Below are 222612 nucleotides of genomic sequence, written 5' to 3'. Positions count from 1 at the left end.
ATGCGTACCAGGAATTCGCCCCACTCGTGATCCGAGTCGATGGGCAGCAGGGTGTGGTCGAGGTCAAACAGGGCCAGATTCATCATTCTTTCGCTTCCGCCTGCAGCAACTCGCGCAACAATGGCAAGGTGATCGGGCGTTGGGTTTCCAGGGAGTAGAGGTCGAGAGAGTCCAGCATCGTCGACAGCGAACGCATGTCGCGCCGGAAATGGGACAGCAGATAGGGTAACACGCCCGGAGATAAGGTCAAGCCGCGGGTGGTGGCCGCTTGGGTCAGGGCGGCGATTTTTTCATCGTCGGTCAAGCCGTGGATTTGATAGATCAGACCCCAGCCCATGCGCGTGCGCAAGTCTTCGCGCACGGGCAGCACGGCCGGCGGCACGGCGCCGCTGCACACCATGTAGGCTTTGTTGGCGCGGATTTCATTGAACAGGGCAAAGGCATCGATCTGCGCCAGCGGCGAGAGTTTTTCACAGTCGTCGAGCAGGTACAGGTCCACGTCAGGCGAATACACGAATTCGGACTCGATCGAGAACGGCGAAATATAGCGCGCGCGCTCGGTGCTGGCCAGGGCCTTGAGCAGATGGCTCTTGCCGGCGGCCAGTTCGCCCCACAGATAGGCAAAATGTTCGCGCGAGGTGCGCGCGGCGAACTGGCGCATCAGCTGCGCCACTTCGGCATTCTGTCCCACCTCGAAGGTATCGAGGCTGTGCGCCTGGTCTGTGCCTAAATCGAGCACCAGTTGTTTCATGGCGTACGCCTTGTCCTGTTTTTCATTACTGCGTATGCGTCGTCGTCGCTGTTGTTGGTTTCACATTGTAGCTGTATCGGGTGCCTGACAGAAGCGTAGCGAGCGGCAGCGATTTGTGGCCGAGAAGCGCAACTGTGCTGGTGCACAGTGAGCATCGCCGGCCGCAAAGCGCGACGCGCAGTAGCTTATGTCAGTCACCTTGTCATACATTATAGAAGCTGCTGGAGAGGTAGTGGCGTCTTAGATGCTTAAAAGCGACCATCAGGACGGCAGAAGCGGGTAAAGCGAGCAAAACGCCGACGAAACCAAACAATTGTCCGAATGCCAATAAGGCGAAGATAACGGCCAGCGGGTTCAGGCCGATGCGCTCGCCCACCAGGCGCGGCGTGAGGAAAAAGCCCTCGATGACCTGGCCGCAGCCGTAAATGACGGCCACGGCGATGACGCCGCTCCAGTCGGCAAATTGCAGCAGGGCGGCGATCAGGGCCAGCATCAGTCCCAGTCCGAAGCCCAGGTAGGGGATGAACACCAGCAGCCCCGTAATAATGCCGACAGGCAATGCGACTTCAAAACCGGCGATGGCCAGCGCCACCGAGTAATACGTGGCCAGCACCAGCATGACGAGCAACTGGCCGCGCAGGTATTGCGCCAGCAGGGTATCGACTTCCTGCGCCATGCCCACCGTGCGGCCCACCCAGCGGCGCGGTACGGCGCCGGCGATGCGCGCCAGCATCGGATGCCAATCCAGCAACAGGTAGAACAGCACCACGGGAATCAGCACGACGGTGGCCAGCCAGCCCAGCACGGCCGTGCCGCCGATGCGCGCCGAGGCCAGCACGGTGCTCCAGATTTCATCGCCGCTGGTGGCCATTTGCTGGCTCAGCATGCGTTTGATGCCCGTGCCGTCCAGGCGCACCCGGATGCCCAGGTCGCGCAGTTTTGGCGCCAGGAAATCATTCGCCTTATTCAGGAATTGCGGGATCTGCGCCTGCAGCAGGGGGATTTCCTTTTGCAATACCGGCACGACGATCAGCACCAACGCTGTAATGGCGAGGAAAAACAACACCACGACGACCAGCACGGCCAGCGGCCGCGGCAAGTAAAAGCGCTTGTAGTGCAGGCGTTGCAATCGGTCCACGCCAGGATTGAGCACGTAGGCGAGGATGGCGGCGGCCAGGAAGGGCGTCAGGATGGGGCCCAGGCTGACGAGCAGCAGCAGGAATGCCAGCCAGACCGCGATCCAAAATGCTGTTTGCTTCTGTTCTGCGGTGATGGCGAATGGCATGTAGTTTGTGCTGTTGCGTTAAAAAAAGGCAGTTAATTACGAAATGGCGGGGCAGTTTGATAAAATAGCGTATTGATCGACCGAATTCACCCGCTGGCGCCCTGGCGCACGATGTTGAAAAACATGCTTGCGCGCGCGTGCCGGCGGGTATCCGCCTTCTATTTTACCGCCTCCGCTGCCACCACACCATGAACCAGACTTCTAATGTTTCCCTTTCCTACCGTGACGCTGGCGTCGATATCGACGCAGGTGACGCTTTAGTCGAAGCAATCAAGCCGTTTGCCAAGCGCACCCTGCGCGAAGGCGTGATGGGCGGCCTGGGCGGTTTTGGCGCCATGTTTGAAATCAGCAAGAAGTACAAGGAACCGGTGCTGGTCTCGGGCACCGACGGTGTGGGCACCAAATTGCGCCTGGCGTTTGAACTGAACCGCCATGACACGGTCGGCATCGACCTGGTCGCCATGAGCGTCAACGACATCCTGGTGCAAGGCGCCGAGCCGCTGTTCTTCCTCGACTACTTCGCTTGCGGCAAGCTGGACGTGGCGATCGCCACCGACGTCATCAAGGGCATTGCCCAGGGTTGCGAACAAGCCGGTTGCGCGCTGATCGGCGGCGAAACGGCGGAAATGCCCAGCATGTACCCGGCCGGCGAATACGACCTGGCAGGTTTTGCCGTCGGCGCCGTGGAAAAATCGAAAATCATCGACGGCACCAAGATCGCCCCGGGCGACGTGGTGCTGGGCCTGGCCTCGTCGGGCGTGCACTCGAACGGTTACTCGCTGGTGCGCAAGATCATCGAAGTGGCAAAACCGGACCTGGAAGGCGACTTCCACGGCCGCAAGCTGGCCGACGTGCTGATGCAGCCGACGCGCATCTACGTCAAGCCGCTGCTGGCGCTGATGGACGCCATGGAAGTCAAGGGCATGGTGCACATCACCGGTGGCGGCCTGGTGGAAAACATCCCGCGCGTGTTGCAGCCTGGCCTGGTGGCCGAGCTGGACTCGAAGGCATGGACCATGCCACCGCTGTTCACGTGGCTGCAACAGCACGGCGGCGTGGCTGACGCCGAGATGCACCGCGTCTTCAACTGCGGCATCGGCATGACCGTCATCGTCTCGCAGGAAAACGCGGACGCCGCCATCGCGCAATTGCAAGCGGCCGGCGAAAGCGTTTCGCGCATCGGCAGCATCCGCGCCCGCGTGGGTGATGAGCACCAGACCATCGTGATCTAAGTTTTAGTACGCATAGAAAAGGCAGGCACTCGCAAGAGGCCTGCCTTTTTTACGTCCAGAGGTCTTACCTTGCGTGCGCCGGCTTCATGCAGCCGTCCGATTGCGAGCCGCCCTTGCCGATCATGGCCACGCTGACGGCCGAGACGAGGGAGGCGAACAGGATGTAGCCGACGATGTGCCACGGCTCGCCATTGCCCGTTTTGAGCAGGTAGGTGGCGATGATGGGCGTCAGGCCGCTGGCGAAGATGCCGGAGAACTGGTACACGAAGGAGATGCCCGTGTAGCGCACCTTGGCGTCGAACAGGTCGCAGAACAGGGCCGCTTCCGGGCCGTACACGGCCGAATACAGCACGCCCAGCGGGATGATCACGGAACACCACAGCAGCAGCGGATTGTCGGCGTGATGGAGCATGATCCAGAAGGCGGGAATGGACGACACGCCCGTGATCAATGCCCCCCAGAAGAACACCTTGCTGCGGCCGATGCGGTCCGACAGCTGGCCGAAGAAGGGGATGCAAAAGCACATCACGACGGCCGACGCCATCACGCCCATCAGCGCTTCCGTGCGGGCGATCTTGATGGTGTTGGTCAGATAGGTGATGGAAAACACGCCGAAGATATTGAAGAAGACGCCGTCGATATAGCGCGCGCCCATGCCCTTCAAGACATTGCCCGGATAGCGCTTCAGCAGGTCGAAAAACGGAATCTGCGTCTCCGCGTTCTTCTCTTTCACAGCCTGGAATTCCGGCGTCTCCATGACGTTCAGGCGTATCCACATGCCGATGAAGACGAGGGCGGCCGACAGGATGAAGGCCACGCGCCAGCCCCAGGACAGGAACTGCGCATCCGTCAGGGTGTACGACAGGATCGCCACCACGCCGGAAGCGAGGCACAGGCCGATGGCCAGACCGATTTGCGGCAGGCTGGCATAGAAGCCGCGCTCTTTCGGCGGCGCATACTCATACGCCATCAGCACGGCGCCGCCCCATTCGCCACCGAGGCCGATGCCCTGCAGCACGCGCAGGAACAGCAGCAGGCCGGGCGCCCAGTAGCCGATGTGCTCATAGGTCGGCAGCACGCCGATCAGGAAGGTGGAGATCCCCATGATCATCAGGGTCATCACCAGCATGCTCTTGCGGCCGATCTTGTCGCCGAAGTGGCCGAAGATCACGCCGCCGATGGGGCGCGACAAAAAGCCCACGGCGAAGGTGCCGTAGGCCAGCATGGTCGAGACGAGCGGATCGCCGCCCGGGAAATACAGCTTGCTGAATACGATGCCGGCGACCACGCCGTACAGGAAGAAGTCATACCATTCGATGGTGGCGCCGATCACGCTGGCCATCACGACTTTCCGTAGCTCTTTGGCTTTTTTCGGATTGCTCGGATTGTTATCCATAATATCTAGTCTCCAATCGATATCGATTATGTGTTTTTTTGTGATGCTAGGCTTGTCGCCCAGTCATTGGGAGCGGGGCCGTTTGCCCGCCGCTGGCATCCTCCTTGCAGGAATTGGAATGAAAAAGGCGGGTCAGGCCGCTTGCGGCAGGCGCACGGCGTCCGCCAGGATCATGTCGGCGGCTTTTTCGGCGATCATGATGGTGGGCGCGTTGGTATTGCCCGAGACGATTTCCGGCATGATCGACGCGTCGACCACGCGCAGGTTTTGCAAGCCGTGCACGCGCAGGCGCTCGTCGACGACGGCCATGGCGTCATGCCCCATCTTGCAGGTGCCGCTGGGGTGGTAGATGGACTGGCTGAAGCGGCGCGCCGCGTCCAGCAGCTGCGCATCCGTCTGGAACTGCGGACCGGGCACGAACTCGGAAATAATGTGCGGCGCCAGCGACGGGGCGGCGGCGATCCGGCGCGCCACGCGCAGGGCGGCAATCGCCGTCTGCTGGTCGCGCGGGTCGGACAGGTAGTTCGGGTAGATGCCCGGGTAGACAAGGGGATCGGCGGACTTGATCGACACGTGGCCGCGGCTGTGCGGGCGCAACTGGCACACGGACGAGGTAAAGGCGGAAAACGGATGCGCGCCTTCGCCCGGTTTGTCGGCGCTCAGTGGCTGCATATGGAACTGGATGTCGGGCCGCTCCACCTCGGGCGAGGATTTGGTAAACACCGTCACCTGGCTGGCCGCCAACGTCAACGGTCCGGAGCGGGAAAACACATACTGCATGCCCACCCACAGCTTGCCCCACAGACTGTTGACTTCATCGTTCAGGGTTTTCAGCCGGGTCTTGAAGACGAGGCGGATTTGCAAATGGTCTTGCAGGTTCTGCCCCACGCCGGGCAAGTCGTGCACCAGCGGCACGCCCACGTCATCGAGCAGCGCGCGCGGCCCCACGCCCGAGCATTGCAGGATTTGCGGCGAGCCGATGGCGCCCGCACATAAAATCACTTCGCCGCTGGCGCGCGCCTGGCGCAGCTGGCCATCCTGCCGGAACTCGATGCCGACGGCGCGCTTGCCTTCGAACAGCACGCGTGTGATTTGCGCGCGCACTTCCACGCGCAGGTTGGCGCGCTTGCGGGCCGGGCGCAAAAAGGCTTTCGCCGTGCTGCAGCGCAAGCCCTTGCTGGCCGTTTGCTGGAAGTAGCCTACGCCTTCTTGCGTGGCGCCGTTGTAGTCGGCATTGAAAGGGATGCCGCTTTCCGTGGCGCCGGCAATAAAGTGTTCTGCGATGGGGCGGCGCAGGCGCAGGTCCGACACCTTTAATGGTCCGCCCACGCCGTGGTAGTCGCTGGCGCCGCGTTCCTGGTCTTCCGATTTTTTAAAGTAGGGCAGCACCTCGGCATAGCTCCAGCCTGCGTTGCCCAGTTCGGCCCAGCGGTCGTAGTCCTCTTTCTGGCCCCGTACATACAGCAAGCCGTTGAGCGAGCTGGAACCGCCCAGCACCTTGCCGCGCGGCCATTGCAGCTGGCGCCCGGCGATGCCGGCATCGGCCTCCGTGCGGTAGCACCAGTCCAGCCTGGGATCGTGCAGGGTCTTGAAATAGCCGACCGGCACGTGTATCCATGGATTGTTGTCCTTGCCGCCCGCTTCCAGCAGCAACACGCTGTTGGCGCTGTCGTGCGACAGGCGGTTGGCCAGCACGCAGCCGGCCGAACCGGCGCCGACGACGATGTAATCGTAGTGTGTTTGTGACATTGCCCTTGTCTCCTGCGTTTGCGGTATCGCTTGCCTTTGCGGGCGATTTTTGCGATACACTGATCTTTTATTTGATTTTTTGGAACGTCTGGTTCCATTTATAAAAGACGTGCAGCGCCGGGACAAGCGGAAACACCCGCATACGCGAGAGGTGAAACAGAACATGCATGATGCGTTTCAAAAACGGCAGGCCGATGCCGGAGAAGCTGGGGCGGCCGGTGGCGCAGTGGCTGCCGGCGCGGCGGCAAGCCATGGCGACGAGGCACGGGGCTTGCGCGTATTGCGCCTGATCGAGCACCTGGCCAGCGCCAGCCAGCCCCTGACCCTGTCGCAGCTGGCGGCGCGCATGCAGGTGCCCAAGGCCAGCATGATGCGCCTGCTCGATACGCTGGAGCAACATGGCTACGTGCTGCGCACGCCCGTGGGACGCGGCTACGTGCCCGGTGCGGCGTCCACCAACCTGGCCCTGGCCACCTTGCGCAACAATGCCCTGATCCGCGTGAGCCGCAGCATCCTGGGCAGCCTGGTGGCGGCCACGGGCGAGACCTGCAACCTGGCCATTCCCGAGGGCAATGCGATCGTGTATGTGGACCGGGTGGAAACGCAGGAACCGCTGCGCCTGCATCTGGTGCTGGGGTCGCGCGCGCCCATGCATTGCACGGCCAGCGGCAAGCTGTTTTTGGCGCACATGAATTTGCTGGAGCGGCGCGCATTGCTGGCCATGCTGAGTCTGGAGGCGCGCACGCCGAAAAGCATCGCGGACCCCGTGCTGCTGGAGCGCGAGATCGTGCGTATCGCCCGGCTGGGCATCGGTATTGACGACGAGGAATTCGTGCACGGCATGGTGGCCGTGGCCGTGCCCATCTGCGCCGCCGACGGACGCATCGTGGCGGCCGTCGCCTGCCACGCGCCCGTGGCGCGCAAATCCGTGGAGCAGCTGCTGCAGCACGTGCCGCAGTTGAAGGAAGCGGCCGTCAAGTTGCGGCCGCTATTGCTGGCGGAGTCCCGCTAGGGTTTCAACACCTTCGCCACTTTGGCGGCCCGCAGGCGGAACGCATCGGGCATGCCCGAGCCCAGCAGCGGGCGCAGATACAGCCTGAAGGCATCGGTCACGTCCGTGCCGCTGGCGCTGATGAATTCGTCTTCCATGGTGCGCGTCTTGCCCGCCACGTCCGTCAGGGGCAGCAGCTCGTAGTCGACGGAATAAAACCCCGTGCGCTTGATGGCGACGGACCCATCGCGGTCGCCCCACATGGCGAACTGCACGGCCTTCTCACCCACTTCCCGGGCTTCGCGTTGATCGATGTCAGAGACGCAGCCGATGAAGGAGCGCTGCAGATAGCCGAAGGTATCGCCGCGCACGCGCTTGATGCCGAGTTTTGCCTTGATTTCGTCGCACAGCAGGTCGGCCAGCGCACCCGTGCCCGACAATTGCACATTGCCGTGCGCATCGCGTTCCACCTCATTGCCCACCTGCTTGGCCAGCAGGCTGGCGATGGGCTCGCCCGATGCATCGTGGATGCCTTCCGAGACGGCGATCACGCAGCGGCCGTATTTTTCATACGTGGCTTTCACGTCGGCCAGGAATTGCTCCAGCACGAAGACGCGTTCGGGCAGGTAGATCAGGTGCGGGCCATCGTCGGGGAACTTCTTGCCCAGCGCCGAGGCGGCTGTCAAAAAGCCTGCGTGGCGGCCCATCACCACGCCCACGTACACGCCGGGCAAGGCCGCGTTGTCGAGGTTGGCGCCGGCGAATGCTTGCGCGACGAAGCGCGCGGCAGAGGGAAAGCCGGGTGTGTGGTCGCTGCCGACCAGGTCGTTGTCGATGGTTTTCGGGATGTGGATGCAGCGTAGCGGATAACCGGCCTTGTGCGCTTCCTCGCTGACGATGCGCACCGTGTCGGACGAGTCATTGCCGCCGATATAAAAGAAGTGTTCGATCTCGTGCGCGCGCAGCACTTCGAAGATTTGCTGGCAGTAGGCAATATCGGGCTTGTCGCGCGTGGAGCCGAGCGCCGAGGACGGCGTGGCGGCCACCAGTTCCAGGTTGTGGCTGGTTTCCTGCGTCAGATCAACGAATTCCTCATTGACGATGCCGCGCACGCCGTGCAGCGCGCCATACACGCGCGTGACGTGCTGGAAGCGGCGCGATTCGAGCACCACGCCCACCAGCGACTGGTTAATGACGGCGGTGGGGCCGCCTCCCTGGGCAACAAGAATTTTTCCAGACGGCATGAGGTCTCCTCGTAGTGGAACGGCCCCCCAGCCTACTCCTTTTTTGCCGGGGCGCTGTCTTTTCCGATATTTTTGTCGATGAGTTTCTCCACGTCACCCCACGGCCTTGATGCGCTTTTATTCCGGTGCGCGGATATGCTTGACCAACCCAATGCTGCGCCGCCCCGGCGCCGGTGTCAGCCAGCTGACCAGGATGGCGGCGGCCAGGCCTGCCGGCACGCCGAAGATGCCGGCGGAAATGGGCGCGATATGCATCCATTGACCGCTAGCATTGCCGCCCAACATGGTGCTGGTGTGCAGCATGTAATACAGGCACACGCCAAAGCCGGCCAGCATGCCGGCCAGCGCCCCCTGGTAATTGGCGCGCTGCCAGAATACGCCCAGCACCAGCGGCGGGAACAGGGTCGAGGCGGCGAGGGAAAAAGCCACGCCCACCAGCGACAGGATATCGGCCGGCTTTTGCGAGGCCGCATAGGCGGCGATGAAGGCCACGGCCAGCAGCAGCAATTTTGAAATCGTCACGCGCTTTTGCGTCGAGGCGCTGGGATCGACCACCTTGTAATAGATGTCGTGCGACAGTGCATTTGAAATGGCCAGCAGCAAACCGTCCGCCGTCGACAGCGCGGCGGCCAGGCCTCCGGCCGCCACCAGTCCCGAAATCACATAAGGCAGACCGGCGATCTCGGGCGTGGCCAGCACCAGCACGTCGGCGTCGATGGAAATTTCCGCCAGTTGCACGATGCCGTCGCGGTTGACGTCAACGATGCTGATCAGGGGACTGAGCTTGTCCACATTGGCCCAGTACGACACCCAGGTGGGCAGGTTCGTGTATTGCGTGCCGACCAGTGCCGAGTAAATATCGTACTTGACCAGCACCGCCAGCGCGGGAATCGTGAGGTAGATCAACAAGATGAAAAACAGGGTCCAGAAGACGGACACGCGCGTTTCGTGCACGGACGGCGTGGTGTAGGATCGCATCAGGATATGCGGCAGGGCGGCCGTGCCCAGCATCATGCAAAACACGAGGGCCAGGAAATTGTTGCGCTTGATGTCGGACTGTTCGCGGTCGGCGGCGGGAAACGGCTGGGCGTGCGGAATGATCGGTTCGGCGCGTTTCTGATTCTGCGCCTGCGCCGCCTGCCACAGCACGCGTGCCTCGTCCGGGTTTTTCGGATAGGCAATCAGGTAGCGCTCCGCGTTGCGGATATCGAATAGCGAGGTATTGCGCTGGCGCAAGCTATCGAGCTGGCGCTGGGCCGCCAGGCGGCCTTGCTCCCAGGAGCCGGGCAAGCCGGCGATGCGCGCCTGGTAGCTTTGCGCGCGCTGGCGGAAGATGGCGCGCACTTCGTTTTCTTTCGGATCCGTTTCCAGCACGTGTTCGCGCGCGCTCAGTTGCGGCAACACCTTGCCGTAAGCGATCTGCGGTACGGGATTGTCCGCATGCTTGACCGACAGCCATATGGCGGGAATCAGGAAGGCGACCAGGATGATGATGTACTGCGCCACCTGCGTCCAGGTGATGGCGCGCATGCCGCCAAGAAAGGAGCAGACCAGGATGCTGGCCAGGCCCAGGAAGATGCCGACGGAAAAATCCACGCCCGTGAAACGCGAGGCGATCAGGCCGACGGCATAGATCTGCGCCACCACATACGTAAACGACACGATGATGGTGGCGGCCACGGCCACCACGCGCACGCTGGCGCCCCGCTTGTCGGTGCCGCTGCCGTAGCGGGCGGCGAGGAAATCGGGAATCGTGTACTGGCTGAACTTGCGCAAATAGGGGGCGATCAATAACGCCACCAGGCAATAGCCGCCCGTCCAGCCCATGATGAAGGCCAGGCCGTCGAAGCCGTTCAGGTACAGGCCCCCGGCCAGGCTGATGAAGCTGGCGGCCGAAATCCAGTCGGCAGCCGTGGCCATGCCGTTGAACATGGCCGGCACCCGGCGCCCTGCCACATAGTATTCGGTGACATTCGAGGTGCGGCTGATGACGCCGATGGTGGCGTACAGCGTGATGGTGACCAGCATGAACAGGTAGCCGATCCACGCGCGCGGCATGCCTTCCTGTTCCAGCACCGCCAGCGCCAGCAGGAAGGCGGCGAAACCGGCGGTAAACAGCAGGTAGTAGCGGCTCAGCCGGGCAAAGAAGCTGCGCTGGCCGCTCATACTTTCTCCTTGGCATGAAAAGCCCGGTCCAGACGCCGCATGCGCCAGGCATAGAAAGCGATGATGGCCAGGTAGACCAGCGAGGCGCCCTGGGCCGCCATGTAGAAGGGCAGCGGCCAGCCGAACAGATTCAGATGCAACAGTTCGCGCGCATAAAACACGGTCAGAAAGCCCGTCAGCAGCCAGATCAGCAGCAGGATGGCCGTCAGGCGCCGCGTCTTGTGCCAGTGGACATCGAGGCGCGCCTGCAATTCGGGGCTGGGGGTGCGCGCCGGCCGTGCCGGGGGAGCGGTTGGGCTCGGCTTATCCATACGTGATGTGATCCTCTTCTGGCGCGTCCGGCAACAGCAGGGCAATGCTCAGGCGCAGCAGGGTGCCCGGCAGCTTCGGCGAGTGCGCGCGCGGATTGTTAAAAATGTCGACTTCGGCGCCATGTTGCTGAGCAATTTCACGCACGATGGCCAGGCCCAGTCCGCTGCCGTCGACATTGCTGCCGAGAATACGGTAAAAGCGTTCGAACACGTGCGACCGCTCGGCCGGCGGTATGCCGGGGCCCGTATCTTCCACTTCCAGGATGGCCAGTTCCAGGGTGCTGCGCACGCGTACCGTGACGCTGCCCCCAAGCGGCGTGTAGCGCAGGGCATTGTCGATCAGATTACTCAGCAGTTCACGCAGCATCATGGCATTGCCGGAAATCATGATCGAGTATGCAGGCTGTTCGAAGCCCAGGTCGATATGCTGGGCAAACGAGGCTTGCACCCAGTCCTGCACCACGCCGCGCGCCAGTTCGCTGAGCTCGATCGGTTCGAACGCCGTGCCTGCCTGCGGCTGGTTTTCCGCGCGCGCCAGGGCCAGCAACTGGTTGACCAGGCGCGTGGCCGCTTCCGAACTTTTCGCCAGTTGCAGCAGCGAGCGGTGAATCTCGTCGTGGTCGGTCTGGCGCAGGGCCAGTTCGGATTGCATGCGCATGCCGGCCAGCGGCGTCTTCATCTGGTGCGCGGCATCGGCGATGAAGCGTTTCTGCATGTCGATCGACAGCGATAGCCGCGCGAGCATCTCGTTGAGCGAACCGACCAGTGGCGTGATTTCCTCGGGCACCTGGCCCGATTCGATGGGGGAGAGGTCGTCGGGCGGCCGCGCGCGTATGCGCTCCTGCAATTGCGCCAGCGGCGACAGGCCGCGCGCCAGGGCAAACCAGACCAGGGCCAGGATCACGGGCAGGATGATGAACTGCGGCAAGATCACGCCCTTGATGATTTCATTGGCCAGCTGGGCGCGCTTTTCCAGCGTCTCGGCCACTTGCACCAGCGTGCGGCGCGGTTCGTCGTCGGTGCTGGACGGCATGTCGAGATAGCTGAACGCCACGCGCACGGGCGTGCCGTGGATGGTGTCGTTGCGAAACAGCACCATGCCGCTGCGGTATTTGTCGGGGTCTTGCGGCGGCGGCAAGTCGCGGTCGCCGTCGAGGTATTCGCCGTGCCCGCCCACCACCAGGTAATACAGGGTGTCGACATCGTCGCCGCGCAGGAAGTCACGGCCCTTGTTACTGCTGTTCTTGTCCGGCACTCGGCGCAGCATCGCGCCGTCGGCCTGCTTGACCTGTTGCGTCAGCACCGTCACGCTGTCTTCCAGCGCATGGTCGAACGGTTGATTGGCGATGCCCTTGGCCACCAGATAGGTGATGGCGATGCTCATCGGCCACAGTAGCAGCAAGGGCGCCAGCATCCAGTCGAGGATTTCGCCGAACAGCGAATGCTCGATGGTGTCATCCTGCTCCGTGGTGGGCGGCTCGAACCAGTCGTCTTCGTCCGCCTCGTCCGCTGGCGCCTCGCGCGCCTTCACTTTGTGGCGGGTCCGCTGGCCGGGCCTGCCGCCTCGCCCGCTTCGGCGTTCAGGCGCGCCGCTTCCGAGTATTTTTCCAGGCAATAGCCGAGGCCGCGCACGGTGGCGATGCGCACGCCGCCCACCTCGATCTTCTTGCGCAAACGGTGCACATACACTTCGATGGCGTTGTTCGACACTTCTTCGCCCCATTCGCACAGGTGGTCGACCAGTTGCTCTTTCGAGACGAGGCGGCCGGTGCGGCCCAGCAGGATTTCCAGCAAGCCCAGTTCGCGCGCCGACAGGTCGAGCATCTGGTCGTTGATGTAGGCGCTGCGCCCCACCTGATCGTAGCTGAGGGGGCCGTGCTTGATGACGGTGGCGCCGCCGCCTGCGCCGCGGCGCGTCAGGGCGCGCACTCTTGCCTCCAGTTCCGACAGGGCGAACGGCTTGGCCATATAATCATCGGCACCCAGGTCGAGGCCATTCACGCGTTGTTCGATGGAATCGGCGGCCGTCAGTATCAGTACCGGCAGCAGCGAGGCGCGCGCGCGCAGGCGGCGCAGCACTTCCAGGCCGGACATCTTCGGCAGGCCCAGGTCGAGGATCAGCAGGTCGAATTCCTGGGTGGACAGGGCCGTATCGGCCTCTTGGCCCGTCTTGACGTAGTCGATCGCATAACCGGACTGGCGCAGCGAGCGGGTCAGGCCATCGGCCAGCACGCTGTCATCTTCGGCAAGTAAAATACGCATGGTGCACTTCCTATGCTTGCAACATCAGGACATCTGAAGTCTGTATTGTGTTTCATTTTCCGCAAGGTGGATAGTTTTTGTGAAAAACCAGGGTTGTATTGATCTGTTTCAAAACAAATCCACGTTCCGCTTGCATTGATCACTGTTTTTTTATACAGTACTGTCTGTGTAAAGAATTTAACCCACTGGCGCTATCGCAGGCTGCAGGATCCAACTGGATTTGCAACTGTAGAACGGCTGAAAGAACATATGGACGATAAAAAAGCTGTAGTACCCGCATCGGAAAAAGCCAAGGCGCTCGCCGCCGCACTGGCGCAGATCGAGAAGCAGTTTGGCAAAGGTTCGGTCATGCGCATGGATGCCAGCGCGGTGATTGAAGAAGTGCAAGTCGTGTCGACCGGTTCGCTCGGCCTCGATATTGCGCTGGGCGTGGGCGGCTTGCCGCGCGGCCGCGTGGTGGAAATCTACGGTCCGGAATCGTCGGGTAAAACCACCCTGACCCTGCAAACCATTGCTGAAATGCAAAAACTGGGCGGCACTTGCGCCTTTATCGATGCCGAGCACGCGCTGGACGTCGGTTACGCGCAAAAGCTGGGCGTGAACCTGCACGAATTGCTGATCTCGCAACCGGATACGGGCGAGCAGGCGCTGGAAATCTGCGACGCCCTCGTGCGTTCGGGCAGCGTCGACCTGGTGGTCATCGACTCCGTGGCCGCACTGACGCCACGCGCCGAGATCGAAGGCGACATGGGCGATTCCCTACCAGGCTTGCAAGCGCGTCTGATGTCGCAAGCCCTGCGTAAATTGACCGGTTCCATCAACCGCACGAATACCCTGGTCATCTTCATCAACCAGATCCGCATGAAGATCGGCGTGATGTTCGGCAGTCCGGAAACCACCACGGGCGGCAATGCGCTGAAATTCTACGCCTCCGTGCGTCTGGATATCCGCCGCACTGGCTCGATCAAGTCCGGCGATGAAGTGATCGGCAACGAAACCAAGGTCAAGGTCGTCAAGAACAAGATCGCGCCACCGTTCAAGGAAGCGCACTTCGACATCCTGTACGGCGCCGGCACCTCTCGCGAAGGCGAAATCCTGGATCTGGGCTCGGATGCCAAGATCGTGGAAAAATCCGGTTCGTGGTACAGCTACAACGGTGAACGCATTGGCCAGGGCAAGGACAACGCCCGTGCCTTCCTGCAAGAGCGTCCGGCGCTGGCCCGCGAGATCGAAAACAAGGTCCGCGCTTCGTTGGGCGTGCGCGAACTGCCACCGCTGGCTGCTGAAAAGCCGGAAAAAGCGGATAAAGCCGCCGACAAGGCTGCCAAGGCTGCGGAAGCCAAGCTCGCCGAGTAAGCAGGCAAGTCGGCAGGCAGGCAGGCAAGCTGCTGCTGCGGCACGGCCAGTTTCGGCTGGCCTTGCTGGTGTCGGGTTGCCGGCGCTTGCGCCGCAGCTTGCCGCGCAAAAGATCTACAATGAATGCCGCCTCGCGCCTGTGCGCCAGGCGGCATTTGTACTGTTGACGGTGTTATTGATCGGCGTTTGACGGTATAGCTGCTGTGTTGATGTTGTGTTGATGTGATGGACGATAGGGTGGAATGATGGCAGCGGTACAACTGAGCCTGAAGGGCAGGGCGCTACGTTTTTTGTCGATGCGTGAACACAGCCGCATGGAATTGCGGCGCAAGCTGCAGCGGCATGCGCAGGAGGGCGACGACCTGGAAGCCTTGCTCGACAGCCTGGAGCAAGCCAACTGGCTGTCGCAGGAGCGTTTTTCCGAATCGCTGATCCACCGCCGCTCGGCCCGCTTCGGCAATAGCCGCATCATGGCGGAATTGCAAAGCCATGGCATAGGCGGCGAAGCACTGCAGGAACTCAAGGCGGGCCTGGCCGAAGGCGAAACCGCACGCGCCTGCGAAGTGTGGCGCCGCAAATTCGGTGAAGTGGCGCAGGATGCCGAACAGCGCAACAAGCAGGTGCGCTTCCTGATGCAGCGCGGCTTTTCGCAGCGCGCCGTGCAGGTGGCCTTGAAGGGGGTGGAGCCCGACGATGAGTAATATTTATTAACTTGACAGCAAGGATCAGTTATTCTGCCCAATTGCTGCTGCGCATGTTGCGTCCCAGCTTTTTTAATTGATATACGGGACACCTGATGAGCAATTGGCATGCCGGCTACACGGCCGAAACGGCATACACCTACGGCTATTACACGGAATTGAACCCCTTGCGCACACAGTTGTTGCTGCTGAGCTGGGGAATACAGCCGCCAAGGGTCAGCACCGCATGCGAACTCGGGTTTGGCCAGGGCGTGACCGTCAATATCCATGCCGCAGCGTCCTGCACACGCTGGTATGGTACCGATTTCAATCCGGCCCAGACCGCCTTTGCGCAGGAACTGGCCGAGGTCTCCGGCAATGGCGCCGTGCTGTCTGAGCAATCGTTCCAGGATTTTTGCGCCCGCACCGACCTGCCTGACTTCGATTTCATCGCCCTGCACGGTATCTGGAGCTGGATCTCGCCGGAAAACCAGGCGCATATCGCCGATTTCCTGGCGCGCAAGCTCAAGCCGGGCGGCGTGCTGTATATCAGTTACAACACGCAGGCGGGCTGGGCGGCGATGGCGCCGATCCGCGACCTGATGGAGCAGCACAGCCGCGTGCTGAGCGCGCCGGGGCAGGATGCCCTGACGCGCGTGGGCAGCGCGCTATCCTTCGTCAACCGCATGATGGAGACCAAGCCGCGCTACCTGCTGGCCAATCCCACCATCGCCCTGCGGCTGCAACAGATTAGTGAGCAGGATCCGAATTATCTGTCCCACGAATACTTCAATCATTACTGGCAACCGGTATCGTTTTCGGCCATCAAGCCGGTGCTGGCCGAGGTCAAGCTCGAGTTTGCCGGTTCGGCCGCCTACCCCGATCATGTTGCCCCTCTCAATTTCTCGCCCGAACACCTGGCGTTCCTGGCGCAGATTCCGGATGCCACTTTCCGCGAGAACACCGCTGATTTCCTGCTTAACCGGCAGTTTCGCCAGGATTACTGGGTCAAGGGCAGCCGCAAGCTGACCGCCCATGAACAGGCTACCGCACTGCGTGCCGTACGCATCCTGCTGGTGGCGCCGGTCGAGCAGATCGCCATGAAGGTAACGGGCGCCTTGGGCGAGGCCGATCTGGACCAGGCCGTCTATGGCCCCCTGCTGGAACTGCTCGGTGACTGCAAGCCCCATACCATAGCCGAACTGCAACAGCGTTTGCCCGCCAACCTGGCTGACCTGGGCAGCCTGCTGCAGATGCTGCTGGTGCTGGCGCATAAAGCCTGCATATCGCCGGTGCAGGATGACGCCGCGATCGCGCAGGCGCGGCCAGCCACGGCCAGGCTGAACCGGCATCTGCTGGGTAAGGCCCTGGGGCGTACCGACCTGGCCGCATTGGCCAGTCCGGTGACGGGCGGTGGCGTCGGTGTGTTGCATTTGCAACAGTTGTTTCTGCTGGCCAGGCTGGAAGGGCATCAGGAGGCCGACACCTGGGCGGCATTTGCCTGGCAGGCTTTCCGCGCACTGCAGCAAACCATGGTGCGCAATGGCACGGTGCTGACGACGGAAGAAGACAACCTGGCCGAACTGGCCGTGCAGGCGGAAAGCTTCCGCGTCACCGTGCTGCCCATCCTGCAGGCGCTGGGCGTGGCCGATTGATGTTGATGCCGCAGCGCCTCGCGGCATGGCAATGGCAGTGATTTTTATGATATCAATCATTCGTTTTGTGAATGACATCATGAAAGTCACTGTTTTCTATTTATAATTTGAAATGTTTTTATCAAAGCAATGAAAAATTATGTTGCGGCGCAACCAGCGCCCAATGTGCTACACTTTTAGGGTTTTTGCGGCGCCGCAGGTGCGGTTGCTGTTCGTAGAAGCTGCGAACAGCGTGCTTTATGCACATGGCTGCTTACTAAATTATGGCCGCGCAAGCGGCATCGGTCTTATGCCCCTGTCAACTCCCGTATCCCGGCGCGCCCTACGGCACTCCCGCGTTATCGACGTCCAAGCGTATATGCGCGACGACGGCCTGTGGGATATTGACGCCCGTATCACCGATATCAAAAGCTATGACGCGATGCTGGCCTCCGGCCCCCGTCCCGCCGGCACTCCCCTGCATGACCTCCACTTACGCATTACCGTCGATCGCGAACTGACCATCGTCGAGGCTGAAGCTGCCTCCGATGCCGTACCCTATCCCGGTTTTTGCGATACCATCGGCCCCGCTTACAGGGCGCTGATCGGTCTGAATTTATTGAAGAATTTCCGCCGCGACTTGAAACAGCGCCTGGCGGGAATCGCCGGCTGTACCCATTTGACCGAATTGGCGCAAGTCTTGCCGACTGCGACGGTTCAGGCATTTGCCGGTGATGTCTGGTCGACCCGCGACGGTGAGAATGCTGATTTGCCGCATGAAAAGCCGTTTCAACTCGACAAATGCCACGCCCTGCGCACCGATGGCGGGGCGGTTGCACAGTATTACCCGCGCTGGGTAGCCAAAGCGTGACCCCGGCGCTGTTTTTCCTGTTTTTTTGCACCACTAACCGTATTTTTACAAATCAGTATCAGAAGGGAAGCCAGCATGAAAATCCATGAGTATCAAGCCAAAGAAATCCTCCGGCAGTATGGAGTGACGGTACCACGCGGTATTCCGTGCATGTCCGTCGACGAAGCCGTCAAGGCTGCGGAAACCCTGGGCGGTCCGGTATGGGTCGTCAAGGCGCAGATCCACGCAGGTGGCCGCGGCAAGGGCGGCGGCGTGAAAGTGGCAAAATCGATCGAACAGGTCAAGGAATACGCCGACCAGATCATGGGCATGCAGCTGATCACGCACCAGACCAGCGCCGAAGGCCAAAAAGTCAACCGCCTGCTGGTGGAAGAAGGCGCCGACATCAAACAAGAACTGTACGTTTCGCTGGTCACCGACCGCGTCACCCAGAAAATCGTCCTGATGGCTTCGTCCGAAGGCGGCATGGACATCGAAGAAGTGGCCGAGAGCCACCCAGAGAAGATCCACCACGTCACCATCGAGCCTAGCGTTGGCCTGACCGATGCCCAGGCAGACGACATCGCGACCAAAATCGGCGTGCCTGCCGGTTCCATCGTCGACGCCCGCGTCAACCTGCAAGGCCTGTACAAAGCTTACTGGGAAACCGACTGCTCGCTGGCCGAAATCAATCCGCTGATCGTCACCGGCAGCGGCAAAGTCATCGCCCTGGACGCCAAGTTCAACTTTGACCCGAACGCCCTGTTCCGCCATCCGGAAATCGTCGCCCTGCGCGATCTGGACGAAGAAGATCCAGCTGAAATCGAAGCGTCGAAATTCGACCTGGCCTACATCTCGCTCGACGGCAACATCGGTTGCCTGGTGAACGGCGCCGGCCTGGCCATGGCTACCATGGATACCATCAAGCTGTTTGGCGGCGAGCCAGCCAACTTCCTGGACGTCGGCGGCGGTGCCACGGCAGAAAAAGTGACCGAAGCGTTCAAGATCATGCTGAAAAACCCAGGCCTGAAAGCCATCCTGGTGAACATTTTCGGCGGCATCATGCGTTGCGACGTGATCGCTGAAGGCGTTATCGCTGCGGTCAAGGCCGTCTCGCTGAACGTACCACTGGTCGTGCGCATGAAGGGCACCAACGAAGACCTGGGCAAAAAGATGCTGGCCGATTCCGGTCTGCCTATCATCGCAGCCGACACCATGGAAGATGCAGCAAAGAGCGTCGTCGCCGCCGCTGCTGGTCAAGCTTAATTAAGGAATCAACATGTCCATTCTGATCAATAAAGATACCAAAGTCGTAACCCAAGGGATCACCGGCAAGACCGGCCAGTTCCACACCCGCGGTTGCCGCGACTACGCGAACGGCAAAGCTGCCTTCGTGGCAGGCGTGAACCCGAAGAAAGCCGGTGAAGACTTCGAAGGCATTCCTATTTTCGCTAGCGTGACCGAAGCGAAAAAAGAAACCGGCGCCAACGTTTCCGTGATCTACGTGCCGCCAGCAGGCGCGGCAGCGGCGATCTGGGAAGCTGTCGAAGCTGAAATGGATCTGGCCATTTGCATCACCGAAGGCATTCCTGTGCGTGACATGATGGCCTTGAAAGACCGTATGGCCAAGTCGGGCAGCAAAACCTTGCTGCTGGGCCCTAACTGCCCAGGCTTGATCACGCCAGACGAAATCAAGATCGGCATCATGCCAGGTCACATCCATAAAAAAGGCCGCATCGGCGTGGTTTCGCGTTCGGGCACCCTGACCTATGAAGCAGTGGGTCAGCTGACCGCACTGGGCCTGGGCCAATCGTCGGCAGTCGGCATCGGCGGCGACCCGATCAACGGTCTGAAACACATCGACATCATGAAGATGTTCAATGATGATCCAGATACCGACGCGGTCATCATGATCGGCGAAATCGGCGGTCCGGACGAAGCCAACGCGGCGTATTGGATCAAAGACAACATGAAAAAACCGGTCGTCGGCTTCATCGCTGGCGTCACCGCTCCTCCAGGCAAGCGCATGGGCCACGCCGGCGCGCTGATCTCGGGCGGTGCCGATACGGCACAAGCCAAGCTGGAAATCATGGAAGCTTGCGGCATCACCGTGACCAAAAACCCGTCGGAAATGGCGCGTCTGCTGAAAGCCATGCTGTAATTCCAGCCAGGTTCACGCAGTACAAAAAAGGAGCTTCGGCTCCTTTTTTTCGTCCTTTGCATCACCCTTCCTGCCACCCGCTCGCCCGATCCAGCTTCGCGTCGTTGCCATTTCCCTGCTCCGCTCACGTGGGCCATGACAGGCATGTGACATTACCAACTTGTAACACCGTTCGGTGCACCGCGCGCCTATGATTCGGCCTGTCAGCTTCATCCCGCGCGCCGCGTGCTCGCCTACTTCTACATCGGAAAACTACCCTATGGATGCCATGAAACCGGGCGTGGCCGCGCTATGCCTGTTGCTGTTATGCGCCTGTGCCGAGGCGCCCAAGGTGGATTGGCGGCAGGGCGCGAAGCGCGCCTGGGTCGTCGCTACGTACGCCCCCGGACGCACCGCCGATTTGCCAGCCTGCCTGGCGCGCTTGTCCGACGCCGAATTGGCGACCCGCCATTTTGTTGAGCTGCGCTACCACCATGTGCGCGTCATGCGCACGGCCGTGGCCGAGGTGCCGTCGGATATCGACGCCAGGCCTGGCGTGCAGGTGGAGTTGTGGCCAGAGGATTGCGGGCGGGGCCATTTGTCGCGCATGTCCAGATTATTGCCCGCTGACAGCGATTAAATTCCAAGAGAGTGCGAAAGCAAACACCATGTCCATGAAATGTTTCCTGTGGCCAGCGGCGCTGTTGCCGTTGTGCCTGCCACTGATCCTGCATGCGCAGACCCCGCTGGCGGACAGCCTGGGGCTGGAGCAGTTGCAGCGCGTTGCGCTTGAGCGCAACCACGACGTGCGCGTGTCGGCACTGGTGCTTGACAGTGCCGCCGCTGCCGTGACCAGCGCTGCCGCCGCACCCAATCCCATGTTGACGGTGCAAACCATGAACATCAACCCCGGCTTGGGTGTGGGCGCTGGCAGCTTGCGAAGCAAGACGGTCGACAGCAGCGTGCGCATCGACCAGTTGCTGGAGCGGGGCGGCAAGCGCGACTTGCGCCGTGATAGCGCGGTGCACCAGGCAGAGGGCGCGCGCGAGGACGTGCGCGAGGCGCGGCGTCAGTTACGCCTCGCCGTCAGCCAGGCCTATTACGATGCGCTGGCGGCGGGCGAGCGTCTGGCCATCCTCGACGATACGGCGCAGTTGTACCAGCGCACCGTCGAGGTGGCGCAGAAAAAACGGCAGGCGGGTGATGTGTCGCCGGCTGACGTGGCGCGGCTGCAAGTCGAAGCGCTGCGCGCCAGCAACGATACGGCGCAGGCGCGCAGCGATGTTGCGCGTGCGCGCCAGACGCTGGCTTTGTTGACCGGTATCGACAACCGCCAGGCGCAGCTGCCGCTTGCCGATGGCTGGCCTGCAGTCGTGGCCACCACCCTGGCGCAGGACGATCCGGCCGAGGCAGCCATCGCGCGTCGCCCCGATGTGATGGCGGCGCAGGCGAGGGTGGCGGCGGCCCTGTCGGCACACAAGCTGGCGCTCGCCGCGCGCACGCGCGACGTTTCCATCGGCGTGCAGGCCGAACATTACCCGGCCAGCGCCAGCAATCCACAAGGCAGCGGCAACAGCTTCGGTATTTCCCTGCAAGTGCCGCTCTTCCTGCGCTACCAGTATGACGGCGAGATACGCAGCGCCCAGGTGGCGCTGGACCTGGCGCAGGAAAACCTGGAGCAGGCGCGCATCTTGGCCAGGGCGGAGCTGAGCCGTTCTGCACTCGATGTGCGCAGCAATGGCGAGCGCTTGCAACGCATTGACGACAGCCTGCTGCCGGCCGCGCAAAAGTCGGCCCAGGCGGCGGAATTCGCATACCAGCATGGTGCCCTGCCGATCGCCGATGTGCTCGATGTGCGGCGCAGCTACCGCGCCGTGCAGCTCGACGCACTGGCCGCCCGTAGCGACTACGCCAAGGCGCTGGCCGCCTGGCAGGCATCCTTTCCCACAGCATCTCTTGAAAGTACGACACCATGATATCGCGCAGTACTTTGACCTATGGCGCCCTGTTCATCCTGCTGTGCGGCGGGTCCATTGCGGGCGTGCAGTATTTGCAGCGGGCGCACGCCGCCGCCTTGCCGGCCGCCGCTTTGGCCACCAGCGTTGCCGCCCCCGGCGTGCTGCATTTTGCCGCGAATGCGCCGCAGATGGCGACGCTGAAAATCGCCGCAGTGAGCGCCGTGCCGCTGCCGGCCAGCGCCGCCCTGAACGGACGCATCGCCTACGATGAAAACGTCACCACGCGCGTCAGTTCGCCCGTGCTGGGCCGCGTGCTGACGTTGCATGCCGATAGCGGCGAGCGCGTGGCGCGCGGCGCCTTGCTGGCCGACCTCGATTCGCCCGACCTGGCCAGTGCCGAGGCCGACTGGCGCAAAGCCCAGGCCGACGAAGTGCGCAAGCAACTGGCCTATCAGCGCGCCGACACGCTGTTTCGGGGAGAGGTGTTGGCGCGCAAGGATTATGAGTCAGCCGATGCCGACTTCCAGCAGGCACGCGCGGAGACGCGGCGTGCCTCCTTGCGCATGCATAGCCTGAACGCGGCCGGCAGCGACAATGGCCGCTTCGCCCTGCGCGCGCCGCTGGCCGGCACCATTGCCGACCGCCAGATCAATCCGGGCCAGGAAGTGCGCCCCGACGCGCCCGCGCCCCTGTTCGTCATCAGCGACCTGCGCCACCTGTGGTTGCTGGTCGACATACCGGAAAGCGCCATCGCCAACGTGCGCCAAGGGCAGGCCGTCAGCGTCGAGACGGACGCCTACCCGGGACGCCGCTTCAGCGCCACGGTGGCGCATCTGGCGCCGGTGCTGGACCCGCAGACGCGGCGCATCCAGGTGCGTTGCACGCTGGACAACGCCGATGGCGTCCTGAAGCCGGAAATGTTCGCGCGCGCCTCCTTCCTGGCCGGCGATGGCAGCGTGCTGGCCGTGGCCTTGCCCAATACCAGCCTGTTCGCCGAAGGCGTGTACAGCTATGTCTTCGTAGAAAAACAGCCTGGCACGTTTGAAAAACGCCGCGTGAATGTACGCATCAAGGGACGCGACAGCAGCTTTGTCGATGCGGGCGTGAGCGCCGGCGAACGGGTCGTCACGGAAGGCGCCTTCCTGCTCAACGCCGAGGTGACCACCAATGCTCGCTAAGCTGATCGATTTTGTCCTGGCGCAGCGCGTTTTCGTGCTGATCCTGACGGCGGCGCTGGCCGTCTTCGGCTACCGCGCGCTGAGCAACCTGCCCATCGAAGCCTTCCCCGACGTGCAGGACGTGCAGGTGCAGATCGTCACGCAGTATCCGGGCCAGGCGCCGGAGGAAGTCGAACGCAACGTCACCTTGCCCATCGAGCGCGAAATGAGCGGCGTGCCGCAACAGACGCAGCTGCGTTCCGTGACGATTACGGGCCTGTCCGTGGTGACCTTGACCTTTGCCGATGGCACGGACGATTATTTTGCGCGCCAGCAAGTGCTGGAAAAATTGCAGAACGTCACGCTGCCCACGGGCGTGCAGGCCAGCCTGGCGCCCTTGTCGACGGCGGTCGGTGAAATCTTCCGCTATGTGATCGAGGCACCGCCGGGCATGGATGCGAACGAAGTGCGGGCCTTGCAGGACTGGGTCGTCCGGCCTGCGCTGCGCATCGTGCCAGGCGTGGCCGATGTCGTCAGCTTCGGCGGCACTGTCAAGGAATACCAGGTGCAGGTCGACCCGGCTGCCCTGCAGCGTTATGGCGTCACCATCGACCAGCTCGGCGCGGCCTTGAACAATAACAGCGCCAATGTGGGCGGCGGCATGGTGCGCCGTGGCGACGAGGCACTGGTGGTACGCGGCATCGGCATCTTCGGCAGCATCGACGATATCGGCCGCGTCATCGTCAGCGCCAAGGGCGGGCGCACGGTGCTCGTGTCGGACCTGGCCGAAGTGACTGTGGGCAATCGCCCCCGTTCCGGCGTGGTGGCCTTCAACCGCGACAACAGCGTGGTGGAAGGTATCGTGCAGATGAGCAAGGGCAGCAACGCCGCCAAGGTGGTGGCCGACGTCAAGCTGGCCATCGCCGGCCTCGATGCGCGCCTGCCGAAAGGCGTGCATTTGCGCACAATCTATGACCGCACGGAACTGATCGGCCACACGGTGCACACGGTGGCGGAAAACCTGCTCCTGGGCGCGGCGCTGGTGATCGCCATCCTGGTGATTTTCCTGGGCAACTGGCGCGCCGCCCTCATCGTCGCGGCCGTGATTCCCCTGTCGCTGCTGTTCGCCTTCATCATGCTCGATGCGCGCGGCATTCCGGCCAACCTGATTTCGCTGGGCGCGGTCGACTTCGGCATCATCATCGACAGCGCGGTGGTGCTGGTCGAGGCATTGCTGGTACGGCTGGCCCTGCTGGGCGAGCAGGGCCAGCATGATGCTTCCCTGCGCGAGCGCACCCTGAAGCAGACAGTGGTCGACCTGGGCCACCCCATCCTGTTTGCCAAGGCCATCATCATTGTCGCCTTCATTCCCATCTACACTTTCCAGCGCGTGGAAGGCAAGATCTTCTCGCCCGTGGCCTTCACGCTGAGCTTTGCCATGCTGGGTGCCATCATCCTGACCATGACGCTGGTGCCTACCTTGCTGGCCTGGACCATGCGCCGCCACCCGATGGCGGAAAAGCACAGCGCATGGCTGCAGCGCATCCAGGACGGTTACGGCCGCCTGCTGGCAGCGGCGCAGCGGCAGCGCATTTTCGTCATGCTCGCCTCGGTGCTGGCGCTGGCGGTGACCCTGGCGCTGGCACCGCTGCTGGGCAGCGAGTTCCTGCCCAAGCTCGACGAAGGCAACCTGTGGCTGACAGTCAGCCTGCCGACGTCCAGTTCGCTGGAAAAGACGCGCGCCGTCGAGCAGCAGGTACGCGCCATCATCCTGTCCTACCCGGAAGTGGGCAATGTCATTTCGCACGTGGGCCGGCCCGACGACGGCACCGATCCCAAGGGCAGCAACAACATGGAAATCCTGGCTGACCTGAAACCGCGCGGCAGCTGGCGCTTTGCGGACAAGGAGGCGCTGGTGGCCGACATGTCGGCGAAGATACGCACCCTGCCCGGCGTGCCTACGAACTTTTCGCAAGTCATCGAAGACAATGTGGAAGAGGCGCTGTCGGGCGTGAAGGGCGAAATTGCCGTGAAGATTTACGGTCCCGACCTGGACGTGCTGACGCAAAAGAGCGAGCAGATCGCCGGCATTCTGGGCGGCATTGCAGGTTCGGCCGACGTGGGCGCCGTAAAAATCGGCGGACAGAGCGAACTCGACATCGTTATCGACCGCGAGCGCATCGCCCGCCTGGGCGTCAACGTGGCCGATGTCAATACGGCGATCCAGACGGCGCTGGCGGGCAACGTCGTCAATGCGTATTTCGAGGGCGACCGGCGCTTCGACATTACCGTGCGCCTGAAGGAAGCGGCGCGCGATTCCGTCGATGCCATCGGCACCCTGCAGGTCAACTTGCCGGGCGGCGCCGGCACGGTGGCGCTGGCCGAGCTGGCGCATATCGAGGTGCGCCAAGGCGCGGCCCGCATCAGCCGCGAAGCGGGCGGGCGCAATGCGTCCGTCAAGGCCAACCTGCTGGGCCGCGACCAGGGCAGTTTTGTCGCTGAGGCTCAAGAAAAAGTGGCGCGCCTCGTGCACCTGCCGCCTGGCTACCAGATCACCTGGGGTGGACAGTTCGAAAACCAGCAGCGCGCCGTGAAGCGCCTGGAAGTGATCGTGCCGATCACCGCGCTGATGATATTTTCGCTGCTGTTCTGGGCCTTCCGGTCCGTGCGCAAGGCCATGCTGATCCTGTCGATCGTGCCGTTTACCATGATCGGCGGCATCCTGGGCCTGGCGCTGGTCGGCCTGCATTTTTCCGTCTCGGCGGCGGTTGGCTTCATTGCCGTGGCAGGTATCTCGGTGCAGAACGGCGTCATCATGGTGGAACAGATCGTCGAGATCGCCCGGCACAACGCGAGTGCCGTCGATAGTGCCATCGCCGGCGCCGTGGCGCGCTTGCGGCCCATCCTGATGACGGCATTGATGGCGGGGCTGGGCTTGCTGCCGGCGGCGCTGTCGCATGGTATCGGATCGGAAACCCAGCGTCCGTTCGCCGTGGTGATCGTGGGCGGCATCGTGTCGGCCACCTTCTTTACCTTGCTGCTGCTGCCTCTGGCCTATCCCTATTTTGCGGAAAAGAAAGGACTGTCCGCGGACGCTGCCTGACGCAGTTGGGCCGCGTATGCCAAAAAGTGTCGCTTTTCTTTCCACGTGTACCGCCGCTGCCCGGGCGAGCTGCTGGCATGGCGCTTGCACCGTAGCTGGCGTGAGCAACAGCACCATGGGAGCAGACGATGCGCGCGCAGAGCGGATTTACCCTGATAGAACTGATGATCGTGGTGGCCATCGCCGGCATCCTGGCGGCCGTGGCCATTCCCCAGTACGGCGACTATACTTTGCGGGCCAAGGTCAGCAACGTGCTGGCCGCCGCCGCGCCGCTGAAGACAGCCGTGGCCCTGTGCGTGCAGGAAAACGGGGGGCTGGCGACCGCATGCAGCACTCCCACCCAGGCCGTGCCCAGCGCCATTCCCCTATTTAACCCGACGCGCGAAGTGGCCGGCGCCAAGGTCGACAAGGGCAATATCGAGCTGACCCTGGCGGGTGACATGGGCAGCGGCATGGGTGGCCAGACGGTGAGCATGGAGCTGCAGCTCGGCTCCAGCAGCCTGAACTGGTTCAACAGCACCAGCGTGACGAATGCCGTGGCCAAGGAAGCCATTACCAGGAACAATATTCCCAAGGTGGTGGCGACGCAGTGAGCGGCGGCTGGCGCGCCCGCGTCAGACGATTTTTTGCCGGTCCGCGATCAGCGCTTCATAGGTGAGGTTTTGCAGCAGGGTGTAGTGGGTCGGTTCCAGGTCGATGAATTGCACGCCATACGTATAGATTTCAGCGACGTCGGCCGCATTGCCATTCGACGGCTTGCCCACGCTGACGTTCTGGATGCGCGCGCGCGTATTGACGCGCATCTGATGCTTGTTCGGCTGCACCAGCAGGGTAAAGCTGAGCGCGACGCCCTCGTCGTCCGGCGTGAGCATGCTGGGCGCCTCGATCAGCGCCCCCGAGACGCTGAGGTTGACGATGAACACGGGCACGGCCGCCACGTCGCGGTAGCTCAGCTGCGCCGGAATGTCCACTTTCACGCGCATGGCCGTGCGCAGGCTGGTACCCTGGATGGCGTCGGGAAAGCTCAGGTGCACATAATTGAGCGGGCGGCCAAAGATGCGCAGCACGCTGCACGCAAACGAACACACGGTGACGCCGGAAAACACGCGGATGGTCAGCTTGTCGCCCTCGTTGAGCATGATGGACGCGCCGTTTTCCATCGGGATCTTGACGATCAGGTACTCGTCTTTCACATAGCCGATCAGGGTCGAGAAATGCTGGATGGGCTTGATGGTGCGGTGCGTGATGAACTGGATGCGTCCGCCCACCTGCAGATTCATCGCCTCGAATTCGAAGTCCTGGAGCTTGCTTTCCGCGGCGGGCTTGTTACTAGTCATGCGATGCTCATCTTGATATTGTCGAATCGCAGTATGCATGATTTCTTGATGAAAAAGCACCTATATCAATGAAATTCATATTCGCATTGAAAAATGCCATGTACGCCTGCCGGCAGGCGGATCAGGCTTTACAATTGCGTCAATATTGACGAATGCAAATCTTATGCCGCGCAGCTACTTATGGACGATGTTGTTCCTGATCTTGCATCAAATCGACGCTGCCTACTGGAAAGAGTGGGAGATGTTTCATTTGCCGGGCGGCGTGCAGGGTTTTCTGGTGTTTAACCTGGCGGCCATCGCCGTGGTACTGGCGGGCTACCGGCACGTGCTGTTGGCCACCCCGCAGGCGCCCCTGTATGCGGGCGTGTGCGCCGCGCTGGGCGTGGGAACGTGCTTGATCCATGCCGGCTTTGCGCTGGCAGGGCTGGAGCAGTTTCACCTGCCCCTGTCGATGGCCATCATTGTGCTGTGCCTGGCCAGTGCCGTCTGGCTGTTGTGCGACTTGCGCCGCGCCCAGGGCCAGCTGGCGCACCAGGCAGCATAGTTACAACTCGGCGTGCCAATCGCCCGACTTGCCGCCATGCTTTTCCAGCACGCGCACATTCGTCATGACCATGCCCCGGTCGACGGCCTTGCACATGTCATAAATCGTCAACAAGCCGATCTGCACAGAAGTGAGCGCTTCCATTTCCACGCCTGTCTTGCCCGTCGTGTCGACCTGGGCGCGGCAGTGCACGCTGTTGGCCGCTTCATCCACTTCGAAGTCGACGGTGACGCGGGTGAGGGCCAGCGGGTGACACAGGGGAATCAGGTCGCTGGTGCGCTTGGCGCCCATGATGGCGGCGATGCGGGCGATGCCCAGCACGTCGCCTTTCTTGGCGTTGCCGGAAATAATCAAGGCCAGGGTGGCTGGCTGCATGCGGATGGTGCCGGCGGCCACGGCGCTGCGGCGCGTGTCTTCCTTGCTGCCCACGTCGACCATATGGGCCTGGCCCGTGGCGTCGAAATGGGTCAGTTCCCCGGCGGGGGCTTGCTTGTCTGCTGTTGTCATGGCGTCAAAATAGGTGAGGAGTGGGGGTGCGGCACGCCGGGCCACGACGCCATGTCACTGGCATGGTGCATGCTTGTCGCGTGGGAATGGGCGCCGCTAACAAGGTATGATAGCACCCGTGAATTCAAAAACTACCCTTCCAACCGTACTTGAAAACGCCGGTGCGGCATGGCTGCGCCGCTCCTGGCGCACATCCATGCTGGCTGCATTGTGGCTGGCGGCGCCGTTTGCGCTGGCGCAAACCTATACGTCCGCGCCAGCGACGCCGGCCGTCGGCACGGTGGCCAAGCCGGCCGGCAACTGGACGCCGCTGGCCGTGCCGCCGGCGCCGAATCTGCCGAACCTGGGCGATACCTCGCGCGAAGACTTGTCGCCGGCGATGGAGCGCAAGATCGGCGAGGAAATCATGCGCGGCATCCGCGGCGACCACGATTATCTCGACGACGCGCCCTTGCTGGAATACCTGAATACCTTCGGCAGCGCCCTCGTGGCGGCGCGCCCCAGCGTGCGCGGCGAAACGAATTACGACTATTTCTTCTTTGCCGTGCGCGATCCCCAATTGAACGCGTTTGCCTTGCCTGGCGGTTTCATCGGCGTCCATTCGGCCCTGGTGCTGGCGGCGCAAACGGAGGCGGAACTGGCTTCCGTGCTGTCGCACGAGATCGGCCACGTGGCGCAGCGCCATATCGCGCGCATGCTGGGCCAGCAGCGCCAGGATGCCCTGATGCCGCTGGCGGCCATGCTGCTGGCGGCGCTGGCGTCACGCGCGGGCGGCGACGTGGCGCTTGGCGTGTTTGCGGCCGGCCAGGGCCTGGCCATCCAGCGCCAGCTCAATTTCGGCCGCGACGCCGAACGTGAGGCCGACCGCATCGGTTTCCAGATCATGGGCGAGGCCGGTTTCGATACCACCGGCATGGTGGCCTTCTTCGGCCGCATGCAGGCGGCCAGCCGTTCGTACAGCGACCTGATGCCCGCCTATCTGCAGACGCACCCGCTGACGACGGAGCGCATCGCCGACATCCAGGCGCGCATCCGCGAGCAGCCCTACAAGCAGCGCCCGGACAGCCTGAGTTTCCACCTGGCCCGCGCGCGCGCCCGCGTGCTGCAGGATGAAAGCGTGCAAGGCCTGCTGAATGCCACGGCCGTCTTCAAGACGCAGCTGGAACAGCAAAGCCGTTTCCAGGTGGTGGCCGCCCATTACGGCTTGTCCTTTGTCGCCGTCAAGCAGGGCAAGCCGGCTGATGCGCAGAAGGAACTCGACGCGGCCAATGCCGCCCTGCACCGGCCGGCCGGGCCGAATGTGTTTACCTCGGGCGGCACGCAGGGCCCCAATTCGCTGCTGGCGGCGATGGGGCTGGAAGTGTTGTTGATGCCGGCGCAGAAGAAGGAAGTGGCGCAGCAAGCCATGAAGGCGGCGGACGCGGCGCGCCAGCAGTTTCCCCTCTCGCGCGGCATTGCCCATCAGTATGCGGAGGCGCTCATGGCTGCCGGCAAGCTGGAGCAGGCTACCTTGTACCTGCGCGATCAGGTGCAGCTCTACAAGGAAGAGCCGGAACTGTATGACTTATTGGCAAAGTCCTATGCGGACCAGGGCAAGATGACCTTGCAGCACATGGCGCTGGCCGAATCCTACGTGCTGCAGGGCGCCACCATGGCCGCGCTGGACCAGTTGACGATCGCCCGAAAATCGACGGATGCGACTTTTTATGACCAGGCCGTGATCGATGCGCGCGAGCGTGAACTGCAGGAAAAGCGCCGCGAGCAGATCAAGGACCAGAAGGGCTAACCCCTATTCGGCTTGCGGCGCGCGCTGGAAGCCGAAGGTTTGCGGCACGCTGGCATAGGTTAGCGGCTGTACGGCAATCTCCTTGCCTTCATGCAATAACACCAAGTTTCCCCGACCGTTTTCCAGCCAGGCCAGCAGGGCCTCGTCACCGGCCACCTGTCCGTCGATGCGCAGCGACGCCAGTATGTGCGCCATGTCGCGGTCATCGACTTGCGCCACGCTGTCGCCCTGGCGCAGGATCAGCGCACCGTTGTCGCACAGCCAGGCGGCATCGATGGCCGCCAGCGGCGCGCCTGTCTGCAAGACAAAACCGTGCTGCGGATCGCTGCGGGCGATGTACGGCGTCGCTTCCAGGTTCAGGTAGACGCGCTGCGGGCCATTCTGGAAAAACCAGCAACCGCGTTCGTCATGGTCGTAATTGCGGTTGATAAATCCCAACAGGGCTTCATGGGCGATCTTGTCGCCGGGCAGTTGTTGCTGTTGCGCCTGCTGGTCGCGCATGCGCCAGTGGCCGCGCGCGTCCAGGCCCAGCCAGCCGTAGCAGTGGGGCACGTTCGGCCATTTGGCCAGCGCCTGCTTGACGAGTTCATCCATGTGTAGCGTTTTCCATGTGCGTTTGCGCGCTATCAGCGTGACAGCTTTGCGGGGAGGAGGGCGCCTTGTTGCCGCCTTCAAAAAAGGCGATCAGGCGCTGCGGCAGCCAGCGTGTGCTTCCCGGCAACTTGCCAGCGGCAAAGCCGACATGGCCGCCGTGGCGCGGATACTCGAGCGTGACCTTGGAGGCGGCGCTGCGCGGCAAGTAGCGCCCGGGCAGGAAAGGGTCGTTTTGCGCATTCAGCACCAGGGTCGGCACGGTGATGTCTTGCAAGACGTGCTTGGCGCTGGCGCGGTGCCAGTAATCGTCGGCGTCGCGGTAGCCGTGCAGCGGCGCCGTGACGACATTGTCGAAGGCATGCAAGTCACGCGCGGCCAGCATGGCGTCGCGTGGAAACAGGCCGGGAAATTGTTCCAGCTTGGCCAGGCACTTCGGTTTGAGCGTGTTCAGGAACATGCGCGTGTAGAGCCGGTTGGCGCCGGACGACAGGGCCTTGCCCCCTTGCGCCAGGTCCAGCGGGGCCGACACGGCCGCGGCCGCATCGATGAAATCGGCCTGGTGCTGCGACTGGCCCAGCCAGCACAGCAGGGCGTTGCCGCCCAGCGAGACGCCGGCCGCGTAAAACTTACCCGTCGCGCGCGGGCGCAGGCGCTGCACGATCCAGTCTACTTCCTGCGCATCGCCCGAATGGTAAAAACGGGGCGCCAGGTTGGCTTCGCCCGAGCAGCCGCGAAAATGCGGCACGGCGCCCGACCAGCCGCGCGCCGCCACCTCGGCCATCAGGGCGCGCGCGTAGTGGCTGTTCGACGAGCCTTCCAGCCCGTGGAACAGCACCACGAAGGGCTGGCCCGGCTGGCCGTCGACCAGGTCGACATCGACGAAGTCGCCATCGGGCGCTTGCCAGCGTTCGCGGCGGAAGGCCACGGCCGGCTTGGCGAGGCACACGGCGGGATAAATCGTCTGCGCGTGGCCGCCCGGCAGCCAGAGTGGCGCGGTATAGGGGGCGTTGTAGATAAGGGACAAAGTCATCAGTGCAGGATCTGCGCTCCCGTGGCGTCGGCCGGCGCGCCGCCGGGGGCGACGGAGGCGTGGTGCAGCACGATGCGCCAGCCGCGCGGCGTTTTCACATACACATTTGTCGCCAGCAGATGCGCCGGGCCGTCTTTTTCCTGGGTGACGCCTTCGATGACGGTGTGCACCGAGCTCATCAAATTGTGCGTTTCATGCAGCTGCGCCGGCACGATGTGCAGGCCGCCGCCCGTCAAAATAGTTTCCCACGAGGCGCGGATGGCGGCATGGCCGATCAGGCGCGCGCCGCCCGGGTGGATGCAGACGATCTCTTCATCGTCGGCCCATAGCGCCATCAGCGCTTCAAGGTCGGCGCGGTGCAAGGCATCGTAAAACGCCGCTTCGACTTCGGCGGCGCTGCCATTGAGTTCTTTCAGACGTTTCATGACGACTCCGGCTTGAGCGGTATAACTAAGTTGATGCAAATAAAAACGGCGCGCTGGGGGCGCGCCGCTGGGCAGTTTAATGATGGCCGGCGCTGGCGCCTTCCTTCAGGGTATACGCCGTGCCGCAGTAGGGGCACTTGGCGATGCCGTCTTTGTTGAATTCCAGAAACACGCGCGGATGCGACGACCACAGCGGCATGGCCGGGTTAGGGCAGTGGGCTGGCAAGTCTTTACTGTCGAGTTCGACCGCTGGCTGGGTGGTTTTTGTCATCTTGTCATGCTCCGTGAGGCTGTATGGAAGGAAGTCGGCTGCTGCCAAAAGTACGATTTTAACGGATTCAGGCAGACAGCAAAAATCATGGCTAAAATGACGGCTTGATCATCTGCGGCTGCGGCGCGGGTTTTTGCGACAATATGGCAGCTGCAGCGCCACACTGACTGGATTTGCCTTGCCGGTATCACCGTTGCGTAGCGCTATTACTTTTCGTATTGCGCGCACCATTGTTGTGCAGTTACCACACTCCGCCTGCCGGAGGCTCGCATGAACACCCGCGTGAGCGCCGTCATGGCCGCCAAGGACGACGGCCTGCTGAAAGATGCCTGGCGCGCCGGCCTGAAACTGGGTGCGCCCAGCCTGCTGGGCATTGCTGCCTGGGGCATGGTGGTGGGCGTGGCCATGGTGAAAAGCGGCCTGACGGTGACGCAGGCGGGGGCCATGACCCTGTTTGTCTTTGCTGGCTCGGCCCAGCTCGCGTCCCTGCCCCTGCTGGCCGCCCACGCCCCCGTGTGGGTGATCTTCGCCACGGCCCTTGTCGTCAATTTGCGTTTTGTCATCTTTTCCGTGTTGCTGGCCCCCCATTTCGCCCATTTGCCGTGGCGCCAGCGCTTTGCGCTCGGCTATGTGGCGGGCGATATCACGGTGGGCCTGTTCCTGCAGCGCTATCCCCATGAAACGCCGGACCCGGCCAAGCTGCCCTTCCTCAAAGGGCTGATTTACCCCAACTGGCTGGCCTGGCAAACCGGTTCCTTCATCGGCATCGTGCTGGGTGCCGTCGTCCCTGCCGAATGGGGGCTGGGTTTTGCGGGGACCCTGGCGATCCTGTGCGTCACCGTGCCCCTGATCCTCAACCGCGCCGCCCTGTGCGGCGTGCTGGTGGCGGGCACGGTGGCCGTGCTGGCGTTTGGCTTGCCATACAAGCTGGGTTTGCTGGTGGCCGTGGTGGTGGGCATGGTCAGCGCCATGGCCGTGGAAGAATTGACCGAGAAATGGAACAAACGCCATGTTTGACGGATGGGACTGGGGCAGGACCGATGTGTGGATCGCCATCGCCGTGCTGGTGGTGGCCACGGCTGCCACGCGCAGCACCTTCTGGCTGGTTGGCCACCACATCAGCATTCCGCGCAGGATCAACGAGATGCTGCGCTATGCGCCGGCCTGCGCGCTGGCGGCCATCATCGCGCCCGACATGCTGATGGAGGGGCAGCAAGTGCACTTCGAATTGTCGAATTTGAAACTCTTGTCGGGTATTGCCGCTACGCTCTTTTTCGTGATCCGCCGCAATATGCTGCAAACCATCGTGTTTGGCATGCTGGTTTTCACGGGCTTGCGACTGTTGCACGTTTTTCAGTAAAGCAGGACAAATCGGGGATTTGGTCTGGTCATTGCGGTAAAATAGCGCACTTCCTTCCACTCGTCATCTGGATCGCCATGTCAGCTGTTCTGAACTTTATCCGTCTGCAAGATTTGATCGCCCAAAATGCACTGCAAGGCAAGCGCGTGTTTATCCGCGCCGACCTGAACGTCCCGCAAGATGACAGTGGCAAGATCACCGAAGATACGCGCATCCGCGCCTCGGTGCCTGCCATCCGCGCCGCGCTCGACGCTGGCGCCGCCGTCATGGTGACGTCACACCTGGGCCGTCCGACGGAAGGCGAGTTCAAGCCGGCCGACAGCCTGGCGCCCGTGGCCGCCCGCTTGTCCGAGCTGCTGGGCCAGGAAGTTGCACTGAAACAGAACTGGATCGATGGTGCCGGCCTGGAAAACCTGGCTGCCGGCCAGGTGGTCCTGTTGGAAAATGTGCGCGTGAACAAGGGCGAAAAGAAAAACAGCGATGAGCTGGCGCAAAAAATGGCCAAGCTGTGCGATATCTACGTCAATGACGCGTTCGGCACGGCCCACCGCGCCGAAGCGTCCACGCACGGCATCGCCAAGTTTGCCCCCGTCGCCTGCGCCGGACCTCTGCTGGCCGCTGAACTGGACGCGTTGGGGAAAGCCTTGCACGCACCGGCCCGCCCCTTGCTGGCCATTGTTGCTGGCTCGAAAGTATCGAGCAAGCTGACCATCCTGAAAGCCCTGTCCGACAAGGTCGATAAGCTGATCGTCGGCGGCGGCATCGCCAATACCTTCATGAAGGCCGTCGGCTTGAACGTGGGCAAGTCCCTGGTGGAAGCGGAGCTCGTCGAAGAAGCCAAGGCCATCATCGAGATCATGGCCAAGCGCGGCGCGCAAGTGCCGATTCCCGTCGATGTCGTGTGCGCCAAGGAGTTTTCGCCCACGGCCGCCGCCACCGTCAAGGACGTGGCCGACGTGGCGGACGACGACATGATCCTCGATATCGGCCCGAAAACGGCCGCCCTGCTGGCGCAGCAGATTGCCGCTGCCGGCACCATCGTGTGGAACGGCCCCGTCGGCGTGTTCGAATTCGACCAGTTCGGCAACGGCACCAGGACCCTGGCCTTGGCCATTGCCGAATCGAAAGCATTTTCCATCGCTGGCGGTGGCGACACCTTGGCGGCGATTGCCAAATACGACATTACCGATAAAATCAGCTATATCTCGACGGGCGGCGGCGCTTTCCTGGAGTTCCTGGAAGGCAAGACCCTCCCGGCAGTGGAGATCCTGATGCAACGTGCTGGCTGATACCGCCTGACTGTAGTGCCACCAAGCGCAGCCTGACCGCTGCGCTTTTACCTTGCCGGATGCAGCATCGAGCCGGCCTTGCTCACCTTCGCTCGCGCACAAGGATTCCTATGCCACGTGGTACAAAAATCGTAGCAACAATCGGCCCCGCCTCCACTGACTTCGATATCCTGGTCAAAATGATACGTGCGGGTGTCGACGTGGTGCGTTTGAATTTTTCCCACGGCAAGGCGCAAGACCATATCGACCGCGCCGCGCTGGTACGCCTGGCGGCGCTTGAGTGCGGCCGCGAAGTGGCCATCATGGCCGACATGCAGGGCCCGAAAATTCGCGTCGGCAAGTTTGAAAACACGCGCATCCAGCTGGAGCAGGGCGAGCGCTTCATCCTTGACGCCAAGTGGGGCGAGAATGGCGAACTGGGCAACCAGGAACGGGTCGGCCTCGACTACAAGGCCCTGCCGCGCGACTTGCACAAGGGTGACGTGCTGCTGCTGAACGACGGCCTCATCGTGCTGATCGTCGAGCGCATCCACGGCAGCGAAATCCACACCACCGTCAAGATAGGCGGCGAGTTGTCGAACAACAAGGGCATCAACCGCCAGGGCGGCGGCCTGTCCGCGCCTGCGCTGACGGCCAAGGATATGGAAGACATCAAGACGGCCATGAGTTTCCAGGCCGACTATCTGGCTATTTCCTTCCCGAAATGTGCGACCGACATGGAAATGGCGCGCCAGCTGGCCAATATTGCCGGCGAACCGTACCACCACAAGCCGATGATGATCGCCAAGATCGAGCGCGCGGAAGCCATTCCTGCTTTACAAGAAATTCTCGACGCCTCCGACGGCATCATGGTGGCGCGTGGCGACCTGGCCGTCGAGGTGGGCAATGCGGCCGTGCCGGCCTTGCAAAAACGCATGATCAAGATGGCGCGCGCGTCGAATAAACTGGCCATTACTGCCACGCAGATGATGGAATCGATGATCGTCAATGCCGTGCCGACCCGCGCGGAAGTGTCCGACGTGGCCAATGCCGTGTTGGACGGCACGGACGCCGTCATGACGTCGGCCGAAACGGCCTCGGGCAAGTACCCGATCGAGACGGTGGAAATGATGGCCGCCATCTGCGTCGAAGCGGAACAGTCTGAATACAACAAGCTCGATGCCGATTTCCTCAACGTCACGTTTACCCGCATTGACCAGTCGATCGCGTATGGCGCCCTGTTTACGGCCCATCACTTGCGCGTGAAAGCCATCGTGGCGCTGACGGAATCCGGTTCCACCGCCTTGTGGATGAGCCGCCACAGCATCGACACGCCGATCTACGCGCTCACGCCGAGTGTCACCACTTTGCGCAAAGCCGCGCTGTACCGCAATGTTCGGGCGTATCATCTGATGCAGAACGCCCCCAGTGCGCAAGTGCTGAAGCAGGCGGAAGAGCTGCTGGTGGCGCAGGGCATCGTCAGGAAGGGCGACATGATCGTCGTCACCTGGGGCGAGCCGATGGGCCAGGTGGGCGGCACCAATGCCCTGAAAATCGTCACAGTCGGCGAATTCGAGTAAGAACGCCTAAAAACTGCCCAGGGCGTTGTTGCATTGCCTCGTCGTACTAGTCGTACTGCCTTCGGCAACGCGCCTAGCCCTGAACAGTTTGTCGGACGTTCTTGTGTCATGCGTGTAGTTGAAAGAATTCAGGCGCCAGCGCGGCAGTTAGCCGCGAAGCGCCGCAACAGTTTCTATTGTTCTCTGGAGTATTACCATGTCTCTCGTATCCATGCGTCAACTGCTGGACCATGCCGCCGAAAACGGTTATGGCATTCCTGCTTTCAACGTCAACAACCTGGAGCAAGTGCAAGCCATCATGGCTGCCGCCGATGCGCTCAACAGCCCGGTGATCATGCAAGCGTCCGCTGGCGCGCGCAAGTACGCCGGTGAAGCCTTCCTGCGTCACCTGATCGACGCCGCCGTCGAAGCGTATCCGCACATTCCCGTCGTCATGCACCAGGATCACGGCCAGTCGCCGGCCGTCTGCATGGCCGCCATCCGCTCGGGTTTTACTTCCGTGATGATGGACGGTTCGCTGGAAGCGGACGGCAAGTCGGTCGCCTCGTACGAGTACAACGTGGAAGTATCGCGTGAAGTGGTGAAATTCTCGCACGCCATCGGCGTGACCGTGGAAGCGGAACTGGGCGTGCTCGGTTCGCTGGAAACCATGAAGGGCGACAAGGAAGACGGCCACGGCGCCGACGGCACCATGACGCGCGAGCAACTGCTGACGGATGTGGCGCAAGCGGCCGATTTCGTGCAGCGCACCCAATGCGACGCCCTGGCGATCGCCATCGGCACCTCGCACGGCGCGTATAAATTCACGCGCAAGCCAACGGGCGACATCCTGGCCATCGACCGTATCAAGGAAATCCACGCGCGCATTCCGAACACCCACCTGGTGATGCACGGCTCGTCGTCGGTGCCGCAGGAATTGCTGGCCATCATCCGCGAATTTGGCGGCGACATGAAGGAAACCTATGGCGTGCCAGTGGAAGAAATCCAGGAAGGCATCCGTCACGGCGTGCGCAAGATCAATATCGACACCGACATCCGCCTGGCGATGACGGCAGCGATCCGCAAGTACCTGTTTGAAAACCCGTCGAAGTTCGACCCGCGCGACTACCTGAAGCCCGCCCGCTTGGCCGCCGAGCAAATCGTGCGCGCCCGCATGCAGGCATTCGGCTGCGAAGGCCAGGCCTCGAAAATCAAGGTCATCACGATGGAAAAAATGGCCGAGCGTTACAAGGCCGGCGAGCTGTCGCAAATTGTGAAGTAAAATTCTGTCTGGAACGGGCCGGAAGCTGCATCTCCGTGCCCGATTTTCTCGACCGGCGGGCGCCTTACCTGCCTGCCGGTTTCGTTTCATCCAACTATTCCCCCGCTATGAACAGCCTCTATCAGACTTCCATCCATTCCCTGCCGTTGCTGGGCCACGGCAAGGTCCGCGACAACTACGCCGTTGGCGACGACAAGATCCTGATCGTCACCACGGACCGCCTGTCGGCCTTCGATGTCGTCATGAACGAGCCTATCCCCGGCAAGGGCAAGGTCCTCAACCAGATGAGCGACTTCTGGTTCGAGAAACTGGGCCACATCGTGCCGAACCACCTGACCGGCGTGGCGCCGGAATCCGTGGTGGCGCCCGAGGAAGTGGAGCAAGTCAAGGGCCGCGCCGTGGTGGCCAAGCGCTTGAAACCCATCATGGTCGAGGCGGTCGTGCGCGGCTACATCATCGGTTCGGGCTGGAAAGACTATCAAGATACAGGCAGCATCTGCGGCATCAAGCTGCCAGCGGGCCTGCAACAGGCGGAAAAACTGCCGGAGCCGATCTTCACCCCGGCGGCCAAGGCAGAACTGGGCGAGCACGACGAAAACATCAGCTTTGCTGAAATGGAAGAGCGCATTGGCGCCGAACTGGCTGCCAAGATGCGTGACGTCGCCATTCAACTCTACAAGACGGCCGCCGAATACGCCGCCACGCGCGGCATCATCATCGCCGACACCAAGTTCGAATTCGGCCTGGATGACAACGGCGTCATGCATCTGATGGATGAAGTGCTGACGGCCGACTCATCGCGCTTCTGGCCTGCCGATTCCTACCAGCCGGGCATCTCGCCGCCGTCGTTCGACAAGCAATTCGTGCGCGACTACCTGGAAACATTGACCTGGGGCAAGACCGCACCGGCGCCTGCGCTGCCAGCCGACGTCATCGAAAAAACCCAGGCCAAGTACTTTGAAGCCATCGAACGCCTGACGGGCGAGAAGCTGAAGGCCTGAGATGAGCGAGCAAAATAAGCCGCTGGTCGGCGTCATCATGGGCTCGTCCTCGGACTGGGAGGTGATGCAGAATGCGGTTGCCATCCTGAAACAGTTTGGCGTGCCGTACGAAGCGCAAGTCATTTCCGCGCACCGCATGCCCGACGAGATGTATGCGTACGCGAAAAGCGCGCGCGCGCGCGGCTTGCGCGCCATCATCGCCGGCGCCGGCGGCGCGGCCCACCTGCCTGGCATGGTGGCGGCGATGACCATCGTGCCGGTGCTGGGCGTGCCCGTGCCATCGAAATACTTGCGCGGCGAAGATTCCATGCTGTCGATCCTGCAAATGCCCAAGGGCGTGCCGGTAGCCACCTTTGCCATCGGCGAGGCGGGCGCGGCGAATGCGGCGCTGACGGCGGTGGCGATGCTTGCCGCCAACGACGACGCCCTGGCCGACCGGCTGGAAGCCTTCCGTGCCACGCAAACGGCCGCCGCCAAGGCCATGGTCTTGCCTGAATAATGTGTTTGAAAAATAATGAATAGTAAATCGACTTCCCCATTGTTGCCCACCGCCAACCCACCGGCGTGGCTGGGCGTGATGGGCGGCGGCCAGCTCGGCCGCATGTTTGCCCAGGCCGCGCAAGGCATGGGCTATCAGGTGGCTGTACTGGAACCGTCGGATGCCTGCCCTGCGGGGCAGGTGGCGCAGCGCCTGGTGAATGCCGGCTACAGCGATGCGGCCGGCCTCGACGCCCTGGCCGCGCAATGCCTGGCCGTCACCACGGAATTCGAAAACGTGCCGGCCGACAGCCTGTCGCGCCTGGCCGAACGCGTGTTCGTCGCGCCCGATGCGCATGGCGTGTCGGTGGCGCAGGACCGCATCGCGGAAAAGCGTTTCTTTGTCGACTGCGCGGCCAAGTCCGGCGTGCTGCCGGCGCCGCACATGGTCATCGCCACGCAGGCCGATATCGACGGCATAGCCGACGACTTGCTGCCAGGTATCTTGAAAACCGTGCGCATGGGCTATGACGGCAAGGGCCAGTTCCGCGTGCGCACGCGCGACGAGGTGCGTGCCGCGTTCGCGGAAATGGGCGAGGTAACTTGCCTGTTGGAAAAGATGCTGCCGCTGGCGTATGAAGTGTCGGTGCTGACGGCGCGCGGCGTGGACGGCGAATCGGTCGTGTACCCGATCGCCGAAAACGTGCATCGCGACGGCGTGCTGTTTACCACCACCGTGCCGGGCCCGAACGTGTCGGACGACTGCGCCGCCAGGGCGCAGCGGGCGGCGCAAGCCATGGTCGCCGAACTCGGCTATGTCGGCGTGCTGTGCATCGAATTTTTCGTGCTGGCCGATGGCAGCCTGGTGGTCAATGAAATGGCGCCGCGTCCGCACAACAGCGGCCACTACACGATGGATGCCTGCGTCACCAGCCAGTTCGCGCAGCAGGTGCGGGCCATGGCGCGACTGCCGCTGGGCGACGTGCGCCAGCATTCGCCTGCCGTGATGCTCAACATCCTGGGCGACGCCTGGTTTGCCGACGGCAGCGATGCTGCCTGCGAACCGGCGTGGGACCAGGTGCTGGCGCTGCCGGGCGCCTGTTTGCATCTGTATGGCAAGGACGATCCGCGCCGCGGGCGCAAGATGGGCCATCTGACCTTTGTCGCGGCCACCTTGCAAGAGGCGCAGCAGCGCCTGCACGACGCTTGCCTGATCCTGGGAATCGCGCCGTGAGCATGCCAGCACAAGACCTGAAAGCGGCCGCTGCCGTGCTGGAAGCGGGCGGCCTCGTCGCTTTCCCGACAGAAACGGTGTACGGCCTGGGCGCCGACGCGGAAAACCCGGCCGCCGTGGCGCGCATCTACGAAGCCAAGGGCCGGCCATCGGACCACCCCGTGATCGTGCACGTGGCGCCCGGCGCCGACTTGGCGCACTGGTCCGATGACATTCCGGTGGAGGCGGAACAACTGGTGGCCGCCTTCTGGCCCGGTCCGCTGACCCTGATCGTCAAGCGCGCCGCGCATATTCCCGACGCCGTCTCCGGCGGCCAGGATACGGTGGGCTTGCGTTGCCCGTCGCACCCGGTGGCTATCGCATTGCTACGCACCTTCAAGGGCGGCAAGGGCGGCCTGGCGGCGCCGTCGGCGAACAAATTCGGCAATGTCAGCCCCACCACGGCGCAGCATGTGCGCGATGAATTCGCGGCGGAACTCGATAGCGGCTTGCTGGGCCTGGTCCTCGATGGCGGCCAGAGCGAGGTGGGCATCGAGTCGACCATCATCGACCTGTCGCGCCTGGCTACGCACGGTCCCGTACTCTTGCGTCCCGGTCATATCAGCAGCGCGCAGATCGCCGCCGTCATTGGCCGCGCACCGGCCATGGCGGACGCAGCCGCGCCGCGTGCCTCGGGCACCCTGGAATCGCATTACGCGCCACACACGCCTGTTGCGATGCAGCACAGCGACGACGTGCGCGCCACCTTGAACCGCCTGCTCAATGACGGGCGCCGCGTGGCCTTGATCCATTACTCGGACCTGCCGCCGGCCAGCGCCAGCGTGCGCCTGGCGGCCAACCCGGAAAATTACGCACACGCGCTGTATGCCTCGCTGCGCACGATGGACCAGGTCGGCGCCGAGCTGATACTCGTCGAAGCACCGCCCACCGGCCCCGAGTGGCTGGGCGTGAATGATCGTTTGCGGCGCGCCGCGTTCGGCTCAAGTGGTATCTTGCAGCAGTTTCTGTCCGCATCATGAAAAGCCCCGCAAGGGGCTTTTTCTTGATGCAGCGCAATAGAGATGCTTGCCACGAAACATCTTAAATCCTCCATAATTCATGCGATCACCCTGTCGTGACAGGGCGCTGGCAGTGTTGTTATTTCGTTGATTTTTAAAACATATTTTCTATACAAGCCTGAGGAACGATGGCATATTAGTTGGGTAGCGAATAGCACGCCCGTTCGTTTAGAAACCAGAAAAAAGACCGAGGAGACAAAATGCATCAAACAAAATTCGCGCTGGCCGTGCTGGCTGCGGCTGTCCTGGCAGGTTGCGGCGGCGCCAGTGGCGGTGATCAAGCCTTGAAAGTCAAATACACGGCGCAGGTGTCGTTCGGCGACAGCCTGTCCGATGTCGGTTCGTATGCCGTCGCTGGCGTGGCGGCAAGCGGTGGCGGTAAATTCACCATCAATGGCGACAATACCAAGATCAATCCTGAACTGACGGGCAAGAACTGGACCGAGCACCTGGCCGCGCAATTCGGCTTGCCGGTGCCATGCGCTGCCGAAACGGGCCTGGAAGGCAGCATACCGACGCTGCAGGCCCCGCGCGTCAAGCATGCCGGCTGCTTCGGCTACGCCATGGGCGGTTCGCGCGTCACCGACCCCGTCGGTCCTAACAACAAGGCGACGAAAAGTGTGCTGGGCGCCCTGACCGTGCCCGTGGTGACGCAGATCGCGAACCACCTGGCCGTTTCCGGCGGCAAGTTCAGCGGCACGGAAGCCGTTTTCGTGATGGCGGGCGGCAATGACGTGCTGTTCTTGCTGGGTGACTTGCAAGCGAAGGCGACCGCTGCTGGTCAGGCAGCTGGCGCGACAGCTGGTGCCGCTGCCGGCGCCAAAGCCTTTGCCTCCAACCTGGTCGCGGCCCTGGCAGCGCGCGCCGCTAACTCCACCACGGCGGCGCAATCCATCGGCGCGGCTGTGGCGGCAGCCGCTGCGGCGCCGGGCGCCACGTCGGCCTCGATCGTTGGCGCAGCCGTGCAAGCGGCAGCCATCGGCGGCGATACGGCGGTGGCTGCGCCAGCCGTGTATGGGCCGATCGTCGCCAAGGCGCAAGCCGACGCCACGGTCACCGGTAACGCGGCTGGCGCCGCCGCCGGTGCCAAGGCCGGTGCCGATTACGCCGCAGCGAACGGACCTGCGTTGGTTGGCGCCATGAAACAGGCTGGCACCGAACTGGTAGCGTTGGTCAAGGACCAGATCATTGCCAAGGGTGCCAACTACGTGGTGGTCAACAATCTGCCGGACGTGGCCGGTACGCCATCGGGCTTGAGCAAGGATGCCAATACCAAGGCGCTCATCAATGCCATGGTCAGCACCTTCAATGGCGAACTGAGCGGTGGCCTGAGCGGCAATGCGAAAGTCTTGCTGGTCGACGTGTTTGCCGTCAGCCATGACCAAGGCGTCAATCCTGGCCCGTATGGCTTGACCAACGTCAGCGAGACGGCATGCGACCTGACCCCTGCGAAGAATTTCCTGGGCAGCTCGCTGGTCTGCAATGGCACGAACCTGAAAGCAGGCGACGTCAGCCACTACGCGTATGCCGACGATGTGCATCCTACGCCGTTCAACAATCTGTTGCTGGCCCGTTATGTGGCCAAGGACATGGTCGTGCGGGGCTGGCTGTAAGGAATGGCCGCGCCGGCTGCGTCCCCGGGACGTGGCTGGCGCTGGCAGTGACAAGACTGGATAGCTGAACTATCCGCACATAATGATCAGGAGACAAGATGAAGAATCGTTTGAATACCGCTGTGCGCGTGCTGGCCGCGGCTGCCGCAATGGCCATGGCGACGGGCGCATCGGCGCAAAGCGCAGGCACCTGGACGGCCAAGGTCGGCATCAACAAGATCACGCCGCACGTGGACAGTGGCGACATTTCCGCGCCGGCACTGCCGGGCACCAAGGCCGATGTCAAGGCAGACACCAAACCCATCCTGACCTTTGCCTACATGGTGACGGACAATATTTCCGCCGAACTCGACCTGGGGGTGCCGTACAAGCATGACCTGGTGGGTGATGGTTCGATCAAGGGTACGGGCAAGCTGGGCACGGCAGAAGTGCTGCCGCCGACGGCCTTCATCCAGTACCGTTTCTTCCAGCCCAATGCGATGATCCGTCCTTACGTGGGCGCGGGCATCACGTATGCTTATTTCCAGAAGGAAACGGGTTCGGGCCAGATGACGGCCTTGCTGGATCCGGGTGGATCGCCTGTCACCTACCGCATGAAAAACAAGATCGCCGCTAGTTTGCAGATCGGCAGCACGGTGGCCTTCAACGAGCGCTGGTTTGCCGACGTGGCCGTGGTCAAGACTTTCCTGAAGACCAAGGCGACCTTCTCGACGGGGCAGACGCAGGACATCAAGCTGGACCCGATCGCCTTGAGCGTGGGCATCGGTTACAAGTTCTGATCTTGCTCAGTTACAAAAAAATCCGCCTCGGCGGATTTTTTTTTCCCGCTGCTCAGGCTGGCGGTGTATTGAACTTTCCATTGTGGAAGATCAAGGGCGGCTGCGCGGCAAACGCGCATTGCTCCACTTCACCCACGAAAATGACGTGGTCGCCTTCCGGATAGCGGCTGCGGTTGTGGCATTCGAACCAGGCCGACGCGCCTTTCAGGATGGGCTGGCCCGTGCGCGACAGTTCGTATTCGACGTCGTCGAAGGGATTCGGCGTGCGGCGCGCGAAGCGCTGCGCCAGTTCCGCCTGGTCGGCACCCAGCACATTGATGACGTAATGCGAGTTGCCGCTGAAGATGGGCATGCTGTTCGCCACGGAACCGAGGCTCCACAGCACCAGGGGCGGCGACAGCGAGACGGAATTGAAGGAGCTGGCCGTCAAGCCACGGAAACTGCCGTCGGCCAGGCGCGTGGTAATGACTGTCACGCCGGTGGCAAACTGCGACAACGCCTGGCGGAAATGTGTCGTATCGAATTCTTGCGCTGGCGCGCGGGGAGAGCGTGTGTTCATGGGTGACCTGTCTATTTGCTGACATTATGCCAAAAATCGGCCGCGCCAGCGCAATCGTGGCCGGCGTCCCCTCATGTGCGGTGCGCCACGCGCCGTTTCAAGCGGCGCTGCAAGCCACGGCGCTTTGCGTTACAGTGGTGAAATGATAAGTCGTTGCAGCATTGCGGGAGTACATCATGAATCAACAGACGGAAGTGGCGGTACTGGGCGGTGGCTGTTTCTGGTGCCTCGCTGCCGTGTACGCGGAAGTGCGCGGCGTGACGCGCATCGCGTCCGGCTACACGGGCGGCAGCGTGCCCGACCCCACGTATGAGCAAGTTTGCACGGGCGACACGGGCCACGCGGAAGTGGTGCGCCTGGAATTCGATCCCGCCGTCATCAGTTATCACGACTTGCTGGAAATCTTTTTTACCCTGCACGATCCCACCACCGTGAACCGGCAGGGCAACGATGTCGGCACGCAATACCGTTCCGTCATTTATTACCAGTCGGCCGGGCAGGAAAGCGTGGCGCGCAAGGTGCTTGCTGAAATGGCCGGCGTGTGGGATGCGCCCATCGTCACGCAACTGGCGCCGGCGCAAGCTTTTTATACGGCCGAGGATTGCCACCAGAATTATGCCGAGCAGCACCCCTTGCAGAGGTATTGCGCCCTGGTCGTCGCGCCCAAGGTGGAGAAATTCCGCGCCATGTATGCGGGCCGCCTGAAGTGAGGCAGTCACCAGCGCCGCGCGTGCCTGTCAGGTCGTGAGCGCGGGCGCGGGCCTGGCGTCCTGCGCATACATGTAGTTGCGCGACCAGGGCAGGGTGGAGGAGCGCCGGCCCGCCTTCACGCAGACGATCTGGTACAGGCTGATCAAATCTTGTTCGAAGGCATACGCGCAGCCGGCCAGGTAGACGTGCCAGATGCGGAAGCGCCGTTCGCCCGCCAGCGGGCGAATTTGCTCGGCATGGGCTTCGAAATTCTCCGTCCACAGAGCGCAGGTGCGCGCATAGTGGCGGCGCAGGTTTTCCACGTCCAGCACTTCCAGTCCCCCTTGCTGCATGGTCTTGAGCACATTGCCGATGTGCGCCAGTTCACCGTGCGGAAACACATATTTCTCGATGAACTCACCGCCGCCATACGGTGTTTCCCCATTGTCCGGGTCGGTGGAGGTGATGCCGTGGTTCATCGCCATGCCGTCCGGCGCCAGCAGCTTGTTGATGATGGCAAAGTACTCGGGTAAATGCTTGAGGCCCACGTGCTCGAACATGCCCACGCTGGTGATGCGGTCGAACTGCCCCGTCACGTCGCGGTAGTCTTGCAGGCGGATTTCGACCAGGTGCGCGAGGCCGGCCGCCGCCACGCGCTCGCGCGCCAGCGCGTACTGATTTTCGGACAGGGTCACGCCCACGCAGCGGGCGCCATATTGCTGCGCGGCACGGATGACGAGCGCGCCCCAGCCACAGCCGATGTCGAGCAGGGTCTGGCCCGGCTGCAGCTGGATTTTCTTCAGGATATGGTCGATCTTCTTGACCTGCGCCTGCGCCAGCGTTTCATCGCCATCTTCAAAATAGGCGCAGGAATACACGAGGGCGGGGTCGAGAAACTGTTCATAGAAGGCGTTCGACACATCGTAGTGGTAGCGGATGGCTTCGGCATCCTTGCTTTTGTCGTGCGTAAAGCTGCGCACGATGCGGGCCAGCTTGCCTTCCGGTTTCAGGGTGTTGCGCGCCAGCGCATTGCAGATGGAAATCATGTCCTGGGCCGTGCCCCTGACTTCGATATTGCCTTCCACGTAGGCCGAGCCCAGATTGGCCAGCGACGGGTTCAGCAGATAGCGTGCCGAGGCGACGGTCGGCAGGCGGATGGTGACGCGCGGCGCTTCGCTGGACAGGTCAACATGCTGGCCATTCCACAATTCTATGCGGAGCGGCAAGGCGGTCTTGCTGCGAATGCTGGCGACCCAGGACTTGAGTTGGTTTTGTACAAACAAAATGGCCTCCAATGAAGCGGCCCCAGCTGGGGCCGCAAATTGAGAAACAATGTTATTTAGTAACTTCTACCCACATAGCCTACACCTATATTGACCAGCTTGCTTTGCGCCGCCTTGACTGCGCGCTTAAGGTTGCGCTTAAGGTTGCAAGCGCTGCATGCTCCATTGCCCGTCAGCACCGCGGGTAAACACGATGCGGTCGTGGAAGCGCGAACGGCGCCCCTGCCAGAATTCGATGCGTTCCGCTTGCAAGCGGTAACCGCCCCAGTGGGCCGGGCGCGGTGGCTGGGCGTCGCCGATAGCGGCGGCCACGGCCGCGTAATGGCTTTCCAGCGTGGCACGGCTGTCGATGGGGGCGCTTTGCTGCGAGGCAATCGCCGACAAGCGGCTTTGTACGGGGCGCACGTTGAAATACTCATCGCTCTCGGCCGCCGTGGTTTTCACCACCGTGCCCTCAATGCGCACTTGCCGCTCCAGCTCGCGCCAGAAGAACAGCAGGGCGGCGTGCGGATTGTGCTCCAGCTGCTGGCCCTTGTCGCTGTGGTAATTCGTGTACCAGGTAAAGCCGCGCTCGTCGAACTGCTTGATCAGCACGATGCGCGAGCTGGGCTTGCCATCGGGACTGACGGTGGACAAGTCCATGGCGTTGGGCTCCATCACCTGGGCCTTGACGGCTTCGGCAAACCATTTCTGGAACATGGCGATGGGATCGGCCAGCACGTCCGTCTCGCTCAGGCTGGACTGCACGTAATCGGTGCGCATGGCCGCCAGCACGGCGGCTGCGTCCGGCACTTCAGGCGCCTCCGGCGCGATGCCGCGGCGGCGCTGCATGGCCGTGCCCAGCTGCTCCATCTGTTGCGCGCTGAACAGGCGCTTGGCCATGGGCGCCAGCTGGCCCTCTTCCTTGGCCATGTGGGCCTGGTAGGCGGCATCGTAATCGCGCACGCCATCGGCGGACAGCTGCGTGCCCGTGCCGGCGGCGATGGCGTCCAGTTCCGGGCGCAGGGTCAGCCAGGCCCGGTCCATGCGCTGGTGGTCGGCCAGGATTTCCGGCACCAGGGTCGCCAGCAGGGCCGCATCGTCGCCCGTGGCCGTCGCCTGCAGCATGGGCATCAGGTCCTGCTCTTCATCGTCGTGGTGCAAATGGGCGGCTTTATTGAAATATTGCAACACCGCCTTGGCCGCCTGCTGCGCGTCCGCCGTGTTGCCGTGCTGCGCCAGATGGCCCAGCAGGTTTTGCAGGGTCGTCAGTTGCTTGCGGATCTTGTCGTGGCAATGCTTGAGCACGGCGATGGGCTGGTCAAAGCCGGGAACGGAGTCGAACAGGGGAGAGGTCATGGCGAGTTCTCGTGGTGGGCGGTGTGGGGGCGCGGCGACGAATGCCTTGTCGCTGTGTCAATTCGGCTATTTTAGAATATCCGCCAGCGCAGTGTCCGTTAAAATGGCGTCATGCATACCTCCACCAATGAACTAATTTCCATGGACTTGACCGAGATCGATTTTGAACGGCGTTTCGGCGGCATTGCCCGCCTGTACGGCACCCCCGCGTTGGAACGCTTCCGCGCCGCCCACGTGTGTGTGATCGGCGTGGGCGGCGTCGGTTCCTGGATCGTCGAAGCGCTGGCGCGCAGCGCCATCGGCCGCCTGACCCTGATCGACCTCGACAATGTTGCCGAATCGAACATCAATCGCCAGATCCAGGCCATGAGCGACACCATCGGCAAGGCCAAGATCACGGCCCTGGCCGAACGCATCGAACTGATCAACCCCTTGTGCCAGGTCACGCAGATCGAAGATTTCATTACTCCCGATAACCTGGAGCAGCTGCTGGGCGGGCGCGATTTCGACTACCTGGTCGACGCCATCGACAATGCCAAGGCCAAGGCGGCCGTGATCGCGTATTGCCGCGCGCGCAATCTGCCCATGCTGACCATCGGCAGCGCGGGCGGGCAGACGGACCCGACCCTGATCGCCGTGCGCGACCTGTCGAAAACGGAACAGGAGCCGCTGCTCAAGCGCGTACGAAAACTGTTGCGTACCGAATATGGTTTTCCCCGTGGCGTGAAAAACAAATTCAACGTCGATGCGGTGTTTTCCATGGAACCGTTGAGCACGCCCGAGAGCGCGGGAGCGTGCGCCATCGATGGCAGCACGCCCGCCGGCGTGACTGGCTTGAATTGCGCCGGCTTCGGTTCCAGCGTGGTGGTGACGGCCAGCTTCGGCATGGTGGCGGCCGCCCATGCGCTGAAAAGCTTGCGCCAGGACAAAGTTGCCGCGGCGCCAGTGCCAGTGCCGGACGCCGCCTGAGTCATGCCGTTTAGGTCAGCTTGCGGCTGGCCAGGATGCGGTAGTCGCCGCTGCTCTTCAGCGATTCCACCAGCACCAGTTCGCTTGCCTGCCAGGCGATGGGCGCGAAGTCACCGATGGCCGGCGGCGGCGCCTGGCGCGCCAGGGTCACGTGTGGCGTAAAACGGTCGTGCTCGAAGCGGGGCGCCAATCCCTGTTCTGCCAGGCCGTGCATGCAGGCCGCGCGCGTGGCCGCGTCGGGCCATAGCGCGTAAAACAGGCGGGGAGCGTGTGTATCGGGCGACAAGTTTTTCCTATCGTTGCGGCGGTTTGCTATGATTGGCCTTCCCTGCCGGTTCGCTGGCGCAGGGACCTTACCGAAACTCACTGAAAGAATACATCATGACGCGTAGCTCCGTTTTGTTTGCCCTGATCTGCTCCGTCGCCGCGTCGCTGGCGCAGGCACAGGCGCCAGCGCCTGTTCCCGCCTCCGCCGTATCGCTGAGCCCCGGCCCTGTTGCCGATAAATTAATCCTGATCGACAACAAGGTTGGCACGGGCAAGGAAGCGTCCGCCGGCAGTAACGTCACCGTGCACTATACGGGCTGGCTGTACCGTCCCCTGGCGAAAGATTCGCGCGGCAAGAAGTTCGACAGCTCCGTGGGCCGTGGCCCGTTCGACTTCCCGCTCGGCAAGGGCATGGTCATCAAGGGCTGGGACCAGGGCGTGGCCGGCATGAAAGTGGGCGGCAAGCGCACCCTGATCATTCCAGGCGAACTTGCCTACGGCCCGCGCGGCGCCGGCAATGGCGATATTCCGCCGAACTCGGCACTGATCTTCGACGTGGAATTGCTGGACGTTAAGTAATTGTTCACTTTGGCGGCGGCGCATGCTCGTGCCGCCGCTAAAAGCGGTAGACTGGGGTTTCTTGAAATAGCGGAGATTCCTTCCATGAACATCGCCAATGACGTCACTGAACTGATCGGCAACACCCCCCTGGTGCGCATCAACCGCATCGCCGCCGGCTGCCATGCCACCATCCTGGCCAAACTCGAATTCTACAATCCCGCGCACAGCGTCAAGGACCGCATCGGCTTGTCCATGATCGTCGCTGCTGAAGCCGCCGGCAAGATCCATGCCGATACCGTCATCGTCGAGCCCACCAGCGGCAACACGGGCATCGCGCTGGCCATGGTGTGCGCCGCGCGCGGCTACCGCTGCACCCTGGTCATGCCCGACACCATGAGCCGCGAACGGCGCATCCTGCTGCGCGCCTATGGCGCCGAGCTGGTGCTCACGCCCGGCAGCGAAGGCATGCTGGGCGCCATCCGCAAGGCCGAGGAACTGGTGGCGGCCGATCCGCGCTACCTGATGCTGCAGCAATTCAACAATCCCGCCAATCCCGCCATCCACCGCGCCACGACGGCCGAGGAAATCTGGCGCGACACGGATGGGCAAGTCGACATCGTCGTCGCCGGCGTGGGCACGGGCGGCACGATTACCGGCATCGGCGAAGTGCTGAAGGAGCGCAAGCCCGGCCTGCAAGTGATTGCCGTAGAACCGGAAGCATCGCCGATGTTGTCGAAAGGCACGAAAGGACCGCACCCGATCCAGGGCATCGGCGCCGGTTTCGTGCCGCAGGTCCTCAACACGGCCATCTACGATGAAATCATCTGCGTCAAGAACGACGATGCGTTCGCCACGGCGCGCCTGGCCGCCAGCGATGAAGGCTTGCTGGTCGGCATCTCGTCGGGCGCCGCCCTGTGGGCCGCGCTGCAAGTGGCGCGCCGTCCGGAAAACGCGGGCAAGACCATCGTCACCATCATTCCTTCGTTTGGCGAGCGCTACTTGAGCACGGCCCTGTACGCGGGCCTGGGCGACTGATCTTGAAATAGTAGCGACAGGGCTATCCCCTCCGCCAGCGCCCGGTTGCCCGCGTCGCCTGGGTGCAGGTGATCGCCCGAGTCGTAGGCGGGCAGCAGGCGCCGAGGATGGGCCGGGTCGCGCGCCCAGGCGTCGAAGTCGAGCACGGCGTCAAATTGGCCGCTGCCGCGTATCCACGCATTGACTTGCTGGCGCAACGCATCTTTATCAAGCTGGTAATAGTCGCTCAGGGGCGTGGCGGGCAGGGCGTCCTCGAACGGCGTCAAGGTGGCGCCGACCACGCGCACGCCGCGGCTGCGCGCTTGGGCGATCAGCTGCGCGTAGCCGCTTGTCAGTTCCTCCAGGGTGGGGCGTTGTTCCCGTGGCGCAAACGCCGTGCCGGGCCAGCTGATGTCATTGATGCCGATCAAGATGATGACCGTGCGCACGCCAGGCTGCGCCAGCACGTCGCGCTCGAAGCGGGACAGGGCGCTCTCTCCCATGCCGTCCGACAATAGCCGTCCACCAGAAATGCCCGCATTGATCACGGCCACGCCGTGCGGTGCCAGGCGCCGGGCCAGGAAATCGGGCCAGCGCGTGTCCATCCCCAGGCTGGCGCTGGCGCCATCGGTAATCGAATCGCCAAGGATGGCCACGGCTTGTGCCGCCGGTGCCGCCTCCACTTCGATTGCACTGAGCACAAGGCGCGCCGTGGTGGTTTGCACGCAGGGCGCGTCATCAATGCGCGCGGCGCGCGTCTGGTCATGTGGGGCGATCCACGCCGTTTCGCGGCCATCCCAGTGAAACGTGTAGACGGGGCTGGCCTGCGGCAGGTGGATGCTCACCGTCAGCCGTGCCAGGTCCGGCACGGACAGGTCGACGGGGTCGCTGACCAGCGGCGCGCCCGGCGCCACGCTGGCCGAGGGCTGGCCGGAAAACGTGAGCGTGCGCAGGCTGTCCGGGCGGATCGCCGAACCGCTCTCTGCCAGGGCCACGGTGGCGCTGCCGATGCGCAGCGGCACCTTGCCGTACGCGTTCGACAGCACGATGCGCACGCGCGGGCCGCCCACGCTGAGGCGCGCCGCCTGGCGCACGGTTTGCCCGTGCAGCACGGCGGGTACGTTGGATGGGAAGAGGAACTCAGCGCCCCACACGGCTTGCGGGCTGGCCGTCCAGCTGGCCAGCCAAGTGGAGACGGGGGGCGTGGCAGGGTCGGCGTCGGCGGCCTGGACAGGGCTGGTGCTTAGTGCCAGGCTCAGCAGGGTGGCGGGGAGGATGGGAAATCGTTGCATGGCGGCTCGTTTCAGCTAGGGGAATGTCCGCATGATGAAAGCAAAACCATTTATGTACTAGACTATCTCAACGAAGAACATCTATGAGTTGAATTCACAATGGCCAGACTGGAAATGAATCGTTCCGGCGAGCTGGAAGTGTTTGTGCGCGTGGTCGAGCTGGGCGGTTTTTCCGCCGCCGCGCGCGCCTGCGGTATGACGCCATCGGCTGTCAGCAAGCTCGTCTCGCGGCTGGAAGAGCGCCTGGGCGCGCGCCTGCTGAACCGCTCCACGCGCCAGCTGCAGCTGACGGCCGAGGGCTGCGGCCTGTACGAACGGGGTAGGCACGTGCTGGCGGCCCTGGACGAGGCCGAGCGCTGCGCGGGCGTGCAGGATGTGCCGCGCGGTAAGATCAGGGTCAATGCGAACGTGCCGTTCGGCCAGCATTTCCTGCTGCCGCTGGCTCCGCTATTTCTGGAGCGCTATCCGCAGGTGACGCTCGATATCGTGCTCACGGATGCCGTGGTCGATATCCTCGAGCAGCGCACGGATGTGGCCGTGCGGGCCGGTCCCCTGAAAAGTTCCAGCCTGCTGGCGCGCAAGCTGGGCCAGACGCGCATGCTGATCGTGGCATCGCCAAGCTACCTGGCGCGGCGCGGCACGCCGCTGCAGCCTGCCGACCTCGCATCGCACAATCTGCTCGACGCCAATTACGCGCGCGCCCGCTCGGGCTGGCCGCTGCGCCTGCCCGAGGGCGACTTCGTGGTGCCTGTCGTTGGCAATGCGCAAGCCAGCGATGGCGAAGCCTTGCGGCAACTGGCGCTGGCGGGACTGGGACTGGCGCGCCTGGCCGTCTTCCAGGTGCGCGCCGATATCGTGGCGGGCCGTTTGCAGGCCGTGCTGGAAGATTGCAATCCGGGCGACAGCGAGGAAGTGCATGCCGTCTTCGTGGGGCAAGGTGGGCATGTGCCGCTGCGCGTGCGCGTTTTTCTCGATTTCCTGGCGCAGAACGTCGAGCTGGACTGAGCGTGTCCAGGCGCATTAGGCTGCAGCCGGACACGGCCGCGCAGTACAATATCGGATGGGCCGTAATGGTTCGGCCCGTATTGTGCCTTTGAATGGAAATATGTTCCTGGTAAAACCTGAACGCCGCCGCCTGCTGCAGGTGGGCGCGACCGTGGCTGTCATTGCGCTGGGCCTGGCCTCGCGCGCCTATCCCCAATTCCTTCCCGCCTCGCTCGGCAAGTATCCGGGCGACGCCTTGTGGGCCATGATGATCGTCTTTGCGCTGGGCGCCGTCGCCACGCGCATGCGCACGTGGCAGCTGGCATTGTGGTCTTTGCTGATCTGCTTTGCCGTCGAATGTGGCCAGTTGTACCAGGCGCCATGGATCGTCGCGCTGCGCGCGCATCCCCTGGGGCACCTGGTGCTGGGTTCCACTTTCGGCTGGGCCGACTTGATCGCCTACACGGCCGGGGTGGCCGTGGCGGCGTTCATCGACAAGCTGGCGCTGTTCAAGCGCCGCTGAGCTTTGATATGTGGGGCCAGTTCCTTCGGAATCGGAATGCGTCCCATTGGGACACATTCCCCTGACAGGACTAGCTCCATAAGTATCACTTGACGTTACCCTCAGCGTCGCGCAGTTCCACGGGCGCCAGTTTGAGCTTGGACAATTGCGGGGCGATCTTCGCCTTGTCGCCCACGCCGATGACGATCAGCTTTTCCGGCTGCAGGTATTTCCTTGCCACCTGCTGCACCTGCTTGTCCGTCACGCCGGCAAAGCGCTGCGGCAGGGTCGCGTAGTAGTCGAGGCCCAGGCCATAGATATACACGTTGGCCATGCTGGCGCTGATGCTGGCATTCGTCTCGAACTGGCCCGGCAGCGACAGCACCTGCGAATTGCGCGCGTTCGACAATTCCTTGGCCGTTAACGGCTTGGCGATCATGGCGCGGATTTCCTTGAAGGTTTCCGACACGGCCGGACCCGTCACGTCGGTGCGTACGCCTGCCGCGATGGAGAACGGGCCCGGCTGGCTGCGGTACTGGAATTGCGAGCGCACGCCATACGTATAGCCCTTCTCTTCGCGCAAATTATTGCTCAGCCGACTCGTAAACAAGCCGCCCAGCGCCGCGTTCATCACTTGCAGCGGCGCATAGTCGGGCGTCGTGCGGGCCACGGCGATGGTCGACAGGCGCACGGCCGTCTGCGGTGCGCCCGGTTTGTCGACCAGGATCAGCCTGGCTTTCGTCGTGACCGGCGCCGCTGTCACGGACGGCGCTACCGTGCCCGCCTTCCAGCTGCCGAACTTGGCTTCGGCCAGCGCCTTCAATTCCGCCGCGCCGATATCGCCCGAGACGATCAGGGCCGCATTGTTGGGCACATAATGCTGCTGCCAGAACGCCTGCAGGTCGGCGCGGCTGGTGGCCTTCAGGGCCGCTTCCGTGCCCAGCTGGATATAACCGTACGGATGTTGCGGGCCATACAGGGCCGCCGCTTCCACGCGGGCCGCCACGGCCCCCGCGTTTTCGCGCTGCTGCGCCAGTTCGCCGATGCGGCTGGCGCGCTGGCGTTCCACCTCGGCCGAGGGGAATTGCGGGTGCTGCACCACGTCGGCCAGCACGTCGAGCGCTTGCGGGAAGGTGGTTTTCAGCGACGTCAACTGGGCGAACGAGGCATCCGCGCCGGAACCGGTGCCCAGAAAAGCACCCAGTTGCGCCACGTCGTCGGCGATCTGCGGCGCGCTGCGCGTGGCCGTGCCTTCCTGCAGCAATTGCGCCGTAAAGCCCGCCAAGCCCGGCTGCGCCAGCGGATTGGCGCCCGAACCGCTTTTCACCACCAGCTGGGTCGACACCAGCGGCACGGCCGGGTTGTAATTGTGGATCACGGTCAAGCCATTGCTCAAGGTGAAGGATGTCGCTTGCGGTAGCACGATCTTCGGCGCGGGCCCGGCCTTCGGCACGGCACTGCGCCACGGCTCGTCCGCATTGATGGCCGTGCCTGGCGCCGCCTTGACCTTGCCCGGCGCCGGTGTCGGCACTTCCGCGCCCAGGTCCGGCGTGCCCGGCACGCCATACACCACCACGCGCGCCTGATTTTTCAGGTAGGTGTCGACGGCACGCTGCACGCCGGCCGCCGTCACCTGGCGGTAGCGTTCGATATCCTTGCCCAGGTAGCCGGGGTCGCCCAGGTACTGGTTGTACTGATTCATCAGGTTGGCGTTGCCGCCCACCTTTTCCACCTGGCTCAGCATGCTCGTCTCGATGCTGTTGCGGGCCCGCTCCAATTCCTTCTCGGTGGGACCCTGGTCGCGCAATTGCTCCAGCTCCGCCTGCATGGCTTGCTCGATTTCCTCGGGCTGGTGGCCGGGGCGGGCCGTCACGTCGATGGTAAACACGGAGGTGAGGGCGTTCGAGCTCTGGTTGGCGCCCACGTCCTGCGCGATCTGCTTGTCGTACACCAAGGACTTGTACAGGCGGCTGGACTTGCCGCCGGCCAGGATCTGCGCGGCCATCGACAGTTCCGCGTCATCCTTGGCGTAGGCGGACGGCGTCAGCCAGGCCATGAAGACGCGCGGCAACTCGACCCGGTCCTGCACCACGACGCGGCGTTCCTGCGTGATGGGCGGCGTCACCACATCTGGTTTCGGTACGGCGGGGCCGCTCTTGAAGCTGCCGAAGTATTTATTCACCAGTTGCTTGGTCTTCGCCTTGTCGATGTCGCCGGCGATCACCAGGCTGGCGTTGTTGGGGCCATAGTATTTGCTAAAGAATTCCTTGATGTCGGCCAGTTTCGCGTTCTGGATGTCCGCATGCGAACCGATGACGCTGGCGTAATACGGGTGGGTCTTGGGAAACAGCTGGTGGTACAGGGCTTCCTGCACGATGCCGTAGGGGGCGTTTTCCACGCTTTGGCGGCGTTCGTTGCGCACCACGTCCTGCTGGTTCGTCAGTGCAGTCTGATCGAGCACGTCCAGCAGATAGCCCATGCGGTCGGAATGGGCCCACAGGGCCAGTTCCAGCTGGTTCGATGGCACCGTGTCGAAATAATTGGTGCGGTCGAAATCCGTGCTGCCGTTCGAATCGGTGGCGCCCGCGCCTTCCAGCAACTGGTCCGCCATGCCGCGCGGCACGTGCTTGGTGGCGGCAAACATCATGTGCTCGAACAGATGCGCAAAACCCGTCAGCCCAGGCGCTTCATTGGCCGGCCCCACGTGGTACCAGACATTGACGGCCGTGACGGGTAATTTATGGTCTTCCACGAGAATCACGTCGAGGCCATTCGGCAGCGTATATTTTTCGTAGGCAACATTTGGCACGGCTGTGGCTGCCGTCGCGGCGGCGGCACCGGCGGCGTGGGCGAGGGTGAGCGGGGTGCCGTACAGCGACAGCATCAGGGCGGGTATGGCCAACAGTTTGATCGGTTTCATGCATGCTTCCAGGCTAGGGTGGGGGAAGACGCTGCGGCCCGCTCGTGGCTGGCGCAGCGGGACGGTGCTACGCTCGGTGCTACAGTTTATACAGCAGGGCCGCGCCGCCCAGCACCAGCAGCGCGCAGGCGAGCGAGACGATGGCGGCCGCGCCCAGCAGGCGCCATTCGCGCGGCGTGAAGCCGGCCGGCCCGGCCAGCGATGGCGCGGGCGCTTCCGCCACAGGCTGGAGCATGGCTGCCGCCGGCAAGGCAGGCAAGCCGCCCGCCGCGCGCGCCTGCGCCGCCAGCGCTTGCGTGGCAGAGTCCAGCAGGGCCAGTTGGCGCCCGACGGTTTCCGCCAGCACCGCTTCGTTCAGCGCCACCAGGGCGAATATCGGGTCATCGACGTCGACCCTGATGCCCGTCTTGTCGAAGACGTGGCTGCGCAGTTTGTGCTGGTCCATCTACCATTGCACCTTGTCGAGTTGTTCGAAGATGTCGCGGTAGACGACCTTGATGCGCTGTTTTTCCATGATGTTGAACTTGTCGTTCTGCAGCACTTCCTGCATCGTCAGGCGCGCCGTGTTCATTTTCTTGACATCCGCGCCAAAGGTGTCGGGATTGCGCTGGCTCAAGGTAATGCTGCCCTTGACGCGCGCGCGGTTGTCGGCATACGACTGAGATTCGACAAACTGCTTGCCGGACGCCGATTGCAGCAGGCCGAAATGTTCGTTTTGCCACAGCACCAGCGGCACCTTCGTCGCTTGCGCCGTGGCGACAAAGCCCGTGGCCGTGTCGTGCAGGGTGTCGCCGCCGCCGACGATGGTGTGGATGTACACTTTGCGGCCCGATTCTTCCAGCAGCGAGAAGCAATCATTTTCCAACAGATAGCCCATCAGCGGCGAAAACGTATTCGCGCCGTTGTCGATCACGCAGTTGCCGTCTGTGTCGAGGATGTCGATCATCAGCGCGTCAAAGCGTTTCGGGTCGATGTTGCGCGCATCCGTCATCACGGGCACATGCTTGACGTTCATCGCCTTGTAGCGCGAAAAAGTGGCGTTTTCCTGATCGGTGTCATAGCAGCGCAAAGGCGTGTCGTCCTTGCCGCCTATCCACTGGGCCAGCAGGGTCGATACCAGGGTCTTGCCGATGCCGCCCTTGCCCTGCAGGATGAAATGTACCGTGTTTTGCATTGCGACTACTCCAAGTTGTTGCGTCAGTGACAATCAAAGATCCGTGACAGCGGCGCGGGCGCCCGGCCAGGCCACGACTGGCATTTTTACCACAATCCTTTGCAAATATGCCATGTGGAACAGCGAATCTGGTTATGATGTTAATCAGGATACCATTGATGCAGAGCAAGTTTTGTGTGAAAAATCCACCCCAGAGTGTGAACGAGGACGCAGTGCCGATCTCCAGTCTCGATAAAGCCGACATTGACCGTCTGAATCAGCAAGCCCTGTCTTGCCTGGTCGGCAACCGCCGCCAGGCACGCCGGCTGGCGCAGATGGCGCTGGCGGCGGCGCAACGACAACAGTATGCGCGCGGTGGCGCGTATGCGGAACTCAATCATTGCTGGCTGGCGTATTACGCGGGCGAGGCCGAACCGTCCTGCGAGCGCCTGCGCGCGTATTTCCAGCACAGCGGCGACCTGGAAGGGGGCATGGAAGTGGCCGCCCTGCAGGGCGCATATGCGAGCCGGCGCGGTGATTTTGTCGATGCCGAGCAGCATTTCCTGCAGGCGCGCAGCCAGGCCGCGCAGATACCCGATTCCCTGCACAAGTTCATGCTGTACGCGCGCCTGGGCGTCGATGCCCTGAACCGTGGCGATACGCAGGACGGCCCGCGCAATTTTTTGCTGGCGCTCGACATCGCCGAACGTTTCGGCAGTCCCGCGCACCGGGTCAACAGCCTGTCGAACCTGGCGTCGTCGCAGCATGACCTGGGCAATGACGAAGACGCCATCCCCCTGCTGGTCGAGGCGCTCGAGATCATCGGCACGCAAAAGCTCAAATACCAGCAAACCATCGTTTCAGCCAACCTGGCCATGTGTTTATTAGCTACGGGCAAGCCGGCCGAGGCGCTGGCGCTGGTAGAACCGTTTTACGAGTGGCCGGAAGAAGACCTGGCCATCCGCGCCTTTTTATTTTGCATTGCCGCCCACGCGGCCATCTTGTTGCAGCAGCCCGAGAGCGCCTTGCAATTGCTGTTGCGCGCCGAAGAGTATGCGCGCCGCGGCCAGGACCTGGAAGAGCAGATGCATGCGTGGCTGGTGCGCGGCAAGCTGGACTTGCATGCGGGCCAGACGGCGCAGGCGCTGACCTCGCTGACGCAGGCGCACGACCTGCTGAGCTGGACGCGCAATCCGTTTCACCAGCAGCAAATTTTGCGCGGGCTGGCCGAGATCAATGCCCAGCTGGGCGAATGGCAAGCCGCGTATGGCTTTTTGCAGCAATACCAGGCCGTGTTCGAGGCCCGCAGCAAGTCGGCGCGCGCTTCGCGCAGCCTGATGCGCAACCTGGAAAAGGAAATGCACAGCCTGAAGGCCGAGCGCGACAAGGCGCTGGAGCTGCAGGCGGCGCGCGAGACGGAAAACGTCAAGCTAGAGCACCTGAACCGTGAGCTGGCGCACCAGATACTGCATGTCAATTCCTTGCAGGACAGCCTGAAGGAGCAGGCCATGCGCGACCACCTGACGGGCCTGTACAATCGCCGCCATTTTGAAACCTGCCTGAATGCCATCCTGCACGCGGCCGACGCGGATGCGCCCGTGGCCATCGCCATCATCGACCTGGATTTCTTCAAGCGCGTCAACGATACCTACGGGCACAACTTTGGCGACGAAGTGCTGATCCAGTTTGCGCGCCTGGTGGAGAGCCAGTTGCGCGGCAGCGACATGGTGTGTCGTTATGGCGGCGAGGAATTCTGCCTGCTGTTGCGCGAAGCCGACAGCAGCATCGCCGCGCACAAGATCGACGATATCGCCGCGCGCTACCGCCAACTGCTGATCCGGCAGGCGCCGCACAGCTTGACGGGCTGCACTTTTTCGGCCGGCATCGCGGAGTATCCGCGCCATGGCGCCGGCCGCCACGAGTTGCTGATGCGCGCCGACAGCGCCCTGTATGCGGCCAAGCAGGCGGGCCGCGACCGCGCCTGCATCGCCGACGCTACTGGATAAAGCGCAGCAGTTCGCGCAGGGCATGCGCCACCGCCTGTTCGCGCACGGCTTGCCGGTCGCCGGCGAACACCAGCCGCTGCGTCTGCACGCGACCGTCCATGGCCCAGCCGAAGCAGACGGTGCCGACGGGCTTGCCGGGCACGCCGCCCGTGGGGCCGGCGATGCCGGTGGTCGAGATGGCCACCTGGGCATCGCTGTGGGCCAGGCTGCCCTGCGCCATGGCGGCGGCGACTTCCTCGCTGACGGCGCCGTGTTCAGCGATCAGCTCGGCGGGCACGCCCAGCATGCTGTTCTTGGCCCCGTTGGAATAGGTGACGAAGCCCCGCTCGAACCAGGCGCTCGAACCCGAGACGTCGGTGACGGCCTGCGCCACGCCGCCGCCCGTGCACGATTCGGCCGTGGCCAGCAGCAGGCCCTTCGCCTGCAAGGCCAGGCCGACGGCGGTGGAGAGGGGGACGAGTGCGTTGCTCATGGATGACTCCTGCATGCGGTGGGAAGGGTGGCAAGACTGTAGCATGGCCGACGGTAAAAGAAACTTTCCCCGGTGGCAGCGAAAATGCGTACACTCTTTTATACATTTGCTACCACTTCGGGCCGGCAGGCGGGCTAATGCTGCGCCGCCCTGGTGCGCATTGCCCGAACAGGCACGCGGCATGGTGCCGCGCCTTCGTATGCATTATCTTTACTCGGTTGTCATGGCAATTCTGAACTGGTCCTGGTGGCGTCATCCTGGCCCCCTGCGTCGCTCCGTGCGCGGCACCGGCCGCCGCTCCGCTTGGTGGGGCTGGCTATTGCTGCTCCTGGGCGTGCTGTGCGCCGATGCGCGGGCGCAGGTGCCGGGTGAGCTGGAACGTCAGGTCAAGGCCGGGTATCTGTACAAATTTGCCGGCTATGTCGAGTGGCCAGACGGCAGCTTTGCCCGGCCCGATGCGCCGCTGGTGATCGGCGTGGCGGGCGCCGATGCGCTGGCCGAACAGCTCGAACAGAGCGTGGCCGGGCATAGCGTCAACGGCCGCGCCGTGCAGGTGAAAAAAGTGCGCCGCGGCGAAGCGCTGGCCGGGCTGCACGTGCTGTACCTGGGCGCGCTGGAGAAAACGGCCCTGCAGGAGATGCTGGCCGCCAGCCGTGGCCTGGCGTTGTTGACGGTGTCCGATTCGGATGAGGTCTACGCGATGGGCAGCATGATCAATTTTGTGATGGCCGACGACAAGGTGCGTTTCGACGTGGCCCTGAAACCGGTGGCGCAGGCGCATATCCGCATCAGCGCGCGCATGCTGCTAGCCGCCTATCGCGTGCAGACGGGGGGCGCCTGACCATGCTGCGACTGCGCTCCATCCGCCGCAAGCTGATGTCGGTGGTCTTGCTGACCACCCTGGTGGCGCTCGTCATTTCGCTGGGCACCATCGTCGGCTACGACTTGCGCGCCTACCACCGCAACCTGGTGGCCGACATCAGTACCCAGGCCGAACTGCTGGGACACATGAGTTCGGCCGCGCTGGCCTTCGACGACGAGCGCCTGGCGCTGGAAAACCTCAACCTGATGCGCATCCGCCCGCGCGTGACGGCCGGCGCCCTGTACAAGGCCGATGGCAGCCTGTTTGCCAGCTACCGCGCCAATGAGCGCGTGGGCGAGCTGCCTGCGAAGGTGGGCAAGGAAGGCGAAAGCATCCAGGGCAGTTCGGTGGAACTGTTCAAACCCATCGTCGACAATGGCGAATTGCTGGGCACCGTGTATCTGCGCGCCGATTATGAGCTGGCCGGCCGCACGGCCGACTACCTGGCCATCGCGCTGGGCGTGACGGTGCTGGCGCTGCTGGTGGCCTTGCTGCTGCTGCGCCGCCTCGATTTCGTCATCACGCAGCCCATCCTCGATATCGCCGACGTGGCGCGCGAAGTGATCGAGACGGGCGACTATTCGCGCCGCGCGCGCAAGCTCAGCGACGACGAAGTGGCGCAGCTGGTCGATTCCTTCAACAAGATGCTGGCCGAGATCGAGCTGCGCACGCACGCGCTGGAGCGCTCGAACGGCGAACTGGCGCGTGAAGGCGAGCAACGCACCCAGGCGCAGCAGGAAGTCATGCGCCTGAACCAGGAACTGGAAGTGCGCGTGCACGAGCGCACGATGCAGCTGGAAATGACGAATGGCGAACTGGCCATGGCGATGGAGGAGGCGCGCAGCGCCAACTATGCCAAGTCGGCGTTCCTGTCGTCGATGAGCCATGAATTGCGCACGCCGCTGAACGCCATCCTGGGCTTCGCGCAAATCCTCAGCTCCGACCGCCTGCCGTCGACCCTGGCGCAAAAGAAGGAGTTCGCCGGCCATATCCTGAAATCGGGGCGCCATTTGCTGACCTTGATCAATGAAATCCTCGACCTGGCGAAGGTGGAATCGGGCACGGTCAGCCTGTCGCTCGAACCGGTGGGCCTGGACGCCATCTTGCAGGAGTGCCGCGACATGATCGCGCCGCTGGCCAGCCAGCGCGGCATCGGCATGGCCTTCCCCGATGCCTGTCCCCTCAACGTGCTGGCCGACCGCACGCGCCTCAAGCAGATTTTATTGAACCTGCTGTCGAATGCGCTCAAGTACAACCGCGCGCAGGGGCAGGTGGCCATCGATTGCGCGCCGCAGGCGGGTGGGCGGGTGCGCATCAGCGTGCGTGACACGGGCGTGGGCCTCGATGCCGAACAGCTGGCGCTGCTGTTCCAGCCCTTCAACCGGCTGGGGCAGGAAGGTGGCACGGAAGAAGGCAGCGGCATCGGCCTGGTGGTCACCAAGCGCCTGGTGGAGCTGATGGACGGCAGCATCGGCGTGGCCAGCGCGCCCGGCGAGGGCAGCACGTTCTGGATCGAGCTGCGCGTTGTCGACGCCTTGCCCGTACCCGTGGCCCCGGCCTTGCCGCGGCCGGACCTGGCCGGCGCGCTGCTCGACAACAGCGCCCCCGTGACCTTGCTGTACGTGGAAGACAATCCCGCCAACCTGACCCTGGTCGAGGAAATCGTGCGCTACTGCCCGCAATTGCAGCTGCTGACGGCAACGGATGGCCGCCTGGGCGTGGAGATGGCGCGCACGCATTTGCCACAACTGATCTTGATGGATATCAACCTGCCAAATGTGAACGGCACGGATGCCCTGAAACTGCTGCGCGCCGATCCGCGCACGGCGCACATTCCCGTCATCGCCCTGACGGCCAACGCCATGCCGGGCGATGTGGAGCGCAGCATGGCGCTGGGTTTTTACCGCTATCTCACCAAGCCGATCAACCTCGATGAATTTACCGAGGCGATCAACAGCACCCTGGCGTATGTGGCGCAGCAGCGCCGGCAGAAAGACAAGGGTGCGGCATGATCAGCCAGGTCGATATCCATGCGGCGAAAATTCTCATCGTCGACGACCAGGAAGTCAATTTGCGCCTGCTCGAGCATCTGCTCGACAGTGGCGGTTACACGGCCATCACCAGCACACTCGATGCGCGCGCCGTGGCCGGCCTGCATCAGCGCCATCAGTTTGACCTGATCATCCTCGACCTGGTCATGCCCGATATGAGCGGCTATGCCGTGATGGATGCGCTGCGTCCGCTGGAGCTGGAAGGCTATTTGCCCGTGCTGGTGATCGCCGCCGACCCGGACGCCAAGCTGGCCGCTCTGGAAGCTGGCGCGCGCGACTTCATCAGCAAGCCGGTTGACGCGCTCGAAGTGCTCACGCGCATCCGCAACATGCTCGAAGTGCGGCTGCTGCACCGCGCCGCACGCCATTACAACACGCTGCTCGAACGCATGGTGGGCCAGCGCACGGCCGAACTGCAGCGCTTTCGCGGCGCCATGGACGCCACCACCGACGCCATCTTCCTCGTCGACGTGCAGGGCATGACCCTGGTGGACGCCAACGACGGCGCGTGCCGCCTGCTCGGCTATGCGCGCGCTGAACTGCTGACGCTGGCGCCCGGCACCTTGCTGCCGTCGCCGCCGGCCCCACCCTTGGCCGCGCTGCCGGGTGGCCCGGCCCACCTGGCCACGGACGTGACGGAATGCGAACTGGTGCGGCGCGACCTGAGCCTGGTGCCCGTGGAACTGGGCTGGCACTGGTATGCGCAAGCGCCCGTGGCGGGCGGACAGGGAACGGGTGGCCTGCTGCTAATCGCCGTGGCGCGCGACATCAGCGAACGGCGCCAGGCGCAGGAGCGCCTGAAACACCTGGCCCATTACGATGGCTTGACGGGGCTGCCGAACCGCGGCCTGTTTTACCAGACACTGGCCCAGGCCGTCGAACTGGCGCAGGAAAAAAGCTGGCGCATCGTGGTGCTGTTCATCGCGCTGGACCGTTTTAAAAGTATCAACGACACCCTGGGCGCTGCGCTGGGCGATGAACTGCTGCGCCAGTTCAGCAACCGCCTGGTCGAGTGCGTGCGCCTGCGCGACACGGTGGGGCGCCTGGGCAACGACGAATTCGCGCTGATCCTGACCATGAGCCGCAACCAGCAGGAAGCCGTGGCGGTGGCCAACCAGGTGCGCGAAGCCTTGCGCGCACCGTTCGACTTGCGCGGCCACGCGGCCACCCTGACGGCCAGCATCGGCATCGCCATGTATCCGGACGACGCCACCGACCCGGAAACCCTGATCAAGTATGCGAATACGGCCATGGGCGGCGCCAAGCAGGCGGGGCGCGACGGCTACCGCTTTTTCACGGCCGGCATGAACGTGCAGGTGCTGGCGCGCCTGGACCTGGAACTGGCGCTGCGCCATGCGCTCGAACACGAGCAATTCATCCTGTACTACCAGCCGAAAGTGGACTTGCGCACGGGCCGCATCAGCGGCGTGGAAGCGCTGCTGCGCTGGCGCCGGCCCGGCTACGGCCTGGTGGCGCCGGCCGAATTCGTGCCCGTGCTGGAAGACACGGGCCTGATCGTGCGCGTGGGCGCCTGGTTGATCCAGGCCGCCTGCCGCCAGATCGCCGAGTGGCGCGACAGCGAAGTGGGGCTCGTGCACGTGGCCGTGAACGTCTCAAGCCGCCAGTTTGCCGAAGGCGACCTGGAAGGCGAGGTGACGCGCGCGCTGGCGCAGCATGGCGTGGCGCCGGAACTGCTGGAGCTGGAGCTGACGGAAACGGCGCTGATGTCGAATGCCGAGCGCACCATCGTCGTGCTGGGCAAATTGAAAAAAATCGGCGTGAAGGTGGCCATCGATGATTTCGGCACCGGCTACTCCAGTCTGGCGTATCTGCAACGCTTCCCCATCGACAAGCTCAAAATCGACATTGCCTTCGTGCGCAATATCACCAGCAACCCGAACGATGCGGCCATCGCGCTGGCCATTGTCAGCATGGCGCACAGCCTCAAGCTGAGCGTGGTGGCTGAGGGCGTGGAGTCGCGCCCGCAGCTCGAATACCTGCGGCGCAACCGCTGCGATGAAATCCAGGGCTTTTATTTCAGCCGCGCCCTGCCGGCGCTGGAGCTGGGGCAGATGATCGTCGCCGGTGCCGGCCTGCCGCCCGGTCACGATCCGGCCGCCCAGCCGGCGCAAACCCTGCTCATCGTCGACGACGACGTCAACGTGCTGTCGTCGCTGCACCGCTTGTTCCGTCCCGAGGGTTATCAGATTCTCACGGCCAGCACGCCGGCCGAAGGCTTCGAGATGCTGGCCCTGCACCGCGTGCACGTGATTGTCTGCGACCAGCGCATGCCCAGCATGAGCGGCACGGAATTCCTCAGCAAAGTCAAAGAGCTGTACCCGGAAACCATCCGCATCATCCTGTCCGGCTACACGGGCCTGGAAGCGGTACTCGACTCGATCAACCGGGGCGCCATCTACCGTTTTTATACGAAACCGTGGGATGACACCCAGCTGCGCGACAACATCCGCCTGGCCTTCCAGCACTACTGGATGGTGAACCAGCCGGGGCTGGCGCGCGTGGCGGTGCGGTAGCATCGTTCTGCTCTGCCTTGTTGCCTTTCCGAAGGGAACTCGCATTCGTCGACACTGTTTTCTATCTCTCGACAGGCTCACCTCACTATATGCACTGTTGCTGTAGTGAAGGCACTCGCCTTTGGGCTATTTATCATTGATGCAGCTTGTATTCGCTGATTAAATCAAACTCCACAATTAGCAGGGTTGTTACATTTAGAGATAATTGTTGCTAAGAAAGTACATATACTTAGGTTTTCAAATTTACAATTTTAGACATGACTATTGATCTTGCCGAGTGTCAGGCCCATTTTGCTGATAACGATACTGACGTAGTAATTTATTCCGGCGGTATCGCACGCGAAGGGTATGACAAATTTTGCCGTCTGCTGGAAAAGCCTCGTCGCAAGAAACTGCTCATGGTGCTCAACACCTATGGTGGAGATCCGAATGCTGGGTATCGCATCGCTCGGGCAGCGATTCATAATTATGGTGCTGACAATTTTTCCATCCTCATCCCGGCATTTTGCAAGAGTGCTGGCACGTTGATATGCATTGGAGCGACACGATTGGTGATGGCTGACCAAGCAGAGTTAGGCCCGCTTGATGTTCAGCTACGCAAACAAGACGAATTGTTTCAACAAAGTTCGGGGCTTGACATCCTACGGGGTGTGACCTACCTTCAAGACGAGGCACTTCAGTCCTTTAAAACATATTTGATCGATATCAATGGCGGTGCGGGGTTAAGCACTAAAATCGCCTCTGAGATCGCAAGTGGCTTGGTCATTGGACTCTATGAACCGTTGTTTGCACAGGTTGATCCTGTGAAGCTTGGTGAAATGAATGCTGCGCTCCAGATCGCCCGGCACTATGGTGAACGACTCGATTCAAAGTCAAAAAGCTTGATCGAACACTCTCTGAACAAGCTAATTATGGGTTATCCAACGCATGGTTTTGTCATTGACCGGTCTGAAGCGCGACAACTTTTCAAGGAAGTTACAAAGCCGAATCCGCATGAACAGTGGCTTTGCAACAGCTTCCGCAACCACCCAATGTCAAAACTTGGCTCATCAACTTCTGCTATAGTAGAAGCCTTTAATGAAATTTTGCAACAACAACCTGAAGCACCTACGGAGAGTCAAGATGAGAATGTTCCTGAATCCTTTGCCAGCGCAGAGCAAGGTTTCGACGCCAACTCGCGCGATGAGCAGCAGCCAGAACGAACTGATGGCGGATCTGCGCCGAACGATGAGCGAGAACAACATCCTGTCGGAGGCGAGCAAGATCATGCGATCCCAGATGACGGCCAGCCGGCCTAGATAATTTTACTCAAGCACGTTAAAAAGCCCGCATTTGCGGGCTTTTTTGCAATTAATTGCAAAATTTTTCGCTATTGCTTCTTGCGCAGAGTTCCTTGGCGAGTTGCAGAAGGCTTGGCATCCCGTTGGCAGAGATGCGCAGCCGTGCTTGAGAACAGCGAGTATCGTAAGTCGGACATGGCGATGCGTTATAGGTTTGCCCGGATGTTTACTCGCTGAAGTGGTCGAAGGACGATAACTGCAAATCGAGCGGCAAGCCTGTCGCATCCACCAGCCGCAAGCCAGTTTGCGCCTCGATGCGTCCAACCCGAGTGACGGGGGTGCCGCAGGCGATGGCCAGGGCGGTGATGGCTTCGCGCGACGATGGAGGCGCCGTGAAGCACAGTTCATAGTCGTCGCCACCGGCGGCCGTGTAGCGGCGGCGCAGGCCGGTTTCCTGCTGCGCCAGCACGGGACCGGCAGGCAGGGCGTCGACGTCCAGGGTGGCGCCCACTTGCGATGCCTTCAGAATATGGCCCAGGTCGCCCACCAAGCCGTCGGAGATGTCGATGGCCGCATGCGCCAGGCCTTGCTCTGCCAGGGCGCAGCCCAGCGCCACGCGCGGCGTGGGCGTGTGCATGCGCGCGGCGGCAGTCAGCAGGTCGTCTGGCGCCAACTGCTGCTCCATGCGGTAGCCGGCCAGCGCCAGGCGCGCGTCGCCCACGGTGCCGCTGACCCAGATGTCGTCGCCCGCCACGGCCGCGCTGCGGCGCAAGGCCTGGCCCGGCGCCAGTTCGCCGAATACGGTGATGCAGATGTTCAGCGGGCCCTTGGTGGTGTCGCCGCCGATCAATTCGCAGCCAAATGCGTCGGCCAGCGCAAACAGGCCTTCGGCAAAGGCGGCCAGCCAGGCGCGCTCGGCTTGCGGCAGCGACAGGGCCAGGGTAAATGCCACGGGACGCGCGCCCATGGCGGCCAGGTCGGACAGGTTTACGGCCAGGCTCTTGTGCCCCAGCATGCGGGCGTCGGCACCGGCAAAGAAGTGCCGGTCCTCGACCAGCATGTCCGAGGAGATGGCGATCTGCTTGCCGGCACTTGGCGTGAGCAGCGCGCAATCGTCGCCGATGCCCAGGGTGGCGCGGCCGGGGCGCTGGCGCACGAAATATTGTTTGATCAGGTCGAATTCGGAAAGCGCGTCGTGTGGGGCCATGGCGTAGTCTGTGCGTTGAATGATGGTGTGGCCCGGCTATTATAGGCTGGCCTACAATACAGGCCTTTGCCACTGCCGAGCCGCTTACTATGCCCATCATCGATATTCACGTCCTGTTGCAATCCTGGCTAGACCATGGCTGGCTGCGCGACCCGCAAGCCGTTGGCCTGGCCACCTTCGAGGCGCAGGAGCTGGTGGCGCACGGCTTCGATGCCGTCAGCGACGGCGGCCAGCTGTGCCTGTACGAGGATGAGCGCCTGTTCCGCAGGGGGCGGCGGCCGGTACAGGCCTCGTTCAAGGCGTATCTGCAGCGCGGCCAGCTGGGCGCGAATGGCCTGGGCCTCGGCTATCAGGTGCAACTGGCCGGTTTTCTGCGCGCGGCGCAGCAGCCCTTGCCGGCGTTTCGCGTGCTGCTGGAGCAGGGTGGCCGCAGCGGCGCCCTGCTGTTCGACAGCGGCCTGGTGCTGCAGTTTTCCGCCAACTTGTGGGGCAAGCCCCGTCATTACTACCTGACTCTGGTGGAGGGGCATGTGGCCGACGCCCATGTGCCAGACCGCGACAGCGATATCGATTTGCGCGCGGCCAGCGTGGGCCATGTCCAGGCCCTGTACGACAGCCGCGACCCGGCTGAACTGCAGCGCCTGGCACGGCGCGGCAATGCGGCGCTGCGCGAGCTGGCAGGCTTGCTCGCTTAGCCTTTCTTCGCCTGCGCCATGCCCTGCAGCAGCTTGGCCAGCAACTGGTCGAGCTGGCGCTGCTCGTCCGCGTTCAAGGGCGAGAGCATGGCGCGTTCGTTGTCCACGTGCAGCAGCACCAGTTGTTCAATCAATGCCAGGCCCCGGGGCGTCAGGGCCACCAGCACGCCGCGCCGGTCCGTCGGGTGCTTCTGGCGTTCGATCAGGCCGGCCGCTTCCAGTCGGTCGATGCGGTTGGTCATGCCACCCGACGACAGCATGGCCGCCTCGTACAGCGCCGTCGGCGTCAGGCTGTAGGGCGCGCCCGAGCGGCGCAATGTCGCCAGCACGTCGAATTCGCCCGGTTGCAAGCCGTGCTCGGCAAACAGCGGGTTGAGCCAGTCGCGCGCCATCAGCTGCGCCACCGTGCCCAGCTGGCCCACCAGCTGCATGGCACGCGTATCCATCTGTGGCAATTCGCGCTGCCATTGTGCTGCGGCAAATTGCGCGCGCGTATGTTCTTGCGGGGTAGTTGTCATGGGCATGCATTTATCTCGACATCAAGATAGATTTCTATCTCTATGTTAAGATACTTTTCATCGAGTTATTTATATGACGCATTAAACCATGTGCCTCCCTGCGAGGCAAGGACTACTATCCCATGCCATCCGAACGCCCCGTCTCTGCTCCGCTTCCCTCGTCCGCCCTGCTGGTGGCCGCCATCATCCTGCTGGGCCTGAACCTGCGCCCCATTCTGGCCGCCATCGGCCCCTTGCTTGACAGCATTCAGGCCAGCACGGGCATCAGCAATGCCGACGCTGGCTTGCTGACCACCGTGCCCGTGTTCGCCATGGGCGTGTGCGCGCTGGCGGGCGCGCAACTGCAGCGCCGCCTGGGCGTGGCGCGCGGCATCGGCATCGGCATCGCCATCATCGCTGCCGCCTGCGCGCTGCGCTGGCCTCTGCACGGCAGCAGCGGGCTGATCGCCACTGCAGCCCTGGGCGGCCTGGGCATTGCGCTGGTGCAAGCCTTGCTGCCAGCCTTCATCAAGCGCCATTTTCCCGCGCGGGCGGGCCAGTTGATGGGGTTTTACACGACGGGCATCATGGGCGGGGCGGCCATTGCCGCCGCGTCCGCCTCGCCGCTGGCGCAGTCGCTGGGCTGGCAGGCGCTGCTGGCCCTGTGGGCGCTGCCTGCCTTGGCCGCCGCCCTGCTGTGGCGCCGCGCATCTGCTTCGCGCGTGGAGGTGGCCAGCGGCGCCGGCGCCAGCCTGCCCGTGGGCAGTCGTCGCGCCTGGCTGCTGATGGTGTTTTTCGGCATCGGCACGGGCGCGTATACCCTGGTGCTGGCCTGGCTGCCGCCGTTTTACACGGAACTGGGCTGGAGCGCGGCCGACAGCGGCTTGCTGCTCGGCGGCCTGACCCTGGTGGAAGTGCTGGCGGGACTGGTGATTTCCAGCATCATCCACCGCTTCCCCGACCGCCGCATCCTGCTGCTGTCCGTCTTGCTATCCGTGCTGGCGGGACTGGCTTGCCTGATCGTGGCGCCCGCGCAACTGGCGCTGCCCGCCGTGATCCTGCTGGGCTGCGGCATCGGCGCGCTGTTCCCCCTGTCGCTGATCGTCAGCATGGACCACGTGCATGACCCGGCCAGCGCCGGCGCCTTGCTGGGCTTTGTGCAGGGCGGTGGCTACATCATCGCCAGCAGCATGCCCTTCATCGCCGGCCTGATCCGCCAGCACTCGTCCAGCCTGGCCCAGGCGTGGATGGTGATGGCGGGCGGCGTGGTGGTGCTATTGCTGATCGCCGTGCGCTTCGCGCCGGGCGGGATGCTGGTCCAGCCGTGCGCCCGCCGCGTATCCTGAGCTGCTATATTGCGCCAACTCGTCAAATCAGGAGCCAGCCACGTATGGATATCGTCGACCACTATCTCGCAGGCGTGCTCAAGGCCTTGCCGCCGGAGCCGCTGGCGGAGCTGGCACTGGCCAGCGGCGCCAGCGCGGCGCAACTGGCCAGCCTGCGCCAAACGTATCGGCTGTGCCCGGACAGCCTGCTGCGCTTGCTGGGCAAGTACAACGGCACCTACTACCAGGAGTATGCCGGTGGCACGGTGCTGGTGTACATGCTGGGCTCGGACGTCTTCGAGTATCCGTATTACCTGAGTTCCGTCGAGCAGATACTGGCAGACGGGCAAGCGAACCAGCGCAGCATCGCCGATATCTATGGCCATTACCTGGAAGAAGACTCCGGCATCGTCGATGCCCGCATCGACGCCGCTATCAAACAGGGCCAGCGCCTGTGTTTTTCGCATTGCATGAATAATGGCGGCTCTTCACGGCTGTATATCGATTTCACGCCCACGACGTCGGGCAAGGTCGGGCAGGTGGTGCGTTTCCTGCATGACCCGGACAATTACCAGGTCATCGCCGACAGCTTCGAGGCTTATCTGCAAATGCTGATCGATGGCGACTATGCATTCCTGACTGATGAAAATTTTGAATAGCCCAGCTACTCCACCCTCGCTGCTGCCCGCCAACCGCCGCATCGTGCTGTCCGGCGAGGATGCGCTGCGCATCTTGCGCGAAATCGAATTCCTGCTGCAGTCGCTGCATCACATCGGCCGCCACTATTATCCCGACGGCGACGATGACGGCGCCGATGCCCTGCGCCGCGCGCAGTACTGCGCGGAGACGACACGCTTCATCGATGAGGAGCAAGCCACGACGCGCCTGGCGCTGATGCGCGGCATCCTGTCCGCGCCGTTCGACGCCACTTTGGGCGCGGATCATATGGACGATATCGAGCGCGCCGTCGAGGCGCTGCCGCTGTGGCGTGCCCCTGGTCGTCTATCATAAAAACTAATTGAAATCTAAAATTTGATAGTTTTTCCTGCTCAAGACGTTTGTGCCGCCGGACGGCCTTACAATGCTAGGTTATGCGTTTTCGTGATATCAGACTGTGGCTAGCGGAAAATACCTAGCTAATTGAAAGAATCGGTCTGATAAAATCCGGAACACCCGATCGACCAAACAGGAAGGCAGCACAGCATGGATTCGTCATCTGATAAAAAAGAAGAATTGCGTCAACAATTGCGCTTGGCCGCACTCGAATATCACGAGTGCCCGCGCCCCGGCAAAATCAGCGTGACGCCCACCAAACAACTGACCAACCAGCGCGACCTGGCGCTGGCCTACTCGCCAGGCGTGGCGGCACCGTGCGAAGAAATCGTCATCGATCCGGCGAATGCCTATAAATATACGGCGCGCGGCAACCTGGTGGCCGTCATCACCAACGGCACGGCCGTGCTGGGGCTGGGCAATATTGGCCCGCTGGCCGCCAAGCCGGTGATGGAAGGCAAGGGCGTGCTGTTCAAGAAATTCGCCGGCATCGACGTCTTCGACATCGAAATCAACGAGATGGACCCGGATAAACTGGTTGACATCATCGCTTCGCTGGAACCGACCTTCGGCGGCGTGAACCTGGAAGACATCAAGGCGCCCGAGTGTTTTTACATCGAGCGCCAGCTGCGCGACCGCATGAAGATTCCCGTTTTCCATGACGACCAGCACGGCACCGCCATCATCGTCGGCGCGGCCATCCTGAACGGCTTGAAAGCCGTCGGCAAGAAAATCGAGGACTGCAAGCTGGTCGTGTCGGGCGCTGGCGCCGCAGCGCTGGCCTGCCTGGACCTGATCGTCGACCTGGGCTTCCCGCTGAAGAATATCTACGTCACCGACCTGGCCGGCGTCGTCTACAAGGGCCGCGCGGAACTGATGGACCCGGACAAGGAACGCTTCGCGCAAGACACGCCGCTGCGCACCCTGGCCGAGGTCATTCCGGACGCAGACATTTTCCTCGGCGTTTCCGCCGGCGGCGTGCTGAAACAAGACATGGTGCGCAAGATGGCGCCGAACCCGCTGATCCTGGCGCTGGCCAACCCGAATCCGGAAATCCTGCCGGAAGAAGTCAAGGCCGTGCGCAGCGACGCCATCATCGCCACGGGCCGTTCGGACTATCCGAACCAGGTCAATAACGTGCTGTGCTTCCCGTACATCTTCCGCGGCGCCCTCGATTGCGGCGCCACCACCATTACGCGCGAGATGGAAATCGCCGTGGTGCACGCGATCGCCGACCTGGCGCATGCCGAGCAGTCGGACATCGTCGCTACCACCTACGGTATCAGCAACCTGTCGTTCGGTCCTGAATACCTGATCCCGATGCCGTTCGATCCCCGTTTGCTGATCAAGATCGCCCCGGCCGTCGCCAAGGCGGCCGAGGAATCGGGCGTCGCCACGCGTCCGATCAAGGACTTGCAAGCGTATGCGGACAGCCTGCAGCAATTCGTCTACCGCAGCGGCACCTTCATGAAGCCGCTGTTCCTGATGGCCAAGTCCACGCCGGCCGAACTCAAACGCATCGTCTACGCCGAAGGCGAAGAAGAGCGCGTACTGCGCGCCGTGCAAGTGGTGGTCGATGAAAAACTGGCGCGTCCTATCCTGGTGGGCCGTCCACCCGTGCTCGAAGCGCGCATCCAGAAGTTTGGCCTGCGCCTCAAGCAAGGCGTCGACTTCGACGTCATCAACCCGGACTTCGACGAGCGCTATCGCGAATACTGGAACACATATTACGCCATGACCAGCCGCAAGGGCGTCACCGAGGAATACGCCAAACTGGAAATGCGCCGCCGCCACACCCTGATCGGTTCGATGATGATCCACAAGGGCGATGCCGACGGCATGATCTGCGGCACCTTCGGCACCACCCAGCTGCACCTGAAATACATCGACCAGGTGCTGGGCAAGCGCGCCGGCAGCAATGTCTACGCGGCCATGAACGTGCTGATCATGCCGGAGCGCCAGCTGGTGATGGTTGACACGCACGTCAATGAAAACCCGGACGCCGAACAATTGGCCGAGATCACCATCATGGCTGCCGAAGAGATGACCCGTTTCGGCCTGTCGCCGCGCGCGGCCCTGCTGTCGCACTCGAACTTCGGTTCCAGCGACAGCGCTTCGGCGCAAAAGATGCGCGCCGCGCTGGCCATCATCAAGGAACGCGCGCCGGATCTGGAAATCGACGGCGAAATGCATGGCGATACGGCCCTCGACAGCAAGCTGCGTCAGAAAATCATGCCAAACTCGGCACTGAAGCACGACGCCAACCTGCTCGTCATGCCGAACATCGAATCGGCCAACATCGCCTACAATCTGGTGAAAGTTGCTGCCGGCAACGGCGTCGCGGTCGGTCCTATCCTGCTTGGCTGCGCCAAGCCCGTGCACATTTTGACGCCATCGGCCACTGTGCGCCGCATCGTCAACATGACGGCACTCTGTGTCGTGGACGCGGTCGCTCAGCGTAAAGCGTAAGCTGTTCTTCAGTAAAAGCCGCGTCATCCGCCAGGGTGGCGCGGTTTTTTTACCTCAATGCGCCATCAGCACGGGCAGTGTCATCTGGCGCAGCACGGTTTCCGTCACGCCGCCCAGCAGGATTTCGCGGAAGCGCGCGTGGCCGTAGCCGCCCATCACCAGCAGGCCCGCATGCACTTCGGCGGCCGTGGCCAGCAGCGCGGCGCCGATGTCGCCCGTAGTGATGGTCTGACGCACTTCGACGGGCACGCCATGGCGGCTCAGGTAGGCGGCGATGTCGGCGCCCGGATGGCGGGCCGGCTGCGCATGGCCGGTCGGCGGGTGCAGCAGGGCCAGCACCACCAGGCGCGCCGCGCGCAGCAGGGGCAGGGAGTGGCCGATGGCGCGCGTCGCTTCCATGCTGCCATCCCAGGCCACCACCACAGTGCTGTTGACTTCCGTAAACTGGTCCAGCGCCGCCTGGGCATGCCGGTGCAGCGCCGAAATCTGCGTCGCCGCGGCCGCGCCGCGCATGCCGCGGTTGTTTTCCAGGTAAAAGCGCGACATGCCCGTCATAGCCGCGCCGATCAGGTGCGCCTGGTGCGCGTGCGCCAGCCGCGCGGCGATGGCGATGCGCTGCGGCGCATGGCGCGACAGGTCGGCGTGGACGAGGATGGATTTGTAAGCCATATTGTCATTCGATAGCCAGGATAGCAACAAGGCTAAAAAGACAACACGGACAAGTCCAGCGTTGCCGTGCCTGGCGGCGATTTTCTTATGCTGGGCTTGATATGGGTCAAAAAAACACGGGCGACGGCCATCTGCAAGGCCATCGCCCGTAAATGGCGATCTATTTGATGTGCATCAAAAGGCTTGGCCCACCGCCAGCCATAATGGCATTGAACTCCATGCTACTTCCAGTGGTCTGCATCGGCGTCGGCAGCATCGTGTCGGCACTTCCTTGTGTGACGCAACAACGCTGGCCGTGGCGGGAGTTCACTTAATTGTAGGGCTGCAAGTCCAGCCACACGGCATACGACAGGCGCTTGCCATTCCACAGGCCGCCGCCGCGGATGACGGCGTCGCACGAGGTCAGCTGGCCCACCAGGTCCTGGCGGCCCAGGTTGCGGCGCAGGCGCAGGGCGTCGTTGTGCGACAGATAGCCAACCAGCTGGCCATCGATGAAGACGGCGATGGCCTTGTCCTGGAACGGATTGGCATCGTCGCAGACGAGCAGGGCCAGGCATTTTTCTTCCGCGTTGCCAGGGCCATGCTCGCCGGCCAGTTTGGCGATGGCGGGCTGGTACATCGATTCGTTTTCCACTTCCGACGCAAAGCGGCCCTCATCGTTCCAGTGGTGCGCGGGCGCGCCCGCAGGTATCGCCGGCACGTACTGGCGCACCGAGACGAGCGGCTTGTGCAGCGGTTTGACGGGCGTGCGACCGCTGAAGACGTAGTACAGCAGGGCGATGACGATCACGATGGCAAGCAGGTAAAGCATGGTATCTCTCTGATTTCTAAAGGGGGTAAGCCGGGGGCGCAAACCCGCAGCGCGTCGCTGCCGCTACTATAGCAAGTTCGCCGTGCGGCCCTGGATAATCCTCGCCATGATGCGGCGCCGCCGGCGCAGCGCCAGCGGGTCACTCAGCACGATGGGCGAGGCGCCCGTCAAGCCGGAATAATACTGGCCGTGCCGGCGCAGGACGATGGCATAGTCGCGCAGCGCGTGGCCGTGCGCCAGCATGCGCGCGTCGCAATCGACCTCGATGGCAAAGCGCAGCCGGTGCAACTGCCACCACAGGGGCAAGTTCCACGGCATGAGAATAATCAAGGCATGCGCCAGGGCCAGCCATTGCGGGTCGCGCGCGGCCAGCCGGCATTGCTCGTGCGCCAGCAGCAGCGCCTGTTGCTCGGGTGGAATCAGCGACAGCCAGACGGGCATCACGATGCGCGGCCGCAGCAGCCCCGCCACGCAGGGACCGATGCCGCCGCTGAGAAATACGGGCGTGCCCAGCAACGATGTTTTTTGCCAGCGGCGCTGGTGCGACAGCAGCCAGACGCTGCGCAGCGCCAACAGCAGCAGCATGCCCACCGACAAGACAAACCAGCCCAGTTTCAGCTGCGCCTGTTCCGCCGGCATGGCCGCCAGCACGCCGGGCAGCCATGCCAGCGGCAGCAGCACGGAGGCGGCGATGGCTGTCAGCCACAGCCAGCGCGTCGTGCGCCCGCGCCGCTGCAGCAGGCGCTCGGCGCGCCAGGCGCCGGCCGACAGCAGCAGCGCCAGCGCCAGCGCCATGGTGGATAGCAGCCAGGCCGGCACCGGACGCCTAGCGTTTCAGCGCCATGCCGAGCGAGGCGGGCGCCGTGTGCTGAAAACCGAACTGCGCGTACAGGTCTTGCGCCTGGCCATCGGCGATCAGGCTGACATACGCGCTTTCCGGCACGTCGCTGTCGATGAACTGGCGGATTTCGCGCATGATCAGCTTGCCCAGGCCCTTGCCCTGATGGGCCGGCAGCACGGCGATATCGACCACCTGGAAGAAGCAGCCGCCATCGCCGATGACCCTGCCCATGCCCACCACGGCGTCGCCGTGCAGCACTTGCACGGCAAACAGGGAGTGGGGCAAGCCCTTGGCCGCCGCTTCCGTGCTTTTCGCGCTCAGGCCGGCAGCAACGCGCAGCTGCTGGTAGGTGGCGATGGTGGGAATGGCCAGGCGGGTGGTGTAGGGCGATGCTGCGGTCAAGGCGGTCTCCTGTAGAAATAGTTTGGAGCGGCAATTATAGGCGGCGATGCTGTTCCGGGGCGGCACGCTTTATTTGTCGCGGGTATTCTGTCCGGGCGTCTTTTGCGCTATGGTGGCGTCATCCATACATTTGTTGAAAGCACGCCATGTCCGCAGGATTTACCGCCACCGAGTTGTCTGTTATCAATGAAGACGACGCCCTGATCACCACCCTCGCCGCGCCAGCCGGTAAAGGCGAGCCCGTCTACCTGATGCTGCAGCGCGCCGACGAGTATGACGAGCAGGACGTGGCCATGGGCATGGACGAGCCCTACATCGAATACGGCGGCCAGGAATTTGCCTGGTATGGCCACATGCACGCCGTGATCCTGCATCCGAACCGCCTGTCCGTGCAGATGGATGCCGAGGCGGCCATGCAGATGGATGACGACGGCCAGATCGACGTGCGTTTTAATTTGACGCCGGAGCGCTATGCCCAGCTGCAGCAGGCGCTGCGCACCACTTTTAAAGGCTGCGATTACTATCGCGAGGAACGTTGATCTGCGCGGATGGTAATGGCCTGGGCGTGGGTTATGCTCGATAGCTGGTAATGACTGCGGGAGAAGACGATGACGGTGCTGATACTCGGTTTGCTGCTGTTCCTGGGTTTGCACTCGGTGCGCATCGTCGCCGACGGCTGGCGCAGCGTCCAGCTGGCGCGCCTCGGTGAAAAACGCTGGAAGGGGCTGTATTCGCTCGTGGCGTTTGCCGGGCTGGGCTTGATCATCTGGGGCTACGGCCTGGCGCGCCAGCAGCCACAGGTGCTGTGGACGCCGCCCATGGGCATGCGCCACGCCAGCGGCCTGTTGATGCTGTTCTCGCTGATCTTATTGGCGGCAGTCTATGTGCCGCGCAACCACATCAAGACCTGGGTGCACCATCCCATGCTGCTGGGCACGCAACTCTGGGCCGTGGCGCATCTGCTGGCCAACGGCAACGTGGCCGATGTGCTGCTGTTCGGCGGCTTCCTCGTCTGGTCGCTGGTTGATCTGTACGCCGCCGTGCAACGCGACCGCGCGGCCGGCGTCGCGTATCAGGGCGGCACCGTGCAAGGCACCTTGCTCGCCATCGGCGTGGGCGTGGTGCTGTGGTTGCTGCTGGCGTTCTGGCTGCACGGCGTGCTGTTTGGCGTGCGGCCGTTTGGATAGCCGGATGGAGCAAGCGATGGAGATCGCCCTGCGCGGCCAGCTGGTCGAGCTGCTGCCGCTGCAGCCGGAACACGGGCCGCAGCTGCTGCAGGCGGCCGCCGATGGCGAACTGTGGAACATGACGGTCACCGTGGTGCCCGGCCCCGCCACCATGGCCGCCTACATCGCCACGGCCCTGGAAGGACTGCGCGCCGGCAGCGTCATGCCCTTCGTCATCGTGCAACGGGTCACGGGCGCCATCGTCGGCAGCACGCGCTTCTGGAAAATCGATCGCGCCAACCGCAAGATGGAGATCGGTCATACCTGGCTAGCCGCTTCCGTGCAACGCTCCGGCGTGAACACGGAAGCGAAACTGCTGCTGCTGACGCATGCCTTCGAGGTCATGCACGCCGTGCGCGTGCAATTGACCACTGACGAACTGAACGACAAATCGCGCGCCGCCATTTTGCGCCTGGGCGCCGTCCAGGAAGGCATTGTGCGCCATGAGCGCATCATGCCCGACGGCCGCAAGCGCAACTCCGTGCGTTTCAGCATTATCGATACGGAGTGGGAAGGGGTGAAGGCGGGGTTGGAACTGAGGCTAGCCGTTGGCGCAAAAAAACCCGCAACATCTGGCGATGGGCGGGTTTGATCAGGTATTGCCAAAACATGTTCTGTGGTGCCGGGAGCCGGAATCGTTTACCGCATATTAATGCGGGTTTCCGGTGCTTTGGCGTAAATTTGGCGTAATCGAAATTAATTTTTCTCGCGGTACGATTGAACCCAAGCGATCACTTCTTTTGCATTGTACAGGGGCTGCGCGCGGCCCTTCGATGTCGGCAGACGGATGGCCTTCGGGAATGAAGGCAGGCATGCGATCTGTTCCCGAACCGTACCTGGTTCCCGTTTCAAGTACGCGGCAATCGTTGCAATATCCCACAGGTCCACGGCCAGCGGGATCGGTGGTGTCATCCGCTGGGCGACCGCTTCGGCCAGGCGCTCGATCAAATCAACATCGCTCATGTTTTGCTCCCTGGGGCGTTTTCCGGTTTTGGGGGAGTGCTGAATATCCATATTGTTTTGTTTCTCAGTAGGTGGGGATGCGGGTTGAGGCTGGGCGGCGTTGTAGATTCTCTGCATTACGGATACCACCAGTACAGGCTGAACAGGGCGCTGGCCATCGACGCAAACGCGACGGCGATGTGCATGCGGTAGGGCATTGGCTCAGGGCGGGCCTGGCTGGGTTTTGATGGCTTGCCCAGCGAGGCGTTGACGGCCACCATATGCGCTGCAATGGCTTTGTCCTCGCGCTGCTCTGCCTGGTCTGCGAGGTGCAGTTCCAAGCTCCGCATGAGGCGGCGGTATCCGATGGGAAGTATCCTCATGACGCCTCCTGTTCGCTGGCAGCGATAGCGGCTCGGTCGATGCGCTCAATTTCGGCGACGAGCAGTGCGGCGGCTTTCACCAAGTCACGGCGGCGGTCGCCGAACTTCGGCTCCCAGCAAAAGGGAATCAGCGCTTCCGCAAACGTTCGGCCGAAGGCTGTTTCTTTTGCTGGCCAGTCGCGAGCGCCTTCAGGCAGCGCATACACGGCAGCGAACGCGGCTATTTCGTCATTGCGCTGTGCGTCGTCGTGATCGTGATCCCATCCTTTTGTAGTGATCTGCCGGCGACGCTCAGTAAGCACGTCGCGGGCAGCATCTGACAAGGCCATCTCCTCGATCAACGCGCCCACGATCTCGGCCGGGCTCGATTTGAACAGGAACTGTGGACGATAGGCCTGGATCTCCTGCAGCAGCTCGGCGCCCAAGTTGGCCATGGCTGCCACCTGGTGCGGGCCGTTGGGCAGGAAGCTCAAGGTGGCTGTGTCGATGGTGACCGTTGCAGCCTGGCCGGCGCGCATTGCTTGCCAGTCCAGGCGTTCTCGCACTTCTACGGCATCGATGCGCTCAGCGCCGACGGCTGTTTGGGTAGTGTTCATACTGGCTCCGTGGTTGCAAGCATGCGGTTGAAGAAGCTGTTCATGTGTTCGCCTTCCGCGCGGGTCAGCTTGGTGAGCGTTACGCCATCGCGCTGCAGCTCCAGGACGTTGTCGGACCAGAGGCCGCAGCGAAACGCAGGCGTCTGCGGCGTGCCGGCCGTGGCCGGACTTACGGCGGCTGGCGTGGTTTCCAGCGCTGCCGCTGCCGGTGGTTTTTGTGGCGCTTCATTGGCCACGGGCCTGCCTACCCCGATAGTCCAGTGGTTGCCACTGCGCACCAGGCGGCCGTCCTGGATGGCCGTATTGAGCCAGGACGCCGGCGATGCGCCGCTGCCCAGGCCCATGTGCTGTTTGAGCTCGGCCGTGGTGACCTTGCCCGTCAGTCGAATGAATGCAATGGCGCCGTCGATGCGGGAAACTTTGGGCACTGCAGCGTGTACCGCTGGCACGCTTTCAGCCAGGTTTGCCGTGCTGCTCACTGCCGGCGACGGCGCCGCATCGAGCTTGGCCTTGATGGCTTTGTATTCGGCTGTTTTCATGAACGTGTGGCTCAGGTTGTAAATTTGTGCTGGCTGGCCATTGGGTGCGGTGCCGGCATGACGAACCACATCGCCCTCGTCAACCAGGGCTTTCAGTGCGGCGCTGACGTCGGTCAGTTCCTGGTCCAAGGCATCGGCGATCTGGATGGCGCGGATGTCCGACGTTTTCGCCATTAGCTCGTAGATTTTCTGATCGTTCATGCTGCGGCTCCTTGCGTCGATGGCAGGATTTGCAGGGCAGCTGCTAGCCGGCCTGGCTCTGTCGCGTAGCTCGTCGATGCGCAGGTGTCAAAGTTGCCCATGTCCAGTTCATGCATCAGGAAATGGTTGAACTCGATCAGACCGCCATTCTCGATCTCATGGACGACTGCGGCTGCAAGTGCCACTGGCAGCGCCTGCTTTGGGTTGAGGACGAAGAAACGGCGATCGCAGTTTTCAGGGCTGAGTGCCTCGTGCGCGCCAGTCATGAAAACCATGTTGAGGCTATTCGAAATGGCGATATCGGGCAGGTCGTGGCGACGGACGATAATGTTCGATGAGGTGATCAGGTTCTTCACGCTGGGCGTGTACAGGTCTGCATTCGTCAGACCGGATAGCACGGCATAGCGCTTGCCGATGGCCCAGCCGTTGAACGTGCGGCGCGGCCAGACGCCGCCCAGCTGGGCCTGGTTGCCGTACATGGGGCCAATGACTTTCTCGAAGAACAGGTGGCCAGCGCCGTCCGTGTTGGTCGTGAGGATTGCCGTGCGCATCTTTGCGCCACGGTTGTGCAGTGGGTAGGCCAGCCAGCGTGCCAACCAAAGAGCCTTTGCTTCGTCCTGGTCGCAGAGGTGCAGCATGAGCATGCGGATATGCGGCGCCGTGACCGTGGCCACCGGCGCTGCAGGTTGGGCGATTGAGCCGACGAGAGCGCGGATGTTGGTGATGATGGCCGTGATGAATTTCATGGTTGCTCCGTTTTAGTGGTGGTTATTGAGGGGCTGCTTCGGTATCAGGCGTGGGCGTGGTGGCGCCGGCGGCCGGGGATTTGGGAAATGGCCAGGCTCCCGGCGCTGGAGTGGTTTTCGGCTTGCGTGCGCGCGGTGCCGGAGTGGCTGATTGCGGTGCTGGTTCGGCTGGCGCGCGTGCTGCAGGCTCTTCAGCGGCCGCGATAACCGCATTCAGGCCGATGTCCTCGGCGAGCATTTCCGCGTCTTCTTCGTCTTCGTCGCTGGCTGCGCCTTCGTTCCCTGGTAAAGGTGCCGCCATGCTTGAGGCGATGGTGCCGAGCTTGACGAATCCGTCTCCGCAGTATTGGTGGCCGGCTTCGATCGCCCATTGTTCAATCAGGGCGATGAACAAAGGGCGGCTCTCCAGCGCGAACTCGGTCAGTTCGTTGAGGCGGTCAGGAAAATCCGTCAGGAATGCGGGAACCTGCTCTGGCGTCAGCTGTTCAATGTTTTCCAGTGAGGCTTTATTGGCCTTGTCTGCTTTCTTGCTGGCGGCCTGGGCCTTCTTATCGGCTGCATATTTGGCGGCGTCGGCCTTCGCCTTTGCCTTTGCCTTTGCCGCCTCGTTGATTTGGGTCTTGATGGAATAGGCGTCGACCTTGACCCGCTTGGCGGCGGCCAGCAGATTGTGCGGGTCATCTTTGCTGGAGTGTGTGTGCGCGTAGACGTGCAGTTCGTGCGACAGGGCGCAGTCGCGGATGAACTGATTGAGCTGGGCTGGCGTCAGCGCGTCGACGGCGCGGCGCAGATTGCCTCTGTAGTCGGAATGACCGAGGGTTTCCTCCGTCCAGCCGTGCAGATCCATTACCAGCTTTTTGGGCAGCGTTCCGCCAGGCAGTTGGTTGAACATCAGGCCAGCGATCACGCGCAGGTCCGCGTCGACCAAGTTGGCCATCAGGGATGCGTGATGTACCTCCGTGAACAGCGTATTGCGATACTCGCGTTCGAGTTTTGCTTTGCGTTCCGCTTCTTTTTCGCGCGCGTCATGCTCGCTCTGGATCTTGTCGCCTTTGACATTTAGAGTTACTCCCTTTTCTTTCAGGAGGTGGGCAATATCGGCTGCCTTGACGATTTCAACAATTTCAGCCGTGCCTGGCGTTTCCAGCAGCGTGGGCTTCGGCAAGACGTCGCCTAAAATCTGGCGAAAGGTGCGGCCGTTTTGTCCCGGGAAGTGATTGACTTTGTCCAGCTCGACGTAGCCACCTCCAACGGCAGAGTAGCTGGCTTCTTTGATCTTTTTCGCGGCGGCGCCTGTGATAACTGCCTGGCCGTTCTCTTTGGCCAGCTTGAGGACGCGCACAACATGCTCGTCGTTTTTTGCTTTAAAGCAGATCGGGTCAGTGCAGACGTCTGCACTAACGTCCGAGAAAACTTCGGGCTGATTGCCGGTGCGTAAATGACAGGTCGAGCACGCGCCAGCGCCGGGATTAAGCGCGCCATTCTCCCTGTCGAAGGGCGCCTTTGTCAGGTCCAGCATGTAGTTGCGTTCGATATGCCTGGCAGCATCACGCGCCGACATGATGCGTTGTTCGCCGGCTATTTCTCCGACGCATTTTTCCTGCAGACTTTTGATGGGGATGCGTGCAACCAGTAGCGCGGTGGATTTGTTGAGGCGACCGCTATAAAACACTGCCCGTGGCGATGGCTCCAGCGCCGTCAGCTTGAGGGACGCATAGATGTACGCCTTGCTCTTGCCGGTCTTCTCGGCCATCACGTCGGCCGTGTAGCCGTTTTCGCGCATCAGGACTTCGAAGCCTTCGGCCTCTTCGAGCGGGTGCAGATCCTGGCGCTGCAGGTTCTCGATGACCTGGATTTCCAGCGCCTCGGCGTCGCTCAGGTTGCGCACGATCGCCGGCACGGTGGTTTTTCCGGCCAGCTTAGATGCGCGGAAGCGACGCTCGCCGGCGACCACTTCAAAGAAGGTCACGCCGGCGGCATCGACGTGGGTCGGACGCAGAAGGATAGGCTGGGCAACGCCATGCTTGGAGATGCTGGCGGCCAGGTCGGCCAGCGCCGCGTCATCGAAGATCTTGCGCGGGTTGGTTTTCGATGCGGTGATGCATTCCATCGGCACGTCGCCGAACGATGGCTTGTCGCCGCCGACGGTGCTGTCGATCAAGGTGGCCTTGACGGCAGGCTTCTTCTTGATGCTGCTGGCGGGGGCGCTGGCCAGCGTTGGGATTACGAGGTCGCTCATGTGCGGCTCCATGTAGAATGAAGTTTTTAATAACGGGAGTGCTAAATTGGACGATGAAGTCAGTTATGGTGAGCTTTCAAGGGCGGCGTCTAAAACTGCCCATGACTATCTTTTTCGAGCTATTGAAAGCGTTGAAGGTCTGATGGGAAAAGGTGCGGCAAAAGCTAACCCAGAGATCATCGCGGCCTTGATTAACGCCGCGTCAACAGACTATTTGGCGGCGATGTTGAGCCACCGCGTACGCCCTGGGTTAGACGGTATTGCCGACGCCATCCGTGACGCTGGCGATGCTGTCCGGGCGGGCTTGGGCGAATAACTTCCCTGCGTGTCCGCAGGCGCCGTTCTTGCGATCGCTGCGGGTATCGGAGCATCCGTTTGGCTGTGGGCCGTATACCAGACTGATGGTTTGTGCCAGTGGCGCCATGCACACCGGTGGCGATTTCAGCACCTTGTCGTTGAAATGCAAGCAATCCTTGCAAAACACTGGCTCTACTGCCGGTGGTGCAACTGGTGGCGTTACTGGTCGTACTTCCATGTTTCTCTCCTATGGGCATTCGCCCGGTAATTACTTCTTGACGAAATCGAATGGAGTGCTGTTGCCGATCGGGAGCAGCTCGTTTCCCTCGGCCAGCTGCGCGGCCAGGGCGGTTTTCGCCTGGCGTGGTGTCATGGGTTTTCCGTCCGGGTGCGCGAATCCACGCAGTTCGTGCAGCGGCCTGGCCAGCACGCTGCGGACGTCGATCGCCAGATGGACGAGCGGGGCTGTCATTTGACTGTCCCTGGCGTGTGGTAGGCCAGCTTGAAGCTGACGCCCTTGGGCAGCGTCACGCTCACGCACCAGGCGGTAAATCCGGCGCGGGGCTGCTGCTGTGGACGGACTGGCTCGGTGACGTGGTAGCCGCGGCGACGCATGGCCTCGAACACCCGCAGGATGGACAGGCGTCCATCGGCGCCAGTGACTTCCTTGGCAGCGCAGTCGGTGTTGCGCGTAAAACGGGCCAGCTGGGCGGCGTCATTTGCGCTGGCCAGCGTGTCGTGCAGACTTTGCGACGATGGCAGCGGTGCTTTGGCTGGCTTGCGGGTGGCGGTCGAGGGCATGGCTGCGGCCTCCTACAGTGGATGCGCGGTCACGCCGCAGGGTTCGCCGCACTGGGCGTCGACGGCGTCCTCGCACGCACCTGCGGCCGTGCTGGCCAGCGCGTAGTAGTGCGTTACGCCGAGCGAGGTTTTGACGGTGACGCGGAAGGCGCTCACTGTGCAGCCTCTTTTTTCGGCGTGCTCAGGATCGCGAACACGCGATTGGAGAGGGCCATGTCGTCGCGCTGCAGCACGCCGGACAGGGCGGCGATAAAGGTCTCCGCGCACTGAGTGCGGTCTTGCGGGTGCTTGTGCTTGGCGACGTCGATGCATTGCTCGATGCGGTCCAGGATGGTTGGCGCGTTCATGCGACTTGCTCCTGTTCCCAGGTGCGAGCGATGATCAGCCGGCCTTCTTCTTCGTCGGCGAAGAATGCATCAGCTTCGGCAGTGCCAGCGTCAAACGGCAGGGGCGGGGTAACGCGCTCGACATAGCGGGTCAGGGCGGCGCGCACGCCTTGTTTGTATGCGTCACTGCGAGGATCGCGTGGACGGTTGAATGCGGCGGCCATCAAGCCGTCGACGGTAAGAAGTATTGCGGAATTTGCCATCGTCTTTGCTCCATCGTTGTGGTTGCTACTTCGATGGAAGCAAGTATAGATCAACTATACTTTTAATGTAAATAAAAACTATACATTATGGTTTTTATGTTTTGTGCGACTCCATGGGGTGAGCGCAGGGCGTAAAAAAGGCTCGCACTTAGCGAGCCTTAATCTGGCGATAGGAACAGCTGCTTAGCGTCTGCGGGTTTTCCTACGCAGTTCCGCCATAACGCCGATTACTTTAAGCGGCACTTCGTCACTGCGTACCGTAGGGTAGTTTTCGTTAATTGGAACCAATTCAAATATGTCGTTGCCTTGAGCGTCTGTTCCACGCAGTCGGTATTTTTTGAAGGTTGCTTCCTGCTTACCATTCTTGGCGGCAACGCAGTCTCCTGGTCGCGGCTCCCACTCTGGTTCGATGACAACGATGTCTCCTGGGAGGTAATCTGGAGACATCGAATCGCCTTCGATTTCAAGGGCAAATGCCCAGCGAGAGTAGCCCTCATCAACATAAATCGTCGCAGACCCATCACCTGGTGAGTAAGGCGAGACAATTTCTTTTAATGCTCCAGCCTGGATGGATGATATGACCGGTATTGCCCGAGACCCTAGCTTTGCCGCTCTGGCGTTCTGGTCAAATGGAGTGGTGCTTACAAGCGACAGGTGGGGTGGCTCCATGGCCATTTCCTGACGAATCTCATCAGGCAGTGGCTGCGCGGTGATCTTGGCGATCGCTAGCAATTGACGCAAGTTGGGGCTGTGCTTGCCCGTCTCCCAGTGAGAAATGTTTGCCTTGCTGTGCCCACGCTCGGACCCCAGCAGTAGTGCCATTTTTGCGCCTAGATCAGCACCCGACATGCCTGCCGTCGCTCTTGCTGCCCGCACCCATTTAGCTATTACGTCTTTAATTTCCATTCCGCCATCGTATAGGTTCTCTTTACCAATAAGGTATAGAATGACTTGACGCAAATGTATAGAATACCTATACTCAAGCGAATTCATCTATCGGATGCAAAAAATGACACCAGAAAAAGCACTTGAAAACGCGATAGCGCTAGCCGGCTCCATGCAAGCGCTGGCTGATCACTTGGGGGTAACCAAAGGTGCGGTGAGCCAGTGGAAGCTTCCTGGTCGGCAGATTCCGGCAAAACACTGTCGGTCAATTGAGTGCCTGACTGGTGGAGCATCGAGCTGCGCTGATCTGCGCCCAGACTTGTTCGCTTCGAGCCTATCTCCTTCAGTCACGCGGCGTGCTACCGATTTGACTCCCCTGCCTGGTCACGCTGGTCGCCAGCTGCCTTCTCCATCAAACATTCTCGATACCGTACCGGAGCATTCCGTTGTCGGCGTCGATCCACGAAGCCTGGCGTGAGCAGCATCAATTTTCATGTCGCAAGCGTAGCTTGACCTTGTGATGAGAACAACCACCAAGAAGAAGGATATGTTGTGAAAATCAAAAAATCGTACCTTGGAATGATCAAGGCATTTCCTGGCGGTTGGGACGCAATTGCGGCCGCCCTGGGTATGAGTCGCAATGGCCTGGAGAACCGCGTCTACGAACGCAAAGGGCAGGGCATCACTGTGGACACTGCCCTGCAGCTGCAGGCGTTCTCCGGCACTACGCTGTTCGCTGAGGCTGTGGCCGCATCGAGCGGCGGTGCTTTCGTAAAACTGCCGGAAGATATGTCCGACGGCAACGAGGTGCTGGCAAAGAAGTTCCGCGACATCTACGTTCGCTTGGGCACCTTCGCCGCCCACTTCGAAGAGGCGACTGCAGACGATGTCATCGATGCGCGTGAGCGTGCCTACCTCGATGCCGATATGGATGGCCTGCAGCGTGCACTGTCCGAACTGATGGCGTTGACCATCCGCGTGTACTGCGAGGCTGATGGTGGCCAGGACGGTGCGGCATGAGCATCTACCGTGTTCCACGCGCCGGCACGCGCCCCGATATTGCCGTGCGCAAACTCCTCCAGCTGGGCGGCCGTGCTGATCTGAACGACTGGATGCGCGCCATCGGCTGGAGCGGCACCATCACCTCGTTCGAGCGCGACATGGTCAACTCCTTGACGCGCTGCCACGTGGTGCGGATCGAGGCCGGCCAGTACGCCTTGACGCAGCGCGGCCGGGATTATGCCGGCCCTGCAGTCGGCGCCGCGACGTCGACGGCCGGGCAGGTTGCCGGCGGCCGCTATGTGCCTGAAAAGCGGGCGCTGTCGGTAGCCAATATGGTACGTGCCCCACTGGCCAGGCCTGGCTCGTTTGACTACGCGTCGATTCCCTCCCGCATGGGCGACCAGCGCGTGCCGCATGGCCTGGCTATGCCTGGGGTGACGGGAGTCGGCTTCAGTGAGTGATATTGGTCAAGTAATTTTGCAAATGAGCGAGGCGGGCTTGCCGGACCTGCCTCCTGGTCATCCTAAAATTGATGGGAAAATCAAACGCTTCGGCAAGAAAAATAAAGCTTGGTATGTGCTGCGTGAAACCACACTGTCCTCTGGCCGCCAAGTCGTAACGGGCGCCTTCGGTATTTATCAAGGGCTGGAACCGAATACGGTCAAGGTCAGCATCGATATGGTGCGGATGTCGTCGGCTGAGATTGCCGAGTCGGCGCGCAAGCAAAGAGAGCAAGCTGCCGCTGAGGATGAGAAAGCACGCGAGGCGTCCCGACTGGCAGCTAATCGCGCGAATGACCAGTGGAACAGGGCAGAGGGTTTGCCCTTGGACCATCCGTATCTGACACGCAAGCAAATAACGCCTGAAGGCGTGCGCGTGGGCGCTGATGGGGTACTGCTGATCCCTTTCTGGCATGGCAAGCACTTGGGCGGCTTGCAAAAAATCAGCCAGTCTGGCGACAAGCAGAACAACAAAGGATCAAATGCCAAGGGCGCATCGCTGGTGCTGGGCACGCTGGCCGGTGCGCCCTTGATCGGCGTGGGCGAGGGTTACGCAACGAGCCGCACGGTGCGCATGCTGGCCAATGCCGAGATGCCAGTGGTGAACGCATTCACGGCTGGCAATATCAAGGCGGTGGTGCTGCAACTGCGCAAGGATCACCCTAAGACGCCTATCCTGATCTTTGCGGACGATGATTATCTGCTTGAGCCACGCTTCCGCGCCTATTTGCAGGATGACTTGATGGTGTCGTGCCATGTGCCGATTGATGGCGCGACGCATACGGTACTGGCAGATGATGGCGAGCGTGTCGAGGTCATGGCGCGCTGGCTGAATGACGCTCGGGGCGTGCCTTACATCAGTGCCGACATGCGCAAGGGCCGCCTCGTTCGCACGCCGAAATTTGAAAACGCCGGCATCGCATGCGCGTTGGCCACGGCTGCTGCTGTTGATAATGTGTCGGTGGCCATCCCCCGGTTTGTGGATCGTGCCGGACGCAAGCTCAGCGATTTCAATGACCTGGCCGTTGAGGAGTCGTTCGAAGTGGCCGGGGAACAGATCGGGGTTGCCATCCTTGCTGCGCAGCAGCCTAAATTTGCCCTTCCTGTTCCTCCCGCCGCGCCAGCGGCCAATTCAATGGTTCCACCTGCGGCCGCTCTCGCAGCCACCGGCGTCTCCCCCGTTCCCCCTGCTGCGCAGCAGCCAGATTCTGGGTTTCCCGACGCCAGCGTGATCGCGCCAGTGCTTGATCTCGGGGTGTTGTTCCTGGAAGGCGTGACGGATGAATCCCCCCCTCCCCCTGGTGCGGAGCAGCCAGCCCGCAGGAGCGCTGTCGACGCAGAGGCGGACGATAGCGAGGCGCGTCTGGCCGCCACGTTGGAAGCGGGATACGCCGACGGATCGCTGCCTGAGCCTCCTGACGAGGGCGGCTCCGCTTCCGCGCCGGGGGCGCGGGGCGAAGGCAAGCAAGCGAAAGATAAACCGAAGAAGGTGTACGGGGCTGATCACTGGAACCAGGTGGAATACGTGTTGAAAAACTTCGTGCTGGTGTATGGCGAAGACCTGGTGTGGGACGTGTCGCAGCGCATGCTGATGAAGATATCGAGCATGCGCACCATCGTGGCCAACAACGATGTCATGAAGTTTTGGGGCGGCGAAGCTCGGCGCTGGGTACTGAAAAAAAACATCGTCTTCGATCCGCAGGACATACCGTCACCGGCATCGAGCGGCGCCACGGCCACCGTGAATCTTTTCAACGGCTGGGCGATGCAGCCTCGGCGCGGTAGCTGCCTGCGCATCCAGACGCTGATCGCTCACTTGTGCGACGGCAACGACGCCCTGGTCGAGTGGGTCGAGCGCTGGCTGGCTTACCCGTTGCGCAATCGCGGCGCCAAGATGGAGACGTCGATCATCATGCACGGCGACGAGGGCAGCGGTAAAAACTTCTTCTTCGAGAAAGTCATCAAGAAAATCTACGGCGAGTACGGCTATGTGATCGGCAATGCGCAGCTGGAAAGCCAGTTCAATGACTGGGCCTCGATGAAGCTGTTCATGGTGGCCGATGAGGTGGTGACGCGCTCAGAACTCAAGCACATGAAGGGCAAGCTCAAGTACCTGGTGTCGGGCGACATGATCATCATCAACCCGAAGGGCCTGCCTGAGCATGGCGAGGCCAACCATATGAACTTCGTGTTCCTGTCGAACGAGCTGCAGCCGCTGGCCCTGGACAAGACGGACCGCCGCTACCTGGTGATCTGGACGCCGCCCGCGTTGTCGCGCGAGTTCTATGTGCAAGTGGCCGAGGAGATCGCCAATGGCGGCATCGAGGCGTACTACCACTACCTCATGCACGAGCTGGACATGGGGGATTTTGACGAACACACCAAGCCGATCTACACCGACGCCAAAGATGATCTCATCGAGAAAAGCCTGACGCCGGCCGAGCGCTTTTACCGCGACTGGAGCCGTGGTTTCCTGCCGCTGCCGTTCATCACGTGCGGCGCCACCCAGCTATACGACGCCTACAAGGTCTGGTGCGACAAGAGCGGGGAATCGAAGTACATCTCGCAGACCATTTTCTCGCCCACCGTGCTGCGGTACGCCGGCGAGGCGCTGGAAAAGCACCTGATCAAGTATGAGCTGGGATCGGTGGTCAAGCAGCGCAACGTGTTTTTAGCCGGGAAGAAGCCGGAGGGCAAGACGCTTACAGAGTGGGCGGCAGATGCATCGGGCCTGTTCGAGAAGAGTTTGAGGGCATACAGGAGTCGCAGCGGCGTTGATGCGGCCGATGTTGAGGGTTAGGCCATCACATCGTGCAAAGCCATCATATCGCAGACCCGCATGGATGCTGGAATGTGATGGGTATGACGGGTGTTACGGGTTCACGCGCACGCACACATGCGCGCATTGATGAGTAAAGGCGTTTGGGTGCTGATGGTTCGCTGTATTTTTTTGTCAGAAAGTAGAAAGAAGTAATAACAGTACTCATACCCATCACAAGTAAGTATCCATGCGGGTTGGCGATGTGATGGGTATGTGATGAGTATGAAGGGTTGGTGGGATACGGCCGGTTTTCATCGAAGAAGGAAGTGGAGGGCAGGACGATGAACAAGAAGGTGAGCATGCGGGAGCAGATGCCCCAGGTAGCGGCAATCATCGATGCGTTCCGCGAGGCTTTTGGCGCGGAGGTGGTGGATGCGGCGATACGGCGCGGCATGCGTGGCGGGCAGGGCTTCCACGCTACCGAGAATGGGCATGAGGTGGGTACGCCGATCATCCGGGGCGCTCCACTAGACAGGACGATTGGAACGTACGTGGGGCGGCAGGGTGAAGTGGCATGGCAGGCAGCATTGGATCAGCAGGCATTGGACAACGAAAAGGGGCAGGGCGATGGAAGTTAAAGACGAGGCAGTATTTGAAAACGTAGGGCAGGCGGTGCATGTGTCGTTCCTGATCATGGCGCAAGAGGCCAAGCAGGACGCGCCATTGCGGGCGGCATTGATCCGGGCGATGGAGTCGGTGGTGCTGAGCGGCCGGCAGCGCTGCTGGCTGGACCAGCTGCGTGGCGCGTCGACGGGCAGTATCAACTTCGGCGGCCTCGATGGCAACGAGGTGCGCGCCCAGTGCGCCCTGGTGCTGCAGGCGGTAAAGCACCGGTTGCCGGCGACTGAGATGTGGGTGCTGCAGGCGAAGTATGGCGAGACCGATTTCGAGGACGTGGATGGCAAGCGGCGCTTTGCGTTCTCGGCTGAGCGCATCGCGGCCATCAAGGGTTTGGCGGATTGGTTCCGGCCGATGTTCCCCGGATTGAATGCGATGGCGATCGACTGCATGCTGGGGCGTTTATTCGCCAATCACAAGCAGTTGGACATTACGGTGCGCGATCTTGCCGCGTCTTTTGGCGGCAACCGTATGACGTATCAACGGGCGTCAAAGAAGATGCAGGAACATCTGCGCGACCTGGAAGAGATTGCATTCAAGAGGCTGGAGCCAAGTTTCGCGGCGCAGGGGGTAGTTGGCGTTTTTATTTAGGGCTTGACTCATCTGTGACAAGCCATGTATATTTCGGTCATTCTCGGAGTAACTGTATCCAAGGCATTATTTCTTGCCCACTCTGAGACGCAAGACCAGATCAACCTCGCCGGGCGGCAAGCCTCGCGGGGTTTTTTTACGCCCATGCCCATGGCCTACCAGTGGCTCGATGTTATGCGACCTGGTGGGCGCCATCAAGGAAATCTTGGGCAGTGAATCTGGCAAAGTTATGGCAGTGCAAGCGGCTATGCAGGTTTCTCAACAGCGAAAGAGGTGATCTGTCTCGATCCGCTTGATAGCGGGGGATATATTGATTCCTTGTGCTTTGCTCACTTCGGTGGGCTTTTTTATTTGTGCAGACGTCTGCACAAGCGTGAAGGAAGCGGCGATGGCGTTTGATATCTCGGTGCGCACCAACCTGGCGGACTTCGAGCGTGGCTTGAATGATCTTGCCAGGCGTCAGCTGCCGTATGCCACGGCCCTGGCATTGACGTCGCTGGCCAAGATGGTGACGGTTGATGAGGTCAAGAACCTGTCGGCCAAGCTCAAGAACCCGTCGCCCTTCACGCTGCGCTCGGTCAAGTCCGTTGCGGCGCGCAAGGATAACCTGACGGCCAAGGTGTACGTGATGGACAAGACAGCCGCTTACCTTGAGCCGTACGAGCGCGGTGGTGTGCATAAGCTGGCCGGTAAGGCGCTGCTCAATCCCAAGGACATCGCGCTCAACCAGTATGGCCAACTACGCAAGGGTGCGCTGGCCGCGCTGAAGGGGCGCAGCGATATCTTCATCGGTCCGGTCAAGACGAAGAAGGGCATCGTGAATGGCGTGTGGCAACGCACGGCAGCAACAGCATCGATCACCAACAAGAAGACAGGCAAGACACGCATCAGTTCGCGCGGCGTCAACACGTCCGGTGCGCTGAAGCTGTTGATACGCTTCGGTGATGCGATTGCAGTCAGGACGCGGCTGGGCTACCAGGCGCGGGCAACGGCAGTGGTCAATGCCAACTTCAATGCCGAGATGGACAAAGGCATGGTCAAAGCGATGGGGTCGGCGCGACCGTGACGCATCGGTCGAGCGGGGCGAAGGCCCTGCCGAAATGAGCGGGTCCTCCCTGGGGCTTTAGCTCCCGAGGGCATTGCGCGCCCCGGTTTGTTTCTAGCTGAGGAATTTTATAGCCTTCCTTCCTTTTTGATTATCGGGTACCGCCATGGGAAAACTGGTCGCCAAGCGCGAGCTGTCGGAAATCATCGGCGTATCGGAGCGCACATTCAGCGAGTGGCAAAAAGAGCCCGGCTTCCCTTTTGAGATCAACGGCGGGCGCGGTTCGGTCAACAGTTACGACACGGCGAAAGTCATCCAGTGGATGGTCGCCCGAGACATCGCGCGTCGCGTCGGTGAGAAACCGCGCGATCGGGTGGACCGGCTGAAGGCGGACTTGCTTGAGGTCGACCTGGCCGAACGTCTGGGCCAGCTTGCGCCGGCCGCGCTGTTCGAGCGCGCTTGGTCGGATCACATCGTCGCGGCAAAAACAGAATTGCTTTCGCTGCCGCTGCGCCTGGTCGGCGAGATTCACGCATTGCATGGCATCACGGTCGATACCGATCTGATCTTGGTGCAGATCGAGGCCTCGCTGGCCAAGCTGGAGAGTTTTGATGTCGACGCATTCGATTCTGATGAATCCGACCCTGAAGGCGCTGATGCGTCAGACGGTGACGACGACGATTAAAGAAGTCCAGCGGCGCTGGGCGCCCGCACCGAAAATCAGTACCCGCGCCTGGGCGCGGAAGTTCCGCTACCTGTCCGAGCTGGAGTCGCAGTTGCCGGGCAAGTACAACCTGGACGTGACGCCATACCTGGCGTGGGAGAACGGGCCGCTCGATGCGATCGACGACCCTACCGTGCGCAAGGTAGTCGGGCAGAAGTCGGCGCAGATCGCGTGGACGTCCGGCGTGATCGGTAACGCCCTGGCGAAGTGGGTCGATAGCGATCCATCGCCGATCCTGGGCTTGTTCCCGAAGGAGATGGCGGCCAAGGAATACATGGCTGAGAAGTTCGAACCGATGGTCGACGCGACGCCCCGCTTGCGCGGCAAGATCGACCTGCGCAGCAGGAAGGCGCAGCAGCGCCAGTTGTTCAAGCGCTTCCCTGGTGGCTTCCTGAAGTTGGTCGGCTCGAATTCGCCTTCCTCGGTGAAGTCGACGCCGACGCCGCGCGTGTTTGTGGAAGAGCCGGACGATTGCAATCTGAACCTGAGGGGGCAGGGGGATTCGATCAAGCTGGCCGAGGAGCGCGTCAAGACCTATGCGCGGCCGAAGCTGATCATTGGCGGCACGCCGACGATTGAGGGTGTCTCCGCTGTCGTCGCCGAAATGGAAAATTCGGACAAGCGCCGGGCGATGATTCCTTGCGGCGATTGCGGCGAGGAGCACCCGTTAGATTTTGATAATTTGCGCTGTCTGGACGACCCGCTGCAGAACCATCCCGTATTTGGGAGCAAGTTGCCCGAGACGGCGTACTACGCATGCCCGGCCTGCGGCTCTGCCTGGACCGATGCACAGAAAAATCGGTATGTACGCAAGGGTCGCTGGGTTGCCACCGCACCGTTTCGCGGAGTAGCCGGGTTCTACTTCAATGAGTTGATGAGCCCATTCCCAGGCTCTCGCATGGCGTTGCTGATGGAAAAATGGCTGACCGCGCTGCATGCGTTCAGCCTTGGCGATGCCGGCCCGCTGATTGCATTTGTCAACAGCAGCAAGGGCCTGCCATACACCTACAAAGGTGACATGCCCACGACTGGCGCACTGCAGGAACGCGAGCTGCATTACGAGGCCAACACCGTGCCGATCGGCGGACTGATCCTGGTCGCCGGCGTCGATATTCAGCACGACCGGATTGAGGTGGTGTTGCGGGCTTTCGGGCGTGGCGAGGAAAGCTGGTTGGTCCAGTACATCCGCATATTCGGCAATCCTGCTGTGTATGAAGATCCTGTGTGGGCCGACTTGAATACGATCCTGTATCACAAGTACCGGTCGGTGCGCGGCTACAAAATTGGCCTGTCCGCTGTCAGCCTGGATACGTCGGACGGCACCACGTCCGACGCAACGTACAAGTGGGTGCGGAACAACCAGCGTAAAGGCATTCCGTTCGTGATGGCGATCAAGGGGTCCAGTTTGAAGGACTCCGAGATTTTCGCGCGGCCGGTACCGACCAAGGAAACGAACAAGCGCAACACCAAGGCGGCGAAGTATGGCCTGCAAGTGTTCATCGTCGGCACGTCGCGTGCCAAGGACTTGCTGATTGGCGAAAGCGGGCGCGTCTCGCTGGACGGCAGCGGGCCTGGCCGGTTCCATACCTACAAAAACACCAGCCCTGAGTATTACAGCCAGCTGCTGGAGTCTGAGGTCAAAGCGCCGATCCGGACCAGCAACGGCCATATCGTCAAGGCCTGGCAAAAGAAAGTGGGCCGCCGCAACGAGGTGCTCGATTGCGAGGTCTACGCTCTGCATGCCAGCCGTGCCGCGAAAGTCCATTTGCGCACGCCGGCGCAATGGAGCTCCCTGGAGGCGCAATTGAGCCAGGCGCCATTGTTCGATGAAGATGACCTGCCGGATGTACCGGTATTGCCGAGCGAAGGCACGGCGCCGACCAACGTCGCTCCTAGCGCTGCGGTAGAGGCGGTCTTGCCCACGGAGTCGTCGCATCCGGTGGAAGCCGTTGCTGTTCCTGAACCTGCTGCAGTGCGAGTTATATCCGTCGCCGCAGCACCGGCATTGAAAAAACGTAAACGCTTCGCGTAGGAATTTTATGAAACCATTTGACCCATCCACCAGCCTGCTGGCTGGCATGCCCACGGCCACGTTGCAAAAGACGCTGGCAGAGGCGCAGCAGGCATATATCGACCTGTCGACTGGCGCCAAGGGGACGTCCTACTCATACACCCAGGGCGACGGCGCGCGCGCCGTGACATACACCCAGACGAATATCTCGCAACTGATCGTGCTGATCCGGTCGCTGCAGCAGCAACTGGGTATCATCAGCCGTTCGCGTCGACCAATGCGGTTCCGATTCTGATGGCCAGCCCCGTTAGAATTCTCGGGCCAAACGGCGAGCCGCTGGCGCCACATCGCGGCCGGGCGTCGATGCTGTCCGGCGCAGGCGGCGCGCCATATGACGCCGCCGATATGTACGGCGACCACATGGCCGACTGGACTCCCTACCTGGGTTCGCCCGATGGCGACCTCAATATGCACCGCGACCGCATTGTCTCGCGCGTGCGCGACATGGTGCGCAATGACGGTTGGGCATCCGGTGCTGTCACGCGCATCCTGGACAATGCCATCGGCGCCTCATTCCGGCCGATCTTCAAGCCGGACTACGCTGCGCTGCGCGCCCACACGGGCATCAAGGAATTTGATCACGTGTGGGCCGATGAGTTTGGGCAGTGCCTGGAGGCCAGCTACCGAACCTGGGCGAACGATATCGGCCGCTACAGCGATACCCAGCGCGAAATGACAGTGGGCCAGCTAATGCGCCTCGGCTTTCGCCACAAGCTTGTTGATGGCGATGCCTTGGCCATGGTGCATTGGTTGCCAGAACGGCAGGGCCCAGGCCGCGCGCGATATGCCACTGCCATCCAGATCCTGGACCCGGATCGCTTGTCGAACCCGCAGCTGGTATTTGATAGCAACGAGATCCGGGGCGGCGTTGAGATTGATGCTTACGGCGCGGCGGTTGCTTATCACATCCGCCGCGCGCACCAGGGTGACTTCTTCACGGGCGCCAAGTCGGTGACGTGGGAGCGCATCGAGCGGGAGACCAACTGGGGCCGGCCGATCATTATTCATGATTTTGACCATGAGCGCGCCGGCCAGCACCGGGGTGTGGGCATTTTTGCGCCGGTGCTGCAGCGGCTGAAAATGCTGGTCAAGTATGACAGCGCCGAGCTCGATGCATCGATCATCAACGCTATATTTGCCGCTTACATCGAGTCGCCGTATGACCCGGCTGTTGTCGAAGAGGCGATGGGTGGCGACGACCTGAAGGATTATCAAACCCAGCGTCAGGAGTTTCATGATGATCGCCGGATCAAACTTGGCGGCTCCCGCATGCCAATTTTGTTTCCCGGTGAGAAAATCAATGCCGTCTCGGCCACAAGGCCGAACGCCAATTTTCAGGCCTTTGAGTCTGCTGTCCTGCGTAACTTCGCGGCTGGGACTGGGCTGTCAGCGCAACAGGTCAATAACGACTGGTCTGACGTGAACTACAGCTCGGCGCGTGGCGCCATGCTGGAGGCCTGGAAAACGCTTTCGCGGCGCCGCAATGATTACGCGGTTGGTTTTGGCCAGTCGCTGGTGAGCGTCTTTGCTGAGGAGGCGATGGAAGTCGACAACCTGCCGTTGCCACGCCGCGCGCCGGAGTATCACGAGTTCCGCACCGCTTACTCGCGCGCCAAGTGGATGGGGCCAGGTCGCGGCATCATCGATCCGGTGAAAGAGCGGCAGGGCGCCATCCTTGGCATGGATGCAGGCCTGTCCACGCTGGAAGACGAGGCGGCGGAACTTGGCGGTGTGGACTGGCGCGAGACGCTGAATCAGCGCGCCATCGAGATCGCGCGCTTCAAGGAACTGGGCATCAAGCTGCCGGAATGGGCGGCCGGTTATGACACCACGTCTGCAACTGAGGAAGAAAAGGTCACCTGATGAAATTTGAATTTCTGGCACAGCGATTATTCAACACGCCGCTGGCGATCGCGCCTGGCAAAGCCGAGGTGATCATGGCGGCGCTGGCTGACCGTCTGGGCATCAGCCAGATTGCCCGCCTGAACCCGGCGCCGCTGATGATGGAAGACGATGACGTGGTTTATTCGTCGCCTGGCCGTAACGGCCGCGCCGGCTATGAGGTGGTTGCCGGCGTGGCGATCATCGAAGTGTACGGCACCTTGGTGCAGAAACTCGGTTCGTTGCGGCCCTGGTCCGGCATGACTGGTTATGACGGCATCCGCCAGAACTTCCTGATGGCGCTGAGCGATCCGGACGTGAAAGCCATCATGCTCGACATCGACAGCCCAGGCGGTGAAGTGGCTGGCTGTTTTGACCTGGTCGACGCGATCTACCGCGCGCGTGGCAAGAAGCCGATCTGGTCGATCCTGAACGAGTGCGCCTATTCGGCGGCGTATGCGATCGCCAGCGCCGCCGACCGTATCACGGTTCCGCGTACTGGCGGCGTCGGCTCGATCGGCGTCATCTGGATGCACATGGACTGGTCGAAGGCATTGACCGGTGCCGGCTTCAAGGTGACGTTCATCACCTACGGCGAATTGAAGGCCGACGGGCATCCTGAAATTCCCTTGTCGCCGGAGGCGCTCGCGCGCTTCCAGGGCGACATCGACACGATGGGCGAACTGTTTGTGACGACCGTCGCCCGCAACCGGAATATCTCGGCCAAGGTTGTCCGCGATACCCAGGCCGCAACCTACCTGGGGGCGGCCGGCGTCAGCCAGGCGCTTGCAGATGATGTACTGGCCCCTGATGCAGCATTTCGGGCATTGCTTGCCGAAATTACCTAACTTTTTATTGGAAAATACATGAGCAAAATTACCAAGATGATGGCATCCCTGTCGTTCGCACACCTGCTGGGCATGCCGGCCGGCGCCAAAGCCGAAGACGGCGACAGCGATGACGACAAGAAGCAGCGCACCGACGAATCCGACGAAGACTATGCCAAGCGCATGGAGGAAGAGGAGGAGGAAGAGAAAAAGAAAGAAGACGCTCGCCGCGCGGAAGAAGAAGAAAAAGAAGAAAAGAAAAAGGAAGACGAGGCCAAAAAGGCCAGGAAGGCGGAAGAAGACGAAGACGACAAGGAAAAGGCGGCTCGCGTGAATGAGCGTGCCCGCTGTGCCTCGATCTTCAAATGCACAGCTGCTGGTACGCGGCCGGATGTGGCGGCGCATCTGGCCTTCAATACCAGCATGCCCAGCGCTGAAGCGATCAGCATGCTGGAAACCTTCGCCGTGGGTGGCGCGCCGCAGCCGTCCAGCCTGGCCAGCCGCATGGCCGGCGTGAAACCGCAGAACGTCGGCTCTGGCGCGGCAGCTGCTCCAGCGGCTGGCAGCGATGCCGCTGTTACGGCGCAGATCATCGCGGCCGGCAAAGCCCGTCGTGGCGAAAAATAGTTTTCAACCCGTCCTATAAAGGAAGCAAAACATGAGTCTCCCCGTCACTTCGGTGGGTGGTAGCCCACAGATCCCAGGCATTTATGCCGAAACCTTTATCCCGGATCAGCTGATCGCGGGTCATCATCCGCTTGTTACGGACAACGTGACCGTGCTGGCGGGCCAGGTGTTCCCGCGTGGCGCGGTGCTGGGCCGTATCACTGCGTCGGGCAAGTATGTGGTGGCACTCGCTGCAGCAGCTGATGGTTCCCAAAACCCGGCAGTCGTCGCTGTCGACAACGTCGACGCAACCGCTGGCGACGTGAACGCCGGTGTGTATGTCGCTGGCGGATTCAACGGCGCCGCCATGACCCTCGGCGCCGGCGTCACGCTCGCTGCCGCAGCAGCTGCGCTTCGGCCCTTGTCGATCTACGTCAAGGGTTCGGTATCTGCTGCCGATCCGACCTGATCGGCAATGCCCCCTGAGGCCCTCTGATGAGGGCTTTTTTTTCGTCCAAATTGCTGGAGTAAATTATGTCCTTTTTGTTCAACACCAACGTCCTGATCGGCGTGGTGCCCAACCTGAAGCGTCCGCAGAAATTTCTGCTCGATCGCTTTTTCCCCAACATCGTGATGTCCGATTCCGAGTATGTCTCGATCGACGTCGATGTCGGCCTGCGCCGCATGTCGCCGTTTGTCTCGCCACTGATGCAAGGCAAGCTGGTCGAACAGCGCCGCACGCAAACCAACCAGTTCAAGCCGGCCTATATTAAGGACAAGCGCGCGCCTGACCTGCGCAAGCCGGTGAAACGCATGATCGGTGAGCGCATCGGCGGTGAACTGACCGGTGCGGCGCGCGAAGCTGCCAACCTCGAAGCGGAAATGTCCGACCAGGTCGACATGATCGATCGTCGCCTGGAGTGGATGGCGGCATCCGCGTTGATGAATGGCTCGGTGCTGATCGTAGGCGATGGCTTCCCGGCTGTACTGGTCGACTTCGGCCGCGACCCGAGCTTGTCGATCGCACTGACCGGTGCCGACAAATGGGACACGGCCTTCGCTGCAGTCGGCGCGAATGGCATTTACACCGCGCCTTCCGACTTCATCGAAGAAAGTGGCCACAACATCTTGAAGAAGTCGGGCGGTACAGCTACCGATCTGATCTTCACCACCACGTCGTGGAAGTATTTCAAGTTGGACAGCAACGTCAAAACGTCGCTGCATTACCCACGTTCCGGCGAAAGCAACAACGTCAATATCGGCGCGCAGATCCAGCGCGGTGCCCAGTACAAGGGCAAATGGGGCCAGTACGATCTGTGGGTCTATAACGACTGGTATATCGATGAGAACGGCGTCGAGCGTGCCATGGTGGATGACGGCAAGGTCATCATGAGCGGCCCCGACCTGATGGGCACGCGTGCCTTCGGCCAGATCCTGGACCCGGCCTTTAACTACGCGGCCTTGCCCTATGCGCCGAAGACCTGGGTGGAGAATGACCCTGCCCAGCGCCTGATCATGATGCAGTCCTCGCCGATTGTCATCCCGTCCCGTGTCAACGCCTCGCTCTGCGCAACCGTAGCAACTCCGAAAGTATTCTGATCATGGCCGCCAAAACTGAAAAAGTCGTCAAAGCGGTGGTCGCGCCGGGCCGTACTGTCAAATTCGAAGGCAAGAATGTCGGGCCGGGTGGCGACGTGGCTTTGCCCGCAGATGAAGTGGAGTGGCTGCGCAAAGGCGGCTACCTGCTCGACCCTGCAGCGAGCGCGCCGACCATCGCGCCGGGTCCTGCGTTCGAGAAGGAGGGTGACGACAATCCTCCGCCGGCAGAATGATCGACTGGGACCGCGTGGTGAACGGGCCGGTTATGGCCCAGTTCGGTGAGCCAGCGCAGTTCCAGCCGGCTGCAGGCGCCCCCTTCGGCATTCATGGCACGTTCCATGAAGCCTACAAGTCCGTCGACTTGGTGGGTGGTACCGGCATTACAACGGAAATGCCCGCCCTGGGCGTCCGGTTGGCCGAGTTTGCGGTGCCACCGCGCCAACGTGACCGGGTCGTGATCACCGCCACCAATCTGCATGCCGGCGGCACGTATGTAGTCAAAGAAGTGCAGTTGAATGGGGTCGGCGCCGCCATCTTGCTGCTTAACTATGCGGAGCCATGATGGTTGGTGAACTGATGCTTGCGCGCCGCCAGATTCGCCTGGCGGCGCTGGCCGCGCTGACTGGTGAACAGTTCGCCGGCGTCACAATCGATTCACCTGGTGACTGGAGCACGCCGCCAGAACTATTGCCAGCCATCTTGTTGCGTGCGCCGGACGATCGCAAGGAATCGATCGGCAAGGGCGCGCCGCAGTTCACCAGTACCTGCACGATTGAGATCGAGGCGCGCGTAGGCGAGCGAACAGGTAGCGCCGCGCAGGACGCGATCGAGGCGCTTTGCTTGAGCATCGAAATGGCGCTGCTGACGAACAACGATCTGATCCGCATCATCAACCAGGTTGTGTCTGTGGAAAGCCGTACGGAGATTTCTTCGGAAGGGCGGACTCATTTTGGCGGCGCCCGCATGCTGTTCGCATTCGAGGTGCCTGAAATGTTCGATTCGTACGGTGCGCCTGGTGCGTTGCCTGGCCAACCGTTGACCGGCCTGCCTGTTCCTTTGCACAGTTTTGGTTTGCACCTTGATGCCGGCGCGCCTTTCGACGCCAGGGGCAACTATCCTGATTCGCGCTTTCCCGTGGCACCTGCGCCGCGCACGGCCGGCCCTGACGGCCGCGACGAGGGTGCGCTGAATATCGTTTTACCTCAATAGGAGATTCCCATGTATGTAACGCCAGCGCCGGGTCTGACGATTCCGGACCCTGATTTACAGGACGTCCTGCCAGCCAATGGCCGGGAAGTGCCTGACACGCCGTACTGGCAGCGCCGCATCTTCGACCGTGATGTATCGGTCAAGGCTGCTGTCGCTGAAAAGCCACCGCGTTCGACCGGGAGCAATAAAGAATGACCATCCCATTCAAAGGCGTCCCAAACAACATCCGGGTTCCGCTGTTCTATGCGGAAGTCGATAACTCCCGCGCCAACTCGGCGCAGGCGGCGCAACGCGCGCTGATCATCGGCCAGATCACGGCGGCGGGCACGGCGGTGCCGAACGTGCCGGTCATTTCCCAAGGTGCGGCTGACGCTGCCCTTGCTGGTGGCCAGGGTTCGATGCTGGCTTTGATGACGGCAGCTTATCGCCTGAACGACACGTTCGGCGAGGTGTGGTACCTGCCGCTGCTCGATGACCCGGCTGCGGGCGCCGCGACTGGCACGCTGACCTTCAGCGCGGCAGCGACCGCGAGCGGCACGGTCTACGCGTATGTGGCGGGCGTGCGCTATGCGATGCCGGTCATGGCAACGCAAACGGTGGCGCAGCTGGCGACGGCGCTGGCCGGCCTGGTCAATGCTGACGGTGCCTGCCCGGTCAAGGCAGCGGCTGCTGCAGGCGTAGTGACATTCACCGCGGTGAACAAGGGCCCGTGCGGCAACGATATCGATCTGCAGCTCAACTATCAGGGCTCGCGTGGTGGCGAAGTGCTGCCGGCCGGCCTGGCTGTGGCCATCGCACCAATGGCAGGCGGCGCCACGGCGCCATCGATGGCGGCGGCGTTTGCGAACCTGGGCGATCAGACGTTCGACTTCATCGTTTGCCCGTACACGGACGTGACATCGCTCGACGCCATCAAGGCATTGATGAATGATACGACCGGGCGCTGGTCATGGAATAGCCAGCTGTATGGGCACTTTTTCGCGGCCTACAAAGGCACGTTCGGCGCCCAGGTAACATTTGGTACCGTGCGCAACGATCAGCACGGCAGCGTGATGGGCGTGAACGGCTCGCCAACGCCGTCCTGGATCTGGGCGGCGGGGACGGCCGGCGCTGCGGCCGTCAGCCTGCGCAACGATCCTGCGCTGCCGCTGCAGACGGTGGCGATTCAGGGCGTACTGCCGCCGCCGTTGCAGAGCCGCTTTCAGATGACCGACCAGAACATTTTGCTGCACTCGGGCATTTCGACCTTCTCGGTCGCCGATGACGGCACGGTGTCGATCCAGAACCTGATCACGACCTACCAGAAAAACGCGTTCGGCAACCTGGACGATAGTTACCTGCAGATCGAAACGATGTTCACCCTGGCCTACGTGCTGCGCGAGCTGCGCACCATGGTGACCAGCAAATACGCCCGCGTGAAGCTGGCGGCCAACGGCACGCGCTTTGGCTCGGGCGCTGCAATTGTGACGCCAAATATTATCCGCGCCGACCTGATCGCCAAGTACCGCGAGCTGGAAGATGCCGGCATCGTGCAAAACGCCGACGCGTTCAAAGCGGGCCTGGTGGTGGAGCAGAACAGCCAGAACCCGAACCGCGTCGACGTGCTGTATCCGGGCATCCTGATCAACCAGCTGCGTATCTTCGCGCTGCTCAATCAGTTCCGCCTGCAGTAATACAACCCCAAGGCCGCTCTTCAGCGGCCCTTTTTTATAGGAGCCTGAATTGGCAGATACCACCAACCGGTTGGCAGGCGTTGCATACCTGACGGTCGACGGAACGAATTACATGCTCGCCGGCGATTTCACGTACAGCGTATCGAAGGTTACGCGCGAAACGCTGGTCGGCCAGGACCGTGTGCACGGTTATTCCGAGAAGCCAGCGCAAGGCAAGATGGGCTGTTCGGTGCGTGATGCTGGCGGCTTGAGTGTTGCCAGCTTCAACGCCATGACCAACGTGACCGTCACCGTTGAATTGGCCAACGGAAAAACGATCGTCGGCCGCAACATGTGGACCGTTGACGCCCAGGAGGTGAAAACCGCCGAGGCAATTTTCGAAGTGAAGTGGGAAGGTTTCAGCGTCGAGGAGGCGTAAAAAATGATGGATCAAGAAAATATGGATGGTGCAGACGGTGCTGGCACTGCGGCTGCGATCGTAGACGAAAAGACGATGGAACTGCGTAAACCGGTAGCGCTGGGCCACGTCGAATACGCCACGCTGGACCTGCGCGAGCCAACTGCGGGCGACTTGTCGAAAGCGTCGAAGGCGGGCAGCGATGTTGACGTGGCGATCGCGCTGATTTCGATCGTGGCGAAGGTGCCGCGCGGCGCCATCGAGAAGTTGTGTCAGCGCGACTTCCAGGAGGCGGCCGATTTTTTAGGCAACTTTACCGTACTTGGCCCTCCAACTGGCGTGAGGTCGTAGCCGAACTGACGAAGTACTACGGCTGGGGACCGCGCGATGCGTGGTCCCTGACGTGGACTGAGCTGGATTGGTGGAGTGAGCAGGCGCAGCGAATGCTCAAAGCGGGAGAGGCTGAATAATGGCAAGCGTTTTTAATATTGTTATCACGGCCGTCGACAGGGCCACGCGTACGGTGCGCAGCATCAACGATACCTTCGCGCGGCTGACGAGGCCGCTCGTTTTGATCCGCCAGTCGGTCCAGAACCTCAGCAATGAGCTGGGCTTGGACAAGGTGGCAAAGGCTATGGGTGGCGTCGGCCGGTCCGCGCTCGATGTCGCCGGCCGTGTACGCTCGATCGTGGCGCCGATGGCTGCCGTGATCGGTGTCGGCTCGATCGCCGGTTTATTGGCGCTCGCCATCAGCTGGGGCACGGTCGGCATGGAGGTCAGCAAGGCAGGTGCCGCGATCGGCATGTCGACGTCGACGCTGATGTCGATGCGTGGCGCCGCCAAGCTGGCGGGCGTGACAGCCGAGGAGTTGACCGGCAGCTTGAAGTCTGTCGGCGACACGATGGAGGACGCGCTCTTCGGGCGTAATCAGTCGGCGCTGATGCTGCTCAATAAAATGCGGATTGGCATCCACAAGACGGCCGACGGCTCGATCGATGCCGCGCGCGGCTTCAAGGATATCGCCACATACATATCGGGCATCAAAAGCGCCCAGGTACAGGGTGTCATTGCGCGTCAGTTCGGCATCGAGGCGGCACTGCCGTTGCTCCGCAAGGGCGCCAAGGGTATTGAGGAGTATCAGCAAAAAGTTGCTGAATTTGGCGGGTCGCGCACGGCCGGCGCCATCGCGGCTGCCGAGCATTTCGGTTTCAAAATGGTGTCGCTCAGCATGGCCACTGAGGGCGTGAAAATCTCCATCGGTGAGCGATTGATCCCCGTGCTGCAGCCGTTCATTGAAAAACTGATCACCTGGGTGACGGTCAACCGCGAGCTGATCGCTACCAGGGTGACCGAGTTTGTCGCGGCGTTTGCCACCTGGATCGAGCGCATCAATTTCAACGATGTGCTCAATGGCATGACCAACTTTATCTCGGGCGTTGCCGGCGTCATCGATTCGCTCGGTGGCTGGAAGACTGCAGCGCTGCTGGTGATGGGCGTGATGGCCGGCCCGTTCCTGTTGAGCGTTGCCACATTTGGGGCCAGCCTGGTGCGCCTGGGCGTGACCGTCATCCCTGTCTTTATTCGCGCGCTGGGGCTGATGCGCCTGGCCATGCTGGCCAACCCGATCACCGCGATTGTGATGGCCATTGCGACAGTGGCGCTCTTTCTCTATGAAAACTGGGACAAGGTCAAGAAGTGGTGGAAGGGCCTGTGGGGCGATATGTCTGACGACGCGGCCAAAAGTCAAAGCGCGATCGCCAAAACCACGGAAAAGCTGGCGAAGGGGACCAAGGGTCTTGGTGAAAAGCAGACCGGCGGTGCCTCGGGTGACTGGGGCGACCGCCGGGGCGGTGGTGCTTCGGGTGACTGGGAGGACGCGTCTGGCACGCGCTCCCGCGCGCCACGCGGCATTCGCAATAACAACCCGGGCAATCTGCGGTCCTGGGGTGATATGCCGCGTGAGGACGGCTTTGCGCGCTTTCCAACGCCCGAGGCCGGGCTGGCAGCAATGATCAAGAACTTGCAGGTCCAGCAAAGCAAGCATGGCCTGAACACGATCGCCGGCATCGTCGGCCGGTGGGCGCCACCAAACGAAAACGATACGGCTGGCTACGTCGGCAACGTCTCAAAGCAGACAGGATTTGGGGCGCACCAGCCGCTGGACCTGACTGATAAAAGAACGGTGGCACCGCTGATCTCCAGCATGATCCGGCAAGAGGGCAACAGCGCCGGCTACAGCAAGGACATGGTCGAAAAGGCGGTGACGCAGGTAGTGGTCGACTTCAAGAATGCGCCGGCGGGAACAACGGCGACAGCAAATATGAAAGGGGGGAATATGGTGCCTGTGCGAGTAAATCACTCGATGCCTACCCTGGCGGCGGGATGAGTATCGATGGCGCCCTGGGCGCGATAGGTTCCATCACCACCACCATCGGCAGTGCGGCAAATTTGGTGAAGCGTGTCAGCGGCGATAAGGGTGAAGCTGCAGCTGGCGCGGCCTCCTGGTTCTCGCAGCTGCGGCCTGCATCATTCCGAGGCGTTCCATTCGGCGTGCTGGGCGGTTCTGGCAAGTTTGGGCGGCGTCAGGTAGTGCATGAATACCCATTTCGCGACACGGTATGGGTCGAAGACCTGGGGCGTTCTGCTCGGCATGTCACCGTCTCCGGCTTCCTGGTCGGCGATGACGCCATTGCCAAGCGCGACCGTTTGATTGCGGCGATCGAGACTGCTGGCGATGGCGATTTGATGCATCCCACGTACGGCCAGCTGCGCGTCAGCGTGATGGAGTTTTCAACGGAAGAGCGTTGGGACCAAGGCCGTGTGTTCATGGTCAACTTCAACGTCATCGAGTCTGGCCAGCGTGTTTTTCCAAGCGTGGCCACGTCGACCGGCAGCGCCGTCAAAACGGCAGCCAAGGCGGCGGACGCCGCCAGCGCGACCGATTTCGCATCGAAGGTGGGCGCGGCCCTGAAGCAGGGCGCTGTGACGGCAGCGCAGGCGGCCAGCACGGCCGCTGCCTGGGGGCGCAAGGCGCAGTCGCTGGCGAACGACGCGACCAACTTGTACAACATGGTGGGCACACTGACAGGCAGCGTTGGACGGTATGCAAAGAGCCCTGGCATCGGCAAGTTTGCCGTTCTCGCCGGCGCCGTGGCGTCGGCCGAGACGACGATCCCGAAGCTGATCGCATTGGGGGCGTCGGCGCGGACATCGGTAACTGGTGCGATTGCAAAATTGAAGTCGACGGGATCGGGGCTGGGACCATGAGTACTGCAAGCGATTTTGCCGTTGCGGCGCAGGACCTAGCGGCCGCCTTGTACGGTGCTGCAGTCAAGCGAGCCGACGCACTGCGGCTGCTGTCGAGCCTGGCCGACTTCTTCCCCGACGACGTGACGTCGACGTCGGTTATCGGCTCGGCGATGGCCGTGACGCAGGATGCCACGGGAGAGCTGTTCAGGCGCGCCGCCATCGTTGCGCTGGCCAGGGCCTCGGCCGAGTATGAGCCGACATCCGCAGACGATGCTGCAGCCGTCAGGCAGGCCGTCTGCGGGGCGCTGGACGCCGAGATCATCAGCGCAGGGGATCAGGGGCAGGACGCGACGTTCAACGCCTTGCGTGCCTTACGCGCGGCCGTCTCGCATGATCTGGCGACGCGTGGCGCGCAGCTGGCGGGCGTAGCGAGCGTCGGCAGCAACCTCTCGATGCCGGCGTCGGTCGTGGCGCAGCGGCTGTACCGGAACCCGGTGCGGTCTGATGAGCTGGTATCACAAGCGAACCCGATTCATCCGGCTTTCATGCCGACCAAGTTCAAGGCGTTGTCGTCTTAACCTGCTGGCAAGGTGTTGGACGATGAGTTGGTCGTTGGCTTAAACGGCTCGCAGACGCCTTCAATGTAGTCGGTAGCGACGTAGTAAGCATCGCTGTCATTCACCGCGACATGACTGATGGATACCCAGCCGTCAGGCGTAGCTACCCTGCCTTTTGAAAACAGCCTCAATGATGTTTCCTTAAACGTGCGGCCATATGGACGGCCACATCCTGCTTCTTGCATCAACTGCCGGTAGTGGGAGAGATTGGCCTTTTTTGCATCAAAGCCTAGAGCTTGATAGGCAAAGGCCGCCGGCTTGGGGGCTAGGCAAAAAACCGCGTTACCTGTCTTTAAATGGCACTCGGCGAAGGCGCTTCCAGACAAAGCAAGCATGGCGAAGCATATTGATTTTTTCATTTTTTGTTTCATGCGTTCTCCTTCTAATTCAACTGATTGTAAAAAAATATGGCAGATGATCTCACATTAATTGTTGGCGGTCGGAAACTGTCCGGTTGGACCTCTATCCGCGTATCGCGCGGCATCGAGCGCTGTCCGAGCGATTTCGACGTGATGATGACCGAGCTTTATCCCGGCGACGTCGGCGCTTTCGTGATCCAGCCTGGCGATGCATGCCAGGTGCTGCTCGGTGCCGACCTGGTCATCACTGGCTACGTCGACCGCCTGGTGCCATCGTTTAACGCCGGCCAGCATGCCTTGCGCGTGATGGGCCGTAGCAAATGCGCTGACCTGGTCGACTGTGACGCAGAGTGGCCTGGTGGCCAGATTACCGGATCGAGCGTGCTCGAGATCGCCCGCAAGCTGGCATTGCCCTATGGCGTGTCCACCACTGGTGCGGATGCCGTGCCGATTACGGTGTCCTCGGACGTGACCGATTCCGACCCGCCTATCCATCAATTCAACCTGATGCTGGGCGAGAAGGCGTTCGAGATCATCGAGCGGCTGTGCCGGTATGCGGCGCTGCTGGCCTATGACGATCCTGCTGGTAATTTGTTCCTGACCCGCGTTGGCAAAGTCAGTGCGGCTAGTGGATTTACCCAAGGAAAGAACGTGCAGTCGGCTTCGCTGGAATACTCGATGGACCAGCGTTATTCCGAGATCCTGGCATTCATCCAGAATCTGGATACATTTTCCGACGCTGGCGACGGCGGCAATCTGGTTACGAAGGTGAATGACGAGAACGTACCGCGTCATCGCCGCAAGGTGCTGATTGCGGAGAGCGGCGATGCCAACTTTAACGTACTGCGGCAGCGCGCTGACTGGGAGCGGTCGCGCCGCTCGGGCCGGTCGCGGCGCCTGCAACTGGTGACGGATGGCTGGCGTGACTCGGCTGGCAAGCTGTACCAGCCAAACACGCTTGTGCCCCTCGATTTTCCGGCGTTGAAGCTGGCTCCTACAACCTGGCTGATCAGCGACGTGACATACAAGCGTGATGCGAACACAGGCACTACGTGCGAGCTGGTGATCATGCCGCCAACAGCTTTCGAGGTGCAGCCGATTCTGCTCGTCAAGGTGCTTGCTGAAGTTCCAGCAGCGGCGGGCAAATGATCGGGGTCATCGAGCGGTTGTACCGCTGCGTCATGCTGGCTTTCGGGCGTGGCCGCATCACCTTCGTCGATGATAGCGGCGCCGTGCAAAAGCTGCAGGTACGGTTTGGATCGATGGAGATCATCGACAACATGCCGGCGCCACACGACTACGGCTATACCTGCCACCCCCCGATCGGCTCGGATGTGTTTGCATCCTTCCTGGGCGGGAACAGATCGAATGGACTGGTCGTGTCTATCGGTAGCCAGGCTTACCGCATGAAGAACCTGGCTTCGGGTGAGGTGGCCATTTACGACGCGCTGGGCCAGTCGGTCCACCTGACGCAGGCCGGCATCGTGATCAACAGCGGTGGCTTGCCGATCACCATCAACGGCGATATCCAGCTGAATGGCTCATTGAACGCCACGGGCGATATTGTGGCCGACGGTATCAGCCTGGACCACCACAAGCACGGCGGCGTGCGGGTGGGCACTGATGAGTCAGGAGAGCCGGTATGAGCGACACCAGGACGATATGGATACGCGACATGGCGCGCGGCGACTGGGCACACGACAACGCCAGCCTGGCCAGCGGCGACGACCTGGAGACGGCAATCCTGATCAGCTTGTTTAGCGATCGGGAGGCCAGTTCTGACGACGTCATTCCTGATGGCACGGGCGACCCGCGTGGCTGGATTGGCGACATCGACCAGGACTACAAGATCGGGTCGCGCTTGTGGCTCCTGGAGCGCGCCAAGCAGACGCAGGAAACGCTGTGCCTGGCCAGCGACTACATTGCCGAAGCGCTGCAGTGGCTGATCGATGACAGCGTGGTGGCGCGGTTCGACATTACCGTCGAGTGGACACGTGCCAGCGTGCTCGGCGCGAACCTGGTGGCTTATCAACAAAGTGGCGCCGCGACGGCGCTTAATTTCAGCTGGGTATGGAGGACAAACTAGATGCCTTTTATTCGCCCCACATTGACGGAGCTGCGCAACCAGGTGACGCAAGATATTGCGTCGGGCTTCCCTGGTGCAGATCCGCTGTTGCGGTTTTCAAACCTTAACATTGCCGGCGTGGCACAGGCGAACCTGGCCAACTTGCATTACGGCTACATCGACTGGATCGCCAAACAGGCTGTGCCCTTTACCGCAACAGATGAATATCTTGAAGGCTGGGCAGCGCTGAAGGGTATTTATCGACAGGCGGCGACGTCGGCCAGCGGTACCGTGACGTTCAAGGGCACACCAGGCCGAGTGATCCCGCAGGGCGCCGGCCTGATGCGTGGTGACGGAATCCCCTACAGCACAAGCGCGGCCGTTCTCGTCGGCGCCGGCGGCAAGGCTGATGTGCAGGCGGTTGCTGATCCTGATCTCACCGGCCAGACTGGCGCGTTCGGTAATGCAGTAGTCGGCACATCGATGACGCTGGCGCAAGCCATTGAAGGCGTGCAGGCCAGCGGAATTGTCAGTGCAGCATTTACGGGTGGCTCCGATATCGAATCTAACGATAGCTTGCGCAGCCGAATGCTGCTGCGCTATCAGACTCCGCCGCGCGGTGGCGCACGCGATGATTACGTGACATGGGCCAAGGAAGTGCCGGGGGTGACCCGAGCCTGGTCCGTGGCGAACGTGCTCGGCATCGGGTCGGTCGTGGTTTATATCATGCTCGATAGGAGCCAGGCGGCGCATGGTGGCTTCCCGCAAGGTATCAACGGTGCAGCCACGGAGGAGCCACGCGGCATGCCGGCCACGGGCGACCAGTTGCGTGTGGCAGACCATATTTTGCCGCTGCAGCCGGTGACGGCGTTTGTCAATGTCGCCGGGCCAGTGGCGAATCCGGTCAACTTCATGATCCAGAATCTGCCAGTCGCGGCCCGGCCGATGGTCGCCGGCGCTATCGCTGATGTTTTTCTTCGCGATGGCGCCCCTGGCAAGTCAGTTCCGTTGGCGCACATCTGGTCGGCTATTTCCAGTATTTCTGGTGTTGACAGTTTCGTCATTCTGGCACCGCTGGGAACGATCACAAATCCACTTGGCGCCTTACCTGTCGTCGGCACCATTACCTACATCCAGACGATATGACCGCTTCCTTTTCAGCCCAGGACTACCTGGGAGCGCTGCAGGCATTGATGCCTCGCGGCCGAGTCTGGCCGCGCGATCTTGATGCGACGCAGACGCAATTGCTGCTCGCACTTGCGCAGGTGTATGAGCGCAGCGATGGGCGTTCGCGCCAGTTGCTGGTCGACGGCTTTCCGCAATCCGCAGTGGAGCTGCTACCTGAGTGGGAGGCTACCCTCGGCTTGCCCGACAGTTGCGGTGGGGCGCCTGACTCGATCGCCGAGCGTCAGGTGCGCTTGGTCGTCAAGCTACAGGAGCCTGGTGGGATGTCGAAGGGGTATTTCCTCAATCTGGCTATGGTCCTGGGCTATGCGGATGTGACTATCACAGAGTTCGGCCCGACAAATTGCGGAATGACCTGCGAAGTAGCAGTGATGAATGAGCAATTCCGCTTTCTTTGGAAAGTGAATCTGCCGCACCAGGTCGGCAACCATGACGTTTTCAGGGTGGGTTCGCGCTGCGATGAGCGTATTGAACGCTATGCATTCGGCGCATTGGAGTGCCAGCTGATGCGCCTCAAGCCAGCGCACACGCAGATAATTTTTACCTATAAGGAGGTCGCTGATGAAGCGAATTGATGGGCTGGACGTTGCCGTGGATTTGTTCGGTCCAGGCAAGCCGGGATTTCGGGAGCAGGTGCCAGGCGTGTCGCTGGCAACGGGCCTAACGGCGAAATGGTTCAATGCCGTGCAGGAATCGATTGTCCGGACGATTGAGGCCGCTGGCCTACAGCTTTCTGAAGCGGATATGGGGCAATTCGTCGCCGCGTTGATGGTACTGGACATTGCTGCGCGCGATGCCGCCATTGCTGCCGCTGCCGTCGACGCCACGAACAAAGCGGCAGGGGCACGTGCTACCGCCATCGCAACTGCCGACCTTGACGCCACGAACAAGGCCAATGCGGCGCGACTTGCAGCTATTGCCGCTGCAGCCCTTGATGCGACGGCCAAGGCCAACGCAGTGATCCCGAGCGGCACGCGCATGCTGTTCCAGCAAACAAACGCCCCAGTCGGCTGGACCAAGGACGCCACCCATAACGACAAGGCGCTGCGCGTGGTCAGCGGCGCGGCCGGCTCGGGCGGCACCGTCGATTTTAGCGTTGCGTTTGTCACAGGCACGGTCGGCGACACTACCCTGACTATTGCTCAAATCCCGTCGCATGACCATGGCACACCGGCTTATGCGCGAGACGGATCGAGCGCCCACCTGGGCGATGGCGGCGGGACATCCACTTTCCCCGGAGTAAAAACTGGCTCGACCGGCGGCGGCTCCCCGCATAACCATTCCCTCGATCTCGCCATCAAATATGTCGACATCATCATCGCAACCAAAAACTAATATGAAACTTGAACCTGGAAAATTTTGCCCCCTCATCAAAAAGGACTGTGTCGGCCTTCAGTGCAGCTGGCTTGTCCAGGTGCGGGGCACCAATCCGCAAAGCGGTGCTGAGGTCGACGATTGGCGCTGCGCGATTACCTGGCTGCCGATGTTGCTGATCAATACAGCGCAAGAGGTCCGTCAAGGATCGGCGGCTACGGAAAGTTTCCGTAATGAGATGGTGGAGGCATCGGAAAAAGCACTGCAAACGCAACTTGCTATTGCGAAGCTACAAGGTATTTCGAAGTTCATCACGCTTGACCAAGAGGCCTAAAAATGGAACGCATAAAGACAATAAATCGTGAGATCGATAAATTCGGCCCAGGCAAGGATGGATTTCGTTCGGCTGTACCAGGGATATCTGAGCCAACCTATCTTTCGGCTGATTTTTTCAATGGCCTTCAGGAGTCCCTGATGCGCGTGCAAGAGGAGGCCGGGCTTGAGCCATCTGCAGATTACGGGCAGTTTAATTTGGCGCTGAAAAAGATTGCGGATCTCGTAAGCACAGAGACGCAGCAGCGCGAATTTCCAAGCATCAGTGCAAAAGGTGCCGTAGCCGGCGCGGCCCTGGATAATACCGCTGCGATAGCCGCATGCGAGGCTGATGCGACCACGGACACTTTCCATGTCCCACCTGGCTATTTCAATACTCGTGCAAAAAAATTGCTGAAACGGTATGTTGGCCCCGGTTATGTCCGGACTTCATGGGTGAAGCCGGACTGGGGAACGGCATATCCGGTATTGAAGGAAAATTCCTGGTATCCGGATCAAGTTTTTACCGCTGATCGTCCGATAATGACACTCCCGCCAGCAATTCGCGAATCGTATAACGCTGGCGTTCTCCTCGGCGTGCTCGCTGGCGATTCTATTTCTGAGGTGGTGGATTCGTTTTATGGCAATGGTATTGCTGCGATGGTTCAGACCATGATGGCTAAACGGATGCCGTTCTGCAAAACTCGCATTATTAATATGTCCCTTCTGGGCCGCGCCCTTGATAATCTTTCCTCGCCCGCTTTTGTTGCTGGTGATCCGGCCACTACGGGGCAAAATGATGGCGGATCGTTCTGGCGCGATGCATTTCCGCATCGGGGTGGTGGTAGCGAAAGTATTGGCACAGACAGTAATCTCCGTAACGACGTGTGGCCGAACGGAACCGTCACTGGAAAATCATGGCTGGCGCACGTGCGGGATGCGCAACCTGATTTTATTGTCATCGCTCACGGCACGAATGCATATGGCGGCAATGAGGATTCGTGGATCGCGCATATGAAATCAATCTGGGCCTCGGTGCAGACGTGGGTGAAAGTTCCGTTTCTGGTGCTGGTGCCGCCCTCAATTCCGTCGATTATCCAGGCGTCGGAGGTCATTCCGGCTACTCAGGCGATTGCTGATGCGGCGCGGGCGATGGCTCTGCAGTACGGTTGGGGGCTGATCGACGTCAACGCGATGAGCCACATCGTTCTCAGGGGAGCACATTCCGACAATGGTCAACGGCTGCGTGAGCGCAACTTTCACGGCTGGGTCGATTCGGCTTCGTGGAACGTTGGGACCGGGATGGTGATCTCAAAGCCTGGGGTCAGCCCGGGTTATACGACAGAGGTGACGACATCGCTTAGCCCATCGTACTCGACCCGCCGGATTAAATCGCGAGACGTCGATATTTCCGCGACGTTCATGCTGGGCTCGTCGGAGTCCATTCCGTTCATTGTGGCCCGGTCCGCATCCGAGAGCGAGGCTGGCGGACTGCTGGTTCGCCTGGAGAGTATGGGATCGAGGCTGCGGGTATATTCCGGGACAACGCAGTTGCTCTCCGTGGAGACGGGGCTAACCGTTCTGGTTGGGGGTAAGGTTCGCCTGCGAGTGCGCCCAACAGGTGGCTATCTTGAGGTGTGGGTCAACAGTACCAAATTGATCGACGGTTATGGGTACGCTCCAAGTTATTGGGCTGGCGCCATCGGATTCGGTTACGCGGCAGGCGGCGGTGTGGTTTCGGAATTCGAATTTGAGTACACGCCCGACATGGCGATTAGTACGCCAATCCTTGATGAATATCTGGTATTTGGCGGGACTCCTGGAATGGTCGGTGGCACGATTGGTTACCGTGAAGATAGCGGATTTCATGGCGGCGATGGTATCCATCACCCTAGTGGCGACGGGCTGCAGCGGGTGTACGTGCCTGCTGTCGGTCGTTTCGTAGACGAATTCGTCACCGCGCTGCGACGACCTATCCCTGCGGTAGCAACACAACATACTGCGCAGTCCACGACCTCTGCCGGAGCGAGTGTTCCCATTCCGGGCACGACCGTCTCGGTGATGAGTCCAGCGCCTGCCAACGCGGTGCCTGCGAAATGTGAGATTACGATTTCGTTTCCCTATACCAATACCGATGCCAGCCCTAGCGCGGTAGTGTCGCTGTACTCAGGAACAGAATTAGCCCCGGGTGCACCAGTGCGCTCCTGGTACCTGTCCGGGAGCGTGGTGTACCGGCAAAATTTTTACGCACGCGTCCTGCTCAATGTTGGTCCCGGCGCGCTCAATTTCCACCTGGAATGGCAGGGCGCCGCGCTGTCTGCTGGCGGCGGTTCATTCCCGATCGAAGTGGCAGCAACGATTCTGTCGTAAAAATTTTTACTGAAGAAAGGCCCCTATGGCTGAACCAACAATTACCGCCGCTGGCGGCGCGCTCGCGCTCGGCACAGTGACCCTGACCGGCTCGATCCTCGGGCTGGATTATGACGTGCTACTCGTAGGCCTGGCTGGCGGCCTGGTCGCACTGTCGATGGTCGACCAAACCAGCCGCCTGAAAATGGTCATTTCCGTGATGACCAGCGCTCTTGTCGCCGGCTACGTCGGGCCCATTGCGAATGCCGGCGCATTGGAATATTTCCCTTGGACATCGAAATCGGCCGACGCCATGCGCTGGTTCTGCGCCTTCGCGGCCGGCGTCTCGGCGCAAACCATCGTGCCGCTCGCACTGGGCTGGCTGAAGAAAAAAGGAGGTGGCCAATGATCCTCATCTTGAATCTGCTTGCGGGGACCATCTTGCTGGCCTATTCCTTGTGCGTGCTCAACCGCATGAGCCATCGCAGCAACCACATGTTTCGCCTTTTTTATGTGCTGCTGGGCGTGGGCGGCCTCGCGGTGCTGACCGGGCCGCTGTACGGCTACACGCAGCCGCAAATGGGCGAGGTGCTTTTGAACTCCGGCATGGCCGGCATTGTTGTGGCGAGTTGGTTTGCCAAAGATCGGAGGGTTATACAATGAGCGATTTGACACTGGCTCAACTGATTGCCATCCTGCCATATTCCCGGCTGCGTGCGCCTACCTTCTTGGCGCCGCTAAATGCTGCTATGCGGGAGTTCGGCATTAACACGCCGGCGCGCCAAGCTTCGTTTCTGTCCCAAGTCGGCCACGAATCTGGCAGCCTGGCCTACGTGCATGAGCTCTGGGGGCCTACGCCCTCGCAAATTCGCTATGAGCGCGATTTCAGTGCGGCTTGGCCACCAAGGGCAAAGACTGATCGCAACCAATTGCCCTGGGATCTGGGTAATGCGCAGGTTGGCGACGGTTCGCGCTACCGAGGCCGCGGCCTGATCCAGGTGACGGGCCGCAGCAACTATGCCGCATGCGGAAAAGCTATGGGCCTGGACCTACTGGCGCAGCCGGCGCTGCTCGAGCAAACCGTCAACGCCTGTCGCAGCGCCGGCTGGTTCTGGCAGTCGCGCGGCCTGAACACGCTGGCCGACGCCGGCGACCAGATCGCTGTGACGCGACGCATCAACGGTGGCATGAACGGCTTGGCGGAGCGATTGGCCTACTTCAAGACGGCGCAGAAGGTGCTGACGTGAGCGGCGCCAGCGCGCTGGCCGGCGCGGCAGTCAGCGGCATCTGGAAGGCGGCGGCCATCGTGCTGGCGGCTGTGCTGTTGGTGGTAGCCAGCTCCACTGGCACCGGCTGGTGGCTGGCCACCGGTGACCGTGACGCCGCGCGCGCTGCGCTGGTGCTGGAGCAAGGCATTAACACGAAGCTGCGCAGCTCGATCACCGAGCAGAACCGCGCCATCGATGGCATGGCCAAGGCAACCCTGGCGGCACAGGAGCGCGGCGCGGCGGCACAGGCCGTCGCCGCTGCCAAGGGCAAGAAGTATGACGCCGCCCTGGTGCAGATTGAGGGCGTGCGCGCCACGACCTGCGACGAGGCCATGCCGGCCGTCAGGCAGATGCTGGAGGGCCTGCGATGAAACCCCAGACGGCGCGACAAATTATTCCAAAAATTATTCTGGCGGTGCTGCTGGTCGGTTGCGCCAGCGCGCCGCCAGCGCCGCAGTTGGTCGAAGTTCCCGTCTTTACACCATGTGTAAAGGCGGTACCGCAGCGGCCGGCCTATGAGTTCGACCAGCTGACGTCAGTAGTAACGGATGGCGAGATTGTCCTGGCGCTGGCACGGGACTGGCCGCGCGGCCGGAAGTATGAGGTGGAACTGGAGGCGGTAATTGCGGGCTGCGTTTTGCCAGAGGCAAAAGCAGAGCACTGAGCGCATGCGCAAGCCCGCCTTCTGTGCAAGTGCTGGACCTACCGCCCCGGCCGGTGGCAGTGGCACCGAAGGAGGTGCTGCAGCCGATCCCGCCGGCGGGCTACTTCCTTACGCGGTGGCGCGAGATATTCAAGCCTTGATTTTGCAGACGGAATAAGTGGCCGCATCTGGTCGGGCGTGCCAAACGTTTGTGAACGGCAATGGCTTGGGTCTGTGAATGAACGAGAGTGCGAGCTGTTGGAAGCTGGAGCTCATAAATGCATGGCTACGGTGCTGATGCGCAGATCGGATCGGGGGCATGCGGCACAAGAACGCTCATCGCACCTGTGTGTATCAACTGAAAAGCCAGGGCTGATGCTTCAATTCGCGCCGCGCGATCTGACTTAAAAGTTGTGGGGGTTGGAATCTTAACGTTAGGCAGGATGGCATTGCCGGCATGTGCCGTAACCAGAATCATGCCCCGGAATTTGCCTTCATCTGTTATGTACGCGCCCAATTGATACTCATATCCATCTAACTGGTGTCGCTGTGTCGTCTCCATACACTCTTCCATAGAAATTTTGAATACAGCATGCACCTATGAGGAACCCAATGATTATATGCCATCAGTTTCACATGATATGTGCATGCGTGGATGTGTCAAGCGCGTTGGTAAAGGAAAAGGAAAAACAGAGCGCTGATTGTCGCTGCGCTAACAGCAGCAATCAGCCTCGGCACGCTGGCCAGGCCAGTGAACCAAACAGGCTCGTGCTACCTCGGGAAGGTAACTCGACTCTAACATTAGGAGGTTTACATTTTGGCTTTACCCATCATCCCCTGGATCGGCGGCAAACGACGCCTGGCCGACCGCATCATCCCGCAATTTCCGCCGCACACTTGCTACATCGAAGTTTTCGCTGGCGGCGCCGCGCTGTACTTCATGCGGCCGCCCGCCGAGGTGGAAGTGCTCAACGACGTCAACGGTGAGCTGATTAACCTTTACCGCGTCGTCAAGAATCACCTGGAGGAATTCGTGCGCCAGTTCAAGTGGGCGCTGTCGAGCCGCGAGGTGTTCAAGTGGTTGCAGGACACGCCGCCGCATACCCTGACGGACCTGCAGCGCGCGGCCCGATTCTTCTACCTTCAGCAGCATGCCTTCGGCGGCAAGGTTGACGGTCAGACGTGGGGCACGGCCACGACCGCGCCGCCGCTCAATTTACTGCGCATCGAGGAGAATTTGTCGGCCGCCCACCTGCGCCTGTCCGGCGCCTACATCGAGAACTTGGACTGGTACAAATGCATGGAGCGCTACGACCGGCCCCACACGCTGTTTTACCTGGACCCGCCGTACTGGGAGACAGCAGGATATGGCGTTGAGTTTGAATTCGCCCAGTACGAGAAGATGGCCGAGCTGATGACCCGGCTGAAGGGCAAGGCCATCTTGAGCCTGAATGACCACCCGGACATCCGGCGCGTGTTTGCGCGCTTCCAGATGGATACAACTGGCATTCAGTACAACGTGGGTGGAGGCGGCAAGGCAGTCGAACGCAGAGAACTGATTATTTATAGTTGGGATAAGGAAGCCGAGCCAGCTGGTTTGTTTTAAGTCTAAGCGGCCTGGTGTGCAGACGTCTGCACGCTAGTCCGATGTTTTCTTTACACCGCTTAAAGTTTAGATATACTGTATGCATATACAGTATATTTAGGTGTCGCCATGCTTGTAATAGCAGCAAAATTGTATTCCGATCAAGGCGTTCCCTTGCCTAGGCACAGGGAAATTACCTTGCGCTATACGGCCGTAGGTAAGTTTTCGATGAACGAGGGCTATGAAAAAGACTTCCGGCGAACAGTGCGTGTGGCGAATTTGTGGCCAATCGGCGGCGGAGACTCCATACTTCCGACTTTGTATGACGCTGCCATTGTGTGGGTGGGAGATGGGAAGTTGCGGGTCCGTGGATTTGAAATCAACCCCATGACTATGGCTCATGTGGCAATGGCTTGGGGCGCGGAGATTGTGGCAGATCAGCGGCCTGGACGAGTGCTGGTACCACTTGATGGAGAAACAGAGATTTCAGTGATTACCACTCAAGCGGATCTGGAAAAAGCGGCCGCTGCCCGGACTGGCCCTGCGCAGTGGAAGCGCTGAAATTTGATCGCGTTGGAAAATAAGAAAACTCGTTGGAAAATGCAAAAAAAGGGTTACAAGCAGAAGCATGTAACCCTTTGATTTTCCTACTCATTCTGTGGGGTGGCTGATGGGGCTCGAACCCACGACAACAGGAATCACAATCCTGAACTCATCGCGCCAACTGCTTAGCGCAAGCCCCGTCATATCAAATTTGGTTGCGGCGATAGAATTGCGGCATTGTTTGTTTTTTTCTATTTTTGTAGTAAATTGTTTGGCATAGGTGATTTTCTACTTTGACGCCGTCGAAAATTTTTCATCAGATTAGGGAAGATATGGAAGAAAATCAGAAAAAGTATAAGTGCGGTTTGATAATGCCAATCGCTGCTATTGACAATTGCCCTGCCAGTCATTGGGAAGCCGTAAGACTAATTATCAAGGAAGCTCTTGAAGATACTGAGTATGAAGTTTCACTTGTTAGTGATTCAAATGAAATTGGAATTATTCAAAAAAGAATAGTTCAGAATACTTTTTCTAATGATATGGTAATTTGTGATGTTAGTGCAAAGAATCCTAATGTTATGTTTGAGTTGGGAATGCGACTTGCGTTTGATAAGCCAGTTTTAATAATAAAAGATGATTTTACAAATTACTCGTTTGATACGGGTGTGATAGAGCATATAAATTATCCTAGGGATTTGAATTATCATGCGATCCAGCAATTTAAAACTTTATTAAGGACAAAATTGATTGCAACTCATAAGGCAACGACGGAGCCTGGCTACTCTTCGTTCCTTGCGAGCTTTTCGACAGTTACAGCATCAAAATTGCCTGAGAAGGAGGTGGGAAGCATGGACTATATCCTCGAGGCAATGTCTGAAATGCGTGATGAGATCCGAAGTTTAACGCAGCCACGAATTGCTAGATTGCCAAAAACAGTTTCTATTCGCATGCCTCTTCCCCCTCATAAGAAGTTTATTCAGCATATAAGGGCTACCTTCAAAAATTTTGTATTTTTTAATGGTCCTAGTGATCCAAAATTCCGAGAGATTTACAATGATTTCTTTAGGTCGTACTATCCTAGTATAAATTTAAGTGAGGAAGAATTTGAAGGCCAATTAATTACTGCATACGATGAGTATATGCAAATGCCATCAGGCCAAGGTTATGGATTGGGGGAAGAGTCATAGGTGTTTGCATCTATAACTTTTTTGCTATCTCTGCGGCAGTTTCATTGTAATAGATCTGTAGCTGGCGGATGTCTTTGTGTCCGACCATCCTGGCTAGTTCGAGAATATTTAGCTTTTTTGCTAGCCTGGTAATCGCTTCGTGTCGAGTATCGTGAAAGGTGAGGCCTTTGATGCCGGCACGAGTAACTGCTTTACGGAAAAGGCTGTCTCTGCTTTCATCGGTCACGTTGAAGTAAGGGGAGCTGGCCGCGGGCACAGGAAGTTCGCTGAGGATTTCAAGTGCACGCATTGAAAGAGGGACGTCGCGTTTGCTGTCGTTTTTTGTGCGAGGGAGATGCGCAACCGAGCCAGTGATGCGTTCGGGCGTGAGGCTGAGAATCTCCCCTGACCGCATGCCAGTTTCAATTGCAAACAAAAATGTTGCTGCAACGACGCCGGATATATTGGTGATCTTGCCATCGTAGGCAAGTGCCAGGCATATGCGGTCAATCTCATCTTGGCTGATTAGACGGTCTCTCGGTGGCGGATCTTTAGGGCGACGGACGTCTGCTGTGGGGCTTTTCGAAGCCCAGTTCCATTCGCGGCGAGCTGTTGTGAAAACGTGCGAGATCAAATTGAGGTCACGATTGACTGTTGACCCCAATACCGTTTTAAGACGCATATCGCGCCACTGCCCCAGAATGTCCGGTGTTATTTCTGCGACCAGGTAATCGCCAAGCTTCTTGTCGGCGACGACGTGCTTCGCAATTGCTGATAGTCGGATAGTTTCCCAACGCGCACCCTTTTTGTGTACGGAAACCTCGTCGCGGTACCGTTCAAACGCTTGTAGGCAGGTTTTGCCTGCGACGATGCCAGTGGCGTCGCTGCGGCGCAGTTGTGCTTCCCGTTCGGCCGCCCATGCAACGGCTTCTGCCTTAGTACTGAATGTCTCTGATTCGCGGGTGCCAAGCACTGCTATTTCTGCGCGCCAGCCGCCTGAACGTTTTCTGAATGATGCCATGATCTCTCCAATTTGGCGTAATCATGGCGTAAATTTGGCGTAACGCCTATCAGTTTTTATCGGGTTTAATCGGGAGTGATCGGATTGATCAGGCAAGAAAAAAGCCACTAAATCCTTGATTTTATTGGATTTAATGGCTTTATCGGTACTTCTTCGATTTGTCTGGTGGTGCCGGGAGCCGGAATCGAACCGGCACGCTGTTTCCAGCGCGGGATTTTGAGTCCCGTGCGTCTACCTATTCCGCCATCCCGGCAACGCGAGACGGATTATCGCTGATTTGCCACAATCTGGCAAGTTTTATGCTTGGCGTGTGTTTTGCACCAGCGTTGAGAATCTTTGAATACGCCGATTCCAGCGCAAGAAGCGGAGTGCAACGCCTGGCCAGCCGTCCTATGGTGTTCCTTCACTACCTGGCGGGATATCCCATGCAACAACTGGAAAACAAGGTCGCCATCATCACGGGCGCCAGCTCGGGTATCGGCCATGCGGCGGCGCGGCTGTTCGCCCGCCATGGCGCGCGGCTGGTGCTGGTGGCGCGGCGGCGGAAGGAGCTCGATGCGCTGGCCTTCGTGGCGGGCTTGCATGCATTGAAGCGCCTGGCCACGCCGGACGAGATTGCCCGCTCGGCGCTGTACCTGGCGTCCGATGCCTCGAGCTTTACCACCGGCACGGCGCTGCTGGCCGATGGCGGCGTGTCCATCCTGCGCGCGTAAAGGTCCCGTAGCGCATGGCAGCCGTAGAAACACCGACGGCCCGGGGATGAGCCGGGCCGTCGGTGTCTTGCCGCTGCGTTACATCAAGCTCAGTTGTGCACCGAGTTCAGCTGGCGCGCGATGATGTCATGGTTGAGCCAGACGACGGGGGCTTGCGGCTCCGACATGGCGTGGAACATCAGCGGGCCCGTGCCTTCCAAGACCAGCGAGCTCAGGTGGTCGGTGATCAGTTCCTTGCGGTCCTTGTGCAGCTTGGTGATGTCGTCCGAGGTGCCGATCATGACCTCGGCCAGCTCTGGCGTGTTGTCCATCGGCCAGGCGGCGAAGTTGCGGAACTGCACGCTGGTGGCGTCGCCATTGTAGGCGGCGATACGGTCGAGCAAGTCTTGCAGCGAGACGCCGTCTTCCAGCAAGCTCTGGCAGATTTTCCATTGCTCTTCGGCCCAGGCGCTGCCGCCTTCTTTTTTCAGCGCGTCGAGCAGGGGGAACAGGGACAGTTCCACGCCGACAAAGATGTCGGACGAGTTGGTGCGGATTTCCGGGCAGTTGAACACGGTCGCCTTGATGCCTTTTTCCCACGCGGCCTTGGCCACGTTTTCCAGGCGGTTCTTGGCCAGGCCTTGCGTGTAGTTGCTATACGTTTGCCACTGGTATTTGCCGTCGATCAAGATCTCGGTGCCGTGGTAGCCGTAGGCGCTGTAGCGCACCTGGCCGCCCGTTTTCTCGATGCGGGCGCGGATGGCGGCGCTGCCGTCGATCAGGTGCTGCAGGGTGTTGGCCGTGACTTCGTCGAAGTTCATCAGGATCAATTTACCCAGATCGCTGTCGAGCAAGGCGCGCGAGGACATGAAGCGCTCGCCGCGGCCCTTGTAGATGCGGTTGGCAATCGCCAGGAAGACTTTAACTTTCGGAATGCCGCCAGCCATGGTGTGAGCGAAATACACATTGCTGCCATCAGGAATCAGGCTGTCCAGCTCGGCCATGGCTTTTGCCACGGAAGCGCTGAAGCGGGCGATGCCGGCTTCGCGGCAGCGTTCGATCTGCGCCCAGTCCAGCTTGTCTTCTTGCCAGCTTTTCAGGGTCATGTCGGCCAGCAGGGCCGTCGGGGTCGGCTCGCCGGCCGGCGCGTCGAGGTCGAAACCGGCCATCAGCGGCACATTGATGATGCGGCCGCCCAGGTTGGCTTCGGCTTCGGCCAGCTCTTCCGCGTTCAGCGGGCGCAGCGCCATGTTTTCATCGCGGCGGCCGACCGTCATGCCGACGATATTCATGCCCGCCTTGCGCGCTTCGTCCAGCAAGCCATTCACATAGCCGCGGCCGAACAGCTCGCCGAACAGCACAAAGGTGTCGCCCTTGCGGAAGATATTTTTTTGCGGGATGTCTCTTAAGGACGTAATCTCGGTCATGGTGTCAATTCATTCAAAAATTAGCAGGGCAGGTGGCTAGTGCTACTGCCCGCTGGTTCAACATGGTTGTAAATTATGCGCCATTTCAGCTGGAAAAATTCTGTTGCGAATGATTCTCGTCTGGAATGGCATCTTCTTCTGCGGTGGAGCTCTTATTCTTTCGCCATGGCGTATTTTACGCTGCCGCAGCGCACAGCGCCCGCGGACTGGCCTAGCAGGCGCCGATATTACCTCAGCTTGGCCGTGCGGGTCAGCAAAATTGATTTACAACATATTTAAAACAAATCCTGCTGCCCCGACACGAGGCGCGAAAAATCGTCGCCCAGGAAGGGCAGGATCGCGTCGGCCACCGGTTGCAGCTGGCGTGTCAGGTAATGGTGGTAATCGATGGGCGAGCGTTGCGTTTCCAGCGGTTCCGGCCCCGCCACCGTGATCACGTAGCTGATCCAGCCGCCGTTCTGGTATTGCAGCGGCCGGCCCTGCGCCAGGTTGTAGGCGTCGGCCGTGCGCGCTGCGCGCACATGGGGCGGCACGTTGCGCTGGTAATCGCCGAGGGGGCGGCGCAAGCGCTTGCGATAGACCAATAAAGCGTCGCATTCGCCGTGCACGGTGCGCGCCACGTAGTCGCGCACATAGTCCTGGTAGGCGGCGCGCTGGAAGATGCGCCGGTATAACTCTTGCTGGAATTGCTGCGCCAGCGGCGTCCAGTCGCTGCGCACCGTTTCCAGGCCCTTGTAGACCATCTCTTCGCTGCCGTCAGGCTTGCCCACCAGGCCCGCATAGCGCTTCTTGCTGCCTTCTTCCGAGCCGCGGATGGTGGGCATCAGGAAACGCCGGTAATGCGTCTCGAATTCCAGCTCCAGTGCATTGTCGAGGCCGAATTCTTCGCGCAGATGCCGCTCCCACCAGGCGTTGACGTGCGCCACCAGGGCGCGGCCGATCTTGCCCGCTTCTTCATCCGTATGCGCTGTTTTCAGCCACACAAACGTGGAATCCGTGTCGCCATAGATCACTTGATAACCCTGCTCGGTGATCAGTTCGCGCGTGCGGTGCATGATGTCGTGGCCGCGCAGGGTGATCGACGAGGCCAGGCGCGGGTCGAAAAAGCGGCAGCCGCTCGAACCCAGCACGCCATAAAACGCGTTCATGATGATTTTTAGCGCTTGTGACAGGGGCGCGTTACGCTCGCGCTTGGCCGCCTCGCGCCCTTGCCACACCTGTTGCACGATGGCGGGCAGGCAGTGTTTCACGCGCGAAAATTGCGCGCCCCGGTAGCCGGGCACGGTTTCCGCCTCGTCGCCGCGCGTGCCCACCACCAGTCCCACGGGATCGATGAGGAAGGTCCGGATGATGGACGGGTACAGGCTCTTATAGTCGAGCACCAGTACGGAATCGTACAGGCCCGACTGGGAATCCATGACGAAGCCGCCCGGGCTGTTGTCGCCGGACACATCGCCCAGGTTGGGCGCCACGTAGCCTTGCCGGTGCATCAGCGGCAAGTACAGGTGTTCGAAGGCGGCCACGGAGCCGCCGCTGCGGTCGGCCGCGAGGCCCGTCACGCTGGCCCGTTCCAGCAAAAAGGTCAGCAACTCGGTCTTGGCAAAGATGCGCGTGACCAGTTCGCAATCCTTGAGATTGTAGCGCGCCAGCGCCGGCTTATCCTCACGGAAACGTCGGTCGATCTCGGCCATGCGCTGGTAGGGATTGTCGATGGACTTGCCTTCGCCCAACAGCGTCTGCGCCACGTTTTCCAGGCTGAACGAGGAGAAATTCCACGTCGCCGACTTCAAGGCTTCGATGCCGTCGATGATCAGCCGTCCCGCCGCGGCGGCAAAATAGTGTTCCTGCTTGCCCCCATGCTCGCGCCATTCCATCACGGCGCCGCCGCGTCCCAGCCGCAAGGGCACCTGGTAGCGCTCGGCGTGTTCGCGCAGCACGCGCAAGTCGAACTGCACCAGGTTCCAGCCGATGATGGCGTCCGGATCGTATCGCTCCATCCACGTGTTCAGGCGTTCGAGGATCTGCGCGCGCGTGTCGCAGTATTCCAGGTCGAAGTCGAGCACTTCGGCGCCGCCGTTTGGCGGCCCCAGCATGTAGACATGGCGCTGGCCGCAGCCTTCCAGCGCAAGAGAATACAGCTCGCCGTGCGCCGTCGTTTCGATATCGAGCGACACCAGTTTCAAGCTGGGGCGGTAGCCGGGCGCCGGCCTCAGCTGCACTTCCTGCAGGGTTTCTCCGCTGAACGATACCGGCGCCGTGATGAAACGCTCCATCAGATAGCGCTCGGGCGGGCGGATATCGGCTTCGTACACGTCGACGCCGTGCGCGCGCAACTGTTTTTCCAGCTTCAGCAAATGCCGGTATTGCTTGCAGTACAGGCCCAACACGGGGCGATGGTGAAAATCGGACAACGACAGGGGCCGCAGCTCCGCATGGCGCTCGCCGCGCAGCAGCTGTTGCGCTTGTTCCTGCTGCTCCATGGGAAGGAAGGCGACCGCCGTCTGCACGGGCAGGCGCACGTGGCGGGGCCCGGCGTCCGTTGCCAGCCAGAAATCGACTTCCGTGCCGGCGCTGGTGTCGCGCCAGTGGCGGGTCAGGATAAAGCCCTGTTCGAGCGGGTGCTGCGCGTTGCCTGTCATGGTGCCGTGAGTATCTGGTGTGCTGGCCTGCACATTACAGCAAGCCGGTGCAGGGCGGGGGCGGTTGCGGCTATAATTTTCAGCATCGAAGACGATAACAAGAGCGCGTCGCGCCACACACCCTGGAGACACCATGCAAGCAATGAGTTATGTACACGGCGCCCACGAGACGCCGCTGATCGGTGTAACGATAGGCGCCTACCTGGACGGCATCGCCGCCCGCTACGGCCAGCACGATGCCCTGATCGTGGCGCACCAGAACGTGCGCTGGACCTACGCCGAATTCCAGCAGCGCGTGCACCGTCTGGCCGCCGGCTTGCTGAAGCTGGGTTTGCAGCCGGGCGACCGGGTCGGCATCTGGTCGCAAAACTGCGCCGAATGGGTACTGACCCAGTTCGCCACGGCGAAAGCCGGATTGATCATGGTCAACATCAACCCAGCCTACCGGCGCTCGGAACTCGAATACGTGCTCGACAAGGTGCAATGCAGCGCGCTGATCCTGTCGCCCAGCTTCAAGTCCAGCGACTACCTGGCCATCGTGCAGGACGTGGTGCCGGAAATCGCCCGTTCGCGCGCCGGCGCCCTGCAGTCGCCGCGCCTGCCGCAATTGCGCCACGTCATCCGCCTGGGCGCGGTCGCCACGCCCGGCATGCACAACTTCGACGCCTTGATGGGCGGCATCACGGACGCCGACCTGGCGCACCTGGCCGAAGTGAGCGCTACCTTGCAGTTTGACGATGCCGTGAACATTCAGTTCACCTCCGGCACCACGGGCGCGCCGAAGGGCGCCACCTTGACGCACCACAATATCCTCAACAACGGTTTTTTCATCGGCGAAGCAATGCGTCTGACCGAACAGGACCGCTTGTGCATTCCCGTGCCCCTGTACCACTGCTTCGGCATGGTGCTGGGCAACCTGGCCTGCGTCACGCATGGCGCGGCCATGGTGTTTCCGGGCGAAGGCTTCGATCCGAAAGCCGTGCTCGAGACCGTGCAGGCCGAGCGCTGTACCGGCTTGCACGGCGTGCCCACCATGTTCATCGCCATCCTCGACCATCCTGATTTCAAGCAATACGATCTGTCGAACTTGCGCACCGGCATCATGGCCGGCTCGCCGTGCCCGATGGAAGTCATGACGCGCGTTATCGAGCTGATGCATATGGCGGAAATTACCATCGCGTATGGCATGACGGAAACGTCGCCCGTCAGCTTTCAGACGTCGATCGAGGACCCGCGTGAAATGCGCGTCTCGTCCATCGGCCGCGTCCACCCGCACCTGGAAGTGAAAATCATCGATGCGGAAGGGCGCATCGTGCCACGCGGCGAGAAGGGCGAATTGCTCACGCGCGGCTATTCCGTGATGCAGGGCTACTGGGGCGACCCGGAAAAAACGGCCGAAGCCATCGACACGGCGCGCTGGATGCACACGGGCGACCTGGCCGTGATCGATGGCAACGGCTTTTGCAGCATCGTCGGCCGCTCGAAGGACATGGTCATCCGTGGCGGCGAAAACATTTACCCGCGCGAAGTCGAGGAATTCCTGTACCGCCACCCGAGCGTGCTCGACGTGCAATGCGTGGGTGTGCCCGATGCCAAGTATGGCGAAGAGTTGTGCGCTTGCATCATCTTGCGCCCGGGCACGCAGGCCACCAGCGAGGATATCCGTGCCTTTTGCGACGGGCAGATCGCCTATTACAAGATTCCCCGCTATGTGCGCTTTGTCGAGGAGTTCCCCATGACGGTGACGGGCAAGATCCAGAAATACTTGTTGCGCCAGCAAGTAGCCACCGATCTGGGCCTGAGCGCGGAATAAGCTTTTCGCCAGCCCATAAAAAAACACCGGGACACTTGCGCGGCCCGGTGTTTTTGATTGCTTCAGCGTAAAACTTATGCCAGTTGCGCTTGCGGTGCGCGCGCAGGCGTGCGGCGGCGCATGAACGCCAGCAAGCCCAGTCCGGCCAGCAGCATGGCGTAGGTGCCTGGCTCTGGTACGGCCGATACGCTGACCGTGTTGAAGCCGGCGCCGTTCATCGAGACATGGCCGTAATTGATCGAGCTGACCGAATTGGCGACCAGGGTGCCGTTCATGCTGCCCGAACCGGAAAACGCGCTGTTCGGCGCCAGGATGCTGCCGTTGATGCCGACGTTGTTCAGGCTGGTGGTGGTGGCATTGGCGAAGTTGAACAGCGTGCGGTCGGCGAAACTGCCGAAATTGTCGAAGCCGCCGCTCATGGTGATGTTGGTAGCCGTGCCGTTGATGATGATGCTGGCCGTGCTTTTCAGCGAGGACAGGTCCAGGGTCAGGTTATGCAGGTCGTTCGCAGCGATGGTGAAGACATTCACGTCGGCGTTGACATTGCCTACCAGGGTCATGTTGCCGTATTGCGAGATCACGGTGCCGTTCGATTGCAGCTTGGCCACATCGCCCGACAGGGTCGTCAGTTGCTGCTGGGCAGCCGCAAAATTCAGGGTGGAGGCATTGCCCTTGCTGAAGGTGCCCGTTGGGTACCACGATGGCGCCGTCACGCTGCCGTTGGCATTGCTCACGCCATACACGCCCGTGCCGTTGATGGTGCCGTTGCCGATGTTCAGGTTGCCACCGGCGACCAGCGTGTTGGCGGCGCTGCCCGGCTTCTTGTTCGTGCCGACGCTATAGCTGTCCAGGTAGATATTGCCGCCAGCGGCCAGGCTGCCGCCGACGCTGGTGAAGCCGCTGGTGCCGCTGCTGCCGATGTTGCCGAAGATGAAGGCCGAATAGCCGTTGGCGACGCCGAGGTCAATCACGGTCGCCTGGGCCGAGGCGCTGAAGGAGAAAGCGAACAGGGCGGCGCTGATGAGCGGCAAGGTACGTGTGGCAAATAATTTCATGGACATTCTCATAGTAAATTGGGGGACGAATAGGGCGGGAAAGCAAGACACCGCCATCGCGCAGAGCATCATTATAATCTAAAAAACAATTCTAGTTCAATTTAGCTAATTGAATATATTTTAAAGCAATATTTTTCACTTCGCAAAAGTTTGCTTTGCGAGCAAGAAAAAACCGGGACATTGCCCGGTTTTTTCGCGTTTTTACCTGACGCGCTGGTACAGGCGGAAACGTTCCACGTTATCGGTGGGGCGGCGCCCTTCCCACAGCTTGATCCAGTCCGCGCCGTGGTGCTCCGGCAGCTGCTCCTTGCTGTCGGGAACCTTGATGCTGTCTTGCAACAAGAACACATCGCATTGTTGCTGCCCTACGCTGGCAAAAGGCAAGTGGCCGTAGTAGGCGAACGAGGCGCGCTGGGCGGCGCCGACGTTGCTGTTGATGCATTTAGTGCCAGGTGGTAAGTTAACCGAGATCTGGTGCGCCACGCTGGCGTAGCTCTTGCTGTAGTTCAGCGGCGGCAGGAACAGGGTCATGATCAGCACCCAGATCAGGATCAGGCCGCCGGACGACAGCACCACGGCGCGCCACAGCACGGCAGGCTGGCGCGAAATGCGCCAGTGCACGAGGGCGATCCAGCCGGCCGTGACGCCAGCGGCCACGAAGAAGGCCACCAGTTCCAGCTCGGGCTTGAATCCAGGCACGAGTTTCAGTGCATTGTGGGCCTGTTGCGGCGGCCAGCCCGTCAGGATGGCGAACCAGAACAGCCACATCACGAGGGCGCAGATGGTCAGCACCATCACGGAGAACCAGTCGATGGCGTTGATGGCGCCCCGTTTCATGGTCAGCAGGCCGAACGCGGCCATCACGGCCAGCGGCGGCAGCAGGGGCAGCAGCTGGCTCGGTTCAGGATCGGGGTGGCACAGGCCCAGGATGGCCAGCATGGCGACAAAGGTCAGCGGCACGACGATGTGCAGCACGTGGTGCTGGCGGCGCCAGGCATACACGGCCCAGGCGGCGAACGGCCACGCGGGCCAGAAGAACCAGATGCCGACACGCAAGAAATACTGCAGGCTTTTCAGGCTCGGGGCGCTGAACTGGCGGCAATTCCACTCCATCCACGCCTTCAGCGGCGAATGGCCGTATGGCTGCAGCCATTCGCCGGGCAGCAGCCAGACCAGGGTCAGCGCGGCGCCGATCAGGATGGCCAGTGCCAGGTGGCGCATGCTGCGCAGCAGCGGCAGGCGCAGGAAGATGGTGCACAGCAGCAAGGCGATGCTCAGCGCCGCCGGCGTGATCCAGCCGCGCGTGAGGGTCAGGCCGCCCAGCGCCAGGCCCAGCAGGGCGGCATTGCGCACGGAAGGGCCTTCCACATAGCGCACGGCGCGGTACAGCAGGTAGGCCATTAGGGACACATATAGCGCTTCGGCCGTGATGTCGTGGCTGTGCTGCAGCAAGCCCAGGCAGCCCAGGTAGATGAGCACGGAGGCATCGGCCAGGGTGCGGCCGAAATCGTCGGGCTCGGGCTGGCCGCCGAAGGCCAGGCGCAGGGGCTGGGCATCGTTGCGGCGGCCCAGGTTGAAGGCGGTGTACCAGACGGACAGGGTGCTGACGACGAAGATGCCGATGGTCGACATGCGCGCGCCGAAGACGTCGCCGTCGATCCAGCCGAACAGTTTGATGAAAATGGCGCCCAGCCAGAAGGTCAGCGGACCTTCATCCGGCAGCGACAGGCCGGCCACGTTGGGCCACAGCCAGTCGTTCAGGCCGCCATGCGCCATGGTCCACATGATGCCGAAACTGGCGGCATCATCGTTCTTCCACGGTTCGCGGCCGATCAGGCCAGGCAGGATGTACAGCAGGCCAAGTGCAAACAAGGCCCATCGTGGCAGCGCGAGTGTGGCAGCGGCGGGAAGACGGACTGGCTTCATCGATAATCGGTATCAGAATAGTGGCAAGACGCGACGAATGGCGTCGGGTATGCGCGAGTATAAAGTAAAGCGGCCAAAGACAAAAAAGGCAGCCGTAGCTGCCTTTTTCTTGGTAGCCGAAGCTGCCCTTCTTTGCCGCAAAGCGGCAAAAATCAGCCTGCTGCGACTGCGGTTTTCGAACCAACGGTACCGAACTTCTGACGGAACTTCTCGACGCGACCAGCGGTATCGACGATTTTGTGCTTGCCCGTGAAGAATGGGTGCGATTCAGCCGAAACCTCGATCTTCACCAGTGGGTATTCTTTACCGTCGTGGGTGATTTTTTCGCGGGTTTGGATGGTCGAGCGGGTAACGAATTTGAAATCGCACGACAGATCGTGGAAAACAACTTCGCGGTATTCTGGATGGGTATCGACTTTCATGGTCTTCTCTCTAGTTTGGTAGCCAAACAGCACTTCGTCGGTCGTCCAGCTTCTTGACCCGATTGCCGATCACTTGCCAGGGTTTAAAATAATGCAACCGTCGATTATATAGCGCTTTCGGGCGGACGGCAATAAAAAAGCCGCTCAGGGAGCGGCTTTCGCATGATGGTCAACGGAGGGCTGGGGTCAGACCCGTCGGGTCTGACCCCGAAAATCAGCCACCGCGTCTCATCATATCGAAAAACTCGGCGTTGTTCTTCGTTGCTTTCATCTTGTCCAGAATGAACTCCATCGCCTCGATCTCGTCCATCGAGTACAGCAACTTGCGCAAGATCCAGATTTTTTGCAGCTCGTTCGGCTTGATCAGCAGTTCTTCGCGGCGGGTACCTGATTTGTTCAGGTTAATTGCCGGATAGACACGTTTCTCGGCCAGACGGCGTTCCAGATGCACTTCCATGTTGCCGGTACCCTTGAATTCTTCAAAGATCACGTCATCCATGCGCGAACCCGTTTCGATCAGCGCCGTGGCGATGATGGTCAGCGAGCCGCCTTCTTCGATATTGCGCGCGGCGCCGAAGAAGCGTTTTGGTCGTTGCAGCGCGTTCGCGTCGACACCGCCGGTCAGCACCTTGCCCGAGGCAGGGATGACGGTGTTGTAAGCGCGCGCCAGGCGGGTGATCGAGTCGAGCAGGATCACCACGTCTTTTTTCATTTCGACCAGTCGCTTGGCTTTTTCCAGCACCATCTCGGCCACTTGCACGTGGCGCGTGGCCGGCTCGTCGAAGGTCGAGGCGACGACTTCGCCGCGTACCGAACGTTGCATTTCGGTAACTTCTTCCGGACGTTCGTCGATCAGCAGCACGATCAGCGTGATATCCGGGTGATTTGCCGTGATCGCATGCGCGATGTGCTGCAGGATCACGGATTTACCGGATTTCGGCGATGCCACCAGCAAGCCGCGCTGGCCTTTGCCGATCGGGGCGATCAGGTCGATGATGCGGCCGGTGATGTTTTCCTGGCCATTCATTTCACGTTCCAGGCGCAGCGGCTCGTTCGGGTGCAGCGGCGTCAGGTTTTCAAACAGGATGCGGTGTTTCGACATCTCCGGCGATTCGCCGTTGACCTTGTCGACTTTGACCAGTGCGAAATAGCGTTCGCCATCTTTCGGGGTCCGTACCTCGCCCTCGATCGAATCGCCGGTGTGCAGATTGAAGCGGCGGATTTGCGAAGGGGAGATGTAAATGTCGTCGGTGGACGCCATGTAGCTGGCGTCAGGCGAGCGCAGGAAGCCGAAGCCGTCTGGCAGCACTTCCAGGGCGCCGTCGCCAAAAATCTGTTCGCCGGACTTGGCGCGTTTTTTCAGGATAGCGAACATCAGCTCCTGTTTGCGCAAGCGGGCTGCGTTGTCAATGTCAAGACCGATCGCCATCTCAAGCAGGGCGGATACGTGTAGGGCCTTTAGTTCGGATAAATGCATATGTGTTGAGTGTCCCGAGACGGGATGTAAAGGTAGGGGAGGGGACTGCGTGGCGTTGATTAATTATTGGGGAAGGCTGTGCACGAATGATGGCAAAGCTGCTTCCCGGTCGTTCCAGTCAGGCGGCGCTGCGGGCGCAGCGCTGCCTATCATACATTAAATGTTGCTGTCGACGAAAGCGGTCAACTGGCCTTTAGCCATGGCGCCCACTTTTTGAGCAGCTGCAACACCATCCTTGAACAGGATCAGGGTCGGGATGCCGCGGATGCCGAACTTGGCAGGCACTGCCTGGTTGGCGTCCACGTCCATCTTGGCGATCACGATGCGGCCATCGTATTCCTTGGCCACTTCTTCCAGGATCGGGGCGATAGCCTTGCAGGGACCGCACCATTCTGCCCAGAAGTCGACCAGCACTGGCAACTCGGATTTCAGGACGTCTGCTTCAAAAGATGCATCGCTAATGTGTTTGATATTTTCGCTCATATTTTCCTCAAATGAGGGTGGGATCAATAATGCCTGGGATTAACCATACGCTGGTTCGCCATCCATGCTTCCTAGAATGCAGCTAGCAGATGGGGGCAATGGGCACGAATTCAATATTCTTGGAAGGTGCGACCAGAGGTATGCAGGCGGGGATGGCTGAAATAATAACCCATTTTTTCAAAGCGTGGCGATTATTGCAGAAAAACTTGAGGCATATCGCCACCGCGCGTGCCGGCAGGGCGGCAAAGCCGCATGCCTGCTGGCCCGCAGCGCCGTGCCCGCCCTTCCGGCGATCCTCCGCGCTCAGGCTTGTACGCTGGCCAGACGCGCCGTGTGCTGCAGCTGCAAGTTCACCATGAGCTGCAATTCCGCGCTTTCCATCGGCTTGCGGAAGGTGCCTAATATATGCAGGCCATTGGCCACGGCCAGGCGTTCGGCTGCCAGGCGCACGGCCGAATGCAGGCCTGACAGCAACACTACGCCGCCGCGGAAGCCATTGTCAGCCGCCATGCGCAGAAATTCGATGCCGTCGATGTCGGGCATGGACAGGTCGCAGATCAGCAGATCGGGCTGGTGCTGCTTCAGGGTAGCCAGCGCCTGTTCACTGTGCGATTCGCAGCGGATGTCGAACGGGCCCATTTGCTCGAGCATGTCGCTGAGCACGTCGAGCATGAAGACGTCGTCGTCCAGCAGCAGCACGCGCAACGGCGCCAGGCCTGCTTCGTTGTGTTCCCGGCTTGCTTGGTTTGATACAGTAGTCATCGTTCTGTCTTTCTGTTGATATGCTGCACCGTTGTCGATGCCGATACCTTGCCGTAACGTACTGGCGGTAGCTAATCGTCATTGGCAAAGCTGGTGTTATTCATGATTTGTTCGGTAATCTGTTCCAGCAGGGGCCACAGGCGCGCCACGAGGTGCCGTGCCCGCTCCGCCTCGTCGGCCGGCTCGCCCGGCGCCAGGGTTTCCAGGTTGTGGCACAGCTCGGCCAGCCCCAAAGCCCCCACGGTGCGCGCCGACGACTTGATGCGGTGCCCCAGTTCGCGCACCTGGTGCACGTCGCCGCGCGCCAGGGCCGCGTCCATGTCGCCAAAGCCATCCTGCGTGGTCTGCAGGAACTTGAAGGCAAATTTGCGCACCTTTTCCGGGTTGTATCCCAGTAACTTGGCCAGGATGGACAGGTCGATCACCTGCGGGTCGCCCGCCAGGGTGGTCTTGAAGGCGGGGACGGCGCGGCCGCGCGCCGGTGGTGGCGGCGGTGTTTCGCGCGCCGGCAGCCAGCTGGCGATGGTCTGGTACATCATGGCAGGCTGGATGGGCTTGGAAATGAAATCGTCCATGCCCGCCTCCAGGCAGCGCACGCGGTCTTCGCTGGTGGCCGTGGCCGTCATGGCCAGCACGCGCAGATGCGCCAGTTGCGGGTCGGCGCGGATGTGGCGCGTCGCTTGCAAGCCGTCCATCAGCGGCATCTGCACGTCCATCAGCACGCAGTCGAACTGCGTCTGGCGCAGCAGGTCGAGCGCCTCTTCGCCATTGTTTGCCAGGCAGACGGAGGCGCCCGCTTCTTCCAGCAATTCCAGCGCCACCTGCTGGTTGAAGGTGTTGTCTTCCACCAGCAGGATGCGCGCATGCTTGAGCGTGCGCATCACCAGGGCCGCGTCGGCGCTAGCGCGCATGGCCGCTGCCGTCTGCGCCATGCTGTCGAGCATGGCCGGCGCCGCCTGGTCGGAAATGCCCAGGTTGGCCGTGAACCAGAAGGTGCTGCCGGCGCCGGGACGGCTGTCGACGCCCACGTCGCCGCCCATCAGCTGTGCCAGTTGCTTGCAGATGGCCAGGCCCAGGCCCGTGCCGCCATATTCGCGCGTGGTGGAGGTGTCGGCTTGCTGGAAGGACTGGAAGAGTTTACTCATTTCATCCTGCGACAGGCCGATGCCGTGGTCGCACACTTCGAAGCGCACCAGGCAGTGTTTGGTGTCCGCCACCACCCGGCGCACTTTCACGGTAATGCTGCCCTGTTCGCTGAACTTGATGGCGTTATTGGCGTAGTTGATCAGCACTTGTCCCAGGCGCAGCGGGTCGCCCACCAGCACGGCCGGCAATTGCGGATCGATCTCGAACAGCAGTTCCAGGTTCTTGCCGGCGGCGCGCGGCGCCACCACCGTCATCAGGGTTTGCACCACGTGGTCAAAACTGAAGTTGACGCGCTCGATTTCCAGCTTGCCCGCCTCGATTTTCGAGATGTCGAGGATATCGTCGATGATGCCCAGCAGGTGCTCGCCGGCAAAGCGGATTTTTTCCAGGTAATCGCGCTGGCGCGGTTCCAGGTCCGTCTTCAGGGCCAGATAGGCCATGCCGATCACGCCATTCATCGGCGTGCGGATTTCATGGCTCATGTTGGCCAGGAATTGGCCCTTCGCCAGGCTCGCCTCTTCGGCCACTTGCTTGGCCTGGTCCAGCTGCTCCGTGCGCTGCGCCACGCGCTCTTCCAGATGTTCATTGAGTTCGCGCAAGGCGCTCTCGCTGCGCTTGTGATACGTGATGTCCGTCAGGCTGGCCACCACCATGCCGACCTTGCCGTATTCATCGCGGATGGCCTCGGTATTCACGGACAGCCAGGACAGGCTGCCGTCGGGCTGCTGCACGCCCATCAGCACGTCGCGCATGGCTACACCCGTCGACAGGGTGATGTGCACGGGATGGCTGCGCTGGTCGAAGGCGGTACCGTCTTCGCGGATGGCTTGCCACAGGCTGCGGTTGGCCTGACTGGCCGGACTGGCCGCCAGCATGCGCTCGGCCGCCGCATTGCTTTCCAGGATATGCCCATGGCTGTCCTGCACCACCAGGCCGTTGGTGACGGCGCCGAAGACGGAGGCCATGCGCTGGCTCGAATTCGACAGCGCGATCGACGCCTGGCGCCGTTCCGTGATGTCGGTAATCATGGCCAGCGTGCCGCCCGGCTCGCCGTTGTCCGATTGAATACTGGTGCTCGACAGCAAGCCCCACAGGCTGGACAAGTCCTTGCGGAAAAAACGGAAATCGACCTGGTCCGGCTGGCTGGCGAAGCTGCCGTGGCTGGCCAGGCGGCGCTGCATCAGCAACTGGCTGTCGCGGTCCATGAAGTCGAGCATGGGACGGTTCAGCATTTCCTGCACCGTGTAGCCCAGCATGTGCGCCATTTTCGGGTTGACGAAGGTGGTTTTGCCATCCGCATCCGTCATCCAGATGCCTTCGGCGGCCGTCTGCACGATCAGGCGGTAGCGCTCCGAACTGGCGTGCAAGGCTTCTTCGGCGCGCTGGCGCTGCGTCATGTCGCGCAGCGAGACGATGGAAAATACTTGCCCGGCCATGCGCAGCGGCGACAGGCTGACCTTGGCGGGGAAGTGCGTACCGTCGCGGCGGCGCGCCATCATCACCCGGCCCGGCAGGCTGTGCCGCGCTTGCGGGTCGCCTACGGAGTGATTGGACGTGCTTTCCGGCACTAGTTGTTCCAGCGACATGCCCGTCAGCTCGGCCAGCGGATAGCCGAAGCAGCGCGCGCCGATCTGGTTCGCGTAATGCACCTTGCCCTCGACATCGGCCACCAGCATGGCTTCGGGCGCCGCTTCCAGCATCGAACGCATGCGCGATTGCTCGTCCTGCTTGCGTTCGCTGATATCGCAGACGATGCCGCTGGCCTGCGTGGCGGCGCCATCCGAGGCGCGCGACAGCACGGCGCCGCGTGCCAGCAGCCAGCGCCAGTGGCCGTCGCTGTGGCGCAAACGGAATTCGCAATTGAAGGTGCCGGGCGCCTGGCCGTCCAGATGCTGGCGAAATGCAAGACTCAGGCGTGCGCGGTCGTCCCGATGCACTTCGGCCAGCCAGTCGGCCAGTGCATGGTCGAGCCTGGCGCTCTTGTCGCCCAGCACGTCCTGGTATTGGGGCGCGAACTGCAGCCGGTCGGACTGGCGCCGCCAGGTCCAGCCAGCCAGGGCGGCGCCGCGCAAGGCTTGTCCCGCATCCTGTTCGGCCAGGGCATGCGCGGGCAGGAGCAGGCGGCGCAACTGTTGTCGCAGCCGCCAGGCTTGCCAGCAAGCCAGTCCCGCCAGGGCGGTGGCGCTGGCGGCAGCGTACGGCCACAGCAGTGTCGGCGCCATGCCGTGTGCCGCCGCCTGCACCGGCAGGGAGAGTGCCATGCCTGCCGCCAGCATCGTACGAGCGAGCCGGCGCAGCGCAGGGCGCCGTCGGCGCGGTGCGCTGAAACTCGTGTGGCTGCAATACGACAAATGCATCCCTTTCTGGGGCGTGATTGGACTGGGCTGGCAGTGCATGAGACGCGCTCAAATAAACGCCTGCGGCGCTTTCTGGCGGCAACTATAGCATCGAATATTTAGTCGGAGTATTTAAGTTCTGAAACGGCCAAAACGGGTTTTTTTTTGCCCCGGAATGGCTGTTTTTTTCGCGATTTGGTGAGAATTCGTGAGAAAGTTGGCGCGAAATCGTGCTACTCAATTGCGACGATAGCTTTAGGTAAAACTTCCGGCGAACTGATAGCGGTGTCCGGGATGCCACATGGTGGCGATCGAGGCGATCTTGCCGCCCGAGCGCGTCTGGCGGCGCAGCACCAGGCAAGCCTGTTTCGTGTCGATGGCCAGCATTTCGGCAATGTCGCGCGGCGCCGACAGCGCTTCGATGCTGTAGGTGGCGCCTTGCAGGGGCGCGGCGGCCATCAGGTATTCGTTTGGCGTGATGCTGGAAAAATCCTGCGTCATGTAGTCGGGCGCGCACTCGGGATTGACCCAGCGGTCTTCCACCTGGATCGGCACGCCGTTTTCAAAATGTACAATCAGCGAATGAAACAGCGGGTGTTCCGGCGGCAAGCCGAATTGCTTGGCCAGCAAATCGGACGCCTTGGTGCGTTCCAGTAATTGCAAGCTGCTGCGGTGGATATGCCCGCGCGCCCGCACTTCATCGGCGATACTCTTGATTTCCAACAAGGTCGCCTGGTATTTTTGCTGCGCCACATAGGTGCCGGAACCCTGGCGCCGCGTCAGCACTTGCTCGCTGGTCAGTTCGCGCACGGCGCGGTTGACCGTCATGCGCGAGACGCCGAATTGTTTCACCAAGGCTTGCTCGGAGGGAATCACATCGCCTTCCTTCCAGCGTCCGGCAGCGATGCCAGCCAGCAGAAAATCCTTGATGCGCTGGAAAATGGGCGTATTTTCCTGGGTAGTATGATCGTCCAATGCGGTTTCTCCGGGGCACGGGCAGGGCGCGCCGCCGGCTGGAGGCGCGATGGCCGATTTTAGCACCGAGCACGATGCCTGCCGCCAGCCTTTTTTGAATTCAAAAGCAAGCGCCGGAGTGCGGCGCGCATTGGCGCTGGCTATGCTGGTGACTTACTATTGATCTGCACGGAGCTTGCCATGGAACACGCTTACCTGACCGACGATGAACGCTGGGATGCCCTGCAGCGGCGCGCCCCCGACGCCGACGGCGTCTTTTATTATTCGGTGCGAACGACGGGCGTGTATTGCCGCCCTTCCTGCGCCGCGCGTCCCGCCTTGCGCCGCAACGTGGCCTTCCACGCCAGTTGCGAGCAGGCGGAGGCGGCCGGTTTTCGCCCCTGCCTGCGCTGCAAGCCCAACTTGCCACCGCTGGCCCAGCGCCAGGCGGCCATCGTGGCCGATATCTGTCGCCTGATCGACGCCAGCGACGAGCTGCCTGAGCTGGACAGCCTGGCCAGGGCCGCAGGCATGAGCCGCTTTCACTTTCACCGCGTCTTCAAGGCGCACACGGGCATCACGCCTAAAGCCTATGCGGCGGCGCGGCGCGGCGAGCGCCTCAAGGCCGGCTTGCAGGGCGCGGCAAATGTCACCGAGACCCTGTACGCGGCTGGTTTCAATTCCAGCGGCCGCCTGTACGCCGCCACGCCGGGCCTGCTGGGCATGACGCCGGGCGCGTTTCGCGCTGGCGGCAGCGGCGCCGTGATCCGTTTCGCCATCGGCGCCTGTTCGCTGGGCGCCATCCTCGTGGCCAGCACGGACAAGGGCATTTGCGCCATTTTGATCGATGACGACCCGGAAGTGTTGCTGCGCGACTTGCAGGACCGTTTTCCGCAAGCCGAACTGTGCGGCGCGGAAGCCGAATACGAACAGACGGTGGCGCAGGTGGTGGGCCTGGTCGAGGCGCCCGCTATCGGCCTGGACTTGCCGCTCGACGTGCGCGGCACCGTGTTCCAGCAGCGCGTATGGCAAGCCTTGCGCGAGATTCCTGCCGGTAGCACGGTCAGCTATGCCGAGCTGGCGCGGCGCATCGGTGCGCCGAAAGGCGCGCGCGCCGTGGCGGGCGCCTGCGCGGCGAACGCGCTGGCCGTCGCCATCCCCTGCCACCGCGTGGTGCGCAACGATGGCGCCTTGTCCGGCTACCGCTGGGGCGTGGAGCGCAAGCAGGCGCTGCTCGAGCGCGAGGGCGAACGGTGAGGGCGCTGGACTGGCGCCAGATCGAGGATGAGCTGAATCAATACGGTTGCGCCGTCGTGCCGGGCTTGCTGGATGCGGATGCCTGCGCGGCGCTGGCGGCGCAGTATGACGATGCAGCGCGTTTTCGCAGCCGTGTGGTGATGCAGCGCCATGGTTTTGGACAGGGCGAGTACCAGTATTGGGCCTATCCCCTGCCCGATATCGTGGCCGCCTTGCGCGAACAGCTGTACGGCCCGCTGGCGGCCATCGCCAACCGCTGGCACGCCAGCATGGGTCTCGATAACCGGTTTCCTGTGGCGCACGGGGATTTCCTCGCGCGCTGCCATGCGGCCGGGCAGACCCGGCCCACGCCCTTGCTCTTGCGTTACCGCGAAGGCGATTACAACTGCCTGCACCAGGACCTGTATGGCGAGCACGTGTTTCCGCTGCAACTGGCCGTGCTGCTGTCGCGCCCGAACGAGGATTTTACGGGCGGCGAATTCGTGCTGACGGAGCAGCGCCCGCGCATGCAGTCACGCCTGGAGGTCGTGCCGCTGGCGCAGGGCGACGCCGTCCTCTTTCCCGTCGCGCAGCGCCCCGTGAATGGCACGCGCGGCAGTTACCGCGTCAACATGCGTCACGGCGTGTCGCGCCTGCGTTCGGGCTTGCGCCACACACTGGGCATCATTTTCCACGATGCGAGCTGAACATCAGGTGCGACGCTTGAGTTTCCAGGATTACATGGCATGATGACTCTTCTTGTCACTCTTTCATTTCTGCCATGTCCGCGTTGCTCCGCCTGTTGTGCCTGTTGACCATTTTCCTGTTGCCCGCAGCCCATGCGGACGATGGCGTGCCCGCGCTCGTTGCGGAGGCCGCGTCCGTCATGGCGCCGTCGCCAGCCGCCGCGGTCAGGACGGCGCCGCTGATGTTTGCCAACCGCAAGGTATTTGTGTTCCGCGCCGCGCTGGCCGGTTATCCGCCCGATGAACGGGCCATCGGCGCGCAGCGCCGCCTGGAAAGCGTGCTGGCGAAAAACGGACGCATGCAGACGAGCACGCGGATGATTGCCGAAGGCACGCAAGTGCTGCTCGACGGCGTGCAACTGTTCGTCGTCGTGCCTGGCGACGTCAACCAGCTGGCCGGCGATACGACGGAAAGCGTGGCCAAGGTGGCAGCCGAGGAATTGAGCAAGGCCCTCACCGACTATCGCGAACAGAGCAGCTGGCGCTACCTGTCGATCGCGGCCGCCGTGTGCGCAGCCGCCACCCTCGTGTTCTGGCTGGTGTGGATGGGCTTGACACGTCTGTACCACTGGGCCAAGCGCCGCAGCGGCATCCTGCTGGCCTCGCGCCTGCGCGACGTGCGCCTGAAAAACGTGCGCGTGCTCGACGCCGAGCATTACATCGCCTTCGCCTACCAATTGCTCAGCGCCGTGCTGTGGGGCTTGCGCCTGATGGCCACGTATCTGTGGGCCGCCTTCGTGCTGGGCCGCCTGCCTTACACGCGTTCCTGGGGCGAAAGCCTGAGCGGTTACCTGTTCGACGTGGTCGCCGACGTCTTCCACGCCATCATCGGCGCCTTGCCGGGGCTGGTTCTGGTGTGCGTGATCTTCGCCATCGCGCGCCTGATCGCCGCCACGGCCGCGTCGCTGTTCAAGCGCGTGGAAAGCGGAGAACTGCAAATCGGCTGGCTCGACAAGGACACGGCCCTGCCCACGCGCCGCATCGCCAGCGTGGTGATCTGGCTGTTCGCGCTGGCCATGGCCTATCCATATTTGCCCGGCTCGCACACGGCCGCCTTCCAGGGCCTGTCCGTGCTGGTGGGCCTGATGGTCTCGATCGGCGCGTCGAGCATCGTGGGCCAGGGCGCGAGCGGCCTGATCCTGATGTACACGCGCGCCCTGCGCAAGGGAGAATATGTGCGCGTGGGCGATAGCGAGGGCACGGTGGTCGACGTGGGCATGTTCGAGACGCGCTTGCGCACGGGCCTGGGGGAAGAGGTGGCCTTGCCGAACGCCTGGGTGATGTCGCAAACGACGAAAAACTATTCACGCGCCCAGCCCGGCGGCGGCTTCGTGCTCGATTCCACCGTCACCATCGGCTACGCCACCCCATGGCGCCAGGTGCACGCCATGCTGGAGCTGGCCGCGTCGCGCACGACGGAACTGTCCACCACGCCGAAACCGTACGTGATGCAGCTGGCCTTGCAGGATTACTACGTGCAATACCGCCTGGTCGCCTACGCCAGCGCCGAAGTCCCCCGCCAGCGCGCCGAAGTGCTGAACCGCTTGCACCAGAACATCATCGACGTCTTCAACGAATTCGACGTGCAAATCACTTCGCCGCACTACATTGATGATCCGAAAGAGTCGCACGTGGTGCCGCCAGAGGAATGGTTCAGGGCGCCGGCGCAGCGGGGGGAGGAATCGGGTCAAGTGGTGTCGCCCAAGCCTTGAATGCCCGGAGCGGTCGGTGCGTGATGGGTAGAATGGCACGCGTTATCTTGGTTTTTCCTCGGGAGCGCAGGTATTCTTGCCATTTGTCAGCTGAACCACGTGGTATCCACCGGACAAGAAGAGGCTGTAAACCCGCCCGGTTTGCAGTTCAGGGGCGGGTATGCCATTTGCGCCCTGTGGAATGTCGCCATAGTGAAGACAGATTTTTGATGAATCATGCTGTCGAAGCGCGCGCCCAGGCTTTTCTTCTGGTGGGCCACAAGCTTGAAGAAGACGTCGCAAGCGGTGGTGCTGATGACATGGTGCCTGGCCATGGGAGATCCGCGGCAAAACGCCAGCGTAGGCCAGCGTCCCCCTGCCAGTATTGACCAGGCTAAGATGTGCGCGCTTGCGCTAAGATGCCGGCGTTTCCACGAAAAGAAAAGAGAACCATGTCCAGCCCATTTCACACCGAAACCGCCCGCAGCCTGGCCACCGCCCTGACCGGCGACCCGTTTTACCGCACCGTCACGGTGGCGTGCGGCGAGGACGAGGCGGCCCGGCTGGAAATGCTGGATGCCTACTTCGCGCTGGCGCTGGCCGAAGGCCGGCAGGCGGGCCGCGTCGACCTGGCTGACGACGCTGGCAATGGCGCGGCCATCTGGACGACGGACGCGCCGGCAGCACTGCGCCAGGCCGCGTATGCGCAGCGCGAGGACGCCTTGCGCGCGCTGCTGGGAGAGCAGGGCTTCGCGCATTTCACGGCCATCGTGGAAAACATGGAGCACGCGCTGGCGCAACACGACTTGCAGGACGCCTGGTATCTGTCGATCGCCGGCATCCACCCTGACGCGCAAGGGCAGGGACTGGGCGCATCCGTGCTGGCGCCTGGCCTGGCGGCCGTCGATGCGGCTCGTGCCGCGTGCTTCCTGGAGACCTACAATGAACGCAGCCTGCCGTTTTATGCCCGCCTGGGCTTCGTGATGGCGGGGCGTTACGCGGAAGCTGTCACGGGCTGCGATTACTGGCTGATGGCGCGGTACCCCAACGCTGCCTGATTGACCATTTTGCCAATTTCTATACACTGGTCTTTTTGCTCATCATACAAAGACTTGGAGATGGAAATGCCGAACCTACCCTTGCGCCGTACCCTGCTCACGCTCGCCTGTCTGGGCGCCCTCGGTCATGCCCATGCCGATACGGTGGTCGACAACGCCAACGGCTACACGCTCGACGCGGCTGGCAAGGTGGTGCGCTTCACGGCGCTGGCCTTTGACGACGGGGGCAAGCTGCTTGCCGTCGGCAGCGCCGCGCAGGTGAAGCGCAAGGCGGCCAAGGGCGCCACCCATGTCGACGTGCAGGGCAAGACGGTGTTGCCAGGCCTGATCGACGCGCATGGCCACGTGTTTGGCCTGGGGACCATCGCCAGCGGCGTCATGTTGTATGGTTCGTCGTCGCTGTCGGCCGCCGTGCAGGCCGTGGGCGACTTCGCTAAAGCGCATCCGCAGCGCAGCTGGGTCGTCGGCAATGGCTGGAACCAGGAAATCTGGAAGCTGGGCCGCTTTCCCACGGCCGCAGAACTTGATGCGGCCGAAAGCGCGCGGCCCGTGTGGTTGCGCCGCGTCGATGGCCACGCTGGCTGGGCCAACAGCCGCGCGCTGGCGCTGGCCGGCATCACGCGCGCCACGCCTGATCCGGCCGGCGGCAAGATCGAACGCGACGCGGATGGCAACGCCACCGGCGTGCTGGTCGATAACGCCATGGACTTGATGGATGCCGTGCTGCCCAAGCCGGGCGACGTGGAAAACCGCGCCGCCCTCGATGGCGCGCTGGCGCAGCTGTCGCAAGTGGGCCTGACCAGCGTGCACGATGCGGGCATCGGCCAGATGCAGGACCGATTGTTCCGCGATTACGCGGACCACGGCAAGCTGACGGTGCGCGTGTACGGCATGATCTTTGACACAACGGAAGACTTCGACGCGCTGTCGAAGAATGGCCCGTTGAACAGCTATGCGCGCGACATGTACGCCTTGCGCGCCGTCAAACTGCTGTCCGATGGCGCCCTGGGCAGCCGCGGCGCGGCCTTGCTGGCGCCGTACAGCGACGATCCGTCTACCAGCGGCCTGCTGTTCCACCCGGACGCCGCCATGCGCGCGAAGATGGAAAAAGCCATGCGCGCCGGCTACCAGGTGAATGTGCACGCCATCGGCGACGCGGGTAACCATCAAATCCTCGATGGCTACCAGGCCTTGATCGCGCAGTACCGCAGCGTGGGCCTGCGCCACCGCATGGAACACGCGCAGGTGGTGCAGTTGTCCGACATCCCCCGTTTCAAAAGCCTGGGCATCGTGCCGTCGATGCAGCCCACGCACGCCACGTCCGACCAGAACATGGCGGAGCAGCGCGTGGGCCACGAGCGCATCAAGGGCGCCTATGCGTGGCGCACCTTCCTCAAGCAAGGTTCGCGCATCGCCTGCGGTTCAGACTTCCCCATCGAGTCGCCGAACCCGTTCGAGGGCATCCACGCGGCCGTCACGCGGCAAAACAGCGAAGGATTCCCGGCCGGTGGCTGGTATCCGCAGCAGGCAATGACGGTGACGGAAGCGCTGCGCTGCTTCACCCTCGACGCGGCCTGGGCGGCGCACCAGGAAAAAGTCATCGGCACGCTGGAAGCGGGCAAATGGGCGGATTTCATCGTCGTCGACCAGGACCTGTTCAAGGTGGCGCCGACCGTCATCGGCAAGACGCAAGTGCTGCAGACGTGGGTGGCGGGCCGGCGCGTGTTTGAGAAAAAATAAGGATTTGACGTCAGCAAAAACCTGTTGACTTGGTTGTATAGACAACCTATGCTGGGAGCACCAGAGCGGGTCACGCATGCCCGCTCGCACCCTACGAGGAGACAGCATGAACAGCACAATGGACACCGATCCACGCTTTGATGCCAGCCGTACCATCCGCGCCCCGCGCGGCACGGCCATGGCTTGCAAGAGTTGGCAGGCCGAGGCGGCCTACCGCATGTTACAAAATAACCTGGACCCGGAAGTGGCGGAAAATCCGCAGCACCTGGTCGTCTACGGCGGCATCGGCCGCGCCGCCCGCAACTGGGCCTGCTTCGACCAGATACTCGCCTCGCTGCGCGAACTGGAAGACGACCAGACCTTGTTGATCCAGTCCGGCAAGCCGGTGGGCGTGTTCCAGACCCACGCGGACGCGCCGCGCGTGCTGATCGCGAACTCCAACCTGGTGCCGAAATGGGCCAACTGGGAACACTTCAACGAACTCGATCGCCAGGGCCTGTTCATGTACGGCCAGATGACGGCCGGCAGCTGGATTTACATCGGCACGCAGGGCATCGTGCAGGGCACGTATGAAACCTTCGCCGAAGCGGGTCGCCAGCATTTTGGCGGCGACTGGGGCGGGCGCTGGATTTTGACGGCGGGCCTGGGCGGCATGGGCGGCGCGCAGCCGCTGGCAGCCACCATGGCGGGCGCCGTCTCGCTCAATATCGAATGCCAGCAAAGCAGCATCGACTTCCGTTTGCGCACGCGCTACCTGGACAAGCAGGCGGCCAGCCTGGACGAAGCTTTGGCACTGGTCAAATACCATACGGAGCGCAAGGAAGCCATTTCCATCGGCCTCCTGGGCAACGCGGCCGAAGTGCTGCCGGAACTGGTGCGCCGCGCGAAAGCGGGCGGCCTGGTGCCCGACCTGGTGACGGACCAGACGTCCGCGCATGACCTGGTCAACGGCTATCTGCCGCGCGGCTGGAGCGTGTCGGACTGGAAGGCAGCGCAGCAGGACCCGCAGCGCCACGCGCGCCTGACGCTGGCGGCTGCCGATTCCTGCGCCGCGCACGTGCAAGCCATGCTCGATTTCCACGCCATGGGTGTGCATACGGTCGATTACGGCAACAACATCCGCCAGGTGGCGTTCGACCAGGGCGTGCAGAACGCCTTCGACTTTCCCGGTTTCGTACCCGCCTACATCCGCCCGCAATTTTGCGAAGGGCGGGGCCCGTTCCGCTGGGTGGCCCTGTCGGGCGACCCGGAAGACATCTATAAAACGGATGCGAAGATCAAGGAGCTGTTCCCGCATCACAAGCAGGTGCACCACTGGCTGGACATGGCGCGCGAGCGCATCGCCTTCCAGGGCCTGCCGGCGCGTATCTGCTGGCTGGGACTGGGCGAGCGCCATATCGCCGGCCTGGCCTTCAACGAAATGGTGCGCACGGGCGAACTGAAAGCGCCCATCGTCATCGGCCGCGACCACCTGGACACGGGTTCCGTCGCCAGCCCGAATCGCGAGACAGAAAGCATGAAGGATGGCACGGACGCCGTCTCCGACTGGCCGCTGCTGAACGCCATGCTGAATACGGCCGGCGGCGCCACCTGGGTGTCGCTGCACCATGGCGGCGGCGTGGGAATGGGGTATTCTCAGCATGCGGGCATGGTCATCGTGGCCGACGGCACGGCAAGCGCGGCGAAACGCCTGGCCAGGGTGCTGGTCAACGACAGCGGTTCGGGCGTGATGCGCCATGCCGATGCCGGCTACGAAACTGCGGCCGCCTGCGCCAAGCGCAACGGCTTGATTCTTCCAATGCTTCCTTGAGACCTTGATGCGAATGACTATGACACAGCATGCCAAAAGTTGGACGTTAAAACCCGGCGCGATGACCCTGACCGACCTGCGCGCCGTCTGGGCCGCGCCCGTGAAACTGATCCTCGCCGCCGAGGCCTATCCCGTCATCGAGGCGTCGGCCGCCGCCGTGCAAGCCATCGTCGCCAAGGGCGATGCGGCCTACGGCATCAACACGGGCTTCGGCCTGCTCGCCAAGACGCGCATTCCCGATGAAAAGCTGGAACAGTTGCAGCGCAACCTGATCCTGTCGCATTCCGTCGGCACGGGCGAACTGCTGTCGGACGCCGTCGTGCGCCTGATCATGCTGATGAAGATCGGCAGCCTGGCGCGCGGCTATTCCGGCGTGCGCCCGTTGATCGTCGATACCCTGATCTCCCTGTACAACGCGGGCATCATGCCGGCCATTCCCGCCAAGGGTTCCGTGGGCGCTTCGGGCGACCTGGCGCCGCTGTCGCACATGACCCTGGCCATGCTGGGCGTAGGCGACGTGCGCGTCAACGGCGAATTGATGCCGGCCCCCGAGGCGCTGGCGCAGGCGGGCATCGCGCCCGTCGTGCTGGCGGCAAAAGAGGGCCTGGCGCTGATCAACGGCACACAAGTGTCGAACGCGCTGACGCTGCATGGCTTGTTCATGGCCGAGCGCCTGCTGGAAGCGGCCATGGTCACGGGCGCGCTGTCGCTCGACGCGGCCAAGGGTAGCGATTCACCGTTCGACGCGCGCGTGCATGCCGTGCGCGGGCAGCCGGGGCAAATCCTGGCCGCGCAGATGTACCGTCAACTGGTGGCGCACAGCGCCATCCGCGCCTCGCACCTGGAAGGCGACGAGCGCGTGCAGGATCCGTATAGCCTGCGCTGCCAGCCGCAAGTCATGGGCGCATGCCTGGACTTGATCGGCAATGTGGGGCGCACCCTGCTGATCGAAGCCAATGCCGTCACAGACAACCCGCTGATCTTCCAGGATGGTCCGAACGGGCAGGCGGAGATCGTCTCGGGCGGGAACTTCCACGCCGAACCTGTCGCCTTTGCGGCCGACACCCTGGCGCTGGCGATTGCCGAAATCGGCGCGCTGGCCGAGCGCCGCATCGCGCTGCTGATCGACGCCACGCTCTCCGGCTTGCCGCCCTTCCTCGTGCGCGACCCGGGCGTCAATTCCGGCTTCATGATCGCCCACGTGACGGCTGCCGCGCTGGCGTCGGAAAACAAGTCGCTTGCGCATCCGGCCAGCGTCGACAGCCTGCCGACGTCCGCCAACCAGGAAGACCACGTGAGCATGGCCACGTTTGCCGGGCGCCGCCTGGACGACATGGCGCACAACACTGCCGTCATCGTCGGCATCGAGCTGCTGGCCGCCGCGCAGGGCATCGATTTCCACCGTCCCCTGAAAACCTCGCCGCACCTCGAACATGTACACCACCAGCTGCGCCAGAAGGTGCCGTTCTTCGACGCCGACCGCTTCTTCGCACCGGATATCGAGGCGGCCAAGCAGATGGTCTTGCGCGGTGAGTTGAGCAGCACGTGCAAGAATTTGTTCGCCCCGCTGTACGCTTGAGCGGGCGCAAGGAGACAAGCATGGATTTTCGCTTCAACGAAGGCAGCATCCCGCTGCTGGTGTCGATGCCCCACGTGGGCACTGACATACCCGATGATATCGCCGCGCGCATGACGCCGCAGGCCTTGATCAAGGCCGATACGGACTGGCATTTGCGCGAGCTGTATGGCTTTTTGCAGGAGATGGATGCGTCCGTGCTGTCGGCGCGCTGGTCGCGCTACACCATCGACTTGAACCGCCCGCAGGAAGACACGAATCTGTATCCGGGCCAGGACACGACGGGCTTGCTGCCCAACGATACCTTCCACCGCGAGCCGCTGTACCTGCCAGGGCGCGAGCCCGATGCGGCCGACGTACAGCACCGATTGCGGCGCTACTGGGCGCCATACCACCGGCAGCTGCGCGCGGAACTGGACCGCTTGCTGCGCGTGCATGGTGCGGTGGTGCTGTGGGATGCGCACTCCATCGCCTCGCACGTGCCGCGCTTCTTCGATGGCAAGCTGCCCGACCTGAACTTCGGCACGGCCGATGGCGCCAGTTGCGATGCGGGCCTGACCTCCGCCGTGGTCGATATCGCGCGCGCGCAGGAGCAATTGACGGTCGCCCTGAATGGCCGCTTCAAGGGTGGCCACATCACGCGCCATTACGGCCATCCGGCAGGCCGCGTGCATGCGATCCAGCTGGAGATGTGCCAGTGCGTGTACATGGATGAAGCGATGCCGTTTGGCTACCGGCCCGACCTGGCCGCCCGGGTGCAGCCGCTGCTGCGCCAGATGATTGAAGCGGCCGTGGCGTGGGTGGCGCGTTGAACGGCTGTTTGTTTGCGCGCCACGCGCTGCTGCCGCAAGGCTGGCGCCGCGACGTGCTGCTGGAGTGGGATGCGGCCGGCGACTTGACGCACATCCATGAGGAGGCAGCGCCGCCGCCTGGCGTGGAAGTGGCGCAATATGTCTTGCCCGGCATGGTCAACCTGCATTCGCATGCCTTCCAGCGGGCGCTGGGCGGCATGACGGAACGGGCCGGCGAGGGAAGCGGCGATGCCCCGGACAGCTTCTGGACCTGGCGCGAACTGATGTACCGCTTCGCGCGCCATATCACGCCGGAGCAGATGCAAACCATCGCCGCGCAGCTGTTTGCCGAATGCCTGCGCCATGGTTACACGGCCGTGTGCGAATTTCACTACCTGCAGCGCGATGCGGCTGGCGCGCTGTATGCGCGCCCCGCCGAGACGGCTGAACGGGTGCTGGCCGCAGCGCGCATCAGCGGCATCGGCATGACGATGTTGCCCGTGCTGTACAGCCATGCTGGCTTCGGCGAACAACCGTTGAAAGCCGAGCAGGCGCGCTTCCGCACGGATGCGGATGATGTCTTGCGCATCATCGAGGCGCTGGCGCCGCAGCGCGGCGGGCAGGTTGAGGTGGGCTTCGCGCCCCACTCGCTGCGGGCCGCCGGCGTGGCACAGATCCGCGCAGTGGCGCAAGCGCTGCCTGCGGGCCGCCCCATTCACATCCACATCGCCGAGCAGCAGGGCGAAGTGCGCCAGAGTCTCGATTACAGCGGCCGGCGCCCGGTGCAGTATCTGTATGATCAGGTCGATGTCGATGCGCGCTGGTGCCTCGTGCACGCCACGCATGTGCAGCCCGACGAGGTGGCGCTGATGGCCGCCAGCGGCGCCGTGGCAGGCCTGTGCCCGACGACGGAAGCGAACCTGGGCGATGGCCTGTTCCCGCTGGCCGAATTCATCGCCGCCGACGGGCGCTTCGGCGTCGGCAGCGACAGCCATGTATCGCAGTCGCCCGTCGAGGAATTGCGCTGGCTCGAATACGGCCAGCGCTTGCAGCGCCAGCAGCGCAATGTCGCCGCCACACCCGATGAACGCCATGTGGGCGACTATCTGTGGCAGGCGGCCTTGCGAGGCGGCGCCCAGGCGTCCGGGCGCAAGCTGGGCGCGCTGGCGCAGGGCAGCCGCGCCGACTTGCTGGTGCTCGACGAGACGCATGTGAATTTGTGCGGCGTGGCCATAGCCGATGTGCTGGGCAGTTTTCTCTTCTGCGGCAACGACAATCTGGTGCGCGACGTGTTGTGTGGCGGCCAGTGGCAGGTGCGCGGCGGGCGCCACGTGGCGCAGGACGCCATCGCCACCGCCTACAAGCGCACCCTGGCGCAACTGAGGGCGCTCTGATGGCGACCTTCATCCCGCATGAATACCTGCGCGCCGCGCCGTGGAAAAACGGCGGCGGCAGCACGACGGAAATCGCCATTGCTCCTTTGGGCGCCGGCTTCGACGACTTCGACTGGCGTATCAGCCTGGCGACGATCACGGCAAGCGGCCCGTTTTCCAGCTTTCCCGGCATTGACCGCAGCCTGATGCTGGTCGATGGCGACAGCGTGCAGCTGACGCTCGACGGCACGCGCAAGGTGGTCTTGAGTGCGGCGCAACCGATGCTGTGGTTTCCCGGCGAGGCGGCCGTGTCCGCGCAAGTCAAGGGGCCGACGACGGATTTCAACGTGATGACGCGGCGCGACCGCTGCCGCCACCAGCTGGAAAGAATCACGGCGCCGGGCAAGCTGGCGCGGCGCAGCGCGGCGACCCTGCTGTTTGTCGCCGGCGAAGGTGCCGTGCTGGCGCGTGGCGATGACCAGCAGTTCGCGCTGGCCCGCTATGACGCTCTGCTGCTGGACGCCGACGATGCGCAGGAATGGCGGCTGGAAGCTCTGCAGCGCACGGCCGTGTTCCGCGTCGACCTGTTCATCTAGGAAGGAAAACACCATGCAAGACTGGGACCTGGTCATCCATAACGTCCACCTGGCCACCATGGAGCACGGCTATGGCGAACTGCTGAACGCGGCCATCGCCGTCAAGGATGGCCGTATTGCCTGGTTCGGCCCCGGTGACGAGCTGCCGGCCAGTGGCGCAGTCCTGCTCGACGGGCAGGGTTGCTGGCTGACGCCCGGCCTGATCGACTGCCATACGCATATCGTCCACGCGGGCAACCGCAGCGACGAATTCGAGGCGCGCCTGAATGGCGCCAGCTATGAAGAGATCAGCCGCGCCGGCGGCGGCATCATGTCCACCGTGCGCGCCACGCGCGCCGCCAGCGACGACGAGTTGCTGCGGCAAAGTCTGCCCCGCGTGCTGGCGCTGCTGGCCGAGGGCGTGACCACCCTGGAGATCAAGTCCGGCTACGGCCTGGCTGCGGACAGCGAGGCGAAGATGCTGCGCGTGGCGCGCAGGATAGGGCAACAGCTGCCGGTCACTGTGCGTACCACTTTCCTCGGCGCGCACGCGCTGCCGCCCGGGTATGCGGGCCAGGCCGACGCGTATATCGACCTGCTGTGCGCGCAGATGCTGCCCCAGCTGGCTGGCGATGGCCTGGTCGATGCCGTCGACGCGTTCTGCGAGCGCATCGGCTTTACGCCGGCGCAAACGCAGCGCGTGTTCGAGGCGGCGGGGGCACTGGGCTTGCCCGTGAAACTGCATGCGGAGCAGCTGTCCGACCTGGGTGGCGCGGCCCTGGTCGCCCGCTACGGCGGCCTGTCGGCCGACCATCTGGAATTCCTGTCGGACGAGGGCATCGCCGCCATGGCGGAACATGGCACGGTGGCAGTGTTGCTGCCGGGCGCGTATTACTTTTTGCGCGAAACGCAGCCGCCACCGGTGGCGGCATTGCGCGCGGCGGGCGTGCCGATGGCCGTGTCCACCGATTGCAACCCGGGCACCTCGCCCATGACGTCCTTGCTGCTGGCGATGAACATGGCTTGCACCCTGTGGCGTTTGACGCCGCAGGAGGCGCTGGCCGGCTGCACGCTCCATGCGGCGCGCGCGCTGGGCTTGCGGCATGAAACGGGCAGCCTGGTGGTGGGCAAGCGCGCCGATTTCGCCCTGTGGCGCATCGCGCGTCCGGCCGATTTGGCGTATGCGCTGGGCCTGAACCCGTGCGCGGGCGTGGTACACGGCGGTGTCTGGCGCGCGCCGGTGGTAAGCTTGACGGATTGATCATCCGTCCTGGAGCGCCGCGTGCGTGCTGCTTATTTGCTGTTTTACTTGCTGTTCTTGCTTGTCTTCGCCGCCGCACCCGCGCATGCCCTCGACGGCGGCACCTTGAAGGTGGGCTCGAAGCGTTTCACGGAATCCTACATCCTCGGCGAAATCGTCAAACAGAGCGCCGCGCCGCACGTCAAGACGGAGCACCGCCAGGGACTGGGCAATACGGCCATCGTGCTCGCCGCGCTGCAGGCGGGCAGCATCGACGTGTATGCCGAATACATGGGCACCATCGCCAGCGAAATCCTCAAGCACGACAAACCGATTGATCTGGAACAAATGCAGCGCGAGCTGGCGGCGCTGGGGCTGGGCGTGGGCGTGCCTTTGGGCTTTAACAATACCTATGCGCTGGCCGTGCGCGGCGATGAACAGGCCATCGCCAGCCTGGAGCAGCTGGCGCAGCATCCGGCCCTGAAATTCGGCCTGTCGCATGAATTCATCGGCCGGGTCGATGGCTGGCCGGGCCTGGCCGCGCGCTATGGCTTGCCGCAGCGCCCGCGCGGGCTCGATCACGGCATCGCCTATGAAGCGCTGGCGCAGCGCCAGGTGGACGTGATCGACATTTATTCGACGGACGCGAAGATCCGCCAGTACGGCTTGCGCGTGCTGGCCGACACGCAGCAGTATTTTCCCCGCTACGACGCCATGCTGCTGTACCGGCTCGACGTGCCACAGCGTTTTCCCGCCGCCTGGCAAGCGTTGCAAGGGCTGCAGGGGCGCATCAGCGAGGGCGACATGATCGCCATGAATGCGGCCGTGGAAATCGATGGCAAGAGCTTTGCGGGCGTGGCGCGGGAGTGGCTGGCGTCCGGCATGAAGGCAGATAAATCCGCGGGCGCAGCGCGCAGCGGCCTGCTGGCGAAAATTATCGGCGACGATCTCTGGGCCCTGACGCGCCAGCACGTGACCCTGGTGCTGCTGTCGGTGGCCCTGGCCTGCCTGATCGGCATTCCGCTGGGTGTGCTGGCGGCGTTTTCGGCGCCGCTGCGGCAAACGGTGCTGGCCTTCGTCGGCGTGCTGCAAACGGTGCCATCGCTGGCCCTGCTGGCGATCCTGATCCCCGTGCTGGGCATGATCGGCACGGTGCCTGCGCTGGTGGCCCTATTCGTGTATGCCTTGCTGCCCATCGTGCGCAATACCTGCACGGGCATCTTGCAGGTGCCGCAAGGCTTGCGCATGGCGGCGCTGGCGCTGGGCTTGAGCCGGCGCGACCGCCTGCTGCACGTGGACTTGCCGCTGGCCTTGCCCGTCATGCTGGCAGGCGTGAAAACGGCGGCCGTGATGAGTGTGGGCACGGCCACCATCGCCGCCTTCATCGGCGCGGGCGGCTATGGAGAACGCATCACCATCGGCCTGGCGTTGAACGACAACGACATGCTGCTGGCCGGTGCCATCCCCGCAGCCGTGCTGGCCCTGCTGACGCAAGGCTTGTTCGAGCTGGTGGAGCGCTGGGCCGTGGCCGGCCGGCAGCGCTGACGGCATCACGGCTACAGCGAGTGCAGTTTCGAGCGCACCGAGACGACGGCCTGGTGCAGGATGCGTTCAGCCTGGAAGTCGTTCTCGCGCTGTTCAGCGATGGCTTGCAAGTCGCGCGTGTAGCGCTCCAGGCGGGAGCGCAGGTAGGCGCGGTAGATTTTCATGACGAGCGGTTTGGCAGAGACATTCATGATGTGGCTCCCATTGTGTAACGATTCGGTCATTGATTCGTTCATTGTGTGTGAGCGCATTGCCGCCATTTTGCGTCGTATCAAACGCCAGCGCGCCGTCACTTTGACGCGTTTGATATTGCGCAATGCCCCACCAGCAGAAGATGCCACACTGAATCTTCCCTGCCTGGCCAACATCAGCCGCAGGCTTTGATCCCCCTGATACCTTCAAGCATACTCAAGGAGCGTCGCATGGTCATTTTTGCCGTGGTTGCTGGCTGCACCGCCTGCCTGACAGTGTACCAAATCTATAAGAATGCGCAGGGTGGTAGTGGGGTTGCGCAACAACACATCGGTTTGCACGGCACATTGATTGAACCACGGAAATAAACTGTGGTTAAGGATGCACAGTTAGCTGACAGATTTAAGGAAAATCTAAGGCCCGGTAAGCAAATGTAAAGGTCGGCGCGGTGACAAGTCGTAGCGTTTATATTGATAACCGTTGATTGCATTCTCCCCTCCCACTTGACAATGGGTTCACCCCGCGGTGCCGCTAGCCCGCGGGGATTTTTTTTGGAACTTACGCTTACAGTTCCCTCTCCAATCAGGCAGGTTTTGGAGTGCCCGCCGACAATTGCGTCAAGGCATCGCCAGCAACCCGGCAAATGCGCCAGTCCGGCATCACGTCCGCGCCCATGCCCTTGTAGAAATTGATCGCGTTTTCATTCCAGTCCAGCACCGACCATTCGAAGCGGCCGCAATCGCGTTCGACGGCCAGTTGCGCCAGCGCCACCAGCATCTGCTTGCCATAGCCCTTGCCGCGCACCGACTGCTTGACATACAGGTCTTCCAGGTACAGGCCCTTGCGGCACAGGAAGGTGGAAAAATTGTGGAAGAACAGGGCGAACGTCACCACTTCGCCATTTTCCGTGCCGACCAGCGCTTCGCATGCGGGATGGGGGCCGAACAGGCTGTCGTGCAGCATGGATTCCCTTGCGACCATCATGTGTTCGAGTTTTTCAAACACGGCCAGTGCATGGATCATGCCAAAGATGGCGGCCACGTCGGTTTCCTGGGCGGGACGGATGGCGAGAGTGGCGGTGGAAGTGTTCATGTTGCCTTTGCTGATGGAGTGGTGGAAAGGGAGGCGACGGCAGCGGTCTTGCGCGCGCCCGACGTCAGGGCCCAGGCCACGCTGGACAGGCAGAGCAGCATGCCCACCCATTCGATGGGGGCGGGCCGGTAATGCTCGAACTGCACCGACAGCAGCACGGAGATGACGGGCGTGACGACGCCGATATACACGGTCTTTTGCGTGCCGATGCGCGCGATTAAAGTGAAATACGCGCTGAAGGCGATCACAGAGCCGAAGATTGCCAGGTAAAACAATCCCATCCAGTAACTGGGGCGCGTGGGCAATTGCCAGGACTGTCCCGTGGCGATGGCCCAGACGGCTACCATGAGCGTACCCCACAGCATGGTCCAGGCCATGGTCAGCATCACGTTGCCCGAATGTTCGCGCACTTTCATGACCAGGGCATTGCCCACCGTGCTGGACACGGTGGCCACCAGGGCCAGCATGAAACCGAGCAGGAAGTGATCATTCCCACCCCCGAGGATGTCTTGCAGCGCCGTGCCGATGGACTGGTAAAACAGCAGCACGATGCCGCAGATGGCGACCAATGCCGCGCAGCAGGTGCTCCAGGTAATCGGCGTGCCGAAGGCGATGCGGTTGAGCAATGGCGTCCAGAACACCATCAGCGCAAACAGCACGCTGACGAGGGCGGAGACCAGGTATTGCTCCGAGCTGTAGGTGCAGACATAGCTGAGGGCAAACGAGGCCAGGCCTTGCAGCAGCATCCATTTTTGCGCGCGCCAGGGCAGGCGCAATGTGTCCCCGCGCAAGGCGCACCAGGCAAACAGGGTGGCGGAAGCCAGGCCGAAGCGGTAAACCACGGAAACGGCGGGGGCGACATCGCCCAGCTGCAAAGTGATGGCCCAGAAGGTGGAGCCCCAGATCAGGCAGGCAATGATGAACAGGAGAGGAGAGGACATTGCGCAAGTATACGGGCATAGCGCGTCCCGGTCGAGCTTGGCAAATGGATGAGCGAAATGCGCGGCAAGATACCCTCAGGTATTGAGCCAGCGCAGTGCTTCTGGAAAATGTTGAATTTATGAAAATATTTACTTTATTATCAAGTAAATATTTTCTGAATTGCATCCTTGAAGGAGGGGCGCCATGCCAGCTTCACTGCAGATCAAAGTATGGAGCGTGCTTGTGTATATCGTCGTGATCGCTGTGATCGCCATCTGGCTGCACCCTTCTGCCTTGCTCGCTGCCGGCGCATTCGGCTGAGCGCATGCGCCGGCAAGCAGATCAATGCGTGACGCGGGTCTTGCGGCCATCGGACAGCAGGCGCACGCGTTCGCCCGGGCGGAACAGTTCGTCCGCATCTTGCACGATGGCGCGCATGTCGCCATTGTCCAGGCGCACGGTGATTTCCAGGCCGGGTTTGTTGGACGCGTTCGCTTCGATGCTCTTGCCGGCCATGCCGCCGGCGACGGCGCCGAGGATGCTGGCCGCGATGGCGCCCTTGCCGCCCCCGACTGTCGAGCCGGCCACGCCGCCCAGTGCCGCGCCAGCCAACACGCCCGTGCCCGTTTCGCCCTTGTCGATGGTCACTTGGCGCACGGATTCAACCGTACCCATGCGAACCGATTGTTCGTTCTGCGCCTGGCGCGCATTGTAGACATTAGCCGAGTTCGGTTGTACGGCGCAGCCGGCCAGGGCGGCGAGTAATGCCACTGCAATAATTGGTGCTTTCATGTGGGACTCCCTTGGACAAAAAGTTAGTTGCCGATTGCGTCGACCGGCAGATGATGACTTATCATAAGGACACTTACCTTAGATAACTAGTTGCGAATAGTAAAAATCTGTTACTGCCCCTTGATGCCGCCTGCCGCTCAATACGCCAGCCGCAGGCGCCGGTACAAAAATCCCAGCACGAACAGTGGCCCCACCAGCAAGAAGCGCAAGTCGTCCAGGAACGACGGTTTCTTGCCTTCGATCTGGTGGCCTATGAACTGGCCTATCCAGGCCAGCACGAACAGCGCCAGCGACACGGGCAGGATGGTCAGTGGAGGCATGAGCAGCAGCAGGCCCAGCATAGTGGCCAGCATCGCCAGCATGCCCGCCGCAAACGGGCGCGACAGCTTGTAATAATAGTATAAAGCCAGAATACTGCCGAGCAGCGCCACGCTGGGGTGCACGCTCCACAGCAGTCCTAGCAGACTGAAAACGATCAAGGGCACGCACACGATGTGTACCCATTCATTGACGTGGTTGCGGTGGCTTTCGCCATATTGGGCCAGCAGGGTGTCGATGATGCGCATGGGCGGCCTCTTGTGTGGTGTTCTGGCTGGAAATTCTACACCGGAACACCGGCCGCCGAACGCGGCGCTCTATGATGAAATTACTCAATTGCTAATTTTACGTTATTATTTCCCGTTGGAAATATTTTCATTCATTTCAAAGGTATCCGTGACATCGCCAGCCAGCCATCCTGATTACCAGCGCTATTCGATGGCGTCCCTGCAGCAAGCCTTGTCCGGACCGGAGGGCAGCGCCGCAGTGCGGCGCCAGCGCATCGAAGCGGAAATTGCCCAACGTCAGCAGGATGAGCTGGAGGCACAGCAGCGGCAGTGGGCGGCGCGGCCGCAGGACAAGCCGCTCGATCCCGCCACCGCCGCACTCACGGAAGCGGCCAAGCCCCACTTGCAGTCCGCGGGCTATGTGCTGCTGTTCACGTGGGTCTTGTTGAGAGTGACTGTCTGGTTTGACATCGTGCTGGCGGATAGTCGGAATTATTATGTTGGCGGTATCGAGTTGCTGATCTTTGGCATCTTCTTGTTGCGTGGCAATTTGCGCGCGGCGAGATGGCTGCGCTGGCTGGCGGTTTTCTCGGTAGTACCCAGCGTGCTGGTGCTCGATTTCCTGTTCATGCAACCACTGTCCCTCACCGCGACGCAGTTCCAGCTGGCGCCCGTCCGTCATGGCTGGCTGGTGCTGGAAACCGTGCTGTCGCTGAGGGTCATTTATTACTTGTACCGTCAGTTGGGGATGCCTGCCGTGATGGCCGCCTGTGATACCAAGGGATATAAGCGGCGCGATCTGCGTATCCCCGCCATTGTCGGGCTGCTACTTGGTGTGTGTAGCAGCGGCCTCGGGTTGGCGGCCTTGCATGGCGAGACGGCCCGGCAGGCGCGCACGATAGTGGCGCAGCGCTATGGTTCGGGCTACCAATACCATGTCAATGGCATTGGCGAGTCCGTCACGCCGCAAGGCAGGTTTCATACGGCGCAGGTGCAGGTGTGGGATGACAAGGGCATCATGTCCGTGCCCGTGCAGTGGCCCCAGTAAAATAAGCGCCACCACCATTTCTGCAGGATGCCGCTTTTGACTCGCCTATTACCTCTTGCACCGGCCATGCCGGACACGCGCAAACGCTGTTTCGATCCCGTCGTCGATGCCGGCACGCGCTTGCTGATACTGGGCAGCCTGCCCGGCGAAAAATCACTGGCGCACAGCCAATACTATGCGCATCCACAGAACAAGTTCTGGATGCTGCTGGGCGAAGTGCTGGGCGTGGATTTGACCAGTCTGCCTTATGAGGCGCGCCTGGATGCCTTGCTGGCGCACGGCGTGGGCCTGTGGGATGTGGTGGCGCAGGCGCAGCGCACGGGCAGCCTGGACAGTAATATCCGCGCCCGCGACGACAACGACCTGGTGGCCCTGGCCGCCAGCCTGCCGCAGCTGCACACGATCGCCTTCAACGGCGGCACGGCCGCGAAGCTGGGCGTCAAGGTGCTGGGCGAGCATGCGCAGCGCTACCGCGTCGTCAGCTTGCCGTCGAGCAGTCCTGCCTACACGCTCGCGTATGCGCAGAAACTGCAGGCCTGGCTGTCTTTGCGTAGCGGATAAGTGGTGTCAGGCGACGATCCGGTGCATGGTGCTGCGTGCCTGTTCCTGCCGGTACTGGCGCCGCCAGTACCAGGCGATGCAGATCAAGCCAAGCAGGGATGGCGCCAGCTGCGTCCAGGGTTGGCCCATGCGCAGCAAATTGCCTGCGGCGGCCGAGAGCATGGCGAACAGCGAGGCGAGCAGCTTGTAGATATGTTCATAGCGCCACAACACGCCATGCCAGCGCCGGGGAAAGGCCCAGCGCACGCCGTCGTAGACGAGGATGGTGGCCAGGCCGCCCAGCGATGACAGGACGACGATGGCTTGCTGTCCGGAAGCATCGTGCTGCAGGCGCAGCAGGATCAGCCCGCCCGCCGCCAGGGCCGCCGCCGTCAGCCACCCATCGACGGCTTGCGGACCGGCATCACGCGTGTAGACGGCGCGCCAGCCACTCAGCAGCTGGTATAGCACCAGCACCGTCAGCACGGCAAAGACGGGACGATAGTCAAACAGCAGATTGCCGATGGCGGCCGTGGCGCAGACCAGCAAGGTCAGCCAGGCGAACAGCCTGCCGCGGCGACGGTGCTGCGGCGTGCCCTTGGCGGTAGCCAGCAGGAACAAGCCCAGGCCGATGGCGGCGCTGCCGGCCAGCACATGGGTGGCAATATTGATCAGTTGCGGCTGGGACATGCGCATCTCCGGAAGGTGCGCCAGGCTGGTCGCACGCTAACGGGAGATGGTATCTTGATAATGGCCGCTTGCCAAGGCGGCAGGCGGTGGGGGAAAAAACGGGATTTACGCCGGCGCGTACGGTTGCGCTTCCAGCGGCTGTCCCTTGGCGTCGAATTTCAGCGCCACGGACAATTGCGTCACGCCGATGGTGGCCAGCGCATCGCAGATGTCGTCGACTTCGTCCTGCAGGTCGGCGGCAAGATCCAGCGGCTTGTCGGCGCTGTGCAGCAGTTCGCCGCCCGCCGTGCTGACGTTGACGCGCAACAGCATTTCGCCATGCTCATCGGCCGGGCCGACGACCACCGAGACGTCGCCGGCGTCCACGTTGTTTTCCGCCAATGCATGGTTGATGCCCGACATCATTTGCAGCATCGCATACTCGCTCATGCCTTGTTCCTTGCCACCGTGGAACAGATCCTGGTACAAAAAGCTCACTTCCAGGGTGCTGCCTGCCGGTGCCAGGCAGCGTCTCACCAGGTCGCCCACTTCCGTCGTCCACTGCTGGTAGCGGGTCATGCGCGCGTCGAACCAGGCGTCGAGCGCCGCTTCATCCTTCGGTTCCACATAGAACGGGTCGTCCACGCGCTTGAGGGCAAAGCCCAGCAGGAAGCGCAGTTCGACGGCCGTGTCTTGCGGGCCGAAGGCCGTCTCGCTCCAGCCGACGATGCTGCTTTCCAGGCCCGGCGTGGCGACGATTTTCTTGTCCGTCATCGATGAGTACGCATCGCGCACCATCTCGTGCAGGTGGCTGTAGGTGATGCGGTCGATTTCATCGAGGTCGTAGGCATGGCTCATCAAGACCACCTTGGCCTTGGCGCTTTCCAGCTGAGACTGTTGAACACTTTTGACCAGCGCTTCGAACGCGTTCTGGTCCTGGAAACTGTCCGCTTGCTTCAAGCCACCTGTGCTTTGCACCAGCAGCGGCACGACAAAGGCGTTGATTTCCATGGTGGGGGCATTCTCGCGGCGGATCGTCAAGACGGACGCGGCTTCCTCGATATGGCTGCGCAAGTATTGATAGGCGCCCACGTCTTCATACTTGGCGCGCTCGATGGCGTCGTACAGGATTTCATCCTTCTTTTGATTCAAGGCCTTGCGGATCAGGCGGCCGAACTCGACGGCTTGCTCGGCCAGCACCGTGCCCTGCGATTCGCTGTCTTCCTGCTCCGCCAGGTTCAGGGCCATCGTGCACAGCATGCGTGTGACGGACTCATCCTTGTCTTCAGGCGTGTTGGCGGATTTACGGGGGACGGGGCGCTTATTTTTGGGCATGGCGATCAACAGGTTAAGAAATACGGGTCAGGCAAACGGAAACGGGCACCAAGGCTTTGCCAGGCGCCGGATAGATCATACAGGCGGCCGCGGCCGCCCGATACATCAATGGTCGGTATCGAACATCTCGTGCAACTCGTCGAGCAGGTCGGCGGCTTCTTCCTGCGACAGGCCGAGATGCTGGCAGGCAAGTTCGCCGCCCTTGTCCCACTCTAGCGAGGTACTGTTGCCATGGTAGCGCTGAATGCCCTTTTCGGCCAGCAGCGACAGGGCGACGAGCGAGCGGATGGCGTCGTCCGTGGACGGGTCCGCCAGCACCGTGTAGTCGTGGTGGTGCAGGATGGCCCAGGAGACATCGGAGGACAAGCCCCAGTTGCGCGCCAGCAAGCAGCCGATGGCCGCGTGGTTAGTCTGGTGGCGTGCGTCTTCCAGGCTGGTAAAGCAATTGCGCGCATCATTGGCCGCCGCCGCGTACGTCTTGACGTAGTCGGGAAAGCGGTTCATCAGCAGGGGCACGCCGATATCGCAGAACAGGCCGAAGGTGTGGGCGATGTCAGGTGGGGCGATGTGCAACTTGCGCGAGGTAAACACCAGGGCGCGCGCGCGCTTGGCCGATACATCCCAGAAATTGGTCAGTTCCACGCCTTCCGCTTCCAGCGCCTGGCGCGCCAGCAAGCCCGTCATCATGGCGCTGCACTGGTTGATGCCGAGAAAGTTGATGCCTTGTTCGACGGATTTGGCCTTGCGCGCGGCGCCATAGAAGGGCGAATTGGCCAATTTCAGCAGGGCACCGGACATGCCGACATCGTCGGCGATGATGCGCGCGATGCGCCGCGGCGACGGGTCGTCTTCGGCCAGTTCGCGCTGCAAGTCGACCAGCAGGCTGGGACGCGGCGGGATACGGATGGAACGCATCAAGGCGTCAACCGGATCTTCCTGCACTACCTGCTTTTGCGCTGCCGCTCTCATCATCATTGTCTTGCCCGCTGGTTGTTCGGTCGTGCGCTGCGCATCGACGGCCTCATGGACGCCTTGTGCAATGCCCGATGATTATCCATGTTTATGCATGGCAATAGTTCATCTCTGCAATAGATTGTCGAAAAATTCCTGTTTTTGCCGCGATTGCCACCGATGTTGCTCATTTGGCGACGCAATCAGCCCCTGTTTTTATGGTGAAAAAAGTAAGATGTATTTGTTTTTAAGGCAGTCGCCGGTGCGTGCGGGCAAGCGTGGCGCTACAATTGCCGCATGAAAAAACTCCTGGCGGGCATCGATTTTGCGGACGATTCTTGCAGCGTGGCGCGCCAGCTGATCGGCGTGACCGTGCTGGTTGACGGCGTGGGCGGGCGCATCGTGGAAACGGAAGCGTATGACCGGCTGGACCCCGCTTCGCACACGTATGGCGGCATGACGCCGCGCAATGCGGCCATGTTCGGCCAGCCCGCACATGCCTATGTGTACCGCTCGTACGGCATGCACTGGTGCCTGAACTTTGTGTGCCGCGAAGCGGGCCATGGCGCAGGCGTGCTGATCCGCGCCATCGAGCCGCTGGCGGGCCTTGACCGCATGCGCGAGCGGCGCGGCGTCGAGGAACTGCGGCAGCTGTGTTCGGGGCCGGGCAAGGTGTGCCAGGCGCTAGGTGTTACGCATATGCATAACCGGCTGGTGCTCGATGCGCCGCCGTTCATGCTGCTGGCCCGCGAGGATGACGTGACGGTGCAAGCGGGGCCGCGCATCGGCATTTCCAAGGCGATGGAAACGCCGTGGCGCTTCGTGCTCGCCGGTTCGCCCTACCTGAGCAAGCCGATGCGCGCGCCTGCCGCCTAGCCGTCCGGCCCGGGGTCAAGCGCCGCGCTGGCTGCGGGGCGTGCTGCTGCGGGGCATGCCGCGTAGCGGACTGTGCAGCGCGCGCCTGTCCTTGCCTTCTCCCTTGACGGGGCTGGCCGGATGCTGGAATGCCTCCTCATCGGTGTGGCTGGCCGGCGCAGCGGAGTGCTCGTCCAGCGTGAACACGGCCACGGCCGCCGACAGTTTGACGGCCTGGTCCTGCAAACTGGCCGCTGCCGCTGCCGCCTGTTCCACCAGGGCCGCATTTTGCTGGGTGACATCATCCATTTGCGTGACGGCCTGATTCACTTCCGTGATGCCCGAGGCCTGCTCGGCGCTGGCCTGTTTCACGCGCTGGATGATGTCATTGACTTGCTGCACCGAGGCCACGATGGCGCTCATGCTGTCGCCCGCCTGCTGCACGGCCACGCTGCCGCCATCGATGGTGGTCACGGACGTGGCGATCAAGGTCTTGATTTCCCTGGCCGCCTGCGCCGAGCGCTGCGCCAGGGTGCGCACTTCGGACGCCACCACGGCAAAGCCGCGGCCTTGTTCGCCCGCGCGCGCCGCTTCCACCGCAGCATTCAGCGCGAGGATATTGGTCTGGAAGGAAATACCATCGATCACGCCGATAATATCCACGATCTGGCGCGAATTGGCGCGTATCGTCGCCATCGTCGTCACCGCCTGCTGCATCGACGCGCCCCCTTGCACGGCCAGGGTGGACGCTTGCCCCGCCAGCTCGCAGGCCAGCTGGGCGTTGTCGGCGTTGTCATTGACGGCTTGCGTCAGCGCTTCCATGGCGCTCGACGTTTCTTCCAGCGAGCTCGCTTGCATTTCCGTGCGCGCCGACAGATCCAGATTGCCGGTGGCAATTTCACGCGACGCCGTATCGATCGATTGCACGGCACCCATGATGGTGCGCAAGGTCTGGTTCAGGTTGGCGATGGTCTGGTCTAGCACGCGCGACGTGGCGGCGATCTCGTCATTGCCCTGCTTGGGCGCACCGGCGATCAGCTTGCCTGCCGCCAGGTCTTGCACGGCGTCGGCAATGCCGCGGATTTCCACCAGCATGGCGCGGCGTACCAGCATGGTCACCACGATGGAGACCAGGATGGAGAGCAGGACGGTCAGCAGCAGGCTCCAGCCCAGGCTGCGGAACTCGGCGCTGGCCGTCGCATGGGCCTGGCTGCTGAGCGTCGTTTCCAGGGCCGACAACTGCGTCAGCTGCGTATTGAACTGGCCGAATTGCGTTTCCGCCTTGAGCATGGAATTGGTGGCGATCGACTGGTCCATCTGCGCCATTTCCATGGTTTCCAGCACGGCCTTGCGGTAGCCGGCCAGGGCCGTGATGGCTGCATCGACCAGGGTGCGCTCGGCGCCCGTGGCCGTGGCGCGCAGCGAGGCCAGCTGGGTGCCGATGGCCGCGTGGCGCGCCTTGATCTGTTGCTCCAGTGTATCGAGGCGAGCCTTGGCGAAGCTGCCATTCGTCCACGACAGCAACTGGTACATATTGCCGTGTACTTGCCTGGCCTCGCCTAGTACGTCGGCGGCCGCCTTCAGATGCGTGATGCGTACCCGTACCATGTTTTCCAGCGAGGCATTTTGCCGCACCATGCCATACCATGCGCCGGTCGAGCTGAGTATCAGCAGCAGCAAGACCAGGGCGGGCGCCAGCAATAATTTTGGTCCGATGCGTAGTGTATTGAGCATGCTTGACTCCTGGCGATGGCTGTTCCAAGCGCAGGCGGCGCGCGGCGTTCGTGTGCGCCGCCCCTGCCTTATTTTTTGTAGATACCCGCTTCCAGCACCACATCGTTGACGCGCAGGATATACGTGGTCTTCGGCTCGATCTTGCCGCTGGTGGGGTTCTTGTACTGGTAGTCGACCCAGCCCTTGCCCTGCTTTTGCGCCAGCTCGATGATTTCACGGCGATATTTTTTGCCATTCGCGTCGGGCACATCCGTCAAATCCTTGCCCACGATGGAAGGATTGATGGGGTGGGCCAGCACGATGCCCGTCTTGATGTCGCGCATGTCCACATACAGCGAGCCCTGCACGAAGTCGGGGTCTTTCGCCGTGATTTTCTTCATCATCTCTTCCTTGCCATGTGCCTTCATGAAAGCGGCGCCCCGTTCGGCCATGGCGATGGCGTCTTTTTCCGTTGGTTCGACCGCGGCACTGACGCTGCCTCCGGCAAAAACCAGGCACAGCAGGCTACCCGTGAATAAGCGTTTCATGACAGCTCCTTGTGAGAATCGAGGGATGTGTTGCAAAGCCGTAATTTACGTCGTTGAGGGGCCCATCAAATTGCGATGGAACAAACTAAGGTGTTGCTTGTAGGCAGCGAGCAAGGTATCGGAATGCTTGTTGATATGTAGCAATTTGGTTCTGAATGGCAAGAATTATGATGACTTTCACAGCATGCCGAGCTGGCATGGCCTGTGGGAGAAAAGGCTGGAATTGGCCGATATAGGGCCAATTCCATGAAAGTTATCGCTATTTATTGGCAAGGAGACTATCGTGTCCGCACTCATTACCGAGCCGTTTCCACCCAAGTTCAAGCCGTATACGCGGCAAACCATCCATCAGGCGCGGCAGTGGGAATGGTTGCCGGAAGAGCAGCGTGTAGCCGTGCAGGTGGTTTCGCACGTCTTGCCGTTTCGCACTAATGCCTATGTGCTCGACCAGCTGATCGACTGGAACAATATTCCCGACGATCCCATCTACCGCCTCGTCTTCCCTCACCGCGACATGCTGCCGCCCGAGCAGTACGCGCACTTGCGCGATCTCGTGCTGGTCAAACAGGACAAGGCTGCCATCGACGCCTATGTGCACGGGATTCGCCTGGGCATGAATCCCCATCCTGCCGGGCAGATGACGCATAACGTGCCGAAAGTCAACGATGCGCCCGTGCGCGGCCTGCAGCATAAATATGCGCAAACGGTGCTTTTTTTTCCCAGCGCGGGCCAGACGTGCCACGCGTATTGCACCTTCTGCTTCCGCTGGCCCCAGTTCGTCGGCATGGATGACATGAAATTTGATGCGCGCGAGTCGCATGAGTTGGCCGCCTACCTGAAACTGCATCCGGAAGTGACAGACGTGCTGATCACGGGCGGCGACCCGATGATCATGAATACCCGCCAGTTGGCGGCCTACCTGGAGCCACTGCTCGAACCGGGCCTGGAACATATCCAGAACATCCGCATCGGCACCAAGGCGGTGGCGTACTGGCCGCAGCGTTTTGTCTCCGACCGCGACGCGGACGATTTGCTGCGCCTGTTCGAGCGTATCGTCAAGGCGGGCAAAAACCTGGCCGTGATGGGCCATTACAGCCATGCCGTGGAATTGCGCCAGGACATCGCCCAACAAGCGGTGAAACGCATCGTCTCGACGGGCGCCACCTTGCGCATGCAGGGGCCGCTGATCCGCCACATCAATGAAGACCCGGCAAGCTGGGCTGAGCTGTGGCAGACGGGCACGCGCCTGGGGGCGATTCCGTATTACATGTTTGTCGAACGGGACACGGGGCCACGCAGTTATTTCGAGTTGCCGCTGGCAAAGGCACATGAAATCTTCCAGGCCGCCTACCAGATGGTGTCCGGCTTGTCGCGCACGGTGCGCGGACCGTCCATGAGCGCATTTCCCGGCAAGATCGTCATCGATGGCATCGTCAGCATCAATGGCGAAAAACTGTTTGCCCTGCAATTTTTGCAGGCGCGCAACCCGGACTGGGTGCGCCGGCCGTTTTATGCGAAGTTCGATGCGGAAGCGACGTGGATGGACGATTTGAAGCCGGCCTTTGGCCACGATAAATTCTTTTTCGAGACGGATGAGCCTATGCCGCAGTTGCCGCATAAAATCATCCGCCTGGCACAGGCCGCCTGAGCATGCGCGGCGCCGGCGCCTCTTCCCGTTCCGGCGTGGCCGTGTTTTGCCTGGTGTTCCTGCCGTTTGCGCTCGGTCATTACCTGTCGTGCCTGCTGCGCGGCGTGAATGCCGTGCTGACGGCGGAATTGCTGGGCGCCATCGCCCTGACGCCGGCGCAGCTGGGCCTGCTGACCAGCGCCTTTTTTCTCGCCTTTGCGCTGGTGCAACTGCCGATTGGCATGGCGCTCGACCGTTACGGCCCCCGCACGGTGCAACTGTGGCTGCTGGCGCTGGCGGCCCTGGGTGTGTGGCTGTTCAGCCGGGGCCACAGCTTTGCCGAGCTGATATGGGCTCGGGCCCTGATGGGGGCAGGCCTGGGCGGCTGTTTCATGGCCGCCGTGAAAGCAATCTCGTGCGCCATCGCGCCCGCTCGCCTGCCGTCCGTGCACGGCTATCTGATCGCCGTGGGCGGCCTGGGAGCGGCCACGGCCACCATGCCCGTCAAGCTGGCCCTGCATTACACGGATTGGCGCGGCGTGTTCCTGGGCCTGGCGCTGGCGGCGTTGGCCATCGGCGTACTGATCCGCCTGCTGTCGCCAGCCATGCCCGTGCCTGCAGCTGCCATGAACAAGATGAGCAAGGTCAGTGTCTGGAGTGTGTATCGCGACGGGGCCTTTCGCCGCACCATCGCGCTGATCCTGCTGCCGCACACGGTGTTTTTTGGCGTGCAGGGCTTGTGGGTCGGCCGCTGGCTGGCCGACGTGGGTGGCTTGTCCGACGATAGCGTGGCGTATATGTTGTACTTGGGTATGGCGGCCGTCATCTTCGGCGCCATCGGCATGGGCATGCTGACGGAATGGGCTGGCCGGCGCGGCGTTGAACCCATGCAATTGGCGGCCGCCGGCATCGTCCTGTTTGTCGCCGTGCAAGTGGCGATGGCATGCAATGTAGTGCCCAGCCTGCCCATGCTGTCCGTGCTGTTTACCTTGCTGGGCACGGTGACGGGCCTCGAGTATGCAATCGTCGCGCAAAGCATGCCGGCCAGCTTGACGGGCAGGGCGGCCACCTGCCTCAATTTGCTCATTTTTACGGGCGCCTTCCTGGTGCAGGCAGGCTTTGGCCTGATCCTCGGCTGCTGGCCCATGAACAGCTTGCAGCAGTATCCGCCGCAAGCGTATCAGGTGGCGTTTGGCGTGCTGGCGGCCTTGCAACTGCCGGGACTTGCGATGTTTTTCATCCACCGCTACAGACGTGCCGGGCCATCCGGTAAAATGGCAGCCTGCACAGCGGCAATGATCAACTCCAAGGAAGACTATGAAACTCGTTCGTTATGGACGTCCAGGCAAGGAAAAACCGGGCCTGATCGATGAAGAAGGCAAACTGCGTGACCTGTCCGGCGTGATTGCCGATATTGACGGCGCGCAACTGTCCGACAAGGCCCTGCGCAAGCTGGCCAAGCTCGACGAAAAGACGCTGCCTTTGGTGCGCGGCAATCCCCGCTTCGGCGTGCCGCTGGCGAAAGTCGGCAAGTTCATCGGCATCGGCCTCAATTACGCGGATCATGCGGCCGAGTCCGGCATGGCTATCCCTGCCGAACCCATCGTTTTCATGAAGGCGATTTCCTGCCTGAATGGCCCGGACGACAATGTCGTGTTGCCGAAAGGCTCGAAAAAGACGGACTGGGAAGTGGAACTGGGCGTGGTCATCGGCACGCGCGCGCAATACGTGAGCGAAGAGGATGCCCTGAAGTACGTGGCCGGCTATTGCGTCGTCAACGACATTTCCGAGCGCTCGTTCCAGCTGGAACGGGGCGGCCAGTGGGATAAAGGCAAGGGCTGCGACACCTTTGGCCCCATCGGCCCGTGGCTGGTGACGCGCGATGAAGTCATCGACGAGCAAGACCTGGACCTGTATCTGGAAGTCAATGGCAAGCGCATGCAGACGGGCAATACGCAAACCATGATTTTCACGGTGGCGCAGATCGTCAGCTACCTGTCGCAATTCATGACCCTGGAACCGGGCGACGTCATCGCCACGGGCACGCCACCGGGCGTGGGCCAGGGCCGCAAGCCGCAGCGTTTCCTGAAAAAGGGCGACAGCATGCGCCTGGGCATCCCCGGCCTGGGTGAACAGCAGCAGGATGTGGTCGCCTGGACTGCCTGATGGCGGAGTGCAAGATCGACCGTTTGCCGCCGCTGCCTCTGGCGCAGCTCGACGCGCAGCAGCGGGCCGCCGCGCAAGCCATCATCGATGGTCCGCGCGGTGCCCTGTACGGCCCCTTCGTGCCGCTGATCCGCAGCCCGGAGCTGATGGAAACGGCGCAGCGCATGGGCGAGTATTTGCGCTACCGCAGTGCCATCGGCACGCGCCTGTCGGAGCTGGCGATTCTGGTGACGGCGCGCCAGTGGGACCAGCAAGTCGAGTGGGCCATCCACGCACCGCTGGCCGTGCAGAACGGCATCGCGCAAGCGGCCGTGGACGCCATTGCCGCGCGGCGCGCGCCGCTTGCCCTGAAAGAAGACGAGCAAGCCGTGCACGACTTTTGCATCGAGTTGCAGCAGAACAAGCGCGTCAGCGATGCCACGTATGCGCGCGCGCTGGCGCTGTTTGGCGAGCACGGCGTGGTCGACTTGATGGGCATCAATGGCTACTACACCTTCCTGGCCATGGTCATGAATGGGGCGCAGACAGCGGTGCCGGCCTTGGGCGTGGCGCCCTTGCCCGCCTGATTAGAATAGTTCTTCGGGTAAAGATGGACAAAGTGTAATGAAGTTGAAATTATTCAATATATAATTTTACTTCCCTTACATTGCCAACAAGCTCAATGAAAACTCGTCCGTGCTTTACCCTGATGGGCCGCGCCTTCCTGGCGTTGGCCCTTTCTTTTTGTCCCTTGATGACGGTGCGTGCGCTGGCCGCCGAGACCGCTGCTACCGCTAGCCCCAGCGCTTCTGCTCTGGAGAATTCCGTCGTCAAGGTGTTTTCCACCCTGCGCGGGCCGGACCCCTATAAACCCTGGAGCAAGGCCGCGCCGCAAGAGGTGACGGGCTCCGGCGTCGTCATCGAAGGCCGCCGCATCCTCACCAATGCGCACGTGGTCGGTTATGCCAGCCAGGTGCAGATCCAGGCGAATGGGGCGGGCGACAAGATACCGGCGACCGTGCTGGCCATCTCGCGCGGCATGGACCTGGCCTTGCTGAAAATCGACGATGACAGTTTTTTCGCCAGCCACAAAGCGGTGCCGCGTGCCAATGTCTTGCCGGACGTGCGCGATGCCGTGCTGGCGTATGGCTATCCGACGGGCGGCACGTCGCTGTCGATCACCAAGGGCATCGTGTCGCGCATCGAATTCGTGCATTACAACTTCCCCGTCTCGGGCTTGCGCATCCAGATCGATGCGGCCATCAACCCGGGCAATAGCGGCGGCCCCGTGATTGCAGGCGAGAAGATGATCGGCCTGGCCTTTGCCGGCATGCTCAATGCGCAAAACATCGGCTACATCATCCCCAATGAAGAAATCGAGCTGTTCCTGCGCGACCAGGGCAGTGGCGCACCCAAGGGCAAGCCGGCCATGCGTGACGTGACGCAAACGCTGGAAAATCCCGCGCTGCGCACGTATTTGAAGCTGGCCAAGGGTGTCGAGGGCGCTGTCGTGATGACGCCGGCCAGCAAGGATGCCGCCTATCCGCTCAAGGAGTGGGACGTGATCACGCATATCGGCGATTTTCCTATCGACAACCAGGGTATGGTCAAGCTGAATGCCAACAGCCGCGTGCGCTTCCAGTACCGGGTGCAGCAGCTGGCGAAAGACGGCCTGTTGCCGTTGACGGTGGTGCGCCAGGGCGCGCCCCTGAAAATCAGCGTGCCCGTCTCGGCGGCGCACCCGATGCTTATTGCCAGCCTGCAGGGCAATTACCCGTCCTATTTCATTTTCGGGCCCATGGTGTTTTCGCGCGCCAGCACGGAATTCATGGCCGCGCCGAATAGCAATCCCGCGATGCTGGGCGGCATGGCTTTTGCTGGCAATCCGCTGGCCACGCGGCGCGGCGATGCGCCCGATGGCGAGCGCGAAGAACTGGTGGTGATTGCCGCGCCGTTCTTCCCGCACAAGCTGATGAATGGCTACAGTACCCGTTTCTTCTCGGTCGTCGATTCCGTCAATGGCGTGCGCGTGCGCAGCCTGGCGCACCTGGTGGTCTTGCTGCGCGACCAGACGGATGAATTGCTGACGTTCCGCTTCCAGCAGCGCGATGCGGAAATGGTCGTCGTGCCGCGCAAGGACATGCTGGCAGCGACGGAATCGGTGCTGACAGACAACGGCATCCGCTCGGAAGCGTCGCCCGACATGCTGAAGATCTGGAATGAAAAAACGCCGGCGAACTGATCGTTCCCGGCCTTACGTACAGGTACAACAACAGGCGCGGCTTACACCGCGCCTGTTTTGCTTTAAGCCAATACTTTTTTCAGCCAGGCGCCGATGGCGTCGATTTCTTCCTGGCACAGCGAGTGCTGCATCATGTACTCATGCCATTCCACCTTGTAACCCATGCCGGTGAGCAAGTCGCGCGACTGCTGTGCGCGGGCGATCTGCACCACGGGGTCGGCCGTGCCGTGCGCCATGAAGATGGGCGTCTGCAGGCTCGCTGGCGTGCGCTCAAGCGCCGTCTTGTCGGCCAGCGGCAGGTAGCCGGACAGGCACATCAGGCCGGCCAGCGGTTCCGCGTGGCGCAAGCCCGTTTGCAAGGTCATGGCGCAGCCTTGCGAGAAGCCGGCCAGGATGATGCGGCTGGCAGGAATGCCGCGCGCCTTTTCACGCGCGATCAGCGCTTCGACCTGCGCCTGCGAGGCGCGCAAGCCGCTTTCATCTTCGCGGCGCACCAGGTCGCTCACGAGGATGTCGTACCAGGCGCGCATCACATAGCCGTTGTTGATGGTGACGGGCATGGTGCCGGCGCTGGGGAAGATGAAGCGGATGGCGGGGCAGCCGCGCAAATCGAGTTCCTTCACCAGCGGTACGAAGTCGTTTCCGTCGGCACCCAGGCCATGCATCCAGATGATGGAAACGGTGGGGTTCGGGGCGCTGTCGAGTTCGATGGTTTCCAGCAAGGTGCTCATGTATTTTCCTCAGGTAAAGGTTGCGCCGGACGCAGCGCCGATTTGGGACGGAAGGCCTTGCAGATGGCCGGGTCGGTTTCCATGTAGGGGCCGCCGATGAGGTCGATGCAATACGGTACGGCGGCAAAGATGCCGTTGACCAGTTGCACGCCATCGGCATCCTTCAAGCCTTCCAGGGTTTCCTTGATGGCTTTCGGCTGGCCCGGCAAGTTCATGATCAGGGCGGCGCGCTCGGGCGTTTCGCGGATCACGGCCACCTGGCGCGACAAAATCGCCGTCGGCACGAATTGCAGGCTGATCTGGCGCATCTGTTCGCCGAAACCGGGCATTTCCTTGGTTCCGACGCTGAGCGTGGCGTCCGGCGTCACATCGCGCCGCGCCGGGCCCGTGCCGCCCGTCGTCAGGATCAGATGGCAGTGGCTCAGGTCGACCATGTCGATCAGGGTGTTTTCAATTTGCGAGCGCTCGTCCGGGATCAGGCGTTTTTCCAGGCGGAAAGGCGTGCGGATGGCGGCGGACAGCCAGCTTTCCAGGGCCGGGATTCCCAGGTCTTCATACACGCCGCCGCTGGCGCGGTCCGAGATCGACACGAGGCCGATAATCAATTCGTCTTCTATCGTGGTCATGGGGCACCTGTCTATGTCGTAAAAAAACCGGGTTGGTTCCCGGTTTTTGTCAACCCAAGCCCAAGAGCTGGGGTTTATTCGTCGTCTTCTTGCTCAACGTCATCTTCATCGGCATCTTTCTTGCCGCTGTTTTTCTTCTTGGCGATCTCTTTCAAGATCTGGAAGATTTCGCGGTAGGCCTTGGGCGGCTTGTTCTCGGCTTGCTCCTTGCGGGCATTGCGGATCAGGGTGCGCAGGTGCTGCACGTCCAGTTCCGGGTTTTCCGACAGCAAGACGGTCAACGCCTTGTCATCCGTCAAGAGTTTGTCGCGGCGGCGTTCCATCGCGTGCATATTGGCCGTGTCGGCTTTCGACAAGCCTTTCCAGCTATCGATGGTGCGTTGGATGGCGGCAACTTCTTCCTCATCCAGAGTGCGCATTTTTTTGCCCACGTACTGCAACTGGCGACGGCGGCCTTCGTGATCGCGGATCATCTGGCATTCGAGGATGGCTTCGCGCACGTCTTCCGGCATGGGAACGCGCTTGACGCGGTCGCGTGCTTCATTGACGAGTTCTTCCCCCATCTTTTGCAGGACGGTCATCTGGCGCTTGAGTTCCGATTTCGAAGGACGTTCATATTCCTGTTCGAATTCGGTGGATTGGAAGCCGCAAGCTCCCCGGTTTGGATTTGGCATGATAAGGCGGGATTGGCCGCGTAGGCCGCACCTGTAAACTGTAAACGACTGCTATGATAACCTTTTTAGCGGCTTTCCGAAGAAAACAGCGCATGAACGACTCCGTATTTACCCATAGTCAAGAGCAATTGCAGCAACTAGCCCGTGATGTGTTGTCTTTTGTGCGGGAAGCGGGCGGCACCGACGCTGCCGTCGAAGTCAGTGTAGGCGGTGGCTTGTCCGTTTCTGTACGAAAAGGCAAGATCGAGACGATCGAGCAAAACAAGGACAAGGGCATGGGCGTGACCGTGTTTGTCGGCAAGAAGCGCGGCAATGCCAGCACCTCCGATTTCTCGCCGTCCGCCTTGCGCGCCACGGTGGACGCCGCCTACAACATCGCCCGCTTCACGGCCGAGGACGATTGCGCGGGCCTGGCCGACGCCGACATGCTGGAAATGTCGCCCCGCGACTTGCAACTGTTCTATCCCTGGCGCATTTCCGCCGAGGAAGCTGTCGTGCTGGCCCAGCGGGCCGAGGCGGCCGCGTTTGCCGTCGACCCGCGCATCACCAACAGCGAAGGCGCGGGCGTCCATGTGCAGCAATCGCATTTTGTTTCCGCCAATTCGCGCGGCTTCATCGGCGGCTACCCGTTTTCGCGCCACACCCTGTCCGTGGCGCCCATCGCCGGCAAGGGTGCGAAGATGCAGCGCGACGACTGGTATTCGTCCGTGCGCGACGCCTCCAAAATGTCGAGTCCGGAAGCCATCGGCCGCTACGCCGCCGAACGTGCCCTGTCGCGCCTGAACGCGCGCAAGCTGGGCACGCGCACCTGTCCCGTGCTGTTCGAGGCACCGCTGGCAGCCGGTTTGCTGGGTACCTATGTGCAAGCGACCTCGGGCGGCGCCCTGTACCGTAAATCCACTTTCCTGATCGATTCCCTGGGCACGCAAGTGCTGCCGTCGCACGTGCAGATCTTTGAAGACCCGCACGTGATCGGCGGCGTCGGTTCGGCGCCGTTCGACGAAGAGGGCGTGAAAACCGTCAGCCGCGATGTCGTCAAGGATGGCGTGGTGCAAGGTTATTTTCTGTCGACTTACACGGCCCGCAAGCTGGGCATGCAGACGACGGGCAACGCGGGCGGCTCGCACAATCTGTACCTGACGTCCAGCCAGACGGCCGCCACCGACGATTTTGTTGCCATGCTGAAAAAGCTGGGCACGGGCTTGCTGGTGACGGAACTGATGGGACAAGGAACCAATTACGTGACAGGCGACTATTCGCGCGGCGCCTCCGGTTTCTGGGTGGAAAATGGCGTGATCCAGTACCCGGTGGAAGAAATCACCATCGCCGGCAACATGAAGGACATGCTGCGCAACATCGTCGCCGTGGGCGCCGACGTCTTGCGCCGTGGCACCAAAGAGACGGGTTCCATCCTCATCGAGAGCATGGTAGTGGCGGGCGGCTGAACGGATGCATACCACCTTGTCAAAAGGCGCCGCTGGCGCCTTTTTTCTTGTCCCTGTGGTTTTTCGGGTAGCGGCCTGATCGTCATACGGCGGAAATATTCGCTTCGTATGATGACGCCACCTGACGTTATTTGCACGATTTAGATGCTTTTAATGTAAGTAAGCCGAACTTCGTGATATTTCATGCAAGATGCGAGTCTTGCCGTGACGCGTCGTTGTTGATCCAACCTGCATAGTGAACTCTCCATGACCTACTCCCGTACCCGCATCGCCCGCGCGGTGGCCCTGTTGTGTGCCATGCACGCCCTGTTCTCCACCCAGGCGCAAGCCCATGGCGATGCGTCCGCCGCACCAGCTGCTGCCAGCGATTCCCTGGATGCAGCGCAAGCCGTGATCGTCACCGGCACGCGCGGCAGCAACCGCACGCAGTTCGACACCATGGCGCCCGTGGATGTGTTCAACCGCGAAGATATCGGCGCCGTCGAATCGTCGGACTTGAACGATGTGCTGGCGCAATTGGTTCCCTCGTATGTGGTACAGCGCTTGCCGATGGCCGATGGGCAAGTCTTCGTGCGTCCCGCCACCTTGCGCGGCCTGTCGCCGGACCAGACTTTGGTGCTGGTCAACGGCAAGCGCTTCCACCGCAGCGCGCTGCTGGGCGCGCGTGGCGCGCAGGCGCCCGATCTGGCGCAGATTCCCGTGTCCGCCATCAAGCGCATCGAAGTGCTGCGCGACGGCGCCTCGGCCCAGTACGGCTCCGACGCGATCGCCGGCGTGATCAACATTATTCTCGACGACACGCTGGGCACGGAGCTTTCCGTGCACCACTCGCAATACTCGGAAGGCGACGGCAAGGGCAATGAGCTCAACCTGAAGACGGGCTTTGCCTTTGGCGAGACGGGCAAGGCGACGATTTTCGGCGCGCTGGCCCAGTCCGACGCCACCTCGCGCACGCGCCAGCGGGCGGACGCCATCGCCTTCCAGAACGCCCATCCGGAACTGAAGGTGCCCAATCCAGTGCAGCGCTGGGGCCAGCCTGAGCTCGATAGCAAGCGCATCGGTTTCAATGCCAGCATGGCCCTGTCCGACACGGCGGAACTGTACGGTTTCGGCCTGTTCAGCCGCAGCGACGGCACTTCGGACTTCAACTGGAGAAATCCGGACACCAGCACGGGCGCGTATAAAACCAGCAGCCTGTTCCCTGGCTGGAACTTGCGCAGCCTGTATCCGCTCGGTTTCAGCCCCAGCTATTCGAACGACCAGGATGATTTACAGCTGGTGGCCGGTGTGCGTGGTCACTTCAACGACCGCTTCGGCTGGGATGTGAGCGCTTCCTACGGCCGCAACCGCATTGATTACCACTTGGCCAACTCCATCAATGCCTCGATGGGGCCAACCAGCCCGACCTCGTTCTACCTGGGCCAGTTGTCGCAGGCGGAAAAGATTCTCAACGCCAATTTTAATTATGAATTGCCCGTGGCGTCCTTGCCGCAACCGGTCAATATCGCGTTTGGCGCCGAAGCGCGCAACGAAACGTATGGCGTGAAGGGGGGCGATGCGGCATCCTGGACGGTGGGGCCGGGCGCGGCCATCGGCCTCGACGCGAACGCCAACGGCGCGCCGGGTTTCAGCGACCGACAGGCGGGCAGCTGGGGCCAGGACAGCTACGCGGCCTACCTGGACGTGGAAGTGCCCGTTACGAAGGCACTGAGCCTGGGCGGCGCGGCCCGCTATGAACATTTCTCGGAATTCGGCAGCACCGTCAACGGCAAGTTGTCGGCTCGCTATGCCTTGAGCGCGGACCTGGCCTTGCGCGGCTCCTACTCGACGGGTTTCCGCGCGCCAACACCCGGCCAGTCGAATACCAACAGCACGAATCAAGGCCTCGATACCAAGACCCTGCTGTTGTTTACCAGCGGCCGTCTGGCCAACAACGACCCGCTGGCCATCCTGCTCGGCGCGCAGGCGCTGAAGCCGGAAAAATCGAAAAACATGTCGCTGGGCTTTACGTGGAAGACGCAGGCCGGATTTTCCGGTTCCGTTGACGTGTATGACATCAAGGTCAGCGACCGCTTCAGCACGTCGGCTTCGTTTGCCGTACCCACTGGCGTGGCCAACCCGCTGCGTTACACCTCGGTCAGTTATTTCACGAATGACTTCGACACTACCACGCGCGGCATCGATATCGTCGGCAGCCACCTGAGCCGTATCGGTGACGGCAAGCTGAACCTGACCCTGGCCTACAACTACAACACGACGAAAGTCGATGGCGGCAAGTCCAGCCTGGTGACCAATCCGGCCCAGCGGCAAGTGTTCGAGGAACGCCTGCCGCGCCAGAAAGCCACCATCAGCGGCAACTATGATCTGGGCAACTGGAATACCCTGGCCCGCGTGCGCTATTACGGCGCGTGGACGGACAATTCCGGCAATGCGACGGGCGATATCTTCCAGCGTTTCGGCGCCATGCAATTTCTTGACCTGGCGGCCAGCTACAAGATCAGCGACAAGCAATCCGTGCGCGTGGGGATCGACAACGTGCTGGACAAGTATCCCGATGAAGCAAGCTTCCAGGCCAGCCGCGGTCTGATCTATTCGCGCAATGCGCCGTACGACACGGACGGGCGCAAGCTGTACGTCGAGTACAAAGTGAAATTTTAAGAGGAGATGATGATGAATCCACAACGTCGCGCCTTGTTGCGCGCGGGTTCGCTGGCGGCGGCGCTGCCCTTGACGGCTGGTGCAGCATCGGCTGCGGCAGCGTCCGCCTTGCCGGTGCTTTTGCCAGCAGTGCCCGCCGGCAGCACGCCGGAAACGCTGGCCAGCAACCAGGCGTACTGGCAGGCGGTGGCCGCGCAATACGACACCACCGATGCCGTCGTGCAGCTTGACAACGCCTTTTGGGGCTCGATGGCCAGGCCCGTGCTGCGTCATTACGAGCAGCAATTGACCATGGTCAACCGCGACAATGCCTGGTATGCGCGCATGCGCTTTCCGGCCGACTTCGAGGCGGCCCGCGCGGCGGCGGCCAGGGCGCTGGGCGTGGGTATCGATGAAATCGTGCTGACGCGGGGCGCCACGGAAGCGCTGCAAGTCTTGATCGCCGGCTACAACCGCTTGCAGCCGGGCGATGCGGTGCTGTACGCGGACATCGATTACGACAACATGATCACCGTCACGCGCTGGTTGCAGCAGCGGCGCGGCGCCAAGGTGGTGTCGATTGCCATGCCGGAACCATTTACGCACGACAACGTCATTGCTGCCTATGTTGCTGCCATGGAACGCCATCCACAGCTGAAACTGATGCTGCTCACGCATGTCAATCACCGCAACGGCATGGTCTTGCCGGTGGCCGAGATCAGCCGCCTGGCGCGCGCACGGGGCATCGATGTCATCGTCGATACGGCGCATGGCTTTGGCCAGCTGGACATGACGATTCCCGACTTGCAGGCGGACTTTGCCGGCATCAACCTGCATAAATGGATAGGTGCGCCCGTGGGCGTGGGCGCCGCCTACATCAAGCGGGGCAGGTTGGCCGATATCGACCCGTACATGGGGGAAGCGAGGGGAGAAAAAGCGGGCGACGATATCCGTACCCGCGTGCACACTGGCACGGTCAATTTCGCCGCCTATCTGAGCTTGCCGATGGCGCTGGACTTGCATGCGCAGATCGGCGTGGCCAACAAGCAGGCGCGGCTGCGGCTGCTGCGCAACCGCTGGGTGGAAGCGGCGCGAGGCATCGATGGCATCGAGGTGCTGGCGTCCAGCGACTCCCGCCTGACGAGCGCCATCGCCTCGTTCCGGCTAAAAGGCAAGACCAGCGTGGCGGACAATTTTTCCCTGTCGAAAAAGCTGGTGCAGCAACACGGCATCTTTGCCGTACCGCGCGACGGTCTTGCCAGCGGCGCGTGCGTGCGCGTCACGCCGGGCATCTTTACGCCCGAGGCGCACCTGGACAAGCTGGTCGATGCCCTGCGCCAGGTGGCTCGCGGCTAGTGGCCATGAGGCGCTCCAGCGATGGGGCGCCCCATGTTTTCACTGCTGAACTTGATAGCCATCCGTCAGGATGGCCAAAAACTTCACCATATCCTCGATCTCGCCCGCCGTCAGCGCCGGCGCCATGCCGCGCTTGCGGTCGAACGGCGCTTCCTTGACGTTTACGTTGGCGCGGTACCTGGCGGGTATGTCATTGAATTTCTGCACTTTCCCCCACTTGTCGCGCGGATACCATTCTTGCGGATGCGTATCGCGCCGCGCATAAAAACGCAGGGCATCCGTCAGATTATCGAACACGCCGTTATGGAAAAACACCTGGCGCGTGGTCACATTGCGCAGGCTGGGCACCTTGAAGGCGCCGCATAACTCGCCTTTCGTCGCCAGGTCCGTGCGGTCGGGGCCGCAAAAGCCCAGGTCGAAATAGGCCGGGTCGGCGGTGGCGGGAAGGCGCGTATTGCGCGGCACGCCCAGATTGTCGAAACTGAAGTCCGTAAACAGGGGCGGCGCGCCATGCTCGCCCCGCACGCTGGGGTGGCAAGCGGCGCAATTGCCCTTGCGCTCATCGTTGAACAGGGCCAGCCCCCGTAATTCCGCCAGTTCCAGGGGAACCTTGTTGGCCAGATAAAGGTCATATCTTTATTGGTCCCATGCAGGATGAGTTGATGGCAAGAAGAAAGACAGGGATGCTGCGGCCAGTATAGGCAGCAATAAACGCGTGGCAACGCTTTACGATGTTGCGCTGCGCAATACGAAGGTAGTGGAATAGCCGGCGGCAGCGGTGTCGCCGGCCCGGTCCGTCATGTGTGGCGGACCAGTATCAGCCGCGGATCAGGCGCGCAGGGTGGACAGGATAGGCTGCAGTACAGCCGCGCCCAGGGCGGCGCTGCGGGCGCCGCTCCAGCCAGTTTGCGGGTCGGGATCGTTGGCATTGTCCTTGAACGGCAGTTCCAGGGTCAGCGACAGGCAGCCGAAGGCGTGCGTGATGTGGGGCGAACCCATGGTCAGCACTTCCGGCGTGAACGGGCCGTCTTCATAGCCGTGTTCATCCTGGAAGTCGGGACTGGCCACCTTGAAGTCGGCGATGAACCGGTCTTGCTCGGCTTTTTGTGCTGGCGTGAAATTTTCCAGCGCATCGCTGCCGGCGACGAACACGTAAGGCAGACCTTCGTCGCCATGTACGTCGAGGAACAGGTCGCAGCCGATCTCATGCATTTTCTGTTTCACCAGGAACACTTCCGGGCTGCGTTCCGTCGTCGGCGTCATCCATTCACGGTTCAGGTTGGCGCCGGCCGCGTTGGTGCGCAGGTTGCCATGCACGGAACCGTCGGGGTTCATGTTCGGCACCACGTAGAAGACGGCGTCTTGCAGGCACTGGCGGGCAAACGGATTGGCCTGGTCCAGCAATGCTTCGAGCATGCCTTCGACAAACCATTCCGCCATCGTTTCGCCGGGATGCTGGCGCGCGATGACCCAGACTTTCTTCTCTGCATCGGCGTCGCCGACCACCAGCAGATTCATGTCGCGCCCTTCCACGGTGCTGCCCAGGTCGATCAAGCGCACCAGCGGCGACGCTTGCGCACTGTCGATCAGGGCCAGGTGGCGATCCCATGGGTACGGTTCGAAGTAGGCGTAGTACACGCTTTCTTCTTCCGGCGTATGGTTGATCGTCATCACCGTGCCATCGAAGCTGGTCGGCACGCGGAACCAGGTTTCGCGGTCATAGCTGGCCACGGCCTGGTAGTCTTTCCAGCCGTCCGGGTAGGCCGACTTGCCTGCATTCATGAAGCGGATCGTGCACGCTTCGCCTTGCGCGCCTTGCAGGCGGAAATAAAACCACTGCGTGATGTCGGCGTGGGAATCCTTGCGGATGTTCAGCTCGATGGAATGGGCATCGTCGGCGCGCAGCACCTCGATCGCGCCGGCGTCGAATTGCTGGCTGATTTTAATGGTCATGAGTGTTCCTGATAAAAACGTATGGGTTTTGCATCGTGTGCAATGGCGCGATGATACCTGTTTTGCGGTGGCCTTTGTGCTGGCGCAAACGATAATGGACGTGCTTTGCTAACGTGGAAGCTCCAACACGGGGAGATCATCATGGACGACAACGGCAACCACATACGCGAACTGGAAAAGAAAGTCAGCGCCCTCAGCGACGCTCTGGCGCACCTGGGCAAGGGCACCACCTTGCAGGAATTGCTGCGCATCCTGCGTTTCCCCGGCTACACCACGCCGGCTGAATTTACCTTCAATGCCGCCATCCTCGATACCATGCTGGTGCAGGCCAATGCGCTGGAAAAGCTGGGGCAGGATTTGCTGGCGGGCGCGAAGCAGGTAGTGGCGAAGCAGTAATCGATTCCTGAGCGCCTGAAAAATGTTCAGGGCCAGGCGCATTGCCGCAGGCAGTACGAAGGTACGCCCAGGCATTGCAACGCCGCCATGGACATTTTATCAGGCGTTCAGTCCGCCGAAGCGCTCGTAGAACCAGGGTGCTACGTCTGCCGCCTGCTCATCCTCGCGCCGCAGGGTGGCCAGGATATGTTCCTCGGCCGACGCATGGGTGATGCGGTACAGGTCGCGCGCCAGTGCATACGCTTGCGTGCCTGGCCACGGTTCGGGCAGCAGTTCGACCGGTAGTTGCGGATCGTGCAACTGCACGCGGCGGTAGGCGTGCGTCAGCAGCGAGCGTATGACGAAGGCTTGCTCGGCATCGAACACGGGTTCTTCCTGCAGCAGGGTCAGCAGCGGCTGGAAGCGGGCGATGAATTTTTCGTAGCCTGCCATCACTTCCGACAAGTCCCAGCATTCGCCCACCATGTCGCGCAGTGGCCGTGTGCTGACACCTGGCAGCTCCGTGGTGTGGCAGACATACAGCTTGCCCTGTACTTCGTTGCGTACGAGGATGTCTTCCAGCGCCTCCGAGTTGCTGGCCGGATGGCCAAAGATGCCAGGAGAGATCAAGCCATAGCCAGCCCACAATAATTCCTTGCGCAGCGCGCCCCGTTCGGCGGCACCGATGCTGCCGGCCGGCCCGATCACCAGGGTCCAGCTGCCATCCCAGTGCACGACCAGTGGCGCATAGATGCGGCGATAGGCGCGCTCGAAGCGGGCCAGCGCCTCCGGGCGTATCGTATAGGCGCTGCGGCGACCGTCGCGCTGCGAGCTGAGCCAGCCCTCCTGCGCCAGGCGGAATACGCTGGTGCGCAGCAAGCGGTCATTCACGCCGAATGGCGCGAGCAGTTCGATCAGGCTGCCCAGCCAGATGGCGCCGCCGCGCGGCACGATGGCGTCGCCAAAGATGGTCATCACCAGGGACTTTGAACGCGGTGGGTCGCTTTCCAGGAAATCGGCTATCCATGCCGTGCAGCGGGTGTTCTTCATGTGGTTCCGGTCTGGCCGTGTTGCGGTCGATTCAATAAAAGCAGCAGTTTACTTGGCTGCGCGGGTAGCGCGTCAATAATTTGCCGGAAGCGCTGGTGGCACTTCGAAATGTTTTCTCATCAGCAATATCATACGCACAAAAAAGCTGCACAAGATACGAATTTTTAAAATGACTCACATCAAGTGTATGCAAATAGTTTTTTGTATCGTATTATCTGTTCATCGCACCGCGTTGCTGCGCAAAATCAAAGACATGGGAGACAGATCATGTACGCACAAATGGTTGAAACCGGCCTCAAGAACGTCTGTTCCATCGATGACATGGGGGCGGAAGAGCGCGCTTTTCAGGCGCGCATCGACGAAGGCATCAAGATCGAGGCCAAGGACTGGATGCCGGACGCTTACCGCAAGACCCTGATCCGCCAGATTTCGCAGCATGCGCATTCGGAAATCGTAGGTCAATTGCCCGAAGGTAACTGGGTCACCCGCGCGCCGACCTTGAAACGCAAGTCTATCCTGCTGGCGAAGATCCAGGATGAAGCCGGTCACGGCCTGTACCTGTACAGCGCTGCCGAAACCCTGGGCGTGTCGCGCGACGATCTGCTCGCTGCCTTGCACTCGGGCAAAGCCAAGTATTCCAGCATCTTTAACTATCCCACCCTGTCGTGGGCCGACATGGGCGCCATTGGCTGGCTGGTCGACGGCTCCGCCATCATCAACCAGATCCCGCTGTGCCGCTGCTCGTATGGCCCGTATGCGCGCGCCATGATCCGCGTCTGCAAGGAAGAATCGTTCCATGCGCGCCAGGGTTACGACATCATGATGTCACTGTGCAAGGGCACGCCAGAACAGAAAGCCATGGCACAGGATGCGCTGAACCGCTGGTGGTGGCCGTCCTTGATGATGTTCGGCCCGTCCGACGCCGCCTCCGTCAACAGCGCCCAATCGGCCCAATGGCGCATCAAGCTGTTTTCGAATGATGAATTGCGTCAGCGCATGGTCGACCAGACCGTGCCGCAAATCGAATACCTGGGCCTGACCGTGCCCGATCCCGACCTGAAGTTCAATGCCGAGACGGGTCACTATGAATTCGGCGAGATCGACTGGTCCGAGTTCAACAATGTATTGAAGGGCAATGGCCCGTGCAACCGCGAGCGCCTGCAAACGCGCGTGAAAGCGTATGAAGACGGTGTATGGTTCCGCGATGCCTTGCTCGCGTATGCAGATAAACAAGCCGCAGTCAAAGCGGCAGCGTAAATACATAAGGCAGATAGGGGAGAGCAATATGAGCAAAGAATGGCCATTGTGGGAAGTTTTCATCCGCAGCCAGCACGGCCTGGCGCACAAGCATGTGGGCAGCCTGCACGCCTCCGACGCCACCATGGCGGTCAACCATGCGCGCGACGTCTACACGCGCCGCAATGAAGGCGTGAGCATCTGGGTGGTGCGCGCGGCCGATATCGTCGCCAGCAGCCCCGGCGACAAGGGGGCCCTGTTTGAGCCGTCGAACAGCAAGGTGTACCGCCATCCCACCTTCTTTCCGATGCCGGAAGAAGTCAAGAACCTGTGATGGGAGCGATCGCAATGGATGACAAGCTCACTCAACAAAAGTTCAATTACCTTTTGCGCCTGGGCGACAACGCCCTGATCCTCAGCCAGCAGCTGTCACAGCTGTGCGGCAAGGGGCCCGCGCTGGAAGAGGACATGGCGCTGACCAACGTGGCGCTGGACTTGCTGGGCCAGACGCGTTTGTGGTTCAGCTATGCGGCCGAACTGGAAAATGCTGGCCGCGACGAGGACGACATCGCCTTTTTGCGCGACGCCCACGACTTCAAGAATTGTCTGCTGCTGGAGCAGCCGAACGGCAATTATGCCGACACCATGATGCGCCAGTTCTTCTTCGACACCTGGCACTACTTCCAGCTGCTGGAACTGGCGAAATGCAGTGATCCACGCATTGTCGAAGTGGCGCAGAAGTCGATCAAGGAAGTCACCTATCACCTGCGCCGCAGCGGTGACCTGATCGTGCGCCTCGGCGACGGCACGGCGGACAGCCACGCGAAGACGCAGGCCGCAGCCGACAAGCTGTGGATGTACACAGGCGAGATGTTCAAGTACGACGCCGTCGACCAGGCCATGCTTGCCGTCGGCATCGCGCCGCCGTCCGACATCCTGCGCCAGGCATTCCTGGAGCATGTGGCAGAGATCTTCGCCGAAGCCACCTTGACCATGCCGGCGCCCGACGCCTGGATGCAAAAGGGCGGCAAGCAGGGCACGCATACGGAACACCTGGGATTCATCCTGGCCGAGATGCAGTTCCTGCAGCGCGCCTATCCCGGGGCGGAGTGGTAATGAACACGGCCACGGCAGCGCTGGACGCCGCCCAGGTCTGGGCCTGGCTGGGCGACGTGCCGGACCCGGAAATTCCCGTCATTTCGGTGGTGGATCTGGGTATCGTGCGCGCCGTCGATGTGGTCAGTGGCGAAGAGTGCATCGTGACGATCACGCCCACCTATTCGGGCTGCCCGGCCATGCAGGTGATCGCCGATGCCGTCACGCAGGCCTTGCGCAGCCATGGCGTGGCCAAGGTGACCCTGGTGAACCAGCTGGCGCCCGCCTGGACCACGGACTGGATGAGCGAAGCGGGCAAGGCCAAGCTGAAAGGCTATGGCATCGCCCCGCCACAGCAGCAGGTGATCGACATCAGCGGCCTTCATAGCGGAACAGCGGGCGGGGTCAAGCGCCAGCCCATGCCGAAGCTGGAGGTGATCTGCCCGAACTGCGGTTCCACGCATACGCAGCTGACCAGCCAGTTCGGTTCCACGCCGTGCAAGGCCCTGTACAAATGCCTCGATTGCCGCGAACCGTTTGACTACTTCAAGTGCCACTAAAAAAATCAGGCACACGTTCCGAAGAAACTGGAGATGAAGCATGAGTAAATTTTATCCGCTGTGCGTATCGAACGTGCGCAACGAAACGCGCGACACCATCGCCGTCACGTTCGACGTGCCAGCGGAACTGCAGCAGCAGTTCCGCTTCCAGCAGGGCCAGCACCTGACCCTGCGCGCCAATATCAATGCGGAAGACGTGCGCCGCTCGTATTCCATCTGTTCTGCGGTGCAGGATGGCACCCTGCGCGTGGCCATCAAGCGCACGCCGGGTGGCGCCTTTTCCACCTGGGCCAACGACACCCTGAAAGCTGGCGCCACCATCGAGGTGATGCCGCCCATGGGCCACTTCAACGTGCCGCTCGACTGCGTCAACCGCAAGCATTACCTGGCGTTTGCGGCCGGCAGCGGCATCACGCCCATCCTCTCCATCATCAAGACGACTCTGCTGACGGAGCCATTGAGCCGTTTCACGCTGTTCTACGGCAACCGCGCCTCGTCGTCCGTCATCTTCAAGGAAGAATTGACGGACTTGAAGGACGTGTACCTGGAGCGCCTGAACCTGGTCTACGTGATGAGCCGCGAGCAGCAGGATATCGAACTGTTCAACGGCCGCATCACGCAGGAAAAATGCGAGCAGTTCCTGCAGCACTGGATCCGTGTGGAAGACTACGACAACGCCTTCATCTGCGGCCCGGAAGACATGATGCTGGGCGTCTCCGCCGCCCTGCAGGCGGCCGGCATGCCGAAGCAGAATATCAAGATCGAGCTGTTCGCCGCCAGCATCCCGAAAAACGCCCACAAGCCGCGCGCCCAGCTCGACGCAGGCGCCGTGCAGGAAACGGAAGTGACCGTCATCATGGACGGCAACCACACCACCTTCACGATGGACAAGGACAAGGAATCCATCCTCGACGCGGGCCTGCGTCAGGGTATCGACATGCGCTACTCGTGCAAGGGCGGCGTATGCTCGACCTGCCGCTGCAAGATCCTCGACGGCAAGGTCGAAATGGACGTCAACTACGCGCTGGAAGACTATGAAGTAGCGCGCGGCTTCGTCCTCAGCTGCCAGAGTTTTCCGCTCACCGACAAGGTTGTGGTCGATTTTGACCAGGCAGAATAAAGCCGGCGCAGGGCACGCGCCCTGCCGTACCCATTAAAAAAGCGAGACGCCATGAGCTACCAAAACATCCTCTTTACCATCGAGCAGGGCATCGCCACGCTGACCCTGAACCGTCCCGACAAGCTCAATAGCTTTACTCAGGCCATGCACGAGGAAGTGCGCGATGCGATTGCGAAAGTGAACGCCGACAGCTCCGTGCGCGTGTTCGTGCTGACGGGCGCTGGGCGTGGCTTTTGCGCGGGCCAGGATTTGTCCGACCGCGCCGTCGAACCAGGCTCGAAGGGCGTGGACCTGGGCGAGTCGGTGGAAAAAAACTACGCGCCGCTGGTGCTGGCCTTGAAGGCCTTGCCGATGCCCGTGATTTGCGCCGTCAATGGCGTGGCGGCAGGCGCGGGCGCCAACCTGGCGCTGGCCTGCGACATCGTCATCGCCGGCAAGTCGGCCAGTTTCGTCGAAGTGTTCTGCAAGCTGGGCCTGATCCCGGACACGGGCGGCACCTTCTTCCTGCCACGCCTGATCGGTTCGGCGCGCGCCATGGGCCTGGCCATGCTCGGCGAAAAACTGACCGCCGAAAAGGCCGAGAACTGGGGCTTGATCTGGAAGTGCGTGGACGACGCGCAGCTGGCGGAAGAAGCGCGCAAGCTGGCCGTGCACTTTTCCACGGCGCCGACCAAGGGCCTGGCCTACACCAAGCAGGCGCTGGCCGCCAGCGGCGCCAATACCTTGCCGCAGCAACTGGCGCTGGAAGCGCGCATGATGAGCGATCTCGGTAACAGCGACGATTACCGCGAAGGCGTGGCCGCCTTCATGGAAAAGCGCGCACCGCAATTCAAGGGACACTGATATGACCGCATTGGCAAACAACAGCATCATCGCCGTCATCGGCAGCGGCGCCATGGGCGCCGGCATCGCGCAAGTGGCCGCCGCCGCCGGTTACCGGGTAAAACTGTACGACACGCGCTTTGACGCCGTCAGCAAGGCTTTGCTTGATATCGGCAAGATGTATGCGAAGCTGGCCGAAAAGGGCCGCATGACGGCCGATGATGCGGCGGCCGCCACGGCGCGCCTGCAGGCGGCTGGCAGCCTGGCCGACGTGGCAGATGCGGCACTGGTGGTGGAAGCCATCGTGGAAAACCTCGACGTCAAGCGCGGCCTGTTCGCCGAGCTGGAGGCCGTGGTCAGCGACGACTGCATCCTGGCGACAAATACGTCGTCGATTTCCGTCACGGCCATCGCCGCCAAGCTGCGCCGTCCGGAACGCCTGGTCGGCATGCACTTCTTTAATCCCGTGCCCCTGATGGCGCTGGTCGAAGTGATCAGTGGATTGGCCACCAGCGAGCAAGTTGCCGCCACCGTGTATGACACATCTATCGCCTGGGGCAAGAACCCCGTGCATGCCAAATCGACGCCCGGCTTCATTGTCAACCGCGTCGCGCGTCCGTTTTACGCGGAAGGCTGGCGCTTGCTGAACGAACAGGCGGGCGACGCCGCCACCATCGACGCCGTGCTGCGCGAAGCGGGCGGTTTTCGCATGGGGCCCTTCGAGCTGATGGACTTGATTGGCCACGACGTGAATTTCTCCGTCACGCAGTCCGTGTTCGGCGCCTATTTCAACGACCCCCGTTTCACGCCGTCCGTGCTGCAACAGGAAATGGTCAACGCCGGTTTCCTCGGCCGCAAATCGGGCCGTGGCTTTTACCTGTATGGCGAAGGCGCACCTGCCCCCGTGGCGCAGGCGGAAAGCGCGCAGCCGAAACCGGAATTCGTCGCCCTGTCGGCTGCCATCGGCGGCGATGGCCGTGGCCACAGCGGCATCATCCGCAGCCTGGTACAGCGGCTGGAGCAGGCGGGCATCACCGTCAGCCGCCGCGTGACGCAGGAAGGCCAGGCGCACGACGAGGCGCCCGCCCTGCATTGCCATGGCGCCGCGATTTATCTGACCGACGGCCGTAGCGCCACCCAGCGCGCGCATGATAACCAGCATCCGGACACGGTGCTGTTCGACCTGGCGCTCGATTACGCCGCTGCCAAACGCATCGCCGTGGCGCGCGCCGACCAGTGCAGCGATGCCGCCTACGCCGCCGTCGTCGGCCTGTTCCAGGCAGCCGGTTTCATCGTCACGCGCCTGGACGACGTGCCTGGCCTGGCCGTCATGCGCACGGTCGCCATGCTGGCCAACGAGGCGGCCGACGCCGTCAACCAGGGCGTGTGCACGGTGGCCGCCGTCGATATCGCCATGCAGAAGGGCGTCAATTATCCGCGTGGACCGCTGGCCTGGGCCGATGCGGTGGGCGTCGCGCACATCGTGACCGTGCTGCAGCACCTGGCGCAAGGCTATGGCGAAGACCGCTATCGTGTCTCGCCGCTGCTGCGCCGCAAACTTGCCACTGGAGCCTCGTTTCATGCCGAATGATATGTCAAATGAGGACCACAACATGACTGCGCAAGCCCTGGCCGAAGCGGCTGCCGCTTCCATGCTGTCGCGCGATAACGCCACCGCCGCCATGGGCATTGCCCTGGCCGAGGTGGGTCCCGGCCATGCGCGCATGACGATGACGGTACGCGCCGACATGCTCAACGGCCACCAGACCTGCCACGGCGGTTTCATCTTCGCCCTGGCCGACAGTGCTTTCGCGTTTGCCTGCAACAGCTACAACATGAACACGGTCGGCGCCGGCTGCACCATCGATTACCTAGCACCGGGCCGCGAAGGCGACGTGCTCACGGCGCACGCCGTCGAACAGGCGCTGGCCGGAAAGAGCGGCGTCTACGACGTCAAGGTCAGCAACCAGGATGGCCGCGCCATCGCGCTCTTTCGCGGCAAGTCGATCCGCGTGGCGGGTGAAGTCATACAAGAGCAGTCTTGAACTGCCATTGCCGCTTTAAATAGTTAAAGAACCGATTAGGAGACAGAAATGGTCCAACGTACGCCTTCCCCAAATGACCTGGAGCCGATCGAGCGCGCCAGCAAGGATGAACTGCAGGCGCTGCAGCTCGAACGCATGAAATGGACGCTCAAGCACGCGTATGACAACGTGCCCCATTACCGCGCCGCTTTTGACGAAGCGGGCGTGCATCCGGACGACCTGAAGTCGCTGTCCGACTTGTCGAAATTCCCGTTCACCGATAAAAAAGTCTTGCGCGATAATTATCCGTTCGGCCTGTTTGCCGTGCCGCGCGAGCAAGTGGTGCGCATCCACGCGTCGAGCGGCACCACGGGCAAGGCCACGGTGGTTGGCTACACGCAGAACGACATCGATACCTGGGCCAATGTGGTGGCGCGCTCGATTCGCGCCGGCGGCGGCCGCGCGGGCGACATGGTGCATATCTCCTACGGCTACGGCCTGTTCACGGGCGGCCTGGGCGCGCATTATGGCGCCGAACGCCTGGGTTGCACGGTCATCCCGATGTCGGGCGGCCAGACGGAAAAGCAGGTGCAACTGATCCAGGATTTCAAGCCGTCCATTATCATGGTCACGCCGTCGTACATGCTCAACATCATCGAGGAATTCACGCGCCAGGGTCTCGATCCGGCTGAATCGTCGCTGAAGGTGGGCATCTTCGGTGCCGAGCCGTGGACGGACGCCATGCGTTCGGAAATCGAAGCGCGCGCCGGCATCGATGCCGTCGACATCTATGGCCTGTCCGAAGTGATGGGGCCTGGCGTGGCTTCCGAATGCATCGAAAGCAAGGACGGTCCTGTCATCTGGGAAGACCATTTTTATCCCGAAATCATCGATCCGGAAACGGGCGAAGTACTGCCGGACGGCGAGGAAGGCGAACTGGTCTTCACTTCGCTGTCGAAGGAAGCGCTACCCGTTATCCGCTACCGCACGCGTGACCTGACCCGCTTGCTGCCGCCCACCTCGCGTTCGATGCGCCGCATCGGCAAGATCACGGGCCGTTCGGACGACATGCTGATCATCCGCGGCGTGAACGTCTTCCCCACCCAGATCGAAGAGCTGATTTTGAAAATGCCGAAGCTGGCGCCGCAATACCAACTGGTGGTCACGCGCGACGGCCACCTCGACAAGCTCGAAGTGATCGCCGAGCTGCGTATCGATCTCACTGCCACCATCTCGGCTAGCGAGACCGATGGCCTGGCGCGCGAGCTGGAACACCGCATCAAGACGCATGTGGGCGTGAGCACGCGCGTGCGTCTGGTGGCCGCTGCCGGCATCGAACGCACCTTGACGGGCAAGGCCCGCCGCGTGGTCGACCAGCGCCCGAAGCTTTTCTCCTGATAGCCCGAACAAGGAACCAAACATGAACGACGCTTTTATCTGTGATGCCGTACGCACCCCCTTTGGCCGCTATGGCGGGGCACTCTCCAGCGTGCGCGCGGACGACCTGGGTGCGCTGCCGATTGCCGCGCTGATCGCCCGCAACCCGTCCGTCGACTGGTCCGCCATCGATGACGTGTTCTACGGCTGCGCCAACCAGGCGGGCGAAGACAACCGCAACGTGGGCCGCATGGCCGCGCTGCTGGCTGGCTTGCCTGCCGCCGTACCCGCCAATACCATCAACCGCCTGTGCGGCTCCAGCCTGGATGCCGTCGGCATGGCTGCCCGCTCCATCAAGGCGGGCGAAGCGGAGCTGATCATCGCCGGTGGCGTGGAAAGCATGACGCGCGCGCCTTTCGTGATGGGCAAGGCTGACAGCGCGTTCTCGCGCGCGGCGAAAATCGAAGACACGACCCTGGGCTGGCGCTTCGTCAACGGCAAGATGAAAACGCAGTACGGCATCGACACCATGCCGGAAACGGCGGAAAACGTGGCCGTGGAATTTGGCATCAGCCGCGCCGACCAGGATGCGCTGGCCTTGCGCAGCCAGCAGCGCTGGGCGGCCGCCAACGCGGCTGGCGTCTTCGATCGCGAAATCGTGCCTGTCGCCGTGCCGCAGAAAAAAGGCGAACCGAAGATGGTGACGATGGATGAGCATCCGCGTCCCGACACCTCGCTGGACATGCTGGCAAAGCTCAAGGGCGTGGTCAAGCCGGACGGCACGGTCACGGCCGGTAACGCCTCGGGCCTGAACGACGGCGCCTGCGCCATCCTGCTGGCGTCCGCCGCCGCCGTGGATAAATACAAATTGACGCCACGCGCAAAAGTGCTGGGCATGGCCACGGCAGGCCTGGCGCCGCGCATCATGGGTTTTGGTCCCTCGCCCGCTTCGCGCAAGGTGCTGGCGCAGACTGGTCTCACCATCGGGCAGATGGATGTCATCGAGCTCAATGAAGCGTTTGCCGCGCAGGCGCTGGCCGTCACGCGCGACCTGGGCCTGGCGGACGATGCTGCCCACGTGAACCCGAATGGCGGCGCGATTGCCATCGGCCATCCGCTGGGCGCATCCGGTGCGCGCCTGGTGATGGCGGCCCTGAACCAGCTGGAACGCACGGGCGGGCGCTATGCGCTGTGCACCATGTGCATCGGCGTGGGGCAGGGTATTGCTGTCGTGATTGAACGCGTATAAACGAGTAAAAACAAAGTAAAAACAAAAAAGGCGCAGGCTTGTAAAAAAGCGCCAACCCTACATTGACCGTAGTGCCAACCTGGTGGAGACCACAATGATTGCCAATATTTTCAAGAAAACCCTGATCGCCGGCGTGCTGGCCATGTCCGCCGCGGGCGCGTATGCGGCCGAGAACATCAAGATCGGTTCCGTGCTGTCCGTCACGGGGCCTGCCGCCTTCCTGGGCGATCCTGAGCTGAAAACCCTGCAGCTGTACATCGAGAAAATCAATGCGGCTGGCGGCGTGCTGGGGCGCAAGCTGGAACTGGTGCACTACGACGACTGCAGCGACGCGGCCAAGGCCAACGGTTTTACCAAGCGTCTGATCGAGTCGGACAAGGTCGATGTGCTGATCGGCGGCACCACCACCGGCGCCACGATGGCGATGGCGCCGCTGGTGGAGCGCGCCAGCATGCCGTTCATTTCGCTGGCGGGCGCTGTGGTGATCATCGATCCGGTCAAGAAATGGGTCTTCAAGACGCCGCATACGGACCGCATGGCAGCCGAGAAGGTGTTCGAGGACATGAAGAAGCGCGGCATCAGCAAGGTGGGCCTGCTGTCGGAAACGAGCGGCTTCGGCGCCTCGGGCCGCAAGGAATCGCAGATCGTCGCCTCGAAATATGGCATCACCCTGGTGGCCGATGAAACTTATGGTCCGAAAGATACGGACATCACGGCGCAGCTCACGCGCATCAAGAACACCGCCGGCGTGCAAGCCGTATTCGTGTTCGGCCTGGGCCAGGGCCCGGCGGTCGTGACCAAGAACTACGGCCAGTTGGGCATGGCCGCGTTGCCGCTGTACCAGTCGCATGGTGTGGCGTCGGACGAGTACCTGAAGCTGTCGGGCAAGGCCGCCGAAGGCGTGCGCCTGCCAACGCCGGCCCTGCTGATCGGCGCCATGCTGCCTGACGCCGATGCGCAGAAAGCCATCGTGGTCGGCTACGACAAGACGTACAAGGAGCGCTACAAGATCGATCCGTCGACCTTCGGCGGCTATGCGCTCGACGCCCTGAACCTGTCGGTCGACGCCATCAAGCGCGCCGGCGGCACGGATCGCGAAAAAGTGCGGGTGGCGCTGGAAACGACCAAGGGTTTTGTCGGCACCACCGGTGTCTTCAACATGTCGGCGAAAGACCACATGGGCCTGGACCTGTCGGCTTTCCGCATGGTGGAAGTGAAGAACGGCGAATGGCAATTGTCTAAATAAGTTCGAGAAGGTAAGCCAGAAGTACCTGCGCGAGGCCGTCCTCGAAGGTGGCCCGCGCATAGCCGAACATAATGGAGACACCATGGAAGTCGCTCAATTTCTACAATTTCTGTATTCCGGGATGACGGTCGGTTCCGCCTACGCACTGGCTGCGTTGGGCTTTACCATCATCTACAACACCAGCGGCGTGATCAACTTCGCGCAAGGCGAATTCATCATGCTGGGCGGGATGCTGGCCGCCGTGATGTCCGCCGCCGGCGTGCCGCTGCCGCTGGCCATCATCCTGGCCGTCATCGCCACGGGCCTGGTTGGCCTGTTGATGGAAAAAACCGTGATCGAACCGGCGCAAAATGCGCAGGTCATCACCCTGTTGATCATCACCATCGGCGCCTCGCTGGTGCTGCGTGGCCTGGTGCAAATCTGGCTGGGCAAGGATACGCATACACTGCCAGCCTTTTCCGGCGACGCGCCGATCGAATTCCTGGGCGCCAGTCTGCTGCCGCAAAGCCTGTGGGTGCTGGGCGTCACCGTCGTCATCGTGCTGGTGCTGGGCTGGTTCTTTGGCCGCACCTTGATGGGCAAGGCCATGCTGGCCACATCGCACAACAAGCTGGCCGCGCAACTGGTGGGCATCAACACGCGCAAGGTACTGCTGTTTTCGTTCGGCCTGTCAGCCTTGCTGGGGGCGGCGGGCGGCATCCTGGTCGCACCGATCACGTATACCTCGTATGACGCGGGCATCATGCTGGGCCTGAAAGGCTTCGTCGCCGCCGTGCTCGGTGGCCTGGGCGGTGGCGTGGGTGCAATTGCCGGTGGCCTGATCCTGGGCATCGCCGAAGCCATGACGGCCGGTTACATCTCCTCGGCCTACAAGGACGCCGTTCCCTTCGTGCTGATTTTATTGATCCTGTTCTTCCTGCCGCAAGGCTTGTTTGGCGCCAAGAATTCGGAGCGTGTATGAAGACGCGGTTATCAACATTATTCTCTCGCTCGCGCCACGGCGGCTTGCTGGTGCTGGCCCTGGTGCTGGCCATCTTGCCCCTGTTCCTTACCAATGCGTTCTACTATGACGTGGCGATCCGCATTGCGCTGAACGCCATCGTCGTCATCGGCCTGAACCTGCTGATGGGCTACACGGGCCAGATCAGCCTCGGCCACGCGGGTTTCTATGGCCTGGGCGCGTATGCGTCGGCCGTGCTGACCACGCACTACAGCTGGCCGCCGCTCGCTGCCCTGGCCGCCGGCGCCGTCGCCACTGGCCTGCTGGCGCTGTTGCTGGCCCGCCCTGTATTGAAACTCAAGGGCCATACCCTGGCCATGGCAACCCTGGGCCTGGGCATCATCATTTCCATCGTCATCAACAACGAGACGCAATGGACGGGTGGCCCCGATGGCATCGGCGTGTCCGCCTTCACGGTGGCCGGCCTGGAAATCGCCGGTGAAAAATCGTGGTACCTGGTGTGCGCCGTGCTGCTGTTGCTGGTCACCTGGCTGGCCCTGAACCTGATCGATTCGCCCGTCGGCCGCGCCTTGCAAGCCATCCACGGCTCGGAAGTGGCCGCGCGCGTGGTCGGCGTCGACACGACCCGCTTCAAGGTGCGCGTGTTCGTGCTGTCGGCCGTCATTGCCAGTATCGCGGGCAGCATCAGCGCCCATTACATCGGTTTCATTACCCCCAACCTGGCCGGTTTCTTCCACTCGATCGAGCTGGTGACGATGGTGGTGGTGGGCGGCATGGCGTCGATCTTCGGCTCCATCATCGGCGCAGCCCTGCTAACGATCCTGCCGCAACTGTTGTCCAGTTTTGAAGGCTGGGAAACGGTGGTCTTCGGCGTGATCTTGATGGCCACCATGATCTTCATGCCAAAAGGTCTCGTACCCAGCCTGGCCAGCCGTTCGCGCAAGCGGGCAGCGATGCCCAAGGCGCCAGCAGCATCAAATAAACCACCGGCGCAGGAGGCTTGAGATGCTGACGATTAACAATCTGAGCAAGAGCTTTGGCGGCGTGCACGCGGTGCAGGACGTGAGCTTCACCGTCAAGGAAGGCAATATCCACTCCGTGATCGGGCCGAACGGCGCCGGCAAGACGACCTTGTTCAATTTGATCACGGGCGTGTACACGCCGACCAGGGGCGAGATTTTGCTGAATGGCGAAAACGTGGCCGCCATGCCGCCCGATGCGCTGGCGCGGCGCGGTATGAGCCGCACCTTCCAGAACCTGCAAGTGTGCATGAACATGACTGCCATCGCCAATGTGATGGTGGGCGCGCATCTGCGCCTGAACCAGAACCTGTTTGCCTCCATGCTGCGTTTGCCGTCCGTGCGCCGTGCCGATGCGGCCTGCCGCGACGAGGCGGCCAGCCTGATGGAGTTTGTCGGCGTGGGACGTCATATTGACGACGAGGCGGGACAGATGTCGTATGGCGCATTAAAACGCCTGGAAATCGCGCGCGCGCTGGCTGCCAAGCCGAAGGTGCTGCTACTCGATGAGCCGGCGGCTGGCCTGAACCATACGGAGACAGGCGAGATCGAAGCCTTGATACGCAAGGTGGCGCAATCGGGCGTGACGGTGGTGCTGGTCGAGCATGACATGAAACTGGTGATGAATTTGTCGGACCATATCCTGGTGCTCGACTATGGCAAGAAGCTGGCCGAAGGGACCGCCGCCGAAGTGCGCGCCAATCCCGACGTGGTGGCCGCGTATCTGGGAGTGGCGGCATGATGAAGATGGAAAAACCTCAAACTCCGCTGGTGCTCGATATCGCCGGCTTGACCAGCCATTACGGCCGCATCCAGGCCCTGCACGGCATCGACTTGCAGGTGCGCCAGGGGCAACTGGTGGCGCTGGTGGGCGCGAATGGCGCCGGAAAGACGACCCTGTTGCGGGCGATTTCGGGCGTGCAGCCGATCAGCGCCGGCAGCATCGACTTCGCTGGCCAGGACGTCAGCCGCATGAGTGCGGACAGACGCGTGCGTGCCGGCATTTGCCAGGTGCCGGAAGGGCGGCAAGTGTTCGGCCCCATGACCGTGGAAGACAACCTGCGCCTGGGCGCCTTCACCCGCCCCGCACAGGACGTGGCGGGCGACATGGCGCGCATGTACGGCCTGTTTCCCATCTTGAAGGAAAAGCGGCTGCTGCTGGCCGGGACCTTGTCGGGAGGACAGCAGCAGATGCTGGCCATGGCGCGCGCGCTGATGGGCCGTCCGCAACTGCTGCTGCTCGATGAGCCCAGCATGGGCCTGGCGCCCTTGCTGATCGCGGAGATCTTCCGCATCGTGGCCGAGTTGCGCGACCAGGGCATCACCATCTTCCTCGTCGAGCAGAACGCGCACGCCGCCCTGTCGATCGCCGACGTGGGCTATGTGATCGAGACTGGGGCCATCACCTTGTCCGGACCCGGTCCCGAATTGCTGCACAACGAGCAGGTACAAAGCGCGTACTTGGGTATGTGAAGACAGCAGCGGAGGGCCGGGGTCAGACCCGCCGGGTCTGACCCCAGTTTTCCGCTGCGTCTAGTAATAGCGTGCATGGCGCGCAGATGAATAGGAGTTTTCATGGTCAAAGTCTACGAAATCAACGGCGTCACCCCCGTCGTCCACCCCAGCGCCTATGTGCATCCGAGCGCGGTATTGATCGGCGACGTGATCGTCGGCCCGCGCTGCTATATCGGTCCGCTGGCCTCGATCCGCGGCGACTTCGGCCGCCTGATCCTGGAAGAGGGTGCCAATCTGCAGGATACCTGCGTCATGCACGGTTTCCCCGGCTGCGACACGGTGGTCGAAGTCGACGGTCACATCGGCCATGGCGCCGTGCTGCATGGCTGCCGCATCGGCCGCAACGCGCTCGTTGGCATGAACGCCGTGGTGATGGATAACGTCATCATCGGCGAGGAATCCATCGTCGCCGCCATGAGTTTCGTCAAGGCGGGCATGATCGTCGCGCCGCGCAGCATGGTGGTGGGCACGCCGGCCAAGGTGATACGGTCGCTCACCGACGATGAAATCAAGTGGAAAAGCTCGGGCACCAGCCAGTACCACGAACTGGCCGTGCGCTCGATGCAGACGATGCGCGAAGTGGAGGCCCTGACGGAAGTCGAGGCGAACCGCCAGCGCCTCAATTTTGAATCCGCCTTGCCGCTGCATTTGCACAAGAACGCCGCAGCGCAGTAAGCACGCAGTACACCAACATAGGAGTAGTACACATGGCTCAAATATCCACCCTGCAAAGCCTGATCGCCGGCCGCTGGCTGGGCGAAAGCGCCGCCGTGCCCCTGCATAGCGCCTTGAACAACCGCGTGATCTATCACACGCATGCCGAGAAAATCGACTTCGACGAAGCCGTCACGTATGCCCGCAAGACGGGCGTGCCGGGACTGATGGCGCTGGACTTCCAGCAGCGCGCCGCACGCCTGAAGGCGTTGGCACTGTACCTGGTCGAGCGCAAGGAAGAACTGTATGCGATCTCGCACCTGTCGGGCGCCACGCGCGCCGATAGCTGGGTCGACATCGAAGGCGGTACGGGCACCCTGTTTGCCTACGCCAGCATGGGCAGCAATGAATTGCCATCCTCGAACGTGTTGCACGAAGGCCCGGCCATCGCGCTCGGTAAAAAAGGCGGCTTCGCCGGCACGCACATCCTGGTGCCGCGCGGCGGCCTGGCCGTGCACATCAACGCCTTCAATTTCCCCATCTGGGGCTTGCTGGAAAAATTTGCGCCGAGCTTTTTGGCCGCCATGCCCTGTATTGCCAAGCCGGCCACGGCGACGAGCTATCTGACGCAAGCCGTCGTGCGCATGATGCATGAATCGGGCTTGCTGCCGGCTGGCAGTTTGCAACTGGTGATCGGCTCCACGGGCGACTTGCTGGACCGCCTGAATGGTCAGGATTTCGTGACCTTTACTGGATCGGCCGCCACGGCGGCCAAGCTGCGCACCAATCCGAACCTGATCGCCCAGTCTGTGCCCTTCAATGGCGAGGCCGATTCGCTCAACTGCGCCATCCTGGCGCCGGACGTCACGCCCGACGACGTGGAATTCGACCTGTTCGTCAAGGAAGTCGTGCGCGAAATGACGGGCAAGTCGGGCCAGAAATGTACGGCGATTCGCCGCATCATCGTGCCCGAGCACCTGATGGACGCCGTCGGCACGCGCCTGCGCGAGCGCCTGGCCAAGGTGGTGGTGGGCGACCCGTCCATCGAAGGCGTGCGCATGGGCGCGCTGGCCTCTAAAGAACAGCAGAACGATGTGGCGGAGCGCGTCGCCACCCTGTCGCAGGGTAACGAAGTGATATTTGGCGCGGCCGACGGCTTCAATCCGCTCGGCGATGGCGCGCACGATGGCAGCTTCTTCTCGCCGACCCTGCTGCTGTGCCGCGACGCCTTCGGCAACGATGCCGTGCATGACGTGGAAGCGTTCGGCCCTGTCAGCACCATGATGGGCTACACGGATATCGACGAAGCGCTGGCCCTGGCTGCGCGCGGCAAGGGCAGCCTGGTGAGCACCCTGGTCACGCGTGATCCGAAGATCGCCGCGCGCGTGGTGCCGCAGGTGGCGGCCACCCACGGCCGCGTGCATGTGCTCGAGCGCGTGGCCTCCGTCGATTCGACGGGCCATGGCTCGCCCTTGCCGCAACTGAAGCACGGCGGCCCAGGCCGCGCGGGCGGCGGCGAAGAGCTGGGCGGCGTGCGCGCCGTGCGCCACTACCTGCAACGGGCGGCGGTGCAAGGTTCTCCGACCATGCTGGCGGCCATCACGGGCGAATACGTGCGCGGCGCGGACGTCAACGAAAGCCCGATCCACCCGTTCCGCAAGCACTTCGAAGACTTGAAGACGGGCGACTCGCTGCTCACGCACCGCCGCACCGTCAGCGAAGCGGATATCGTCGCCTTCGGCGGCATCTCGGGCGACTTCTTCTACATGCACTTCGACGAAATCGCGGCCAAGGAATCGCAGTTCGGCAAGCGCATCGCCCACGGCTATTTCGTGTTGTCGGCCGCCGCCGGCCTGTTCGTCTCGCCCGGCGTCGGTCCCGTGCTGGCCAATTATGGCCTGGACAACCTGCGCTTCGTCGCGCCCGTCGCCATCGGCGACACCATCCGCGCGCGCCTGACCTGCAAGCGTAAGGTCGACCGCAACCGCAAGGACGTGTTTGGCGTAGGCCAGGGCGTAGTCGCGTGGGATGTGCAGGTGACTAACCAGAACGAGGAACTGGTAGCCAGCTACGATATTCTGACCCTGGTGTCGAAGCGCGAGTAAGCGTCTCCGGCAGGACTGGTTTGAACGGCGCCGCCCGCGATCTTCGCGCGGGCGGCGCTTTTTTATGGGCGCCACATGGTTCAGGTGCAGCTTAATTATTTTTCTCTTGAATTATCCATAAGTGTATGAAAAATATAGTGAAAGTGTGGTTTTGCACGGCGTGCTATTTAGATAAACCCCTCTAGAACGCGTGCTTTTTTGCTGAAAAGCGGGCAATTCGCTCATTGCCTCAAGAAAACTTTCCAAAGTAAAACCTTTTCTCTGTAGCATGGTTTTACTCACTGGTCACCGCCGCAATGCACACCCAAGGCGATGGTGGCGCGAAAAAAACGGACCCGGCCTTTACGGCCGGTGAGCCATCGACCTCGAGTCCACTCCACGATTACTGTTCACCGTTACGGGTATTTAATTACTATGAATAAACACGTCCTGATTTTTCTGATGGCCATGCCTCTGGCCATCAGCCATGCCTACGCTGAAGATGTTGCCAGCGGCCCCACTGTCAAGATCAGCGGTTACGGCACCGCCGCGCTGACCATGGCCGATACCGACAACGCGCAGTTCGCGCGTCCCAACCAGGCTGCCGGCGCCGGTCGGACAGCTCGCACGGGCGTCGATTCGAACCTGGGCCTGCAGGCGAACGTCACCGTCAACCCGTGGCTGTCGGCCACCGTGCAAGGTCTGGCGCGCAAGGATGGCGAAGATGATTTCGGCGCCGAACTGGCCTGGGCCTTCGCCAAGGCCAAGGTATCGGACAGCTTCAGTGTGCGCGTCGGCCGCATGGGCCTGCCCGTCTTCATGATTTCCGATTACCGCAACGTGGGCTATGCCAATACCCTGCTGCGCCCACCGGGCGAAATGTATTCGCAGGTGCCGCTCAGCAGCATCGATGGCATCGATGGCACTTATCAGTTCAACGTGGGCGATACCAGCGTGACCACCCAGTTGGCGCTGGGGCGCACCAAGGCCACCCTGGCAACGGGCCCCGATTCGACCGTGCATGTGGAAGGCAAGTCCATCGTCGCGCTGAACATGGTGGCCGAACATGGTCCCCTGACCCTGCGTTTCGGCCGTGCCGAAACCAAGCTGACCATCGACGATTCCGCCAGCCAGAATGCGCTGATCGGGGCCTTGCGCGCGGCTGGCGCCGGCTACAAGTTCGCCCAGCTGGGTGCCCTGGCCGATGCGCTGGTGGTGAAGGACAAGAAGGCATCATTCACTTCTGTGGGCCTGGGCCTGGATTGGAACAATGTCCTGGTGCAGTCCGAGTATGCCAAGCGCAAGACGGACAGTTATATCAGCGACAGCACCTCGTGGTACGTGATGGGCGGCTACCGCATCGGCGCCTTTTTGCCGTATTACAGCCATGCCAGCCTGAAGGCCGATGACCGCGTGAATAACACCGTGCCGGCTGCCTGCCCGGCCGGTTATCCAGCCGCCTGCACGCCGACTCTGCGCGCGCTGTCGGCCGGCGTCAATACCATGGCCAACACGCGCAACCAGCTGGAGCAATCGACGGACAGCATCGGCGTGCGCTGGGACTTCCACCGTTCGGCCGCCTTGAAGGTGCAGATCGACCGCATCAAGCCTAAGAATGGCCAGGGCCTGTTCGTGCAAGCCAAGCCGGGTTTCAGCGGCCCCGTCACGGTGGTGGCTGCCGCCATCGATTTCGTTTTCTAAGGAGCGCCGCATGAAACCATTTATTTTGCATATGGCTGCCTTGCTGGCCTTGTCGATGAGCGTTCCCGCCATGGCCGAAGTGGTCGTGGTGGTCAATCCCAAAAGCGCCGCCGGCGCCATGACGAATGAACAGGTAGCGCAGTTCTTCCTCGGTAAATCGACGGCCATGACGCCGATCGACCAGCCTGAAGGTACCGCCGTGCGCGCCGAGTTCTACAAGAAGGTGACGGACAAGGAACCGTCGCAGGCCAAGGCCCTGTGGTCCAAGCTGGTCTTCACTGGCAAGGCGACCTTGCCGAAAGAGGTGGCCAATAGCGCCGACGTGAAAAAGGCCGTGGCCGCCGATCCGAAAGCCATCGGCTATATCGAGAAGAGTGCCGTCGACGGCACCGTCAAAGTAGTGCTGACGGCGCCATAAAGCCGGCTCGGGCCGCGCGCCATGCAGCGGCCCGATAATTCATCAACATCAGGAGACAGCAATGAGCATCAAACGCAAGATATGGGCGCTGCCCGTCGTCTCGGCCGTGATCTTCGGCCTGGGACTGGCCGTCAGTGCCTACCTGTCTACGGCCGCGCTCAATTCCATTCACGCCACCGAAAGCGCCGACTATCCCGTGCTCGACATGGCCAAGTCGCTGACGCTGGACGTGGCCTCCGTCGGCGATGGCTTGCGCGACGCCGTCAGCGAAGGTGACAAGGAGCGCATTGCGCAAGTCGATGGACAGGCCGTCAAGCTGCGCGCCAAGCTGGCCGCCTTTGCCGCCATTCCCGGCCAGCGCGAGCACGGCCAGCAACTGGCGAAGGAGTTCGACGCCTACTATGCACCGGCCCTGAGTGCCGCGCGCATCATGCTGGAGATGGAGCAGGGCGACCCGCAAGCCACCGTGGCCCGCATGCAGGGCGCGCTGGCGGTGCTTAACACGGACCTGGCAAAGACCAACGAGCAGGCGCAATTGCAATTCAAGGATGGCATCGCCCGCAGCGCGGCGAATGTGCGCCATGCCCTTAATACCAGCATCGCCGTGGCGCTGGCCGTCATCGTCTGCCTGGTGGCCGTGTCGCACTTCGTCGTGCGCGCCATCTGGCAGCAACTGGGCGGCGAACCCGAATATGCGCGACAGATCGCGCGCGCCGTGGCCGATGGCGACCTGTCGATGGAGATTGCCACCGAGGCGGGCGACCAGGCAAGTCTGCTGGCGGCCTTGAAGGAGATGCGCGGCAAATTGGGCGGCATGGTGGCCGATATCAAGGCTTCCGCTGAAACCATCCAGGTGGCCAGCGCCGAAATCGCGCAAGGCAATGCGGACCTGGCCGCGCGCACGGAGTCGCAGGCGGGCAGCCTGGACCAGACGGCGCGCGCCATGGATAACCTGACGGTGACCGTGCGCGACAACGCGGCCAATGCGGGCCAGGCGCATGAACTGGTGGTGTCGGCTTCTTGCGTCGCCGTGAAAGGCGGGCAAGTGGTCAGCCAGGTGGTGACCACCATGGGCGAGATCAACGATTCGTCCAGGCGCATTGTCGACATCATCGGCGTCATTGACGGCATCGCCTTCCAGACGAATATCCTGGCCTTGAACGCGGCCGTCGAAGCGGCGCGCGCGGGCGAGCAGGGACGCGGCTTTGCCGTGGTGGCTTCCGAGGTGCGCAATCTGGCGCAGCGCAGCGCCAGCGCGGCCCGAGAAATCAAGGAATTGATAGGCGATTCGGTGGCCAAAGTCAACGTGGGCTCGAAGCTGGTTGACGAGGCGGGGCTGACCATGGGGCAGATCGTCGATTCAGTGAAAAAAGTGGCCGACATCATGGCCGAGATCAGCGCCGCAAGCCAGGCGCAAAGCGCCGGCATCGGCGACATCGGCGTGGCCATCGGCAGCATGGATCAGATGACGCAGCAAAACTCCGCGCTGGTGGAAGAGGCGTCAGCGGCGGCCGAATCGCTGCAGGAACAGGCCGTACAGCTGGGCACGGCGCTGGCCGTGTTCAAGCTGGCGCAGGGCAGCCTGGCGCCGATCGCCACCGTGCAGCCGGCACGGCAGCTGGTGCTGCGGCAGGCGGCTTAGCGCTGCAGCCCGAACGGATCGTCGATGCTGTGTGCCGGTTCGGTGAACCAGCGCGGACCGCTTTCCGTCATGTAGAAATGGTCTTCGTGGCGGATGCCGAATTCGCCGGGGATGCAGATCATCGGCTCGTTCGAGAAACACATGCCCACGTCGAGCGGCGTGGTGTCATTGCCCACCAGGTAAGGCCATTCGTGGATATCGAGGCCGATGCCGTGGCCCGTGCGGTGCGGCAGTCCCGGCAGCTTGTAGCCGGGACCAAAGCCGTCCGCTTCCAGGGAGACGCGCGCGGCGCGGTCCACGTCGCCGCAGGGCACGCCCAGCCGGGCGGCGGCGAATGCGGCGGCCTGCGCCGCTTTTTCGCTGTTCCACACGCTGCGCTGGCGCCCGCTGATGGCGCCAAACACATAGGTGCGCGTGATGTCGGAGATGTAGTTCATCACCTGGCAGCCCGTGTCGATCAGCACCGTGTCACCCGCCTTCAGGGTCTGCACATAGTTCACGCCATGCGGATAGGCCGTCGCCTCGCCAAACAGCACGATGCAGAAGTAGGAACGGGGCGCTCCCACCTTGCGGTGCGCGCGCTGGATGAATTCTTCCACTTCCAGCGTCGTGATGCCTTCGTACAGCATGCTGGCCGTGGCCACATGCACGGCCAGGGTCATGTCCATCACGCGCTGCATCAGGGCGATTTCCGCCTGTGACTTGCGGCTGCGGCAGTACGCCGTGACGGCGCGCGCGTTTTCCAGCGCGTAGCCGGGGGCCAGCGGCTTGATGCCGTCATAGATGAAGAAGGCGGCGCTTTCGCAGATGCCCACGCGCGGCGGCTGGTGCGCGTCTTGTGCCACGCCCATGCGCGCCAGCACGTCGACGAACAGCTGGTATGGGCTTTCATGCTCTTCCCAGCAATTGACACGACCTTCGATGAGCATGAAGCCCGTCAAGGTGCTTTCCTCGAAGGCGGGAGCGATGTATTCGATGTCGCCGCTGGCCGGCAGGATGGCGCCTACCATGCGTTCGCTGGCATACCATTTGGTACCCGTGAAATAGGTGAGGTTGGCGCCCGCGTTCAGGTAGATTGCGGCGATGCCCTGTTCGCGCATGAACGCTTGCGCCTTGACGATGCGTTGCGCATGTTCGGCCTTGCCGATGGCGACCATGCCGCCCGTCATGTCCGACAACGATGCCAATGCCTGTTCGATGGAAGTGCCACCTATGCTCATGCCTGCTCCTTTGTTCTATGCGTGATACGGAAAGGACGCATGATATCAGTTCGCGCCTTTCGGCTTGAGCCCAGGCGCGCCGCCGGCGGCATCGGGCTGGGCCAGAACCAGGTCGTGCGGATAGGTAAAATGCCAGTCCGTGTAGCGCTGCTTGCGGCGCAGGCTGGCGTCTTCGTCGAGGAAGTTGTCCTGTTTGATGGGGATCTGCGGCGACAGCGAATGGATGCCGACGATGCGTCCCTCCTGCCGCAGCACGCCCCATTCCACCTTGCCCGTGACAGGGTCCGCATACAGGCGGCGCAAGTGCCGCCGTGCGTTGGCAAAGCGCGGGTCGCGCAGCAATTCCTGCAAGGTCAGGGGATAGCGGGGCCGCCCGTCGCCCGGCGTGCTGTCGTAGTAACGGCCCAGCGCATTGCGAAATTCATGGCCGATGAACAGCAGCTCGCGCTCTTTGTCGCGCCGCGTGGCGGTGGCATGCAATTCGCTGGCCAGCACCAGGCCCACGCCCATGAAGGCCACCAGCATCAGAGTCCAAATATACGCGAAGCCCCTTGCGCGGCGTTGGAAGCTAGAGCTGCTCAAAGGGGATGCCCTCGCGCGTCTTGCCCTTGGCGCCGCTGCGCACGTCGGCCACGCCGCCGATCTCGCCATTGGGCGAAGGGATCAATTGCCAGGTGGTGGCGGACTCCGTGACGGGGTCCAGCGGCACGCTGCGGAAGTAATGGTGGGTCACCAGGTCGGCCAGCGCGGCCGGATATTCTCCTTTGTCGGCATAGTATTTATCCAGGCCGCTCCTGAGCACCTGCAGGTTTTCCTTCAACGCGACTTCCTTGGATTTTTCCACCGAGCCGAAATAGCGGGGAATGGCGATCGTCAGCAGCAGCGAGATGATCGCCAGTACCACCAGCAGTTCGACCAGCGTAAAACCGCGGCGTGGAGTAGAGCAGGGCATCGACATCACCATTCCTTGAGTGGCACGCCGTTCAGGCCCACCTTGGTCGAGCGCGAGGCGACGTCGAATACGTCTTCGCCTTCGCTGGGATTGTCGGGCGGCGAGGCATAGGCGCGCTTGCTCCAGCTGTCGGCGGCGCTGCCTTCTTCCCTGGGCTGGAACGGGTCGCGCGGCAGGCGGCGCAAAAAATAGATGTTCTGTTTCGCAGGGCTGCGCTGGTCGGGCACGCCCTCGACCAGTTCATCGAGTTTTTTCGGATAGCCGGATGCGCCCAGCGACAGCTTGATGCGGCCATTGTCCGAGGCGCGCTTGTAGGCATCGATGGCTTCCCGGATCTCGATCAGGGCGCTGCGCAATTGCTGTTCCTTCGCCCGTTGCAAGGCTACCTGCGCCATCGGCACGGCCACCGTGGCCAGGGTCGCCATGATCGCCAGGGTGATCATCAGCTCGATGAAGGTAAAGCCCTGCTGCTTCACTGGCCACCTTTGCTGGCCTTGTCGCCGGCGGCCGGCGCTTCGTCGCCGCCCGTCATGGGCGAGCCGGCACGCGGCGCTGCTTGCTCGGGCGCGGCGACGGCGTCAAGCGTACCGCCGACGCTGGCGCGGCCGCCCACGGATGCCTCGGTGCCGGAGTTGAATTCGGCCGTCATCAGGTCCGGGCGGCGGATACTGCGCAGCAGACGCGGCGTGATCGACAGCACGATCTCGCTGCGCATGGCGTCGTCCTTCTGGCTGCCGAACAGGCGGTTCAGCACGGGCAGTTCACCCACGCCGGGCACCTTGTTCGCCGTGCCCCTGTCCTCGTCGCTGATCAGGCCTGCCAGCACCTGCGTCTCGCCATCCTTCAGTCGCAACACGGTGGAAGCGCTGCGCGTGCCGATCTGGTATGCCTGCGTGCCCGTCTTGCTGATCACTTCCTTGACGACGTTCGATACTTCCAGGTTGATCTTGATGGCCACTTCGTCGTCCAGGTAGACGTTCGGCTCGACGTCCAGTTTCAGGCCCACGTCGATGTAGTTGACGCTGTCGGAACTGACGCCGTTATTCGTGGTGACGGTAATGACGGGGACGCGGTCGCCGATCAGGATCTTGGCCTTTTCCTTGTTGCGCACGCGGATGCGCGGGTTGGCCAGGATATTGCTGTCGCTATCGGTCTTGTTGGCGTTGAGCGTCACACCGCCGATGCCCAGGTTGATGTTCTCTCCATTGATGCGGTGCAGGTCGGCCACCTTCAGGCCACCCAGGCCGCTGCCGATGCCGGCCAGTGTCAGGCTGGCCTGGTCGGGCCAGCGCACGCCCAGTTCCATCAGGCGCGTGCGCTTGACTTCCAGCACCTCCACTTCCAGCATCACTTCCGGGTCGGCCAGGTCCTGCACGTTGATGATGCGTTCGGCCATGCGCACCATTTCCGGTGTATCGCGCAGCATGATGATGCCCAGGCGCTCGTCGGTGACGACATCCTTGGCCTTGAGCAGGGTCTTGATGGAAAACGCCACCGTCTTGACGTCCGCATTGGCGAGGAAGAAAGTGCGCACCACCAGCTGCTGGTAATCCTTCACCTTTTGCGGCGTGTTCGGATAGATCGTGATCGACTTGTCGCTGGTGACGCTTTGTTCCAGCTGGTTGGCACCCAGCAGCATGGCAATCGCCTCTTCGATACTGGTGTCGCGCACCGAAATGGTGGCGCGCAGGGCAGGGTCGACTTCCTTGTCGAAGACGAAGTTCAGGCCCGAGACCTTGCTGATGAAGTCGAACACGGAGCGCAGGGGCGCGTCGCGAAATTCCAAGGTCACGGGTTTGCGATAGGCGGCGGCCAGCTTGCCGCCGGTCGGCCGTGCCTTCGCCTGCTCGTCGCCGATGCGGCTTTTCAAGGCCAGCGCCTCGCGCTGCGCGGGGCGCTCCTGCAGCACCTGGCGCAAGGCTTCCTGCGCTTGCGCGATATTCGCTTCGCCGCCGCGCTGGTAGCTGGCCTGCGCTTCCTGCACCAGCTTGCGGTGCCGCTCATCCTGCGCCACGCCGGCCAGGCCCCGCTGCGCCACGTCGTTGCTGGCATCCAGCGCCAGCGCCTGTTGGTACAGCGCTTGCGCTTCGGGCAGCTTGCCCTGCTGGCGCAGCGCTTCCGCAGCGCCATTCAGCTTGTTCAGCGCGCGCATCCTGCCGTTGGTGACGGCGATGCGGTACTTGGCGTTGGTCGGCTCGGCTTGTGCCGCCTGTTCCAGCAGGGCCAGGCCCTGTTCCGTGCGGCCCGCGCCCAGCATGGCCTGGCCATCGTTGTAGGCCTGGTTGCCGGCACAGGCGGCCAGCAGGGATAGCAGAGGGAGCAGGGCGAAGGTGCCTGACATGCGTGGTGCGCGTCGTTTCAATTGAGGTCCCCTACGGCGAGTGTCTGTTTCAGGTTGAGCGGCAGATAGGTAAATTGCAGGGCGCCCTGCACCACGCCGTCGAAGCGGTAACGCTCTTCGAGCGTGTCGCCTGGGCGCGCCACCACGTTGCGTTCGCCCGCCTGCAGGAAGTAGGCCGCCTTGCCTTCATCGACAAAGCGGCCGAGGAATTGAAAGGGCAGCGGTGGCGGCGCGTTTGCATCGACGCGGGCGGCGGGCAGCGCAGCCTGGGCCGCCTGCTGGTCGAGCATGATCTTTTTCGGCGTCTCCGGCTGCCAGCTTTGTTTGGCGAACAGGGTGGCCGCTTCCTCGTCGTCGAGCGCCCGGCGCGGATGGATGGCCAGGGCGCGATCAGTTTGCGCAGCGGCGGTGGCTGCAGCGAGAGGCGCGACCGCTACCCGCTCCACCTGGCGCGTGGTGGCCGTGGCCGGCCCCACGATGCTGCCCTCGTCCTCGGGGGCGAAGAGGGCGGCCAGCAAGGTCGCCACGGCGGCGCCTCCCAGTACGATTTTTTTCATGGCCGCGCCTCCGCCTTCTTCACCAGCAAGATGAACTGGATGCGTGCGTCGATCTCGCCCGCCTCGATCTGCTCGCGCTTGAAGAGCACGGAGTCGAGCGTCAGGGTGGGCAGCGCTTGCAGGGCGTCGACGATAAAGGTTTGCAGCTGCGCGTATTCAGCGCGTACGGGCAGGGTGATCTGGTAGCGCAAAAAGGCCGTGTTGCCATCTTCCTGAGGCTTGTAGTCCGCCTTGGACAGGGTGACGCCGCTCTTCTGCGCCACTTCCAGCAATGCCTTCAACTGTTCGGGAATGCTGTCATGCGCGGGCAGGTAGGCGTGAAAGGCGGCCAGGCTGTCGGCATCGGCATCGAGCGTGACGGCCGCCGTCGGCAGCGCCGACTGTCTGGCCGCAGCGGCCAGTTGCGTCGTCAATTGCTGCTGGCGCGCGTCCAAGGCATCGCCCTGCTGCACGGCGAAAGCGGCCAGCGCCAGACAAGTCGCGCCAATGACGCTGGGCCAGCCCAGGGTGCGCCACAGCCGCTGCGCTTGCCACTGCAGACGTGGGGGGAGGCGCAGTTGCAGGCGTGGACGTGCCAGGGAAGCGTTGGCTTTTAATTCGGGTTTTATTGTCGCCATTGCGCCTCCAGCTGAAAACGATACGCGTGTTCCGGCGCGTTGGCGTTCATCTCGTGCTTGAGCAGATACACGGAGCTGAACATGGGTTGCTGGTTCAGGAAGGCCAGGTAGTTGAGCATGTCCTGCGGCGTTTCCGCCTCGGCGGCGATTTTCAGCACGCTGGCGCCATCCTGTCCCTGCTGCGCATTCAGGTCCAGTCCCAGGAGCGCCACGCGCACGTCGCGCGGCGGCTGCACCGTCCTGACCAGGCGCGTGACGGGCAGGTTGAGCTGGTGCACGGCGGCAGCCACCTGTTTCAGTTCGAGGTCGCGTTCGCGCTGCTGGTTCGCCGAGAGGGGCGCGCGCACGGGACGCGCGGGCTGCAGCTGCGCCAGCTGCGCTTCCAGGCGCCGCGTTTCCTGCGCCTGCACCAGCCAGTACACGGCCGCTGGCAGCAGCATCAAGCCGCCCGCCAGGCACAGGGCCAGGCGCCAGCCCTTGAAGCTCTGTTTTGCTCCGGGCGCCAGCAATTCCAGGCGGCTCAGGCCCATGCTGTCTCCCGCATCAAGTGCGCGGCGCCGGCCACGGGAAAGGGCTGGAAGTGCCCCGGCAGATTCTCCTGCGGCATGCCGCTCAAATCGAGCAGCGCCACCTGTTCGATGGCGTCGAGCTGTGGCGCGCGCAAGTTCCAGCGCCGCCAGGCCCGATCCAGTTCGTCGCCCCAGGCGGCGCCGCAAGACTGGCTGTGCAGGGCCGTGATGCGCCCGCCGCTCGTCGTTGCCAGCAGCAGCCGTCCCGCTTCCACCAGGGCGAAGGCGGCGGGTTTCTCGCCGGCGATGCTGCGCCAGGCCGGCCCGACGATGGGTTCGATGGACAGGCAGCGCCGGCCATGCGCGGCCGCCGCGTCCTGCACGCCTTGCAGCAGGGCCGCATCGATGCCGCAGGCCAGGCGCGGCCTGCCATAAGGTGCATCGTCGGTAGCCAGGCGCCAGGCGCGCGCGCCATCGCCGTAGACGGCAGCGAACTGGCTGTGCAGGAAGCGCTGTGCGCTGGTTCGGTCGAGCAGGGCGCCGCTCCACGGCACTATCAGCATGGCGCACCAGCGGCTGGCCAGGCTGACGGCCAGCGGCAGTTTTTTGCCGCCACCCTGTTCGAGCCAGCCGCGCAGGGCCGCCAGCGCCACTTCCCAGCTGGCGTCGGGGTTCAGGATCGGCAGGTGGAAGGCGCTGTCGGGCAAGGGACGGCCGGCGCGGCGCAGCACGCCGTGCAATCCGTGCGGCGCCAGGTGCAGGCACAGGGTGGCCCGGGTAACCCGTTCAATAAGTGACACGATTGAGCTCCGCTAAAGTGGTTTCGCCGCGCCGCACCAGGTCCAGGCCCGCCTCGCGCGCCAGGCGAAAACCGTTGCGCGCCGCTTCTTCCTTCATCTGGCTCAAAGGCGCGCGCGTGCAGATCATTTCGCGCATCGCATCGCTGAGCATCAAGACTTCGGCGACGGCCTTGCGGCCCTTGTAGCCGGTGCCGCGGCAATGGCCGCAGCCCTTGCCGGCCATGAACTGCCAGTCCTGCACCTGGTGCAGGGCCAGGCCGCTGTCGCGCAGCTGCTGCGCATCGGCCAGCACCTCGGCGCTGGCGTCGACGGCGCAATGGGCGCAATTGAGGCGCAGCAGGCGCTGCGCCACGATGCCGTTCAGGGCCGCCGCAAAGCTGTAGGCATCGACGCCCATGTGCAGGAAGCGGCCCACCACATCAAAGACATTGTTCGCGTGCACGGTGGTAAATACCAGGTGGCCCGTGAGCGCCGCCTGCACGGCGATCTGCGCCGTCTCGTCGTCGCGGATCTCGCCGATCATGATCTTGTCGGGATCGTGGCGCAGGATGGAGCGCAGGCCGCGCGCGAACGTCAGTCCCTTTTTTTCATTGACGGGTATCTGCAGCACGCGCGGCAAGCGGTATTCGACGGGGTCTTCGATGGTGACGATCTTGTCGCGTCCCGTATTGATTTCCGTGATGGCCGCGTACAGGGTGGTGGTCTTGCCCGAGCCCGTGGGCCCCGTCACCAGCAGCATGCCGTGCGGCTTGGCGGCCAGGCGGCGTATCTGTTCGATGGCGTCCTCGTTCAGGCCCAGGCTTTCCAGGCGCAGTGCCTGCGCCGCTTCCGTCAGCGCACGCCGGTCCAGCAGGCGCAGCACGGCGTCTTCGCCAAAGATATTGGGCATGATGGAAACGCGGAAATCAATCTCCGCCCCTTTCACGCGCACCTTGAAGCGGCCATCTTGCGGGACGCGGCGCTCGGCGATGTCGAGATCGGCCATGACCTTGATGCGCGAGATGATCTGTTCGGCCATTGCCAGCCCCTGCACCTGGCCCGCCTGCACCAGCACGCCATCGACGCGGTATTTGATGACCAGGCTGGCCACGTCGCATTCGAGGTGGATGTCGCTGGCCTGGAATTTCAGGGCGTCGTAGATGGTGGAGTTCACCAGTTTCACCACCGGGCTGCTGTCCTCGCTGATGCGGATCAGGGAAATGTCCTCGATGCTCTGGTCGAGTCCCGGCACGTCATCGCCATGTTGCATCTCCTGCATCGCCTGCTGCACGCTTTCCTGCTGCAGCAAATAGGCGGCCAGGTCGTCCGGGTGCGCCAGCGCCACCGTGAAGGGCGTGGACAGGGCGAAGTCGGCCCATTGCAGCAGGTCTTCGGCAAACGGGTTGCCAATGACGAGCACGGGCGGCGCGCCGGGAGCACCCGGCTGCAGCAGAACGCAGTCGCGCTGTGCGCAATCCGTGTAGGGCAGCAGGGCAAAGGCGGGCAAGGCGGCCTGCAGCTCGGCCATCGTCAAGGCCGGGTAGCGGAACAGGGCGGCCAGCTGGCGCAAAAAGACTTCGGGCGGCAGGGCTGCCGTTTCCTGCAGTACGGCCATTTGCGGGCGGCCCTGTTCCAGCGCGCTGGCGTGGGCCCGGCGTAGCATGGCCGCATCAAGCACGGTGCGTTCTTCGTCGCGTGCGTTCATGACATGAACTTCAAGATAAGCTCCCGGCCAGTTCAAAGATCGGCATGTACATCAGCACCACCACGCCGCCGATCACCACGCCGATGATGGTCATCAGCAGCGGTTCGAGCAGGCGCGACGCCCAGTCCACCCAGCGGGCGAATTCCTCGTCGTGGAACTTGGCCGAGCGTTCCAGCATGTCGCCCAGGCGGCCCGTGTTCTCTCCCACTTTCAGCAGCGATTGCGCCACCGGCGTGGCCATGCTGGCGTGTTCCAGCGCGGTGGAAAACGGCATGCCCTCCTGCACCGCGCGGCGCGCCTGCGCCAGTTGCTCTTGCTGCGCCGGCAGCAGCATGGGTGCCACCATGGCCAGCGCCTTGTGCAGCGGGATGCCCGCGTGCAGCAGCAGGCTCAGGGCGCGGTAGAAGCGGGCCAGGCGGAACTCCGCCGCCTTCCCCGCCAGCACGGGCAGGCGCAGCAGGCGCAAGACCAGGGCCTGGCGCGCGCCGGCGTTGGCAGCGCCAAAGACTACGGCGCCAACCGCGGCGGCCAGCGCACCGGCGCACAGCAGCGGGTGGGCGGCCAGGTTCTGGCCAAAACCGAGCAGCATCTGCGACATCCACGGAATCTCGCGGCCCGAGCTTTCGTAGACGACGCTGAACTTCGGCACCACGTAACCGAGCAGGAATAGCGTCACCAGGCCGCCGACGACGAGCAGCATGCACGGGTAGATGGCAGCTGAAATGAGTTTTTTGCGGATGGCGTCGAATTGCAGCTGGTAGCCGACGAAGCGCGCCAGTGCCTCGGGCAGGTTGCCCGAGCGTTCGGCCGCATGCACGGTGGCGATGTAAATGTCGGGGAAGATGTCGGGGAAACCGGCCAGGGTGTCGGAAAAGCTCTGTCCCTGCTGCAGGGTGAGCACGATGGCGGCCAGGGTGGCCTTGGCGCCCGGGCGCGTTTCCTTGTTGTGCAGGGTGGCCATGGCCTCGCCCAGGTTCAGTCCCGCTTCGAGCAGGGCCAGCAACTCCTGGCTGAATTGCAGCAGGGGCAGGCCCTGTTTACCGGGACGTAGCGCGGCGCCCGCATCCTGCGCACGGCCATCATCGACGGCCAGCACGCGCCAGCCGCCGCGCACGGCCGCGCGGATCGCTTCGGCCTCGCTGGCGGCGTCGATGGCCAGCGCCTGGCTGCCCGCAGGGCCCTGCACCTGGAGGTGGAACTGCATCGCCGGCTCAGGCGAGCATGATGGCGGACGAAAAAATGGATAGGTTGGAATGAGAGAAAGCGCGTGCGGGCAAGGTCAAAGTAGGCATCGGTCGGGAACAATCCAAAAAAAGTTCAATTCGTCGCGGGTACCGGCAGCAGCAAGATGCAATGAGTTGCCTCAGGGTAGACTGGAATTGCCAGAAAATCAATCGTGTTGTGCGGGCAAGCCCTTGTATCGATGGCTTGCCCGCATCTTCAGCCGCTTACTGGGTGACCAGGCTGACCTTGTCGATCACGAACGAGGTTTGCAGCGAAGCGTCCTCGGTCGCGGCGAACGACAATTGCACGGTCTGGCCCTTGTAGGCGATCAGGTCAAACGTGCGGATCTGGTAGCCGGCCGCCTTGTTCACGTTCGAATACGTGGCCAGGGTGCCCAGCACCGTGCCGGCGCTGTTCTTCACGGTGACGACCAGCTTGTCGTACACGGTATTGCCCGTTTCCGCCGTGTCGATATGCAGCGCGAAGCTCAAGCTGGCCGCCGTGGCGGCGGCCGGAATGGCCACGCTTTGCGTCAGCGATTCGCTGGCCGTGGCGCCATTACCGCCCAGCCAGGCGTACTGCGTGCCTTCGTACGCGGTTTGCCCCGTGAAGGTGCCGATGGCGCCCGTGGTGCCGCTCCAGCCCGTGGCGCCGGACTCGAAGCCGCCGTTCGTCACGCGTTCGGTGGCGCTGCTCGTGCCCACCGTCAGCGTGGCGTTGTTCGACGTGGCCGTCACGGCAGGCGAGGAGGCATCCGTCACTGTGGCCTTGAAGACGGCGCCGTTGTCGGCCGCCACGGTCGTGAAGCTGTAGGCTGGCGAGGTGGCGCCGCTGATCACGGCGCCGTTGCGGTACCACTTGTAGGTGTACGGCGCCGTGCCGCCACCCGCGCCCACGGCGAACGAGGCGGTGGCGCCTGGCGCGACCGTGATGCTGGCCGGTTGGCTGGTGATGGTCACCGCGCCGCCCGTGGTCGATTCATCGACGTCGGTGCCGACGTTGATGGCCGCATACGCGCGCTTGACGGCGATAGCCTCGGCGCTGCCCACGCCATACAGTTCCTCGGCTGCCAGCAGCACCTTGTTGCGCGCATCGGCGTAGTTGGTCGACGAAGTGAACTTGGTGGTGGCTGCCTTGAACCAGATGCGGTAAGCCTTGTCGCTGCCGATGCCCGTCATGGCCAGCGGGCTTTTGTTCAGGTAGGAGCTGTAATAGTCGCTGCTGGCGGTGGAGTTTGAACCTTGCGACAGGAAGTAGAACATGCGGTTGTTCGGGCCGCTGCTGTAGTGGACGTCGAGGTTCTTGATGGTGCTGCTCCACGCATTCGGGCTGCTGCCATCCTTGCTCGGCTTGTACAGCCAGCGCAGCGGCTGGCCATTCTTGGCGATTTCCTTGCCCGTCATCCAATCGTTGCCCGTGTTGGGAATGCTGGTACCCGTGCCGCCGGCGCGCGCATACGCTTCCACCATTTCACCGGCGATGTCCGAGCTCGATTCGTTCAAGCCGCCTGACTCCTGCGAGTAGACCAGGCCCGAAGTGGCGTCCGTGATGCCGTGGCCCATTTCATGGCCGATCACGTCGATGGAACCGAGGTTGTTGAACGAGCTGCCGCCGTCGCCGATGTACATGCATTTGCAGCTGCTGTCGTAATAGGCATTGTCGTAGGCCGTGTTGACGTGGGCGGCGATGTGGGTAGCCGTGTTGTTGCCGTCCAGGCTGGACCAGCCCAGCACATTCTTGTGCGTGTCGTAGGTGTTCATCAGGCCCCACATCGCGTTGACGGCCGCCGTCTGGCCGTTGGCGTTGGTGGTGCTGCCGCCGCTGATGTACTGCTGGCCGTCGCCCCAGGTATTGCTGGTGCTGCTGTACACGCTGCCCGAGGTGGTGCCGTGGTTGGCATTCGTGATGGCCATGCCACCGAAGCTGCCACCCGTGCCGCGGCTGGGGTCCTTCATGGTGTAGGTGCTGCCCGTGAGCGTGGTGTTGAGCGGTACCTGGCCGTTGTACTGGCTGTTGCCGATGCCGGCGACGGTTTTCAGGGCTTTCCATTGACGCAGGATGCGGCCATCTTTGGCGCTGACGACGGTGTCATAGTAAACAGGCTTGTTACCGCTGATCATGCGCGTCTGCACCAGGTAGGCCAGCTCGTAGTGGTCGACCACGTCCTGTACGTCGAGGGCGTTCAACGCGGCTTCCGATTTGTTCTCGGCGCCCGCCACGCGCACCGTTTTCATCACGGGGTAGATCAGCAGCTGGGCATGTGGCGGCACATGGTCGACTGCCGGCACGCCGATGCTTTTCACGGCGGCGGCGATGGCGGCGGCGGCGCTGACGGCCGGCGTGGTATCGATATCGGTGGTGGCGCTGCGGGTGACTGCATTGACGCCGCCGCTACCGAGACCGGACGCGCGGTCCGACACGGATTCGCTGACGATGTCGCCGGCGCTGTTGCTGACCACTACGGTCTCGGAACCGAAGACGGGCAAACCCTTGTAGGTGTGCTGTACGCGGCTCACGCGCGTGCCGCTGACGCCCGGATGCTGGGCGCCGACGGCAAAGCCATGTTCGGTATTCAGACCCCGGCTGCGCGCCTGCGCGGCCAGCTTGTTGACCAGGCTGGCGTTCTCTTGTGGAGAGGCCAGGGTGACCGGGGCGGCCATCAGGGTCAGTGGCAGCGGCGTGGCGGCGTCTGCCGTGGTGGCCATCAGCGGCAGGGCGGCGATGGATGCGGCAACTATCGTCAAACGTAAATTCATTTCTGCTCCATGGTATCGGTTAAGGAAATGGTGAATGAGCTGGCCGCGATGCCTGATGGCCACCCCGGCGTGCCTGACGGAGGGCGGATAGCCAGCCGTTTTGTGGTGGCATGACGCCGGGTAGGGGGACACTAAACTTGTCGAGATCGCCATGTCAAAAAATTCAAGAAATGGGTCATTACGCGAATTTTTGTTAAGAATTGAACATTTATCGGCGCTGTATCGTCGTAAAGTTTGATTTACCGCAAGCTGCAACTTTTGTTTTGGACTACTTCCCCTAATGACGTGTTCTGTTGGAAAAACACTGTTGCATTTTCTAAATGTTGCGATCTACACTAGGTCTTCGCATGGTCCCAGCGGACCACGCGAAGACAAAAAAGCGCACGCGGCAATGACCGCGTCCAGATACAGCGCATCGGGAAAAAAATCGGGAGTTTCACATGACGTCAGTTCTGTTTTCTGCTGTTGGTTTCAGCCATTTCCCCTCTGGAGCGGCATTCATGCTGCATCCGCCTTCCTAGCCGCCGCTACCCGGCTCTTCCCCCTGCGACGGGGGCTTTCAGCAAGTCCGACCGCGCCGCCCGGCGTGGCCGCTGGCGCAGTGCATCCTTTTTTCAGGAAGGGTTGCCGGCTCCTGGTGCGTGCACCGGAATCACCGGCCCGAGGAACTATGCTTTCGATAGCGACCAAAGTGGAACAGATCGTGATGGAATCGGCCTTTCTCAGCGAGGGATTGGGCCGGGGCTTGCTCAACCTGTCGGAACTGGCGCGCCAGTTGCAGCCGCAATTGCAGACCGACTTGTGGAAACCGGTGGGGCAAGCCGCCGTGGTGATGGCGTTGCGCCGCCTGGCCGAGCGGATGCCGCAGCAGAAAAACGGCGAGATCGTGCTGGCGCACCGCGCGGGTGAACTTTCCACGCGCAGCGAATTGATGATTTTTACTTATCGTTACTCCGACCAGACGTATGCCTGCCAGCGTCAGTTGCTGGCGCTGGCCGCACCCCAGCGCGGCACGTTCATTACGGTCACGCGCGGCGTCAACGAGGTGATGGTAATCTGCAGCCGTTCACTGCATGCGCTGGTGGAGGAGGTCTTTGGCGGCGAGCAGGAACTGGCGCGCCTGGAGCGGGTGACGGCCGTGACCTTGCACCTGGCGCCCGAAACCTGCTATACGCCGGGTGTGTATCACGCCATCCTGCGACGCCTGGCGTGGGACCGCATCAATTTGATCAACATCATCTGCACGTATACGGAGCTGACCCTGCTGCTGGAAGCGTCGCAGACGGGCGCCGCCTTTTCCGTGTTGTCGAAAATCGTCGCGCAATGAAAAACGCCCCGCTGCAGCGATGCAGCGGGGCGCTTGAGCGCGCAAGCGCGTTTTATTTTTCCAGCTGCGTGCGCACGCGGGCGATCGCGGCGCGCACCTGGCGCGGCGCGGTGCCGCCCACGTGGTCGCGCGCGGCAACGGAGCCTTCCAGGGTCAGCACTGCAAACACGTCTTCGCCCGTCAATGGTGAAAACGCGCGCAACTGCACCAACGACAGGTCGGCCAGGTCGCAACCGGCATCGACGCAGGCGCGCACGGCCAGGGCCACCGCTTCATGAGCATCGCGGAACGGCAGGCCCTTCTTGACCAGGTAGTCGGCCAGGTCGGTCGCCGTAGCATAACCCTGCAGGGCTGCCGCGCGCATCGCTTCCGGTTTCACCGTGATGCCACCGGCCATGTCGGCGAAGATGCGCAGCGTGTCGATGACGGTGTCGACGGTATCGAACAGCGGTTCCTTGTCTTCCTGGTTATCCTTGTTGTAGGCCAGCGGCTGGCCTTTCATCAGGGTCAGCAGGCCAATCAGGTGGCCATACACGCGGCCTGTCTTGCCACGGGCGAGCTCGGGCACGTCAGGGTTTTTCTTTTGCGGCATGATCGAGGAGCCGGTGCAGAAGCGGTCGGCGATGTCGATGAAGCCGATGCGTGGGCTCATCCAGATCACCAGTTCCTCGGCCATGCGCGACACGTGCATCATCAGCACGGCGGCAGCGGCGCAGAATTCTATGGCGAAATCACGGTCCGACACGGCGTCGAGCGAGTTGTGGCACACGTCGTCGAAGCCCAGCGTCTTGGCCACGCGCAGGCGGTCGATGGGGAAGGTGGTGCCTGCCAGGGCGGCGGCGCCCAGCGGCAGGCGGTTGACGCGCTTGCGGCAGTCGGCCATGCGCTCGGCATCGCGGCCGAACATTTCAACATATGCCAGCATGTGGTGGCCGAAGGTGATCGGCTGGGCCACCTGCATGTGAGTAAAGCCCGGCATGATGGTGTCGGCATGCTGCTCGGCCAGGTCCGTCAGCGCGCTGCGGAACGTCGTCAGCAAGGTGGTGATGTCGTCGATGGCGGAACGCACGTACAGGCGGATGTCGGTGGCCACCTGGTCGTTGCGCGAACGGCCCGTGTGCAGGCGCTTGCCCGCATCGCCTACCAGTTCGGTCAGGCGTTTTTCAATATTCAGGTGGACATCTTCCAGGTCCAGCAGCCATTCGAACTGGCCGGCGGCGATTTCCTGCGAGATTTGCGCCATGCCGCGCTGGATTTCCGCGTAGTCGGCCGGGCTGATGATGGCTTGCGCATGCAGCATTTCCGCATGGGCCAGCGAACCTTCGATGTCGAACAGCGCCAGGCGCTTATCAAAAAATACAGAAGCTGTGTAGCGTTTGACGAGGTCCGAGACCGGTTCGGAAAACCGGGCCGACCAGGCTTCGCCCTTTTTGGAGAATTGATCAGTCATGAAAGAAGTCCTTTAGTGTAGGGCGATTATAAACAAGGTTGGCCTGCGGTAGGGCTTTTAGGGGCTTGCAGGGCGCTGAAATGGCCAGGAATGGGGCTGGCACGCGTCAAATGTCACGCTGCGGGTGCTGTTGTGCGTTCCATCCTGTCTTTTTGTATTCTGTCCCGCAAATCGTGCGTTTTGTCGCAATCCGATGGCAGTTCAGAGGGGATCGGCCTACAGTTCAATCATCGCAGGACAAACAGCAACGCCCCTCAACCTCAAGGAAAATATCATGAACATCGCTAAAAACATGGAAGCCATCTTCGTTGCCATCATTGCCATCGCCGCCGCCACCAGCCTGGCCACCGCCGCCGTGCCGAAGTTCCGCGCCGCGCCGGCCCCTATCCTTGCCAGTGCCGATCAAGCCACCGTGCACACCGTGTATGTCAGCGCCAAGCGTTTGAGCGCCGAAGAAAAAGCCGCGCTGTAAGCGGGGCCAAGCAATGCAGGCAGTACGAAAGATATTCGCAGCAAACAGCAGTACCGCATCACGGACAGTCAGCACGGGTGGCGCCCCCGATTTTTTCCAGTCCTGGTGACAGCAGCAGAAAAAAGACCGATGATCGTGTTTTCAACGATAGCAAGGCTTGCATAATGCCACCTTTGATGATCAGTACCGACAAGGCGGAACTCGACGTTCCGGCCATCCACCATTTTCTCAGCACGCAATCGACATGGGCCATCGGCATCCCGCTCGTTACCGTGCAGCGCGCCATCGACCATTCGCTATGCTTCGGCGGCAGGCTTGACGGCCGCCATGTGGCGTTCGCCCGCGTGGTCAGCGACTACGCCACGTTTGCCTATCTGGTCGACGTGTATGTGCTGGAAGAGTACCGCGGCCGCGGCTACAGCAAGCGTCTGATGGAGGCCGTGATGGCACATCCCGACTTGCAGGGCTTGCGCCGTTTCATGCTGGCTACCAGCACGGCGCATGGCTTGTATGCGCGCCATGGCTTTTCGGCGCCGCTCAGGCCGGAGACGCTGATGGAACGGAACTTCCCCGATATTTATCGGTGTTGAACAGCTGCCGCAGTTTTGCGCGCGGCCCCGGTTCTGCCCTGATATCTGCGGTTTCTTGATCAACGACGCGACAACCTCTACCGGACCTTGACTCCATGACATCTTCTTTTCTCTGGCCTTTCCTTGCCGTATCGCTCACGGCGACTGGCGCACCCTTGCCAGATGCATTCAGCCCGGCGCCTTGCGAGACGGGCATTTTTCGCCAGGATCACAAGGGCTTCGTTGCCGTCACAAAAGGGGGGAAGGGATACGGCTACACCTTCAGCGACGGGACCGTTGGCAACACGCAGGATGCCGGGGCACTGGTCGCGTGCGGAAAGGACGCCGTGCTTGTCAGTGGCAAGGAACGCTGGCCGAAAGTGGCACTGGCCGAATCGAATACGCGTTTTGAATCCGGCGGCATCATGCTCGCGGGCCGCTTGATGGAGGCGCCGGGTGCAGGCAAGGACACGCCACTGGTGGTGTTTGCCCATGGTTCCGAAGGCAGCGGCTGGATCGACCGCGCGCGCGATCCTTACCAGATGGTCGGGCGAGGCGTATCCGTTTTCGTGTATGACAAGCGTGGTACGGGCCTGTCTGAAGGGGAGTATACGCAGAATTTCCCGCGCCTGGCCGATGATCTGGTGGCCGCGTCGCGCGAAGCCAAACGGCTGGCGCAAGGCCGCTACAGCCGCTTCGGCCTGATGGGGGTGAGTCAGGGCGGCTGGATCGCGCCGCTGGCGCAGGCGCGCGCCAAGGCGGAATTTCTCGGCATCGGCTATGGCCTGGTGGTCGATATCACGGAGCAGGATGCGGCGCAGGTTGCCAAGGAATTGCGGGATCGCGGCTATGGCGACGACGTCATCGCCAAGGCCCGGACGATGACGGATATTACGGCAAGACTCGTCAAATCCGGCTACAAGGATGGCCTGGACGACTTGTCGACATTCCAGCAGCAGTTTGGCAAGGAGCCATGGTTTGCGCTCATCAAGGGCGGATACACGGGTGTGTTGCTGGGCATGCCCATCGAGGAGCTGCGCAAGAATGGCGTGCCGCGATTCGACAAGCTAGGTGTCGACTGGTCGCAAGATCCCGTGCAGGTCTTGCGCCAGGTGACAGTACCGCAGTTGTGGGCCTTGGCAGAGGACGACCGTCAGGCACCGCCAGCTGTCACCGTGGAGCGCTTGACGGCGTTGCGCAGCCAGGGCCAGGCCATCTCGGTCTACCTCTTTCCGCAGGCCGATCACGGCATGCGCAGTTATGATCAGGCATCGGATGGAACGCGCAAACCCACCGTCATCACGCCAGGGTTTTACGATCTGATGGCCGACTGGGCAAAGGGCGGCGTCGCTGGAAAGTACGGACAGGCGTATCGCAAATAAAGAGAAAGCCACGGCGACTGTGCCTCGCCATGGTATTTTTTACTGCCAGTGCATCAGGCAGGGTGGAATCAGCAGCAGCAGCGCCAGCACCAGGTAAATCAGCTGCAGCGGAATCATCCACCTGGCCCAGGTAATCCAGGGCACGCGCGCCAGTGCCAGCACGCCGACGGTGATGCCGGAGGTGGGGATCATCGGCGTGGTGAATTCGCCGAACTGGAAGGCCAGAATGGCCGTCTGGCGCGTCACGCCCACCAGGTCGGCCAGCGGCGCCATGATGGGCATGGTCAGCGCGGCCTGGCCGCTGCCGGAATGGATGAAGAAGTTGATCACCGACTGCATGAAGAACATCTTCTGCGCGGCAAAGACGGGGCTTGACGACGCCACCAGGGGCGTGAGCGCATGCAGCATGGTGTCGATGATCTGCGCATCGCGCGCCAGGATCATGGTGCCGCGCGCCAGCGCGATGACGAGTGCCACGCTCACCATGTCGCGCGCGCCCTGCACGAAGGATGCCACCAGGCTGTCCATGTCGAGCCGGCCGACCAGGCCGACGACGATGGCCATGACCAGGAACAGGGCGGCGATTTCATCGATGAACCAGTCGTACTTGACGACGCCGACGACCATCGTCAGCAAGGTCGCCATGAAAATCCACAGCACCGCGCGGTGCGTGCGGGTCATGCCGGCAAAGCTGTCCAGGTCCATCGAATGCTCGCTGCGCTTTTCGATATCGAGCAGGTAAGTCGGGCTTTTTTCCGGATGGCGCTTGATGCGCGCCGCATACCACATCAGGAACACGATGCTGACCGCTGTGGCGATGGCCCATACGATCAGGCGGTAGCCGATGCCGGAAAAGATCGGCACGCCGGCGATACCCTGCGCTATGCCGACGTTGAACGGGTTCAGGAAGGCGGCGGAAAAGCCCACCTGCGAGCCGATGAAAGGAATCGAGACGCCCGTGATGGTGTCATAGCCCAGGGCCAGCGCCAGCGGCACGAAGATCAGGATGAAGGGAATGGCCTCCTCGTTCATGCCGAAGGTGGCGCCGCCGAGCGAGAACATGGTGAAAAAGACGGGAATGATGGCGGCGCGCACGAAGCGCGAACTGGTATGCGCCTTGGCGATGGCCTTGATCAGCGAATCGAAGGCTTCCGTCTTTTGCAGCACGGCGAAGGCGCCGCCGACGATCAGGATGAAGCCGATGATCAGGCTGGCGTCGACGAAGCCCTTGATGGGCGCCATCATCAGGGCGGCGAGTCCCTGCGGTTTGTTGTCCACGTAGTGAAACGTGCCGGGGATGATCAACTGCTTGCCGTTGACCAACTGTGTATCGAATTTCCCGCCCGGCACCAGCCAGGTCGCCAGGGCGATCATGGCCAGGATGCCGCACAGCAGGACGAAGGTGTTGGGGAGCTTGAATTTTCTCATGGCGTCATTGGCTCAACAGGCTGCCGCCGCGGAAGGCGATGGCGCCGGCAACCTTGCCGACGTTCATGCCGCGCAAGACGTGGCGGTGGGCGCTGCGCGCAAAGAAGACACCGGCGACGGTGCAGCGCAAGGTCGTCGTCTCGCCGCTGACGGGATCGATCAGGTCGGCCAAGGCATCGCCGGCGGCCAGCACCTCGCCCATTTCACGCAGATACACCAGTACGCCGTGATGCGGCGCGAGGATCG

The 222612-nt window shown here is 62.1% G+C and carries 224 protein-coding genes, 1 tRNA gene and 2 pseudogenes (2 of these 227 running past the window's edge); 140 read left to right on the top strand and 87 right to left on the bottom strand.

Translation table 11 applies throughout. From position 1 onward, the window contains the following. The 3 genes from ACQ4W0_RS01615 to ACQ4W0_RS01605 all read right to left on the bottom strand — a co-directional run. A protein-coding gene (locus ACQ4W0_RS01615) for a histidinol-phosphatase (RefSeq protein ID WP_436575390.1) crosses the window boundary here: on the bottom strand, positions 1 to 83 show its 5' end (the start). Its footprint begins 589 nt before the window's first position; 83 of the gene's 672 nt are visible here — the first part of the coding sequence; it begins with the start codon at positions 81 to 83; its stop codon lies off the left edge, out of view. Then, entirely contained in the window at positions 83 to 751 is a 669-nt protein-coding gene (gene hda, locus ACQ4W0_RS01610) for a DnaA regulatory inactivator Hda (protein ID WP_034788687.1), read from the bottom strand. Before hda ends, ACQ4W0_RS01615 begins: the two co-directional genes overlap by 1 nt. 202 nt (positions 752 to 953) lie before the next feature. After that, entirely contained in the window at positions 954 to 2036 is a 1083-nt protein-coding gene (locus ACQ4W0_RS01605) for an AI-2E family transporter (RefSeq protein ID WP_436575184.1), read from the bottom strand. Positions 2037 to 2224: 188 nt separating this feature from the next. Here ACQ4W0_RS01605 and purM point away from each other — a divergent pair, with 188 nt between their 5' ends. Continuing rightward, positions 2225 to 3268: a phosphoribosylformylglycinamidine cyclo-ligase gene (purM, locus tag ACQ4W0_RS01600; RefSeq protein WP_436575183.1), complete on the top strand. Its 1044-nt coding sequence runs from the start codon at positions 2225 to 2227 to the stop codon at positions 3266 to 3268. A gap of 64 nt (positions 3269 to 3332) precedes the next feature. Here purM and ACQ4W0_RS01595 read toward each other — a convergent pair whose 3' ends face one another. Further along, on the bottom strand, positions 3333 to 4664 hold the full coding sequence (locus ACQ4W0_RS01595) for an MFS transporter (protein ID WP_436575182.1): 1332 nt from the start codon (positions 4662 to 4664) through the stop codon (positions 3333 to 3335). Positions 4665 to 4796: 132 nt separating this feature from the next. After that, positions 4797 to 6413 carry a GMC family oxidoreductase gene (locus tag ACQ4W0_RS01590; RefSeq protein WP_436575181.1) on the bottom strand — a complete coding sequence of 539 codons (1617 nt, stop codon included), beginning with the start codon at positions 6411 to 6413 and terminating at the stop codon, positions 4797 to 4799. 163 nt (positions 6414 to 6576) lie between these two features. Between ACQ4W0_RS01590 and ACQ4W0_RS01585 the strand changes: the two genes are divergently transcribed. Next, a complete protein-coding gene (locus ACQ4W0_RS01585) occupies positions 6577 to 7425 on the top strand; it encodes an IclR family transcriptional regulator (RefSeq protein WP_436575180.1) in 849 nt (282 codons plus the stop codon). Here the strand turns inward: ACQ4W0_RS01585 and ACQ4W0_RS01580 are convergent. From ACQ4W0_RS01580 to ACQ4W0_RS01560, 5 genes are all read right to left on the bottom strand, one after another. After that, positions 7422 to 8648, bottom strand: coding sequence for a 6-phosphofructokinase (locus tag ACQ4W0_RS01580; RefSeq protein WP_436575179.1), 1227 nt, complete (start codon positions 8646 to 8648; stop codon positions 7422 to 7424). The two genes, ACQ4W0_RS01585 and ACQ4W0_RS01580, sit on opposite strands and share 4 nt — an antisense overlap. A 117-nt stretch (positions 8649 to 8765) precedes the next feature. Continuing rightward, positions 8766 to 10814 (bottom strand): sodium:solute symporter family protein, encoded by a 2049-nt coding sequence (locus ACQ4W0_RS01575; protein WP_436575178.1) that lies wholly within the window; start codon positions 10812 to 10814, stop codon positions 8766 to 8768. Further along, positions 10811 to 11125: a DUF4212 domain-containing protein gene (locus ACQ4W0_RS01570; protein ID WP_436575177.1), complete on the bottom strand. Its 315-nt coding sequence runs from the start codon at positions 11123 to 11125 to the stop codon at positions 10811 to 10813. The genes ACQ4W0_RS01575 and ACQ4W0_RS01570 overlap by 4 nt, the downstream gene beginning before the upstream one ends. Then, positions 11118 to 12656: a sensor histidine kinase gene (locus ACQ4W0_RS01565; RefSeq protein WP_436575176.1), complete on the bottom strand. Its 1539-nt coding sequence runs from the start codon at positions 12654 to 12656 to the stop codon at positions 11118 to 11120. The genes ACQ4W0_RS01570 and ACQ4W0_RS01565 overlap by 8 nt, the downstream gene beginning before the upstream one ends. Then, positions 12653 to 13387: a response regulator gene (locus ACQ4W0_RS01560; RefSeq protein ID WP_141170858.1), complete on the bottom strand. Its 735-nt coding sequence runs from the start codon at positions 13385 to 13387 to the stop codon at positions 12653 to 12655. Before ACQ4W0_RS01560 ends, ACQ4W0_RS01565 begins: the two co-directional genes overlap by 4 nt. A gap of 249 nt (positions 13388 to 13636) precedes the next feature. Between ACQ4W0_RS01560 and recA the strand changes: the two genes are divergently transcribed. From recA to ACQ4W0_RS01505, 11 genes are all read left to right on the top strand, one after another. After that, positions 13637 to 14743, top strand: coding sequence for a recombinase RecA (gene recA / locus ACQ4W0_RS01555; RefSeq protein ID WP_426071846.1), 1107 nt, complete (start codon positions 13637 to 13639; stop codon positions 14741 to 14743). Positions 14744 to 14988: 245 nt separating this feature from the next. Next, entirely contained in the window at positions 14989 to 15444 is a 456-nt protein-coding gene (gene recX, locus ACQ4W0_RS01550; protein ID WP_436575389.1) for a recombination regulator RecX, read from the top strand. A gap of 95 nt (positions 15445 to 15539) precedes the next feature. Continuing rightward, complete coding sequence (locus ACQ4W0_RS01545; RefSeq protein ID WP_436575175.1) at positions 15540 to 17078, top strand: methyltransferase regulatory domain-containing protein; 1539 nt, start codon at positions 15540 to 15542, stop codon at positions 17076 to 17078. Positions 17079 to 17367: 289 nt separating this feature from the next. Then, a complete protein-coding gene (locus ACQ4W0_RS01540; RefSeq protein WP_436575388.1) occupies positions 17368 to 17928 on the top strand; it encodes a DUF2889 domain-containing protein in 561 nt (186 codons plus the stop codon). Between the two features lie 75 nt (positions 17929 to 18003). Next, the gene (sucC, locus tag ACQ4W0_RS01535; protein ID WP_096238002.1) at positions 18004 to 19173 is read left to right on the top strand and encodes an ADP-forming succinate--CoA ligase subunit beta; all 1170 of its coding nucleotides are present in this window, start codon (positions 18004 to 18006) and stop codon (positions 19171 to 19173) included. A 13-nt stretch (positions 19174 to 19186) separates the two neighbouring features. Continuing rightward, the gene (sucD, locus tag ACQ4W0_RS01530) at positions 19187 to 20068 is read left to right on the top strand and encodes a succinate--CoA ligase subunit alpha (protein ID WP_065306949.1); all 882 of its coding nucleotides are present in this window, start codon (positions 19187 to 19189) and stop codon (positions 20066 to 20068) included. Positions 20069 to 20327: 259 nt separating this feature from the next. Further along, positions 20328 to 20687: a hypothetical protein gene (locus ACQ4W0_RS01525; protein WP_436575174.1), complete on the top strand. Its 360-nt coding sequence runs from the start codon at positions 20328 to 20330 to the stop codon at positions 20685 to 20687. 28 nt (positions 20688 to 20715) lie between these two features. After that, positions 20716 to 22023, top strand: a complete 1308-nt coding sequence (locus ACQ4W0_RS01520) for a TolC family protein (RefSeq protein ID WP_436575173.1) — start codon at positions 20716 to 20718, stop codon at positions 22021 to 22023. Beyond that, on the top strand, positions 22020 to 23183 hold the full coding sequence (locus tag ACQ4W0_RS01515) for an efflux RND transporter periplasmic adaptor subunit (protein ID WP_436575172.1): 1164 nt from the start codon (positions 22020 to 22022) through the stop codon (positions 23181 to 23183). The genes ACQ4W0_RS01520 and ACQ4W0_RS01515 overlap by 4 nt, the downstream gene beginning before the upstream one ends. Further along, positions 23173 to 26265, top strand: coding sequence for an efflux RND transporter permease subunit (locus ACQ4W0_RS01510; protein WP_436575171.1), 3093 nt, complete (start codon positions 23173 to 23175; stop codon positions 26263 to 26265). Before ACQ4W0_RS01515 ends, ACQ4W0_RS01510 begins: the two co-directional genes overlap by 11 nt. Positions 26266 to 26393: 128 nt before the next feature. Continuing rightward, positions 26394 to 26858 carry a pilin gene (locus ACQ4W0_RS01505; protein WP_436575170.1) on the top strand — a complete coding sequence of 155 codons (465 nt, stop codon included), beginning with the start codon at positions 26394 to 26396 and terminating at the stop codon, positions 26856 to 26858. A gap of 21 nt (positions 26859 to 26879) precedes the next feature. On the opposite strand, the gene ACQ4W0_RS01500 is transcribed toward ACQ4W0_RS01505, so the two are convergent. Then, positions 26880 to 27602 (bottom strand): flagellar brake protein, encoded by a 723-nt coding sequence (locus tag ACQ4W0_RS01500; RefSeq protein WP_436575169.1) that lies wholly within the window; start codon positions 27600 to 27602, stop codon positions 26880 to 26882. A gap of 163 nt (positions 27603 to 27765) precedes the next feature. Here ACQ4W0_RS01500 and ACQ4W0_RS01495 point away from each other — a divergent pair, with 163 nt between their 5' ends. Then, a complete protein-coding gene (locus ACQ4W0_RS01495) occupies positions 27766 to 28146 on the top strand; it encodes a DUF6713 family protein (RefSeq protein ID WP_436575168.1) in 381 nt (126 codons plus the stop codon). Here ACQ4W0_RS01495 and moaC read toward each other — a convergent pair whose 3' ends face one another. Beyond that, the gene (gene moaC / locus ACQ4W0_RS01490; RefSeq protein ID WP_035822511.1) at positions 28147 to 28653 is read right to left on the bottom strand and encodes a cyclic pyranopterin monophosphate synthase MoaC; all 507 of its coding nucleotides are present in this window, start codon (positions 28651 to 28653) and stop codon (positions 28147 to 28149) included. It lies immediately after the preceding gene. Between the two features lie 196 nt (positions 28654 to 28849). Between moaC and ACQ4W0_RS01485 the strand changes: the two genes are divergently transcribed. Further along, positions 28850 to 30439: a beta-barrel assembly-enhancing protease gene (locus tag ACQ4W0_RS01485; protein ID WP_436575167.1), complete on the top strand. Its 1590-nt coding sequence runs from the start codon at positions 28850 to 28852 to the stop codon at positions 30437 to 30439. Positions 30440 to 30442: 3 nt separating this feature from the next. Here the strand turns inward: ACQ4W0_RS01485 and ACQ4W0_RS01480 are convergent, their stop codons facing one another. The 4 genes from ACQ4W0_RS01480 to ACQ4W0_RS01465 all read right to left on the bottom strand — a co-directional run bounded on the left by ACQ4W0_RS01480 (position 30443) and on the right by ACQ4W0_RS01465 (position 32759). Beyond that, positions 30443 to 31033: a DUF2946 family protein gene (locus ACQ4W0_RS01480; RefSeq protein WP_436575166.1), complete on the bottom strand. Its 591-nt coding sequence runs from the start codon at positions 31031 to 31033 to the stop codon at positions 30443 to 30445. Beyond that, positions 31026 to 32063 (bottom strand): YheT family hydrolase, encoded by a 1038-nt coding sequence (locus ACQ4W0_RS01475; RefSeq protein ID WP_436575165.1) that lies wholly within the window; start codon positions 32061 to 32063, stop codon positions 31026 to 31028. Before ACQ4W0_RS01475 ends, ACQ4W0_RS01480 begins: the two co-directional genes overlap by 8 nt. Beyond that, positions 32063 to 32488 (bottom strand): YybH family protein, encoded by a 426-nt coding sequence (locus ACQ4W0_RS01470; protein WP_436575164.1) that lies wholly within the window; start codon positions 32486 to 32488, stop codon positions 32063 to 32065. The genes ACQ4W0_RS01475 and ACQ4W0_RS01470 overlap by 1 nt, the downstream gene beginning before the upstream one ends. A gap of 76 nt (positions 32489 to 32564) precedes the next feature. Further along, a complete protein-coding gene (locus ACQ4W0_RS01465) occupies positions 32565 to 32759 on the bottom strand; it encodes a zinc-finger domain-containing protein (RefSeq protein WP_034780619.1) in 195 nt (64 codons plus the stop codon). 270 nt (positions 32760 to 33029) lie between these two features. Here ACQ4W0_RS01465 and ACQ4W0_RS01460 point away from each other — a divergent pair, with 270 nt between their 5' ends. From ACQ4W0_RS01460 to ACQ4W0_RS01410, 11 genes are all read left to right on the top strand, one after another. Next, positions 33030 to 33776, top strand: coding sequence for an AzlC family ABC transporter permease (locus tag ACQ4W0_RS01460; RefSeq protein WP_436575163.1), 747 nt, complete (start codon positions 33030 to 33032; stop codon positions 33774 to 33776). Beyond that, on the top strand, positions 33769 to 34119 hold the full coding sequence (locus ACQ4W0_RS01455) for an AzlD domain-containing protein (protein WP_436575162.1): 351 nt from the start codon (positions 33769 to 33771) through the stop codon (positions 34117 to 34119). Before ACQ4W0_RS01460 ends, ACQ4W0_RS01455 begins: the two co-directional genes overlap by 8 nt. A gap of 77 nt (positions 34120 to 34196) precedes the next feature. Next, complete coding sequence (locus tag ACQ4W0_RS01450) at positions 34197 to 35408, top strand: phosphoglycerate kinase (RefSeq protein WP_436575161.1); 1212 nt, start codon at positions 34197 to 34199, stop codon at positions 35406 to 35408. 110 nt (positions 35409 to 35518) lie between these two features. Continuing rightward, positions 35519 to 36967, top strand: a complete 1449-nt coding sequence (gene pyk, locus ACQ4W0_RS01445; protein WP_436521326.1) for a pyruvate kinase — start codon at positions 35519 to 35521, stop codon at positions 36965 to 36967. Between the two features lie 196 nt (positions 36968 to 37163). Beyond that, entirely contained in the window at positions 37164 to 38228 is a 1065-nt protein-coding gene (gene fba / locus ACQ4W0_RS01440) for a class II fructose-bisphosphate aldolase (protein ID WP_071075342.1), read from the top strand. A 107-nt stretch (positions 38229 to 38335) separates the two neighbouring features. Then, positions 38336 to 39229 (top strand): phosphoribosylaminoimidazolesuccinocarboxamide synthase, encoded by an 894-nt coding sequence (locus ACQ4W0_RS01435; protein WP_034746123.1) that lies wholly within the window; start codon positions 38336 to 38338, stop codon positions 39227 to 39229. 1 nt (position 39230) lies between these two features. Further along, positions 39231 to 39728, top strand: a complete 498-nt coding sequence (gene purE, locus ACQ4W0_RS01430) for a 5-(carboxyamino)imidazole ribonucleotide mutase (RefSeq protein ID WP_436575160.1) — start codon at positions 39231 to 39233, stop codon at positions 39726 to 39728. A gap of 15 nt (positions 39729 to 39743) precedes the next feature. After that, the gene (locus tag ACQ4W0_RS01425) at positions 39744 to 40940 is read left to right on the top strand and encodes a 5-(carboxyamino)imidazole ribonucleotide synthase (RefSeq protein ID WP_436575159.1); all 1197 of its coding nucleotides are present in this window, start codon (positions 39744 to 39746) and stop codon (positions 40938 to 40940) included. 2 nt (positions 40941 to 40942) lie between these two features. After that, positions 40943 to 41959 (top strand): L-threonylcarbamoyladenylate synthase, encoded by a 1017-nt coding sequence (locus ACQ4W0_RS01420; protein WP_436575387.1) that lies wholly within the window; start codon positions 40943 to 40945, stop codon positions 41957 to 41959. Between the two features lie 239 nt (positions 41960 to 42198). After that, positions 42199 to 43611 carry an SGNH/GDSL hydrolase family protein gene (locus tag ACQ4W0_RS01415; protein ID WP_436575158.1) on the top strand — a complete coding sequence of 471 codons (1413 nt, stop codon included), beginning with the start codon at positions 42199 to 42201 and terminating at the stop codon, positions 43609 to 43611. Between the two features lie 98 nt (positions 43612 to 43709). Further along, on the top strand, positions 43710 to 44390 hold the full coding sequence (locus ACQ4W0_RS01410) for an OmpW/AlkL family protein (RefSeq protein WP_436575157.1): 681 nt from the start codon (positions 43710 to 43712) through the stop codon (positions 44388 to 44390). A gap of 52 nt (positions 44391 to 44442) precedes the next feature. Here ACQ4W0_RS01410 and ACQ4W0_RS01405 read toward each other — a convergent pair whose 3' ends face one another. Further along, positions 44443 to 44949, bottom strand: coding sequence for a flavin reductase family protein (locus ACQ4W0_RS01405; RefSeq protein WP_353659844.1), 507 nt, complete (start codon positions 44947 to 44949; stop codon positions 44443 to 44445). 176 nt (positions 44950 to 45125) lie between these two features. Between ACQ4W0_RS01405 and msrA the strand changes: the two genes are divergently transcribed. Then, positions 45126 to 45659 carry a peptide-methionine (S)-S-oxide reductase MsrA gene (msrA, locus tag ACQ4W0_RS01400; RefSeq protein WP_436575156.1) on the top strand — a complete coding sequence of 178 codons (534 nt, stop codon included), beginning with the start codon at positions 45126 to 45128 and terminating at the stop codon, positions 45657 to 45659. A gap of 27 nt (positions 45660 to 45686) precedes the next feature. Here the strand turns inward: msrA and ACQ4W0_RS01395 are convergent, their stop codons facing one another. Together ACQ4W0_RS01395 and pdxH are read right to left on the bottom strand one after the other, a co-directional pair. After that, the gene (locus tag ACQ4W0_RS01395; RefSeq protein ID WP_436575155.1) at positions 45687 to 46922 is read right to left on the bottom strand and encodes a class I SAM-dependent methyltransferase; all 1236 of its coding nucleotides are present in this window, start codon (positions 46920 to 46922) and stop codon (positions 45687 to 45689) included. A 138-nt stretch (positions 46923 to 47060) separates the two neighbouring features. Next, on the bottom strand, positions 47061 to 48260 hold the full coding sequence (gene pdxH, locus ACQ4W0_RS01390; RefSeq protein ID WP_436575154.1) for a pyridoxamine 5'-phosphate oxidase: 1200 nt from the start codon (positions 48258 to 48260) through the stop codon (positions 47061 to 47063). Between the two features lie 111 nt (positions 48261 to 48371). Here pdxH and tcdA point away from each other — a divergent pair, with 111 nt between their 5' ends. After that, the gene (gene tcdA / locus ACQ4W0_RS01385) at positions 48372 to 49229 is read left to right on the top strand and encodes a tRNA cyclic N6-threonylcarbamoyladenosine(37) synthase TcdA (protein WP_436575153.1); all 858 of its coding nucleotides are present in this window, start codon (positions 48372 to 48374) and stop codon (positions 49227 to 49229) included. Positions 49230 to 49239: 10 nt separating this feature from the next. Here the strand turns inward: tcdA and ACQ4W0_RS01380 are convergent, their stop codons facing one another. Then, positions 49240 to 49515 (bottom strand): 2'-5' RNA ligase family protein, encoded by a 276-nt coding sequence (locus ACQ4W0_RS01380; RefSeq protein WP_436575152.1) that lies wholly within the window; start codon positions 49513 to 49515, stop codon positions 49240 to 49242. A 95-nt stretch (positions 49516 to 49610) separates the two neighbouring features. Here ACQ4W0_RS01380 and ACQ4W0_RS01375 point away from each other — a divergent pair, with 95 nt between their 5' ends. Together ACQ4W0_RS01375 and cysK are read left to right on the top strand one after the other, a co-directional pair. Beyond that, positions 49611 to 50075, top strand: a complete 465-nt coding sequence (locus ACQ4W0_RS01375) for an FKBP-type peptidyl-prolyl cis-trans isomerase (protein WP_034780576.1) — start codon at positions 49611 to 49613, stop codon at positions 50073 to 50075. Positions 50076 to 50159: 84 nt separating this feature from the next. Beyond that, positions 50160 to 51092, top strand: coding sequence for a cysteine synthase A (gene cysK / locus ACQ4W0_RS01370; protein WP_436575151.1), 933 nt, complete (start codon positions 50160 to 50162; stop codon positions 51090 to 51092). Here the strand turns inward: cysK and ACQ4W0_RS01365 are convergent. After that, positions 51053 to 52363: an SGNH/GDSL hydrolase family protein gene (locus ACQ4W0_RS01365; RefSeq protein ID WP_436575150.1), complete on the bottom strand. Its 1311-nt coding sequence runs from the start codon at positions 52361 to 52363 to the stop codon at positions 51053 to 51055. The two genes, cysK and ACQ4W0_RS01365, sit on opposite strands and share 40 nt — an antisense overlap. Positions 52364 to 52462: 99 nt before the next feature. Between ACQ4W0_RS01365 and ACQ4W0_RS01360 the strand changes: the two genes are divergently transcribed. Then, on the top strand, positions 52463 to 53368 hold the full coding sequence (locus ACQ4W0_RS01360; protein ID WP_436575149.1) for a LysR family transcriptional regulator: 906 nt from the start codon (positions 52463 to 52465) through the stop codon (positions 53366 to 53368). Between the two features lie 100 nt (positions 53369 to 53468). Then, a complete protein-coding gene (locus tag ACQ4W0_RS01355; RefSeq protein ID WP_436575148.1) occupies positions 53469 to 53870 on the top strand; it encodes a ribosomal maturation YjgA family protein in 402 nt (133 codons plus the stop codon). Between the two features lie 85 nt (positions 53871 to 53955). Here ACQ4W0_RS01355 and ACQ4W0_RS01350 read toward each other — a convergent pair whose 3' ends face one another. The 3 genes from ACQ4W0_RS01350 to ACQ4W0_RS01340 form a co-directional block, all read right to left on the bottom strand. Further along, positions 53956 to 56769: a M16 family metallopeptidase gene (locus tag ACQ4W0_RS01350; protein ID WP_436575147.1), complete on the bottom strand. Its 2814-nt coding sequence runs from the start codon at positions 56767 to 56769 to the stop codon at positions 53956 to 53958. A 79-nt stretch (positions 56770 to 56848) separates the two neighbouring features. Beyond that, positions 56849 to 57214: a conjugal transfer transcriptional regulator TraM gene (gene traM, locus ACQ4W0_RS01345; RefSeq protein WP_436575146.1), complete on the bottom strand. Its 366-nt coding sequence runs from the start codon at positions 57212 to 57214 to the stop codon at positions 56849 to 56851. Beyond that, positions 57215 to 57943, bottom strand: coding sequence for a P-loop NTPase family protein (locus ACQ4W0_RS01340; protein WP_070220320.1), 729 nt, complete (start codon positions 57941 to 57943; stop codon positions 57215 to 57217). Between the two features lie 212 nt (positions 57944 to 58155). Here ACQ4W0_RS01340 and ACQ4W0_RS01335 point away from each other — a divergent pair, with 212 nt between their 5' ends. Further along, complete coding sequence (locus tag ACQ4W0_RS01335) at positions 58156 to 59928, top strand: GGDEF domain-containing protein (protein ID WP_436575145.1); 1773 nt, start codon at positions 58156 to 58158, stop codon at positions 59926 to 59928. On the opposite strand, the gene ACQ4W0_RS01330 is transcribed toward ACQ4W0_RS01335, so the two are convergent. Beyond that, a complete protein-coding gene (locus tag ACQ4W0_RS01330; RefSeq protein WP_436575144.1) occupies positions 59918 to 60400 on the bottom strand; it encodes a CinA family protein in 483 nt (160 codons plus the stop codon). The genes ACQ4W0_RS01335 and ACQ4W0_RS01330 overlap by 11 nt on opposite strands. A gap of 223 nt (positions 60401 to 60623) precedes the next feature. On the opposite strand from ACQ4W0_RS01330, the gene ACQ4W0_RS01325 reads away from it, so the two are divergent. The 4 genes from ACQ4W0_RS01325 to ACQ4W0_RS01310 all read left to right on the top strand — a co-directional run bounded on the left by ACQ4W0_RS01325 (position 60624) and on the right by ACQ4W0_RS01310 (position 67145). Then, complete coding sequence (locus tag ACQ4W0_RS01325) at positions 60624 to 61241, top strand: TOL_0243 family YfiR-like periplasmic protein (protein ID WP_436575143.1); 618 nt, start codon at positions 60624 to 60626, stop codon at positions 61239 to 61241. A 2-nt stretch (positions 61242 to 61243) separates the two neighbouring features. Next, positions 61244 to 63274 carry a sensor histidine kinase, YfiR-like protein-associated gene (locus ACQ4W0_RS01320; protein WP_436575142.1) on the top strand — a complete coding sequence of 677 codons (2031 nt, stop codon included), beginning with the start codon at positions 61244 to 61246 and terminating at the stop codon, positions 63272 to 63274. Beyond that, positions 63271 to 65847, top strand: coding sequence for an EAL domain-containing protein (locus ACQ4W0_RS01315; RefSeq protein ID WP_436575141.1), 2577 nt, complete (start codon positions 63271 to 63273; stop codon positions 65845 to 65847). Before ACQ4W0_RS01320 ends, ACQ4W0_RS01315 begins: the two co-directional genes overlap by 4 nt. A gap of 257 nt (positions 65848 to 66104) precedes the next feature. Continuing rightward, positions 66105 to 67145, top strand: coding sequence for an SDH family Clp fold serine proteinase (locus ACQ4W0_RS01310; RefSeq protein ID WP_436575140.1), 1041 nt, complete (start codon positions 66105 to 66107; stop codon positions 67143 to 67145). Between the two features lie 208 nt (positions 67146 to 67353). Here the strand turns inward: ACQ4W0_RS01310 and thiL are convergent, their stop codons facing one another. Continuing rightward, a complete protein-coding gene (gene thiL / locus ACQ4W0_RS01305) occupies positions 67354 to 68334 on the bottom strand; it encodes a thiamine-phosphate kinase (RefSeq protein ID WP_436575139.1) in 981 nt (326 codons plus the stop codon). Positions 68335 to 68423: 89 nt separating this feature from the next. Here thiL and ACQ4W0_RS01300 point away from each other — a divergent pair, with 89 nt between their 5' ends. After that, positions 68424 to 69029 (top strand): hypothetical protein, encoded by a 606-nt coding sequence (locus ACQ4W0_RS01300; protein WP_436575138.1) that lies wholly within the window; start codon positions 68424 to 68426, stop codon positions 69027 to 69029. Here the strand turns inward: ACQ4W0_RS01300 and ACQ4W0_RS01295 are convergent. Further along, on the bottom strand, positions 69026 to 69547 hold the full coding sequence (locus ACQ4W0_RS01295; RefSeq protein ID WP_436575137.1) for a MarR family winged helix-turn-helix transcriptional regulator: 522 nt from the start codon (positions 69545 to 69547) through the stop codon (positions 69026 to 69028). The two genes, ACQ4W0_RS01300 and ACQ4W0_RS01295, sit on opposite strands and share 4 nt — an antisense overlap. 122 nt (positions 69548 to 69669) lie before the next feature. On the opposite strand from ACQ4W0_RS01295, the gene ACQ4W0_RS01290 reads away from it, so the two are divergent. From ACQ4W0_RS01290 to ACQ4W0_RS01275, 4 genes are all read left to right on the top strand, one after another. Next, complete coding sequence (locus tag ACQ4W0_RS01290) at positions 69670 to 70872, top strand: MFS transporter (RefSeq protein ID WP_436575136.1); 1203 nt, start codon at positions 69670 to 69672, stop codon at positions 70870 to 70872. Positions 70873 to 70916: 44 nt separating this feature from the next. Further along, the gene (locus ACQ4W0_RS01285; RefSeq protein ID WP_436575135.1) at positions 70917 to 71510 is read left to right on the top strand and encodes an SMI1/KNR4 family protein; all 594 of its coding nucleotides are present in this window, start codon (positions 70917 to 70919) and stop codon (positions 71508 to 71510) included. Beyond that, positions 71494 to 71862, top strand: coding sequence for a hypothetical protein (locus ACQ4W0_RS01280; protein WP_436575134.1), 369 nt, complete (start codon positions 71494 to 71496; stop codon positions 71860 to 71862). The genes ACQ4W0_RS01285 and ACQ4W0_RS01280 overlap by 17 nt, the downstream gene beginning before the upstream one ends. A gap of 192 nt (positions 71863 to 72054) precedes the next feature. Further along, entirely contained in the window at positions 72055 to 74373 is a 2319-nt protein-coding gene (locus tag ACQ4W0_RS01275; protein WP_436575133.1) for an NADP-dependent malic enzyme, read from the top strand. 54 nt (positions 74374 to 74427) lie between these two features. Here ACQ4W0_RS01275 and ACQ4W0_RS01270 read toward each other — a convergent pair whose 3' ends face one another. The 4 genes from ACQ4W0_RS01270 to ACQ4W0_RS01255 form a co-directional block, all read right to left on the bottom strand. Next, on the bottom strand, positions 74428 to 75042 hold the full coding sequence (locus tag ACQ4W0_RS01270) for a universal stress protein (RefSeq protein ID WP_436575132.1): 615 nt from the start codon (positions 75040 to 75042) through the stop codon (positions 74428 to 74430). A 310-nt stretch (positions 75043 to 75352) separates the two neighbouring features. Next, on the bottom strand, positions 75353 to 75853 hold the full coding sequence (locus tag ACQ4W0_RS01265) for a hypothetical protein (RefSeq protein ID WP_436575131.1): 501 nt from the start codon (positions 75851 to 75853) through the stop codon (positions 75353 to 75355). Between the two features lie 66 nt (positions 75854 to 75919). Then, positions 75920 to 76672: a M56 family metallopeptidase gene (locus ACQ4W0_RS01260; RefSeq protein ID WP_436575130.1), complete on the bottom strand. Its 753-nt coding sequence runs from the start codon at positions 76670 to 76672 to the stop codon at positions 75920 to 75922. 7 nt (positions 76673 to 76679) lie between these two features. Beyond that, entirely contained in the window at positions 76680 to 77096 is a 417-nt protein-coding gene (locus ACQ4W0_RS01255; RefSeq protein ID WP_436575129.1) for a GNAT family N-acetyltransferase, read from the bottom strand. A 146-nt stretch (positions 77097 to 77242) separates the two neighbouring features. Here ACQ4W0_RS01255 and ACQ4W0_RS01250 point away from each other — a divergent pair, with 146 nt between their 5' ends. The 3 genes from ACQ4W0_RS01250 to ACQ4W0_RS01240 all read left to right on the top strand — a co-directional run bounded on the left by ACQ4W0_RS01250 (position 77243) and on the right by ACQ4W0_RS01240 (position 78914). Further along, positions 77243 to 77635 (top strand): Imm10 family immunity protein, encoded by a 393-nt coding sequence (locus ACQ4W0_RS01250; RefSeq protein ID WP_436575128.1) that lies wholly within the window; start codon positions 77243 to 77245, stop codon positions 77633 to 77635. A 69-nt stretch (positions 77636 to 77704) separates the two neighbouring features. After that, positions 77705 to 78283, top strand: a complete 579-nt coding sequence (locus ACQ4W0_RS01245; protein ID WP_436575127.1) for an NnrU family protein — start codon at positions 77705 to 77707, stop codon at positions 78281 to 78283. 16 nt (positions 78284 to 78299) lie between these two features. Beyond that, a complete protein-coding gene (locus tag ACQ4W0_RS01240) occupies positions 78300 to 78914 on the top strand; it encodes a GNAT family N-acetyltransferase (RefSeq protein ID WP_436575126.1) in 615 nt (204 codons plus the stop codon). 104 nt (positions 78915 to 79018) lie between these two features. Here the strand turns inward: ACQ4W0_RS01240 and ACQ4W0_RS01235 are convergent, their stop codons facing one another. The 6 genes from ACQ4W0_RS01235 to ACQ4W0_RS01210 all read right to left on the bottom strand — a co-directional run bounded on the left by ACQ4W0_RS01235 (position 79019) and on the right by ACQ4W0_RS01210 (position 83968). After that, positions 79019 to 79285: a hypothetical protein gene (locus tag ACQ4W0_RS01235; protein WP_436575125.1), complete on the bottom strand. Its 267-nt coding sequence runs from the start codon at positions 79283 to 79285 to the stop codon at positions 79019 to 79021. 116 nt (positions 79286 to 79401) lie between these two features. Beyond that, positions 79402 to 79605 (bottom strand): hypothetical protein, encoded by a 204-nt coding sequence (locus ACQ4W0_RS01230; RefSeq protein ID WP_436575124.1) that lies wholly within the window; start codon positions 79603 to 79605, stop codon positions 79402 to 79404. A 38-nt stretch (positions 79606 to 79643) separates the two neighbouring features. Further along, positions 79644 to 80243, bottom strand: a complete 600-nt coding sequence (locus ACQ4W0_RS01225; RefSeq protein ID WP_436575123.1) for a hypothetical protein — start codon at positions 80241 to 80243, stop codon at positions 79644 to 79646. After that, positions 80240 to 80983 carry a helix-turn-helix domain-containing protein gene (locus tag ACQ4W0_RS01220; RefSeq protein ID WP_436575122.1) on the bottom strand — a complete coding sequence of 248 codons (744 nt, stop codon included), beginning with the start codon at positions 80981 to 80983 and terminating at the stop codon, positions 80240 to 80242. Before ACQ4W0_RS01220 ends, ACQ4W0_RS01225 begins: the two co-directional genes overlap by 4 nt. Further along, a complete protein-coding gene (locus ACQ4W0_RS01215; RefSeq protein WP_436575121.1) occupies positions 80980 to 81729 on the bottom strand; it encodes a hypothetical protein in 750 nt (249 codons plus the stop codon). Before ACQ4W0_RS01215 ends, ACQ4W0_RS01220 begins: the two co-directional genes overlap by 4 nt. 22 nt (positions 81730 to 81751) lie before the next feature. Beyond that, positions 81752 to 83968: a ParB/RepB/Spo0J family partition protein gene (locus ACQ4W0_RS01210; RefSeq protein ID WP_436575120.1), complete on the bottom strand. Its 2217-nt coding sequence runs from the start codon at positions 83966 to 83968 to the stop codon at positions 81752 to 81754. 46 nt (positions 83969 to 84014) lie between these two features. On the opposite strand from ACQ4W0_RS01210, the gene ACQ4W0_RS01205 reads away from it, so the two are divergent. After that, positions 84015 to 84284, top strand: coding sequence for a hypothetical protein (locus ACQ4W0_RS01205; RefSeq protein WP_436575119.1), 270 nt, complete (start codon positions 84015 to 84017; stop codon positions 84282 to 84284). Positions 84285 to 84533: 249 nt separating this feature from the next. Here the strand turns inward: ACQ4W0_RS01205 and ACQ4W0_RS01200 are convergent, their stop codons facing one another. The 5 genes from ACQ4W0_RS01200 to ACQ4W0_RS01180 form a co-directional block, all read right to left on the bottom strand. Beyond that, positions 84534 to 84737, bottom strand: a complete 204-nt coding sequence (locus tag ACQ4W0_RS01200) for a hypothetical protein (RefSeq protein WP_436575118.1) — start codon at positions 84735 to 84737, stop codon at positions 84534 to 84536. After that, a complete protein-coding gene (locus ACQ4W0_RS01195; protein ID WP_436575117.1) occupies positions 84734 to 85066 on the bottom strand; it encodes a hypothetical protein in 333 nt (110 codons plus the stop codon). The genes ACQ4W0_RS01200 and ACQ4W0_RS01195 overlap by 4 nt, the downstream gene beginning before the upstream one ends. 152 nt (positions 85067 to 85218) lie before the next feature. After that, positions 85219 to 85413 carry a hypothetical protein gene (locus ACQ4W0_RS01190; RefSeq protein WP_436575116.1) on the bottom strand — a complete coding sequence of 65 codons (195 nt, stop codon included), beginning with the start codon at positions 85411 to 85413 and terminating at the stop codon, positions 85219 to 85221. Then, positions 85410 to 85655 (bottom strand): hypothetical protein, encoded by a 246-nt coding sequence (locus tag ACQ4W0_RS01185; RefSeq protein WP_436575115.1) that lies wholly within the window; start codon positions 85653 to 85655, stop codon positions 85410 to 85412. The genes ACQ4W0_RS01190 and ACQ4W0_RS01185 overlap by 4 nt, the downstream gene beginning before the upstream one ends. Before the next feature lie 183 nt (positions 85656 to 85838). Further along, complete coding sequence (locus ACQ4W0_RS01180) at positions 85839 to 86561, bottom strand: helix-turn-helix domain-containing protein (protein WP_436575114.1); 723 nt, start codon at positions 86559 to 86561, stop codon at positions 85839 to 85841. 94 nt (positions 86562 to 86655) lie between these two features. Here ACQ4W0_RS01180 and ACQ4W0_RS01175 point away from each other — a divergent pair, with 94 nt between their 5' ends. The 25 genes from ACQ4W0_RS01175 to ACQ4W0_RS01055 all read left to right on the top strand — a co-directional run bounded on the left by ACQ4W0_RS01175 (position 86656) and on the right by ACQ4W0_RS01055 (position 107931). Continuing rightward, positions 86656 to 87018: a transcriptional regulator gene (locus ACQ4W0_RS01175; protein WP_436575113.1), complete on the top strand. Its 363-nt coding sequence runs from the start codon at positions 86656 to 86658 to the stop codon at positions 87016 to 87018. Between the two features lie 74 nt (positions 87019 to 87092). Then, positions 87093 to 87560: a YmfL family putative regulatory protein gene (locus tag ACQ4W0_RS01170; RefSeq protein ID WP_436575112.1), complete on the top strand. Its 468-nt coding sequence runs from the start codon at positions 87093 to 87095 to the stop codon at positions 87558 to 87560. Positions 87561 to 87604: 44 nt separating this feature from the next. Further along, on the top strand, positions 87605 to 88003 hold the full coding sequence (locus tag ACQ4W0_RS01165; protein WP_436575111.1) for a hypothetical protein: 399 nt from the start codon (positions 87605 to 87607) through the stop codon (positions 88001 to 88003). Then, complete coding sequence (locus ACQ4W0_RS01160) at positions 87996 to 90842, top strand: DUF5906 domain-containing protein (protein WP_436575110.1); 2847 nt, start codon at positions 87996 to 87998, stop codon at positions 90840 to 90842. The genes ACQ4W0_RS01165 and ACQ4W0_RS01160 overlap by 8 nt, the downstream gene beginning before the upstream one ends. 302 nt (positions 90843 to 91144) lie before the next feature. Continuing rightward, entirely contained in the window at positions 91145 to 91441 is a 297-nt protein-coding gene (locus ACQ4W0_RS01155; RefSeq protein WP_436575109.1) for a hypothetical protein, read from the top strand. Further along, a complete protein-coding gene (locus ACQ4W0_RS01150) occupies positions 91431 to 92072 on the top strand; it encodes a hypothetical protein (protein ID WP_436575108.1) in 642 nt (213 codons plus the stop codon). Before ACQ4W0_RS01155 ends, ACQ4W0_RS01150 begins: the two co-directional genes overlap by 11 nt. Before the next feature lie 388 nt (positions 92073 to 92460). Then, positions 92461 to 93138, top strand: a complete 678-nt coding sequence (locus ACQ4W0_RS01145) for a hypothetical protein (RefSeq protein ID WP_436575107.1) — start codon at positions 92461 to 92463, stop codon at positions 93136 to 93138. A gap of 145 nt (positions 93139 to 93283) precedes the next feature. Continuing rightward, complete coding sequence (locus ACQ4W0_RS01140; RefSeq protein WP_436575106.1) at positions 93284 to 93802, top strand: terminase small subunit; 519 nt, start codon at positions 93284 to 93286, stop codon at positions 93800 to 93802. Then, on the top strand, positions 93729 to 95873 hold the full coding sequence (locus tag ACQ4W0_RS01135; RefSeq protein WP_436575105.1) for a phage terminase large subunit family protein: 2145 nt from the start codon (positions 93729 to 93731) through the stop codon (positions 95871 to 95873). The genes ACQ4W0_RS01140 and ACQ4W0_RS01135 overlap by 74 nt, the downstream gene beginning before the upstream one ends. A gap of 7 nt (positions 95874 to 95880) precedes the next feature. Next, positions 95881 to 96147, top strand: coding sequence for a gpW family head-tail joining protein (gene gpW, locus ACQ4W0_RS01130; RefSeq protein ID WP_436575104.1), 267 nt, complete (start codon positions 95881 to 95883; stop codon positions 96145 to 96147). A gap of 68 nt (positions 96148 to 96215) precedes the next feature. Next, a complete protein-coding gene (locus tag ACQ4W0_RS01125) occupies positions 96216 to 97775 on the top strand; it encodes a phage portal protein (protein ID WP_099419341.1) in 1560 nt (519 codons plus the stop codon). Continuing rightward, positions 97775 to 98641 carry a S49 family peptidase gene (locus ACQ4W0_RS01120; protein ID WP_436575103.1) on the top strand — a complete coding sequence of 289 codons (867 nt, stop codon included), beginning with the start codon at positions 97775 to 97777 and terminating at the stop codon, positions 98639 to 98641. Before ACQ4W0_RS01125 ends, ACQ4W0_RS01120 begins: the two co-directional genes overlap by 1 nt. A gap of 18 nt (positions 98642 to 98659) precedes the next feature. Continuing rightward, positions 98660 to 99247, top strand: coding sequence for a hypothetical protein (locus ACQ4W0_RS01115; protein WP_436575102.1), 588 nt, complete (start codon positions 98660 to 98662; stop codon positions 99245 to 99247). Between the two features lie 31 nt (positions 99248 to 99278). Then, entirely contained in the window at positions 99279 to 99695 is a 417-nt protein-coding gene (locus ACQ4W0_RS01110; RefSeq protein ID WP_436575101.1) for a head decoration protein, read from the top strand. A 65-nt stretch (positions 99696 to 99760) separates the two neighbouring features. Beyond that, positions 99761 to 100825 (top strand): major capsid protein, encoded by a 1065-nt coding sequence (locus ACQ4W0_RS01105; protein WP_298410504.1) that lies wholly within the window; start codon positions 99761 to 99763, stop codon positions 100823 to 100825. A 2-nt stretch (positions 100826 to 100827) separates the two neighbouring features. Beyond that, positions 100828 to 101058, top strand: coding sequence for a hypothetical protein (locus tag ACQ4W0_RS01100; protein ID WP_436575100.1), 231 nt, complete (start codon positions 100828 to 100830; stop codon positions 101056 to 101058). Continuing rightward, complete coding sequence (locus ACQ4W0_RS01095; protein WP_219117006.1) at positions 101055 to 101387, top strand: head-tail joining protein; 333 nt, start codon at positions 101055 to 101057, stop codon at positions 101385 to 101387. The genes ACQ4W0_RS01100 and ACQ4W0_RS01095 overlap by 4 nt, the downstream gene beginning before the upstream one ends. Further along, positions 101384 to 102034, top strand: a complete 651-nt coding sequence (locus ACQ4W0_RS01090) for a hypothetical protein (RefSeq protein WP_436575099.1) — start codon at positions 101384 to 101386, stop codon at positions 102032 to 102034. The genes ACQ4W0_RS01095 and ACQ4W0_RS01090 overlap by 4 nt, the downstream gene beginning before the upstream one ends. A 9-nt stretch (positions 102035 to 102043) precedes the next feature. Further along, positions 102044 to 102229, top strand: a complete 186-nt coding sequence (locus tag ACQ4W0_RS01085) for a DUF2635 domain-containing protein (protein WP_219117008.1) — start codon at positions 102044 to 102046, stop codon at positions 102227 to 102229. After that, positions 102226 to 103707 (top strand): phage tail sheath subtilisin-like domain-containing protein, encoded by a 1482-nt coding sequence (locus ACQ4W0_RS01080; RefSeq protein WP_436575098.1) that lies wholly within the window; start codon positions 102226 to 102228, stop codon positions 103705 to 103707. Before ACQ4W0_RS01085 ends, ACQ4W0_RS01080 begins: the two co-directional genes overlap by 4 nt. Positions 103708 to 103756: 49 nt before the next feature. Further along, positions 103757 to 104125 (top strand): phage tail tube protein, encoded by a 369-nt coding sequence (locus ACQ4W0_RS01075; protein WP_298410515.1) that lies wholly within the window; start codon positions 103757 to 103759, stop codon positions 104123 to 104125. Positions 104126 to 104128: 3 nt separating this feature from the next. Then, the gene (locus tag ACQ4W0_RS01070) at positions 104129 to 104455 is read left to right on the top strand and encodes a phage tail assembly protein (protein WP_436575097.1); all 327 of its coding nucleotides are present in this window, start codon (positions 104129 to 104131) and stop codon (positions 104453 to 104455) included. 118 nt (positions 104456 to 104573) lie between these two features. Next, entirely contained in the window at positions 104574 to 106490 is a 1917-nt protein-coding gene (locus tag ACQ4W0_RS01065) for a hypothetical protein (RefSeq protein WP_436575096.1), read from the top strand. Beyond that, a complete protein-coding gene (locus ACQ4W0_RS01060; RefSeq protein ID WP_436575095.1) occupies positions 106487 to 107371 on the top strand; it encodes a DNA circularization N-terminal domain-containing protein in 885 nt (294 codons plus the stop codon). Before ACQ4W0_RS01065 ends, ACQ4W0_RS01060 begins: the two co-directional genes overlap by 4 nt. Then, on the top strand, positions 107368 to 107931 hold the full coding sequence (locus tag ACQ4W0_RS01055) for a hypothetical protein (protein WP_436575094.1): 564 nt from the start codon (positions 107368 to 107370) through the stop codon (positions 107929 to 107931). The genes ACQ4W0_RS01060 and ACQ4W0_RS01055 overlap by 4 nt, the downstream gene beginning before the upstream one ends. Here ACQ4W0_RS01055 and ACQ4W0_RS01050 read toward each other — a convergent pair. Then, positions 107928 to 108341: a hypothetical protein gene (locus ACQ4W0_RS01050; protein WP_436575093.1), complete on the bottom strand. Its 414-nt coding sequence runs from the start codon at positions 108339 to 108341 to the stop codon at positions 107928 to 107930. The genes ACQ4W0_RS01055 and ACQ4W0_RS01050 overlap by 4 nt on opposite strands. 36 nt (positions 108342 to 108377) lie before the next feature. On the opposite strand from ACQ4W0_RS01050, the gene ACQ4W0_RS01045 reads away from it, so the two are divergent. From ACQ4W0_RS01045 to ACQ4W0_RS00985, 13 genes are read left to right on the top strand one after another with little or no spacing between them, the layout of a single operon-like run. Then, positions 108378 to 109478 carry a phage baseplate assembly protein gene (locus ACQ4W0_RS01045; RefSeq protein WP_436575092.1) on the top strand — a complete coding sequence of 367 codons (1101 nt, stop codon included), beginning with the start codon at positions 108378 to 108380 and terminating at the stop codon, positions 109476 to 109478. After that, the gene (locus ACQ4W0_RS01040; RefSeq protein WP_298410529.1) at positions 109475 to 109975 is read left to right on the top strand and encodes a phage baseplate assembly protein V; all 501 of its coding nucleotides are present in this window, start codon (positions 109475 to 109477) and stop codon (positions 109973 to 109975) included. The genes ACQ4W0_RS01045 and ACQ4W0_RS01040 overlap by 4 nt, the downstream gene beginning before the upstream one ends. Next, positions 109972 to 110415, top strand: a complete 444-nt coding sequence (locus tag ACQ4W0_RS01035) for a phage GP46 family protein (RefSeq protein WP_436575091.1) — start codon at positions 109972 to 109974, stop codon at positions 110413 to 110415. Before ACQ4W0_RS01040 ends, ACQ4W0_RS01035 begins: the two co-directional genes overlap by 4 nt. Beyond that, entirely contained in the window at positions 110416 to 111540 is a 1125-nt protein-coding gene (locus ACQ4W0_RS01030) for a baseplate J/gp47 family protein (RefSeq protein WP_436575090.1), read from the top strand. Then, the gene (locus ACQ4W0_RS01025; RefSeq protein ID WP_436575089.1) at positions 111537 to 112154 is read left to right on the top strand and encodes a YmfQ family protein; all 618 of its coding nucleotides are present in this window, start codon (positions 111537 to 111539) and stop codon (positions 112152 to 112154) included. Before ACQ4W0_RS01030 ends, ACQ4W0_RS01025 begins: the two co-directional genes overlap by 4 nt. Next, entirely contained in the window at positions 112141 to 112914 is a 774-nt protein-coding gene (locus ACQ4W0_RS01020) for a hypothetical protein (protein WP_436575088.1), read from the top strand. Before ACQ4W0_RS01025 ends, ACQ4W0_RS01020 begins: the two co-directional genes overlap by 14 nt. A gap of 1 nt (position 112915) precedes the next feature. Continuing rightward, positions 112916 to 113227 (top strand): hypothetical protein, encoded by a 312-nt coding sequence (locus ACQ4W0_RS01015; RefSeq protein WP_436575087.1) that lies wholly within the window; start codon positions 112916 to 112918, stop codon positions 113225 to 113227. 2 nt (positions 113228 to 113229) lie between these two features. Beyond that, positions 113230 to 115575, top strand: coding sequence for a hypothetical protein (locus tag ACQ4W0_RS01010; protein ID WP_436575086.1), 2346 nt, complete (start codon positions 113230 to 113232; stop codon positions 115573 to 115575). A gap of 25 nt (positions 115576 to 115600) precedes the next feature. Next, on the top strand, positions 115601 to 115963 hold the full coding sequence (locus ACQ4W0_RS01005) for a putative holin (RefSeq protein WP_436575085.1): 363 nt from the start codon (positions 115601 to 115603) through the stop codon (positions 115961 to 115963). Next, a complete protein-coding gene (locus ACQ4W0_RS01000; protein WP_436575084.1) occupies positions 115960 to 116217 on the top strand; it encodes a hypothetical protein in 258 nt (85 codons plus the stop codon). Before ACQ4W0_RS01005 ends, ACQ4W0_RS01000 begins: the two co-directional genes overlap by 4 nt. Continuing rightward, a complete protein-coding gene (locus tag ACQ4W0_RS00995) occupies positions 116214 to 116801 on the top strand; it encodes a glycoside hydrolase family 19 protein (RefSeq protein ID WP_436575083.1) in 588 nt (195 codons plus the stop codon). The genes ACQ4W0_RS01000 and ACQ4W0_RS00995 overlap by 4 nt, the downstream gene beginning before the upstream one ends. Beyond that, the gene (locus ACQ4W0_RS00990; protein WP_436575082.1) at positions 116798 to 117193 is read left to right on the top strand and encodes a hypothetical protein; all 396 of its coding nucleotides are present in this window, start codon (positions 116798 to 116800) and stop codon (positions 117191 to 117193) included. Before ACQ4W0_RS00995 ends, ACQ4W0_RS00990 begins: the two co-directional genes overlap by 4 nt. Beyond that, entirely contained in the window at positions 117190 to 117486 is a 297-nt protein-coding gene (locus ACQ4W0_RS00985) for a hypothetical protein (RefSeq protein WP_436575081.1), read from the top strand. The genes ACQ4W0_RS00990 and ACQ4W0_RS00985 overlap by 4 nt, the downstream gene beginning before the upstream one ends. A 265-nt stretch (positions 117487 to 117751) precedes the next feature. Here the strand turns inward: ACQ4W0_RS00985 and ACQ4W0_RS00980 are convergent, their stop codons facing one another. Continuing rightward, positions 117752 to 118027 carry a hypothetical protein gene (locus ACQ4W0_RS00980; protein WP_436575080.1) on the bottom strand — a complete coding sequence of 92 codons (276 nt, stop codon included), beginning with the start codon at positions 118025 to 118027 and terminating at the stop codon, positions 117752 to 117754. A gap of 255 nt (positions 118028 to 118282) precedes the next feature. Here ACQ4W0_RS00980 and ACQ4W0_RS00975 point away from each other — a divergent pair, with 255 nt between their 5' ends. From ACQ4W0_RS00975 to ACQ4W0_RS00965, 3 genes are all read left to right on the top strand, one after another. Then, the gene (locus ACQ4W0_RS00975; RefSeq protein WP_436575079.1) at positions 118283 to 119071 is read left to right on the top strand and encodes a DNA adenine methylase; all 789 of its coding nucleotides are present in this window, start codon (positions 118283 to 118285) and stop codon (positions 119069 to 119071) included. A 177-nt stretch (positions 119072 to 119248) separates the two neighbouring features. Beyond that, complete coding sequence (locus tag ACQ4W0_RS00970; protein ID WP_436575078.1) at positions 119249 to 119611, top strand: hypothetical protein; 363 nt, start codon at positions 119249 to 119251, stop codon at positions 119609 to 119611. A gap of 314 nt (positions 119612 to 119925) precedes the next feature. Then, a complete protein-coding gene (locus ACQ4W0_RS00965; protein WP_436575077.1) occupies positions 119926 to 120780 on the top strand; it encodes a hypothetical protein in 855 nt (284 codons plus the stop codon). Positions 120781 to 120790: 10 nt separating this feature from the next. Here ACQ4W0_RS00965 and ACQ4W0_RS00960 read toward each other — a convergent pair whose 3' ends face one another. Together ACQ4W0_RS00960 and ACQ4W0_RS00955 are read right to left on the bottom strand one after the other, a co-directional pair. Then, positions 120791 to 121780, bottom strand: a complete 990-nt coding sequence (locus ACQ4W0_RS00960) for a tyrosine-type recombinase/integrase (protein ID WP_436575076.1) — start codon at positions 121778 to 121780, stop codon at positions 120791 to 120793. A 166-nt stretch (positions 121781 to 121946) separates the two neighbouring features. Further along, positions 121947 to 122033, bottom strand: a tRNA-Leu gene (locus ACQ4W0_RS00955). A gap of 46 nt (positions 122034 to 122079) precedes the next feature. Between ACQ4W0_RS00955 and ACQ4W0_RS00950 the strand changes: the two are divergent. After that, positions 122080 to 122334: pseudogene (locus ACQ4W0_RS00950) on the top strand (SDR family NAD(P)-dependent oxidoreductase); the annotation flags it as partial. Then, positions 122335 to 122493 (top strand): annotated as a pseudogene (locus ACQ4W0_RS00945) (SDR family oxidoreductase); the annotation flags it as partial. A gap of 89 nt (positions 122494 to 122582) precedes the next feature. On the opposite strand, the gene ACQ4W0_RS00940 reads toward ACQ4W0_RS00945, so the two are convergent. Together ACQ4W0_RS00940 and ACQ4W0_RS00935 are read right to left on the bottom strand one after the other, a co-directional pair. Beyond that, complete coding sequence (locus ACQ4W0_RS00940) at positions 122583 to 123899, bottom strand: enoyl ACP reductase FabMG family protein (RefSeq protein WP_436575075.1); 1317 nt, start codon at positions 123897 to 123899, stop codon at positions 122583 to 122585. Positions 123900 to 124174: 275 nt separating this feature from the next. Beyond that, positions 124175 to 126538, bottom strand: coding sequence for a DNA polymerase II (locus tag ACQ4W0_RS00935; protein ID WP_436575074.1), 2364 nt, complete (start codon positions 126536 to 126538; stop codon positions 124175 to 124177). A 133-nt stretch (positions 126539 to 126671) separates the two neighbouring features. Here ACQ4W0_RS00935 and ACQ4W0_RS00930 point away from each other — a divergent pair, with 133 nt between their 5' ends. After that, the gene (locus tag ACQ4W0_RS00930) at positions 126672 to 128351 is read left to right on the top strand and encodes an AMP-binding protein (RefSeq protein WP_436575073.1); all 1680 of its coding nucleotides are present in this window, start codon (positions 126672 to 126674) and stop codon (positions 128349 to 128351) included. Between the two features lie 74 nt (positions 128352 to 128425). On the opposite strand, the gene ACQ4W0_RS00925 is transcribed toward ACQ4W0_RS00930, so the two are convergent. The 8 genes from ACQ4W0_RS00925 to hutC form a co-directional block, all read right to left on the bottom strand. Continuing rightward, positions 128426 to 129406 carry a choice-of-anchor A family protein gene (locus tag ACQ4W0_RS00925; RefSeq protein ID WP_436575072.1) on the bottom strand — a complete coding sequence of 327 codons (981 nt, stop codon included), beginning with the start codon at positions 129404 to 129406 and terminating at the stop codon, positions 128426 to 128428. Positions 129407 to 129607: 201 nt separating this feature from the next. After that, entirely contained in the window at positions 129608 to 131332 is a 1725-nt protein-coding gene (locus ACQ4W0_RS00920) for an ArnT family glycosyltransferase (protein WP_436575071.1), read from the bottom strand. A 152-nt stretch (positions 131333 to 131484) separates the two neighbouring features. Next, entirely contained in the window at positions 131485 to 131754 is a 270-nt protein-coding gene (locus ACQ4W0_RS00915; RefSeq protein WP_010401544.1) for a type B 50S ribosomal protein L31, read from the bottom strand. A gap of 214 nt (positions 131755 to 131968) precedes the next feature. Beyond that, positions 131969 to 133231: a transcription termination factor Rho gene (gene rho, locus ACQ4W0_RS00910; protein WP_034746249.1), complete on the bottom strand. Its 1263-nt coding sequence runs from the start codon at positions 133229 to 133231 to the stop codon at positions 131969 to 131971. Positions 133232 to 133387: 156 nt separating this feature from the next. After that, entirely contained in the window at positions 133388 to 133714 is a 327-nt protein-coding gene (gene trxA, locus ACQ4W0_RS00905; protein WP_436550078.1) for a thioredoxin TrxA, read from the bottom strand. A 303-nt stretch (positions 133715 to 134017) separates the two neighbouring features. Continuing rightward, positions 134018 to 134476: a response regulator gene (locus tag ACQ4W0_RS00900; protein ID WP_436575070.1), complete on the bottom strand. Its 459-nt coding sequence runs from the start codon at positions 134474 to 134476 to the stop codon at positions 134018 to 134020. Between the two features lie 71 nt (positions 134477 to 134547). Then, positions 134548 to 137883, bottom strand: a complete 3336-nt coding sequence (locus tag ACQ4W0_RS00895) for a PAS domain-containing hybrid sensor histidine kinase/response regulator (RefSeq protein WP_436575069.1) — start codon at positions 137881 to 137883, stop codon at positions 134548 to 134550. Between the two features lie 330 nt (positions 137884 to 138213). Continuing rightward, positions 138214 to 138933, bottom strand: coding sequence for a histidine utilization transcriptional repressor HutC (gene hutC, locus ACQ4W0_RS00890; RefSeq protein ID WP_070224202.1), 720 nt, complete (start codon positions 138931 to 138933; stop codon positions 138214 to 138216). Between the two features lie 180 nt (positions 138934 to 139113). On the opposite strand from hutC, the gene ada reads away from it, so the two are divergent. From ada to ACQ4W0_RS00830, 12 genes are all read left to right on the top strand, one after another. Continuing rightward, positions 139114 to 140169, top strand: coding sequence for a bifunctional DNA-binding transcriptional regulator/O6-methylguanine-DNA methyltransferase Ada (gene ada, locus ACQ4W0_RS00885; RefSeq protein ID WP_436575068.1), 1056 nt, complete (start codon positions 139114 to 139116; stop codon positions 140167 to 140169). Beyond that, the gene (locus ACQ4W0_RS00880) at positions 140166 to 140855 is read left to right on the top strand and encodes a 2OG-Fe(II) oxygenase (protein ID WP_436575067.1); all 690 of its coding nucleotides are present in this window, start codon (positions 140166 to 140168) and stop codon (positions 140853 to 140855) included. The genes ada and ACQ4W0_RS00880 overlap by 4 nt, the downstream gene beginning before the upstream one ends. A gap of 74 nt (positions 140856 to 140929) precedes the next feature. Next, positions 140930 to 142606 (top strand): mechanosensitive ion channel family protein, encoded by a 1677-nt coding sequence (locus ACQ4W0_RS00875; RefSeq protein ID WP_436575066.1) that lies wholly within the window; start codon positions 140930 to 140932, stop codon positions 142604 to 142606. A gap of 431 nt (positions 142607 to 143037) precedes the next feature. Further along, the gene (locus tag ACQ4W0_RS00870) at positions 143038 to 143643 is read left to right on the top strand and encodes a GNAT family N-acetyltransferase (RefSeq protein WP_436575065.1); all 606 of its coding nucleotides are present in this window, start codon (positions 143038 to 143040) and stop codon (positions 143641 to 143643) included. 66 nt (positions 143644 to 143709) lie between these two features. Then, positions 143710 to 145383 carry an amidohydrolase gene (locus tag ACQ4W0_RS00865; protein WP_436575064.1) on the top strand — a complete coding sequence of 558 codons (1674 nt, stop codon included), beginning with the start codon at positions 143710 to 143712 and terminating at the stop codon, positions 145381 to 145383. Between the two features lie 106 nt (positions 145384 to 145489). Then, positions 145490 to 147193, top strand: coding sequence for a urocanate hydratase (hutU, locus tag ACQ4W0_RS00860; protein ID WP_436575063.1), 1704 nt, complete (start codon positions 145490 to 145492; stop codon positions 147191 to 147193). A 19-nt stretch (positions 147194 to 147212) separates the two neighbouring features. Then, positions 147213 to 148772, top strand: a complete 1560-nt coding sequence (gene hutH, locus ACQ4W0_RS00855; protein ID WP_436575062.1) for a histidine ammonia-lyase — start codon at positions 147213 to 147215, stop codon at positions 148770 to 148772. A gap of 20 nt (positions 148773 to 148792) precedes the next feature. Then, positions 148793 to 149581 carry an N-formylglutamate deformylase gene (gene hutG, locus ACQ4W0_RS00850; protein WP_436575061.1) on the top strand — a complete coding sequence of 263 codons (789 nt, stop codon included), beginning with the start codon at positions 148793 to 148795 and terminating at the stop codon, positions 149579 to 149581. Further along, the gene (locus tag ACQ4W0_RS00845; protein WP_436575060.1) at positions 149578 to 150954 is read left to right on the top strand and encodes a formimidoylglutamate deiminase; all 1377 of its coding nucleotides are present in this window, start codon (positions 149578 to 149580) and stop codon (positions 150952 to 150954) included. Before hutG ends, ACQ4W0_RS00845 begins: the two co-directional genes overlap by 4 nt. After that, positions 150954 to 151529 carry a HutD/Ves family protein gene (locus tag ACQ4W0_RS00840; RefSeq protein ID WP_436575059.1) on the top strand — a complete coding sequence of 192 codons (576 nt, stop codon included), beginning with the start codon at positions 150954 to 150956 and terminating at the stop codon, positions 151527 to 151529. Before ACQ4W0_RS00845 ends, ACQ4W0_RS00840 begins: the two co-directional genes overlap by 1 nt. 13 nt (positions 151530 to 151542) lie before the next feature. Further along, complete coding sequence (hutI, locus tag ACQ4W0_RS00835) at positions 151543 to 152769, top strand: imidazolonepropionase (protein ID WP_436575058.1); 1227 nt, start codon at positions 151543 to 151545, stop codon at positions 152767 to 152769. 48 nt (positions 152770 to 152817) lie between these two features. Continuing rightward, positions 152818 to 154293, top strand: a complete 1476-nt coding sequence (locus ACQ4W0_RS00830) for a glycine betaine ABC transporter substrate-binding protein (protein ID WP_436575386.1) — start codon at positions 152818 to 152820, stop codon at positions 154291 to 154293. Between the two features lie 11 nt (positions 154294 to 154304). Here the strand turns inward: ACQ4W0_RS00830 and ACQ4W0_RS00825 are convergent, their stop codons facing one another. Beyond that, positions 154305 to 154484, bottom strand: a complete 180-nt coding sequence (locus ACQ4W0_RS00825) for a hypothetical protein (protein WP_034746290.1) — start codon at positions 154482 to 154484, stop codon at positions 154305 to 154307. Here ACQ4W0_RS00825 and ACQ4W0_RS00820 point away from each other — a divergent pair. Both ACQ4W0_RS00820 and ACQ4W0_RS00815 read left to right on the top strand, forming a co-directional pair. Beyond that, on the top strand, positions 154483 to 154677 hold the full coding sequence (locus ACQ4W0_RS00820) for a hypothetical protein (RefSeq protein ID WP_436575057.1): 195 nt from the start codon (positions 154483 to 154485) through the stop codon (positions 154675 to 154677). The genes ACQ4W0_RS00825 and ACQ4W0_RS00820 overlap by 2 nt on opposite strands. A gap of 38 nt (positions 154678 to 154715) precedes the next feature. Further along, positions 154716 to 154853, top strand: a complete 138-nt coding sequence (locus tag ACQ4W0_RS00815; RefSeq protein ID WP_436575056.1) for a hypothetical protein — start codon at positions 154716 to 154718, stop codon at positions 154851 to 154853. A 214-nt stretch (positions 154854 to 155067) separates the two neighbouring features. On the opposite strand, the gene ACQ4W0_RS00810 is transcribed toward ACQ4W0_RS00815, so the two are convergent. The 4 genes from ACQ4W0_RS00810 to ACQ4W0_RS00795 all read right to left on the bottom strand — a co-directional run bounded on the left by ACQ4W0_RS00810 (position 155068) and on the right by ACQ4W0_RS00795 (position 157856). Beyond that, a complete protein-coding gene (locus tag ACQ4W0_RS00810; protein WP_436575055.1) occupies positions 155068 to 155577 on the bottom strand; it encodes a GNAT family N-acetyltransferase in 510 nt (169 codons plus the stop codon). Then, positions 155574 to 156518: a DMT family transporter gene (locus tag ACQ4W0_RS00805; protein WP_436575054.1), complete on the bottom strand. Its 945-nt coding sequence runs from the start codon at positions 156516 to 156518 to the stop codon at positions 155574 to 155576. Before ACQ4W0_RS00805 ends, ACQ4W0_RS00810 begins: the two co-directional genes overlap by 4 nt. A 322-nt stretch (positions 156519 to 156840) precedes the next feature. After that, positions 156841 to 157290 (bottom strand): outer membrane lipoprotein, encoded by a 450-nt coding sequence (locus tag ACQ4W0_RS00800; RefSeq protein ID WP_102119749.1) that lies wholly within the window; start codon positions 157288 to 157290, stop codon positions 156841 to 156843. Between the two features lie 137 nt (positions 157291 to 157427). Then, positions 157428 to 157856 (bottom strand): Mpo1 family 2-hydroxy fatty acid dioxygenase, encoded by a 429-nt coding sequence (locus ACQ4W0_RS00795; protein ID WP_436575053.1) that lies wholly within the window; start codon positions 157854 to 157856, stop codon positions 157428 to 157430. On the opposite strand from ACQ4W0_RS00795, the gene ACQ4W0_RS00790 reads away from it, so the two are divergent. Next, on the top strand, positions 157846 to 158883 hold the full coding sequence (locus ACQ4W0_RS00790) for a hypothetical protein (protein ID WP_436575052.1): 1038 nt from the start codon (positions 157846 to 157848) through the stop codon (positions 158881 to 158883). The genes ACQ4W0_RS00795 and ACQ4W0_RS00790 overlap by 11 nt on opposite strands. A 66-nt stretch (positions 158884 to 158949) precedes the next feature. Continuing rightward, positions 158950 to 159444: a DNA-deoxyinosine glycosylase gene (locus tag ACQ4W0_RS00785; protein ID WP_436575385.1), complete on the top strand. Its 495-nt coding sequence runs from the start codon at positions 158950 to 158952 to the stop codon at positions 159442 to 159444. 6 nt (positions 159445 to 159450) lie between these two features. On the opposite strand, the gene ACQ4W0_RS00780 is transcribed toward ACQ4W0_RS00785, so the two are convergent. The 3 genes from ACQ4W0_RS00780 to ACQ4W0_RS00770 all read right to left on the bottom strand — a co-directional run bounded on the left by ACQ4W0_RS00780 (position 159451) and on the right by ACQ4W0_RS00770 (position 162399). Next, positions 159451 to 160113 carry a DUF2306 domain-containing protein gene (locus ACQ4W0_RS00780; RefSeq protein WP_436575051.1) on the bottom strand — a complete coding sequence of 221 codons (663 nt, stop codon included), beginning with the start codon at positions 160111 to 160113 and terminating at the stop codon, positions 159451 to 159453. 105 nt (positions 160114 to 160218) lie between these two features. Continuing rightward, positions 160219 to 161427, bottom strand: a complete 1209-nt coding sequence (locus tag ACQ4W0_RS00775; RefSeq protein ID WP_436575050.1) for a hypothetical protein — start codon at positions 161425 to 161427, stop codon at positions 160219 to 160221. A 105-nt stretch (positions 161428 to 161532) separates the two neighbouring features. Continuing rightward, a complete protein-coding gene (locus ACQ4W0_RS00770; RefSeq protein WP_436575384.1) occupies positions 161533 to 162399 on the bottom strand; it encodes an HDOD domain-containing protein in 867 nt (288 codons plus the stop codon). Between the two features lie 276 nt (positions 162400 to 162675). On the opposite strand from ACQ4W0_RS00770, the gene ACQ4W0_RS00765 reads away from it, so the two are divergent. Next, positions 162676 to 163254 (top strand): DNA-3-methyladenine glycosylase, encoded by a 579-nt coding sequence (locus ACQ4W0_RS00765; protein ID WP_436575049.1) that lies wholly within the window; start codon positions 162676 to 162678, stop codon positions 163252 to 163254. A 15-nt stretch (positions 163255 to 163269) separates the two neighbouring features. On the opposite strand, the gene ACQ4W0_RS00760 is transcribed toward ACQ4W0_RS00765, so the two are convergent. Continuing rightward, positions 163270 to 164967 (bottom strand): methyl-accepting chemotaxis protein, encoded by a 1698-nt coding sequence (locus ACQ4W0_RS00760; protein ID WP_436575048.1) that lies wholly within the window; start codon positions 164965 to 164967, stop codon positions 163270 to 163272. A 68-nt stretch (positions 164968 to 165035) separates the two neighbouring features. After that, the gene (locus ACQ4W0_RS00755) at positions 165036 to 165494 is read right to left on the bottom strand and encodes a cache domain-containing protein (RefSeq protein WP_436575047.1); all 459 of its coding nucleotides are present in this window, start codon (positions 165492 to 165494) and stop codon (positions 165036 to 165038) included. Between the two features lie 283 nt (positions 165495 to 165777). Here ACQ4W0_RS00755 and ACQ4W0_RS00750 point away from each other — a divergent pair, with 283 nt between their 5' ends. The 5 genes from ACQ4W0_RS00750 (at position 165778) to ACQ4W0_RS00730 (ending at position 171508) form a co-directional block, all read left to right on the top strand. After that, positions 165778 to 167142 (top strand): KamA family radical SAM protein, encoded by a 1365-nt coding sequence (locus ACQ4W0_RS00750; protein ID WP_436575046.1) that lies wholly within the window; start codon positions 165778 to 165780, stop codon positions 167140 to 167142. Positions 167143 to 167144: 2 nt separating this feature from the next. Further along, entirely contained in the window at positions 167145 to 168494 is a 1350-nt protein-coding gene (locus ACQ4W0_RS00745) for an MFS transporter (RefSeq protein ID WP_436575045.1), read from the top strand. After that, entirely contained in the window at positions 168439 to 169287 is an 849-nt protein-coding gene (locus tag ACQ4W0_RS00740; protein WP_436575044.1) for a fumarylacetoacetate hydrolase family protein, read from the top strand. Before ACQ4W0_RS00745 ends, ACQ4W0_RS00740 begins: the two co-directional genes overlap by 56 nt. After that, on the top strand, positions 169287 to 169853 hold the full coding sequence (locus ACQ4W0_RS00735; RefSeq protein ID WP_436575043.1) for a carboxymuconolactone decarboxylase family protein: 567 nt from the start codon (positions 169287 to 169289) through the stop codon (positions 169851 to 169853). The genes ACQ4W0_RS00740 and ACQ4W0_RS00735 overlap by 1 nt, the downstream gene beginning before the upstream one ends. Before the next feature lie 95 nt (positions 169854 to 169948). Beyond that, a complete protein-coding gene (locus ACQ4W0_RS00730) occupies positions 169949 to 171508 on the top strand; it encodes a S1C family serine protease (RefSeq protein ID WP_436575042.1) in 1560 nt (519 codons plus the stop codon). Positions 171509 to 171570: 62 nt separating this feature from the next. Here ACQ4W0_RS00730 and ACQ4W0_RS00725 read toward each other — a convergent pair whose 3' ends face one another. The 3 genes from ACQ4W0_RS00725 to yjgA form a co-directional block, all read right to left on the bottom strand. Further along, on the bottom strand, positions 171571 to 172239 hold the full coding sequence (locus ACQ4W0_RS00725) for an alpha/beta hydrolase (RefSeq protein WP_436575041.1): 669 nt from the start codon (positions 172237 to 172239) through the stop codon (positions 171571 to 171573). Further along, positions 172236 to 172865, bottom strand: coding sequence for a molybdopterin adenylyltransferase (gene mog / locus ACQ4W0_RS00720; protein WP_035822340.1), 630 nt, complete (start codon positions 172863 to 172865; stop codon positions 172236 to 172238). Before mog ends, ACQ4W0_RS00725 begins: the two co-directional genes overlap by 4 nt. A gap of 74 nt (positions 172866 to 172939) precedes the next feature. Next, positions 172940 to 173539 carry a ribosome biogenesis factor YjgA gene (yjgA, locus tag ACQ4W0_RS00715; protein ID WP_102119736.1) on the bottom strand — a complete coding sequence of 200 codons (600 nt, stop codon included), beginning with the start codon at positions 173537 to 173539 and terminating at the stop codon, positions 172940 to 172942. 92 nt (positions 173540 to 173631) lie between these two features. On the opposite strand from yjgA, the gene pmbA reads away from it, so the two are divergent. The 3 genes from pmbA (at position 173632) to ACQ4W0_RS00700 (ending at position 178977) form a co-directional block, all read left to right on the top strand. Continuing rightward, positions 173632 to 174984, top strand: coding sequence for a metalloprotease PmbA (gene pmbA, locus ACQ4W0_RS00710; protein ID WP_436575040.1), 1353 nt, complete (start codon positions 173632 to 173634; stop codon positions 174982 to 174984). 246 nt (positions 174985 to 175230) lie between these two features. Continuing rightward, complete coding sequence (locus tag ACQ4W0_RS00705) at positions 175231 to 177642, top strand: TonB-dependent receptor plug domain-containing protein (RefSeq protein ID WP_436575039.1); 2412 nt, start codon at positions 175231 to 175233, stop codon at positions 177640 to 177642. 12 nt (positions 177643 to 177654) lie between these two features. Continuing rightward, the gene (locus tag ACQ4W0_RS00700; RefSeq protein WP_436575038.1) at positions 177655 to 178977 is read left to right on the top strand and encodes an aminotransferase class V-fold PLP-dependent enzyme; all 1323 of its coding nucleotides are present in this window, start codon (positions 177655 to 177657) and stop codon (positions 178975 to 178977) included. 39 nt (positions 178978 to 179016) lie between these two features. Here ACQ4W0_RS00700 and ACQ4W0_RS00695 read toward each other — a convergent pair whose 3' ends face one another. Further along, the gene (locus tag ACQ4W0_RS00695) at positions 179017 to 179502 is read right to left on the bottom strand and encodes a hypothetical protein (RefSeq protein WP_436575037.1); all 486 of its coding nucleotides are present in this window, start codon (positions 179500 to 179502) and stop codon (positions 179017 to 179019) included. Between the two features lie 303 nt (positions 179503 to 179805). Then, positions 179806 to 180930: a M14 family metallopeptidase gene (locus ACQ4W0_RS00690; RefSeq protein ID WP_436575036.1), complete on the bottom strand. Its 1125-nt coding sequence runs from the start codon at positions 180928 to 180930 to the stop codon at positions 179806 to 179808. Positions 180931 to 181071: 141 nt separating this feature from the next. On the opposite strand from ACQ4W0_RS00690, the gene ACQ4W0_RS00685 reads away from it, so the two are divergent. After that, the gene (locus ACQ4W0_RS00685; protein WP_436575035.1) at positions 181072 to 181326 is read left to right on the top strand and encodes a hypothetical protein; all 255 of its coding nucleotides are present in this window, start codon (positions 181072 to 181074) and stop codon (positions 181324 to 181326) included. Between the two features lie 99 nt (positions 181327 to 181425). Here ACQ4W0_RS00685 and paaX read toward each other — a convergent pair whose 3' ends face one another. Beyond that, positions 181426 to 182355, bottom strand: a complete 930-nt coding sequence (gene paaX / locus ACQ4W0_RS00680; protein WP_436575034.1) for a phenylacetic acid degradation operon negative regulatory protein PaaX — start codon at positions 182353 to 182355, stop codon at positions 181426 to 181428. A 267-nt stretch (positions 182356 to 182622) separates the two neighbouring features. On the opposite strand from paaX, the gene paaA reads away from it, so the two are divergent. From paaA to ACQ4W0_RS00580, 20 genes are all read left to right on the top strand, one after another. Beyond that, a complete protein-coding gene (gene paaA / locus ACQ4W0_RS00675) occupies positions 182623 to 183612 on the top strand; it encodes a 1,2-phenylacetyl-CoA epoxidase subunit PaaA (protein ID WP_436575033.1) in 990 nt (329 codons plus the stop codon). A 28-nt stretch (positions 183613 to 183640) separates the two neighbouring features. After that, entirely contained in the window at positions 183641 to 183925 is a 285-nt protein-coding gene (gene paaB / locus ACQ4W0_RS00670; protein ID WP_034746356.1) for a 1,2-phenylacetyl-CoA epoxidase subunit PaaB, read from the top strand. Further along, positions 183925 to 184707, top strand: a complete 783-nt coding sequence (gene paaC, locus ACQ4W0_RS00665; RefSeq protein ID WP_436575032.1) for a 1,2-phenylacetyl-CoA epoxidase subunit PaaC — start codon at positions 183925 to 183927, stop codon at positions 184705 to 184707. Before paaB ends, paaC begins: the two co-directional genes overlap by 1 nt. Further along, positions 184707 to 185246: a 1,2-phenylacetyl-CoA epoxidase subunit PaaD gene (paaD, locus tag ACQ4W0_RS00660; protein WP_436575031.1), complete on the top strand. Its 540-nt coding sequence runs from the start codon at positions 184707 to 184709 to the stop codon at positions 185244 to 185246. The genes paaC and paaD overlap by 1 nt, the downstream gene beginning before the upstream one ends. Before the next feature lie 40 nt (positions 185247 to 185286). Continuing rightward, positions 185287 to 186366: a 1,2-phenylacetyl-CoA epoxidase subunit PaaE gene (gene paaE, locus ACQ4W0_RS00655; protein ID WP_436575030.1), complete on the top strand. Its 1080-nt coding sequence runs from the start codon at positions 185287 to 185289 to the stop codon at positions 186364 to 186366. Positions 186367 to 186417: 51 nt separating this feature from the next. Beyond that, positions 186418 to 187209 carry a 2-(1,2-epoxy-1,2-dihydrophenyl)acetyl-CoA isomerase PaaG gene (paaG, locus tag ACQ4W0_RS00650; protein ID WP_436575029.1) on the top strand — a complete coding sequence of 264 codons (792 nt, stop codon included), beginning with the start codon at positions 186418 to 186420 and terminating at the stop codon, positions 187207 to 187209. Between the two features lies 1 nt (position 187210). After that, entirely contained in the window at positions 187211 to 188779 is a 1569-nt protein-coding gene (gene paaH, locus ACQ4W0_RS00645) for a 3-hydroxyacyl-CoA dehydrogenase PaaH (protein ID WP_436575028.1), read from the top strand. 1 nt (position 188780) lies between these two features. Next, positions 188781 to 189233, top strand: coding sequence for a hydroxyphenylacetyl-CoA thioesterase PaaI (paaI, locus tag ACQ4W0_RS00640; protein ID WP_436575027.1), 453 nt, complete (start codon positions 188781 to 188783; stop codon positions 189231 to 189233). 48 nt (positions 189234 to 189281) lie between these two features. Next, on the top strand, positions 189282 to 190610 hold the full coding sequence (gene paaK / locus ACQ4W0_RS00635) for a phenylacetate--CoA ligase PaaK (RefSeq protein ID WP_436575026.1): 1329 nt from the start codon (positions 189282 to 189284) through the stop codon (positions 190608 to 190610). 22 nt (positions 190611 to 190632) lie between these two features. Then, on the top strand, positions 190633 to 191838 hold the full coding sequence (pcaF, locus tag ACQ4W0_RS00630) for a 3-oxoadipyl-CoA thiolase (RefSeq protein WP_436575025.1): 1206 nt from the start codon (positions 190633 to 190635) through the stop codon (positions 191836 to 191838). Between the two features lie 94 nt (positions 191839 to 191932). After that, entirely contained in the window at positions 191933 to 193084 is a 1152-nt protein-coding gene (locus ACQ4W0_RS00625) for an ABC transporter substrate-binding protein (protein WP_436575024.1), read from the top strand. An 82-nt stretch (positions 193085 to 193166) separates the two neighbouring features. Continuing rightward, positions 193167 to 194045 (top strand): branched-chain amino acid ABC transporter permease, encoded by an 879-nt coding sequence (locus ACQ4W0_RS00620; RefSeq protein ID WP_436575023.1) that lies wholly within the window; start codon positions 193167 to 193169, stop codon positions 194043 to 194045. Beyond that, positions 194042 to 195049 (top strand): branched-chain amino acid ABC transporter permease, encoded by a 1008-nt coding sequence (locus tag ACQ4W0_RS00615; protein WP_436575022.1) that lies wholly within the window; start codon positions 194042 to 194044, stop codon positions 195047 to 195049. The genes ACQ4W0_RS00620 and ACQ4W0_RS00615 overlap by 4 nt, the downstream gene beginning before the upstream one ends. 1 nt (position 195050) lies before the next feature. Beyond that, positions 195051 to 195806, top strand: a complete 756-nt coding sequence (locus ACQ4W0_RS00610; protein WP_436575021.1) for an ABC transporter ATP-binding protein — start codon at positions 195051 to 195053, stop codon at positions 195804 to 195806. Continuing rightward, on the top strand, positions 195806 to 196537 hold the full coding sequence (locus tag ACQ4W0_RS00605; RefSeq protein ID WP_436575383.1) for an ABC transporter ATP-binding protein: 732 nt from the start codon (positions 195806 to 195808) through the stop codon (positions 196535 to 196537). The genes ACQ4W0_RS00610 and ACQ4W0_RS00605 overlap by 1 nt, the downstream gene beginning before the upstream one ends. 102 nt (positions 196538 to 196639) lie before the next feature. Then, a complete protein-coding gene (gene paaY, locus ACQ4W0_RS00600) occupies positions 196640 to 197254 on the top strand; it encodes a phenylacetic acid degradation protein PaaY (protein ID WP_436575020.1) in 615 nt (204 codons plus the stop codon). Between the two features lie 32 nt (positions 197255 to 197286). Then, on the top strand, positions 197287 to 199338 hold the full coding sequence (gene paaZ / locus ACQ4W0_RS00595; RefSeq protein WP_436575019.1) for a phenylacetic acid degradation bifunctional protein PaaZ: 2052 nt from the start codon (positions 197287 to 197289) through the stop codon (positions 199336 to 199338). A gap of 414 nt (positions 199339 to 199752) precedes the next feature. Then, positions 199753 to 201018 carry a hypothetical protein gene (locus ACQ4W0_RS00590; RefSeq protein ID WP_436575018.1) on the top strand — a complete coding sequence of 422 codons (1266 nt, stop codon included), beginning with the start codon at positions 199753 to 199755 and terminating at the stop codon, positions 201016 to 201018. Positions 201019 to 201028: 10 nt separating this feature from the next. Continuing rightward, on the top strand, positions 201029 to 201436 hold the full coding sequence (locus ACQ4W0_RS00585; RefSeq protein WP_436575017.1) for a type 2 periplasmic-binding domain-containing protein: 408 nt from the start codon (positions 201029 to 201031) through the stop codon (positions 201434 to 201436). 61 nt (positions 201437 to 201497) lie between these two features. Then, positions 201498 to 203078, top strand: coding sequence for a methyl-accepting chemotaxis protein (locus tag ACQ4W0_RS00580; protein WP_436575016.1), 1581 nt, complete (start codon positions 201498 to 201500; stop codon positions 203076 to 203078). Here the strand turns inward: ACQ4W0_RS00580 and ACQ4W0_RS00575 are convergent. The 12 genes from ACQ4W0_RS00575 to ACQ4W0_RS00520 form a co-directional block, all read right to left on the bottom strand. Next, the gene (locus ACQ4W0_RS00575; protein WP_436575015.1) at positions 203075 to 204298 is read right to left on the bottom strand and encodes a M24 family metallopeptidase; all 1224 of its coding nucleotides are present in this window, start codon (positions 204296 to 204298) and stop codon (positions 203075 to 203077) included. The two genes, ACQ4W0_RS00580 and ACQ4W0_RS00575, sit on opposite strands and share 4 nt — an antisense overlap. A gap of 45 nt (positions 204299 to 204343) precedes the next feature. Next, on the bottom strand, positions 204344 to 204823 hold the full coding sequence (locus ACQ4W0_RS00570) for a type II secretion system protein (protein ID WP_436575014.1): 480 nt from the start codon (positions 204821 to 204823) through the stop codon (positions 204344 to 204346). Positions 204824 to 204866: 43 nt separating this feature from the next. Then, the gene (locus ACQ4W0_RS00565; RefSeq protein WP_436575013.1) at positions 204867 to 205256 is read right to left on the bottom strand and encodes a type IV pilin protein; all 390 of its coding nucleotides are present in this window, start codon (positions 205254 to 205256) and stop codon (positions 204867 to 204869) included. Continuing rightward, entirely contained in the window at positions 205256 to 205726 is a 471-nt protein-coding gene (locus tag ACQ4W0_RS00560) for a type II secretion system protein (RefSeq protein ID WP_436575012.1), read from the bottom strand. The genes ACQ4W0_RS00565 and ACQ4W0_RS00560 overlap by 1 nt, the downstream gene beginning before the upstream one ends. Beyond that, on the bottom strand, positions 205723 to 207591 hold the full coding sequence (locus ACQ4W0_RS00555; protein ID WP_436575011.1) for a secretin GspD/PilQ domain-containing protein: 1869 nt from the start codon (positions 207589 to 207591) through the stop codon (positions 205723 to 205725). Before ACQ4W0_RS00555 ends, ACQ4W0_RS00560 begins: the two co-directional genes overlap by 4 nt. Positions 207592 to 207608: 17 nt before the next feature. Further along, the gene (locus tag ACQ4W0_RS00550) at positions 207609 to 208148 is read right to left on the bottom strand and encodes a hypothetical protein (RefSeq protein ID WP_436575010.1); all 540 of its coding nucleotides are present in this window, start codon (positions 208146 to 208148) and stop codon (positions 207609 to 207611) included. Then, positions 208145 to 208765 (bottom strand): type 4a pilus biogenesis protein PilO, encoded by a 621-nt coding sequence (locus ACQ4W0_RS00545; protein WP_436575009.1) that lies wholly within the window; start codon positions 208763 to 208765, stop codon positions 208145 to 208147. Before ACQ4W0_RS00545 ends, ACQ4W0_RS00550 begins: the two co-directional genes overlap by 4 nt. After that, entirely contained in the window at positions 208753 to 209295 is a 543-nt protein-coding gene (locus ACQ4W0_RS00540; protein WP_436575008.1) for a hypothetical protein, read from the bottom strand. The genes ACQ4W0_RS00545 and ACQ4W0_RS00540 overlap by 13 nt, the downstream gene beginning before the upstream one ends. Next, positions 209286 to 210074: a hypothetical protein gene (locus ACQ4W0_RS00535; protein WP_436575007.1), complete on the bottom strand. Its 789-nt coding sequence runs from the start codon at positions 210072 to 210074 to the stop codon at positions 209286 to 209288. The genes ACQ4W0_RS00540 and ACQ4W0_RS00535 overlap by 10 nt, the downstream gene beginning before the upstream one ends. Continuing rightward, positions 210061 to 211758, bottom strand: coding sequence for a GspE/PulE family protein (locus ACQ4W0_RS00530; protein ID WP_436575006.1), 1698 nt, complete (start codon positions 211756 to 211758; stop codon positions 210061 to 210063). The genes ACQ4W0_RS00535 and ACQ4W0_RS00530 overlap by 14 nt, the downstream gene beginning before the upstream one ends. Positions 211759 to 211768: 10 nt before the next feature. After that, positions 211769 to 212962 carry a type II secretion system F family protein gene (locus tag ACQ4W0_RS00525; protein WP_436575005.1) on the bottom strand — a complete coding sequence of 398 codons (1194 nt, stop codon included), beginning with the start codon at positions 212960 to 212962 and terminating at the stop codon, positions 211769 to 211771. A 244-nt stretch (positions 212963 to 213206) separates the two neighbouring features. Continuing rightward, entirely contained in the window at positions 213207 to 215738 is a 2532-nt protein-coding gene (locus tag ACQ4W0_RS00520; RefSeq protein ID WP_436575004.1) for a M4 family metallopeptidase, read from the bottom strand. Positions 215739 to 216408: 670 nt separating this feature from the next. On the opposite strand from ACQ4W0_RS00520, the gene ACQ4W0_RS00515 reads away from it, so the two are divergent. After that, on the top strand, positions 216409 to 217065 hold the full coding sequence (locus ACQ4W0_RS00515) for a hypothetical protein (protein ID WP_436575003.1): 657 nt from the start codon (positions 216409 to 216411) through the stop codon (positions 217063 to 217065). 52 nt (positions 217066 to 217117) lie between these two features. On the opposite strand, the gene argH is transcribed toward ACQ4W0_RS00515, so the two are convergent. Continuing rightward, the gene (argH, locus tag ACQ4W0_RS00510; RefSeq protein ID WP_436575002.1) at positions 217118 to 218515 is read right to left on the bottom strand and encodes an argininosuccinate lyase; all 1398 of its coding nucleotides are present in this window, start codon (positions 218513 to 218515) and stop codon (positions 217118 to 217120) included. Between the two features lie 274 nt (positions 218516 to 218789). Here argH and ACQ4W0_RS00505 point away from each other — a divergent pair, with 274 nt between their 5' ends. From ACQ4W0_RS00505 to ACQ4W0_RS00495, 3 genes are all read left to right on the top strand, one after another. Continuing rightward, positions 218790 to 218987: a hypothetical protein gene (locus tag ACQ4W0_RS00505; RefSeq protein ID WP_436575001.1), complete on the top strand. Its 198-nt coding sequence runs from the start codon at positions 218790 to 218792 to the stop codon at positions 218985 to 218987. A gap of 164 nt (positions 218988 to 219151) precedes the next feature. Then, a complete protein-coding gene (locus ACQ4W0_RS00500) occupies positions 219152 to 219577 on the top strand; it encodes a GNAT family N-acetyltransferase (RefSeq protein WP_436575000.1) in 426 nt (141 codons plus the stop codon). A gap of 155 nt (positions 219578 to 219732) precedes the next feature. Beyond that, positions 219733 to 220938 carry an alpha/beta hydrolase family protein gene (locus ACQ4W0_RS00495; RefSeq protein WP_436574999.1) on the top strand — a complete coding sequence of 402 codons (1206 nt, stop codon included), beginning with the start codon at positions 219733 to 219735 and terminating at the stop codon, positions 220936 to 220938. 39 nt (positions 220939 to 220977) lie between these two features. Here the strand turns inward: ACQ4W0_RS00495 and ACQ4W0_RS00490 are convergent, their stop codons facing one another. Further along, the gene (locus tag ACQ4W0_RS00490; protein ID WP_436574998.1) at positions 220978 to 222366 is read right to left on the bottom strand and encodes a YfcC family protein; all 1389 of its coding nucleotides are present in this window, start codon (positions 222364 to 222366) and stop codon (positions 220978 to 220980) included. A gap of 4 nt (positions 222367 to 222370) precedes the next feature. Next, positions 222371 to 222612: the 3' end of a succinylglutamate desuccinylase/aspartoacylase family protein gene (locus ACQ4W0_RS00485; protein WP_436574997.1), read on the bottom strand. It continues 895 nt past the right edge of the window; the window shows 242 of its 1137 coding nt (coding positions 896-1137); its start codon lies off the right edge, out of view — the gene reads right to left on this strand; the stop codon is at positions 222371 to 222373.

Source organism: Janthinobacterium breve (assembly GCF_051380895.1).
Classification (GTDB): Bacteria; Pseudomonadota; Gammaproteobacteria; order Burkholderiales; family Burkholderiaceae_D; genus Janthinobacterium.
Note: the sequence above shows the minus strand (reverse complement) of the source record. Positions and strands in the feature narration are given on the sequence as shown.

Excerpts from the sequence above, each read along its gene's own strand:
- ACQ4W0_RS01460 (WP_436575163.1), top strand. The coding sequence starts at position 33,030 with ATGAACACCCGCGTGAGCGCCGTCATGGCCGCCAAGGACGACGGCCTG.
- hutG (WP_436575061.1), top strand. The coding sequence starts at position 148,793 with ATGGATTTTCGCTTCAACGAAGGCAGCATCCCGCTGCTGGTGTCGATG.
- ACQ4W0_RS01175 (WP_436575113.1), top strand. The coding sequence starts at position 86,656 with ATGCAAAAAATGACACCAGAAAAAGCACTTGAAAACGCGATAGCGCTA.
- ACQ4W0_RS00865 (WP_436575064.1), top strand. The coding sequence starts at position 143,710 with ATGCCGAACCTACCCTTGCGCCGTACCCTGCTCACGCTCGCCTGTCTG.
- ACQ4W0_RS00810 (WP_436575055.1), bottom strand. The coding sequence starts at position 155,577 with ATGAACACTTCCACCGCCACTCTCGCCATCCGTCCCGCCCAGGAAACC.
- paaG (WP_436575029.1), top strand. The coding sequence starts at position 186,418 with ATGAGCTACCAAAACATCCTCTTTACCATCGAGCAGGGCATCGCCACG.
- ACQ4W0_RS00940 (WP_436575075.1), bottom strand. The coding sequence starts at position 123,899 with ATGACCGAGATTACGTCCTTAAGAGACATCCCGCAAAAAAATATCTTC.
- paaB (WP_034746356.1), top strand. The coding sequence starts at position 183,641 with ATGAGCAAAGAATGGCCATTGTGGGAAGTTTTCATCCGCAGCCAGCAC.
- ACQ4W0_RS00705 (WP_436575039.1), top strand. The coding sequence starts at position 175,231 with ATGACCTACTCCCGTACCCGCATCGCCCGCGCGGTGGCCCTGTTGTGT.
- ACQ4W0_RS01190 (WP_436575116.1), bottom strand. The coding sequence starts at position 85,413 with ATGAACGCGCCAACCATCCTGGACCGCATCGAGCAATGCATCGACGTC.
- ACQ4W0_RS01575 (WP_436575178.1), bottom strand. The coding sequence starts at position 10,814 with ATGAGCGGCCAGCGCAGCTTCTTTGCCCGGCTGAGCCGCTACTACCTG.
- ACQ4W0_RS01145 (WP_436575107.1), top strand. The coding sequence starts at position 92,461 with ATGGCGTTTGATATCTCGGTGCGCACCAACCTGGCGGACTTCGAGCGT.
- ACQ4W0_RS01310 (WP_436575140.1), top strand. The coding sequence starts at position 66,105 with ATGACTATTGATCTTGCCGAGTGTCAGGCCCATTTTGCTGATAACGAT.
- pyk (WP_436521326.1), top strand. The coding sequence starts at position 35,519 with ATGCCACGTGGTACAAAAATCGTAGCAACAATCGGCCCCGCCTCCACT.
- ACQ4W0_RS01340 (WP_070220320.1), bottom strand. The coding sequence starts at position 57,943 with ATGCAAAACACGGTACATTTCATCCTGCAGGGCAAGGGCGGCATCGGC.
- ACQ4W0_RS00690 (WP_436575036.1), bottom strand. The coding sequence starts at position 180,930 with ATGACCATTAAAATCAGCCAGCAATTCGACGCCGGCGCGATCGAGGTG.
- ACQ4W0_RS01015 (WP_436575087.1), top strand. The coding sequence starts at position 112,916 with ATGAAACTTGAACCTGGAAAATTTTGCCCCCTCATCAAAAAGGACTGT.
- ACQ4W0_RS01485 (WP_436575167.1), top strand. The coding sequence starts at position 28,850 with ATGCTGGCTGCATTGTGGCTGGCGGCGCCGTTTGCGCTGGCGCAAACC.
- ACQ4W0_RS00735 (WP_436575043.1), top strand. The coding sequence starts at position 169,287 with ATGGCGGAGTGCAAGATCGACCGTTTGCCGCCGCTGCCTCTGGCGCAG.
- moaC (WP_035822511.1), bottom strand. The coding sequence starts at position 28,653 with ATGACAACAGCAGACAAGCAAGCCCCCGCCGGGGAACTGACCCATTTC.
- ACQ4W0_RS00550 (WP_436575010.1), bottom strand. The coding sequence starts at position 208,148 with ATGAAAAAAATCGTACTGGGAGGCGCCGCCGTGGCGACCTTGCTGGCC.
- paaD (WP_436575031.1), top strand. The coding sequence starts at position 184,707 with ATGAACACGGCCACGGCAGCGCTGGACGCCGCCCAGGTCTGGGCCTGG.
- ACQ4W0_RS01030 (WP_436575090.1), top strand. The coding sequence starts at position 110,416 with ATGCCTTTTATTCGCCCCACATTGACGGAGCTGCGCAACCAGGTGACG.
- ACQ4W0_RS01090 (WP_436575099.1), top strand. The coding sequence starts at position 101,384 with ATGATGGTTGGTGAACTGATGCTTGCGCGCCGCCAGATTCGCCTGGCG.
- yjgA (WP_102119736.1), bottom strand. The coding sequence starts at position 173,539 with ATGCCAAATCCAAACCGGGGAGCTTGCGGCTTCCAATCCACCGAATTC.
- ACQ4W0_RS00815 (WP_436575056.1), top strand. The coding sequence starts at position 154,716 with ATGGTCATTTTTGCCGTGGTTGCTGGCTGCACCGCCTGCCTGACAGTG.
- paaH (WP_436575028.1), top strand. The coding sequence starts at position 187,211 with ATGACCGCATTGGCAAACAACAGCATCATCGCCGTCATCGGCAGCGGC.
- ACQ4W0_RS01320 (WP_436575142.1), top strand. The coding sequence starts at position 61,244 with ATGCTGCGACTGCGCTCCATCCGCCGCAAGCTGATGTCGGTGGTCTTG.
- ACQ4W0_RS01585 (WP_436575180.1), top strand. The coding sequence starts at position 6,577 with ATGCATGATGCGTTTCAAAAACGGCAGGCCGATGCCGGAGAAGCTGGG.
- ACQ4W0_RS00585 (WP_436575017.1), top strand. The coding sequence starts at position 201,029 with ATGAAACCATTTATTTTGCATATGGCTGCCTTGCTGGCCTTGTCGATG.
- paaK (WP_436575026.1), top strand. The coding sequence starts at position 189,282 with ATGGTCCAACGTACGCCTTCCCCAAATGACCTGGAGCCGATCGAGCGC.
- pdxH (WP_436575154.1), bottom strand. The coding sequence starts at position 48,260 with ATGACCTCTCCCCTGTTCGACTCCGTTCCCGGCTTTGACCAGCCCATC.
- ACQ4W0_RS00620 (WP_436575023.1), top strand. The coding sequence starts at position 193,167 with ATGGAAGTCGCTCAATTTCTACAATTTCTGTATTCCGGGATGACGGTC.
- ACQ4W0_RS00780 (WP_436575051.1), bottom strand. The coding sequence starts at position 160,113 with ATGTCCCAGCCGCAACTGATCAATATTGCCACCCATGTGCTGGCCGGC.
- sucC (WP_096238002.1), top strand. The coding sequence starts at position 18,004 with ATGAAAATCCATGAGTATCAAGCCAAAGAAATCCTCCGGCAGTATGGA.
- ACQ4W0_RS01210 (WP_436575120.1), bottom strand. The coding sequence starts at position 83,968 with ATGAGCGACCTCGTAATCCCAACGCTGGCCAGCGCCCCCGCCAGCAGC.
- ACQ4W0_RS01515 (WP_436575172.1), top strand. The coding sequence starts at position 22,020 with ATGATATCGCGCAGTACTTTGACCTATGGCGCCCTGTTCATCCTGCTG.
- ACQ4W0_RS00800 (WP_102119749.1), bottom strand. The coding sequence starts at position 157,290 with ATGAAAGCACCAATTATTGCAGTGGCATTACTCGCCGCCCTGGCCGGC.
- ACQ4W0_RS01360 (WP_436575149.1), top strand. The coding sequence starts at position 52,463 with ATGGCCAGACTGGAAATGAATCGTTCCGGCGAGCTGGAAGTGTTTGTG.
- ACQ4W0_RS01125 (WP_099419341.1), top strand. The coding sequence starts at position 96,216 with ATGCTGTCCGGCGCAGGCGGCGCGCCATATGACGCCGCCGATATGTAC.
- ACQ4W0_RS00725 (WP_436575041.1), bottom strand. The coding sequence starts at position 172,239 with ATGAGCACCTTGCTGGAAACCATCGAACTCGACAGCGCCCCGAACCCC.
- ACQ4W0_RS01475 (WP_436575165.1), bottom strand. The coding sequence starts at position 32,063 with ATGACTTTGTCCCTTATCTACAACGCCCCCTATACCGCGCCACTCTGG.
- ACQ4W0_RS00820 (WP_436575057.1), top strand. The coding sequence starts at position 154,483 with ATGATGTGGCTCCCATTGTGTAACGATTCGGTCATTGATTCGTTCATT.
- ACQ4W0_RS01040 (WP_298410529.1), top strand. The coding sequence starts at position 109,475 with ATGATCGGGGTCATCGAGCGGTTGTACCGCTGCGTCATGCTGGCTTTC.
- ACQ4W0_RS00730 (WP_436575042.1), top strand. The coding sequence starts at position 169,949 with ATGAAAACTCGTCCGTGCTTTACCCTGATGGGCCGCGCCTTCCTGGCG.
- ACQ4W0_RS00500 (WP_436575000.1), top strand. The coding sequence starts at position 219,152 with ATGCCACCTTTGATGATCAGTACCGACAAGGCGGAACTCGACGTTCCG.
- ACQ4W0_RS01135 (WP_436575105.1), top strand. The coding sequence starts at position 93,729 with ATGTCGACGCATTCGATTCTGATGAATCCGACCCTGAAGGCGCTGATG.
- ACQ4W0_RS00625 (WP_436575024.1), top strand. The coding sequence starts at position 191,933 with ATGATTGCCAATATTTTCAAGAAAACCCTGATCGCCGGCGTGCTGGCC.
- ACQ4W0_RS00960 (WP_436575076.1), bottom strand. The coding sequence starts at position 121,780 with ATGGCATCATTCAGAAAACGTTCAGGCGGCTGGCGCGCAGAAATAGCA.
- ACQ4W0_RS01290 (WP_436575136.1), top strand. The coding sequence starts at position 69,670 with ATGCCATCCGAACGCCCCGTCTCTGCTCCGCTTCCCTCGTCCGCCCTG.
- ACQ4W0_RS00925 (WP_436575072.1), bottom strand. The coding sequence starts at position 129,406 with ATGAAATTATTTGCCACACGTACCTTGCCGCTCATCAGCGCCGCCCTG.
- ACQ4W0_RS00875 (WP_436575066.1), top strand. The coding sequence starts at position 140,930 with ATGTCCGCGTTGCTCCGCCTGTTGTGCCTGTTGACCATTTTCCTGTTG.
- ACQ4W0_RS01100 (WP_436575100.1), top strand. The coding sequence starts at position 100,828 with ATGGCCGCCAAAACTGAAAAAGTCGTCAAAGCGGTGGTCGCGCCGGGC.
- ACQ4W0_RS01560 (WP_141170858.1), bottom strand. The coding sequence starts at position 13,387 with ATGCGTATTTTACTTGCCGAAGATGACAGCGTGCTGGCCGATGGCCTG.
- ACQ4W0_RS01355 (WP_436575148.1), top strand. The coding sequence starts at position 53,469 with ATGTTCCTGGTAAAACCTGAACGCCGCCGCCTGCTGCAGGTGGGCGCG.
- ACQ4W0_RS01470 (WP_436575164.1), bottom strand. The coding sequence starts at position 32,488 with ATGAAACGTCTGAAAGAACTCAATGGCAGCGCCGCCGAAGTCGAAGCG.
- ACQ4W0_RS00825 (WP_034746290.1), bottom strand. The coding sequence starts at position 154,484 with ATGAATGTCTCTGCCAAACCGCTCGTCATGAAAATCTACCGCGCCTAC.
- ACQ4W0_RS01240 (WP_436575126.1), top strand. The coding sequence starts at position 78,300 with ATGGAGATCGCCCTGCGCGGCCAGCTGGTCGAGCTGCTGCCGCTGCAG.
- ACQ4W0_RS01120 (WP_436575103.1), top strand. The coding sequence starts at position 97,775 with ATGAAATTTGAATTTCTGGCACAGCGATTATTCAACACGCCGCTGGCG.
- ACQ4W0_RS01140 (WP_436575106.1), top strand. The coding sequence starts at position 93,284 with ATGGGAAAACTGGTCGCCAAGCGCGAGCTGTCGGAAATCATCGGCGTA.
- ACQ4W0_RS01425 (WP_436575159.1), top strand. The coding sequence starts at position 39,744 with ATGAATAGTAAATCGACTTCCCCATTGTTGCCCACCGCCAACCCACCG.
- paaC (WP_436575032.1), top strand. The coding sequence starts at position 183,925 with ATGGGAGCGATCGCAATGGATGACAAGCTCACTCAACAAAAGTTCAAT.
- ACQ4W0_RS01435 (WP_034746123.1), top strand. The coding sequence starts at position 38,336 with ATGAACAGCCTCTATCAGACTTCCATCCATTCCCTGCCGTTGCTGGGC.
- paaZ (WP_436575019.1), top strand. The coding sequence starts at position 197,287 with ATGGCTCAAATATCCACCCTGCAAAGCCTGATCGCCGGCCGCTGGCTG.
- ACQ4W0_RS00995 (WP_436575083.1), top strand. The coding sequence starts at position 116,214 with ATGAGCGATTTGACACTGGCTCAACTGATTGCCATCCTGCCATATTCC.
- ACQ4W0_RS00965 (WP_436575077.1), top strand. The coding sequence starts at position 119,926 with ATGGAAGAAAATCAGAAAAAGTATAAGTGCGGTTTGATAATGCCAATC.
- ACQ4W0_RS01085 (WP_219117008.1), top strand. The coding sequence starts at position 102,044 with ATGTATGTAACGCCAGCGCCGGGTCTGACGATTCCGGACCCTGATTTA.
- ACQ4W0_RS00745 (WP_436575045.1), top strand. The coding sequence starts at position 167,145 with ATGCGCGGCGCCGGCGCCTCTTCCCGTTCCGGCGTGGCCGTGTTTTGC.
- ada (WP_436575068.1), top strand. The coding sequence starts at position 139,114 with ATGGAACACGCTTACCTGACCGACGATGAACGCTGGGATGCCCTGCAG.
- ACQ4W0_RS00555 (WP_436575011.1), bottom strand. The coding sequence starts at position 207,591 with ATGTCAGGCACCTTCGCCCTGCTCCCTCTGCTATCCCTGCTGGCCGCC.
- ACQ4W0_RS00515 (WP_436575003.1), top strand. The coding sequence starts at position 216,409 with ATGCTTTCGATAGCGACCAAAGTGGAACAGATCGTGATGGAATCGGCC.
- ACQ4W0_RS00605 (WP_436575383.1), top strand. The coding sequence starts at position 195,806 with ATGAAGATGGAAAAACCTCAAACTCCGCTGGTGCTCGATATCGCCGGC.
- ACQ4W0_RS00740 (WP_436575044.1), top strand. The coding sequence starts at position 168,439 with ATGAAACTCGTTCGTTATGGACGTCCAGGCAAGGAAAAACCGGGCCTG.
- ACQ4W0_RS01065 (WP_436575096.1), top strand. The coding sequence starts at position 104,574 with ATGGCAAGCGTTTTTAATATTGTTATCACGGCCGTCGACAGGGCCACG.
- ACQ4W0_RS01315 (WP_436575141.1), top strand. The coding sequence starts at position 63,271 with ATGATCAGCCAGGTCGATATCCATGCGGCGAAAATTCTCATCGTCGAC.
- ACQ4W0_RS01545 (WP_436575175.1), top strand. The coding sequence starts at position 15,540 with ATGAGCAATTGGCATGCCGGCTACACGGCCGAAACGGCATACACCTAC.
- ACQ4W0_RS01495 (WP_436575168.1), top strand. The coding sequence starts at position 27,766 with ATGCCGCGCAGCTACTTATGGACGATGTTGTTCCTGATCTTGCATCAA.
- ACQ4W0_RS01405 (WP_353659844.1), bottom strand. The coding sequence starts at position 44,949 with ATGAACACACGCTCTCCCCGCGCGCCAGCGCAAGAATTCGATACGACA.
- ACQ4W0_RS01060 (WP_436575095.1), top strand. The coding sequence starts at position 106,487 with ATGAGTATCGATGGCGCCCTGGGCGCGATAGGTTCCATCACCACCACC.
- ACQ4W0_RS01250 (WP_436575128.1), top strand. The coding sequence starts at position 77,243 with ATGTCCGCAGGATTTACCGCCACCGAGTTGTCTGTTATCAATGAAGAC.
- paaE (WP_436575030.1), top strand. The coding sequence starts at position 185,287 with ATGAGTAAATTTTATCCGCTGTGCGTATCGAACGTGCGCAACGAAACG.
- ACQ4W0_RS01055 (WP_436575094.1), top strand. The coding sequence starts at position 107,368 with ATGAGTACTGCAAGCGATTTTGCCGTTGCGGCGCAGGACCTAGCGGCC.
- ACQ4W0_RS00895 (WP_436575069.1), bottom strand. The coding sequence starts at position 137,883 with ATGGCACTCTCCCTGCCGGTGCAGGCGGCGGCACACGGCATGGCGCCG.
- ACQ4W0_RS00490 (WP_436574998.1), bottom strand. The coding sequence starts at position 222,366 with ATGAGAAAATTCAAGCTCCCCAACACCTTCGTCCTGCTGTGCGGCATC.
- ACQ4W0_RS01180 (WP_436575114.1), bottom strand. The coding sequence starts at position 86,561 with ATGGAAATTAAAGACGTAATAGCTAAATGGGTGCGGGCAGCAAGAGCG.
- ACQ4W0_RS00575 (WP_436575015.1), bottom strand. The coding sequence starts at position 204,298 with ATGAGCATAGGTGGCACTTCCATCGAACAGGCATTGGCATCGTTGTCG.
- mog (WP_035822340.1), bottom strand. The coding sequence starts at position 172,865 with ATGACCACGATAGAAGACGAATTGATTATCGGCCTCGTGTCGATCTCG.
- ACQ4W0_RS00935 (WP_436575074.1), bottom strand. The coding sequence starts at position 126,538 with ATGACAGGCAACGCGCAGCACCCGCTCGAACAGGGCTTTATCCTGACC.
- pmbA (WP_436575040.1), top strand. The coding sequence starts at position 173,632 with ATGAACGACTCCGTATTTACCCATAGTCAAGAGCAATTGCAGCAACTA.
- hutH (WP_436575062.1), top strand. The coding sequence starts at position 147,213 with ATGACACAGCATGCCAAAAGTTGGACGTTAAAACCCGGCGCGATGACC.
- ACQ4W0_RS00985 (WP_436575081.1), top strand. The coding sequence starts at position 117,190 with ATGAAACCCCAGACGGCGCGACAAATTATTCCAAAAATTATTCTGGCG.
- ACQ4W0_RS01150 (WP_436575108.1), top strand. The coding sequence starts at position 91,431 with ATGGAAGTTAAAGACGAGGCAGTATTTGAAAACGTAGGGCAGGCGGTG.
- thiL (WP_436575139.1), bottom strand. The coding sequence starts at position 68,334 with ATGGCCCCACACGACGCGCTTTCCGAATTCGACCTGATCAAACAATAT.
- ACQ4W0_RS01225 (WP_436575123.1), bottom strand. The coding sequence starts at position 80,243 with ATGAACACTACCCAAACAGCCGTCGGCGCTGAGCGCATCGATGCCGTA.
- cysK (WP_436575151.1), top strand. The coding sequence starts at position 50,160 with ATGAACATCGCCAATGACGTCACTGAACTGATCGGCAACACCCCCCTG.
- ACQ4W0_RS01105 (WP_298410504.1), top strand. The coding sequence starts at position 99,761 with ATGTCCTTTTTGTTCAACACCAACGTCCTGATCGGCGTGGTGCCCAAC.
- ACQ4W0_RS00530 (WP_436575006.1), bottom strand. The coding sequence starts at position 211,758 with ATGAACGCACGCGACGAAGAACGCACCGTGCTTGATGCGGCCATGCTA.
- ACQ4W0_RS01455 (WP_436575162.1), top strand. The coding sequence starts at position 33,769 with ATGTTTGACGGATGGGACTGGGGCAGGACCGATGTGTGGATCGCCATC.
- hda (WP_034788687.1), bottom strand. The coding sequence starts at position 751 with ATGAAACAACTGGTGCTCGATTTAGGCACAGACCAGGCGCACAGCCTC.
- pcaF (WP_436575025.1), top strand. The coding sequence starts at position 190,633 with ATGAACGACGCTTTTATCTGTGATGCCGTACGCACCCCCTTTGGCCGC.
- ACQ4W0_RS00610 (WP_436575021.1), top strand. The coding sequence starts at position 195,051 with ATGCTGACGATTAACAATCTGAGCAAGAGCTTTGGCGGCGTGCACGCG.
- purE (WP_436575160.1), top strand. The coding sequence starts at position 39,231 with ATGAGCGAGCAAAATAAGCCGCTGGTCGGCGTCATCATGGGCTCGTCC.
- ACQ4W0_RS00785 (WP_436575385.1), top strand. The coding sequence starts at position 158,950 with ATGCCGGACACGCGCAAACGCTGTTTCGATCCCGTCGTCGATGCCGGC.
- ACQ4W0_RS01500 (WP_436575169.1), bottom strand. The coding sequence starts at position 27,602 with ATGACTAGTAACAAGCCCGCCGCGGAAAGCAAGCTCCAGGACTTCGAA.
- ACQ4W0_RS00755 (WP_436575047.1), bottom strand. The coding sequence starts at position 165,494 with ATGAAACGCTTATTCACGGGTAGCCTGCTGTGCCTGGTTTTTGCCGGA.
- ACQ4W0_RS01605 (WP_436575184.1), bottom strand. The coding sequence starts at position 2,036 with ATGCCATTCGCCATCACCGCAGAACAGAAGCAAACAGCATTTTGGATC.
- ACQ4W0_RS00930 (WP_436575073.1), top strand. The coding sequence starts at position 126,672 with ATGCAAGCAATGAGTTATGTACACGGCGCCCACGAGACGCCGCTGATC.
- rho (WP_034746249.1), bottom strand. The coding sequence starts at position 133,231 with ATGCATTTATCCGAACTAAAGGCCCTACACGTATCCGCCCTGCTTGAG.
- ACQ4W0_RS00795 (WP_436575053.1), bottom strand. The coding sequence starts at position 157,856 with ATGCGCATCATCGACACCCTGCTGGCCCAATATGGCGAAAGCCACCGC.
- ACQ4W0_RS01005 (WP_436575085.1), top strand. The coding sequence starts at position 115,601 with ATGGCTGAACCAACAATTACCGCCGCTGGCGGCGCGCTCGCGCTCGGC.
- ACQ4W0_RS00520 (WP_436575004.1), bottom strand. The coding sequence starts at position 215,738 with ATGAATTTACGTTTGACGATAGTTGCCGCATCCATCGCCGCCCTGCCG.
- ACQ4W0_RS00615 (WP_436575022.1), top strand. The coding sequence starts at position 194,042 with ATGAAGACGCGGTTATCAACATTATTCTCTCGCTCGCGCCACGGCGGC.
- ACQ4W0_RS01275 (WP_436575133.1), top strand. The coding sequence starts at position 72,055 with ATGGATTCGTCATCTGATAAAAAAGAAGAATTGCGTCAACAATTGCGC.
- paaI (WP_436575027.1), top strand. The coding sequence starts at position 188,781 with ATGTCAAATGAGGACCACAACATGACTGCGCAAGCCCTGGCCGAAGCG.
- ACQ4W0_RS01520 (WP_436575173.1), top strand. The coding sequence starts at position 20,716 with ATGTCCATGAAATGTTTCCTGTGGCCAGCGGCGCTGTTGCCGTTGTGC.
- ACQ4W0_RS01220 (WP_436575122.1), bottom strand. The coding sequence starts at position 80,983 with ATGAACGATCAGAAAATCTACGAGCTAATGGCGAAAACGTCGGACATC.
- ACQ4W0_RS01375 (WP_034780576.1), top strand. The coding sequence starts at position 49,611 with ATGACGCGTAGCTCCGTTTTGTTTGCCCTGATCTGCTCCGTCGCCGCG.
- ACQ4W0_RS01020 (WP_436575088.1), top strand. The coding sequence starts at position 112,141 with ATGAAGCGAATTGATGGGCTGGACGTTGCCGTGGATTTGTTCGGTCCA.
- ACQ4W0_RS01330 (WP_436575144.1), bottom strand. The coding sequence starts at position 60,400 with ATGAGCAACGCACTCGTCCCCCTCTCCACCGCCGTCGGCCTGGCCTTG.
- hutU (WP_436575063.1), top strand. The coding sequence starts at position 145,490 with ATGAACAGCACAATGGACACCGATCCACGCTTTGATGCCAGCCGTACC.
- recA (WP_426071846.1), top strand. The coding sequence starts at position 13,637 with ATGGACGATAAAAAAGCTGTAGTACCCGCATCGGAAAAAGCCAAGGCG.
- ACQ4W0_RS00790 (WP_436575052.1), top strand. The coding sequence starts at position 157,846 with ATGATGCGCATGGGCGGCCTCTTGTGTGGTGTTCTGGCTGGAAATTCT.
- ACQ4W0_RS01350 (WP_436575147.1), bottom strand. The coding sequence starts at position 56,769 with ATGAAACCGATCAAACTGTTGGCCATACCCGCCCTGATGCTGTCGCTG.
- ACQ4W0_RS01465 (WP_034780619.1), bottom strand. The coding sequence starts at position 32,759 with ATGACAAAAACCACCCAGCCAGCGGTCGAACTCGACAGTAAAGACTTG.
- ACQ4W0_RS01195 (WP_436575117.1), bottom strand. The coding sequence starts at position 85,066 with ATGCCCTCGACCGCCACCCGCAAGCCAGCCAAAGCACCGCTGCCATCG.
- ACQ4W0_RS00545 (WP_436575009.1), bottom strand. The coding sequence starts at position 208,765 with ATGGCGACAATAAAACCCGAATTAAAAGCCAACGCTTCCCTGGCACGT.
- ACQ4W0_RS01285 (WP_436575135.1), top strand. The coding sequence starts at position 70,917 with ATGGATATCGTCGACCACTATCTCGCAGGCGTGCTCAAGGCCTTGCCG.
- ACQ4W0_RS01070 (WP_436575097.1), top strand. The coding sequence starts at position 104,129 with ATGATGGATCAAGAAAATATGGATGGTGCAGACGGTGCTGGCACTGCG.
- ACQ4W0_RS00765 (WP_436575049.1), top strand. The coding sequence starts at position 162,676 with ATGAAAAAACTCCTGGCGGGCATCGATTTTGCGGACGATTCTTGCAGC.
- ACQ4W0_RS01280 (WP_436575134.1), top strand. The coding sequence starts at position 71,494 with ATGAAAATTTTGAATAGCCCAGCTACTCCACCCTCGCTGCTGCCCGCC.
- ACQ4W0_RS00770 (WP_436575384.1), bottom strand. The coding sequence starts at position 162,399 with ATGATGAGAGCGGCAGCGCAAAAGCAGGTAGTGCAGGAAGATCCGGTT.
- paaX (WP_436575034.1), bottom strand. The coding sequence starts at position 182,355 with ATGAAGAACACCCGCTGCACGGCATGGATAGCCGATTTCCTGGAAAGC.
- msrA (WP_436575156.1), top strand. The coding sequence starts at position 45,126 with ATGAATCAACAGACGGAAGTGGCGGTACTGGGCGGTGGCTGTTTCTGG.
- ACQ4W0_RS01510 (WP_436575171.1), top strand. The coding sequence starts at position 23,173 with ATGCTCGCTAAGCTGATCGATTTTGTCCTGGCGCAGCGCGTTTTCGTG.
- ACQ4W0_RS01265 (WP_436575131.1), bottom strand. The coding sequence starts at position 75,853 with ATGCTTTACCTGCTTGCCATCGTGATCGTCATCGCCCTGCTGTACTAC.
- ACQ4W0_RS01420 (WP_436575387.1), top strand. The coding sequence starts at position 40,943 with ATGCCAGCACAAGACCTGAAAGCGGCCGCTGCCGTGCTGGAAGCGGGC.
- ACQ4W0_RS01045 (WP_436575092.1), top strand. The coding sequence starts at position 108,378 with ATGGCAGATGATCTCACATTAATTGTTGGCGGTCGGAAACTGTCCGGT.
- ACQ4W0_RS00870 (WP_436575065.1), top strand. The coding sequence starts at position 143,038 with ATGTCCAGCCCATTTCACACCGAAACCGCCCGCAGCCTGGCCACCGCC.
- fba (WP_071075342.1), top strand. The coding sequence starts at position 37,164 with ATGTCTCTCGTATCCATGCGTCAACTGCTGGACCATGCCGCCGAAAAC.
- hutI (WP_436575058.1), top strand. The coding sequence starts at position 151,543 with ATGCAAGACTGGGACCTGGTCATCCATAACGTCCACCTGGCCACCATG.
- recX (WP_436575389.1), top strand. The coding sequence starts at position 14,989 with ATGGCAGCGGTACAACTGAGCCTGAAGGGCAGGGCGCTACGTTTTTTG.
- ACQ4W0_RS01525 (WP_436575174.1), top strand. The coding sequence starts at position 20,328 with ATGGATGCCATGAAACCGGGCGTGGCCGCGCTATGCCTGTTGCTGTTA.
- ACQ4W0_RS00565 (WP_436575013.1), bottom strand. The coding sequence starts at position 205,256 with ATGTCGATGCCCTGCTCTACTCCACGCCGCGGTTTTACGCTGGTCGAA.
- ACQ4W0_RS01365 (WP_436575150.1), bottom strand. The coding sequence starts at position 52,363 with ATGCAACGATTTCCCATCCTCCCCGCCACCCTGCTGAGCCTGGCACTA.
- trxA (WP_436550078.1), bottom strand. The coding sequence starts at position 133,714 with ATGAGCGAAAATATCAAACACATTAGCGATGCATCTTTTGAAGCAGAC.
- ACQ4W0_RS00900 (WP_436575070.1), bottom strand. The coding sequence starts at position 134,476 with ATGACTACTGTATCAAACCAAGCAAGCCGGGAACACAACGAAGCAGGC.
- ACQ4W0_RS01580 (WP_436575179.1), bottom strand. The coding sequence starts at position 8,648 with ATGCCGTCTGGAAAAATTCTTGTTGCCCAGGGAGGCGGCCCCACCGCC.
- ACQ4W0_RS01110 (WP_436575101.1), top strand. The coding sequence starts at position 99,279 with ATGAGTCTCCCCGTCACTTCGGTGGGTGGTAGCCCACAGATCCCAGGC.
- ACQ4W0_RS01325 (WP_436575143.1), top strand. The coding sequence starts at position 60,624 with ATGGCAATTCTGAACTGGTCCTGGTGGCGTCATCCTGGCCCCCTGCGT.
- ACQ4W0_RS01155 (WP_436575109.1), top strand. The coding sequence starts at position 91,145 with ATGAACAAGAAGGTGAGCATGCGGGAGCAGATGCCCCAGGTAGCGGCA.
- ACQ4W0_RS01185 (WP_436575115.1), bottom strand. The coding sequence starts at position 85,655 with ATGGCAAATTCCGCAATACTTCTTACCGTCGACGGCTTGATGGCCGCC.
- ACQ4W0_RS00505 (WP_436575001.1), top strand. The coding sequence starts at position 218,790 with ATGAACATCGCTAAAAACATGGAAGCCATCTTCGTTGCCATCATTGCC.
- ACQ4W0_RS00570 (WP_436575014.1), bottom strand. The coding sequence starts at position 204,823 with ATGCTGGTGGCCTTCATGGGCGTGGGCCTGGTGCTGGCCAGCGAATTG.
- gpW (WP_436575104.1), top strand. The coding sequence starts at position 95,881 with ATGAAACCATTTGACCCATCCACCAGCCTGCTGGCTGGCATGCCCACG.
- ACQ4W0_RS01540 (WP_436575388.1), top strand. The coding sequence starts at position 17,368 with ATGCCCCTGTCAACTCCCGTATCCCGGCGCGCCCTACGGCACTCCCGC.
- ACQ4W0_RS01450 (WP_436575161.1), top strand. The coding sequence starts at position 34,197 with ATGTCAGCTGTTCTGAACTTTATCCGTCTGCAAGATTTGATCGCCCAA.
- ACQ4W0_RS00700 (WP_436575038.1), top strand. The coding sequence starts at position 177,655 with ATGAATCCACAACGTCGCGCCTTGTTGCGCGCGGGTTCGCTGGCGGCG.
- ACQ4W0_RS00915 (WP_010401544.1), bottom strand. The coding sequence starts at position 131,754 with ATGAAAGTCGATACCCATCCAGAATACCGCGAAGTTGTTTTCCACGAT.
- ACQ4W0_RS00920 (WP_436575071.1), bottom strand. The coding sequence starts at position 131,332 with ATGAAGCCAGTCCGTCTTCCCGCCGCTGCCACACTCGCGCTGCCACGA.
- argH (WP_436575002.1), bottom strand. The coding sequence starts at position 218,515 with ATGACTGATCAATTCTCCAAAAAGGGCGAAGCCTGGTCGGCCCGGTTT.
- ACQ4W0_RS01050 (WP_436575093.1), bottom strand. The coding sequence starts at position 108,341 with ATGAAACAAAAAATGAAAAAATCAATATGCTTCGCCATGCTTGCTTTG.
- ACQ4W0_RS00590 (WP_436575018.1), top strand. The coding sequence starts at position 199,753 with ATGAATAAACACGTCCTGATTTTTCTGATGGCCATGCCTCTGGCCATC.
- ACQ4W0_RS00685 (WP_436575035.1), top strand. The coding sequence starts at position 181,072 with ATGGACGACAACGGCAACCACATACGCGAACTGGAAAAGAAAGTCAGC.
- ACQ4W0_RS01295 (WP_436575137.1), bottom strand. The coding sequence starts at position 69,547 with ATGACAACTACCCCGCAAGAACATACGCGCGCGCAATTTGCCGCAGCA.
- traM (WP_436575146.1), bottom strand. The coding sequence starts at position 57,214 with ATGGACCAGCACAAACTGCGCAGCCACGTCTTCGACAAGACGGGCATC.
- ACQ4W0_RS01590 (WP_436575181.1), bottom strand. The coding sequence starts at position 6,413 with ATGTCACAAACACACTACGATTACATCGTCGTCGGCGCCGGTTCGGCC.
- ACQ4W0_RS00540 (WP_436575008.1), bottom strand. The coding sequence starts at position 209,295 with ATGGGCCTGAGCCGCCTGGAATTGCTGGCGCCCGGAGCAAAACAGAGC.
- ACQ4W0_RS00760 (WP_436575048.1), bottom strand. The coding sequence starts at position 164,967 with ATGCTCAATACACTACGCATCGGACCAAAATTATTGCTGGCGCCCGCC.
- ACQ4W0_RS01480 (WP_436575166.1), bottom strand. The coding sequence starts at position 31,033 with ATGGATGAACTCGTCAAGCAGGCGCTGGCCAAATGGCCGAACGTGCCC.
- tcdA (WP_436575153.1), top strand. The coding sequence starts at position 48,372 with ATGCATACCTCCACCAATGAACTAATTTCCATGGACTTGACCGAGATC.
- paaY (WP_436575020.1), top strand. The coding sequence starts at position 196,640 with ATGGTCAAAGTCTACGAAATCAACGGCGTCACCCCCGTCGTCCACCCC.
- ACQ4W0_RS00775 (WP_436575050.1), bottom strand. The coding sequence starts at position 161,427 with ATGCCCAAAAATAAGCGCCCCGTCCCCCGTAAATCCGCCAACACGCCT.
- paaA (WP_436575033.1), top strand. The coding sequence starts at position 182,623 with ATGTACGCACAAATGGTTGAAACCGGCCTCAAGAACGTCTGTTCCATC.
- ACQ4W0_RS00805 (WP_436575054.1), bottom strand. The coding sequence starts at position 156,518 with ATGTCCTCTCCTCTCCTGTTCATCATTGCCTGCCTGATCTGGGGCTCC.
- ACQ4W0_RS01270 (WP_436575132.1), bottom strand. The coding sequence starts at position 75,042 with ATGGCTTACAAATCCATCCTCGTCCACGCCGACCTGTCGCGCCATGCG.
- purM (WP_436575183.1), top strand. The coding sequence starts at position 2,225 with ATGAACCAGACTTCTAATGTTTCCCTTTCCTACCGTGACGCTGGCGTC.
- ACQ4W0_RS01010 (WP_436575086.1), top strand. The coding sequence starts at position 113,230 with ATGGAACGCATAAAGACAATAAATCGTGAGATCGATAAATTCGGCCCA.
- ACQ4W0_RS01095 (WP_219117006.1), top strand. The coding sequence starts at position 101,055 with ATGATCGACTGGGACCGCGTGGTGAACGGGCCGGTTATGGCCCAGTTC.
- ACQ4W0_RS01035 (WP_436575091.1), top strand. The coding sequence starts at position 109,972 with ATGAGCGACACCAGGACGATATGGATACGCGACATGGCGCGCGGCGAC.
- ACQ4W0_RS01570 (WP_436575177.1), bottom strand. The coding sequence starts at position 11,125 with ATGGATAAGCCGAGCCCAACCGCTCCCCCGGCACGGCCGGCGCGCACC.
- ACQ4W0_RS01200 (WP_436575118.1), bottom strand. The coding sequence starts at position 84,737 with ATGACAGCCCCGCTCGTCCATCTGGCGATCGACGTCCGCAGCGTGCTG.
- ACQ4W0_RS01410 (WP_436575157.1), top strand. The coding sequence starts at position 43,710 with ATGAAGAATCGTTTGAATACCGCTGTGCGCGTGCTGGCCGCGGCTGCC.
- ACQ4W0_RS01415 (WP_436575158.1), top strand. The coding sequence starts at position 42,199 with ATGCATCAAACAAAATTCGCGCTGGCCGTGCTGGCTGCGGCTGTCCTG.
- ACQ4W0_RS01505 (WP_436575170.1), top strand. The coding sequence starts at position 26,394 with ATGCGCGCGCAGAGCGGATTTACCCTGATAGAACTGATGATCGTGGTG.
- ACQ4W0_RS01595 (WP_436575182.1), bottom strand. The coding sequence starts at position 4,664 with ATGGATAACAATCCGAGCAATCCGAAAAAAGCCAAAGAGCTACGGAAA.
- ACQ4W0_RS01025 (WP_436575089.1), top strand. The coding sequence starts at position 111,537 with ATGACCGCTTCCTTTTCAGCCCAGGACTACCTGGGAGCGCTGCAGGCA.
- ACQ4W0_RS01215 (WP_436575121.1), bottom strand. The coding sequence starts at position 81,729 with ATGAAATTCATCACGGCCATCATCACCAACATCCGCGCTCTCGTCGGC.
- ACQ4W0_RS01300 (WP_436575138.1), top strand. The coding sequence starts at position 68,424 with ATGCCCATCATCGATATTCACGTCCTGTTGCAATCCTGGCTAGACCAT.
- ACQ4W0_RS00525 (WP_436575005.1), bottom strand. The coding sequence starts at position 212,962 with ATGCAGTTCCACCTCCAGGTGCAGGGCCCTGCGGGCAGCCAGGCGCTG.
- ACQ4W0_RS00580 (WP_436575016.1), top strand. The coding sequence starts at position 201,498 with ATGAGCATCAAACGCAAGATATGGGCGCTGCCCGTCGTCTCGGCCGTG.
- ACQ4W0_RS01000 (WP_436575084.1), top strand. The coding sequence starts at position 115,960 with ATGATCCTCATCTTGAATCTGCTTGCGGGGACCATCTTGCTGGCCTAT.
- ACQ4W0_RS01115 (WP_436575102.1), top strand. The coding sequence starts at position 98,660 with ATGAGCAAAATTACCAAGATGATGGCATCCCTGTCGTTCGCACACCTG.
- ACQ4W0_RS00980 (WP_436575080.1), bottom strand. The coding sequence starts at position 118,027 with ATGGAGACGACACAGCGACACCAGTTAGATGGATATGAGTATCAATTG.
- ACQ4W0_RS00840 (WP_436575059.1), top strand. The coding sequence starts at position 150,954 with ATGGCGACCTTCATCCCGCATGAATACCTGCGCGCCGCGCCGTGGAAA.
- ACQ4W0_RS01080 (WP_436575098.1), top strand. The coding sequence starts at position 102,226 with ATGACCATCCCATTCAAAGGCGTCCCAAACAACATCCGGGTTCCGCTG.
- ACQ4W0_RS01245 (WP_436575127.1), top strand. The coding sequence starts at position 77,705 with ATGACGGTGCTGATACTCGGTTTGCTGCTGTTCCTGGGTTTGCACTCG.
- sucD (WP_065306949.1), top strand. The coding sequence starts at position 19,187 with ATGTCCATTCTGATCAATAAAGATACCAAAGTCGTAACCCAAGGGATC.
- ACQ4W0_RS01235 (WP_436575125.1), bottom strand. The coding sequence starts at position 79,285 with ATGAGCGATGTTGATTTGATCGAGCGCCTGGCCGAAGCGGTCGCCCAG.